Annotated in this window: 200 protein-coding genes, 2 tRNA genes and 1 other RNA gene (2 of these 203 running past the window's edge); 123 read left to right on the top strand and 80 right to left on the bottom strand. The window is 43.6% G+C overall.

The annotated features are described in order from the left end of the window. The 16 genes from FLA_RS12685 to FLA_RS12610 all read left to right on the top strand — a co-directional run. Positions 1 to 676 carry the 3' portion of an ATP-binding protein gene (locus FLA_RS12685; RefSeq protein WP_096510976.1) on the top strand. The gene continues 1,301 nt to the left of window position 1, outside the view, so the window shows 676 of its 1,977 coding nt (coding positions 1,302-1,977); its start codon lies off the left edge, out of view; it ends in the stop codon at positions 674 to 676. Between the two features lie 8 nt (positions 677 to 684). Further along, entirely contained in the window at positions 685 to 951 is a 267-nt protein-coding gene (locus FLA_RS12680; RefSeq protein ID WP_076380876.1) for a hypothetical protein, read from the top strand. Positions 952 to 966: 15 nt separating this feature from the next. Further along, positions 967 to 1,620 carry a hypothetical protein gene (locus tag FLA_RS12675; RefSeq protein ID WP_076380874.1) on the top strand — a complete coding sequence of 218 codons (654 nt, stop codon included), beginning with the start codon at positions 967 to 969 and terminating at the stop codon, positions 1,618 to 1,620. After that, positions 1,617 to 1,967, top strand: coding sequence for a LysM peptidoglycan-binding domain-containing protein (locus FLA_RS12670; protein WP_084206383.1), 351 nt, complete (start codon positions 1,617 to 1,619; stop codon positions 1,965 to 1,967). The genes FLA_RS12675 and FLA_RS12670 overlap by 4 nt, the downstream gene beginning before the upstream one ends. Further along, positions 1,954 to 3,096 carry a hypothetical protein gene (locus FLA_RS12665; protein WP_197705890.1) on the top strand — a complete coding sequence of 381 codons (1,143 nt, stop codon included), beginning with the start codon at positions 1,954 to 1,956 and terminating at the stop codon, positions 3,094 to 3,096. Before FLA_RS12670 ends, FLA_RS12665 begins: the two co-directional genes overlap by 14 nt. A 13-nt stretch (positions 3,097 to 3,109) precedes the next feature. Beyond that, a complete protein-coding gene (locus tag FLA_RS12660; RefSeq protein ID WP_076380871.1) occupies positions 3,110 to 3,634 on the top strand; it encodes a phage baseplate assembly protein V in 525 nt (174 codons plus the stop codon). Between the two features lie 31 nt (positions 3,635 to 3,665). Further along, on the top strand, positions 3,666 to 3,986 hold the full coding sequence (locus FLA_RS12655; protein WP_076380869.1) for a hypothetical protein: 321 nt from the start codon (positions 3,666 to 3,668) through the stop codon (positions 3,984 to 3,986). 7 nt (positions 3,987 to 3,993) lie between these two features. Then, the gene (locus FLA_RS12650; protein ID WP_076380868.1) at positions 3,994 to 4,344 is read left to right on the top strand and encodes a GPW/gp25 family protein; all 351 of its coding nucleotides are present in this window, start codon (positions 3,994 to 3,996) and stop codon (positions 4,342 to 4,344) included. A gap of 9 nt (positions 4,345 to 4,353) precedes the next feature. Then, on the top strand, positions 4,354 to 6,900 hold the full coding sequence (locus tag FLA_RS12645; protein WP_076380866.1) for a putative baseplate assembly protein: 2,547 nt from the start codon (positions 4,354 to 4,356) through the stop codon (positions 6,898 to 6,900). 13 nt (positions 6,901 to 6,913) lie between these two features. Continuing rightward, positions 6,914 to 9,685 (top strand): putative baseplate assembly protein, encoded by a 2,772-nt coding sequence (locus FLA_RS12640; RefSeq protein WP_076380865.1) that lies wholly within the window; start codon positions 6,914 to 6,916, stop codon positions 9,683 to 9,685. Beyond that, complete coding sequence (locus tag FLA_RS12635) at positions 9,682 to 11,799, top strand: hypothetical protein (protein WP_076380863.1); 2,118 nt, start codon at positions 9,682 to 9,684, stop codon at positions 11,797 to 11,799. Before FLA_RS12640 ends, FLA_RS12635 begins: the two co-directional genes overlap by 4 nt. Positions 11,800 to 11,892: 93 nt before the next feature. Then, positions 11,893 to 14,715, top strand: a complete 2,823-nt coding sequence (locus tag FLA_RS12630) for a DUF6519 domain-containing protein (RefSeq protein WP_144264104.1) — start codon at positions 11,893 to 11,895, stop codon at positions 14,713 to 14,715. A gap of 274 nt (positions 14,716 to 14,989) precedes the next feature. After that, a complete protein-coding gene (locus FLA_RS12625) occupies positions 14,990 to 17,224 on the top strand; it encodes a glycosyltransferase (protein ID WP_076380860.1) in 2,235 nt (744 codons plus the stop codon). Positions 17,225 to 17,235: 11 nt separating this feature from the next. Beyond that, positions 17,236 to 18,006 (top strand): glycosyltransferase family 2 protein, encoded by a 771-nt coding sequence (locus FLA_RS12620; RefSeq protein WP_096510974.1) that lies wholly within the window; start codon positions 17,236 to 17,238, stop codon positions 18,004 to 18,006. Between the two features lie 32 nt (positions 18,007 to 18,038). Then, a complete protein-coding gene (locus FLA_RS12615) occupies positions 18,039 to 19,628 on the top strand; it encodes an eCIS core domain-containing protein (RefSeq protein ID WP_076380856.1) in 1,590 nt (529 codons plus the stop codon). 11 nt (positions 19,629 to 19,639) lie between these two features. Next, positions 19,640 to 21,655, top strand: coding sequence for an eCIS core domain-containing protein (locus tag FLA_RS12610; RefSeq protein WP_076380854.1), 2,016 nt, complete (start codon positions 19,640 to 19,642; stop codon positions 21,653 to 21,655). A gap of 53 nt (positions 21,656 to 21,708) precedes the next feature. Here FLA_RS12610 and FLA_RS12605 read toward each other — a convergent pair whose 3' ends face one another. The 3 genes from FLA_RS12605 to FLA_RS12595 all read right to left on the bottom strand — a co-directional run bounded on the left by FLA_RS12605 (position 21,709) and on the right by FLA_RS12595 (position 25,757). Further along, on the bottom strand, positions 21,709 to 22,005 hold the full coding sequence (locus FLA_RS12605) for an RNA recognition motif domain-containing protein (protein WP_076380852.1): 297 nt from the start codon (positions 22,003 to 22,005) through the stop codon (positions 21,709 to 21,711). A 141-nt stretch (positions 22,006 to 22,146) separates the two neighbouring features. Next, positions 22,147 to 23,511: a sigma-54-dependent transcriptional regulator gene (locus FLA_RS12600; protein ID WP_076380851.1), complete on the bottom strand. Its 1,365-nt coding sequence runs from the start codon at positions 23,509 to 23,511 to the stop codon at positions 22,147 to 22,149. Positions 23,512 to 23,513: 2 nt separating this feature from the next. Then, on the bottom strand, positions 23,514 to 25,757 hold the full coding sequence (locus tag FLA_RS12595; RefSeq protein ID WP_096510972.1) for a tetratricopeptide repeat-containing sensor histidine kinase: 2,244 nt from the start codon (positions 25,755 to 25,757) through the stop codon (positions 23,514 to 23,516). A 344-nt stretch (positions 25,758 to 26,101) separates the two neighbouring features. Here FLA_RS12595 and FLA_RS12590 point away from each other — a divergent pair, with 344 nt between their 5' ends. Together FLA_RS12590 and FLA_RS12585 are read left to right on the top strand one after the other, a co-directional pair. After that, positions 26,102 to 26,281: a hypothetical protein gene (locus tag FLA_RS12590; protein ID WP_076380847.1), complete on the top strand. Its 180-nt coding sequence runs from the start codon at positions 26,102 to 26,104 to the stop codon at positions 26,279 to 26,281. A 115-nt stretch (positions 26,282 to 26,396) separates the two neighbouring features. Then, positions 26,397 to 27,200, top strand: a complete 804-nt coding sequence (locus tag FLA_RS12585) for an RpnC/YadD family protein (RefSeq protein WP_076380846.1) — start codon at positions 26,397 to 26,399, stop codon at positions 27,198 to 27,200. Between the two features lie 69 nt (positions 27,201 to 27,269). Here FLA_RS12585 and FLA_RS12580 read toward each other — a convergent pair whose 3' ends face one another. After that, positions 27,270 to 28,352 carry an NADH:flavin oxidoreductase/NADH oxidase gene (locus FLA_RS12580; protein ID WP_076380844.1) on the bottom strand — a complete coding sequence of 361 codons (1,083 nt, stop codon included), beginning with the start codon at positions 28,350 to 28,352 and terminating at the stop codon, positions 27,270 to 27,272. 107 nt (positions 28,353 to 28,459) lie between these two features. Beyond that, entirely contained in the window at positions 28,460 to 29,197 is a 738-nt protein-coding gene (locus FLA_RS12575; RefSeq protein ID WP_076380842.1) for a GH12 family glycosyl hydrolase domain-containing protein, read from the bottom strand. 194 nt (positions 29,198 to 29,391) lie between these two features. On the opposite strand from FLA_RS12575, the gene FLA_RS12570 reads away from it, so the two are divergent. Continuing rightward, complete coding sequence (locus FLA_RS12570; protein ID WP_084206382.1) at positions 29,392 to 29,865, top strand: CAP domain-containing protein; 474 nt, start codon at positions 29,392 to 29,394, stop codon at positions 29,863 to 29,865. Here FLA_RS12570 and FLA_RS12565 read toward each other — a convergent pair. Further along, positions 29,862 to 30,455 carry a TMEM175 family protein gene (locus FLA_RS12565; protein ID WP_076380839.1) on the bottom strand — a complete coding sequence of 198 codons (594 nt, stop codon included), beginning with the start codon at positions 30,453 to 30,455 and terminating at the stop codon, positions 29,862 to 29,864. The two genes, FLA_RS12570 and FLA_RS12565, sit on opposite strands and share 4 nt — an antisense overlap. Before the next feature lie 97 nt (positions 30,456 to 30,552). Between FLA_RS12565 and FLA_RS12560 the strand changes: the two genes are divergently transcribed. Beyond that, positions 30,553 to 31,284 carry an SH3 domain-containing protein gene (locus FLA_RS12560; RefSeq protein ID WP_144264103.1) on the top strand — a complete coding sequence of 244 codons (732 nt, stop codon included), beginning with the start codon at positions 30,553 to 30,555 and terminating at the stop codon, positions 31,282 to 31,284. 102 nt (positions 31,285 to 31,386) lie between these two features. On the opposite strand, the gene FLA_RS12555 is transcribed toward FLA_RS12560, so the two are convergent. Then, positions 31,387 to 32,037 (bottom strand): hypothetical protein, encoded by a 651-nt coding sequence (locus FLA_RS12555; protein WP_076380836.1) that lies wholly within the window; start codon positions 32,035 to 32,037, stop codon positions 31,387 to 31,389. A 430-nt stretch (positions 32,038 to 32,467) separates the two neighbouring features. On the opposite strand from FLA_RS12555, the gene FLA_RS12550 reads away from it, so the two are divergent. The 3 genes from FLA_RS12550 to FLA_RS12540 all read left to right on the top strand — a co-directional run bounded on the left by FLA_RS12550 (position 32,468) and on the right by FLA_RS12540 (position 35,187). Next, positions 32,468 to 32,671, top strand: coding sequence for a hypothetical protein (locus FLA_RS12550; protein WP_076381037.1), 204 nt, complete (start codon positions 32,468 to 32,470; stop codon positions 32,669 to 32,671). 156 nt (positions 32,672 to 32,827) lie between these two features. Next, positions 32,828 to 33,736 carry a UbiA prenyltransferase family protein gene (locus FLA_RS12545; RefSeq protein WP_076380834.1) on the top strand — a complete coding sequence of 303 codons (909 nt, stop codon included), beginning with the start codon at positions 32,828 to 32,830 and terminating at the stop codon, positions 33,734 to 33,736. Between the two features lie 161 nt (positions 33,737 to 33,897). Beyond that, positions 33,898 to 35,187 carry a hypothetical protein gene (locus tag FLA_RS12540; RefSeq protein WP_076380832.1) on the top strand — a complete coding sequence of 430 codons (1,290 nt, stop codon included), beginning with the start codon at positions 33,898 to 33,900 and terminating at the stop codon, positions 35,185 to 35,187. Positions 35,188 to 35,227: 40 nt separating this feature from the next. Here FLA_RS12540 and FLA_RS12535 read toward each other — a convergent pair whose 3' ends face one another. Then, positions 35,228 to 35,974, bottom strand: a complete 747-nt coding sequence (locus FLA_RS12535) for an NUDIX hydrolase (protein ID WP_076381036.1) — start codon at positions 35,972 to 35,974, stop codon at positions 35,228 to 35,230. 122 nt (positions 35,975 to 36,096) lie between these two features. Here FLA_RS12535 and FLA_RS12530 point away from each other — a divergent pair, with 122 nt between their 5' ends. The 4 genes from FLA_RS12530 (at position 36,097) to FLA_RS12515 (ending at position 41,309) form a co-directional block, all read left to right on the top strand. After that, positions 36,097 to 38,352, top strand: coding sequence for a TonB-dependent receptor (locus FLA_RS12530; RefSeq protein ID WP_144264102.1), 2,256 nt, complete (start codon positions 36,097 to 36,099; stop codon positions 38,350 to 38,352). 27 nt (positions 38,353 to 38,379) lie between these two features. After that, on the top strand, positions 38,380 to 40,689 hold the full coding sequence (locus FLA_RS12525) for a glycoside hydrolase family 3 protein (RefSeq protein WP_076380830.1): 2,310 nt from the start codon (positions 38,380 to 38,382) through the stop codon (positions 40,687 to 40,689). Between the two features lie 132 nt (positions 40,690 to 40,821). Further along, the gene (locus FLA_RS12520) at positions 40,822 to 41,202 is read left to right on the top strand and encodes a hypothetical protein (protein WP_076380828.1); all 381 of its coding nucleotides are present in this window, start codon (positions 40,822 to 40,824) and stop codon (positions 41,200 to 41,202) included. Beyond that, on the top strand, positions 41,199 to 41,309 hold the full coding sequence (locus tag FLA_RS12515; protein ID WP_231940433.1) for a hypothetical protein: 111 nt from the start codon (positions 41,199 to 41,201) through the stop codon (positions 41,307 to 41,309). The genes FLA_RS12520 and FLA_RS12515 overlap by 4 nt, the downstream gene beginning before the upstream one ends. A 26-nt stretch (positions 41,310 to 41,335) precedes the next feature. Here FLA_RS12515 and FLA_RS12510 read toward each other — a convergent pair whose 3' ends face one another. Genes FLA_RS12510 through FLA_RS12500 form a run of 3 tightly spaced genes read right to left on the bottom strand, consistent with a single transcriptional unit; the run spans position 41,336 to position 43,953 of the window. Next, positions 41,336 to 42,403 (bottom strand): serine hydrolase domain-containing protein, encoded by a 1,068-nt coding sequence (locus FLA_RS12510; protein ID WP_084206379.1) that lies wholly within the window; start codon positions 42,401 to 42,403, stop codon positions 41,336 to 41,338. Between the two features lie 40 nt (positions 42,404 to 42,443). Beyond that, positions 42,444 to 42,815 (bottom strand): hypothetical protein, encoded by a 372-nt coding sequence (locus FLA_RS12505; RefSeq protein WP_096510966.1) that lies wholly within the window; start codon positions 42,813 to 42,815, stop codon positions 42,444 to 42,446. A 34-nt stretch (positions 42,816 to 42,849) separates the two neighbouring features. Then, positions 42,850 to 43,953 (bottom strand): glycoside hydrolase family 43 protein, encoded by a 1,104-nt coding sequence (locus FLA_RS12500; protein WP_076380824.1) that lies wholly within the window; start codon positions 43,951 to 43,953, stop codon positions 42,850 to 42,852. A gap of 276 nt (positions 43,954 to 44,229) precedes the next feature. On the opposite strand from FLA_RS12500, the gene FLA_RS12495 reads away from it, so the two are divergent. Next, positions 44,230 to 44,829 carry an RNA polymerase sigma factor gene (locus FLA_RS12495; RefSeq protein WP_076380822.1) on the top strand — a complete coding sequence of 200 codons (600 nt, stop codon included), beginning with the start codon at positions 44,230 to 44,232 and terminating at the stop codon, positions 44,827 to 44,829. Between the two features lie 127 nt (positions 44,830 to 44,956). On the opposite strand, the gene FLA_RS12490 is transcribed toward FLA_RS12495, so the two are convergent. Continuing rightward, on the bottom strand, positions 44,957 to 47,173 hold the full coding sequence (locus FLA_RS12490; protein ID WP_076380820.1) for a glycoside hydrolase family 3 C-terminal domain-containing protein: 2,217 nt from the start codon (positions 47,171 to 47,173) through the stop codon (positions 44,957 to 44,959). A gap of 165 nt (positions 47,174 to 47,338) precedes the next feature. Continuing rightward, entirely contained in the window at positions 47,339 to 48,970 is a 1,632-nt protein-coding gene (locus FLA_RS12485) for a DUF6377 domain-containing protein (protein WP_076380819.1), read from the bottom strand. Between the two features lie 566 nt (positions 48,971 to 49,536). On the opposite strand from FLA_RS12485, the gene FLA_RS12480 reads away from it, so the two are divergent. From FLA_RS12480 to FLA_RS12455, 6 genes are all read left to right on the top strand, one after another. Beyond that, positions 49,537 to 49,908, top strand: coding sequence for a hypothetical protein (locus FLA_RS12480; protein ID WP_076380818.1), 372 nt, complete (start codon positions 49,537 to 49,539; stop codon positions 49,906 to 49,908). Positions 49,909 to 50,133: 225 nt separating this feature from the next. Next, a complete protein-coding gene (locus tag FLA_RS12475; protein ID WP_076380816.1) occupies positions 50,134 to 51,366 on the top strand; it encodes an ROK family protein in 1,233 nt (410 codons plus the stop codon). Positions 51,367 to 51,451: 85 nt separating this feature from the next. Beyond that, positions 51,452 to 54,778, top strand: a complete 3,327-nt coding sequence (locus FLA_RS12470) for a SusC/RagA family TonB-linked outer membrane protein (protein WP_197705889.1) — start codon at positions 51,452 to 51,454, stop codon at positions 54,776 to 54,778. A 34-nt stretch (positions 54,779 to 54,812) separates the two neighbouring features. After that, a complete protein-coding gene (locus FLA_RS12465; protein WP_076380812.1) occupies positions 54,813 to 56,498 on the top strand; it encodes a SusD/RagB family nutrient-binding outer membrane lipoprotein in 1,686 nt (561 codons plus the stop codon). A gap of 58 nt (positions 56,499 to 56,556) precedes the next feature. Next, complete coding sequence (locus FLA_RS12460) at positions 56,557 to 57,132, top strand: redoxin domain-containing protein (RefSeq protein WP_096510964.1); 576 nt, start codon at positions 56,557 to 56,559, stop codon at positions 57,130 to 57,132. 13 nt (positions 57,133 to 57,145) lie between these two features. After that, positions 57,146 to 58,453, top strand: coding sequence for a monooxygenase (locus tag FLA_RS12455; RefSeq protein ID WP_159445149.1), 1,308 nt, complete (start codon positions 57,146 to 57,148; stop codon positions 58,451 to 58,453). Between the two features lie 7 nt (positions 58,454 to 58,460). Here the strand turns inward: FLA_RS12455 and FLA_RS12450 are convergent, their stop codons facing one another. Continuing rightward, positions 58,461 to 58,865, bottom strand: a complete 405-nt coding sequence (locus FLA_RS12450) for an ABC transporter ATP-binding protein/permease (protein ID WP_076380807.1) — start codon at positions 58,863 to 58,865, stop codon at positions 58,461 to 58,463. A 99-nt stretch (positions 58,866 to 58,964) separates the two neighbouring features. Here FLA_RS12450 and FLA_RS12445 point away from each other — a divergent pair, with 99 nt between their 5' ends. Then, positions 58,965 to 59,957 carry a helix-turn-helix transcriptional regulator gene (locus tag FLA_RS12445; RefSeq protein ID WP_076380805.1) on the top strand — a complete coding sequence of 331 codons (993 nt, stop codon included), beginning with the start codon at positions 58,965 to 58,967 and terminating at the stop codon, positions 59,955 to 59,957. A gap of 10 nt (positions 59,958 to 59,967) precedes the next feature. Here the strand turns inward: FLA_RS12445 and moaCB are convergent, their stop codons facing one another. From moaCB to moaA, 3 genes are read right to left on the bottom strand one after another with little or no spacing between them, the layout of a single operon-like run. Next, positions 59,968 to 60,882 (bottom strand): bifunctional molybdenum cofactor biosynthesis protein MoaC/MoaB, encoded by a 915-nt coding sequence (moaCB, locus tag FLA_RS12440; RefSeq protein ID WP_076380804.1) that lies wholly within the window; start codon positions 60,880 to 60,882, stop codon positions 59,968 to 59,970. A gap of 9 nt (positions 60,883 to 60,891) precedes the next feature. Next, on the bottom strand, positions 60,892 to 62,082 hold the full coding sequence (locus FLA_RS12435; protein ID WP_076380803.1) for a molybdopterin molybdotransferase MoeA: 1,191 nt from the start codon (positions 62,080 to 62,082) through the stop codon (positions 60,892 to 60,894). 16 nt (positions 62,083 to 62,098) lie between these two features. Then, positions 62,099 to 63,079 (bottom strand): GTP 3',8-cyclase MoaA, encoded by a 981-nt coding sequence (gene moaA / locus FLA_RS12430; protein ID WP_076381034.1) that lies wholly within the window; start codon positions 63,077 to 63,079, stop codon positions 62,099 to 62,101. A gap of 410 nt (positions 63,080 to 63,489) precedes the next feature. Between moaA and FLA_RS12425 the strand changes: the two genes are divergently transcribed. The 4 genes from FLA_RS12425 (at position 63,490) to FLA_RS12410 (ending at position 71,700) form a co-directional block, all read left to right on the top strand. Then, positions 63,490 to 64,800, top strand: a complete 1,311-nt coding sequence (locus FLA_RS12425; RefSeq protein ID WP_076381033.1) for an MFS transporter — start codon at positions 63,490 to 63,492, stop codon at positions 64,798 to 64,800. A gap of 11 nt (positions 64,801 to 64,811) precedes the next feature. Next, positions 64,812 to 68,309, top strand: a complete 3,498-nt coding sequence (locus FLA_RS12420; protein WP_076380802.1) for a nitrate reductase — start codon at positions 64,812 to 64,814, stop codon at positions 68,307 to 68,309. Beyond that, on the top strand, positions 68,306 to 69,769 hold the full coding sequence (locus FLA_RS31835) for a rubredoxin (protein WP_076380800.1): 1,464 nt from the start codon (positions 68,306 to 68,308) through the stop codon (positions 69,767 to 69,769). Before FLA_RS12420 ends, FLA_RS31835 begins: the two co-directional genes overlap by 4 nt. 140 nt (positions 69,770 to 69,909) lie before the next feature. Next, positions 69,910 to 71,700 carry a DUF885 domain-containing protein gene (locus tag FLA_RS12410; protein WP_076381032.1) on the top strand — a complete coding sequence of 597 codons (1,791 nt, stop codon included), beginning with the start codon at positions 69,910 to 69,912 and terminating at the stop codon, positions 71,698 to 71,700. Positions 71,701 to 72,456: 756 nt separating this feature from the next. Here the strand turns inward: FLA_RS12410 and FLA_RS12405 are convergent. From FLA_RS12405 to FLA_RS12390, 4 genes are all read right to left on the bottom strand, one after another. Continuing rightward, positions 72,457 to 72,648 carry a DUF3606 domain-containing protein gene (locus FLA_RS12405; protein ID WP_076380798.1) on the bottom strand — a complete coding sequence of 64 codons (192 nt, stop codon included), beginning with the start codon at positions 72,646 to 72,648 and terminating at the stop codon, positions 72,457 to 72,459. Positions 72,649 to 72,728: 80 nt separating this feature from the next. Continuing rightward, positions 72,729 to 73,958 (bottom strand): metallophosphoesterase, encoded by a 1,230-nt coding sequence (locus FLA_RS12400; RefSeq protein ID WP_076380797.1) that lies wholly within the window; start codon positions 73,956 to 73,958, stop codon positions 72,729 to 72,731. 26 nt (positions 73,959 to 73,984) lie between these two features. Continuing rightward, positions 73,985 to 74,227 (bottom strand): hypothetical protein, encoded by a 243-nt coding sequence (locus tag FLA_RS12395; RefSeq protein WP_076380795.1) that lies wholly within the window; start codon positions 74,225 to 74,227, stop codon positions 73,985 to 73,987. Positions 74,228 to 74,296: 69 nt separating this feature from the next. Further along, the gene (locus tag FLA_RS12390; RefSeq protein WP_076380793.1) at positions 74,297 to 75,655 is read right to left on the bottom strand and encodes an MATE family efflux transporter; all 1,359 of its coding nucleotides are present in this window, start codon (positions 75,653 to 75,655) and stop codon (positions 74,297 to 74,299) included. A gap of 98 nt (positions 75,656 to 75,753) precedes the next feature. Between FLA_RS12390 and FLA_RS12385 the strand changes: the two genes are divergently transcribed. The 10 genes from FLA_RS12385 (at position 75,754) to rnpB (ending at position 86,313) form a co-directional block, all read left to right on the top strand. Continuing rightward, on the top strand, positions 75,754 to 76,575 hold the full coding sequence (locus FLA_RS12385) for a DUF3822 family protein (protein WP_076380791.1): 822 nt from the start codon (positions 75,754 to 75,756) through the stop codon (positions 76,573 to 76,575). Beyond that, positions 76,572 to 77,120: an RsmD family RNA methyltransferase gene (locus FLA_RS12380; protein ID WP_076380790.1), complete on the top strand. Its 549-nt coding sequence runs from the start codon at positions 76,572 to 76,574 to the stop codon at positions 77,118 to 77,120. Before FLA_RS12385 ends, FLA_RS12380 begins: the two co-directional genes overlap by 4 nt. 9 nt (positions 77,121 to 77,129) lie before the next feature. Continuing rightward, positions 77,130 to 77,780, top strand: a complete 651-nt coding sequence (bioD, locus tag FLA_RS12375; RefSeq protein ID WP_076380789.1) for a dethiobiotin synthase — start codon at positions 77,130 to 77,132, stop codon at positions 77,778 to 77,780. 64 nt (positions 77,781 to 77,844) lie between these two features. Further along, positions 77,845 to 78,414, top strand: coding sequence for a 5-formyltetrahydrofolate cyclo-ligase (locus FLA_RS12370; protein WP_076381031.1), 570 nt, complete (start codon positions 77,845 to 77,847; stop codon positions 78,412 to 78,414). Positions 78,415 to 78,424: 10 nt separating this feature from the next. Further along, the gene (gene lpxK / locus FLA_RS12365; RefSeq protein WP_231940432.1) at positions 78,425 to 79,483 is read left to right on the top strand and encodes a tetraacyldisaccharide 4'-kinase; all 1,059 of its coding nucleotides are present in this window, start codon (positions 78,425 to 78,427) and stop codon (positions 79,481 to 79,483) included. Next, positions 79,480 to 81,945: a ribonuclease R gene (gene rnr, locus FLA_RS12360; RefSeq protein WP_076380787.1), complete on the top strand. Its 2,466-nt coding sequence runs from the start codon at positions 79,480 to 79,482 to the stop codon at positions 81,943 to 81,945. Before lpxK ends, rnr begins: the two co-directional genes overlap by 4 nt. Positions 81,946 to 81,996: 51 nt before the next feature. Beyond that, positions 81,997 to 82,962 (top strand): polyprenyl synthetase family protein, encoded by a 966-nt coding sequence (locus tag FLA_RS12355; RefSeq protein ID WP_076380786.1) that lies wholly within the window; start codon positions 81,997 to 81,999, stop codon positions 82,960 to 82,962. A gap of 18 nt (positions 82,963 to 82,980) precedes the next feature. Beyond that, positions 82,981 to 84,735: an amino acid permease gene (locus FLA_RS12350; RefSeq protein WP_076380785.1), complete on the top strand. Its 1,755-nt coding sequence runs from the start codon at positions 82,981 to 82,983 to the stop codon at positions 84,733 to 84,735. A 99-nt stretch (positions 84,736 to 84,834) separates the two neighbouring features. Further along, positions 84,835 to 85,863 (top strand): Smr/MutS family protein, encoded by a 1,029-nt coding sequence (locus tag FLA_RS12345; protein WP_076380784.1) that lies wholly within the window; start codon positions 84,835 to 84,837, stop codon positions 85,861 to 85,863. A gap of 104 nt (positions 85,864 to 85,967) precedes the next feature. After that, an RNA gene (gene rnpB / locus FLA_RS12340) (RNase P RNA component class A) lies at positions 85,968 to 86,313 on the top strand. Here the strand turns inward: rnpB and FLA_RS12335 are convergent. Together FLA_RS12335 and FLA_RS12330 are read right to left on the bottom strand one after the other, a co-directional pair. After that, entirely contained in the window at positions 86,310 to 88,550 is a 2,241-nt protein-coding gene (locus tag FLA_RS12335) for a bifunctional alpha,alpha-trehalose-phosphate synthase (UDP-forming)/trehalose-phosphatase (RefSeq protein WP_076380783.1), read from the bottom strand. The two genes, rnpB and FLA_RS12335, sit on opposite strands and share 4 nt — an antisense overlap. 123 nt (positions 88,551 to 88,673) lie before the next feature. Further along, complete coding sequence (locus FLA_RS12330) at positions 88,674 to 89,087, bottom strand: NUDIX hydrolase (protein WP_076380782.1); 414 nt, start codon at positions 89,085 to 89,087, stop codon at positions 88,674 to 88,676. A 62-nt stretch (positions 89,088 to 89,149) separates the two neighbouring features. Between FLA_RS12330 and pyrE the strand changes: the two genes are divergently transcribed. Both pyrE and FLA_RS12320 read left to right on the top strand, forming a co-directional pair. Continuing rightward, entirely contained in the window at positions 89,150 to 89,782 is a 633-nt protein-coding gene (gene pyrE, locus FLA_RS12325) for an orotate phosphoribosyltransferase (RefSeq protein ID WP_076380781.1), read from the top strand. A 26-nt stretch (positions 89,783 to 89,808) separates the two neighbouring features. Beyond that, entirely contained in the window at positions 89,809 to 90,216 is a 408-nt protein-coding gene (locus FLA_RS12320; RefSeq protein WP_076380780.1) for a heavy-metal-associated domain-containing protein, read from the top strand. Positions 90,217 to 90,286: 70 nt separating this feature from the next. Here the strand turns inward: FLA_RS12320 and FLA_RS12315 are convergent, their stop codons facing one another. Continuing rightward, entirely contained in the window at positions 90,287 to 90,748 is a 462-nt protein-coding gene (locus FLA_RS12315) for an LEA type 2 family protein (protein WP_076380779.1), read from the bottom strand. 80 nt (positions 90,749 to 90,828) lie between these two features. Next, positions 90,829 to 91,083: a DUF6965 family protein gene (locus tag FLA_RS12310; protein ID WP_076380778.1), complete on the bottom strand. Its 255-nt coding sequence runs from the start codon at positions 91,081 to 91,083 to the stop codon at positions 90,829 to 90,831. Between the two features lie 354 nt (positions 91,084 to 91,437). On the opposite strand from FLA_RS12310, the gene FLA_RS12305 reads away from it, so the two are divergent. The 6 genes from FLA_RS12305 (at position 91,438) to FLA_RS12280 (ending at position 97,684) form a co-directional block, all read left to right on the top strand. Continuing rightward, a complete protein-coding gene (locus FLA_RS12305; RefSeq protein ID WP_076381030.1) occupies positions 91,438 to 91,656 on the top strand; it encodes a helix-turn-helix transcriptional regulator in 219 nt (72 codons plus the stop codon). A gap of 144 nt (positions 91,657 to 91,800) precedes the next feature. Continuing rightward, positions 91,801 to 92,970: a DNA polymerase IV gene (dinB, locus tag FLA_RS12300; RefSeq protein ID WP_231940431.1), complete on the top strand. Its 1,170-nt coding sequence runs from the start codon at positions 91,801 to 91,803 to the stop codon at positions 92,968 to 92,970. Further along, positions 92,927 to 95,965, top strand: coding sequence for a DNA polymerase III subunit alpha (locus FLA_RS12295; RefSeq protein ID WP_231940430.1), 3,039 nt, complete (start codon positions 92,927 to 92,929; stop codon positions 95,963 to 95,965). The genes dinB and FLA_RS12295 overlap by 44 nt, the downstream gene beginning before the upstream one ends. Before the next feature lie 13 nt (positions 95,966 to 95,978). Further along, a complete protein-coding gene (locus tag FLA_RS12290; protein WP_076380775.1) occupies positions 95,979 to 96,209 on the top strand; it encodes a DUF6965 family protein in 231 nt (76 codons plus the stop codon). A 122-nt stretch (positions 96,210 to 96,331) separates the two neighbouring features. Next, entirely contained in the window at positions 96,332 to 96,739 is a 408-nt protein-coding gene (locus FLA_RS12285; RefSeq protein WP_076380774.1) for a hypothetical protein, read from the top strand. A gap of 120 nt (positions 96,740 to 96,859) precedes the next feature. Further along, the gene (locus tag FLA_RS12280; RefSeq protein ID WP_076380773.1) at positions 96,860 to 97,684 is read left to right on the top strand and encodes a universal stress protein; all 825 of its coding nucleotides are present in this window, start codon (positions 96,860 to 96,862) and stop codon (positions 97,682 to 97,684) included. A gap of 84 nt (positions 97,685 to 97,768) precedes the next feature. On the opposite strand, the gene FLA_RS12275 is transcribed toward FLA_RS12280, so the two are convergent. Continuing rightward, entirely contained in the window at positions 97,769 to 98,497 is a 729-nt protein-coding gene (locus tag FLA_RS12275) for a hypothetical protein (RefSeq protein WP_197705888.1), read from the bottom strand. A gap of 258 nt (positions 98,498 to 98,755) precedes the next feature. On the opposite strand from FLA_RS12275, the gene FLA_RS12270 reads away from it, so the two are divergent. The 5 genes from FLA_RS12270 to FLA_RS12250 all read left to right on the top strand — a co-directional run bounded on the left by FLA_RS12270 (position 98,756) and on the right by FLA_RS12250 (position 106,666). Then, positions 98,756 to 100,384 (top strand): tetratricopeptide repeat protein, encoded by a 1,629-nt coding sequence (locus FLA_RS12270; RefSeq protein WP_076380771.1) that lies wholly within the window; start codon positions 98,756 to 98,758, stop codon positions 100,382 to 100,384. A gap of 238 nt (positions 100,385 to 100,622) precedes the next feature. Next, on the top strand, positions 100,623 to 103,397 hold the full coding sequence (locus FLA_RS12265; protein ID WP_076380770.1) for a TonB-dependent receptor domain-containing protein: 2,775 nt from the start codon (positions 100,623 to 100,625) through the stop codon (positions 103,395 to 103,397). Between the two features lie 22 nt (positions 103,398 to 103,419). Next, positions 103,420 to 104,775, top strand: a complete 1,356-nt coding sequence (locus FLA_RS12260) for a hypothetical protein (protein WP_096510958.1) — start codon at positions 103,420 to 103,422, stop codon at positions 104,773 to 104,775. Between the two features lie 53 nt (positions 104,776 to 104,828). Then, positions 104,829 to 106,181 (top strand): histidine-type phosphatase, encoded by a 1,353-nt coding sequence (locus FLA_RS12255; protein WP_076380768.1) that lies wholly within the window; start codon positions 104,829 to 104,831, stop codon positions 106,179 to 106,181. 161 nt (positions 106,182 to 106,342) lie between these two features. After that, on the top strand, positions 106,343 to 106,666 hold the full coding sequence (locus FLA_RS12250; RefSeq protein WP_076380767.1) for a hypothetical protein: 324 nt from the start codon (positions 106,343 to 106,345) through the stop codon (positions 106,664 to 106,666). Between the two features lie 25 nt (positions 106,667 to 106,691). Here the strand turns inward: FLA_RS12250 and FLA_RS12245 are convergent, their stop codons facing one another. From FLA_RS12245 to FLA_RS12235, 3 genes are all read right to left on the bottom strand, one after another. Further along, entirely contained in the window at positions 106,692 to 107,513 is an 822-nt protein-coding gene (locus FLA_RS12245; RefSeq protein WP_076380766.1) for a glutaminyl-peptide cyclotransferase, read from the bottom strand. Between the two features lie 64 nt (positions 107,514 to 107,577). After that, positions 107,578 to 108,234 (bottom strand): HmuY family protein, encoded by a 657-nt coding sequence (locus FLA_RS12240; RefSeq protein WP_076380765.1) that lies wholly within the window; start codon positions 108,232 to 108,234, stop codon positions 107,578 to 107,580. A gap of 5 nt (positions 108,235 to 108,239) precedes the next feature. Then, a complete protein-coding gene (locus FLA_RS12235; RefSeq protein WP_076380764.1) occupies positions 108,240 to 110,390 on the bottom strand; it encodes a TonB-dependent receptor plug domain-containing protein in 2,151 nt (716 codons plus the stop codon). 235 nt (positions 110,391 to 110,625) lie between these two features. On the opposite strand from FLA_RS12235, the gene FLA_RS12230 reads away from it, so the two are divergent. From FLA_RS12230 to FLA_RS12220, 3 genes are all read left to right on the top strand, one after another. Next, positions 110,626 to 111,579, top strand: a complete 954-nt coding sequence (locus tag FLA_RS12230; RefSeq protein WP_076380763.1) for a helix-turn-helix domain-containing protein — start codon at positions 110,626 to 110,628, stop codon at positions 111,577 to 111,579. A 93-nt stretch (positions 111,580 to 111,672) separates the two neighbouring features. Further along, positions 111,673 to 112,011 carry a DUF6686 family protein gene (locus tag FLA_RS12225; protein ID WP_076380762.1) on the top strand — a complete coding sequence of 113 codons (339 nt, stop codon included), beginning with the start codon at positions 111,673 to 111,675 and terminating at the stop codon, positions 112,009 to 112,011. 90 nt (positions 112,012 to 112,101) lie between these two features. After that, positions 112,102 to 113,133 carry an Atu2307/SP_0267 family LLM class monooxygenase gene (locus tag FLA_RS12220; protein ID WP_076380761.1) on the top strand — a complete coding sequence of 344 codons (1,032 nt, stop codon included), beginning with the start codon at positions 112,102 to 112,104 and terminating at the stop codon, positions 113,131 to 113,133. Between the two features lie 56 nt (positions 113,134 to 113,189). On the opposite strand, the gene FLA_RS12215 is transcribed toward FLA_RS12220, so the two are convergent. Continuing rightward, complete coding sequence (locus FLA_RS12215; RefSeq protein ID WP_076380760.1) at positions 113,190 to 114,098, bottom strand: alpha/beta fold hydrolase; 909 nt, start codon at positions 114,096 to 114,098, stop codon at positions 113,190 to 113,192. Between the two features lie 392 nt (positions 114,099 to 114,490). Between FLA_RS12215 and FLA_RS12210 the strand changes: the two genes are divergently transcribed. The 10 genes from FLA_RS12210 (at position 114,491) to FLA_RS12165 (ending at position 138,306) form a co-directional block, all read left to right on the top strand. Next, complete coding sequence (locus FLA_RS12210; protein ID WP_076380758.1) at positions 114,491 to 119,017, top strand: hypothetical protein; 4,527 nt, start codon at positions 114,491 to 114,493, stop codon at positions 119,015 to 119,017. 8 nt (positions 119,018 to 119,025) lie between these two features. Continuing rightward, on the top strand, positions 119,026 to 121,110 hold the full coding sequence (locus tag FLA_RS12205) for a fibronectin type III domain-containing protein (protein WP_076380757.1): 2,085 nt from the start codon (positions 119,026 to 119,028) through the stop codon (positions 121,108 to 121,110). A gap of 8 nt (positions 121,111 to 121,118) precedes the next feature. After that, positions 121,119 to 122,492 carry a COG1470 family protein gene (locus FLA_RS12200; protein WP_084206374.1) on the top strand — a complete coding sequence of 458 codons (1,374 nt, stop codon included), beginning with the start codon at positions 121,119 to 121,121 and terminating at the stop codon, positions 122,490 to 122,492. A gap of 7 nt (positions 122,493 to 122,499) precedes the next feature. Continuing rightward, positions 122,500 to 124,215 (top strand): TonB-dependent receptor, encoded by a 1,716-nt coding sequence (locus FLA_RS12195; RefSeq protein WP_076380756.1) that lies wholly within the window; start codon positions 122,500 to 122,502, stop codon positions 124,213 to 124,215. A 59-nt stretch (positions 124,216 to 124,274) separates the two neighbouring features. After that, positions 124,275 to 129,221 carry a T9SS type A sorting domain-containing protein gene (locus FLA_RS12190; protein WP_076380755.1) on the top strand — a complete coding sequence of 1,649 codons (4,947 nt, stop codon included), beginning with the start codon at positions 124,275 to 124,277 and terminating at the stop codon, positions 129,219 to 129,221. Continuing rightward, on the top strand, positions 129,218 to 135,154 hold the full coding sequence (locus tag FLA_RS12185) for an EndoU domain-containing protein (protein ID WP_076380754.1): 5,937 nt from the start codon (positions 129,218 to 129,220) through the stop codon (positions 135,152 to 135,154). Before FLA_RS12190 ends, FLA_RS12185 begins: the two co-directional genes overlap by 4 nt. A gap of 17 nt (positions 135,155 to 135,171) precedes the next feature. Beyond that, positions 135,172 to 135,714, top strand: a complete 543-nt coding sequence (locus tag FLA_RS12180) for an SMI1/KNR4 family protein (RefSeq protein ID WP_076380753.1) — start codon at positions 135,172 to 135,174, stop codon at positions 135,712 to 135,714. Between the two features lie 274 nt (positions 135,715 to 135,988). Beyond that, positions 135,989 to 137,005 carry an LLM class flavin-dependent oxidoreductase gene (locus FLA_RS12175; protein ID WP_076380752.1) on the top strand — a complete coding sequence of 339 codons (1,017 nt, stop codon included), beginning with the start codon at positions 135,989 to 135,991 and terminating at the stop codon, positions 137,003 to 137,005. A 351-nt stretch (positions 137,006 to 137,356) separates the two neighbouring features. Continuing rightward, complete coding sequence (locus FLA_RS12170) at positions 137,357 to 137,866, top strand: hypothetical protein (protein ID WP_076380751.1); 510 nt, start codon at positions 137,357 to 137,359, stop codon at positions 137,864 to 137,866. A 221-nt stretch (positions 137,867 to 138,087) separates the two neighbouring features. After that, the gene (locus FLA_RS12165; protein ID WP_076380750.1) at positions 138,088 to 138,306 is read left to right on the top strand and encodes a helix-turn-helix domain-containing protein; all 219 of its coding nucleotides are present in this window, start codon (positions 138,088 to 138,090) and stop codon (positions 138,304 to 138,306) included. Between the two features lie 11 nt (positions 138,307 to 138,317). Here the strand turns inward: FLA_RS12165 and FLA_RS12160 are convergent, their stop codons facing one another. After that, complete coding sequence (locus tag FLA_RS12160; protein ID WP_076380749.1) at positions 138,318 to 138,782, bottom strand: OB-fold protein; 465 nt, start codon at positions 138,780 to 138,782, stop codon at positions 138,318 to 138,320. An 88-nt stretch (positions 138,783 to 138,870) separates the two neighbouring features. Here FLA_RS12160 and FLA_RS12155 point away from each other — a divergent pair, with 88 nt between their 5' ends. Continuing rightward, the gene (locus FLA_RS12155; protein WP_076380748.1) at positions 138,871 to 139,665 is read left to right on the top strand and encodes a patatin-like phospholipase family protein; all 795 of its coding nucleotides are present in this window, start codon (positions 138,871 to 138,873) and stop codon (positions 139,663 to 139,665) included. Here the strand turns inward: FLA_RS12155 and FLA_RS12150 are convergent. Beyond that, the gene (locus FLA_RS12150; protein ID WP_076380747.1) at positions 139,662 to 140,276 is read right to left on the bottom strand and encodes a hypothetical protein; all 615 of its coding nucleotides are present in this window, start codon (positions 140,274 to 140,276) and stop codon (positions 139,662 to 139,664) included. The genes FLA_RS12155 and FLA_RS12150 overlap by 4 nt on opposite strands. A gap of 239 nt (positions 140,277 to 140,515) precedes the next feature. Between FLA_RS12150 and FLA_RS12145 the strand changes: the two genes are divergently transcribed. Next, positions 140,516 to 141,412 carry an alpha/beta hydrolase gene (locus FLA_RS12145; RefSeq protein WP_159445147.1) on the top strand — a complete coding sequence of 299 codons (897 nt, stop codon included), beginning with the start codon at positions 140,516 to 140,518 and terminating at the stop codon, positions 141,410 to 141,412. 46 nt (positions 141,413 to 141,458) lie between these two features. Here FLA_RS12145 and FLA_RS12140 read toward each other — a convergent pair whose 3' ends face one another. Next, positions 141,459 to 141,734, bottom strand: coding sequence for a hypothetical protein (locus FLA_RS12140; protein ID WP_076380745.1), 276 nt, complete (start codon positions 141,732 to 141,734; stop codon positions 141,459 to 141,461). Positions 141,735 to 141,770: 36 nt separating this feature from the next. Here FLA_RS12140 and FLA_RS12135 point away from each other — a divergent pair, with 36 nt between their 5' ends. Together FLA_RS12135 and FLA_RS12130 are read left to right on the top strand one after the other, a co-directional pair. Then, positions 141,771 to 142,370, top strand: a complete 600-nt coding sequence (locus FLA_RS12135; protein WP_076380744.1) for a 5'-methylthioadenosine/S-adenosylhomocysteine nucleosidase family protein — start codon at positions 141,771 to 141,773, stop codon at positions 142,368 to 142,370. 234 nt (positions 142,371 to 142,604) lie between these two features. Then, positions 142,605 to 144,266: a sigma-54-dependent Fis family transcriptional regulator gene (locus FLA_RS12130; RefSeq protein ID WP_076380743.1), complete on the top strand. Its 1,662-nt coding sequence runs from the start codon at positions 142,605 to 142,607 to the stop codon at positions 144,264 to 144,266. 46 nt (positions 144,267 to 144,312) lie between these two features. Here FLA_RS12130 and FLA_RS12125 read toward each other — a convergent pair whose 3' ends face one another. From FLA_RS12125 to FLA_RS12080, 10 genes are all read right to left on the bottom strand, one after another. Next, the gene (locus FLA_RS12125; protein ID WP_076380742.1) at positions 144,313 to 144,993 is read right to left on the bottom strand and encodes a YoaK family protein; all 681 of its coding nucleotides are present in this window, start codon (positions 144,991 to 144,993) and stop codon (positions 144,313 to 144,315) included. 22 nt (positions 144,994 to 145,015) lie between these two features. Further along, positions 145,016 to 145,489, bottom strand: coding sequence for a Dps family protein (locus FLA_RS12120; protein WP_076380741.1), 474 nt, complete (start codon positions 145,487 to 145,489; stop codon positions 145,016 to 145,018). Between the two features lie 12 nt (positions 145,490 to 145,501). Further along, complete coding sequence (locus tag FLA_RS12115) at positions 145,502 to 145,933, bottom strand: DoxX family protein (RefSeq protein WP_076380740.1); 432 nt, start codon at positions 145,931 to 145,933, stop codon at positions 145,502 to 145,504. A gap of 9 nt (positions 145,934 to 145,942) precedes the next feature. Continuing rightward, on the bottom strand, positions 145,943 to 147,847 hold the full coding sequence (locus FLA_RS12110; protein WP_076380739.1) for an amidohydrolase: 1,905 nt from the start codon (positions 147,845 to 147,847) through the stop codon (positions 145,943 to 145,945). Between the two features lie 12 nt (positions 147,848 to 147,859). Beyond that, positions 147,860 to 148,597, bottom strand: coding sequence for a M17 family peptidase N-terminal domain-containing protein (locus tag FLA_RS12105; RefSeq protein ID WP_076380738.1), 738 nt, complete (start codon positions 148,595 to 148,597; stop codon positions 147,860 to 147,862). 26 nt (positions 148,598 to 148,623) lie between these two features. Next, positions 148,624 to 150,018, bottom strand: a complete 1,395-nt coding sequence (locus tag FLA_RS12100) for an alginate export family protein (protein WP_231940429.1) — start codon at positions 150,016 to 150,018, stop codon at positions 148,624 to 148,626. A gap of 20 nt (positions 150,019 to 150,038) precedes the next feature. Next, positions 150,039 to 150,671: a hydrolase gene (locus tag FLA_RS12095; protein ID WP_076380736.1), complete on the bottom strand. Its 633-nt coding sequence runs from the start codon at positions 150,669 to 150,671 to the stop codon at positions 150,039 to 150,041. A 236-nt stretch (positions 150,672 to 150,907) separates the two neighbouring features. Continuing rightward, on the bottom strand, positions 150,908 to 151,891 hold the full coding sequence (locus FLA_RS12090) for a hypothetical protein (RefSeq protein WP_076380735.1): 984 nt from the start codon (positions 151,889 to 151,891) through the stop codon (positions 150,908 to 150,910). Then, positions 151,891 to 156,501: an RHS repeat domain-containing protein gene (locus FLA_RS12085; protein ID WP_076380734.1), complete on the bottom strand. Its 4,611-nt coding sequence runs from the start codon at positions 156,499 to 156,501 to the stop codon at positions 151,891 to 151,893. The genes FLA_RS12090 and FLA_RS12085 overlap by 1 nt, the downstream gene beginning before the upstream one ends. A gap of 342 nt (positions 156,502 to 156,843) precedes the next feature. After that, positions 156,844 to 157,695: an NAD(P)-dependent oxidoreductase gene (locus tag FLA_RS12080; RefSeq protein ID WP_076380733.1), complete on the bottom strand. Its 852-nt coding sequence runs from the start codon at positions 157,693 to 157,695 to the stop codon at positions 156,844 to 156,846. Between the two features lie 160 nt (positions 157,696 to 157,855). On the opposite strand from FLA_RS12080, the gene FLA_RS12075 reads away from it, so the two are divergent. Next, a complete protein-coding gene (locus tag FLA_RS12075; RefSeq protein WP_076380732.1) occupies positions 157,856 to 159,391 on the top strand; it encodes a glycoside hydrolase family 28 protein in 1,536 nt (511 codons plus the stop codon). A 53-nt stretch (positions 159,392 to 159,444) separates the two neighbouring features. Here the strand turns inward: FLA_RS12075 and FLA_RS12070 are convergent, their stop codons facing one another. Next, positions 159,445 to 159,801: a VOC family protein gene (locus FLA_RS12070; RefSeq protein WP_076380731.1), complete on the bottom strand. Its 357-nt coding sequence runs from the start codon at positions 159,799 to 159,801 to the stop codon at positions 159,445 to 159,447. 126 nt (positions 159,802 to 159,927) lie between these two features. Here FLA_RS12070 and FLA_RS12065 point away from each other — a divergent pair, with 126 nt between their 5' ends. Together FLA_RS12065 and FLA_RS12060 are read left to right on the top strand one after the other, a co-directional pair. Then, entirely contained in the window at positions 159,928 to 160,926 is a 999-nt protein-coding gene (locus FLA_RS12065) for a methylenetetrahydrofolate reductase (protein WP_144264101.1), read from the top strand. Positions 160,927 to 161,568: 642 nt separating this feature from the next. After that, positions 161,569 to 162,570, top strand: a complete 1,002-nt coding sequence (locus FLA_RS12060) for a phosphotransferase enzyme family protein (protein ID WP_076380729.1) — start codon at positions 161,569 to 161,571, stop codon at positions 162,568 to 162,570. 23 nt (positions 162,571 to 162,593) lie between these two features. Here FLA_RS12060 and FLA_RS12055 read toward each other — a convergent pair whose 3' ends face one another. Genes FLA_RS12055 through FLA_RS12045 form a run of 3 tightly spaced genes read right to left on the bottom strand, consistent with a single transcriptional unit; the run spans position 162,594 to position 164,475 of the window. Beyond that, positions 162,594 to 163,196 carry a CDP-alcohol phosphatidyltransferase family protein gene (locus tag FLA_RS12055; protein ID WP_084206372.1) on the bottom strand — a complete coding sequence of 201 codons (603 nt, stop codon included), beginning with the start codon at positions 163,194 to 163,196 and terminating at the stop codon, positions 162,594 to 162,596. Between the two features lie 14 nt (positions 163,197 to 163,210). Further along, the gene (locus FLA_RS12050; RefSeq protein ID WP_076380727.1) at positions 163,211 to 163,792 is read right to left on the bottom strand and encodes a YdeI/OmpD-associated family protein; all 582 of its coding nucleotides are present in this window, start codon (positions 163,790 to 163,792) and stop codon (positions 163,211 to 163,213) included. 59 nt (positions 163,793 to 163,851) lie between these two features. Then, positions 163,852 to 164,475, bottom strand: a complete 624-nt coding sequence (locus FLA_RS12045; RefSeq protein WP_076380726.1) for a hypothetical protein — start codon at positions 164,473 to 164,475, stop codon at positions 163,852 to 163,854. 44 nt (positions 164,476 to 164,519) lie between these two features. Between FLA_RS12045 and FLA_RS12040 the strand changes: the two genes are divergently transcribed. From FLA_RS12040 to FLA_RS12020, 5 genes are all read left to right on the top strand, one after another. Beyond that, complete coding sequence (locus FLA_RS12040; protein WP_076380725.1) at positions 164,520 to 165,110, top strand: hypothetical protein; 591 nt, start codon at positions 164,520 to 164,522, stop codon at positions 165,108 to 165,110. A 49-nt stretch (positions 165,111 to 165,159) separates the two neighbouring features. Further along, on the top strand, positions 165,160 to 165,729 hold the full coding sequence (locus FLA_RS12035) for a DinB family protein (protein ID WP_076380724.1): 570 nt from the start codon (positions 165,160 to 165,162) through the stop codon (positions 165,727 to 165,729). Positions 165,730 to 165,744: 15 nt separating this feature from the next. Then, the gene (locus FLA_RS12030) at positions 165,745 to 166,128 is read left to right on the top strand and encodes a hypothetical protein (RefSeq protein ID WP_076380723.1); all 384 of its coding nucleotides are present in this window, start codon (positions 165,745 to 165,747) and stop codon (positions 166,126 to 166,128) included. Between the two features lie 30 nt (positions 166,129 to 166,158). Then, a complete protein-coding gene (locus tag FLA_RS12025) occupies positions 166,159 to 166,854 on the top strand; it encodes a sterol desaturase family protein (protein ID WP_076380722.1) in 696 nt (231 codons plus the stop codon). Between the two features lie 97 nt (positions 166,855 to 166,951). Beyond that, positions 166,952 to 167,242 (top strand): putative quinol monooxygenase, encoded by a 291-nt coding sequence (locus FLA_RS12020; RefSeq protein ID WP_076380721.1) that lies wholly within the window; start codon positions 166,952 to 166,954, stop codon positions 167,240 to 167,242. Between the two features lie 44 nt (positions 167,243 to 167,286). On the opposite strand, the gene FLA_RS12015 is transcribed toward FLA_RS12020, so the two are convergent. From FLA_RS12015 to FLA_RS11995, 5 genes are all read right to left on the bottom strand, one after another. After that, the gene (locus FLA_RS12015) at positions 167,287 to 168,063 is read right to left on the bottom strand and encodes a tRNA(His) guanylyltransferase Thg1 family protein (RefSeq protein ID WP_076380720.1); all 777 of its coding nucleotides are present in this window, start codon (positions 168,061 to 168,063) and stop codon (positions 167,287 to 167,289) included. After that, complete coding sequence (locus tag FLA_RS12010; protein WP_394337478.1) at positions 168,053 to 168,421, bottom strand: AAA family ATPase; 369 nt, start codon at positions 168,419 to 168,421, stop codon at positions 168,053 to 168,055. Before FLA_RS12010 ends, FLA_RS12015 begins: the two co-directional genes overlap by 11 nt. Before the next feature lie 319 nt (positions 168,422 to 168,740). Beyond that, positions 168,741 to 169,949 (bottom strand): DUF2252 domain-containing protein, encoded by a 1,209-nt coding sequence (locus FLA_RS12005; RefSeq protein WP_076380718.1) that lies wholly within the window; start codon positions 169,947 to 169,949, stop codon positions 168,741 to 168,743. Positions 169,950 to 170,028: 79 nt separating this feature from the next. Beyond that, the gene (locus FLA_RS12000) at positions 170,029 to 171,000 is read right to left on the bottom strand and encodes an SAM-dependent methyltransferase (protein WP_096510952.1); all 972 of its coding nucleotides are present in this window, start codon (positions 170,998 to 171,000) and stop codon (positions 170,029 to 170,031) included. A gap of 59 nt (positions 171,001 to 171,059) precedes the next feature. After that, the gene (locus tag FLA_RS11995) at positions 171,060 to 171,401 is read right to left on the bottom strand and encodes a hypothetical protein (protein ID WP_076380716.1); all 342 of its coding nucleotides are present in this window, start codon (positions 171,399 to 171,401) and stop codon (positions 171,060 to 171,062) included. Between the two features lie 83 nt (positions 171,402 to 171,484). Here FLA_RS11995 and FLA_RS11990 point away from each other — a divergent pair, with 83 nt between their 5' ends. Continuing rightward, positions 171,485 to 171,727 carry a hypothetical protein gene (locus FLA_RS11990; protein WP_076380715.1) on the top strand — a complete coding sequence of 81 codons (243 nt, stop codon included), beginning with the start codon at positions 171,485 to 171,487 and terminating at the stop codon, positions 171,725 to 171,727. Here the strand turns inward: FLA_RS11990 and FLA_RS11985 are convergent. After that, positions 171,719 to 172,816, bottom strand: a complete 1,098-nt coding sequence (locus FLA_RS11985) for a glycoside hydrolase family 18 protein (RefSeq protein WP_076380714.1) — start codon at positions 172,814 to 172,816, stop codon at positions 171,719 to 171,721. The two genes, FLA_RS11990 and FLA_RS11985, sit on opposite strands and share 9 nt — an antisense overlap. 193 nt (positions 172,817 to 173,009) lie before the next feature. Between FLA_RS11985 and FLA_RS11980 the strand changes: the two genes are divergently transcribed. From FLA_RS11980 to FLA_RS11970, 3 genes are all read left to right on the top strand, one after another. Next, positions 173,010 to 173,870, top strand: coding sequence for a helix-turn-helix domain-containing protein (locus FLA_RS11980; RefSeq protein ID WP_076380713.1), 861 nt, complete (start codon positions 173,010 to 173,012; stop codon positions 173,868 to 173,870). 78 nt (positions 173,871 to 173,948) lie between these two features. Next, positions 173,949 to 175,073, top strand: a complete 1,125-nt coding sequence (locus FLA_RS11975) for an FAD-dependent monooxygenase (RefSeq protein WP_076380712.1) — start codon at positions 173,949 to 173,951, stop codon at positions 175,071 to 175,073. A 488-nt stretch (positions 175,074 to 175,561) separates the two neighbouring features. Next, complete coding sequence (locus FLA_RS11970) at positions 175,562 to 176,434, top strand: alpha/beta fold hydrolase (RefSeq protein WP_076380711.1); 873 nt, start codon at positions 175,562 to 175,564, stop codon at positions 176,432 to 176,434. 130 nt (positions 176,435 to 176,564) lie between these two features. Here the strand turns inward: FLA_RS11970 and FLA_RS11965 are convergent, their stop codons facing one another. Then, the gene (locus tag FLA_RS11965; protein WP_076380710.1) at positions 176,565 to 177,119 is read right to left on the bottom strand and encodes a DUF420 domain-containing protein; all 555 of its coding nucleotides are present in this window, start codon (positions 177,117 to 177,119) and stop codon (positions 176,565 to 176,567) included. An 85-nt stretch (positions 177,120 to 177,204) separates the two neighbouring features. Next, on the bottom strand, positions 177,205 to 177,807 hold the full coding sequence (locus FLA_RS11960; RefSeq protein WP_076380709.1) for a carbonic anhydrase: 603 nt from the start codon (positions 177,805 to 177,807) through the stop codon (positions 177,205 to 177,207). Between the two features lie 142 nt (positions 177,808 to 177,949). Between FLA_RS11960 and FLA_RS11955 the strand changes: the two genes are divergently transcribed. Further along, a complete protein-coding gene (locus FLA_RS11955; protein ID WP_076381028.1) occupies positions 177,950 to 178,561 on the top strand; it encodes a TetR/AcrR family transcriptional regulator in 612 nt (203 codons plus the stop codon). A 287-nt stretch (positions 178,562 to 178,848) separates the two neighbouring features. On the opposite strand, the gene FLA_RS11950 is transcribed toward FLA_RS11955, so the two are convergent. From FLA_RS11950 to FLA_RS11940, 3 genes are all read right to left on the bottom strand, one after another. Next, positions 178,849 to 179,088 carry a VF530 family protein gene (locus FLA_RS11950; protein WP_076380708.1) on the bottom strand — a complete coding sequence of 80 codons (240 nt, stop codon included), beginning with the start codon at positions 179,086 to 179,088 and terminating at the stop codon, positions 178,849 to 178,851. Between the two features lie 118 nt (positions 179,089 to 179,206). Further along, positions 179,207 to 179,860, bottom strand: coding sequence for a response regulator (locus FLA_RS11945; protein ID WP_076380707.1), 654 nt, complete (start codon positions 179,858 to 179,860; stop codon positions 179,207 to 179,209). Beyond that, on the bottom strand, positions 179,853 to 181,856 hold the full coding sequence (locus tag FLA_RS11940; protein WP_076380706.1) for a tetratricopeptide repeat-containing sensor histidine kinase: 2,004 nt from the start codon (positions 181,854 to 181,856) through the stop codon (positions 179,853 to 179,855). The genes FLA_RS11945 and FLA_RS11940 overlap by 8 nt, the downstream gene beginning before the upstream one ends. Positions 181,857 to 182,071: 215 nt before the next feature. On the opposite strand from FLA_RS11940, the gene FLA_RS11935 reads away from it, so the two are divergent. The 7 genes from FLA_RS11935 (at position 182,072) to FLA_RS11910 (ending at position 186,938) form a co-directional block, all read left to right on the top strand. After that, positions 182,072 to 182,608, top strand: coding sequence for a hypothetical protein (locus FLA_RS11935; protein ID WP_076380705.1), 537 nt, complete (start codon positions 182,072 to 182,074; stop codon positions 182,606 to 182,608). A gap of 3 nt (positions 182,609 to 182,611) precedes the next feature. Then, positions 182,612 to 182,737, top strand: coding sequence for a hypothetical protein (locus tag FLA_RS31950; RefSeq protein ID WP_262495981.1), 126 nt, complete (start codon positions 182,612 to 182,614; stop codon positions 182,735 to 182,737). Positions 182,738 to 182,740: 3 nt separating this feature from the next. Then, positions 182,741 to 183,505, top strand: a complete 765-nt coding sequence (locus tag FLA_RS11930) for a hypothetical protein (RefSeq protein WP_076380704.1) — start codon at positions 182,741 to 182,743, stop codon at positions 183,503 to 183,505. A 4-nt stretch (positions 183,506 to 183,509) separates the two neighbouring features. After that, positions 183,510 to 183,905: a hypothetical protein gene (locus FLA_RS11925; protein WP_076380703.1), complete on the top strand. Its 396-nt coding sequence runs from the start codon at positions 183,510 to 183,512 to the stop codon at positions 183,903 to 183,905. 83 nt (positions 183,906 to 183,988) lie between these two features. Next, complete coding sequence (locus FLA_RS11920; protein WP_076380702.1) at positions 183,989 to 185,080, top strand: serine hydrolase domain-containing protein; 1,092 nt, start codon at positions 183,989 to 183,991, stop codon at positions 185,078 to 185,080. Positions 185,081 to 185,136: 56 nt separating this feature from the next. Further along, entirely contained in the window at positions 185,137 to 185,667 is a 531-nt protein-coding gene (locus tag FLA_RS11915; RefSeq protein ID WP_197705887.1) for a RidA family protein, read from the top strand. A gap of 47 nt (positions 185,668 to 185,714) precedes the next feature. Beyond that, complete coding sequence (locus FLA_RS11910; RefSeq protein ID WP_096510943.1) at positions 185,715 to 186,938, top strand: serine hydrolase domain-containing protein; 1,224 nt, start codon at positions 185,715 to 185,717, stop codon at positions 186,936 to 186,938. A gap of 121 nt (positions 186,939 to 187,059) precedes the next feature. Here the strand turns inward: FLA_RS11910 and FLA_RS11905 are convergent, their stop codons facing one another. Further along, positions 187,060 to 187,794 carry a LytR/AlgR family response regulator transcription factor gene (locus FLA_RS11905; RefSeq protein ID WP_076380701.1) on the bottom strand — a complete coding sequence of 245 codons (735 nt, stop codon included), beginning with the start codon at positions 187,792 to 187,794 and terminating at the stop codon, positions 187,060 to 187,062. Next, positions 187,794 to 188,810, bottom strand: coding sequence for a sensor histidine kinase (locus FLA_RS11900; protein WP_076380700.1), 1,017 nt, complete (start codon positions 188,808 to 188,810; stop codon positions 187,794 to 187,796). The genes FLA_RS11905 and FLA_RS11900 overlap by 1 nt, the downstream gene beginning before the upstream one ends. Positions 188,811 to 188,982: 172 nt before the next feature. On the opposite strand from FLA_RS11900, the gene FLA_RS11895 reads away from it, so the two are divergent. Continuing rightward, positions 188,983 to 190,278: a hypothetical protein gene (locus FLA_RS11895; RefSeq protein WP_076380699.1), complete on the top strand. Its 1,296-nt coding sequence runs from the start codon at positions 188,983 to 188,985 to the stop codon at positions 190,276 to 190,278. 319 nt (positions 190,279 to 190,597) lie between these two features. Here the strand turns inward: FLA_RS11895 and FLA_RS11890 are convergent, their stop codons facing one another. From FLA_RS11890 to FLA_RS11875, 4 genes are all read right to left on the bottom strand, one after another. Next, positions 190,598 to 192,070, bottom strand: a complete 1,473-nt coding sequence (locus tag FLA_RS11890) for a hypothetical protein (protein WP_076380698.1) — start codon at positions 192,068 to 192,070, stop codon at positions 190,598 to 190,600. Between the two features lie 117 nt (positions 192,071 to 192,187). Then, positions 192,188 to 192,877, bottom strand: a complete 690-nt coding sequence (locus FLA_RS11885; RefSeq protein ID WP_076380697.1) for a LytR/AlgR family response regulator transcription factor — start codon at positions 192,875 to 192,877, stop codon at positions 192,188 to 192,190. Beyond that, a complete protein-coding gene (locus FLA_RS11880) occupies positions 192,871 to 193,893 on the bottom strand; it encodes a sensor histidine kinase (RefSeq protein WP_159445146.1) in 1,023 nt (340 codons plus the stop codon). Before FLA_RS11880 ends, FLA_RS11885 begins: the two co-directional genes overlap by 7 nt. Before the next feature lie 268 nt (positions 193,894 to 194,161). Then, positions 194,162 to 195,058, bottom strand: coding sequence for an SDR family oxidoreductase (locus FLA_RS11875; RefSeq protein ID WP_231940428.1), 897 nt, complete (start codon positions 195,056 to 195,058; stop codon positions 194,162 to 194,164). Positions 195,059 to 195,152: 94 nt separating this feature from the next. Here FLA_RS11875 and FLA_RS11870 point away from each other — a divergent pair, with 94 nt between their 5' ends. Beyond that, positions 195,153 to 195,503 (top strand): winged helix-turn-helix transcriptional regulator, encoded by a 351-nt coding sequence (locus tag FLA_RS11870; RefSeq protein WP_076380695.1) that lies wholly within the window; start codon positions 195,153 to 195,155, stop codon positions 195,501 to 195,503. 661 nt (positions 195,504 to 196,164) lie between these two features. Here FLA_RS11870 and FLA_RS11865 read toward each other — a convergent pair. Then, the gene (locus tag FLA_RS11865) at positions 196,165 to 196,506 is read right to left on the bottom strand and encodes a winged helix-turn-helix transcriptional regulator (protein ID WP_076380694.1); all 342 of its coding nucleotides are present in this window, start codon (positions 196,504 to 196,506) and stop codon (positions 196,165 to 196,167) included. Between the two features lie 96 nt (positions 196,507 to 196,602). Here FLA_RS11865 and FLA_RS11860 point away from each other — a divergent pair, with 96 nt between their 5' ends. The 3 genes from FLA_RS11860 to FLA_RS11850 are packed head-to-tail and all read left to right on the top strand — an operon-like array spanning position 196,603 to position 198,717. Next, complete coding sequence (locus FLA_RS11860; protein ID WP_076380693.1) at positions 196,603 to 197,346, top strand: SDR family oxidoreductase; 744 nt, start codon at positions 196,603 to 196,605, stop codon at positions 197,344 to 197,346. A 19-nt stretch (positions 197,347 to 197,365) separates the two neighbouring features. Further along, positions 197,366 to 197,758 (top strand): DoxX family protein, encoded by a 393-nt coding sequence (locus FLA_RS11855; protein WP_076381024.1) that lies wholly within the window; start codon positions 197,366 to 197,368, stop codon positions 197,756 to 197,758. Further along, complete coding sequence (locus tag FLA_RS11850; RefSeq protein ID WP_076380692.1) at positions 197,755 to 198,717, top strand: NAD-dependent epimerase/dehydratase family protein; 963 nt, start codon at positions 197,755 to 197,757, stop codon at positions 198,715 to 198,717. The genes FLA_RS11855 and FLA_RS11850 overlap by 4 nt, the downstream gene beginning before the upstream one ends. 147 nt (positions 198,718 to 198,864) lie before the next feature. On the opposite strand, the gene FLA_RS11845 is transcribed toward FLA_RS11850, so the two are convergent. The 3 genes from FLA_RS11845 to FLA_RS11835 form a co-directional block, all read right to left on the bottom strand. Then, positions 198,865 to 198,949: transfer RNA gene (locus FLA_RS11845), tRNA-Ser, on the bottom strand. Between the two features lie 183 nt (positions 198,950 to 199,132). After that, a complete protein-coding gene (locus FLA_RS11840; RefSeq protein WP_076380691.1) occupies positions 199,133 to 199,969 on the bottom strand; it encodes a DUF2911 domain-containing protein in 837 nt (278 codons plus the stop codon). Positions 199,970 to 200,095: 126 nt separating this feature from the next. Then, the gene (locus tag FLA_RS11835; protein WP_076380690.1) at positions 200,096 to 200,761 is read right to left on the bottom strand and encodes a hypothetical protein; all 666 of its coding nucleotides are present in this window, start codon (positions 200,759 to 200,761) and stop codon (positions 200,096 to 200,098) included. 201 nt (positions 200,762 to 200,962) lie between these two features. Here FLA_RS11835 and FLA_RS11830 point away from each other — a divergent pair. Then, positions 200,963 to 201,047 (top strand) — tRNA-Ser (locus FLA_RS11830). Between the two features lie 714 nt (positions 201,048 to 201,761). Here the strand turns inward: FLA_RS11830 and FLA_RS11820 are convergent. Then, positions 201,762 to 202,247 (bottom strand): RNA polymerase sigma factor, encoded by a 486-nt coding sequence (locus FLA_RS11820; RefSeq protein ID WP_076380688.1) that lies wholly within the window; start codon positions 202,245 to 202,247, stop codon positions 201,762 to 201,764. A 1-nt stretch (position 202,248) separates the two neighbouring features. After that, positions 202,249 to 203,085, bottom strand: coding sequence for an alpha/beta fold hydrolase (locus FLA_RS11815; protein ID WP_076380687.1), 837 nt, complete (start codon positions 203,083 to 203,085; stop codon positions 202,249 to 202,251). A gap of 755 nt (positions 203,086 to 203,840) precedes the next feature. Between FLA_RS11815 and FLA_RS32040 the strand changes: the two genes are divergently transcribed. The 5 genes from FLA_RS32040 to FLA_RS11790 all read left to right on the top strand — a co-directional run bounded on the left by FLA_RS32040 (position 203,841) and on the right by FLA_RS11790 (position 208,519). Further along, positions 203,841 to 204,086, top strand: a complete 246-nt coding sequence (locus tag FLA_RS32040; protein WP_159445145.1) for a DoxX family protein — start codon at positions 203,841 to 203,843, stop codon at positions 204,084 to 204,086. A 439-nt stretch (positions 204,087 to 204,525) separates the two neighbouring features. Continuing rightward, the gene (locus tag FLA_RS11805) at positions 204,526 to 205,278 is read left to right on the top strand and encodes an acetylxylan esterase (protein WP_076380686.1); all 753 of its coding nucleotides are present in this window, start codon (positions 204,526 to 204,528) and stop codon (positions 205,276 to 205,278) included. Positions 205,279 to 205,286: 8 nt separating this feature from the next. After that, positions 205,287 to 206,732, top strand: coding sequence for a family 43 glycosylhydrolase (locus FLA_RS11800; protein ID WP_076380685.1), 1,446 nt, complete (start codon positions 205,287 to 205,289; stop codon positions 206,730 to 206,732). 100 nt (positions 206,733 to 206,832) lie between these two features. Then, positions 206,833 to 207,714, top strand: a complete 882-nt coding sequence (locus FLA_RS11795; RefSeq protein ID WP_076380684.1) for an AraC family transcriptional regulator — start codon at positions 206,833 to 206,835, stop codon at positions 207,712 to 207,714. A gap of 67 nt (positions 207,715 to 207,781) precedes the next feature. Further along, positions 207,782 to 208,519: an SDR family oxidoreductase gene (locus FLA_RS11790; RefSeq protein ID WP_076380683.1), complete on the top strand. Its 738-nt coding sequence runs from the start codon at positions 207,782 to 207,784 to the stop codon at positions 208,517 to 208,519. Positions 208,520 to 208,676: 157 nt separating this feature from the next. Here the strand turns inward: FLA_RS11790 and FLA_RS11785 are convergent, their stop codons facing one another. Together FLA_RS11785 and FLA_RS11780 are read right to left on the bottom strand one after the other, a co-directional pair. Beyond that, a complete protein-coding gene (locus tag FLA_RS11785) occupies positions 208,677 to 209,462 on the bottom strand; it encodes a helix-turn-helix domain-containing protein (protein WP_076380682.1) in 786 nt (261 codons plus the stop codon). 36 nt (positions 209,463 to 209,498) lie between these two features. Further along, positions 209,499 to 210,410: an SDR family NAD(P)-dependent oxidoreductase gene (locus FLA_RS11780; RefSeq protein ID WP_076380681.1), complete on the bottom strand. Its 912-nt coding sequence runs from the start codon at positions 210,408 to 210,410 to the stop codon at positions 209,499 to 209,501. A gap of 231 nt (positions 210,411 to 210,641) precedes the next feature. On the opposite strand from FLA_RS11780, the gene FLA_RS11775 reads away from it, so the two are divergent. The 5 genes from FLA_RS11775 (at position 210,642) to FLA_RS11755 (ending at position 214,005) form a co-directional block, all read left to right on the top strand. Next, entirely contained in the window at positions 210,642 to 211,037 is a 396-nt protein-coding gene (locus FLA_RS11775; RefSeq protein ID WP_076380680.1) for a DoxX-like family protein, read from the top strand. A 1-nt stretch (position 211,038) separates the two neighbouring features. Next, positions 211,039 to 211,776, top strand: a complete 738-nt coding sequence (locus FLA_RS11770; protein ID WP_076380679.1) for a DUF2071 domain-containing protein — start codon at positions 211,039 to 211,041, stop codon at positions 211,774 to 211,776. Further along, positions 211,764 to 212,522: a class I SAM-dependent methyltransferase gene (locus FLA_RS11765; RefSeq protein WP_076380678.1), complete on the top strand. Its 759-nt coding sequence runs from the start codon at positions 211,764 to 211,766 to the stop codon at positions 212,520 to 212,522. Before FLA_RS11770 ends, FLA_RS11765 begins: the two co-directional genes overlap by 13 nt. Then, positions 212,506 to 212,901, top strand: coding sequence for a hypothetical protein (locus tag FLA_RS11760; protein ID WP_076380677.1), 396 nt, complete (start codon positions 212,506 to 212,508; stop codon positions 212,899 to 212,901). Before FLA_RS11765 ends, FLA_RS11760 begins: the two co-directional genes overlap by 17 nt. Before the next feature lie 81 nt (positions 212,902 to 212,982). Then, the gene (locus FLA_RS11755; protein WP_076381023.1) at positions 212,983 to 214,005 is read left to right on the top strand and encodes an LLM class flavin-dependent oxidoreductase; all 1,023 of its coding nucleotides are present in this window, start codon (positions 212,983 to 212,985) and stop codon (positions 214,003 to 214,005) included. Between the two features lie 72 nt (positions 214,006 to 214,077). Here FLA_RS11755 and FLA_RS11750 read toward each other — a convergent pair whose 3' ends face one another. Further along, entirely contained in the window at positions 214,078 to 214,710 is a 633-nt protein-coding gene (locus tag FLA_RS11750; protein ID WP_076381022.1) for a hypothetical protein, read from the bottom strand. Between the two features lie 128 nt (positions 214,711 to 214,838). On the opposite strand from FLA_RS11750, the gene FLA_RS11745 reads away from it, so the two are divergent. Next, positions 214,839 to 215,267, top strand: coding sequence for an HIT family protein (locus tag FLA_RS11745; protein ID WP_076380676.1), 429 nt, complete (start codon positions 214,839 to 214,841; stop codon positions 215,265 to 215,267). Positions 215,268 to 215,425: 158 nt separating this feature from the next. Here the strand turns inward: FLA_RS11745 and FLA_RS11740 are convergent, their stop codons facing one another. Then, positions 215,426 to 215,890 carry a nucleoside deaminase gene (locus FLA_RS11740; protein ID WP_076380675.1) on the bottom strand — a complete coding sequence of 155 codons (465 nt, stop codon included), beginning with the start codon at positions 215,888 to 215,890 and terminating at the stop codon, positions 215,426 to 215,428. 99 nt (positions 215,891 to 215,989) lie between these two features. Between FLA_RS11740 and FLA_RS11735 the strand changes: the two genes are divergently transcribed. From FLA_RS11735 to FLA_RS11720, 4 genes are all read left to right on the top strand, one after another. Next, positions 215,990 to 216,577, top strand: a complete 588-nt coding sequence (locus tag FLA_RS11735) for a Crp/Fnr family transcriptional regulator (RefSeq protein WP_076380674.1) — start codon at positions 215,990 to 215,992, stop codon at positions 216,575 to 216,577. A 61-nt stretch (positions 216,578 to 216,638) separates the two neighbouring features. Beyond that, positions 216,639 to 217,001: a TIR domain-containing protein gene (locus FLA_RS11730; protein ID WP_076380673.1), complete on the top strand. Its 363-nt coding sequence runs from the start codon at positions 216,639 to 216,641 to the stop codon at positions 216,999 to 217,001. Between the two features lie 177 nt (positions 217,002 to 217,178). After that, positions 217,179 to 218,027, top strand: coding sequence for a hypothetical protein (locus FLA_RS11725; protein WP_076380672.1), 849 nt, complete (start codon positions 217,179 to 217,181; stop codon positions 218,025 to 218,027). Positions 218,028 to 218,037: 10 nt separating this feature from the next. After that, positions 218,038 to 218,475 (top strand): nuclear transport factor 2 family protein, encoded by a 438-nt coding sequence (locus tag FLA_RS11720; protein ID WP_076381021.1) that lies wholly within the window; start codon positions 218,038 to 218,040, stop codon positions 218,473 to 218,475. A gap of 250 nt (positions 218,476 to 218,725) precedes the next feature. Here the strand turns inward: FLA_RS11720 and FLA_RS11715 are convergent, their stop codons facing one another. The 4 genes from FLA_RS11715 to FLA_RS11700 form a co-directional block, all read right to left on the bottom strand. Continuing rightward, positions 218,726 to 220,981 (bottom strand): CocE/NonD family hydrolase, encoded by a 2,256-nt coding sequence (locus FLA_RS11715; RefSeq protein WP_096510940.1) that lies wholly within the window; start codon positions 220,979 to 220,981, stop codon positions 218,726 to 218,728. A gap of 44 nt (positions 220,982 to 221,025) precedes the next feature. Continuing rightward, a complete protein-coding gene (locus tag FLA_RS11710) occupies positions 221,026 to 221,724 on the bottom strand; it encodes a LytR/AlgR family response regulator transcription factor (protein WP_076380671.1) in 699 nt (232 codons plus the stop codon). Continuing rightward, on the bottom strand, positions 221,721 to 222,779 hold the full coding sequence (locus tag FLA_RS11705; RefSeq protein WP_076380670.1) for a sensor histidine kinase: 1,059 nt from the start codon (positions 222,777 to 222,779) through the stop codon (positions 221,721 to 221,723). The genes FLA_RS11710 and FLA_RS11705 overlap by 4 nt, the downstream gene beginning before the upstream one ends. A 197-nt stretch (positions 222,780 to 222,976) precedes the next feature. After that, complete coding sequence (locus FLA_RS11700) at positions 222,977 to 225,373, bottom strand: TonB-dependent receptor (protein ID WP_096510938.1); 2,397 nt, start codon at positions 225,371 to 225,373, stop codon at positions 222,977 to 222,979. 142 nt (positions 225,374 to 225,515) lie between these two features. On the opposite strand from FLA_RS11700, the gene bla reads away from it, so the two are divergent. Further along, positions 225,516 to 226,391 carry a subclass B3 metallo-beta-lactamase gene (gene bla / locus FLA_RS11695; protein ID WP_076380669.1) on the top strand — a complete coding sequence of 292 codons (876 nt, stop codon included), beginning with the start codon at positions 225,516 to 225,518 and terminating at the stop codon, positions 226,389 to 226,391. Positions 226,392 to 226,506: 115 nt separating this feature from the next. Here bla and FLA_RS11690 read toward each other — a convergent pair whose 3' ends face one another. Further along, entirely contained in the window at positions 226,507 to 227,334 is an 828-nt protein-coding gene (locus FLA_RS11690) for a hypothetical protein (protein WP_076380668.1), read from the bottom strand. 270 nt (positions 227,335 to 227,604) lie between these two features. On the opposite strand from FLA_RS11690, the gene FLA_RS11685 reads away from it, so the two are divergent. Both FLA_RS11685 and FLA_RS11680 read left to right on the top strand, forming a co-directional pair. After that, on the top strand, positions 227,605 to 229,431 hold the full coding sequence (locus FLA_RS11685; RefSeq protein ID WP_076381018.1) for an ABC transporter ATP-binding protein: 1,827 nt from the start codon (positions 227,605 to 227,607) through the stop codon (positions 229,429 to 229,431). A gap of 122 nt (positions 229,432 to 229,553) precedes the next feature. Further along, entirely contained in the window at positions 229,554 to 229,994 is a 441-nt protein-coding gene (locus tag FLA_RS11680; protein WP_076381017.1) for a DUF3276 family protein, read from the top strand. A 92-nt stretch (positions 229,995 to 230,086) separates the two neighbouring features. Here the strand turns inward: FLA_RS11680 and pgi are convergent, their stop codons facing one another. After that, on the bottom strand, positions 230,087 to 230,686 hold the 3' end of the coding sequence (gene pgi / locus FLA_RS11675) for a glucose-6-phosphate isomerase (protein ID WP_076380667.1). The gene runs 1,056 nt beyond the window's last position; 600 of the gene's 1,656 nt are visible here — the last part of the coding sequence; its start codon lies off the right edge, out of view — the gene reads right to left on this strand; its stop codon occupies positions 230,087 to 230,089.

The following is a 230,686-nucleotide window of genomic DNA, read 5'->3' as shown; positions in this document are numbered from 1 at the left end:
AGTATATAACGAATGGGGCTTTGGCGCTAAAAGTTCGCGGGGGCTGGGCATATGTGGCCTGTTTGCAGGCGAAAGCGGCACCGGCAAAACCATGGCAGCAGAAGTGCTGGCCAATACCCTGAAACTGGATTTATACCGCATTGATTTAAGCCAGGTAGTGAACAAATACATTGGAGAAACCGAAAAGAATCTGAAACGCATTTTTGATGCAGCAGAAGAAGGCGGAGCGATATTGTTGTTTGACGAAGCCGATGCCTTATTTGGCAAAAGAAGTGATGTAAAAGACAGCCACGACAGGTATGCCAATATGGAAGTAAGCTACCTGCTGCAACGTATGGAAGCTTACCGTGGCCTGGCTATATTAACTACCAATTTAAAAACCAGCATGGATAAGGCCTGGATACGCCGCATCCGTTTTATTATACAATTCCCTTTTCCCGATTTTGTGCAACGCGCTGCTATCTGGCGCAGGGTGTTTCCGGAAGAAACACCGTTGCAGGACATAGATACCGAAAGGCTGGCTAAGCTCAATATTGCCGGGGGTAACATCCGGAATATTGCATTAAACGCCGCATTTGTTGCAGCAGGCGAGGGGTGTGCAGTAAACATGAAACATATTATGCAGGCCGCCCGCAGTGAATATGCGAAACTGGAAAAAGCATTTACCAATATATAATTTTTCCTATGGATAATCCTGTTAGTGTGCATATTGAAGAACTGGTGTTGCACGGCTTTCACCCTGCAGATAAAAAACGTATCGGTGTTGCCGTGCAAAAAGAGCTTACCCGTTTGTTTCGTGTGCAGGGCATACCACCCGCTTTTTATAATGGCGGCAGTGTGCCGGCATGGCAGGCAGCAGCAACAACGCTTACCCCAGGCATGCCGCCACGCAAAGCAGGGCGGCAGATTGCACAATCGGTATATGCCGGTTTTAATTCCTCTACTCCTTAAACATCCATCAATAGTATGTCATCATTTCCCGGATCGCCACACCTGGTAAAAGGAGGGCTTGTACAAATTAATGCCAGCACTGCAAAAGTGGAGCGCATCATTACGTTACAGTACAACCCCGATAGCCTTACCCGGTCGCTGCAGCCACAAACCATTACCGGAGAAGGGCAAGACCGTTCACAGGCATTGCGTTTATTAGGCCCTCCGGTAGAAACCATTAAACTGGAAGCGGAAATTGATGCAGCGGATTATATGGAATCGGCAGGCAACACCGTGGCCAGCGTAGGCATACAACCTCAGCTGGCTGCCCTGGAAATGATCATTTACCCATCCAGCGCTGCTATGCTTACCAATAACATGTTATCCAACCTGGGCACCCTGGAAATATTCCCCATGGAAAGCCCTTTAACCTTGTTTATCTGGAACAAGCATCGCATTATCCCTGTTCGTTTTACCGATTATAGTGTTACTGAAGAAGCCTTTGATGTAAACCTTAATCCCTTGCGCGCCAAAGTAAGCATAGGCATGCGCGTGTTAAGTGTAGACGACCTGGGTTTTGATCATAAAGGAGGTAGCCTGTTTATGTGCTACCAGCAGAATAAAGAAAAGCTGGCTGGCATGTTTGCTTCGGGCAGTTTACAACAACTTGGCATAAACGCAATACCATGATGGATCAGTTACAAGCTTTATTACAAGGCGCTAACCGGCCGGTGAACAGCCTGCCGGTAACCAGTCGCTATTACAATGTGGGCAACTCCACTATAGAAGATGAAAACGGCAGGAACATCATATACCTGCGCCGCCGCTTTATACAGGCACCGGAAAAATATACCGTACTGCAAGAATATACCGTGAAGGAGGGCGACCGCCTGGATAATATCGCCGCTTCGTTTATAGGGGATGCTACCCAGTTCTGGCAGCTGGCCGATGCCAACAATGTGATGAAACCCGAAGAGATGGCGGTAGCGGGTAACAAAATAAATATTACACAACCTGCCGGCAGTGCAGGATTCTGATATGCTGAAAGGAAACATACATCTTACGCTGCTAATGGGGCCAGTGGTACCTGTTCCGGTACCTAAACCGGTAGTGGATGCCTTGACCAAGGTAGAAGTAACGGCAGCAGCCGGCGAACCCGGGGGCTTTCAGCTTACGTTCACCTTTAGCGCCAAAGGCCCTTTAAGCACTTTGCTGATGCTGCTGGGCCAGGTAGGGCCGTTTATACGCACCGTGGTAGTAGCCACGGTAAACGGAGTACCACACGTGCTGGCCGATGGCATGGTAGTGAATCACCAGTTATCGCCCAATGTACAAACCGGCTTAAGCACGTTTGTGGTTACCGGATCGGATTTAACCAGCGTAATGAGCTACTTCGATTTTACGGGTATACCTTATCCCTGTATGCCCGCCGAAGCAAGGGTCGCATTGATACTGGCTAAATATGCCGTTCTGGGCATCGTGCCATTGGTAATACCCAGCCTGTTTATGGATGTGCCTATACCGGTATCGCGTATTCCGGTGCACCAGGGTAAAGACCTGGATTACATTAACGAACTGGCCCGCGAGGTAGGGTATGTGTTTTATATAGAACCGGGGCCTGCACCAGGCATGAACATTGCCTATTGGGGCCCTGAAATAAAAGTAGGCATTCCGCAACCGGCCCTGAACATTAACATGGATGCGCACACCAATGTAGAAACGCTCAACTTTAGTTTCGATGGCTCGCACAAGGCCATACCTATTGTGTTTATACAAAACGAAGAAACGCGTGCACCCATTCCCATTCCTATACCCGATATCAGCCCGTTAAATCCACCTTTAGGCATTATACCGCCAATACCGGTGAACTTTCCGGTAATGCACAATACTGCGCACCTGAACCCCATACAGGCCGTAGCGCTGGGACTGGCAGAAGCATCCCGTACATCAGATGCTGTAACAGGTACCGGCTCACTGGATGTAGTAAGGTATGGACGTATACTAAAGGCCCGGGGACTGGTAGGCGTAAGAGGAGCAGGGGAAGCATTTGATGGTTTATACTTTGTAAAGAAGGTGACACATAAAATAGAAAAAGGAAAATATAAGCAGGATTTTACTTTAACGCGCAATGGTTTACTATCTACAGTGCCGCTAGTGCCTTCCTGATAAATGGTATGCTATGAGTAATGAAACCAATAAGAAAAAGTATTACGGAAAACACCGTGGCATGGTATTGAATAATGTTGACCCCTTAATGAAAGGCCGGTTAATGGTGCAGGTGCCCGATGTGCTGGGTTTGGGCATGAGCAGTTGGGCCTTGCCCTGCTTTCCTATGGCCGGTATGCAAATGGGTGTATATACCGTGCCTATTATAGGAGCAGGCGTATGGGTGGAATTTGAAGGGGGCGACCCTGATTATCCTATCTGGTGCGGCGGCTTCTTTGGCACTGCTGCCGAAGTGCCTGCACTGGCATTGGCCGGTTTACCTGTTTCCCCCAATATAGTGATGCAAACACAAGCGCAAAACACTTTAATGATAAGTGATTTACCAGGGCCTACCGGTGGCATTATGCTTAAAAGCACTACCGGGGCTTCTATCATAGTAAACGATACCGGCATTTATATTCAAAATGGCAAGGGGGCCAGTATTGTAATGGTAGGCCCCAGCACCACCATTAACGCCGGGGCGCTTACCGTTATCTGATTCCCTTCTACTGATCCTAATCTATTCCTTTATGCCAGGTTTTATAGTTCATGTGGGTGCAACAGTGATGTGCGCACACGCTGGTACCGCACAACCTACCACACCTATTCCACGGGTGCTGGTAAGCGGCATGCCGGTAGTGGGTATGCCATCGCCTTATGTAATAGCAGGCTGTCCGTTTATGATAGGCACTGCGCCCAGTCCCTGCGTAACGGCCCAATGGGTTACCGGGGCCACACGGGTACTGGCCAATGGGGTTCCCGTGCTGCTGCTCGATAGCCAGTCCGTTTGTGTACCCAATGGCACTCCTTTACTCATTGCAGCTACCCAAACAAGGGTAACGGCTATATAATACCTGTATGAATATTGCTTATCCTTTTGGCTTTGACAACCACGGTAAAACAGCAGAAGCCAGTAACGACCGGCACATACGCGACCTGATAGAGCAGGTGTTGTTTACTGCACCCGGTGAAAGAGTGAACCGGCCGGATTTTGGCAGTGGCCTGATGCAGCTGGTATTTCAGGGCAATGGCAATGAACTGGCTGCCACCACCCAGTTTCTGGTGCAGGGCGCTTTACAGGAATGGCTGGGAGATATTATACAGGTGAATGAAGTAAAAGTGATCAGCGACGATGCCACGCTGCAGGTAACCGTAGTGTATACCATACGCCGCACACAGGAAAAACAGGTTGCTCAATTTCTACGCTAACAATATTGTATGCATTATTACTGCTGTACCACTAACCGCCGCACACAGGTAAAACAACACCCTGTTATTAACGGTATTGATTTTCTGGAAGTACTGGATAACAAGAACGACCCTGTTACCATTCGCCAGAGAACATTGTACGTGCATTTTATTAAAGACATTGCACCAGGCAGTATTCAAAAGGAACAGGTGATCATTGAAGGAGGGGAGCGTATTACCAATATCAAAGTAATAAGCATTACCGAAGGCCTTATTACCATTCCGGCAACACCCGATGCTCAGAAAATCCTGGTAGTGCAGGTAGATGTAGCAGGCGATTACAGCACCTACACCTTACGCCTGGTACAGGATGTGGCCAGCAGTAATACACTGGCAGGGTACGACCCGGTGTTAAGCGCGGTAGATTTTTCTTTTAAAGTATTATGTCCTTCCGATTTTGATTGCCGGCAAACAACAGATTGCGGGGAAGCATCGGAAGCGGCTCCCGAAATAAATTACCTGGCAAAAGACTATGACAGCTTTCGCCAGCTGATGCTGGATCGCATGGCATTGTTAAGTCCCGGATGGACAGAACGCAATGCCGCAGACCTGGGTGTTACACTGGTAGAGCTATTGGCCTATGCCGGCGATTACCTCAGCTACCGGCAGGATTTTATTGCCACAGAAGCTTACCTGGGTACTGCCCGCAAAAGAGTATCGGTAAGGCGGCATGCCCGGTTGGTGGATTATTTTATGCACGACGGCTGTAATGCCCGCACCTGGGTACATATTGAAACAGGAGCAGGCGTAAATGGAATACTGTTGCAAAAGACCAATGCCTTTGGCATCACCCGGCTGCTTACCAAAAACAGCATTACCAACACACTGTTACACAGCAATAGTCCCGGGCTTGAAACCGCTTTAAACGATGGCGCTATTGTATTTGAATTAATGCACGATCTTCCCTTGTATTACCAGCACAACCAGATGCAGTTTTATACCTGGGGCGAAAGCGTGTGCTGGCTGTGCAAAGGAGCCACCAGCGCCACTTTACTGGGGCATTACCCACAGTTACAAAAAGGTATGGTGCTGATATTAACCGAAATGCTGGGGCCTGAAACCGGCGATGCTGCCGATGCCAACCCACTGCACCGTTACCCGGTATGTATCACCAGTGTGCAGCTGAAAACAGATCCTATTGGCAAGCCGTTAACCTCACCTTATACAGATACTTCCTTAGAGGTAACAGAAATTACCTGGGACGAAGCAGATGCTTTACCAGAGCCGCTTTGCATCTCTGCCAAAAACAATAAAGGCTCTTTTAATGATGTAAGCATAGTGCTGGGCAATAACCTGCTGGCCGATCATGGTTATACCATTACCGAACAATTACCCCGTACACCCGAAGCAGCTGATGCAGCAGGCACACTGGTAAGCACAGTTGTATCGGCCTGCACCTGCACCACACCCGAGCCGGCTACCTATGCGGCCCGGTATCAGCCTGTTATCAGCTATGGCCCGCTTACGCAGGCAGCCCCATTACCGCGCGACATAGTAAGCGCTGCTGCCTGCAGCAAATGGAGTATGCGCGATCCTTTACCTGCCATTGCCTTACATATTGCCGGCGAAACAGGTAGCTGGACACCAGCACGTGACCTGTTGCAAAGCAAACCGGAAGATAAAATGTTTGTAGCCGAAGTAGAAGAGGAGGGTACTACCAGCCTGCGCTTTGGCGATGATGCCAGTGGCAAACGTCCCGCGCCCGGTATACTGTTTAACGCTGCTTACCGTGTGGGTAACGGTCCTAAAGGCAATATAGGCGCCAATGTGTTTACTACATTGGTAAGTGACGATCCCGCTATCAGCAGTGATGCTTCGGTTATTCATAACCTGTGGAACCCGCTGCCAGGCTTTGGCGGCACAGAACCGGAAAGTATACAACTGGTAAAACAAAATGCACCGGTGGCTTTTCGCACACAGGAAAGAGCGGTAACCCAAGCGGATTATGAAGAGATGACCCGCCGTAGCAGTAACCTGGTACAGCGTAGTGCCGCAACCACCCGGTGGACAGGCAGCTGGCGCACCGTATTTGTAACGGTAGACCGCTTAGGCGGCGAGCAACCGGGAGACGACCTGCAGGTAAAATTGCGGCAAGACCTGGAGAAATACCGCCTGGCCGGATACGACCTGGAAATGAACACGCCGCTGTTTGTATCACTTGAATTGAAAATGCGGATATGTGTAAATAAAAATTATTTTTCCTCTGCTGTAAAAGCAGCCCTGCTCGAAACCTTTAGCAATAACCTGTTACCTAACGGGCGCAAAGGATTATTCCATGCAGATAATTTTACGTTTGGCCAAACCGTGTATTTAAGCCGTTTGTACGCTGCTGCTCAAAAGATAGCGGGCGTAGACTCCGTAAGCATACTCACTTTCCAGCGCCAGGGCCAGCCTTTAACCAGTGCACTGGCTTCGGGCAAGCTGGCTTTATCCCGCCTGGAAATAGCCAGGCTGGACAACGATCCTAATTTTCCTGAACGTGGCGTATTAACCCTGGACATGCAGGGCGGTCGCTAACTATTGTATCATTATGAGTGCCAATTGTAATTGCTGTAATCATACGGATAGTGTAGTGCCTGTGGCGGTAACCAACCGTCCGGGGCTTAGTACTATTCAATATCGCGTAGGCACACAGCCTGAATTTAAAGCCAATATGCTTGCCCGGCTCAGTGGCCAGGGGCAGGATATATTGCGGCAGTTTACCAGCCGTAACAACGAAGACTTTACCATTAGCCTGCTGGATGCCTTTTCGGTAGTAGCCGATGTGCTTACCTTTTACCAGGAAAGAATTGCCAACGAATCGTATTTACGCACGGCCAAAGAACGCCTGTCGGTGTTGCAGATGGCCCGGTTAATAGGCTACGAACTGCGTCCCGGTGTAGCGGCAGCCACCTGTGTGGCCTTTACACTGGAAGACACGCCCGGTGCTTTAAACCCGGTGCAGATCAATAATAAAACCACCAGCCCGGTAGAAGGCGTTCCGCCATTAAGTTTGCCACAGGGCATTAAAATACAAAGTGTGCCCGGCCCCGACGAGCAGGCACAAACATTTGAAACCATCGGGTCTATTACCGCCCGTGCCGAATGGAATGCCATGCGCCCACGACTTACCCAGCAACAGGCAGTAACTACCACCGGCAAACTGGTAGTATTGAAAGGGGCCGATAATAATGTAAAACAGGGCGATGTGCTGATGATACGCACCGGCACCTCCTTTGCATTGAAAAAGGTGTTGAAAGCAGTGGTAGACACTACAGCTAATAATACTACTGTTTACTTCGACCTGAGTGGGGTAATGCCGCCATATACACCGCCTTCGGGTGTAAGTGTGGGCAATGTAAACGAGTTTGATGCGGTTACCGATATCACCAATACAGTGGTAAGCACCATCAGCGCTAAACAATGGAAGGAAGAAGATCTAAGCACGCTGGTTCAGTCTAAAAAATGGAATGCCTTTGCCTTGCAAAACAGTGTATCCAAGGCTATTGAGCAATCTACATCACCCACAGGCCAGGTATTCATCTTCCGTAAAAGAGCTTCGGTGTTTGGATATAATGCTGCGATGCAAATGGCAGATGTTACTACAGGCACGCCGGCTAAGGCCAAAGTGAAAGAAAACACAATAGAAGCAATAGACGCTACCGCTACAGTTAAAACCCCGCATTTTAGCTGGCTGGAATGGGATCTGGAAGAGGTTGCCGCCACACTTTACCTTGATAGCACTTACGACGAAACCATTCCCAACACCTACATAGCTGTTCAAAAAGCCACTACAGCCATTGCAGATATGGATATATATGCTGTGCGCGATATCAGCCAGCAAGCCCGTAGCGCCTATGGCATCAGTTGCAAATGCAGTAAAATATCATTAGGTTATAAAACATCTTTACCCGATCAGATACCACCCGCAGCCAACACCACCAACTGGTGGGGCACAGGTACCACACTCGCTGCTATACGCAATATATCGGTGTTTGTACAAAGCGAATTATTACCACTGGCATCCCTGCCCATCACAGGCAGCATCAGTGGCAAAACTATCACGCTCAACCGCTGGTATCCCGGCTTAAAAGCAGGGCAACTGGTGGCGCTCACGGGCGACAGGGCTGACCTCCCGGGTACCAGCGCCAGTGAAGTAATGACACTGGAAACGGTGATAGTGCAAAAAGGGTTCACCGTAGTTACCTTTACACAGGTGTTAAGCTACACCTATGTGCTAAGTTCCGTTACTATCAACGGCAATGTGGCTATCGCTACCCATGGCGAAACGGTTACCGAAATTCTGGGCAGTGGTGATGCATCCAAAGCCTTTCAAAGTTTTAACCTGCGGCAGCCACCACTTACTTATATCAGTGGCGCTTCTGCCAGTGGTGCACAATCTACCTTACAAATATGGGTGAACGATCTGTTATGGACAGAAGTACCTTACTTCCTGGGGCATACCGCAGAAGAGCGTATCTACATTACCCGGCAGGATGATAACGCGGTAACCACTGTAACCTTTGGTGATGGTATAACCGGTGCCAGGTTACCTGGTGGTCAGGAAAATATAAAGGCGATCTATCGCAAAGGCATAGGCACCGGCGCTTTGGTAAAAGCCAACCAGCTTACCCAATTGCTTACCCGCCCCCTGGGTGTGAAAAGCGCTGCAAACCCCATTGCGGCCACAGGCGCCGCCAATGCCGAACAACTGGAAAATGCACGGGCCAATGCACCACTTACGGTGCTAACGCTGGATAGAATTGTAAGCCTGCAGGATTATGAAGATTTTGCCAGGGCCTATGCGGGCATATCCAAGGCCTTAGCTACCTGGACATGGAAAGGCCAGCGACGCAATGTGTTTATTACCATAGCCGGTATTAATGGCGCTACAGTAGCTACCAGCAGTGTATTGTATACTAATTTACTGAAATCGATACGTGATGCAGGCGAAAACTATGTGCCCTTAACAATGGCATCTTATGTACCCCGGTATTTTCGCCTGAGTGCAAATGTAAAAATAGACGCTGCCTACAACAACGATAAAGTATTGGCGGCCATTAATACCCAATTGAGAGCTGCCTTTAGTTTTGATGCCCGCAATTTTGGCCAGCAGGTAACCGCCAGCGAAGTAATAGCCGTGATACAGAATGTGCCTGGTGTTGCGGGGGTAGACCTGGATACCTTGTACCGCTCGGAAAACGCTGCCGGCTTCCACTATATTTTACCTTCCAATGCACCTGTAACCGGCGATGATACCGTGTTTGCAGCAGAGCTGCTGATCATTGATCCCAAGCCAATCACCATCAACATTATTACATGAGTTTTGATATAGAACATTTATACAAGTTGTTGCCTGCGGTGTACCGCATTCGCGACCTGGAAGGGATTGCCCCATCCTTGCCCGCAGAAGACCAGCATGGCCCTTTAAAAGACCTGCTATCGGTATTGGCCGAGCAACTGGGCGTGCTGGAAGAAAACCTGGCGCAGCTGTATGATGATCAGTTTATAGAAACCTGTGCCGAATGGGTAGTGCCTTATATTGGCGAGCTGGTGGGCACCCGTGGCCTGGCAGCGTTTCCCGGCGCTACTTTTAGCCAGCGGGCAGAGGTGGCCAACACTATTATGTACCGCCGCCGCAAAGGCACGGCAGCTATTTTACAGCAACTGGCGCACGACATTACCGGCTGGGATGCCCTGGTGGTAGAATATTTTCAACTGCTGGCCACTACCCAATATATGAACCACCTGCGGCCGCAAAACCAGGCTGTAACCAGTGTGCGCAACTGGGAACCTTTGCAGTATATAGCAACTCCTTTTGATAAAACACCGCGTACCGCAGATGTGCGCAGCATAGCACGCAACAGAGGCAAATACAATATACCCAATATAGGCATCTACCTTTGGCGTTTGCAACGCTTTACCGCTTCACATGCACCTGCTTACCGGTTAGATGACCAAAGATTTTATTTTCATCCATTGGGTTTGGATATTCCCCTCTATAATACCACACTACAACCCGTTGCCGGTAAAACGCCTGGGATAGCCGTGACTGTAAACATGCCTATTAACCGCCGGGTAGCGGCCGCTTACCTGGATATGTATTACGGCGAAGACAAAAGTATACTGGTGTTTCAGGATGATGTGCCGGTGTTACCAGGCTACAATAGTTCACCTGCCACGCCCGTAAGTGACCTGGTAAGCATTTGCAACCTCAGTGATGTTACCGATCAGTTTGGCAATGTCATTGGCTGGGGCAACATGCCTGCTACCAAAATAGCCATCGATCCGCAATTGGGCCGTATTGCTTTTCCGGCACCGGTGCCGGCCAATGTAAATATCTATACCCATCACTACTACGGGTTTAGCCGGGAGATGGGCGGGGGAGAGTATGGCCGCACCCATACGTTTAATCTTGACCTGGAAAAAGTGGCTATACTAAAAGTGCCTGGCGATATGCCTGCCATCACCGATGCCTTGCAGGCATTGGCATTAACAGGCGGAGTAATTGAATTAACTGATAACGAATATTATACCGACACGACCGCTATTACTATAGCGGCGCAAAAGAATATAGAAATACGGGCAGCAGACAACAGGCGTCCGGTGTGGGCGCTGAGTGGTTATATAGATATAACGGGTGGGGCCGATACACAGCTGTCTGTGAACGGTATTGTAATAAGTGGCGGTGGCTTACGGGTGCCGGCTAATGGCACCAGTGGTGCCCCCAATTTACTGGGTGCTTTACAGCTACAACATTGCACGCTGGTGCCTGGTCATACACCTGCTATCAAAAATGTGCCGGCACAGGCCGCACTACCTCGGGTGGTGGTGGCTGCTGCCGCTACTGCAGTCACCATTGGCAATTGTATTTGTGGCCCTGTGTTGGTGACAGAAGATGCTGCAGTGCAAATAACCAATAGTATTATAGACGCCGGCAGCACCAGTGCCGTAGCCTATAGCGCTCCCGATGGCAACAAGCCAGGTGCGCCCCTTTCAGCCGAAAATGTAACCTTTGTGGGCAAGGTAAGCGCTATGATACTGGAAATGGCTTCCAACACCATATTCTACGCAAAGCTGGCTGATGCCGATAGCTGGACCGCTCCTTTATATGCCGAGCGTTTGCAGCAGGGCTGTGTGCGTTTTTCTTATGTGCCGCCTGGTTCGCGCATACCACGTCCCTTTAACTGTGTACCTGCTGCTACCGACGATCCGGTAGTGGTGCGGCCTGCCTTTACCTCGCTGATATATGGCGATGCCGGCTATGCACAACTAAGCAATAGTTGCACAGAACGCATACGCAAAGGAGCAGATGACGGCGCAGAAATGGGAGCGTTTCATCATTTATATCAACCGCAACGCGAAGCCAATTTGCGCCTGCGCCTCAACGAATACCTGCGTTTTGGATTGGAAGCAGGCATATACTACGCATCTTAAATTCTTTATCAAACCTTATAGGAGGGCCTAACAATGCCAGGGGATTTTTCCAGGAAAATATTCAATAAGCAAAAGCACTACAGCGGCGTGCTCATGCAGCAAGGTCGTGTGTTGTTGGATGCCGATTGGAACGAGCAGTTGGACATTCAGCAATACCGCACCTTTACAGAAACCACCGACGTAATAGGACAGTCGGGTGTGCCTAAGAACAACGAAGGTTTTAAAATAGGAATAGCCACCGGTGGTACAGATTTAAGCATTGCCGCAGGCCGCCTGTATGTAGAAGGCCTGCTGTGCGAACTGGAAAGCGGGGTTACCTATTTACACCAGCCATCCTATCCCGCACCTGCTACAGGATTCTTTATCGGGAGCCCGGTAGGAAGTCCGCCATCCAGTCCTCCTACCAGTCCGGTAGGTAGCCCGCCATCACAGTATATAAACCTGCAGGATGGCACGTATATCGTATACCTGGAAGCATGGCAGAAAGAAGTGAATTTCAGGGATGACATGCGCATACAGGAGGTGGCTTTAGGCGAAGCAGATACCACGGTGCGCCTGCAAACCACCTGGCAGGTAAAGCTATTGAAAGTAGTGCCTGGCAATGCATCGCCCAACTGCAATAATGTATACCAGGAATGGACAAACTTAGTGCTGGCCCCTTCCAATAAGTTAACGGCCAAAACAGTACACGATACCGGCAACACCAATGCCTGCCAGTTATCGGCCACTGCGGGTTACCAACGGTTAGAGAACCAGTTATACCGTGTTGAAATTCATAAACCGGCAGGTAATGGCCTGTCTATGGGCACCTTTAAATGGTCGCGTGACAACGCTTCGGTAGAAACGGTGATTGAAAAAGTAGCGGGCAATATTATAACAGTAACAGATACCGGTAAAGATGATGTGCTGAATTTTGCCATAGGACATTGGGTTGAGATCATTGATGATATAGCTGCCAATAATGGAACACCTAACGACCTGATACAAATTACCGATGTAAACAAAAGCACCCGGGAAATCACCTTATCTGCTTCTGTAGCTGCTTTTACCGGCAAACCTAATCTTAAATTACGCCGGTGGGATCAAAGTGGCGTAACCGCTTCGCCACAAGGCATAGTGATTACCAATGGCTGGGTAACACTGGAAGATGGGGTACAGGTAAAATTTGAAAACAACACCAACCGTTCAGGTGATTACTGGCTGATAGCTGGCCGCACCGCTACGGGCGAAATAGAATGGCCACCTTACCAGGTGCCTAACACGGCGCCACAGGCTTTATTGCCACAAAACCCACCGCACCGTTTTACGCGGCTGGCATTGTTGCAGGTGCAAAGCGGCCAGGTGGTAAGCCTGCTGGACTGCCGTAAAAAGTTTCCGCCGCTTACTGCCATCACCGCATCAGACGTATCTTACGACAATACAAAATGCACGCTCAATGGTGCCAAAACAGTGCAGGAAGCACTGGACTTACTTTGTGCCAGCAGGCAGGGCAGCTGTATATACCAGGCCATACCCGGCCCGGGCTGGGAGGGAGTGTTTGCCACTATACCCGATGGGCAGGATGCGCAGATCTGTTTTCAAACAGGCGATTATCCCATGAGCAGAACCATTACGGTACGCAATAAAGGCCATTTAAAACTGGAAGGCTGTGGCTTTGGCACGCGACTGCTGGGCAAAGGAGATGCAGGCATTGTGTTTGAAAGTTGCGAATCTGTACTCCTGCGTGATATCTATGCCGAAACACAAGCCATAGGATACGGCCAGCGATACGATCCGCTTGCTTTTATCGATTGCCGTCGCGTACATATCACCCATGTATATGCCAAAAGCGGTGCTTCGCCAGATACCAACACCTGTTGTATATACATACGCAACAAACCGGAATTACCAGGAGAAGTAATTGTGCAGGATTGCCTGTTAGAACCCGGTTACCAGCAGCAGGGGGTAGTAGTGATCAATGCCACCAGAAGCTATATTGCCAACAACACCATACGGGTATATGAAAAGCCCAAAGTGCTTACGTTGGAAAATATGATGCAGTCCAGTACTTACCGGGCAGCCTTACGTTACCTGATCCTTTCCAACACGCGGTTTAAATCGCAAGGCACCTGGCAGAACATAGCATTGACTTCGGCCAATTATATGCTCAGCTTTAAAACATACAAGCTGTTAACGCTGGAAGACTGGCTGAAACTATACAACGAAAACAGAACAGACCGTGTGCTAAGGCCCGGAGCGTTGCAATTGTTTTTATACAAGCTGGTAGATAAACTTTTTGCCGATGAAGCTTTACGCAATAAATATAAAAACTTCAGAACGCTGGTGCTTTCTACTATTAACCAGGATGTGGCTATGGCCGCTAAAGGTATTGTAGTGGCGGGCCAACTGGCAGGGGATGTGCAAATACTGAATAATAATATTTCGGGTGTAAGGCAGGGTATACATGTAGGGCTAAGCCATTACCCCGGCGGTAAAGGCGATTTTGACATTGCCGATGTAGTGCGTATAGCGGGCAATACCATTGACCTGTTACTCAATTCCACTGCAGCCAATGCCGACAGGCATGGCATATTTGTAGGAAATAATAACTCTGTGAACATTCACAATAACGTGGTAAAGCTTACCAGGATGGATAATGCAGCTGAGCTAACAGTGGATGGTATTGTAATATGGGGTAAACTGGGGCCTAAAATTACCATCGCAGAGAATCATGTGTACAGTACCGATGGCAATTCGCGCAATGGTTTTACTTATGGCATACGTATACAAAGTGCCACTACTATCACACCCACGTTTGTACCTGGTTTATGGATTATCAGCAGCAATATGGCGCCGAGCAAACTGGCTACTATTAAAGCGCCTGGATACTGCGTGTTAGTGCCTAATACGAATGCTCCGGCAGTCTTTATTAATTAAAATAAAATATATCTAATAAATTATTCAAAATAATTTGTTGGAGTAAAAATAACATCTACCTTTATACAGTACTACTTTCCTATGGTATAGGCCCGTTTGTTAGTTAGTCGGTGCATTTAGTATCGGTTGCGAAGCTTAGGGAGGGTTCGATTCCCCAGTAGTACTCTATAAGAGGTTAACACAGTTAGCCTCTTTTTTTATGCCATTTATTTTCCGGCAAACAAACACCATTCATTTACGCTTTCTTCCCCAAGGCTATTAAAACCTGGTTATTATGGCTAACACACTTCCATTGGTATCCTGCATTATGCCTACTTATAACAGGCGGGAATTTGTACCCGATGCCATACGGTATTTTCTGCGGCAGGATTACACACACAAGGAACTGATTATTATTGATGATGGCACCGATGCGGTGCAAGACCTGGTGCCACAGCATCCTGCCATTCGTTATTACAGGCTGGATAATAAAATTACGCTGGGTGCCAAGTTAAACATGGCCTGCCAATATGCAGCAGGGCCTATTATAGTAAACTGGGATGACGATGACTGGTATGCCGAACGCCGGTTACGCTACCAGGTAGACGCCTTGCAACAGGCAAATACAGATGTATGTGGCATCAACCAGCTACTGTATTACGATCTGCGCCATAAAACAGCCTATAAATATAGTTATCCTGTAGATCAACGCGTGTGGCTGCTGGGCAGCTCGCTATGCTACACCAAAGCATCGTGGCAACGCAATCCCTTTGCTGATATTAATGTGGGCATGGATGGATTGTTTGTATGGAATATGTCGGCCGACCGCGTTACGGTATTGCCCGATGTTACCTTTTCCGTGCATATGATACACAACAACAATGTAAGCCCTAAGCAAACAGAAGGCAACTGGTGGCACACCTATCCCGTGGAAGAAATTGTAAAGGTGATGGGAGAGGACTGGGCAGTATATAACAGTGAAGGGCTACAACCGGTAGAAGAAGTTCCATTGTTTACGCGTAAAGCAACTGTAGTAACAGCGCCTGCTATCACCGGCCCTGTAAGGCGTTTGCAGAATGTATATGCCTGCCTGGTACACGAAAATGAAGATTGTATTATTGACCTGGTGCGTAACCTGCATTACCAGGATGAGCAGGCGCATATTATATTATACAACGGCGGGCAAAACCCGGCCTTGTTCCGCAGTAAATTCCCCTATGCACAATACAATGCCGTCATACATCCTGACCCGGTTCCTGCACGCTATGGCTACTTACATTCCTTTGCTTTAAGCTGCATGGCCTTTGCCCTGAAAAAAACAACATTTGATGTATTTACTATTGTAGACTCTGACCAGCTGGCGCTGAAAAAAGGATACACAGAACATATCAGCGCCTACCTGCATCAGCGCCCTCATGTGGGTATGTTAAGCAGTAAAGCAGAACAGCTATATGGCCATACCGATATCTATCCCGCCACACTGGCCTTTAAAGAATATGAACTCTGGAAACCATTGTTACAGCAGTTTCCGGATGGAGAAAGTAAATTCCTGCATTGGACATTCTGGCCCTCTACCGTATTTACCGTACAGGCCATACGCGACCTGGTACAATTATTTAAAGAGAATGCCCTGTTACAGCATATCATGAGCAAATCGGGCATCTGGGCTACAGAAGAAATTGTATTGCCCACCTTAACCCGGCTGCTGGGCTACGAAATAGCCACCAACCCTTGCAGCTACGATTATGTAAAATATAAAAGGGACTTCAACCTGCACGATCTGCAACATGCATTACAGCTGGATACTGCTTACTGGATACACCCGGTGCCCCGCAGATACGATAATCCGTTGCGCACCCAGCTACGCACACATCTGAAAGAATATACCACCGGTAAACACATCCCCCCATCCAATAACCAACATATGGAAGCCATATATACTACCAGCATTTTACAACGTATACGCAATATAGAAGGCTGGCTTGATGATGCCGAAGCCGAATTGTTAATGAGCACCTCTTTAAAAGCCTGTATTGAAACAGAAGGCGATAAAACAGTGGTGGAAATAGGTAGTTACCAGGGCAAAAGCACGGTGCTGCTAGGCAGTGTTATGAAAACTTATTTTCCCAAAGGAATGGTCTATGCTATAGACCCGCATGGCGGCGTAGTAGGAGCAGCCGATCAAAGGTTGGAAAGTACAGCCCCTACATTGGCTATGTGTAAACGGAATATTGCCCAGGCAGGTGTGAGCGATGTGGTTACCCTGATACAGGCGTACAGTTTTGATGTAGCATGGGATAAACCTGTCAGCTATCTTTTTATAGATGGATTACACGATTATGTAAATGTGGCGCGCGACTTCTGGCATTATGCAGGCTGGTTACAGCCCGGCGCTTATATCGCGTTTCACGATTACGCCCATTATTACCCCGGTGTACAGGCCTTTGTAAACGAACTACTGGCCAGCAACCAGTACCGGAAAGTAGCCCTGGCCAGCAGCCTGATGGTGATACAGAAAACAGGATTTTAATTTTATCATACATGCCATCCAAACGTCCCCGCGCCGTAGTCACTATGGCGCACAATGAAAGTGTATTTCTGCCTATCTGGTGGAAATACTATTCCCGCTTTTTTGCAGCGGAAGACATTTATATACTTGATCATGAAAGTACCGACGGCTCTACTTCAGGCCCCGGCTTTGTAAGAGTGCCGGTAAGTCACCCTGTGGTAGACTGGGGCTGGCATCGGGATATGCTGCAACAACAGCAACACCAGCTATTGGAAAAATATGAAATGGTGCTATGTACCGATGCCGATGAAATTGTGGCCCCGCATCCCGATACAGGCACCCTTGGTGATTATATGGATCGCTTTGGGGGTGGCTTTGTTAACTGCACCGGATACGAGGTGTTGCATAATACCACCACGGAACAACCACTTGATTTTTCAAAGCCCATACTGGAGCAACGTGGAGAATGGTTTCCTAACCCTGCTTACTCCAAGCCTTTGCTGGCCACCGAGCCTATGTACTGGCATGGAGGGTTACACAGCCGGGTAGACGGGCAAACGCGGGAAGACCGGTCGCTATACCTTATACACCTCCACCGTATGGATTACGATATCTGCCACCAGCGGCATATGCAACGCATGTCTAAGCCCTGGAACAAAAGAGATGTGGACGAAAATTGGGGATATCAGAACCGTATTACAGAAGCGGAACAATTCAAACACTGGTTTTATAACGACAGCAGCTGCAACGGAGTGCATGTGCAACCAGAATCCATTCCGGAAGCATTCAGAGCGCTCCTGTAACCATCCGTTTATTTTTTGCTAAACCAATCGCCATGCGAAAAAAAATACCTGCACCAACCGTAGCGCCGGTAACGGAAGCCACGCCGGTGCCGCCTATTGCCAAACAGGCCCTGGAGGGCAACGGCAAGCCACTGGATACGGCTTTACGCACTGAAATGGAGCCACGTTTTGGACATGACTTTTCTAATATACGCATACACTCCGGCGACCAGGCTACCGAAGCAGCAGGCGCTGTGCAGGCCAAAGCCTATACGGTAGGGCAGGATATTGTATTTGGCCATCAGCAATACCAGCCGGGTAACATACAGGGCCGGCAGCTGATTGCACACGAACTGGCCCATACCATACAACAGGGCGAAGTAAGCAAAGCCGCCACATCCTCCCTTTCTTTTAACAACCAGCATAACGGCCTGGAACAACAGGCGCATAAAGCCGCCGGGCAGGTAAGCGGTGGCCCGCAAAAGACTACGGGTATAAGCGAGGGGGCATCTCCTTCCATTATGCGTACACCCGCAGCCCCTGACTATGATGGCGTAACGGCTAAGTACGACCGCAGTAAGGTTACAATTGATCCTATAGAAGATGTAGTGATAGCAGATGCGAAAGCCAAAAATGTGAACATAGCTATGAACGACCCCGAAATAGAGCATCTTACCTGGGAGATATATGGCCCCGGGGATGTGTATATAACAGGACGTTCTACTACACGCGGCGGTGCAAAATCTACCTCATCGCCCTTTGAGGTGCGCCCAGATATGCTCAGCAAAGGACAGGGCAGGTATACGCTGCGTTGTACCGCACGTAATAAAACCCATCACCCCATATATTATGCAGACAGCACTTTTTATGCGTACACCACCACGCCTGTTGCCATGATGAATAAGGCGGGATTAAAGAACATAACAGATAGTCCCGGCACACATACCTTTGGCGAAGTAGGAGGAGCCAAGGCGCGTTCTATGATGCTGGAACATAAAGAGTCGGTAGCAGCTACCGGCACCGGCACCATGCAGGGTAACCGTTGCGGTTCGGCTGCGCCATCGGGAGTTACTGCATCAGATTGTACCAACTATGTGCTGGATGTATTAAAATATACTTTCAATGCACAGGGCAGGGCAGCCGACTGGACTAAGGTGTTTCAGGAAGCACAGAAAACCAGTAATGGAAAATTCAAAGGCAATGAGCTGGTAAAAGCCTTGATCAGCCAGGCTGGCTGGAAAGCAGTGTTTTGGGCGCCCGACCCCAGAAATCCCGGGGATGGCAAACCCGAAGCTTCTGTGGCTAATAATGGTGTAAAAAAGAATAAAGAATATAAAAGTTCTAATGAGAAAACCGGTATACCGGTTGACCCGGATAAGTCCGTTATAGAATACCGCCGCACCGAGCCTATTAAGCAAAACAACATGACCGGTATTGATAAGCTGCATAAAATACCACTGGCGGTAATTACTGCGCGGGGTGGTACACATATGACTTTGCTGATCAATGGAGTAGTATACGAAGTGCATTGGGATAAAGGGCCGGATGACCCCAACGTGCTGGAAGCAACCCCATTGGAAAAATGGGTATGGGAGTCAGGCGCCATTGTAATGCCCGCCGAAGATTATAACAAAGCATTCTAAACAGATATCATATGCATCAGCCAATAGCAGCACCAGCTGCTAAACCCTCAGTTGCCCCGGTAATCGAAAGCAAGGTGATTCAGAAATGTGGCTGCGAACACAAATCGGCGGAAGGTGGAGAATGCGACAGCTGTAAGAAAAAGAAAGAAGGACAAATACAACGTGCGGCCACAGATGAACGCACACAGCCGGAGATTCCGGGTATTGTACAGGAGGTATTACAATCAAAGGGCGAACCGCTGGACACCTCTATCCGTCATTTTATGGAACCTCGCTTCGGGCACGATTTCAGCCGGGTGCGTGTGCATGCCGACACCAGGGCAGGCCAATCGGCCCAGGCCATTAACGCACTGGCCTATACTTCGGGAGAGCATATTGTATTTGCGCCGGGGCGCTACCAGGGAGGAGATTCTGCCGGGCGGCAGCTGATAGCGCATGAACTTACCCATACCATACAACAGCAACGTATGCAACATACTGGCCCGTTGCGTATTGATGATGCACACAGCGCTTACGAGCAACAGGCGCATCAAACCGCAGCACAGGTGGCTACGGGAGGTAACCGGCAGGTTACAGGCGCTATAGCCCCCGTGGCCACTGCTCAAATTTCCCGTGCCGATCCTGGTGCTGTAGGGTATACCATGCGGTTAGGCAATGCGGCAAGAAGTGGCATCCGTTTTTTTCCCAACAATGTTACGGATACAGTGGTAGGGCCTGTAACTATACAGGGCGGGTTGCTGAACGGAGCTGCCAGCCGCCTGAATGTAATTGTAGCAGAGGGAATGAGTATACGCAGAATTGCCAGGGAAATACTGCCCCTATGGTTAACGGCCACCCCTTTTACGCCGCCTGGCGCAGCATCTCCTTTACCATTGGACAGAATTACCGATGAAGAGTTGGCCCAGGCCTTACTGGTATATAATGAGTATTATCTGCCTGTGCCCGCTATGACCAACTGGCGGGCAGGCGTGCGCTTGCCTTTGCCGGTAGAAATAGACGATACTACGCATATAGGCACTTTACACCCTTTACAGATAAGGGCGCTTGCCGGTGGATTTACCGCAGCCATGCAACCCGCTTTGGATATGCCTGCCGCTGCCAATGCAGCACAACCCGCAGCAACCGTTCAGGCAAATGCTGCGGCATTTTTAGCATCCCATGCAGATGCCTTATCCAGGGGCATTCATTTAAATGCACTGGCGCTTACCAATGCAGTGGCTGCGCAACCGTTAATTACAGAAGTGTTTCGCCAACTGGGCGCTTCGGGATTTGATGTAGCGTTGGAATTTGCCAATAATATGGTACTGCCCGAAGCGCGTTTACTGGCAGCCCAAAGAGATGGTGCAGTCATTATAAGAGTAATACAGCAGGCACTGGCATTGATGCCTGCAACGCCCACTACTGCCCAGCAGGAAGGAGTAACCCGTGCCGGCAATTTATTTGGGGGTGCGGGAACAGCTACTGCACCACCTGATGCAGCGCGCACACTTCCGGAAAAAACAATTACGATAGATACTTTAAGAATGTTTGGAGCTACAGCCGATCCGGCTAATCATGTGGCTTTTGCCAACGCTATTTATTCACAATGTAACGTGCGGGTGGTACACGGGGTAAACGCTACAGCTACACAGGCACAAACCAATGCATTAATAGGCGATACCGACCTGGCCACCTCTATGGATGCCAGTTCTACAACTCCGGAAGCAACACGCTTATTTAGAACCGGAAGCGCTATGTTTGGCCTCAATGCCCGGTATCGTGCCTTTTTTGTACATACGTTTTCAGGTATTGATGGCGGTAGAGCGTATTCTACAACAGGAGGGCCGGGAACAAGCATACTATTACGCAATAAGGCTGTAGTGCAGGACATTGCAGACGCAGCCACACTGGCGCATGAACTGGGGCATATTATTATGCACCAGGAAAATCACGATGCAATAGGGTTAATGAGTCCAAGTCCAACAGGCTTTATCAGGCAACCATCCTTAACAAATGCACAGTGTACTACATTTTACAACAACGCATAACCCATCTGGAATACTTACAAAAAAGCGGCTGGTAGCCGCTTTTTTTATTCCGTTTATCGATAGTTGTTGTTATTATCGTAGTTGTTGTTGCTATTATCATCGTTAAAAGGTCTGGCCTTTTTCTCTTTAATATTGAGCGGGTGCTGGCCTACCATTTTACCTTGTAAACCTTCCATGGCAGCAATAGCCTGACGGTCTTCTCTAAATTCTACAACACCTTTACGGGTACTTTTTAAAGTAATTGGATCGTAAAAAATTTTAGAATAGGCTACCCAACCGAAGGGAGCAAACAATCTTTGCAAATCGTATTTGTCAAAATCGGGGGGTAAGGATGATACCGAAAGCCTCATAATGAATTCAATTGGTTATAAAAATAATGGTTGTTGGAAATAAGGGTTATGCGTTAAAACTGAAAGGTACGTATAAACCGCGTAATCATGCAGTTCTATTGCATTTTCCTTGTTTTCCGGTAGGCAAAAGAAGGTTTTTTATCAAAAAAAGTCTTGTTTGATCCCTAATTTCTTCATTTTGGAATACAAAGTGGCGGCAGGAATACGTAAAACTTCGGCGGCTCCTCCCGGGCCATACACTTTTCCCTTGCAAGCTTTAAGGGTGTTTAATATATGTTCGGTTTCAATTTCTTTCAGGGTTTTTACCGGGCCATTGTCAAGGGTGTATTCCGGTTCTGCCATTTGCGGCAGGTTCACCTCCTCTATACAATTGGTATAAGCCAGCAGCACATGACGCTCTATCAGGTGCTCCAGTTCGCGCACGTTACCCGGCCAGTGATAGCCTTGTAACTGTGCCAGCGCCGCAGCGCTGATGCTGTTCACCTTCATAGGCGAAGCAGGACCGTATTTACGGATAAAATGATAGGTGAGGGCTTCCAAATCATCCTTACGCTTACGTAACGCGGGCAATTCTATCGGAAACACGTTCAAGCGATAATACAGGTCGAGCCGAAACCGGCCTTCCGCCACTTCCTTCTCCAGCTGCCGGTTGGTAGCTGCCACCACGCGCACATCGGTTTTAATAACCGTATCGCTCCCCAGCCGTTCCACCTCTTTTTCCTGTAACACGCGCAGCAGTTTCACCTGTGCATCCAGGGGCAGTTCGCCTATTTCATCCAGGAATATAGTACCGCCATGCGCCTGCTCAAACTTTCCAGCACGTTGTTGCACCGCACCGGTGAAGGCGCCTTTTTCATGCCCAAACAATTCTGCTTCTACCAGGCTTACGGGCAAGGCTGCACAGTTAATGGTAACAAATGGGCCGGCTTTCCGGTTACTATACTGGTGAATACTTTGAGCTACTTTTTCTTTTCCGGTGCCGCTTTCGCCTAAAATGAGCACGGAAGTGGTAACCGGCGCTACAATCTTAATCTTTTCAATCACATCTATTAAGGCGGCATTCTCACCTATAATGCCCGGAATATCATTCACCCGGTTAACAGCAGGTCTTTGCTGCACCTGTGCCGTTTCGGTTTGATACCGGTAACGGGCTATATCCAGCATCACAAACAAATCTCTTTCGCGAAAAGGCTTTACCAGGAAACCGTAGGGGTGGGTGGCCTTGGCAGCTTCCAGTATCGATTGATTGGTGTTGGCAGAAATGAACAGGAAAGGTATTTTTTGCTGCATCAGCTCACGCGCCAGATCAATACCGGTTAACGACCCTTTCAGCATAATATCCAGCAACACCCAATCCGGACTTTGTGTAGCTACCAGCTGGCGGGCCTGCTCTACCGATGAGGCAATACCACAGGGCTGGTAACCAGCTTTGTGCAGCATCAGACGCAAATCGTTGGCAACAATAAATTCATCCTCTACAATTAAAATCTTCTCTTTCTGTATCATGGCTATAGCATCGTGTTTATGGTTGCCGGATTACCATTTATCTCCAGCTGTCGATTAAGCGGAAAGTGGATAGTAATAGTAACCCCATTGTGATTGTTAATATAAAATACCCCACCCAGTTGCTCACTTAACCCATTCATCAGGCTCATACCCAGCGACTGACATTGGTGGATGTCAAAACCCTCAGGCAAACCAACACCGTTATCCGAAATGGTAAGCAGGCAATAGTCATCCTCTTCTTTTTCGAAGGAAATATGTATGGCACCAGTGCGATTGTCCGGGAAAGCATACTTGATAGCATTGCTTACTGCTTCGTTTAAAATAAGTCCCAACGGAATAGCCTGCACCACATCCAGTTCAATGGTTTGGGAGTGAAGGGTAAAACGTATCCTTTTATCTGTATGAAAACTGTAACGCATGTAGGTGACCAACTCGCGTATATACCAGTCCATATCAATACAGGCCATATTATCGCTCTGGTACAGCTTCTGGTGTATTAACGACATGGCATGCATGCGGTGCTGGCTGTTGCGTATTGCAGCCAGCGCGTCTTCATTGTTCAGATAGGCCGACTGGGTGTTTAATAAACTGATAACAATTTGCAGGTTGTTTTTTACCCGGTGGTGAATCTCGCGCAGCAGCCACTCTTTTTCCCGCAACACATTTTTCAGCAGCTGATTTTGCGTATTAATTTCCTCCTGCTTGTTCTGCAATTGCAAATTCACCCTTCTCTTTAATCGGTAGCTGCTAAAGCTTAGCAACAGCAGCAATGTTAACAGTAACGCGCCGCCTATTAAAATTTGCGAGGTGAGCTTTTCCTTTTGTATGGTTTTATGCTGTAGTTCGTTCTTTTGGGTAAGCAGTTGAATGTTCTTATCCTTTCGTTCTGTTTCAAATTCTACTTCCAGGTTATAGATCTGTTTGCTTTTTTCAATATTAAATACCGAATCGGAATAGGCCTTATACAACTTATAATGCTCCAGGGCAGAAGCCAGGTTACCGGTGGCAGAGTCCATTCTAAACCATTCCAGCTGGTTTTGCGAACGGATATTGTTGTTGCCCGATCGCATGGTTATATTGTCCAGCTCCTGCACATACGGTAACATTTGCGAATACTGCCGGGTAGAAAATAAATAACGGATAATAGCCTTGTATATATTAGGCTGGTTGGGGTCGTCTCTGTCAATGGTTACATGAAACTGTAGCAGCTGCTTATAATAAAAATCCATTTTATCCCGCTGCTTCAGGCTTTCATATACATTGAAAAAGATATAAGGAACACGAATGCGGTTTTGTAAGTCAACAAAATTCCAGTTACGCAAACTGTTGAGCATACGAATGGCATCGTTATACCGGTGCATGCGGTGATATAAATGCGCAATGTTACAGGTGATGGTACCAATGTAACCCGTGTCTTTAAACTGCTGCGCTATTTGTAAAGACTTCTTCCAGGTGTTGATAGCAGAAGAATCCTGGTACAATTGATAATAGGTCAGTGCCAGATGGTTATAAATAGAGCTTACCTGCAGGCTGCTATCCTGCATATCTTCCGCTGTTTTTGCCGCCATTAAGCCATACTTCAGGGCCAGGGTATAATTACCCATCTGCGCATAAATATTGCTGAACAGATTGTATACCCCCTGCATATCGGCAAAATGAATGGAGTCGTAAATCAATTGTGCCTGGTGCAGGTAGGCCAGAGCTTCTACATGGTTGCCCTTTATCTGGCTAAAGTCGGCCAGCATTTTTAATGAGGTGGCTTCACTTTGCTTTTCATCGGCTTCTTTAAACAGCTGTATGGCCAGCTTATACAGCCGCATTTTTTCATCCAGGTTTTCCCGGGCATTGCTTGCCAAATGCGCCAATGACACATTGCATTCCGCTTCTGTGGCCAGCAGGTGATGCTCCCGGCAAAATACCAGGGTAGCATGTAACAACTGTCTTGATTGCTCAGGCTGTCCTTTTTCAAAACAAATATTCGCTTCCAGTAATTGTGCCTTTCCTTTACCTGCAGCATAATTCAGTGCAACACTCATACGGGCTGCTGCACGGCAAATTAATAAAGCGCTATCCAGATCTTTAGGAAGCTCGCCGGGATTTTCCAGGTAATACCTGCCTAAAACCAGCAACAGATCCACTCTTTCTTTACTGTTGGAAGCCGACTGCGCTAACTTTTCATGAATAACCTTTATATCTCTTCTGTAAGGCTGGGAATAAGCTGTAGCATATACACAAAGTAGAAGCACTACACTAAAACAGAGGTAGCGAAAGCGCGTGAAGCAATACGCCTTAGGTATTATTGGTATAGTATGCCCTTTTAGTATGATATATCACTGGTTCTGCTAAGCCCATTGGCAATTTAGATGCCAGCAGCCTAAATGGTTGAAATTGATGCTGTTGTATAATTCACCCGCAAACGACACCTAACGGCATATCGTAATTTCATGATATCATTTGCGAAAAATAACAAATCCGTCAGGATACACCAGCAAAATTAAGTGATTAAGAATGAATAAAATGAACAGGAGCTGTACAGGTAAGGATGAGTAAATTTAGCCATTAACTGTATAAAAGTAACTAAAAAAGTACAATGCCGGTTATACTTGATATTAGGAAAGACATAAGATACCTACAGGGAGCAGAAGATGCTAATCAGGAATGTGCTTTAAAAATGTTGAAAGAAGGGATTTCATTTTCTCTTATTCAAAAAATTACCGGACATACTTTAGAACAGCTTAAAAAAATGGAAGAACAGCTAAAAGCTTCCTAGTTAACATAGCAGGTGATTATTGAGATTATTATTTGCAGGTAGATAATGAATAAAATGAACAGCTGCTGTAAAGACTCTCGTGTTTACATTTAAAACTTAAATACGAGAGCTGCGAATGGCCAATGAATATGACAAGATTCTACGAGAAACATTTAAGAACCCCAAACATAACCTGCTTAAATCTTTACTTGCCATAGAAACAGATAAGATCTTGCCTTTGCCCACTAAAGTACAGCAAACAATAATAGAACGTGAAGCAGATACAGTGGTGGAGGTAGTGCCTGTTACTGGTACATCCTTCATATTGCATGTCGAATGGCAGTCGACAAATGATCATCAAATGGCCTTTCGTATGGCTAAATATGATTTATTATTGGCAGAATGCTATGGTAAAAAGGTGATGGGTATCGTAATATACGTAGGGGAGAAAACAATGACAATGGTAAACAGCTACGAGTCTTTCGGGCTCCAGTATACTTGTCCCATTATAGATATAAGAAATATATCATCAAAAGTGTTTCTTTCCTCTGACGATCCGGGAGAGGTATTGCTCGCCATTTTAACAGGAAATGGAGATAAACTAGAGCTGATACGGGAAATTTTGACTAAATTGCAAATATTAACGAAGGGTGATGATACTGTTTTCAGAGAAAAAGTAAAGCACCTTGAAATAATAGCACAGTTACGTGGAATTGATTTGCAAGAGCAAATTGTTAAAGCGGAGGTTTATATGCCAGTTACACTAGACATAAGAAATGATATAAGATACCTGCAAGGGCGGGAAGAAGGTGTAGAAGAAGGAAAAGTGAAGAGCAAAGTAGAAATTGGCTTAGAGATGATTAAAATTGGAATGAATGAGGAAACAATTAAGCGATTAACAGGTTTCACACTTGATCAGCTTAAAAAAATTAACAGGTAATAAAAGTCTAACAACAATAACTTATTCAAAAAGCCGGTAGCTACACACTACCGGCTTTTTATTTTGCACTTATACATGTATCGGCTTCGCTCTGTCATACTGCTCAGGCCAATGAATTTCATCCTGTAACACAGCCGCAGCCAACAACGGAAAGTTAGGATTGCGAAGACTTTCACGGGCTATGAGAATTAAATCAGCTTCTTCCTTCACCAATATCTCTTCTGCCTGTTGCGGAGAAGTAATTAAGCCCACCGCACCAGTAGTAACAGCCGCTTCTTTCCTGATGCGCGCAGCAAATTCCACCTGGTAGCCAGGTTTAAGTGGAATGTGAACTCCGCTAACATTGCCACCGGTAGAGGTATCAATCACGTCCGCACCTGCTTCTTTTAACAGTGTAGCCAGGCGCACGCTGTCTTCAATAGTCCAGCCGCCTTCTGTCCAGTCGGTAGCGGATATGCGAACAAACAACGGCTTTTCGTTGCCCCATTCTTTCTTTACAGCCCTGGTAATTTCCAATAAAAGCTTCACCCTGTTTTCAAAGCTGCCACCATATTCATCGGTACGTTGGTTGCTGATAGGGGAGTAAAACTGGTGCAGCAAATAACCATGCGCACCGTGTATCTCCACTACGTCATACCCTGCTTCACGGGCGCGTTTAGTAGCGCTTACAAAATCATTGATCACCTGCCGAATACCAGCTTCATCTAAAGCAGCAGGCGGCTCCTGGGTATCTTTAAAGGCAATAGGGCTGGGGCCTAATGTTTTCCAGCCTTCCGGGTCGCTGGAGGGTAATTGGGCACCGCCTTTAAAAGGAGGTACACAGCTGGCTTTACGGCCTGCATGCGCCAATTGTATGCCCGCAAGCGCTCCCTGAGAGTGCAAAAAGTTTACAATCTGTTGTAGCTTGGCAATATGCCCATCCTTCCATAAACCCAGGTCATTGGCGGTAATGCGGCCTTCGGGACTAACAGCAGTAGCTTCCTGTATAATCAATGCTGCGCCGCCGGTGGCACGACTGCCCAGGTGCACCAGGTGCCAGTCGTTGGCAAAACCATCTGTTGCCGAGTATTGGCACATGGGCGCAATTACAATCCTGTTCTTAAACACAGTGCCGCGTATCGCAAAAGGCGATAATAGTTTACTTACACTCATCTAACACTTCTTTTATATTGCTGATATGATAATCGGATAAGAGCTAAAGATACAAAAAAGCCGCTCAACGTATGTTGAAACGGCTTTGCCACTATTGCCAGTGTTTTTTAGTTAAAGCTTACAGAATAGCTGTTACATACGAAATCCAAACCTCCGCTGGAAGAAGTGATTTCATAACCATACTGCACATTACCTACCGTAACATTGCCAAACCAGCCCTGGTTTCTAATCCAGTTCATAATGGCTTTGATGTCAATAGTTGTGTTGTTGGTTTTAGTAGTGCGCAGGAAAGAATATACGTTGTTAACAGAGTTATTTCCGCGATAAATATTCCAGGTAGCGCCACCTACCGTAACATTGGTAGCTACCGGCGTAGGTGTGCCGGCCGAGTTGTAGGTATAAGAGATAGGCGCAACAGCCCCTGTCCAGTTTAACCATAGCATAATTTCATTGGCATTGTTGCTGTCCCACACATCGTAACAACTGGTCCAGGCCCCACCCGAAGGGGTAGTAGCGCTTACAGAGCTGCTTAAAGTGTTTAACGAGCCTAAAGCCACCCCTACATACCGGGTGCTATTAGGATAAGATTTTATTCCGCCGGTGTTGGGATGATTGGCCCATACGCCCCAATTACTATACGTATTGGCCCAAATAGTTTGCGCGCCCGCGCCACTGCCCCAGATATTATTGTAAAGAGTATAACCTCCATTGGTCCAGGTGCCCCATTGTGCACTGGACGACCAATTAGCTTCTACCTGCGGATTGGTGTTTTGCTGGCTGGCTGTGTTTTTTTTACAGGCTGGCAACAATAATATGGCTGACAAAAGAATTAATACATGTTTCATACTTTTATTCCGTTTGGCAATCGTGAATGAATGAGGTGTTTATATATGGCAATAATGACAACCGAGAATCGCTATAAAAATAGAAAGCTGGTTTGGCAGCCAGGGGTATCATTTGTTTCTAAATAGTGCTGAAATGTTAACCATATTGCTACAGATACAGGATTACTGTACTTTTATTGCCTATCCTATCTATTATGCGATTGCCTGTTGTAACACTGCTAATGCTATACCTGCTATTGTGCAGCTGTAAAAAGAACACAGATGCCATCAATAGCCTATTTTCCAAGACAGACATGCTGGATGCAGTAAACAGCATCCGGAACAAAGGCTGCCGTTGCGGACAGGATACCATGCCGCCTGCACCCGCTGTAACCTGGAACGACACTTTGCAAAAAGCTGCTGATGCTCATGCCCGGGACATGTATCAACGTAACTATTTCAGTCATATTACGCCCGAGGGAACATCGCCTGTACAAAGGGTACAGGCAGCAGGATATACAGGTCAGTATGTGGGGGAAAATATTGCCAGGGGGTATAATAACATCACCGCAGTAATAGCCGGCTGGTTAAGCAGCGAAGCACACTGCAAAGCTATGATGGATACCCTATATGTACAAATGGGAGCGGGCAGGGCCGATACTTACTGGGTACAGGAATTCGGCCGCTAAAGGCTGTCATGCTCTTCTTCCATCAGCTTGTTTTCAATTCTCCTATCCGGTATAAACCATATTGCAGCCACAAACACGTATAACACCGTGCTTACTATCGGCACTACAAATGCCAGGGTAATACCCGCTATATAACAAACAATAGATACCACGGTTTTGTAATCGCTTTTCACAGCCTGCTTTAACCGGGAGTTATTACCCTCGTATTGGATAATAGTATGCGCCATCATACGCCAGGCAGCTCCACACATTAGCAGAATAAACCCGTACAAAGCAACCGGTAAGCTGGCAAAATGATTTTCATCCATCCACCCGGTAGCAAAAGGCAGTAAAGATACCCAGAACAAAAAATGCAGGTTGGCCCACATTACTTTACCATTAATGGCACTTACAATATGAAACAGGTGGTGGTGATTGTTCCAGTAAATGCCCACATAAATAAAGCTGAAAAAGTAACTCAACAATATAGGAATCAGGGGCTTTAAGTCAACCCATTCCGTACCGTGCGGAATTTTAATTTCCAGCACCATAATGGTGATGATAATAGCCAATACGCCATCACTAAAGGCTTCTAATCTGTTTTTGGTCATAGTCTATACGGAAATGCGAATAGTAGTAGGAGCGAAAATTAGAGAAAGGCAGCGAATATGCAAAATTTGATATATTTATGCAAACAACCCTTTACTGATGTATCCAAAGCTACTGATAAAAACACTTTCCCTCTGCCTGCTTATGCTTTGTTCCAATAGCATATGGAGCCAATATTACCTGATTCAGGATAAAGACGGTTTTGTAAACGTGCGTGCCGACAGCACGCTGTCAGCAAAAATCATCGATACGCTTTCCAATGAACGAATAGTGGCGGAAGGCTATACAGGCAGTGGCCCCAACTGGACTTATATTGTATACAATAAAAAAGGACGGGAGAACGAGGGCTACATATATGCTTCCCGGTTGTTTTCTATAGATAAAATACCCGATATCCAGCAAATGAAACTGAAAAGCGAAACCGCACAAACCTGTATTTATCAATTAGACTCCATCAAAGTAACCGTTTCTATAAAACCCTTCGTTCCCAAAGAACACCGGATTACACGTTCTAAAGAATTTACCGGCTATGGCCCTGGCCCGATTACGAAAATAGATGGCGCTCATTATTGGGGCACCGATGGCGATATGCCCCGAACTGAGTATAAGAAAATTACAGTGCAATGGGGAAGCGTCATTAGCGAGTTTCCTGCAGAAGCTATAAAAGGATTATACCAACCCGAAAATGGTGGGGTTGATATAATGATAGATGTAAAACATAAACGCCTGTTTATGTCAACTGCTCACAGCGATGGCGCAGGACATTATTCCATTATATGGGTTTGGGAAAATGGCGAATTTATAGAAAGGCTCATGTGTCATGAATGTTAAAAGAGGAATATAGCAGTAAGTGAAATAACAATGTTAGGAACAAGGTTTACTTATTAAACAGAAAAGCCCCCGCACTGAGATAGAGCAGGGGGCCAATACGCTTTAATCAGGCTGTATAACTTTCAGACCTCCCATTAAGACGGTTGACACTATACCGCTTTTCTGGCTGATGCAGGATTGATAATCGGTATAATTAGCCTGGTATTCGCGTCTTTCCGGCTGACCTGGTATAGCAGGTGGTCTTTTATCAATATAAGGTGAAGTGGTGGCATAGCTTACAAATTCCCATTCAGCCACTCCTGATTTCCGGCTATAAATAGCAATAGGTAAGACGTGATGCTTATTAAAAGCAATTTCAATAAAATCGTAATTGGATTTAATAGTGAGTGTAGGCCTTAAATCTCTTAGTTCTAACCGAATAGCCTGGCACTTCAAGCCTGCAGCAGCAACTTCAGGACTATCCCTCGCTTCTCCATTTTTAGCATATGTAGCCATCCTCCGGATTTTGGCAACTGTTTCCGAAACAGCTTGGTTTTTCTCTGAAACAAGACCTGCGAGTTCTGCCTTTTTAATATCTATTTTATAAATAAGATCTATCATATGTTGCACTTCTGCTTCGTGCGTTTCTATATCATCATTAGTAAGATGTGGAATAGCCAACGTGGCCATTTTACGGAAGTTGGTTTTGTAACCAAATGCATAAACCGCTAATTCTGCATCTGATTTGGGTATAAAGTCTTTATATTTCTTCATAAGGCAATCATTAAAAGATTTATTAGAAGCTTCCGGATTCTTTTCGGAAACTTCCTTGTTCAGTTAAAAAGGTTCCGGATATTAACAGGAAATACCCTGAATTGTTTAGGAAGTTTCCGGATTTATACAGGAAAGTTTTTATTTTTCTCAGGAAGCTTCCTATTAAAGGCAGGAATATTCCTTGTTAAAACAGGAAGTGCCCTCATCTAAACAGGAAGCTTCCGGATTTAATCAGGAAATATCCTTTCTGAATCAGGAAACTTCCTGATTGAGCCAGGAAGTTTCCTGACAACTCCGGGAAGCATATATTTTCCTCGCTGCTAATAGGCTGTTCAGTAAACATTACCCCATGTTTTTAATATACAATTTCCCGGAAAAACCGTCTGGCATGATTTTGTTTCCAGTATTACCTAACCAACACAGTTACCCTATGACACAGAACAAAAAAGACGAGAAAGATCCTAAGAAAGACCAGCAGAAAGGAGCGATACAGCCCGATCCGGAAACTTTACACACCACTGATCCGCAGGATCACATGAAAGGCCCGGTTTCGTCGCTGGTGAACAAAACAAAAGAAACAATAGAAGACGAGGGCGGAAAGCATACCGACACGGGTAAAGAAGAAGATGATTAATAACAACAGGCAGCCATCCGGGCAGGAAATACCGGAACAGAGCTGCCTGTATTTTTTTGCGGGTTGAGTAATCAGAGCAACAGTTGACACCAGCATTCCCCAATTAATTACTTTTGTGGTAACTATATTGGTTACGGTATCATTAAGTATAACGCCTTGAGGAAGAACCTGATTGAATACATTTTGTTTGGCAACTTCTTTTACGGAGTATGTGCCACTGCGTTAAGTATAGAAGCAGCCTACCAGCTTCAAATTCCGCTCAATCATCCTTTCTTTTATGTCATCTTATTCAGCGCTTCGGTGGTGTATTATACGTATGCCTATATACACGAAAAGTATATTAACCCTTTTAACAAAAGAAGCGTATGGTATGGTACGCATAAAAAAACTGTAGGGTATTCCCAAACCATTTTTTGTGTATTGGCCGTGGTGGGCTGTGTGTACTTACTGGGCCGCTATTTCCGGGGTTTTGCGGTAATACCGGTTGGTCAATGGATGGTGGCATTGTTGTTTCCGCTGGTGGCAGCCTTTTACTATGATTTGCCGGTGTTACGGGTATTGAGTCTCAACCTTCGCAAAACCGGGTGGATGAAGCCTTTTGTTATTGGGTTTGTATGGGCAGGCGTAGTAACCATTTACCCTATATTATGGAAAGAAGTAGAAGAAGGTAAAGTATATCCTTTTGTGCTGATGACCGGGTGGCTGGCATTGAAAAACTGGATGTACATAACAGTATTATGTATCATGTTTGATATAAAGGATTACGCATCGGACAGCAACAACCAGCTAAAAACCTTTGTGGTGCGTGTAGGCTTACGCAAAACCATTTTCAATATTATCATCCCTATTACTATTGCAGGGTTATTTTCCCTGTTACTTTTTTCAGCTTATATGCACTTTAAGCCACTACGGGTAGTACTTAATATTTTGCCTTTTTTGCTAATGATTATAGTGGCTTACTCCCTCCACCAACGTAGAAACATTATGTATTACCTGGCCGTAATTGACGGAATGATGCTGATAAAAGCAGTTTGCGGTGTACTGGCGGCTATATTGGTACATTAACATCATAGCCTCCAACCGCATTTTCTTTTTGCACTAATGTGTAAACAATAAAATAACGATATAAATGAATATCAAATTTGTACTTGTAAGCAGGTATTATTAATTTCCTGTTTGTTATTCCATCTGTCATACACCCAATTCAAAAAACGATTCCTACAACTATGTATAATACTGTTATTAGCGTGGTAGTAAGCCTTTGCCTGATCTTTCTTTTATATAGTTTGCTAGCCACCATTATACAAGAGGGCATTTCCACCCTTTTTCATCGCCGGGCCAATACGTTATACAAAGGCATAAAAAGCATGCTTTCCAATACCCAGCCCGATAAAGGACTAGTAGTGAACCTGCTGAAATACCTGGTGATAGGTGTGTCAGAAGCTTTCTGGAACCTGCTTCAGCGTTTGTTCACTGGCAAGAAGGAAGATACGCTGTACAACCGCTTTTTCAACCATCCTGTTATTAAAAACTATGGACAGAATGTATTCTTTAAAAAGCCCTCTTACCTTACGGCAGATAATTTTTCCACTATATTAATAGATACCCTCAAAGGGTTGGATCCGCAAACGCCCGCTACTGCCATTACACTGGCACAGTTGAGCGAACTGATAAGCCAGAGTAAGATAATAGACGCAGATACCAAAACCATATTGCTGAATCATGTGCAGCAGGCAGCCGGTGATATGAATGTATTTAAACAACGGTTGGAAAAATGGTTCAACGATTCAATGGATAGGGTCAGTGGCTGGTATAAGCGAAATACACACTTTACGCTGTTACTGATAGGGATGGTATTAGCTATTAGCCTAAACGTAGATTCTATACAGATTACCAATTTACTCTCCGATAATAAAGCTGCCCGTGAACAAATGGCGCAAATGGGAGCAGCCGCGGCAGCAAACAGCCATTATTCCGGAGCAGATTCTGCACTGGCAAAGGAAGTAATGGACTCTATCAAAGGACAGCTAGGTGTGGTAAACAATCTTATTGGCCTTGGTTGGAGCGATTATGGCCGTAGCAGCACCAAATTCAGGGAAGCGCAGTTGAAAAACCAGGAAGGAACGGTATATAAAGCTTATGTAAAAGAAGCAACTAAAGCGGATAGCCTTTTTCATAACATAGTGCGGCAAGTACAGATGGACACCTCTTTAACAAAGGTTGCACAAAACATGGATAGCCTGACCTTGCACAAAAACGAAATTACCGCACGTTTACAATTTGGATTATTGTACCAGCAGCATTGCCTGGCTACCCGGTTAAAGCTTAGCTATATTACCTATAACACCGGTGGTAAAAAGTTGCTGGGCTTTTTGTTTACGGCACTGGCCATTAGTTTGGGAGCGCCATTCTGGTTTGATTTGCTGAATAAAATAGTAAGCATACGCACATCGGTAAAAACAGTCAACAGCAGCGGCAGCACTACTACTAATAACCAATCAGATACCAACTCCTAAGCATTTTATAGCAGGGCTTTCCAAAAGGAGAGCCCTCATTTTACCAGGCTTCGCTCATTCCACCTTCCAGCGCCGTATTGTATTTAGTTATATCAAAGCTGTACAGGATAGGAGAGCGGTGTGCCCCTATCGTACGGGTTTTATCGTGCTTGATCAATATATCATACGCCAGCATTTTCCGTAAAAAGTTCCCCCTGTTCAATGTACGGCCCAGCAGGGTTTCGTACAGGCTTTGTAATTCAGGCATGGTAAACTCTTCGGGCAGCAGATTATAACCAATAGGTTTGTAATTCAGCTCTATTCGCAGGTTGCGCAAAGCGGCATCAAATATGGTGCGGTGATCCATCATTAACTCCGGTACCTCATCAATATTCTTCCATTCGCAGGCATCCGAAATCTCATCCGGCTTGGGCTCAATGTCCTGGTAGTTGACCAATGCGTAGTAACCAATAGAAATAAAACGTTGCTTAAACCATATCCCATCGGGCATATGCTTTAAAGCACCTTCTGAACGGTTGGGTTGGGTAAAGGTTTTAAACTGTTCCAGAAACACTTTGGTAGCGCCGGTACGAGCAGTGAGAATACGCTGTGCTGCATCATCTGCATCTTCTTCTTTAAGCAAGAAACCGCCGGGCAGGCCCCATTTCTTTTGCCCCTTCATTTTTAGCAGTAATACCTTTAAAGTACCACCATAAAAACCAAAAACTACACAGTCGATAGATATATGTGGAACGCAGTTTTGATAGTTCTGTTCGCTGCGTTGAATAAACAAATCCATGTTTTCCATAACAGCAAAAGTAAAATCATTTTTTGGTGGAACAGAAATAATGTCTAACATTGCTTCATAATGAAACAATGTTTCTCCATAAGGGATTCATTGCTGTATTGTTTGCAAATTCCAATATCAACATGAAAATGCTTGTACCCAACCGTATGAATGGCTTGTTTGCCGGAATGCTGCTGCTATTATCCGCTTCGCCATTTGATGTAGATGCCCAGGAAGCCGTTTCGGCGGGCGATACCACTAAAAAAAAGAATGTAGCTACTGTTCAGAAAGAAGAAGAAAACAGGAATGTGATGCTGAATGCAGCCAATAACAATGGGCCGCGTGAAGTGAACATTGGCCTGCCCTCCAGCGTAGGTGGCACTACCATTTTAGAGAACGATTTACCGGTGGTATATTATTTCTGGCCCGAACTGCCCACACGCACCTGGCGCTCCAGTGTAAGCCTGGGCAAAACCGGGCTAATGAGCCTGAAAGAAGGGGCCGTAACCACTGCCGACTTTGGTTACGCCGTAAACTCTTACACCCGTTTAGGCACTGATAAGCAGGAATTCAACGCCAACCTCAGCACCAGCAATTTTGGCTGGATAAAGATGGATTTAAATGCTGCTGGTAAAATCAAAAACAACTGGTATTATACTGCCGGGGCATTTGTTAACTACGACCCCATCAGCTACGATCCGGGCTTTACCAAATACTCCGATAAAACGCAGATATTCCGTGTAGGCATTACCAAACGATCAAAGAATGGTAAAGGCGATATCAGCCTGTTATATAAATACGCCAACGCTGCCACGCTGCCCAATAACTATGCAGCTTTTATTTACAAGCAGGGAGGAGCTGTGCAAGCGTTGGATAACTTTAAAATTGGCCGTTCCAGCTATTATAAAAGCGATGGCATTATCCGGTATAAAGATGCATTATCCGGCGATTTTTACGATCTCAACCTGGGCGATGCCGGACAGATTGCCAATATATCGCACACGGTAGACCTTTTAGGCCACTACCAGTTACGCAATAACTGGAAGCTGAAATTCACAGCCCGTTTTCACTCCGCACAGGCCACTGCTTTACTGGCCATACCTACCGGTATTACACAGGTTACTGCGGCAGATGGTTTTACGTATAAAGATGACGGCACACCCTATAGTGGTTATGTGCAAACGGTATTGGGCAGCCACACGCCTAAAGTGCCGGTATATGCTTTACAGTCACGCGTAGAAATAGGCAAGAAGATACAGCAACACGACTGGCGCATAGGTTTAACTGAATCGTATTACCATGTAAATAAGTTTTACGCCAACCGCAGCTTTTATTTCCAGGAAGTGGGAGCTAACCCCAGGCAGCTGCTGGCGTCTACTACCGATCAATATGGATTTTACAACTACAATATAGGAGCGGAGTATCACAATGGTTTTGAAAATAAGTTAACCGCTTACTTTTCTGATGAATGGGTAGTATCCCCTCAGTTCACTGTTACCTATGGTGTTAACCTGAGGTACCATAAAATGAAAGGTGATTTTTACGAGCAACCACGTACCGCCGGCTTTGTGTTTACCGGTAAAGAGAAAAGCTATTTTGATAACGACTGGATGCACCTGGGCGGTACCATTAACATGGTATATAAGGTTACCAAAAACTTTGGTTTCCTGGGCGACTTCATTTACACCGAAAAGAATGGCGATATGGAAAACTATTCAGGCGCCTACCGTCCGGATTTTACCAAAACCAAAACGCCTTATGCCAGCTTAGGTATTTATTATAACCATCCTTTCATCAGCATAGTATCGGCCGTTACGTATTTAACCCGTAACAACTATCAAACGCGTTTAAACCTGGTAAATCCAGAAGACGCCACTCAAACATCGGTAGCCAGCGCACACTATGATATTAAAACCACCGGATGGACAACCGATATTGTGGCCAAGCCATTTAAAGGGTTTAACCTACACTACCTGGTTACCTTCCAGAATCCTATTTACAAAAACTACAACTTCACTGCGTTTAATAAGCAGTATGCTTATGATAATAACAACGTAGTAGAGATATCCAAGGTGCTGATGGAAATTGATCCCAGCTATACCTATAAAAAATGGCGCATCTGGGCCAGTGGTCGCTATTTCAGCAAGCAGTTTGCCAACCTCACCAACCAGTTATATTTCAAAGGCTGGTGGGAAACCTTTGCCGGCACCACTTACCAGTTAAACAGCAAAGTGGGTTTAGGACTTACGGTAGTAAACCTGTTGAGCCAGAATGGCGCTAAAGGCACTATCACCGGCGCAGAGCTGATCACCGACCCCAGCAGTTATTACAACAATGTAAGAACCAGTTCTTATATCCGTCCCTTCTCGGTAGAAGCATCTTTTAATTTCAAATTTTAAGACAGGCAATCATATAAACAGAAGCGTATGAAAAAGATAACAGTTACTTCGGCCATGGTGCTGCTGGTGATGGTGGGTATGGCACAAAACAAGCAGGCTTTTGTAAAAGTAAACAATGAAGGCGGCGCTGCGCTGGGCTATTCACCCGAATCAGGTGTTAAAATACTGACCATTAAGGGAAAGTATTTTAAAGATTTAAACCGCAATGGTAAGCTGGATAAATATGAAGACTGGCGTTTACCGGCAGAAGAGCGTGCAAAAGACCTGGCTTCTAAAATGACCGTAGAACAGATAGCAGGTTTAATGCTATACAGCAAACACCAGGCTATTCCGCAACTGGAAAGCGGCAGTATGGCGGGGCATTATCACGGACAGCCTTTTTCTAAAAGCGGGGCCAATGCCTGGGATTTAACCGATGAACAAAAAACGTTTTTAGACAAAGATAACCTGCGGCACGTGCTGCTTACCAAAGTACAAAGTCCGGAGGTAGCGGCTAAATGGAACAATACTATGCAGGCGTTTGTAGAAGGCGTGGGCCTGGGCATTCCTGCCAATAACAGTTCTGATCCGCGCCATAATGCAGTAGTTACCGCAGAGTACAATGCAGGGGCCGGTGGTAATATTTCTATGTGGCCCGACGGACTGGCCATGGCAGCCACTTTTGATCCTGCTATAGTAGAGCAGTTTGGCAATATTGCGGCTAAAGAATACCGCGCGCTGGGCATTGCTACTGCCTTATCACCCCAAATTGATTTGGGTACTGAACCGCGCTGGTATCGCATTACCATGACCTTTGGAGAAAGTCCTGCACTGGACAAGGATATGGCACAGGCTTACATTAACGGCTTCCAGACATCGTATGGTAAAGAGGAAATTAAAGACGGCTGGGGCTATAATAGTGTAAACGCGATGGTAAAGCACTGGCCTAGTGGTGGTGCAGAAGAAGGCGGACGCGACGCGCATTGGGCGTATGGTAAATTTGCCGTATACCCTGGCAATAACCTGCAGCAACATATGTTGCCCTTTCTGGATGGCGCATTTAAACTGAATGGCAAAACCAGTAAAGCCTCTGCTGTAATGCCTTATTACACGATTACCTACGGGCAGGATACTAAATATGGCGAGAACGTAGGCAACGGATTCAGTAAATATTTCATTACCGATCTGCTGCGTAACAAATATGGTTACAATGGGGTAGTATGTACCGATTGGTTAATTACTGCCGACGAAGGAAAAACACCCAACCAGTTCGCCGGCAAATCGTGGGGCGTAGAAAACCTTTCCATTGCCGACAGGCATTATAAAGTGCTGATGGCAGGTGTGGATCAGTTTGGTGGCAACAACGAAAAGCAACCTGTACTGGATGCTTATGCCAAAGGCGTAAAAGAGTTTGGTGAAAAATATATGCGTGCACGTTTTGAGCAAAGTGCTATTCGTTTACTGAATAATATTTTCCGCGTAGGTTTATTTGAAAACCCCTATCGCGATGTGGCGGAAACAAAGGCTACCGTAGGTAACGCGGAGTTTATGAAAGCGGGTTACGATGCGCAGGTAAAATCGGTAGTGTTGTTAAAAAACAAAGCTGCCGTGTTACCGGTAAAAGAACACAAAACCGTTTACATACCTAAAGTGTATTTTCCTGCCGCTAAAGACTGGTGGGGCAATTATACACAACCACACCTCGACTATCCGGTTAGTATAGACCTGGTAAAGAAATATTATAACGTAACAGATAAACCAGAAGAAGCTGATTTTGCTATTGTATTTGTCAATGGCCCGCAAAGCCTGGAAGGTGGGTACGATATAGAAGACAGAAAAGCAGGCGGTAACGGATATGTTCCTATCTCTTTACAATACGGCCCTTATACCGCAGACAGCGCAAGAGCACAAAGCATTGCAGCAGGAGACCAGGTTATTGATCCCACTATTACTAACCGCAGCTATAAAGGCAAAACCGTAGTAGCAGCTAACATCATGGACTTACGTACTATACTGGACACCAAAGCCATGATGAAAAACAAGCCGGTGGTGGTATCGGTAACGGCAGCGAAACCAATGGTGTTTCGCGAGTTTGAAAGCCATGTAAATGGCATTGTACTCAATTTTGGCGTATCTGCACAGGCTATACTGGACATCATTTCCGGTAAAGCTAATCCCAGCGGTTTATTACCAGTGCAAATGCCCGCAGACATGAATACTGTAGAAACACAGAAAGAAGATGTGCCCTTTGATATGCAACCACATATAGACACAGAAGGCAACAGTTATGATTTTGGATATGGATTAGACTGGAACGGAGTGATTAAAGACGCACGTACCCAGCATTACAGGAAGTAAAATACCATGGGTTATCAATAGCGAAGAAAACACATGCGGCATTTATTGCCGCATGCTGTTTTTAAGGCTGTTAACCGCTCAATAACTTTTATCCCAATGTGGTGATCTTCTAATTTCAGTCAAAATTGGCTTATGACTATGAAATTATTCACTACTTTATTACTCGTAGCAGGTATACTAACCACTAACAGCTGCGGAAAACCAGGCACTCCGCCACCTCCACCTCCGCCAACTACTTCCAATAAATGTTTTCTGGTATCTGAAAAGGTGACTGGCGGGCCGGGTTATGGCGCTTCATGGGTATATCAGTACGATGCAGATGGGCACCTTTTAAAAGGTAGTCAACCTACTGTTAACGGACAAACACCAGATGGCCAACTTGCTGTTAACGGCAACATTATAGGTATAGGATTCAGTAAAATGTTATTCGTATATGGTTATGCCGGCGATCTGAAAGGGGGCACTCCTTCCTCCGGCCTCATCACTCATACCTGGTTAATATGCATTACGTGAAGCGATACATAAGGGGAGATGGTGGACAGCTGGAAATGCAGAATGGTGCTTTTATAGACGTGTCCCGCCGGAAAAAAGAGGATTTATTGAAGTTGCTGAAACCCTGAAATGAGAGCTGGTTTTAATCGATCCATTATTTAAAAGCGGGAATAATAAACCTTGCCAGGAGATCAAAGGCTTTTTTGGCTTTCCAGGACTGGTAATTTCCTTGTGTGAAAACGATAACAATGCCCAGGCGCTCTATCAGCATAATATATTGTCCGCCGTTTCCCGATGCAAAGAGTACATTTTCCTGAAAGTTTTTTGTTCTGATCTCTTCTTTGTACCAATAATAGCCATAATAAGTAGGCTGGGGAATAGTAACAGCAGACTTGCTGAACTTTGCAAACGAGAAATCGGGAATAGGAACAGGAGTGCTGGTAGACTTCTTAAGCCAGGCCGCTGACACAATCCTTCGACCATTCCACCAACCTTTTTGAAGCACCATTTGCCCTATTTTTATCATATCGGAAGGCAGGATATAAAATGAGCCTGCAGTCATTCCCTGCCCACTGGGATCAATTGTCCATCTGTAATGCCTGATTCCCATGGGATCGAACAGGTACTTTTTAGCGAAGTCCATTACAGACATTTTTGCAACCCGGCTTATAATCCCGCTTATGATCATAGGATCACACGAAGTGTAAGCCCAATCTGTTCCCGGCTTGTTTTTCATAGGAAGATCCAGGGAAAATCTGACCCAGTCCTTTGTCGCCGTCATGTCGGTTTCGCAATCTTTTCCGTCGTTAAACTCCTCGCAGTCAAACCCGGATTGCATTCGCAACAGATGTGCAATCGTCATGTCTTTTTTCCAGGCGTTATTGCCTGAAAAATATTGGTACTCAGGAAAGAAAGAATACACTTTCTGGTTAACATCTTTTATAAGCCCTTTATCAATGGCAATACCAGCCAGCAGGCTGGTAATAGATTTAAAGGCCGAGCGGGAATCGTGCAGTGAATCTTTATTCCATCCATTGAAATACTGTTCATATATCAATTTCCCATCTTTAGAAATGAGAATACTATGAATATCAGAATAACTATTTCCGGTAACAGCTGTGGTCATGCTGTCCAGCAGTCTCGTGGTTCTTTTGTTGAGTAGTTGGCCATTTGCGTAATAAGGCGCAGACCAAAAGAATAGAAGAATAATAATTTTTCTCATCTTTCAAAAATGGCCTAAATACGCAAGAATGGCAAAACAATTATTTAGTCAACAGTATTCCGGGCAACCGTAATCCTTCTTCGCTTTCCAGCACTTTAAGCATGCCTTTTTGTAATCCATTAGGAATGAGACTTATTTCCGCCTGTTCAAGCGGCTGAAGCAGTTCGATAAAGTCATCCTTCTCATTATAGTATCCAAAAGACAACGCCCATCGCCCTTGTAACAGCAGGCGGAGCGCTGTCTCTGTATCTTCTTCATAATCATTGACTTTTACAACAGCACCGCTTTCGTCCTCCATTTCCTCAAAATGAACATCAAATGCCTTTGTATCTGCCAGTTCTTTCAGCAGCTTTTGCAGTAAGGTACCCGGAGATTGCCTTAACTGCTCTTCGTATGTCTTATTTTTTGCCATAAGTGGCGCAAATATATCTAACAAAGAAATAGCATTACTTAGTTACCGCTGTAATAGTTTGAATAGTGCCATCGGGGTTATAATGCAGTTCGGTTACTTTTACATTGCGTAAATAGGTTTTACCGGATAACTGCACATCGTGGTAAAACAGGTACCATTTACCATCTTTCTGCACAATAGAGTGGTGGCTTGTCCATCCTTCCACCGGGTTTAGTATAACACCTTTATAGGTAAACGGACCATACGGACTGTCGCCTGTTGCATAACAAAGATTATGTGTATCGCCGGTGGAATAACTGAAGTAATATTTACCATTGTATTTGTGCATCCAGCTGGCTTCAAAGAAACGTTTATTATTATCCTTCTCTTTAAACAAATTGCCTTTTTCGTCAGTGATGGTTAGTTCCTTTACAGGTGCAGCAAAACTCCCCATATCGCTGGCAAGTGGCGCTACACGCGGTAAAACAGCCAGTTCTTCCGGATTACGGTTACCTTTAGCACTGTCGTAAGTATTGCTGTTCCAGCGTTGCAGCTGGCCACCCCATATGCCACCAAAGTACATATAAAACTTACCGTCATCATCTTTAAACACACAGGGGTCTATGCTATAGCTGCCTTTAATAGGCGTTGCAGCAGGTGTAAAAGGGCCCTCGGGTTTGTTGCTGGTAGCTACGCCAATTCTAAAAACATCCTGCTGGTCTTTTACCGGAAAATACAGGTAATAAGTGCCATTGGCAAATGCCGCATCCGGCGCCCATAACTGCCTTTTAGCCCAGGGAATACTTTTGATATCCAGCGCCACACCATGATCGGTTACTTTGCCGCCTACAGAGTCCATAGATAGCACATGAAAGTCCTTCATATCAAAATGACTGCCCAGATCATCCTCTGGTATGCCCGTGGCAGTATCATGCGAAGGGTATACATATATGCGGCCATTGAACACATGTGCCGAAGGATCGGCAGTATAAATATGACTTACCAGTGGTTGCGACAAATATTTACTGGTGTTGGCAGTGTGGGCAGCACTATCGTTACCGGCATTGTTTTGTGTGCCGGATTCGGAAGAGCCGCAACTGCATAGTAAACCTGCTGCGGTTCCCATACCCAACAGAAGCGTAGTGGCAATAAATCTCATTTGTTGTGATTTTGTAGATGATAAGAAGATATACTCATGGCAATGATGCCCAATGCGGGAGTTTTGCCGGCAATCGTTTTACTTTTTGGCATATTTATGCAATCGGTTGAATATCGTAAAACAAATATACAGGAGTTTTTTATTCAGATTAAAAAAATACAACCGGTTGCAAAGATTGCAGCTCGCCATCCTGCCCGGTAGGCTTCACAGGAAACTATATAGAAATGAAGGCAATGCGATGGCCTTTTGTTAAATTGCAATCTTATACTTTACTTTTTGTCGGAATATACATCGGTAACTTTTGATAAGGATTTACTCGTGCAGATAGCCGGGGGTGATGAGACAGCATTTTCGATACTGTTTAAACAGGTGGTGCCATCTTTGCAACCTGCCGTGTTTAAGATAGTGCAGTCGGAAGAAGGCATGCAGGAAGTGATCCAGGAAGCCTTTATCCGTGTATGGCTACACCGCGATCAGCTGCCGGAGCTGGAAAAGCCTTTGCATTGGCTGTTTAGGGTAACCGCCAACGAAAGTTATACCTGGTTGCGCAAACAGGCCATACGCCGCAAACATACCGATGGCTATGCGCAACAATTACCCGATGATGGTTTACTGGCAGTAGCCCCCGAAATACTTTCGCTGAAAGAAACCAGCAAGCTGGTGCACCAGGCGGTAGAGCAATTGCCGCCCCAGCGCAAGCTCATTTACCAGATGAGCCGTAATGAAGGCTTAAAGCCCGCCGAAATAGCCGAAAAGCTTAATTTATCACCCAGCTATGTACGTAATACATTGGTGGTAGCCCTGCAAAGCATTCGCGAATACCTCGAAGCTGCCGGTAAGGTATTGCCATTAATGCTTTGGTTACTAAAAAAGTAGCTTCTCTCACAAAGTTTACAATCAGTAATCAACATTCTGTCACAAACTCAGCAGCATACTAAAAAAAAAGGGTGTATCAAACGAATGATACACCCTGCAACAACATACACTCATGTGCATTACAGCTCTACTGTAATGTAAAGGCAACCTTGCTTTTCAAATTAGTGCTGGATGCGCCTATAATGGCTTCAAATTCTCCGGGCTCCGCAATCCACTCATGTTTGGCGGCATCAAAAAAGCTTAATGCGGCTTTATCAATAGTGATGCTTACCGTTTTTTCTTCGCCGGGCTGCAACTGCACTTTCTCAAAGCCTTTCAGCTCTTTTACAGGACGGGGAAGGGAAGATTTCAGATCACTGATATATAGCTGTACAGTTTCGGCACCTGCACGCTTACCAGTATTTTTAACAGTAACATGAAAAGTGATTTTATCAGTAGCTGTCATTGTTTTTTTATCAGCACTCACTTTACCATATTCAAAAGTAGTGTAGCTAATACCGTGACCAAAAGCAAACAAAGGTTTAATCTGTTGCTTATCGCTATAGCGGTAGCCTACAAACAAGCCTTCTTTGTAATTTTCCTGGCCATTACCGGGAAACTCACCCAATGCATGAGCACCATTGTCCTGCAGTTTTACGGGGAAAGTAAAAGGCAGTTTACCGGATGGGTTAACATCGCCGGTTAATACAGCTGCCAGCGCATTACCCGCTTCTGAGCCTAAAAACCAGCCTTGCATAATAGTGGGTACTTCATTTACCCAGGGCATGGCTACTGCGTTGCCGGAAATATTCACTACTACCAGGTTCTTATTCACTTTTGCCAGTTCGCTGATAACGGTATCCTGTCCATAAGGCAGGCCCAGGCTGGTGCGGTCGTAACCTTCACAATCCTGGTAATCGCTTTTATTTAAACCACCAATAAAGATGACGATATCTGCATTTTTAGCCACGTTGCGCGCTTCTTCCAGTAACTCGGCTTTAGAACGTTTATCAGCCAGGCTTTGGCCGGTAACCACACCGTTATAATTGCCAGAGGAATCACCTACATAACCACGGGCATATACTACCTCTGCTTGTGTACCAACACGGTTTTTAATGCCTTGTAAAGGAGAAATTTCGTATTTGGCTTTGAGTGAAGAACTACCACCACCTACGGTCATCATTTTAATCGCATTCTCACCAATCACCGCTATCTTTTTGGTTTTAGTAAAATCGATAGGCAGCACATTGTTTTTATTCTGCAACAACACAATACCTTCTGTGGCAATATTGCGGGCTGCATCAGAATGCTCCTTTGTGCCAAAGCTGCCAAAAGGCCTGTTCTTGTTCATAGTGGTAAGGAAGCTCAGGCGCAGGATATGACGCACTTTCTCATCCAGCTCCTTCGTACCCACTTCACCTTTCCTGATCATTTCCAGGTAGGGCAGGGCCAGGTAGTAGTTATCATAAGCATTGCTGCGGCTCCAGCTTAAACCGTTTGTCCACGAACCAAACTCCATATCCAAACCGTTAAAGATGGCTTGTCTGGTATCATGTACACCACCCCAATCGCTCACCACCACCCCTTCAAAACCCCATTCTTTACGCAGGATGTCGATTAACAGGTATTGGTTATGACAGTTGTACTGTCCTTTGTATTTATTATACGAACCCATTATAGCCCAGGCGCCACCTTCCTGTACCGCTGCTTTAAAAGCAGGCAGGTATATTTCGTAAAGGGTACGATCGTCTACTTCCACGTCCACTTTATGGCGGTCGGTTTCCTGGTTATTTAAGGCAAAATGCTTTACACAGGCAGCCACACCATTCAGCTGTACACCTTTAATGTATGGCACTACCATTTTGCTACTCAAAAAGGGATCTTCACCCATGTACTCGAAATTGCGGCCATTCAGCGGGGTGCGATAAATATTCACACCAGGTCCTAACAATACGTTTTTGTTACGGTAACGGGCTTCTTCACCAATGCTTTTACCATACAAAAACGACATGTCTTTATTCCAGCTGGCAGCCAGGCAGGTAAGGGCAGGATACGCCATACAGGAGTCGTTTGTCCATCCGGCCTGATCCCATTCGTCCCATAACACCTCGCTACGAATACCGTGTGGGCCATCGGTCATCCAGTTTTCAGGAATACCCAGGCGGGTTACACCCGGTGAGCTGAATTTAGATTGTGCATGAATGAAAGCAATCTTTTCTTCCAGCGTCATGCGCGAAAGCGCATCCTCCATCCGTTCTTTCAGTGGTTTGCTATCATCCAGGTAAACAGGAGTATTGAACTGTGCCCGGGCGCCGGTTAAGGCAAGGGCCAGTATTGCGGCAAGCGTAATCCTTTTTCTAAACATAACTGTGGTTGATTCAATGAAGGATTAAAACTAGCGCGCTTGCAGGCGTATATCCGTTTGTAAAAGGAAAAAGTAGTAATTTCAAATTAATACACATCTGATTATCAACCTGTTGACACACTCCCCCAGGCATGAAAAAGTAGTAAAATATAAAAGTAATTACACCTATTTTGATTGTAGACTGCCTGCTCTCATCACCATAATTTCAAATTCTTCCCGCGAAACAGCCGCTTTGTTACGGGCACGGGTACGATAATTATAAATAGTGCTTAGCGAGTAACGGAGGAAGGCCGCAATTTTTACACTATCGGTAATGCCCAGCCGTATCAGTGCAAAAATGCGCAGTTCAGTATTCAGCAATTCACCGGGTTTTAACACAACCTGCTCGTCGGGCAGTAGCAATGCATTAAAATCTTTTATAAAGCCGGGATAGAGGTTAATAAAGATATTGTCAAAGTGGCGGTACAATTCTTCCACTTCGGTATCTACCACCGTAGTGCTGCGCAAAAGCTGAATCAGCTCTTCCGTTTTTTTACCGGTAGCTTTCTGGTAGAGGGTGTGGCGGTAGTTTTCCAGTTTATTAATATAAGCCGAACAGAGGTCGAAAAAGTGAGCGATATACTCTTCTTTAATACGGTTGGCATCCTGCAAGCTGGCATTGGTTTCCTGTAGTTCGGTATTCTGCCGCGTAATCTGACTGTTAAGTGCGGCCAGTTGCCTGCTGCTTACCGACAGCTCTTCTTTCATTGCCGACACTTTTTTCATCTGCTTATATACGTATATCACTGCTATTACCAGGAAAACAGATAATAAGCTGATAGCAAAAAGAAACCGCTGCAATTGTGCTTTACGCTGTGCTTCGCGCTGGTGATAAGCACCGTTGATAACCGTAAAAAACTGCGCCATTTGCACGGTTCTAAACTGCACCTTGCTAAAAAGGGCGTCTTCTACAGCCGACTGAGTATATAAATAAGCTCTGTCAATATCACCCGCGGCATAATCAATCAAAGCCAGATCCATAATTGAAGCCTGGTCTTTCACGGCATTACGGGTATCGGCCAGTGCGCTGAGGGTGAAATAATATTTCTCCTGCTGCGGATGGTGTTGTTTGCGGTGAATAATAGCCAGCAGGTAAGTGACCATGGCATACACCTCATTTTGCGGGTTGATAGTGATCAACGCCCCTTCCAGCCTTTGCTGTGCCTGGCTGATTAACCCACTGTCCATAGCCTGCTGTGCCTGGTAAATAATATAATCGGGAAGGGTAGCATCCAGCACCTGCAACAACGAATCGCGGTAATGACGAATATGTGTTACATAGCTACCGTTGTAGTTATTAGTAGTGTAATGTTCAAAAAAGCGCAGGTAGGTTTCGTAATAAAGCGGTAATAGGGGTGCGGGTAGCTGCTGCCGGTTAACAGAAGCAATCATCTGTTCCGATTCCCTGAACTTGCCCAGGCTGGAATACAGACCTGCCAGTTGCAAAACCGCTTCTGCTTTTTCGGTGACGTTGTGGGGGCTATTAACGAGGTTAAGGTTTTGCTGTACATAATAGATAGCGCTATCCAACCGGTATTTCCGGTACTCCTGGTAAAGCGCCTTGTTATACTGGTTGGGAGGAAAGATGCCTATGTTGTGATGGAGCATAGCTATGCGCTGCTCTTTCAGTGCCGCATATTGCTGTTTGTTATGAACAGCGTTGTCCAGCAGGGTAGTGAGTGAATCGGATGCGTAGGCTTTACCCCACAGAATCAATAATAATAACAGGAATACATGTAGCCACCATTTTTTCAACATCCGCTGAATTTAAATGCGGCAAAGATAATCAAGGGAATTGCGGAGAGAAGAAAGTTTTTGCAGTAAGGTATATTAAAAAAAATAGGCCTGAGCCTTAGACAAGGCAGGCCGTTGCTAACCTATGAAAAACACCTAGTTTATAATAAGGTGAAAATAATCTGATTTGAGTTAGAACGCGTTAACCGCTGTTTCTGAAGTAAAAGTACTACACTTTTCTATTACAATCCAAATAATAAATATTGTTATAAGGATTTTTTAATCAAAGCCCCTCCACATTAGTATGTTACCTCGATAGGGTACAGGAAAGGATTAAATTAATTCTCATTCATAAAACAATTATAATTAAAACTTATCCAGGCTACCAGGTTCGTCCAGGCAGGGCCGGTGTACAGCTTATTCTTTTCTAAAAAATGTTACCGATAACATCGCAACATTAGTTGCTATCAGGCATTATACAGCATGTAGGGCATAGTATATATACTGACGAATATTAAAATGAAGCCTGACGCTGGTCATTTTTGCGGCAGGCGAAAGGGTGTTTGTTTGCAGTATAAAAAGCAAGAAGTATGAATATTCGTCATTGGAACAGTGCCTGTAATGATTGGTCACGCTCGTTAAGATTTTATAAGGAAGAAGCAGTAATTCTCAGGCACCGCCTCAATGATATTGCTTCCCGTAATGTGGCCATGGAAGTACCGGCCCAGGTAGCACATTACGAAACAGAGTTCAACAGGCAGTCCGACACCATTGACAAACTTCTGAATCATATTAGTGAAGTAGTCGCCGCTGTTGCCAAAGAAGCAGAGAACTATGCCGCTTACATCAATACAAAATTACCTAAACAGTTAAACCTGTTAGAAGACCAATATTCTAAAGTAGAAAAACACTGGCTTGATTTGCGCAATGCGTTTTACCGATTTTGTTCGGACTGGATGTAATTGTTTTATAAGATAGCCATAAGGGCGCTTCTTGCAGGGTTGCGTCCTTTTTTAATGTTCCCCCAATTTCTCAAAGTGTTCCCTCGCGTCGTTATTGCTGATAATGAATACTTTATAGCATATTTTATAAACTGCAACAGCATCTTTCTCATTCCGGGCTTACACTTATTAAATAATTTAATAAGTATATTATATATTTAATAAGGCTTACCAAACAGCTGCTTTATGATGAGTAAAAAAGGCCTTTATAAACGAAAGGTATTAAAGCATTTGTATTTTGCTGATATGCTTTCCTGTGCCGAACTAAGCGTTGCTATTGAAAAAAGCCTGCCGGTCACTACCCGGTTATTGAACGATTTAATAAAAGAAGGATATGTGCTGGAGAGTGGGCAAGCCCCAAGTACAGGTGGGCGTCGTGCAGCCATGTACTGCATTAAAAAAGATGTTTTTTATATAGTATCTGTTGCGGCAGACCAGTTCACCACCCGTATTGCAGTGCTGAACATGCAAAACAAACAGGTGCAACCGGTAGTAAAAATGACATTACCGCTGGCAGACAATGCACAGGCTTTGTTTTTATTAACAGAGAAGATTGAAGCAGCGATTGCCGCATCGGGCATAAACCGCCAATATATTATAGGCGTGGGCGTGGGTATGCCCGGCTTTGTAGATGCCGTGCTGGGAGTGAATTATACCTTTTTAGCAACAGCACCCGAAACGGTAAAAGAATATATCAGCCGTCAGTTACAACTGCCGGTGTTTATTGATAATGACTCACGTTTGATAGCCCTGGCCGAATTACGTTTTGGAGTAGCCCGGGAGCAACAGCACGCTATGGTAATAAACATAGGCTGGGGCATAGGGCTGGGCATGATTGTAAACGGGAAATTGTTCAGAGGACACAATGGATTTGCCGGGGAGTTGAGCCATATCCCTTTATTTATGAATGGGCGTTTATGCAGCTGTGGCAAAACAGGCTGCCTGGAAACAGAAACATCTTTACAAATAGTAATAGCGAAAGCCTACAAGGGTATAGAAGCAGGTAAACAAACCGTTTTAACGCGCTGGCTGCAACAACAGCAACTGGAGCCGGATGCAGATGCCATTATGAATGCAGCTGCCGGTGGCGACCGGTTTGCAGTAGAACTGTTATCAGAAGCCGGTTACAATATAGGCAGGGGGGTAGCGGTATTGATTCATTTAATGAATCCCGAAACCATTATCCTGAGTGGACGCGGATCGGCAGCGGGTAAAATATGGCAGGCGCCTATTCAACAAGCTTTAAATGAACATTGTATTCCCAGGATGAGCGCACATACAAATATTGTGGTATCGAACCTGGGACATGAAGCAGCACTAACCGGAGCGGCAGCACTGGTAATGGAAAACTACGATTCTATTTTATTGGACGACACTTACATGAGAAGTAATAAATACATAGCGCTTACCGCCAATTAAAGGGTATATACATGAGTTAACTATTTGCGGCTTATCCAGCACCAGGCAGCTATGTATTTATTATTCACCTAAAATACAAACTGCTATGAAGAAGACAGTCCGCATGTTTTTTCTTCTGCTGCTCTGCTGTATGTGGAGTAGTTTGCTTACTGCCCAGGATAAACGGGTGGTTACCGGTGTGGTTCGCGACAGCACCGGACAGCCATTAGTGGCTGTGAATTACCAGGTAAAAGGAACCAAACTGAAAGGCATTACAGATGAGTCCGGCTTTTTTAAGGTAACACTGCCGGCAGGCATACCCCAACCCGTGCTGGTTTTTAGCGCGGTAGGTTATCGCGAACGCAGTGTGCAGGTACAGGGAAAAGATATACTGGAAGTTTCGCTGGCCATAGACGCCGGCAATTTAAATGAAGTAGTGGTTACCGGCTTTGGCGAAAAGCGTAGCAAAAGAGGATTGGGCTATGCTGTAACACAGGTAGCAGGTGAAGATATACGCCGCTACAATCCTATTAACCCAATTGCCGGGTTGCAGGGCATGGTGCCCGGCATGCAGGTGCAATCGGGGGTTGCCGGCCCGCAGGCTACTACTCGTTTCTTAATCCGGGGTAGCGCATCGCTCGATCCTTACCGCAACCAGCCCCTGGTGGTAATAGATGATATTGTAATGGATCAGGATGTGGTGATACCCAACCGGGGTGGCGATCAGGACTTTGGTAATATCTTAAAAGACCTGAACCCGGATGATATAGAATCGGTAAGCGTGTTAAAAGGCGGTGCTGTAACCGCCTTATATGGCAGCCGGGCTGCCAATGGCATTATCTATATCAAAACTAAAAAGGGATTTTCGCAAAAGGGTTTAGGCATCAGCTTTTCGGAAAGCGCCCTCTGGGACAAGGCCTATAAAACCATGGACTTACAAAATGAGTTTGGTGGTGGCTCTAACACCAAAGATTTTATAACAGGCGCCGATGGCACGTTGGAAATTAATCCCGCCAACTATTTTTATAATTACGGCCCGCCTATAGCAGGCCAAACCGTAAAAGACATTACCGGTTTAACCCGGAAGAATGTATCTAATGATGTACTAAGCCTGTTTAGACAGGGCTTTACCAATAACGCCAATGTGGCCATATCGGGTGGTAATGAAAAAGGCACATTCCGCTTATCTTATTCCAACCTGTATTCCAATGGCGTTACTCCCAACAATAATTTCAAACGCAATAGCGTTAGCTTCCGCGGCACACAACGCCTGGCCAATAAGGTAATGGTAGATGCGAATGTATCCTATGTAAAAAGTGATGCCTACAACCCCAATAATCAGGGAGAGAATGGCCTGTTGCGCAATACAGCCTGGGCCGCACGCAACTATGATATGGATTATTGGAACACCCACTATATCAATGAACAGGAAGGGGGTTCTTTTAAAGATGATATTATAGGACTTACCCCGGTATTATACATTCTATACGAAGACAAGCTGACACAAGCCGAAAACAACCTCCGGGGCAGCGTGGATATAAAGGCGGCGCTCACTAACTGGCTGGAGTTTCAGGGCAATGCCAGTGTCAACTATCTGGGTCAGAATTATGAAGGACACCTGCGGGGCCGCAATGCAGGGTTTATGAACCCTGAATATCAGTCCTCTATCCGCAATGTAACAGTAGGCCGTTACAGAGGTAATTTCAATGTTACCAAAAGAATCAATGAATTAAACTTTATGTTGCAGGCGGGTGCTGAGCTCAATACCTCCCGCAGCAAATATGCCTACTATAAAACAAATGGCGCTATCCTGCCCGATGTTTACCGGCTGTCTAACACCAAAGACGCAGCCACTATCACAGAAGATCCACCGAACAAAACACAATTAAGCTCTGCATTTTTTCAGGGTAGCATTGCTTTTAAAGATTACCTGACCCTGAACCTGTACGGTAGAAATGACTGGAACTCCACCCTGGTATACAATGATGGGCATGGGCATTTTTCTTATTTCTACCCGGGTGCAGATGTAGCCTGGGTTTTTACAGATGCGTTTAAAGCAGCTTTACCTAAGGCGATAGATTATGGTAAATTAAGGGTATCTTATGTATCGTCCGGCAATGGCACCATGGCCTACAAAGCCAACACAGGTGCTTATAAAGCCAATGCTCCTTATGTAGACAGGAATGGCACCTCTGTAACCAACTACCAGTATAAAGAAAATGAGCTACCTAACCAGAACCTGATTCCGGAAAGAAGCATCAAGTTTGAAACAGGGCTGGAGTTTAAACTATTGCATAACCGGCTGGGCGGTGATTTCACCTTTTATACACAGGATACCAAAAACCAGATCATTTCATTTGATGTGCCCGCTACCTCCGGGGTACCGAGGGCGTTGGTGAATGGCGGCCTGGTACGCAACCGGGGCATTGAACTGCATTTGTTTGGCACACCGGTAAAAACCAGGAACTTTTCGTGGGATGTGGCCTTTAACTATACCCGTAACCGTAACACCGTAGTAACCCTGCCATTAGGCGCACAAAGCGTAAGAATTGGCGGTGGAGACGGTTATGATGTAATAGCGAAGGCGGGAGGCGAATATGGCGCTTTAACGGCCCGGTATGCCTATGCACGTTACCAGGCTAAAGATGCAGGTGGCAACAACATCAGTGACAGCAAAAACGGCAAACGGGTATTGGCTGCTGCCAGTGCCTACACTTCTTACTATGTAAGGGCCTCTAACTATGCTGATGGGCTGGATAAGCAACCAGTGCTGGGTTCTGTGAATCCTGATTTCTTAGGCAACCTGCGTAACACATTTAATTATAAAAATTTCCAGTTCAGCGTAACGCTCGATGCCAAATATGGCGGCATGGTATATTCCTATGCTTCCGATTTTGGTCAGTGGGTAGGCAGCACCAAAAGCACGCTGCCTTACCGTACCAAGGAGAGGGGAGGTTTATCCTATGTCAACTCCGCCGGCGCTCAAATGGAGAACGGAGTAATTATAGATGGCGTGTATCAACGCGGCACCTCTGTAAAAGGGCTGGACGGTCAAACACATGATTTGTCGGGCATGACCATGAAAGAAGCGTATGATAAAGGCTGGGTAAACCCCACATCTTCCAACAGCTACTATAGCAACACACATAGCTGGGGTAACGGCATACGGGAAGAAGCCATCTTCACCTCTTCGTGGGTATCGGTGCAGCAGGCTTTTATCAGTTATGACCTGCCCGCTAAAATTGCCGGCAAGTTCAAATGCAATGGCTTACGGGTAAGTGTTATTGGCAACAACCTGTTTTATCTGTACAACAGCGCTAAAGACCATGTAAACCCGGTTAGCTTTAATGATAGTGGTTCCGGTGCTTCTACAGAAACATCCGGCATACCCTACATACGCAGTTATGGGTTTTCACTGAACGCCAGTTTTTAAACCTTTATTATTCAAAACGTACAAACATTGATATATGTTAACGAAGAAAGTATTTGTATACCTGCTGTCTTTGTTACTGCTGGCAGGATGCAATAAAGAAAAGTTTGCGGAGATGAATACCGATCCGGATGCACTGTTAAGCATTCCACCGGAATATGAATTCACTACGGGACTGTTAGCCATACACAACAGGGATCTGGAGTATTACTACGATTATAACAGGGCTATTTATTACTGGGCACAAAGCTTTGTAAACATGGCGGGCAATGCCTCCACCGTGTACAATGGATCGGGCAACCTGAATAAGCGTACCGGAAATTTTTATGAAAATGTAGGGCCCTACCTGACAGATGTGTTGCACCTGATAGATATTATGCCTGCTGAAAAGAAAGCCAAATATGTATACTTGCGGGCTATTACCAGCATACCCCTTGCTTACTATGCCTGGTATGTAAGCGATGTGCAGGGCAGCATTGCCTTTACCCAGGCTTTTAAAGCACGCTATGAAGGCTTGTTAACACCGCAATACGACACCCAGGAAGATTTATACGACACATTAGACAATTTATTGAAAAGCAGTGTAGCCATACTAAAAACACCCCAGCAGGTTACACAACTGGATTTGGGCGCCAATGACATTTACTTTGGCGGCGATGCTACCAAATGGATAAAAGCCGCCAACAGCCTGCGTTTAAGAATAGCCATGCGCTTACTAAAGCGTGACCCGCAAAAACTAAAAGCAGTGGCTACAGAAGTGTTAGCTGATGCCACCGGTGTAATTGATGCGATAGAAGAAGACTGGAAATTTATCAGCAACACCAGCTTTGCCGGTGGCAACTATAACCCGGCCAGCAATAGTAATGTTACCGGCCTGAAAAGTGTGGTAAATTTTATGTGGCAAAGTAAAGACCCGCGCATAAGGGTGTTTTATAAAGAATCAGGTATTAACACAAAAGACCTGTTTGATTCAGCCAAAGCTGCCGGGCAGTTAAAACCTTCCGAGGTATGGACAGGACAATTGTACCAGGGTCAGTATGGCGATCCGGATGCTAGTCTGGATACCACCAAGAATGTATACACACAACAATTGTCGTTTTCCTATAAAGGCGTTGTAACAAGAGCGTATTTCCCATCCTCGGTACAAAACAAGCTATTCTATGGCCAGTACGAAGGCGATTATGGCCAAACAACTTTTCCGGTGATCACCTATGCCGAAGTGTGCCTGATGCGGGCCGAACTGGCGGCCAGGGGCATTACCGGAGAAAACGCAGAAACCTGGTATTACAAGGGCATTGAAGCTTCTTTGAACACCTACGATGCCATGGCCCAGCTATCTAAACTGCCAAACTATATTCCGTTAACAGCTGCCGAGGTAACTGACTACAAGCAACAACCGGGAGTGGTATATAATGTCGCTAATGCACTGGAACAAATACTGGCACAGCAATACCTTAACTTTTACAAAAACCAGAATGAAGCCTGGGCCTTGATAAAAAGAACCGGGTTCCCGCACACTGCCAACAGTGTGTTTAACCTGGAAACTTTTCATTTTGGAGGTACTGCCAGCCCCATGCCTCGCAGATTTGAAGTAACTTATCCCTCTATTACCGATTTAAACTATACCAACATAGTGCAAGCCATTGAAGCACAGCAGAAAGATGCTTCGTTTGGCACTCCTTCGGATTTAACCGGCAGGGTATGGTGGGATAAAGCAGATTAACACACCAACCGTAGTGGTGTTGCCCGGCAATGCCACTACGGCTTTTATACATACACTTATGAAGTATATTATTGCCATAAGCATTACACTGCTGATAACCGGTAACCGGCCAATTGTTGCACAGGTACCATCTGGCGTGCACGGGATTTCGTTGCCGCTGTTGAGCGGCTCAACCATTAGCCTGGATACCCTGTCAACTCCTTTAAAAGCAGTGGTATTTCTTTCGCCGGAGTGTCCGCTTTGTTGCAACTATACAAAGGTGTTAAACACATTCGATTCATTATATGCACACCAGGTAACCATCATTGGTGTGTTTACCGGCAAAGGTGACAGCGTTGCAGACTACCAGCGCTTTGCCCGGAAATATGAAGTGCGTTTTAAACTGGCAACAGATACAGCAAAGGTGTTGTCTGCAGCCTTACATGCCAGCGTTACACCGGAAGTGTTTTTATGGAATAACCTGGAAACTGTGGTGTACAAAGGTGCCATAGACAACTGGGCGCTTTCGCTGGGTAAACAAAGGGTACGCACTACCCAACACTACCTGCAGAATGCCATTGAAAGCTATTTCGCAGGCAGGGAAATAACGCCTGCCAGTACAAAAGCAGTGGGATGTTATATTCATGAACAATAACGACTACTATAACATGAGAATATATTGGGTAATCATTGTTTGGCTAACAAGTATCAACAGGGTTGTGTCGCAGGAAATTACTTACAACACGGTTGCGCCCATTTTTGCAGCCAAATGTGCCAGCTGTCACAGGCCGGGCGAAGCAGCCCCGTTTTCCCTGCTTACTTATGAAGACATTGCCAAACGAACTTCATTCATCAAAACGGTGATTACAGATAACTATATGCCTCCCTGGAAAGCCGACATCCATTACCAGGATTATGGCAACAACCGCTCATTAACCCCCAAAGAAAAGCAACTGCTATTGCAATGGATAGCAGCTAAAGCCCCCAGGGGCAAACCTGTGCCAGAGAACACGCAACAACTCACCCTGTTACAAAAAACAGCCTACAACCGGCTTCCTGATACCATACTGCAAATTGAAAAGCCTTTGCGAATACCCGGCGACAACACAGAACGCTTTGTAACTTTTAAAATACCCTTTGAAAGAGGGCAGGAGGTAGCTATTGAAGCCATTGAGTTTTATTGCAACAACAAAAAAATCATTCATCATGTAAACTATGGCATTTATGAAGTAGCAGATACTGCCATAAATATTACGGGAGGATCGCCCTACGTAAATGTTATCGATGAAGGTGTGGCCGGTGAAGCAGGATACAAACCATTAAAATCTAACATGATTTATTATACAGGCTGGATACCCGGCGCTTCTGTTGAAAGCTATGCTCCCAACATAGGATGGACTTTGCCCAGACGGGGCGTGCTTTTGATAACAGCACATTATGCAGCTATTGCAGCAGAAGAAACCTCTACAGTAGGCGTAAACCTTTTTTTCCGGAAAACACCGGTACAGCGCACCATCAAAATTATCAGCCTGGGATCGGGTGGTATAGGCGAAAGGGATATTTTCCCTCCTTTCATCATCAGGCCCGACCGGGTAAGCGATTATCACCTGGCTGTAAAAACAACAGAAGAGCAATCACTTATCTATGTATGGCCCCACATGCATTTCATTGGGAAAGAGTTTTTAGCCTATGCCATTACTCCTTCCCGCGACACTATTCCATTGGTACATATTCCACAGTGGGATTTCAGGTGGCAGGAAATGTACCGTTTTAAAAAACCGGTGCATATTCCCAAAGGTGCTGTTATTCACTTACACTGCGTATACGATAACACGGCCGCGAACCCATTTAATCCCAACAGTCCGCCCCGCGCAGTGTACTCCTACGGTGATATGACGGCTACCAATGAAATGATGACATTACTGATGATGTATTTACCTTACCAGGCAGGGGATGAAAAGATGGTATGGAAATAAACTGGTTTCAATCCAGCACCAGTACCAGGTCTTCATTTTTTATCATAGCCAATTCGCTGGCCATGATCATTACCGCATTTTTGCCGGCTAACTGCTGCCCATAAGGGAAGGGAACCGGTTCATCATTGCCGGGGTATTTTACTGCTGTTTGGCGCAATAGAGTGCGGGCCAGCCCAATGCGCAGTTTTTGAGAAGCGGTTAGCAAAACATGCTTGCCACCTATCATGGTTTGCATTCCCTTAGACATGTTCCAGGCAAAATCAATCACTTTGGCCACGTCGGCCACCGCCCATATTTCTGCTTCCCTGGCATCCATCCTGCCAAAGCGAATGTTATTGTAAATAGTATCCTCAAATATAAAGGTGTCGTAAAATATCTCATTTAGTAAACTATTATTCCCGGCGAGGTTCATATACTACTATTTAGTAAAGTAAATTTGTACAAAGATGATACAGGCCGGTCGGATGGTATTTACACGAAAGGGAGCCTGTTTTACACGAAAAGGATTTTTATGGGAATGAAAATTGGCGATCAAAACGGCAACTGGTACGAAATAGGGGAAATAGTAAATGGAAGCGATGTGTATAAAGGCGAATTATTACAGGAGGGTGCGCACGATTATCAATTTTCCTTTGGCCAGATGCAACTGAAAGAGATGCTGTTACCCAATATGTATATTATACGGGCAGATATGCAGTTGGCGCAATCGGGTTTTCAGCTAAAGGCTACCAGCAGCCGGGATATTGTGGAACTGAACTTTACATTAGGAGGTAGTGGTTCTTTTACCAATAACATCAGTGGTTTTCACCATCGTTTCACTGACCGGCAGCATAATATATTATACGCACGCGAATTTGAAGGCACAGCAGAATATGGTACCAATGGCGTGCACGCGCATTTTGAAATTCATTTTAACCGCGACTATTTTGTAAAGCTGTTTGAAAACAGTAATCCGGCACTGGAAAAGTTTGCCGGAAAAGTGGCGGCAGGACAAGATTCCATGGCAGGGATCAAAAGCTTAACCATGACGCCGGAAATGCATGCCTGCATAGACAAGATCACCAACAACCCATATACCGGCATGTTAAGACAAATGTATGTGCAATCGAAATGCTACGACCTGCTTACTTTACAGGCAGAAAGCATCAACGCTGCATTTGGTAAAAGCATGCCTAAAACAGTGCTTAAAAATGCCTATGATAAAGAGTGCATCCAGTATGCACAGGAGTATCTTTTGCAACATGCAGATGCGCCACCCTCTTTAACACAACTGGCCACCATTGCCGGCACCAACACCTTTAAATTAAAGAACGGCTTTAAAGAATTATACAACAACACGGTATTTGGCTACCTGAACGAAGCAAAGCTAAAGCGGTCAAAAGATTTATTGCGCGCTGGCATAGCCATTAAAGAAGTGGCCAGCCAGCTTGGCTATTCTTCTGTACAGCATTTTAGTACCGCGTTTAAAAAACAGTATGGCTTTACACCGGCGCAAGCCCGGTAAATAACTGCTGCTATTCTTTATCGTGCCGTGCCCCCTTAGCCACTTTAAAAAGATGCAGTACATAGGGGAATAAAGCCAGCATTGTTTCTTCTGCACCACGGGTGCTGCCTGGCAGTGTGATAATCAATGTATCTTTTAAAAAGCCGGCAACCCCTCTGCTCAACATAGCATAAGGTGTTCTTTCCTGGCCATATTGACGCGCCGCTTCCATAATGCCGGGTATAGGCCGGCTAAGCAGGGGCGCAATAGCTTCGGGCGTTACATCGCGTGGCGATAACCCCGTGCCCCCGGTAAACAGCAATAACTGGTAACCCGATTCACTTAGCTGCAAAGCCGTTCGCTGTATGATATCAAACTCATCAGGAATAACTCCGTAAAAACCAGCTTGTAAACCATGCTGCTCCAATACAGACAAGATTGCCTTACCGGCAGTATCCTGTTTGGTTTGAGCAGCAATACTATCCGAACAAACGATCACTGCACAGGTTACAGTAGCCGGAGCAGCTGCAAAAGAAGACTTGCCACCTTCTTTTTTACTAGGGGTGATAGAGCTGATGATAATATAATCATCCACAGGCTTTAGCATATCGTACAGAGTTAATGCTGCAATAGCAGCGCCATGCATGGCTTCCACTTCCACACCGGTGCGGTAAACCGTATGTACCTCTACGGTAATATGTATTTGCAAGCCGGTAATGTGAAAGTTTACCGAAGCATACTCTACAGGCAGGGGATGGCAATCAGGTATAACTTCACTGGTTTTTTTGATAGCAAACAAAGCTGCCACCCGTGCAAACTCACAAACATCTCCTTTAGGAATTTGCTTTTCCCGCACCGCAGCAATGGTAGCTTCGCGCGATACTGTAACAATAGCCATAGCAGTAGCTTTGCGTAAACTGTATAGTTTATGGGTGATGTTAACCATGTTTTTTACTTAAATAGTAGTGGGTAATACATGAACATTTACTAATTCCCCCTTTTCGTAACAAGTGGCCTCATCTTCCATCACCAGCAGACAGTTGACTGTTGCAAAGGAAGATAAACGGTACGATTCCTGCGCCTGGCTAACCGTTACCTGCACATCGTCACAAACTGCTTTCATAAAATGGGTAAGCCCTGCTTTCTTATACACCGTATCGGATAATCTTCGTTGCACCTGTTGCACGCGCCTGTGCGGCTGCCCCGTCATAGCTTCAATAGCAGGCAGCACATATTCATAAAAGCAAGTAAGCACAGAAGCAGGATTACCCGGAAGGCCAAAAAGCAACTGGTGTGCTTTCTGACCAAAAAGCAAAGGTTTGCCAGGCTTTTGTTTTATTTTATGAAACACCTGTTGCACGCCGCAAGCCTGCATGGCTGCTGCTACATAATCATAATCACCTGCACTTACACCACCTGTAAGCAATACCATATCACTATATAACAAGGCAGCCTGTATGGCACTGATGGTAGCCGGTACATCGTCCTGCACATATTGCGTAGCCAGTTGTATTACCGGTAAGTTTTGCAGGGCAGCAGTAAGCATAAAGGAATTGCTTTCATATACCTGACCATGACTAATAGAGTTGCCAGGTTGCAAAAGCTCGTTACCAGTGACTATAATGGACACCTTTAACTTACGATGCACCGGAACACAGGCAATGCCCAGGTTAGCCAGAAAACCAATAGCAGCCGCATTCAGATAAGTGCCAGCGTGCAATGCCAGCGCCCCCTTGCCAATTTCACTACCGCGTGGCCTTACATTACTTCCCTGTTGCAATTGTTCATCTGTTATATGCAGCAACTGGCCCGCCAGCTGCGTTTTTTCCTGCATAACCACTGTATCAGCACCTATGGGTAGCGCAGCGCCGGTATAAATGCGTGCCGCCTGCTGAGCAGCCAGCTGTTGCGTATGCCAGCTACCTGCCGGAATATGTGCCGTAACTGATAAAGGTTGCTGTTGCCAATGCTGATAACAAAAAGCATAGCCATCCATAGCTGATTGATGAAAAAACGGGACATCCACAGGCGAGAAAATATCAGCTGCCAATGTCAGGCCGGCTGCTTCAACCAGGGGTAGCGTTACAACGGAACTTCTTCCGGTATAATTGCTGATGAACTGTCTGGCTTCCGATACACTAATCATATCTTATCCATTTTTATTATCCTCCAATAGCTATCATGCTGCGGTTTTGCAGTGTAGCAACGTTCAGTTGCGCAGGCATGGCGGTAAATTGCCCGCCCCGTTCCGCCGCCTTGCCCAGCAGATTTTGTTGTATCAGCGAAGCCACATCCCGGCCTTCCCGCAAAGCAGTGAGCAGGTCTGTTTCACCGGCAGAAAACAGGCAGTTTTTCATTTTGCCATCTGCCGTTAACCGTATGCGGTTGCACGTGCTGCAAAAGGGCTGGCTAATGGTGCTGATAACGCCCACGGTACCCTGATGCCCCGGAAGTGTATAGGTTTGGGCAGTATTTCCGGCACTGTCTACAGCTGGCATCAATATATATTGTTGCTGAATTTGCGCGAGTATCCCCTGGCAGGTATATACCTGTTCGTGACTCCACTGATTATAGGTAAAAGGCATAAACTCAATAAAACGGATGTGTATGGGGGCGCGCTTTGTCCAGGCTACAAAATCATTTATCTCGTGATCATTGATTCCTTTTATAATAACGGCATTGATTTTTACCGGAATATTATATTGCAACAACAGATCTATATTGTTGACTATCAACTGAAAAACATTTCGCCTGGTAATTTGCCGGAAAGTGGCTGCATCAAGACTGTCCAAGCTAATGTTTACTGAACTGATGCTTCCCTTTTGCAGCAGGGGTAATAATGTATGTATACGAGTGCCATTGGTGCTGATATGCAGGGAAACAGGCAGGGTACTCAGTTGTTGTATAATAGAAGTCGCATCCTTCCTGATCAGTGGCTCACCACCGGTTATGCGAATTTTGGTAATCCCCATCTTACAAAACACCTCTGCCAGCTGCATTACCTCTTTTGCCTGCATCAGCTGATGCGGGGGCATAAACGTTTCACTTTCATCAGGTAAACAATACTGGCAGCGAAAATTACACTGATCGGTAAGGGAAATACGCAAATAAGTGTGTAAACGGCCAAAGGAATCCTGCAACATAGGCATCAGATTTTAAAAACAGTGAAGTAAGGCGACCAATAACATATATGTAGATAATAAAAATATCATTACATAAATCACAATTTATATTGGAAAGTTAAATAATTAAATCTAAATTTATGACACAGGTCATTTAAAACTCTATATAATTTCCATTTCGTGCCTGAAATCATTATATAGATTTATTTCTAATAACCAACTGTCCTGTCCCTGTCAGTAGCTGTTGCCGATGGCTTTAGTTATGTGCCCGGCAGGGGACTAATGAGAAAGCAGATGTAGTTTTTGTGGAATCAAAGGACATAAACTTTTGCATATCAATGCATTAGCATAGATACACGTTATTATTATGTCCCGTGATGATTGCTTGCCATGTGTACCATTTATTTCAATCACCTGTAAAATCTGTTGTTATGCCTGGTACTGTTCATCAAAATCCGCTCACTACACTACCCGTGTTTAGTGCCAGAGGAGTACAAATGAGAACTTTTCACATTACGTGGTTAATGTTTTTTGTGTGCTTTTTCGGCTGGTTTGGATTGGCCCCCTTAATGCCTACTATAAGGGCCGATTTGGGATTAAACAAAAACCAGATAGGCAATATTATCATTGCATCTGTATCCAGCACTATTATAGCACGGCTGATCATAGGCCGGTTGTGCGACACCTGGGGGCCACGCAAAACAGCAGTACGGCTGTTACTGGTGGGCGCAGTGCCTGTGTTTCTGGTAGGACTGGCTAAGGACTACCATACCTTTTTACTATTCAGGCTGGCGATAGGCGTAATAGGGGCTTCTTTTGTCATTACCCAGTTTCATACATCTATGATGTTCGCCGCCAATATAAAAGGCACTGCCAATGCGGTAGCAGGCGGCTGGGGTAACCTGGGTGGTGGTGTTACTAATATGGTAATGCCTTTGATTTTTGCCGCTATTGTAGGTATGGGCTACGCACCTGAAAAAGCCTGGCGATACGCCATGATTGTGCCGGGTGTAATGATGCTGATAGTGGCTTTTTTATATGCACGGTACACTAAGGATACGCCTGCCGGCAATTTTGAAGAAACCGGATACAGCAAAGTGAAAAGTAAAACAGACTGGCGGGTGCTGGCCGACTGGCGCATATGGGCCCTGGTAATGGCCTATGCCATGTGTTTTGGTATGGAAATCACTTTTGACAACGTGGCGGCACTGCACTTTACCGACACCTTTCATTTACCACAACAACAAGCAGGTTTCTGGGCCGGTGTATTTGGTTTTATGAACCTGTTTGCACGTGCATTAGGCGGCATTGTTTCAGACAAAGTGGGCTTACGGTTTGGTATGCGTGGAAAAGGCGTGTTACTGGCTATTGTGTTGCTGCTGGAAGGGCTGGGGTTATTGCTGTTTGCGCAGGCCGGCACTTTTATACTGGCCATTACCTCCATGCTGTTTTTTGCCTTGTTTTTAAAAATGGCTAATGGGGCCACCTACGGTATTGTTCCCTTCCTGCACAATAACAACATAGGCTTAATCAGCGGTGTAGTGGGGGCAGGCGGCAATTTAGGCGGTATGCTGTTTGGCTTTCTGTTTAAATCCACCACTATCACTTACATACAGGCATTTAGCTATATAGGTTGTATGGTGATAGCTGTATCGGCAATAGTGCTGATTACACGTTTTAAAGTAAAAGAATCTACGGAAGTGTTTGTGCCTGGCGAAGCAGCGCTGGCCATTTCGGAATAAAATATAATGCCATGCCGGAAATGTATAAAACCACCTGTTGCTACTGTGGGGTGGGATGCGGGGTAATAGTTCATCAACAGCGCGACGGTAAAATTTGGGTAGAGGGTGATAAAGAGCATCCGGTAAACAAAGGCATGTTATGCAGCAAAGGCATGAACCTGCATTATACAGTAATGGATACTACCGATCGGCTGCTATACCCCGAAATAAGATATAGCAAATACGGCCCCCGGCAAAGGGCCGGCTGGGACGAGGCATTAAACAGGGTAGCCGCAGTGTTTACAGCTATCATTCAACGTTTTGGCCCCGATGCAGTAGCCTTTTACGCATCGGGGCAATGCTTAACCGAAGAATACTATGTGGTGAACAAGCTGATAAAAGGCTTTATTGGCAGTAATAATATAGACACTAATTCCAGGCTTTGTATGAGCAGTGCAGTAGCTGCTTATAAAATGTCGTTAGGGGAAGATATTGTGCCGGGTTGCTATGATGATATAGAACTGACTGATTGCATTTTTATAGCCGGCGCCAACCCTGCCTGGTGCCATCCGATATTATGGCGCAGGATAGAAGCTGCCAAAGCAGCTAACCCCAATTTGGTGATCATAGTCAGCGACCCGCGTGTTACTCAAACCTGCGCACTGGCCACACTGCACCTGCAGGTAACGCCCGGTACAGATATCGTATTGCACCATGCCATAGGCAGGTTGCTGATAGAGCAGGGCTGTATTGATCCCGTGTTTATACGTGATCATACCGAAGGCATTGAACCTTACCGGCAAGCAGTAATGCAACGCACATTGGCAGAAGCAGCCCTGATATGTGGTATAGAAGAAGCGGCTATTACACAGGCTGCCCACTACATAGGCAACACAGACAAGTTGATGACTATGTGGACGATGGGGCTTAATCAAAGCGCCATAGGTGTGCATAAAAACCTAAGTCTTATTAACCTGCACCTGATAACCGGTACCATAGGTAAACCAGGTTGCGGGCCTTTTTCGCTTACCGGTCAACCTAATGCAATGGGCGGGCGGGAGGTGGGGGGCTTATCCAACCTGTTACCTGCACACCGCGACTTGCTGAATGCACAACACCGGGAAGAAGTGCAGCAGTTTTGGGGTGGCACCACGCTTTCTGACAAACCAGGACTAACTGCTACACAAATGTTTGAAGCACTGAACAGTGGCCGGTTAAAAGCCATCTGGATTATGGGTACCAACCCGCTGGTAAGCCTTCCCGATGTACGCATGGCAGAAGCTGCCTTAAACAAAGCCACCTTTGTGGTAGTGCAGGAGGTAAGCAATAAACCGGAAACATTGGCTTACGCAGATGTGGTATTACCTGCTGCTGCCTGGACAGAGAAAGAGGGAACGATGACCAATGCAGAACGGCGCATTAGCTATCTGCCCCAATTAACACAACCACCAGGTGAAGCATTACCTGATGCAGAAATCATTTGCCGGTTTGCCCGCAAGATGGGGTATGCAGGTTTTGATTACCCCTGCATGGAAGATATTTATAAAGAACATGCCCGGTTAACGGCTGGCACACACATCAACATCAGTTCATTATCCTACGATGTTATCCGCCGGCATCGCACCATTCAATGGCCATATAACGGTGAAATGGAACAACCTGGTACCAGGCGGTTATTTGAAGATCATCGGTTTTATACTGCATCGGGCCGGGCCAGGATACATGCTTTTGGAGATGAAAACCAGTCGGAACCCGTATCGCCTGAATATCCTCTGATATTAACTACCGGGCGCATTCGTGATCACTGGCACACAATGAGCAAAACAGGGAAAGTAAACAAGCTGAAACAGCATATACCTTCCCCTTTTTTAGAGATGCACCCCGAAGATGCTGCGGAACGTGATATTGAGCAGGATGCTATAGTAGAAATTACCAACAGGCTGGGCAACGTGCGGGTGAAAGTAAAGCTTACAGAAAGTATAAAAAAGGGGCTGGTGTTTTTACCCATGCACTGGGGCAAGCTGTTTAACAACGACAGTAGCCGGGCCAACAACCTCACGCATGTGTTATTGGATCCGGTATCTAAACAGCCCGATTTTAAATTTTCGGCGGTGCAGGTAACACGCTATTATAAACCGGTACAACATATTATAGTAGTGGGTGCTGGGGCAGGGGCCCATGCATTTGCAAGAGCGCATCGCGCATGGAATAGCCGTGATGTTATTACTGTTTTTAGCAAAGAGGATCAACCTTTTTATAACAGGGTAATGTTGCCGGATTATGTAAGTGGCACCCAGCAATGGCGGCAGCTGGTAAAAATGACCGACACAGAAGAAAAGCAGCTGAATATTCAATTGCATCGAGGTGTTAGCATTGTGCATGTTGACAGGGCTGCACGTGCGGTTACTGACAGCAATGGAAAGGAACACTCCTATGATGTGCTGATACTGGCAACGGGCAGCAGTCCGGCGTTATTACGCGACACACCGGTAATGAAGGGCATATTTACTATGCGCACCCGTAACGATGCAGATGCTTTTAAAAAGTACGTGCAACCTGGTAAAGGAAAAATTGTAATTGTGGGGGGCGGCTTGCTGGGCATTGAAATGGCGGCTTCTTTAACAGAAATGGGCATGGAAGCGATATTACTGCAACGCTCTTCTAAACTGATGGACAGACAGCTGGATGTACTCGGCAGCCGCTTGCTACAGGAAGAACTGGCAGACAGGCATATTGAAGTATTGTATAATGATGAAATTGAAAGGTTTACCGGAACAACCCGATTAACAGGCATAAAGCTGAAAAGCGGGCGCAGCCTGGATAGCCAGGCGGTATTACTATCTATAGGCACAGTGCCCAATATAGAGCTGGCCAAAGCAGCCGGGTTGGTTTGCAAAAGAGGGGTAGAGGTAAATACCTACCTGCAAACAAATGACGAGCACATTTATGCCATTGGCGAAATAGCCGAATTTAAAGGCGTACTGTATGGCATTACAGCTGCGGCCGAGCAACAGGCCGCGGTGGTGGCCGCCTTTCTCAATGGTGATATCAGCCGTTATTATGAAGGCTCGTTATTTATGAACATATTAAAACTGCACGGTGCAGATATATGCTCGCTCGGAATGGTAGAGCCACCAGATGATCCGGCGTATGAGGAAGTCGTGTTTATTGATAAAGCCAGGCGATATTATAAAAAGTGCGTGGTGTATAACGACCGCCTGGTGGGGGCTATTTTAATAGGCGATCGTACCGAGTTTCTGGAGTTTAAAAATCTGATTGAACAAAAGATGGAATTATCTGAAAAGCGCTTACAGCTACTGCGTTCGGGTAAAAAAGCCGATCCTGTATTGGGCAAGCTTATATGCTCGTGTGGCAATGTGGGAGAAGGCAATCTCTGTCAGAAGATAAAGGAGGGGCACAACGATCTGAAAGCCTTATGTGAAGCAACCGGAGCCGGTATGGGTTGTGGTAGTTGCCGTAGCGAGGTGCAGGCTATTATAACACGTGAATGCGCATTGGTTACCACATGAAACGATATCAAACTATAGCAGTGAATTTTACCGGTGGTATTATATCGCCTGGCAACCTGTTGAATATACTGGAAGCTGCCACCCAATTTGCAATTACACATATAAGCTTTAGCTTACGGCAACAGTTGTTAATGGAAGTGCCTGTAACAGCGGCAAAAGGCTTTTTGCAGGCACTTACGGCATTAAAAACAGAAGCAGCCCCGTTAAAAAGTCAGCCACCGAATGTATTTAGTTCTTATGTGTGTACAGACATATTTGCCGAAAGCTCGTGGATGACGGAAGGGGCTTACAAAGATGTATTTGCCTTGTTGCAAACTTCGGTACGTAAGCTAAAAGTAAATATCTGCAGTGCCCAACAAACTTTTGTGCCTTTGTTTACCGGGCATATAAACTGGATTGCCGGTTTGCAAAAGCACTATTGGTATTTATATGTGCGGTTTCCCGGTACAAACACATTGTATTGCTGGCCCGAAATGATATACACCAACGACATTGAAACCGTTACCTCCGCCGTAGAGCAATGGATCACTACGCAGAAGAACACACCACCGGCCCGGCAGGAAGATGGGGTGGCACTATATACCGCAGTAAAAGGTATGGTTGCTTATATATCCCGCCCCATTGATCAGGACTTAACACCTCCGGTATTTCATCTGCCTTACTACGAAGGTTTTAATAAATATGGCGCCGGTTACTGGCTGGGTATTTACCGGAGGGATGAATGGTTTCCAATTCCCTTTTTGCAGAACATTGCCCGCCTGTGCCTGGAAAGCAAAATAGGCGAGCTGCATGCTACTCCCTGGAAATCTATTATTATTAAAAACATTTCGCCAACACAAAGGCGGCTGTGGGATAGCATACTTGGCCATTATCGCATTAATGTTCGGCATGCGGCCAATGAATTGAACTGGTGGGTAGAAGATGGTAACGAAGATGCCCTGGTAGTGAAGCGGCATGTGATCCGGTATTTTGACAAAGAAGATGTGCGCACTTATGGGCTTTGCTTTGGTGTGTTGTTAAAGCACACTGCTCCTTCATTTGGATCGGTGCTGATACAGCAAAAGGAGGGACAGACCCGAATAAGTTTGAAGTCACAGGTGCGATATGATATATACTACTCAGAAGACTTTAACCCCAATGCTGGCCATTATCTGCTGTATCGCGAAGGGGTAGAGAAAGATCACCTGGGGCCTTACCTGGTTTCGTTGAGTAAACTGTTTTATGAAAAAGCTGCTGTTTTACCCGAAAGGACTGCTATAGCACATTTGCAGGAAGAGCCAGCCACGCAAAGAGTGGTGTATCAATGCACAACCTGCACCACCATTTACGATCCGGAACAGGGAGATATAAGACAGGGAGTGCAGCCGGGCACTCCTTACGAGCAATTGCCCGAAGATTATACCTGTAGTGTGTGCATGGCGCCGGTGCAGGAATTATCCTCCATACATTATAAAAAGTAGTCTTTTGTACTAAGAACCCGATTAACAACCATTACTCTCTGTAAACATAAGAATATACACAAACAAGCCCCTATTTATAGCGCTGATACCCACAATGTAAAATGAACTACATTTATGGGCAAAACACAAACCCGTTTTTCATGAGTATTGTACAAAAGGCCACGTGGCGTGCGGTAATGGTGGCGCTGGCATTGATGCCCTTAATGGCCCTATCGCAAAAATCGAAGAAAAAAAGAAACAAAGAGAAGGGCTGGATTGCCGCTTCTAACAGGTATACCAGCCTGCTGCTGGATATCGATAAAAAATACTCCCCGGAGTTTGGTTCGGCCCAGGGCCTGGCCGAATACGACACACTGATATCTGTTCCTTCCCTCCTGAACGATTTAAAACAACGTAGCGAACGTTCTAAGATGATAGACTCGTTACAAAAGTTATTCCTCCAGGAACGCGATCCTATGGTAAAGCAGGATTTAGCCATATTGATCCGGCAAACAGAACTGAATATTAAATTGCTGGACTTTGATTTGAATAGAAAGGTTCCACTGTATAATCCCACAGAAGCGGTATTCGATGGCATAAAGGTATTGTTAGATGATCAAACGCCGATAGAACGTCGTGCAGCTGCAATAGTACGTTTAAAAAAATATGCCGCACAGGGCATAGTGTCACGCCCGCTTGCAAGCATTTATCAGAACCGGACAGAAATGCAGATGAAAAAGGCTGCAATGATCTATCCTGCTAAACAGGAAATTGAAATAGCGCTTTCCCGTAATCCCAGCATTATAGAAGGGATGGAAACGCTTTTCAAAAAATACAAGCTAACAGGCTGGGAAGAGAATTTTAAGATACTGAAAATACAATTACAACAATACGATGCCTTTATACGTAGCAAGGTTTTACCCAAGGCAAGAGCGGACTATAAAATGCCCGGGGAAGAATATAAAATGGCTATGGAAAGCTTTGGTGTTGACATTCCTGTTGTTGAGCTGGATAGTATGGCACATACTGCTTTTAATGATATACAAAAACAGATGCAGACTATTGCTGAACAAGTGGCTCAGAAATACCATTTACCCGGCAGTGATTACAGGGATGTGATCCGTTTCCTGAAAAAAGACCAGATCATAGGCGATTCTATTTTGCCACTATATGAGCGACGCTTAAAGGAAATAGAAGAAATTATCCGGAGAGAAAAGCTGGTAACCTTACCCGAAGGACCAGCATTTATTAAACTGGCAACAGCAGCCGAAACAGCACAAAGTCCTGCACCACATATGGTACCTCCTCCATTTTTAAATAATACGGGACAACGGGGTGTTTTTGTGTTACCATTGAATATGCCCCCGGCACCGGGAGAAAAAACTGATAAATACGATGACTTTACCTTTGATGCAGCTGCCTGGACTATTATTGCCCATGAAGCTCGCCCCGGACACGAAATGCAGTTTGATAAAATGGTAGAAGAAGGGGTGTCTCAGGCACGTTCATTATATGCCTTTAATTCCGCGAACGTGGAAGGATGGGGCTTGTATAGTGAATACATCACGTTACCCTATATGCCTATAGAAGGCCAGTTGATTTCATTGGATTACAGGTTACTACGCGCTGCACGTGCCTTTTTAGACCCGGAATTACAAAATGGCACTACCACCCCATCCCAGGCGTTAGAGTTGCTGATGAAGGAAGTGGTTCAATCTCATGCTTTTGCACAACAGGAGGTAGAACGTTATACCGTTAAAATGCCAGGGCAAGCCACCAGTTATTTCTATGGTTTTACCCAAATGCTGGCTTTACGTAAAGATGCAGAAGCAGCATTAGGCAGCAAATTTGATGCGCAACGATTTCATGATTTTGTATTATCTCAGGGCATATTACCTCCCGCTTTAATTCGGGAAGCGGTGTTCAATACTTTTATTCCTAAAGAAAAATAGCAGGGTGGAGGTTGAATAGATATTGTATTTTTATATCTATTCAACCTCTTAATTTATTTAACTTGCTTAACACATCATGCCTATATCGCATTCTGCGTTTGGCAGGCTTTCTTCTAACAGCCATTCCCCCTGTATCTGTTGCGCAAGCACAGTATTTTACTGCTTTATCGGCATTTGATTATCAGTTATCGGCAAAACAATTCCCTTTTAACAAGGTGTGTTGATAGGCTTGAGATTTATAGGCCACCAATTATTCCGGGTGCCATCACCAGCATTGAAAGAGCAAATTCTGAACAATGCGGTTACGCATAATACAGAACCGGATATATAGATGTGGAAAGTGGTGATTATTTATATGAACTAAAAAGAAACCCCATTGAATTCAAAAAACGTTAACATAACAGACAAATAAGTTGCATAAAATGTATAAATTTTTAATGGAAGTTTTTTGCAAACTTGTTTGGCTACATTTATATTCGTGACGCAAAGTCCAATCTCCTCTATTTAATTAATCCATACACTTACGTATCCTGTTTCAAGGCCAAAGCCTTAGGGCAGTGTTATGTGTAAAATATATTGATCTTTTTGGGGGCCTTTAATAACTGTTTTTTATTGTTTTTACATAGGTTTAGCGGCCGCCGTTTCTACGGGGGCCATTTTTATGTATTCATAAAAAAAGCCATCCCGGAAGGGACAGCTTTCCAAAACTAAAAATCCAATTATCCTTATATAACTATAAAAACCGACCTTAACAGGTTAAGAAATGTATTTGTGACTTTTTAACCACTGTTCTACATCTCCGGCTTTTCCGCTAGATTCACTTACCGCGATTTTTAAATTGATAACAGATACGCCAAATTTACTTGTCCAGTAGTTGAGGTCTTTGGACTGATGGATATTAATGCGTACGTCGTTTTGAGTCGTCTGGTGTTGCAGATTCTCTGGCATGGCAAATCGTTTTAAATATATTAGCAATTTAATGATATCTCCATTGATACCAAATTAAAATGTCCCCTTATAAAAGGGATTTAACGCTTTTTTTGTAACGTAATAACTGTAATCTCAGGATGAATACCCACACGGCCTGGAAACCCGAGAAATCCAAATCCACGGTTCACGTATAAGGTATGTTTATCTCTATGATAAGCGCCAGCCCATTGCTTATACATATATTTTATAGGACTCCATTTAAAACCGAACAGTTCAATGCCAAACTGCATACCATGCGTATGCCCCGAAAGGGTAAGGTTAATGAGTTTTGGATATTTCATCACTTCTATTTCCCAGTGGGAGGGATCGTGCGATAGCAGAATTGTAAAAGCATCTTCCGGCACCCCAGCCATGGCTCTTTTTAAATCGCCATGCTTGGCAAAACCACCCTTGCCCCAGTTTTCAACGCCTGCCACTGTGATCGATTGCCCGTTTTTTTGCAGTGTAATATGCTCGTTCAGCAATAGCCTGAAACCTATTTGTTCATGAATTTGTTTCAGTTGGGCCAGGTTAGCAGCTTTAGCAGCGGCATCCGGCCACTGGATATAATCGCCATAGTCGTGGTTACCCAATACCGAAAACTTGCCCATAGGTGCACTTAACCGGGAAAAAGTACTGATCCAGGGAACCATCTCGCTGGCTTTGTTATTCACAATATCCCCCGTAAACACGATGAGGTCGCTTTGTTGAGCATTCGTTAACTCAATACCTTTTAATACCTTAGCAGCGTTAATTAAACTTCCGGAATGAATATCGGAAAGATGGGTAAGCGAAAAGCCCTCAAAAGCTTCAGGAAGATTATCAAACTCCAGGATAATTTTATGCACCTGGTAGCGATACTTACCATGCCACATACCATAAATAATAGCAGTAAATGGTATTACAGCCACTATTACAGCCAGTTCGCTCACTTGTTTGTTACGTGGAATGGCAACAGGAGCATCATGTACCCAACTAATCATAATGCTTATAATGCGGGTAATGTCTTCCACTAACAATACCGGTAAAGCCAGCAGCTTAGGCACAATAGATAAAATAACCAGTCCTACCAGCCATTTTACCTTAGGTGATGCGCTAAAATCGATACGGGGAGAGAGGGCGCCATATAAAATAAGCGCCACTATGATAAAATCGGCCAGCCAGAAACCGCAAATCACACTTTCCCTGGCTGGAAGGCTCCAGTTGGCAGATATTGTGACAAGAGATTGCAGGAAATAAAAGTCAATGGCAAACCATATCACCGTTATTATCACCAGGCGATTTATCATATACGCTGCATTAAGCAGGTAATTTATTAAAAATTAGGATACAAACGCTTGATACGTTCTATCCAACCCTGTAAAGCCTCGGGAGTAATTTTAGAAGCGAAGTTGGGAAGATGAAAGCGTACAGTCATTTGCTTGGCGTTTTTAATAAAGATGAAGTTGCCGCCAATGTATACAGAATAACCCTCCATGCCCAGTGGAGTATCTACCTTATCAAACCTGCGGGTAGCTGTTATTTCTTCGAAATCAGTAATCACACATACGTTTTCCATTCCCCAAAAATAGGGATAAAATAATCAATATTATTGCATTATAGCTATGAAAAATTGTATAAAACATTACTAAATACGCTTATTCTTCCATTTTCCGCTCATCATAAACCAGAAAGAAGGGATGAAAATGACTAGCCAGTAAAGCCATTCGCTTACCCAACCCCAACGGATAGATAAGTGCATCTTTTCCAATACAATATATACGTAAATACAATAACAGATAATAGCCAGTGACTCTGAAAACAGGTTTATACGGGTGTAGCCAGTGCCCACTACTGCATTAAGCCAAACGGTAGCAATACTCTGGAGCAATAGGGCCCCCGACACAATACGCACTACTGGTATTGCCGTTTTAATAAAATCTTCACTTTGTCCATACACCTTTAATAAAGTGGTAGGGAAAATATTAAGAACAATAAAAATAATAAGCGCAAAACCCAGGCTCAGGCGGGCAATTTTCCAAACCAGTTCAATCACCCTGTTTTGCAATCCCTGCCCTATAATATTACTCACCATAGCGTTACTGGTAGCTGCCAGCGACCAGGTAACACAGCCAAAGAGCCCAAATATGTTTCGCATGGCATTGCTGATAGCCAGCTCACGCTCACCATGATGTTCAATCAGGATATAGAAAAACTCCCAGGCAACAATGCTTAACGCATATTGCAGGATAAGCGGGGCAGATTGTTGCAGGATTAGTTTATTGGTAGCGGTGGAATAGGGGATTTTCTTAAAAAGCTGCAGCTTACGAATAATACCATTATTGCGCATTACCGCAAAAATGACTACTAAACCGCCTGCTTCTGCAATAACACTGGCCACGGCCGCACCATCAAAACCCATTTTAGGAAGCCCCCAATGTCCATTAATGAGACTATAATCCAGGGTAATATTAATAATCGTTTCCGCCAGGGTGCCAATTACCAGGAAGCGGCTTTGATTAATTCCTACCAACAGGGCATTCCGCATCTGATAAATGTACAGGAAAGGCAATCCCCAGATACGGATGTACAAAAAGCGCAGAGCAATGCTTACATGTTTCTCGTTGGAAAGGCTAAATCGCAGTACAGTGGGGGCAATTAAATAGGTAATTAGTATGCCCATTAATGCCAATCCTAATGCTATACGCACTCCCTGCTGAAAAAGTCCGCCAATGGCTTCGGGACGATTTTCGCCAGCGCGACGGGCTATAAGTGATTGTAAACCATTGTTTAACCCACCGCCTATTACTGCAAAAATGAGATAGTACACGCCGGTAATGCCTGCAATAGCCAATGACTGCTCGCCCACACCCCCCAAAAAGATATTATTGGTAATAAAGTTAATTTGCGGCACCACCATAGAAGCGGCTATAGGTAGGGCAATAGTAAAAATTTGCCGGTTGTGAATACCTACCTGCAAGCCCGAAGTTGTGTTTGTGTTGCTCATACAAGAAGGCACAAAGGTAAATTAATTCGGCTACAACCACAGGTAAGGGAGTTGGCAGTCAATTGCTTTTTAGTATACTTGCAGATTATTTAAGGAAAATGGTACAGAAAACCTTTGGTATATACAACCCCGAAACCAACAGCGGAAACGAACAATTTTACCTGGAACTTGGCAATAGCCATGTGGCCATCTGGCTGAAAGACAGCCAGTCCAACGTAATTTCTTCGTTTGAGTTGTTTGAATACGATGCAGAAATGACGCCCATTCTGGCCAATGTAATTCGCGATGTAAAAACAATTTCCAAAATTGCCAAAGATTACCACCCACAGGTGCAGGTAATTTGGGAAAACAGCGAATGTTTGCTGGTGCCAACTCCTTATTATGAAGAAAAGGTTTCTCCCCACTATCTGAATATTGTGTTTGGCAATGCGTTACATGCCGAAGTTGCCGGACAAAATAATACCGCTTCCCAAACTGCCGCGGTGTTCAGGGTGCCTAAAAGCTGGAAAGAAGCCATTTTACAATATTATCCCAATGCCGGTTTTGAGCATAAATACCTGGGCTTGTTTAACAGTTTTACCACTGACAAACAGGGGTTATATGCTTTTTTCTACCGTAACCACTTCATATTGGTGGTAGTAAAAGACAGAAAGGTGCAGTTAATGCAAACTTTCAACTATCAAACACCGGAAGACGTTTTGTACTATATTTTAAACACCTGTAACCAATACGGACTGGATTATGAAAAAACGCCGGTTCGTGTAGCAGGATTAATTGATTTCAAATCTTCGTTATACGAAGAGATGGTGAAATACCTTCCGGATGTTGCTGTGGACACGTTGCCTGGCAATAAGGTAGGGAAGGCTTTCAGCGATCAGCCGGTACATTATTTTGTACCATTTTTTAAAACAACATCATGAGGATTATATCCGGAAAATGGGGGGGCAGAAGAATCAATCCTCCAGCCAACATGCCACATACCAGGCCTACTACAGATATAGCAAAGGAAGGCCTGTTTAACATATTACAACACCGTATTGATTTTGAAGGCGCCAGCACCCTGGATTTGTTTGGGGGTACTGGTAGCATTAGTTACGAACTGGGCTCACGCGGTGCCGAACACCAGATTATTGTAGAGAAGGACCCGCAGATGCATGCTTTTATTAAAAAGAATACAGAAATGCTGGGCATGACGGGATGCCAGGTAATTAAAATGGAAGTGTTCAGCTTTTTGCAAACCTGTACTGGTCAGTTCGATTTTATTTTTGCAGGTCCGCCCTACGCCCTGGGCACCATTGACGAACTCCCTAAAATAATTGTGCAGAAGAACCTGATAGCGCCTGGTGGCTTTTTTGTACTGGAACATACGCCACGTAACGCCTACGAAAAATTTGCAGGGTTTAGTTTTGTAAGAAACTATGGCACTACGCTGTTTTCATTTTTTGAACCGGTTTTACCTGCCTAAAAAAACACTATGCGCCCTATATTTATTACAGGTACAGGCACAGATGTTGGAAAAACCGTTGTTTCAGCCATTGTAACAGAAGCATTACAGGCCGATTACTGGAAGCCTATTCAATCAGGCTTTGCATCCGGAACCGATGCTTTAAGTGTGCAGCAGTTATTACCACCTTCCGACAGGATTGTACATCCTGAAACCTATAAACTCTTTTTACCGGCATCACCACACATAGCTGCCCGCCAGGATGGCGTAGCTATCAGTTTAGAGAATATAGTAACACAATATCGTTCTATTCAACAACAGCGCCCGACGGGTACACCTATTGTAATAGAAGGTGCGGGTGGCATTATGGTGCCGTTGAACGATACACAGTTTGTGGGCGATTTAATAGAACAGCTGCAAGCGCAGGTGATACTGGTGAGCCGTAATTACCTGGGCAGCATCAACCATTCGTTATTAACCGCATCTTACAGCAAACAGAAACAGCTGAATGTGATGGGGTGGGTGTTTAACGATCATTTTATGAACTACGAGCAGGAAATTGTGAACTGGACCGGCTACCCCTCGCTGGCTTCTATTCCTTATGCTACAGAAGTTACGCCGCAATTTATACAGCAACAGGCCGAAGCCATCAGGCCCGCTTTATTACAGCAGTTACAGTAAATTACGGGCGAACAACATAGGCATTCGCCTATCATTGCTTTAGGAAAAGCAGAACCATATGGGTATGACAAAAAGCGAATTACGCAAACTATACAAAGAAAGACGAACAGCCATCTCTTCACACGAAAAGCTGAAACTGGATGATCTGTTGCTTATTCAGTTTCAGCACCTGGCATTTGAAGAAGTGGACACCTTGCTTACTTACTGGCCTATGGCTAATCAGGCTGAGCCCAACACATTGCTGTTTAGCAGCTATATGCGCCATATGATTCCAGCGCTGCAGATTGCATATGCCGTATCGGATTTTACCAGTTATAGTATGGATGCTTATGCTATTAATGAAGATACTGTGTACAATACCAACACTTATGGTATTACTGAGCCAGCCAATGGAACCTTGCTGCCACCAGAAGCCATTGACCTGGTTTTTGTGCCCATGTTAATATGTGATGAAGAAGGCTATCGTGCAGGATATGGTAAAGGTTTTTACGATCGTTACCTGGCCCGTTGTCGTCCTGAGGTACTGAAAGTGGGGTTCAGCTATTTTGAGCCGGTTGAAAAAATCATTGACACTCAGGCTTTTGATGTATCTTTAGATTATTGCGTTACTCCTACGAATATTTATGAATTTTAATTCGTTTTTTTTGAAATCTTTTCGTGTTCTGTTATTGCCGTTTGCTTTGTTATACGGCCTGGCTGTTACCATCCGCAACTTTTTATACAACAAAAAATACCTGCGCTCTGCTGAATTTGGTTTACCGGTTATTTGTATAGGTAATGTGACAGTGGGTGGCACAGGAAAGTCGCCCATGGTAGAATACCTTGTGCAACTGTTACAGAGGCAGTTTAAAGTAGCTACCTTAAGCCGTGGCTATAAGCGCAAAACCAAAGGATATGCACTGGCAGGAGATAAAACTACCGCGCTGGATATAGGTGACGAACCCATGCAGTTTCACCTGAAATTTCCCGAACTAACGGTAGCAGTAGGCGAGGAGCGTATTGTGGCAATACCTCAGTTGCTGCACGACAAACCCGAAACACAGGTTATTTTGCTGGATGACGCTTTCCAGCACCGCTCAGTAAAAGCCGGGCTGAATATTTTACTGACGGATTATAACAACTTATTTACCCGTGACTGGTTTTTACCCACCGGTGACCTTCGCGACCAGCGCCTTAGCTATAAAAGAGCGCAGGTGATTATTGTAACCAAATGTCCGGCTACGCTTACAGAAGAAGAAAAGCAAAAGCTGATTAAGGAAATAAAGCCTTTACCCGAACAAACGGTGTACTTTACCACCATTGAATACGGAACCCCTTATCATATTACCAACCGCACGGCCCATTCATTGGTGCATGAAGAAGAAGTGTTGCTGGTATGCGGTATTGCTAACCCACGTCCGTTAAAACAATACCTGAACGAGCAGGTAGCCAGCTACAGCCAGCTGGACTATAGCGACCATCATATTTTTAGCATTGATGATCTGAAAGAAATCCGGAAAAAGTTTGAAATATTATCCGGATCAAAAAAATTGATACTCACCACAGAGAAAGACGCCGTTCGATTGCTTAAATTCAGGCAGGAATTGGACAGGCTTCCTTTATACGTTCTACCAGTACGGCATGGTTTTTTGTTTAATGGTGCGGAGCAGTTTAACGGGCAGATCATCCATTTTATTGAAAACTATCAATTACACACTGCATGAGCGGTAAAAAGAATAAATCGAAGAATAAGAAAAATAAATCAGCAGCTATTGAACCACATTATTCCCAGGGAACCCTGGACATTACCCGGTCGGGTATAGGTTATGTGGTTATTGCAGACGGAAGTGGCGATGTACTGGTAAGACCAGGCGACTTTAATAACGCCCTGCATGGAGATACTGTTAAAGTAAAAGTAGTTAAGGAAAACCTGAACAGCGGCCGAAAGGAAGGTCGTATTACAGAAGTATTACACCGCAAGCAACAGGAGTTTATAGGCACCTTGCAAATAGGAGCTACTTTTGCTTTTTTTGTAGCAGACAGCGAAAAGCAAATGCCCGACTTTTATGTGCCGCTGGATAAAGTGAACGGCGCTAAAGACCGTGATAAGGTGCTGGTGCGCATGATAAGATGGGAGAAGGATGATAAAAAACCAGTAGGCGCCGTCATCAGCGTGATTAACGCAGAAGATGAAAATGATATGGCGATGAAGGAGCTTCTGGCAGAAGCCGGTTTCCCTTTATCCTTCCCGGCCGATGTGCTTACCGAAACTTCCCACCTGGATGAAACCATCAGCCCGGCTGAAATAGCCAAAAGACGCGATTTTCGCGAAACACTCACCTTTACCATTGACCCTGTTGATGCCAAAGATTTTGACGATGCCATCAGCATTAAACTCCTGAAAAAGGGATTATACGAAATAGGGGTGCATATTGCTGACGTAAGCCATTTTGTAAAGCCTGGTACAGCATTAGACGATGAAGCGTATAAAAGGGCAACATCCGTATATCTGCCAGACAGGGTGAACCCGATGTTACCGGAGAAAATATCCAACGAGCTTTGTTCCTTACGTCCCAAAGAAGAGAAACTAAGTTTTGCAGCTGTGTTTGAAGTGACCGAAAAAGGGGAAGTAAAAAAACACTGGATTGGCAAAACCGTTATATACTCCGATCACCGTTTTACCTACGAAGATGTACAGGAGATGATTGAAGGTAAAGATGGTATTTACAAAGAGGAACTATTGCTGTTAAATAAGATTGCACAAAAATTTCGTAAAGAACGTTTTTCCAAAGGCGCCATCAATTTTTCATCCCAGGAAGTACGTTTTAAACTGGACGAAAAAGGTAAGCCTATTGGCATAGTAATAAAAGAAAGCAAGGAAGCCCACCAGTTGATTGAAGAGTTTATGCTGCTGGCTAACCGTACAGTGGCAGAAGCTGTATCAAAAATTAAGGTCAATAAAGAAAAACTGCCTTTCCCTTACCGTATACATGACCAGCCAGATGAACAAAAGTTAACACCTTTTATTGCCTTTGCACGCAAGTTTGGGCACAAGTTCGACATCAGCTCACCTGATAGAATTGCATCCAGTTTTAACCAGATGCTGGCCGAAGCCAAAGGCAAACCAGAGCAACATGTGCTGGAACAATTGGGTATACGTACTATGGCCAAAGCCGTTTATACCACAGATAATATAGGCCACTATGGTCTTGGTTTTGAATATTACTGTCACTTTACTTCTCCTATACGCCGTTATCCCGATGTGCTGGTGCACCGTGTGCTGGAACAGGTACTGGCCAACCATCCACAGGTGGATGCGAAAATGGAAGAGAAATGCAAACACAGCAGCGACCGGGAACGGGCAGCTATGGATTGCGAACGCGCCGGCAACAAATACAAACAGGTAGAATATATGAAAGGCTACCTGGGTGAAGAGTTTGAAGGTGTGGTAAGTGGTGTGGCCAGCTTTGGCTTTTGGGTAGAAACTGTAGCCCATAAGTGTGAAGGCCTGGTAAGCCTGGCCAGCCTGAGCGATTACGATGATTTCAGGTTAAGCGAAACCGATTATGCTTTATATGGACATAGAAGTGGCCGTAGCTTCCGTATGGGAGATAAGGTTACTATTCGTGTAATAGCCGCCAACATGGATAAACGCCAGCTGGATTACGAATGGGTAAAAGATACGGGCGCAACAGTAGATGCCACCTTTAGTGAAAGAGCGCAAAATGCACCCCGACCAGGTAAATCAAAAGATAACAAGAAGTTTAAACACAAAAATAAAGACAAAGGGAAAAAGAAAGAGTGGTTAGAAGCTGCTCCTGTAGCAGCAGTGAAGCCTGTTAGTAAGAATGAAACGGCAGCTGCTGAAACTAAAGAACCTATCCCCGCTATTAAACCTATAGTTGCTAAAGAAAAAACAACTCCCGTTACAGTAGCTAAGCCGGCCAAAGCGAAAGCGGCTGTTCCGGCAGAGACAAAGAAAAAAGAAACAAAGGACAAGGATAAAAAAGCTGTTGCTGATAAAACAGTTAAAGCTGTTGCACCAGCTTCCAGCCCAGCCAAAGAGGGTAAGAAGGCGGCAGTTCCTGCTAAAAAGAAAGCGGCCAAAAAAAGCCAGCCTAAAAACAAAAAGCAGAAACCGGGAACCCATCTTTCTGATATGGCAGATCCTACACTGGAACTTTAGTAGCGCTTTTTGTTTTTGAATTTTTACTTTTGAGTTTTGACTATAACTATTATGCATTCATTTAAAGAACTGGTGACTCAATTTACTGAAAAGTTTAAAGAGTCACATTTTCCAGCTCAGCCTGCTAACTTGTATGAACCCGGAACTTATTTTTTAGAAATAGGAGGTAAGCGTATCAGGCCGGTAATGTGCCTGATGGGTAATGAGCTGTTCGATACCATACAGCCGGATGCCTGGCATGTGGCAACCGCTATAGAACTGTTTCACAATTTCACATTGATGCACGATGATATTATGGATAAGGCCCCTTTACGCAGAGGGGTACCTACCGTGCATACAAAATATAATGAAAACACGGCGCTGTTAACCGGTGATGTAATGCTGATTGTTGCATACGATTACCTGGCTAAAATTAACCCGCAGATTCTGCCACGTATACTCACCCTGTTCAATCGCACCGGCCGGGAAGTATGTGAAGGACAGCAATGGGACATGGATTTTGAAACCTCACAAACCGTAAAGCTGGATAATTACCTGCACATGATTGAGCTGAAAACCTCTGTGTTGCTGGCTGCCAGTTTAAAAATGGGGGCAATTATAGGTGGGGCCAGTGAAGGTAATTGTCTGCACTTATATGAATTTGGCCGGAACCTCGGTATTGCCTTTCAGATACAGGACGACTACCTGGATGCTTTTGGCGACCCTGAAAAGTTTGGTAAAGAGCAAGGCGGTGATATCAGGCAAAATAAAAAAACATTTTTACTGTTGCATGCACTGGAAGTAGCAAATCCACAACAGAAAAGCAGGTTATTGCAGTTGATGGAAGAAAACCCTGCCGATAAAGTAGAACAGGTGCTGGCTATTTTCAGAGAATGTAATGTAGATACCTGGGCTCGTGAATTAAAACAGTCTTATCTTGATAAAGCTTACCAGCAACTGGAAGCAGTGGCGGTAACAGCTACCAGGAAAGCTCCTTTACTGGAATTAGCTGAATTTCTGGTTGCCCGGGAGCACTAAAACCAAATAACTGATTACATGAGAAACTCGCTGTTTCGTAAAAAAAGTATCGATGGTATATTAAAGGATGCTGCTGAAGGCCTGAATGATGGGCATGGAGGTGGTGGCCTGAAAAAAATACTGGGTGTGCGCGATCTTACCTACATGGGCATAGCTGCCGTAGTAGGGGCCGGCATTTTCAGTACAATAGGAGGTGCCGCTTATCATGGTGGTCCTGGTATTTCATTACTATTTGTTATTACGGCTATCACTTGCGGCTTTTCAGCTTTGTGTTATGCCGAATTTGCCAGTCGTGTACCCATTGCCGGCAGTGCCTATACTTATTCTTACGTAACATTTGGTGAATTGATAGCCTGGATTATTGGCTGGGCGCTGATATTGGAATATGCCATTGGTAATATTGTAGTAGCCATCTCCTGGAGTGGCTATTTTAATAACCTGCTGGTGCATATATTTCATATTCACCTTCCCGACTGGATGCTAATAGATGGCACCACTGCATTTAACGCCTTTACAGAAGCCAGCGCGGCTATTGCCAAAGGTGGCATCACAGATGCCGCAACTTTAAAAAGCTACCAGTTTGCCATTCAGGCCTGGAACAATGCGCCGGTTATGGGAAGCACACACATTTTCTTTAACCTGCCCGCTTTTATTATTGTGGCCCTGATTACCTGGCTGGCTTATATAGGTATTAAAGAAAGTAAGCAAACCACTAACTACATGGTTATTTTCAAGATAGCCGTAATCATATTTGTAATTATAGCAGGGGCTTTCTTTGTAGACGTTAATAACTGGTCGCCTTTTATGCCCAATAAGTTTGAGGGCGTATTACAAGGTGTTTCAGCGGTATTCTATGCCTACATTGGTTTTGACGCTATTTCTACCACAGCCGAAGAGTGCCGTAACCCACAACGGGATATGCCACGTGCCATGATATACTCCTTATTAATTTGCACAGGGTTATATATTTTAATAGCATTGGTGCTTACAGGTATTGAAAATTACAGTTCTTTTAAAGGGGTGAACGATCCGCTGGCTTTTGTATTTGCCAAGCGCGCCCCCTGGATAGAAAAAATTATATCCGTGAGCGCTGTTATAGCTACCACCTCGGTATTGCTGGTGTTTCAGTTAGGACAGCCCCGTATATGGATGAGCATGAGCCGTGACGGTTTATTACCCAAGCGTTTTCAGAAAGTGCATCCACGGTTTCAAACACCGTCATTTGCCACCATAGTTACCGGTATACTTGTAGCCGTGCCATCTCTGTTTTTACAAAGCGGCCTGGTAACCGATCTTACCAGCATAGGCACTTTGTTTGCTTTCGTGCTGGTTTCAGGCGGCGTGCTGTTGCTACCACCAAAAACCAAAGAGCCGGGTAAGTTTCACCTGCCTTATATCAACGGTCAGATTGTTATTCCGGTGCTGGTAGGTTTATTCATCTATGGTTTTAAAGAAAGAACCCAGTGGGCTTTTTCACACATTGGTGACGCTTTTGCAGGTGTAAAAGATGCCAGTGGTAACATCGCATTAGACCACCAGGAAGTATTATTCCTGCTGTTTTTGATCATTGCGGTTATTATGGCGGTACTTACCGCGGTGCGTAAATTTTCATTAATACCTATTCTGGGCGTATTATCATGCCTGTACCTGATGATTGAAATACCCAGCCAAAGCTGGTACATGTTTCTGATCTGGATGGTATTGGGTCTGTTAATTTACTTCCTGTATGGACACAGAAACAGTAAACTCCACAAAACAACAGTAAACATATAAAAAAGGCTTCGGCCTTTTTTTATTGCTGACAGGGAAGCTATTCCTACAGGAAAATGTAAATTTTCCTTTTAATTTTTGACTTTGAAGTATTTTTGCGTTATGAAATACCAGGTTGGCGACGATATTATAGTGCTGCACAGCAATGAAGAAGGAAAGGTGATTGAAATAATGAATGATAAAATGGTGCTGATTGAGGTTCGTGGAGTGAAGTTTCCCGCCTATATGGATCAGATTGACTTTCCGTATTTCCACCGCTTTACCAAAGGCAAACTGGCTCCCGAAAAACCTAAACCGGCAAAACAGTTTGTTGACCAGGTGCCAAAAGAAAAACCCACTCCTAACCAGATTAAAGTACAGGACGGGGTATGGATTTCTTTTGTACCTAAATTTTCTTACGATGAGTTTGACGACGAAGTAGTAGACTACTTAAAAGTATACCTCGTTAACAAAACAAACATTCCCTTTGCTTTTATATACAAGCAAATGATTTTGGGCAATCCCGGTTTTGAGCTGAAAAGTGAAATACTGAGCTTTCAGGACTTTTACCTGCATGATGTACCATTTGGCGATTTAAGTGATAATCCTGCTTTTCATTTTGAGTTTTCTCTACTTACGCCGGACAAGAAGAAAGCAGAATACTATGAAACAGATGTGAAGCTGAAAGGCAAACAAGTGTTTCAGCGTATTGAAGAAATGAAGACTAAAAACGAACCTACTTTTTCTTACCAGCTGTTTAAGAATTATCCGGACAGGGTAGAAGAAGAGAAGTTTGAATTAAGTCCCTTATTAGCTAAAGGCTATAAAGTATACGAGGCTAACAAAATCAGACAAAACCTTCCGCCTGCCCGCAGCGTGGTAGACTTGCACATTGAAAAGCTTACCAACGAATGGCAGAAGATGAGTAACCTCGAAATCATCTCCCTGCAGCTAAAGGAATTTGAGAAGTGGTTTGAACTGGCTCTGGCACATCATCAACCTACATTGGTTGTGATACATGGTGTAGGCAGTGGCCGTTTAAGGGATGAAATACATGACCTGCTGAAAGTGCGCAGTTCAGTAAAAACCTTCATTAACCAATATGATCCGCGGTTTGGATATGGGGGTACGGAGATATTTTTTCAGTATTAATTTCTTGCATCATTGATATTGAATGCCCCTGGCTCTATTGAACCAGGGGCATTTCTATAATTACTATACTAAAAAGTGTCAGGTAATGCGTACTTTCGCCGCTACTACAAACCCGAGCTATCGTGCTACACTTGTGTAGTAAGGAAAGTCCGGACAGCACAGGGCAATCTACCGGTGAATAGCCGGGTTCCGGGCAACCGGAAACAGCAAGTGCCACAGAAAATAACCGCCCCGCAAGGGGTAAGGGTGAAAATGTGAGGTAAGAGCTCACGTCCCCCTATGGTAACATAGGGGGAGGGTAAACCTTAGATGCTGTAATGCCATGTATAGGTTCGCTATAGGGCGGCTCGTCCAATGAACCAGGGTAGGCAGCACCAGGTGGGCAGTAATGACCATCGCAGATAAATGATAGTTTAGAAACAGAATCCGGCTTATGAGGTTTGTAGTTATTTTTTTCCTGGATAGGGTAACCACTGCAGGTTTAATACCTTATCCAGCATTTTGGTAATCAACAACTTGCCTGGTAAAACTTTCAAAAAGTCTCTTACTTCCTGCACACCTTCCAGGTAAAACCTTGCAGCACTGATATTACTGTTTACTTTAATACTGATAGCGTCTTCTTTCATTACCTTAAACATGTCTTCATCTGTATTGTCATCGCCAATAGCAGCAATAAAATCATAATTATCGTAGTGCAGATAATATTGAGCTGCTTTACCCTTGTTAATTTCGCTGTTTTTAATTTCCACTACTTTATTGCCCGGCATCAGATGCAAACCTAAATCGGCTACCATGTAACGAAGATTGTTCATCATTTCTGTAGCACGCATATCGCCCAGTTCTTTTTCTGCCTTACGATAATGCCATACCAGGGAATACGATTTTTCTTCGATAAAAGCGCCCGGAGTACGCTCCGTATAAGTATTTAAAATAGGAAGTATACTTTGTTTCCAAAGATTGGTTAAACCTTTGGTTTCCTGCCAGGGACTGCCATATAGCTTGTGCCATACACCATGTTCACCTACCAGATCTAACTTCATATGTCCAAACCATTCTTCCAATGTGGTGTAGTTTCTGCCGCTGATAATCACCACCCGGTTCCGATCGTCTTTACACAGTTCATCCAGCAGGCTGTATAATTCCTTATCCGGCTTGGCCAGGTTAATATTAGTGTTGAAATCGGTAAGTGTGCCATCGTAATCCAGTAACAACAGTCGTTTATGGGCGCGGGCATACTTACGTTTAATATAGTTCAATGTTTTATTTCCGATGTGGCGTGCCTGTAAACTTTGCTGCATCCGTTTCGTCTCCTCTAATCTTTCCATAAAAATCTTTACCCAGTGATGTACATTATATTTACTAATCAGCAACCGCATTTGTGTCATTCGTTTCACCTGCTCATCTGCGCTCATGTTTAATGCTTCTACAATAGCATCACTCATTTGGCGCACATTGTTAGGATTTACAATAAGTGCATCAATCAGCTCTTTGGAAGCACCGGCCATTTCACTCAAAATAAGTACTCCATCGTTATTCGTGCGGCTGGCTACATACTCTTTACATACCAGGTTCATACCATCCCGCATAGGTGTAACCAGACATATATCAGAAAAACAATACAAAGCTGACAGCATTTCCAACGGGAACGAGCGATAAAAATAATTAACAGGCGTCCATACATTGGTACGGAAACGGGCATTGATGTTGCCCACCAGTTTATCAATGTCATCCCGCAGTTCCTTATACTGCCCCACTGTATCGCGTGAAGGCACCACAATCATGTAGAGGGAAACTTTTTCTTTATACTCCTGGTGATTTTGCAGGAAGATGTCAAAAGCCTGCAGGCGCTGTAAAATACCTTTACTATAATCCAGCCTGTCAATAGATAATATCAGCCGGGTATTGCCAAACGATTCTTCCAGATGAGTGATATTATCACGTACTGCCTGTTCGTGAACTATCTCCTCAAATTTATCACTGTCAATACCCATAGGGAAGCTTTCCACTACCACGCTACGGCTATGTGTAGAAATAACATTGGAGGAGGATTTCAGTTGCAGGATACGGGTAGCAGAGGACAAAAAATGTCGTGCATCATCATAAGTATGAAAGCCTACCAGATCGGCTCCCAAAATGCCATTCAACAATTCGGAGCGCCAGGGTATTAACCGGAACAACTCGTATGATGGAAAGGGGATATGCTGGAAAAAACCTATTGTAATATCGGGTAATGCAGCCCTGATTAAACCAGGCAGTAATAACAGTTGATAATCGTGTATCCAGATTGTATCACCTGGTTCGGCCACCTGTAAAACTGCCTGTTTAAATTTCTCATTTACCTGCTGGTAACTGTTCCAATAGGCATCATCATACCGCGCATAGGTTGACATGTAATGAAAAATGGGCCAGAGTATTTCATTAGAAAAACCTTCGTAATAAAGATTAATATCATCCTTAGTTAAAAAAACCGGGCTCAATCGTAGCTCTTTCAGCTGGCTGGTAACCTGTTTTACCTGTTCGTCGGCCACTTCAGTGCCAGGCCATCCCACCCAAACATTATTACCATTTTTATATACTGAACTTAAGCCTGTTGCCAGGCCGCCTTCACTTGGTTTAAACTGTATGCCTTGTTCTGTAGCGTCAATTTTTACTGGTAACCGGTTTGATACGATGATGGTTTTACTCATAGTCCTCCTTCTTTTACAAAAACGATTCCGTTTTTATACAGATGATAAACAAAAAAAAGGGGTATGAAGATTGAAAACCAATTTCTTACAAAGAACATTGGTTAAAATACATAGGAAAGTGTCCTATTGGGCAGCGATCAGACCGCTGCGGGTTACGATATCTGCAATATTAGGATAAGTATTTTGTAAACGGCTGTTTAAATCGGTTTTATTTACCCATTCTATCTTTTCAATATCTTCTTCCGTTTGAGGAACAAGCACTTGTGAACCCGGTGCTTCCATTTTATACCAATGGGTTTCTTTGAGTATTTCTTCACCATATGCCGTATAAGTGTGGATGGTAATCCCCAGTCCTTCACCTAATATCACCTGTTTCAAACCTGTTTCTTCCTGAACTTCTCTTACAGCACAAGCAGCAATGGTTTCCCCTTCATCCAGTTTGCCTTTTGGTAAATCCCATGTTCCTCTTCTGTAAATCATCAGCAATTCCGCGTTCTCATTCAAAACCAATCCGCCAGCTGCAATTATTTTTTTCATTCTGGTTATTTTTTACAAATTAACGCGAATTTCGTGCTTCTTGTTCCGTGAATAATAATAATATGACATCCAACGAAAAAGCAGTTGCAGAAAAGCTATTACAGTCCGGCGCGGTAAAATTGAATCCCACAGAGCCCTACACCTGGGCCAGTGGATGGAAGAGTCCTATCTATTGCGATAACAGAAGGGTGTTATCTTTTCCGTTTATACGTGACTTTGTAAAAAGCGAGTTGTGTAACGTGGTATTTGAAAAATACCCTGATGCAGAGGTAGTAGCCGGGGTGGCAACCGCCGGTATCCCTTGGGGCGCTATGATTGCCGATCAACTGAAGTTACCTTATATATATGTACGCCCCAAGCCCAAAGAACATGGCTTAGGCAACCAGATAGAAGGATATTACGAAACTGGCCAGAAAGTGATAGTGATTGAAGACCTGATTTCTACCGGTAAAAGCAGTCTGCAGGTGGTAGATGTGTTAAAGGGGGCTGGTCTGGCTATTGAAGGGATGGTATCTATTTTCAACTATGGTTTCAGTGCAGCCGTAGAAAATTTTGAAAAAGCTGCTGTTTCTTTACATTCCCTCACCAATTACGGAGCTTTAATTGAACTGGCACTGGAAAAAGCAATAGTGCCTGCTGAGATGGAAAACCTGTTACTGGAATGGCGCAACAACCCGTCAGCCTGGGGTAAATAATAGAATTTAACCTTTAAATACGCGTTATGAAAAAAATTGTTACCCTTTTAGCAGCAGGCATACTGGTAATGGCCGCTGCAAGTGCCCAGGAAAAAAAAGCAGAGTGGATTACTTTGAAAGTGCCACAACTGAAATGCTGGGAATGTAAAGACAGGCTGGAAAAATACCTGGCCCGCGAAAAAGGCCCTAATGATGATGCCGGTATTTTAAGATGGCAGATTGTAATGAGTGCCGGAACTATCCGAATTCAATATGCACCTTCCCGCATTACACCTGACTATATCAAAACCGCTATTAACAATGCTGGCTTTGATGCTGATGAAACAAAAGCAACAGAAGATTCTTACAAAACCCTTCCTCCTGTGTGCAAACGTGCAGAAGAAGGCGGTGGCCCTCAAAAAGGCAAGCCCTGTTCTGTACCTCCGGTACAATAAGAGAGAAGTATAAAAGAAAAGCCGGTTCATCATTCAGTTGACGAACCGGCTTTTTTATATCTGTATGTTACTAAAACAAAGGAATGGCGTACTGACCACTGAAGTTAAAAGGCACATTCACAAAAATGCCACCTTTGCCTACTCTGCTGTTGCCCTTTACAGAGATATTTACCTTCTTGCCTAGTAAAGCAAACATGCCACCTTGCAATAAGCTGCGCACATTTATATTCATGGTAGTAGGAATAGTAAACTCTGCTTTACGGTCAATATGCATTAAGGTATCCAGGGTGTATTTTCCAATATAGCTGCTATCTACATACACATCACAATCTACGTGTTTCAGGTTTACGCCAAAGCTATTGGGATTATAGTATACCATGTTAAGCATTACCGTAGCTTTTTCCAGGCTGGCGTTTTCCAATTTTACGTTGTTAATGCCCCGGTATTCAAAGCCTACGGGCTTTTTACAACTGGCTATGGTAGTTAATAAAATGATTGCTATTGCGGCTCCAACTAATTTACGTTTTGTCACTCCTGTGTTTTTGTTGCTGCAAAATAGGAGAGATTATGTTAGCGTAGCCATAAATTTTAATGCTGCAAACGTCTTTATTGCTATGCTTCTCCCAATGCTTTCTCTTTCTCCATCGCCACCTGAATCCCCTTCAACAAATTCACCCGCATTCCTTTAATCCGCTCTGTTATACTGGGATCGGATAAAATGCCAAAGCATTCATCTATCAACTTACGTACATTATTAATCGTTTCTGCAGGGCTTATTTTAAGGCTGGCGGGAATTTCGCCGTTATGGGCATTAAAATAGTCATGCAATTCCTGGATTGCTTGCTCGGATAATGGATTTGTAGACATCAGGGAGCAAAGCTAGTAAAAAACAAAGAGTCTTTACCCCGAAAGGTAAAGACCCCCTTTATGCAGCAGCGTACACAGACATCACTGTCTGCCCGCCTTCTAATTATATAATGAACCGGAAATGGTTTCTTTCATAACAGAATTTCTCAAAAAAATGTTAATACTGTTCCAGATAATTCGACTATACAAAAATAAATTCGACTTATTGTGCTTTTTTATAATTCAAAAAATAATTCTACCATATGTATTTATGTAAATTATGAACAAATACTATATACATATGTTTATATAAATGTAACAATAGGTGCATTTGTGATTAAAAATCAATTCCTTAGACCTTTTTATCTTAGCCTTATGGCAAAAGATGTAGTAAAATATAATCGTATTAAAGCAACTCTTGCATTGAAAGATAGAACCAGTAAAGAGCTTGCTGAACATTTGAAAATTAATGCGCAAACTGTATCTTCCTGGTGCACCAACAGTCGCCAACCACGCTTAGATGAATTATATGCCATTGCTGATTTTTTAGATGTTGAACCCATTATTCTGCTGGAGCCGCGTACTAAATCATAGGATACTCCTCATTCTCACTCATTTTCTCCTTTAAAAAATCTCACTGTTTATTTTTAGCGAAATACTAAAAATAATTTCCTAAAATGCTAAATAATATAGTATTTTTGTTTTCGCAAAGCAACAAATCCAATATACATGTGCAGCTTGAGTATACAACGGTCAGTGGCGCATTTCGATCTGGATTCGTTTTTCGTTTCAGTGGAATGTAAAAACAATAGCAGTTTGATAGGAAAGCCAGTGGTGGTAGGAGGAGGAGAAAGGGGAGTTGTTGCCTCGGCCAGCTATGAAGCCAGGAAGTTTGGTGTGAGAAGTGCCATGCCAGTTAAATTAGCCAAAAGGCTTTGTCCGGATATTATTATTATCAAGGGGGATATGGATAAATATTCCCGGGAGTCACGAATGGTCACTGATATTATCAGCAACCATGTGCCTATGTTTGAAAAAAGCAGTATCGACGAGTTCTATATAGATCTTACCGGCATGGATAAGTATTTCGGATGTGAGCTATTCACTTCTGAATTGCGAAAAACCATTTGTAAGGAAACGGGGCTGTCTATCAGCCAGGGTTTGGCCACCAATAAAATGGTGAGTAAAGTGGCTACTAATGAAAGCAAACCTAATGGCCAGATATACATTCCTTTTGGAAACGAGAAAAGGTTTCTGGCTCCTTTGCCGGTAAACAAATTACCCATGGTAGGAGAAAAAACAGGAGAGTTGCTGAGACGAATGGGCGTAGAAACCATTCAAACACTAAGCGAAATTCCGGAACCTATGATGGTGAATTTATTGGGGAAAAACGGGATAGAATTATCACGCAGGGCCAATGGAATAGACAATAGCCCTGTAGTTCCTTACCAGGAGCAGAAGTCTGTTAGTACGGAAAACACATTTAACAATGACACTATCAACCTGGCTTTTTTAAATAACCAGCTCATTCGCATGTGCGAACAGGTAGCCTATGAATTAAGAGCGGGTAACAAACTGGCAGGTTGTGTAACTATAAAAATACGGTATAGCGATTTTCAAACCTTTACTAAGCAGGTAACGATTGCCTATACTGCATCAGACCATATTATCATAGAAGCAGCTAAGGAATTATTCAGCCGCCTGTACGACCGCCGCTTACTGGTACGTATGGTAGGAGTACGTGTAAGCAGCCTGATACCCGGTAACTACCAGATTAACCTGTTTGATGATACACAGGAGATGGTAAACCTGTACCAGTCTATAGATAGCATCAAGCGGCAGTTTGGAGAACAATTGCTGATGCGTGCATCCGGAATTAACCAGTCTGGCACGCATACAACCTGGTAACCAATCAAAAGAAGAGATTAAAAGTGAACGCATGTATATCAACTGTAAAAGCTGGTTCAGCTTACGCTATGGTACTTATTCAATAGAAGACCTTGTTGGCACAGCAAAAAAACAGGGTATACAGCAGCTGGCGCTAACGGATATTAACAGCACCAGCCACACCTGGGATTTTGTAGACGCCTGCCAGCAGCAGCAGATAAAACCTATTGCCGGGGCCGAGATACAAAACCAACGCCAACATCTATATATACTCCTGGCCCGGAACGGGAGTGGTTTTTTAGCCATCAACCAATTTATAACAAAGCATTTGCAGCGGCAGCAATCCTTCCCCGTAAGACCAGTATTTACGGATGATGTGTTTATCATTTATCCCTGGGATACTATAGGGGTTGCTGAGCTGCAAGCCAATGAATTTATAGGTGTACAGTATACCGAACTGCACCTGTTGTACAAAACGGACATTACAACCTATGGAAACCGTTTAGTAATGCGCCATCCGGTAACCTTCCAGGATAGCAATCATTACTATCTCCATTGCCTGTTACGCGCTATCAATGCCAATGTGGTTATCAGCAAACTGCAGCAGCAGGACGTAGCAGGCAAACATGAAACCTTCCTGGCTCCGGAAGAGCTGGGCATATTATATCAACAGCATCAGCAGCTGATTCACAATGCGAATGCGCTGCTGGATGCCTGTAGCATCGAGCTGGATTTTAAACAGGACAAAACCAGGCAGGTGTACAACAACAATCGATCAGCCGATAAACAGTTGTTGGAAAAACTGGCACTGGAAGGGCTTGCTAACCGTTATGGAAAAGACCATGAGGCGGCAACGGAAAGAGTGTATAAAGAACTGGAGATTATAGATAAGCAAGGCTTTAATGCTTATTTTCTTATCACCTGGGATATTATACAGTTTGCCCGTCGCCGCCATTTCTTTTTTGTAGGCCGTGGCAGCGGTGCTAACTCTATTGTTGCCTTTTGCCTGGGTATTACAGATGTAGATCCGCTGGAACTGGATTTGTATTTTGAGCGCTTCTTAAACCCCGCCCGTAAGGTTCCGCCCGATTTTGATATTGATTTTAGCTGGGCAGACAGAGATGAAATTTTCCAATATGTATTTGAACGCTATGGCAGTGATCATGTATCGTTGCTAGGCGCTTATACCACCTTTCAAAAAAAGGCCGCCATTCGTGAGCTGGGAAAGGTGTTTGGCCTGCCTAAATCGGAAATTGATGCTATTGAACGTTTGGGCTATGCCGCCAAAGAAGATGCTATACATCGTAAAATTAATTATTACGCCAGCCTTATGCAGGATTTCCCCAATCACCTGAGCATACATGCCGGCGGCATTTTAATCAGCGATGCCCCTATTCACACCTATACTGTTACAGAGCTTCCCCCTAAAGGATTTGCCACCTCTCAGGTGGATATGTTTGTGGCAGAAAAAATAGGTTTATTTAAGCTGGATTTACTAAGCCAGCGCGGTTTGGGCCATATAAAAGATGCAGTAGAGTTGATCAGGCAAAACAAAGGCGCACGCATTGATATACACGATATAGAAAAGTTTAAGCACGACAAACAGGTGGCTGAGCGAATGCGTACGGCTGATACGATTGGTTGTTTTTATGTAGAAAGTCCGGGTATGCGACAGCTACTGCAAAAACTGGAATGCAGGGATTATATTACCCTGGTGGCAGCCAGTAGTATTATACGTCCTGGTGTGGCACAATCCGGCATGATGCGGCAATATATTTACCGCTATCGCAGACCCGACCAGTTTGAATACCTGCACCCCATATTGAAAGAACTACTTCACGAAACCTTTGGCATTATGGTATATCAGGAAGATGTGATGAAGGTAGCCCATTATTTTGCCGGGCTGGATATGGCAGATGCAGATATCCTGCGCAGGGCCATGAACGGTAAATACCGTGGGCAAAAGCATTTTGAAGATATCCGTAATCGCTTTTTCCTAAATTGCCGCCAGTTAGGCCATAACGACCAGATAGCCCTGGAAGTATGGCGGCAAATGGAAAGCTTTGCCGGATTCTCCTTTTCTAAAGCGCACTCTGCCTCTTTTGCAGTAGAAAGCTATCAAAGCCTTTACCTCAAAACCTATTACCCTGCTGAATTTATGGTTGCCGTTATTAACAACTTTGGCGGCTTCTATTCGCGCGAACTTTATTTTCATGAGCTTAAAAGAACAGGAGTAAAAGTGCTACCTCCCTGTGTGAACGAAGGGCAGGAGCTTACTTCCATTTCCGGCAATATCGTTCATGTTGGTTTTATACATGTAGAAGGCCTGGAAGATGCTGTATTAAAAACAGTGCTGGAAGAAAGAAGCCGGCATGGGAGCTACCTGCACCTGCAGGATTTTATAGAACGCACCCATATTCCACTGGAACAACTAAACCTCCTTATCAGAACCGGCGCCCTGGGCTTTACAGGAAAGAATAAAAAAGAGCTATTATGGGAAGCCAACTTCCTGCAAAAGAAAAATGCCCGGCATGTACCTGCTTTTCATTCCTTGTTTGACGAGCCGCCTATGGAGTTTAAACTACCTCAGTTACATCAACACCCTCATGACGATGCGCTGGACGAGTTGGAACTACTGGGCTTTCCGCTGGGAAATGTGTGGCCATTAGCAGATGCAGATCTTAGTAAATATTGTACTGCCAAAGACCTGCCAGCGCTCAAAGGCAGCAATGTTAGCACTATCGGCTATTTCGTAACAGATAAACATGCACGCACTATAAAAAAAGAGTCTATGTATTTTGGCACCTTCCTGGATAAAAAAGGAGAGTGGCTGGACACAGTGCATTTTCCGCAATCCTTTACTCCACACTTATCACCCTTTCAGGGAAAAGGCTTTTATGAATTGCAGGGAAAGGTAACAGAAGAGTTTGGTGTATATAGTATAGAAGTTACCCGTTGCAGTAAAATAGGGTTGAAAACTTCTTCCGGCAGTCCGGTGGCATACTCTGCCCGGTGAGTATATTTGTAGTATGACGATAGCCATAGAGGAATTAAACGAACTGGAACAGTTTTTCCGTAGCACCGTGTTGCCGGAAAAACTCCCTTTGAACAAAGCAGTAACGTTGAACGATGTAACTGCCGCAGTGAATGATAGCTTTACTATGCTGCATTCAACAGCAGTAAGTAATAAAATAAAAGAGATGCGCCTGAACTTATTGCGCGAAATAAGACAGGCCATCATAGCACAGCTAACATCCTGATCCGCCATAACAACAGATGAAAAACACAATAATAAACAGGATATCTACCACAGTTGCTATTGAAAATTAAACGAAATTAGCAACACCTGGTCTTATCTTATATAACTGATTAAAATTGTATTATGCAAAAAGGTAACCCTTTCCGTGTCCTGTTATTAGCAGGCGCTCTATGTTTTGTATCTGCAGGTGTTAACACCGTAATGGCACAAAAAACTCCAAAGAAAGAACATGTGGATGTTACGGTAAAAAACATTACAGACAGCATGAAGCTGAAGCTGGCGTTAACAGATGCCCAGTATCCCAAAGTGTATAAAATAAACGGCGATTTTGCTGCTAAACTGAAAGCGGTAAAAGAAAGCAGTGATGATAAAGACACTAAAAAAGAAAAGGCCAAAGCGGTGAATAAAGAATGGGCAGCTTCTTTAAAAACAGTATTAACAGCCGAACAATACAAGAAGTTTGATGAAGATAAGAAAGACGAGAAAAAGCAGCTGAAAAAAGCAGCTAAAAGCAGCAAATCCGCATCCTGATTGATTTTTACTGTAAATCAATAAATTGTTTTCTTTTTACAACACAAAGGAAATAATGTCTTCGGAGACTTACATTTATGCAGGCAAAACAATATATTAGTGTCAGCAAAAGAAAACACCATGCTTAACGTACTTGTATTAACTGATTTTTCCAATGCCGCCTATCATGCGGCCCGGTACACTTGTCATTTATCGCGAAGTATACCTGTAAAAAGGATCATACTGTTCCATGCTTACCAGTCTGTTGCTCCTGTAGTTTTATCAACAGTAGCCAACAACGCCAGTAAGGAAGAGCTGGACAGGGAATATACAGATATGTTATTGGATATGGCGAATCAACTAGAGCCTGAAAGTCATGAAGATACTGCTATTGATCTGTTAACGGAAGATGTGCAGCTGGATGAAGTGTTGAATGAAATATGTCAAAGGGAACATATTGATTTAGTGGTGATGGGCATTGGTAGTGATACACAGGCATCAGAGAGAAGCAGTAACGCTATACTTGTTCCTGAAAAAGCCAGCTGCCCTGTATTGGTAGTACCTGAAAGCGCCGAGATACAGAATATTAAACATGTAGTATTCGCAACAGACTTGCGTGAACTGGAATCACCCGCTTATAACCAGATAACCAAATGGCTGGATCTGTTTCAGTCTAAGCTGGATGTGTTGAATGTGGATGAGGAAGAAAAAGAGTTTGGTGCAGAATCGTTTTTTGAAATTAAAGAGCTACATAACTGGCTGGATAAATACAAGCCTGAATACCATTACAGTAACAGTAAGGAAGAAGGCAATGCTATTGTCAATTTTGCCCGTAATCACAAAGCCTCTTTAATACTGAGTCTGCCCCGGGTACGTAGTTTCTTTAGTAACCTTTTCCATCATAGTATTACCAAGGAAATCACTTATCATTCAGATATTCCTTTGCTTTTTTTACATGAAGCATAATGTTTTCCTGCTTATCACAAGAAAGGCCTGCATTTTCAACAAAGCAGGCCTTTCTTATGAGTAAAATAGATGCCTTATCTATAGTTATTTAAAATAATCACTGGCTGTATATACTTTATCTACCCATATACCCGTATTAGCTTGTAGCACGTATTCGCTTAAACCAACCTTATTGGGCGCATCCGGCGACCAGTCATAAGTATATCCTAATCTTGTCCACGGATAATGAAAATCGGTATCAGACTGAAGGGTATGATAATAAGCATAAATAATATAATTATTAAACCAGGTAGCATAGTCAGCAGAAACAGTGCTGATAAGCCTGGCATCAGCAGAAGTGGAGGCGATATCCGGATTTCCGGCTGGACGTACCAGGCGGTTGGCAGGCACCCACAACGTTACAATATGTGTATTGCTTTTGCTGTTTTTGGGTGGCAGACCTAATAACTGGCATATACGCATAATGGTATCGGAAGAAGCGTTAAAGTTTACATGCAGTTTCATCTGGTCAGGGATAAACATCCACGATTCGCCCCAGGTATTGGTGATGCTGTCTCCTTCAGGATAGCTGCCCGGAAAGCGCATAAAGGTGCTCATCTTCACATATTCCTTACCATTAATCACTTTCCATTTTAAAACATTGTTTAAGCCCGATATGGGCCATAAGGTATCCACCTTTTCTGTACTGTCGGCCACCATCGCATCTAAAATTGCATTGGCATACAACTCGTTATTGGTGTACACAGGAGGGGTAACATCATCGTCTTTTTTACATCCCACAGCAGCTAACACAAAACAAATGGCGCTTAACATACATAATCGGTTGCAAAAGTGTGTTTTTTTCATTGCAGTATTCATTAGCGGTTTAAAATATGGCGTGAAATAACAGCAGAAAAGTTTTGTGTGGAGCGTTCATTATAAGCAGTTTATAAACACTGTTCATTTTGTTCATTGTAAAATAAAGGCTGAACAGTGATTTATTTCGCTTAACAATTACATAATATTGAGTGCTTTTCTTTGTAGCAGGCTGTCAGCATCATTCCTGACTATAGCGGCAGCCCCCCATCGATTATGAGCAGTAGGTTTTTATTCATGACTTTTTTCCTGTTCGGTATCCTGACTGTAAAAGGTCAGTATACCGAAGAACAAACAGAGCAGTCCGGCTCCTTCTCTTTCAATTATCAGTATTCCGATTCCACATTTGCCCAGCTAAAAGAAGCCTACAGCCTGGCTGTAGAAAAGAAAGACCAGGCCCGAACCGGTAAGGCCTTGATGGAGATGGGCAATGTATGTTACAACATGGGCAATATCCCCAAGGCACTGGATCTGTATGGCAAAGCAGATAAAATATTCCGGGAGGAAGGTATGAAAAATGAGGTAGCTCAAAACCTCAACGCTACGGGTGCAGCCTATTATCATAACCGTCAGAGCGCTATAGCCCGTGAGAAATACAATGAAGCCCTGACACTATACCAGGAAACTCATTATATAAAAGGCCAGGCAGATACTTATGGAAAAATCGGACACCTGTACGAAAAACAGAAAAAGTATGATAGCGCCTTTTATTTCCAGCGCCTGGCATTACAGGAATATACCAGCCTGGAAGAAAAGCAGGGAATGGCTGGTATTTATGAGAATATAGGCAGCATTTATGAAGACCTGGAACAATTCGACTCGTCCTTATATTATTACAATAGATCATACGAACTTTATATACAGGCGCATGAACCCGCAGCCATTATTGGTGTATTAAACAATCTGGGAGATGTATATCGCAAAACCGGTCGCTATGCAGAAGCCATGCGGTACAGCAAAGAAGCATTCACCCAGGCACAGCAAAGAGGAGATTTATACGAAACCGGGGCCGCTTGCCGCGATCTAGGGAAAACCTGGTACCTGATGCATCAGCCCGATAGCGCCTATCGTTACCTGGAATTATCCCGCAGGGCATCTATTGATATTTATTCCATTGAAAACAACCGCCAGGCTGCTTTTTTAAGTGCACTTTTTGAAGCGGATAAAAAGAATGAAAAAATTGTATCGCTGGAGCACGAACGTAATACCAATATTATTATAGCCATAGCTACGGTAATTGTACTGTGTTTGTTAATTATACTGGGTAGGGTTACTATCAGCAGGCAGCGATTAAAAATTAAGAACGCTGACATTGTGGCGCAACAGCACCAGCAAATGCATGAAACCCAACAGGAACTGATGCAAAGCGCGCTTACCAATAAAGAGCTACAGGAAGACAAATTACGGCAGGAACTGGAGCTGAAAGTAAAAGAATTGACCAGCCATACCCTGCATGTGATTCAGAAAAACCAGCTGCTGGACGACTTGCGCACCCGCCTGGAAGCAATGGCCAAAGATGACAAACGTGATCAGCGGAAGCAAATCCAGCAACTGATTCAACAAATCAATCTCAACTTCAACTACGACGAATATTGGAACGAATTCCGGGAAACTTTTGAACAGGTTCACCAGGATTTCTTTGCCAAACTAAAAAAGCAACAGGAAGATCTCACCCATGGCGATTTAAGATTAGCGGCGCTCATTAAATTGAATTTATCCTCTAAAGACATGGCTACTTTACTGGCCATTTCGCAGGATAGCCTTCGCGTTTCTCGTTACCGCCTGCGTAAAAAACTGAATCTGGAAGAAGGAGAAAGCCTTACCGCCTTCCTGCATTCTATATAAAACCGTAACGGGCATGTTACGATAACAATTTGTTAATGGAGGAACAATCAACTAACAAATCAATGTAAATCAATGTATTACAAACTAAATTTCTCACTTGTTGCTCTTTTGTATACGGCACCGTTAACGTTGTTGCCCTTTTGTATACGGCCATTATTGGGTTTCAGGTCTTGCTTTTTTCAACTTGCACTCGCTTTACAACGGGGGCATACCCAAGCCCTTCACAAAAAAAATTACAATGAAGCGACTATCTATTTTACTGCTGCTAATAACAGCAATCGTCTTTTCAGCCCACGCTCAAAAAAGCAGTGTAAGCGGCAAAATCCTGGATAAAAACACTGGCGAACCTTTAGCTGGTTCCCGGATTATTTTACAAGCCCCTGGTCAACGACATATAGAGGTAGCCGGTTTCAATGGCGCCTTTGTTATTAAAAATGTAACCAATACTACTTACAAAGTAGATGTGGTATTTATGGGATACAAACCCTACAATACCGAAATCACCGTGAATGGCTCTGTGAATACCCTGAAAATAGAAATGGAGTCTGTTCACAACGATCTGCAAACAATAGAAGTATCCAGCCGTCACGATAAAGGCTCTGCAAACAGCGCTATATTGGCTGACAGAAAAGCAGATGTGGTGCAAAATTCTGTAGCTGCCCGTACTATAGAATTATCTCCTGACTTATCTGTGGCCAACGTAACACAACGCGTTTCGGGTGTATCACTCGAAAGAAGTACGAATGGTGAAGGCCAGTATGCCATTATCAGAGGAATGGACAAGCGTTACATCAACACCTTTATTAATGGTGTAAAAATTCCCAGCCCTGATAACAAAAACCGTTATGTGCCATTGGATGTATTCCCGGCAGACCTGCTGGACAGACTGGAGGTGGTAAAAAGCTTAACGCCTAAACAGGAAGGTGATGCCATTGGTGGCGCCGTAAACATGGTAATGAAAGATGCACCAGAGCATTTATCAGTAAAAGCCAATGCTGCGGTTGGTATTGCAGACAAGTTTTTCACACAGGACTATACTGCTTTTAAAAGCAGCCCCAGCCTTACTACTTCGCCGCGCCTTACCAACGGAGATAGCTACCAGGCAACTATGAACGATTTTCCTAACAGCGCTTTTTCCCGTTACACGAAGCACAACCCTTTAAACTCTGTGTTGGGAGCTTCTGTAGGTGGCCGTGTATTTCATGACAAACTGGGTATCATTGTAGCTGGTAGTTATCAAAACAACTACCGCAATGTAAATGGTTATTTCTTTAAATCAGAAACCGATGGCAATAATGGTGATGCAAAGGTAACCGATATACAAGATCGCTTTTACTCTATACAGCAGGCCAGAAGCGGCTTACACACCAAGCTGGATTACAAAATAAACAACAACCATAAAATCAGGCTGTATGGTGCTTATATGAACCTGATAAAAAACGAATACCGTTTTTCATCTGACACTAATCTTATTCTCGGTCGCAAGGAGATAGGCACAGGCAGGATTTCCAATAACTATCGTACTTACCGCGATGACCAGAAGATTTTTAACTTCACCCTTAGCGGCTCACACAAACTTACACAACGTTTAGAGGCTGACTGGAGTGCTGTTTATTCTAAAGCAACTGATAACCGCCCTGATATTGCTAATTTGAATACGAATACCAGCAGTTTAAGAGACGAAACAACCGGTAATATTTATTCTACCCCTGTTAACTTCGATTTGAACTCTACCCGCACGTTTCAACACAACTCTGACCAAGACAAAAGCGGTTACCTGAATCTTACTTATGCATCTACCATTGGCAATGCGCATGTTGATTGGTCTACAGGCGGTATGTATCGCAGCAAAGACAGAAAAAGCGACTATGATAAATACAACCTCCAGTTTGACCCAAGTAACCAGATCTACGATGGCGATATTAACCATAACACCATGGTGGTGAATAATACAACCGGCTCATACAACGATGCGTTAAACTATAGCGCTAAGGAAAAAGTAGGCGCTGCTTATGGCATGGTAAAAATCAGCCTGAAACAATTAGAATTAGTAGGTGGCGCTCGTTACGAACATACTTCCTTAAGCTGGTCATCCAACGTACCTAAAAGTGTAGACGGTAAAACCGGCAATATCCAATATTACGATGTACTGCCAAGCGCTATGTTGAAGTATGGAATTACCAACAACCAGGTAGTAAGATTATCTTATTATTCAGCTATCAGCCGTCCTAACTTCTTCGAAGTGATACCCCATACGGATGGCAACCCGGATGGCGACTACCCGGAGAGAGGTAATTCTTCCCTGAAGAGAACCACCGCCAATAACTACGATCTCCGTTACGAGTATTATATAGGTAGTGGTAGCCAGATGTTAGCAGGCGTGTTTTATAAAGACATCAATAATCCCATCGAATTCTCACTGCAAACCCTAGGAAACATCCTGTATTATATACCGTCAAACTTTGGTCGTGCTAAAAACTATGGTTTCGAGTTTGACGTTACCCATTACCTGCGCCAATGGGGTGTAAGAGCCAACTATACCTATACCCATTCTGCAATTACTACTACGAAAATTCAGAACTACACTACCAGCACCGGTACCGGCACGTTACCAGTGAATCAAACCAGGCCTTTACAGGGACAAAGTGCCCATGTAGCCAACGTTTCCCTGTTGTTTAAAGATGACAATAAACTGGGGCTGAATGCACAACTGGCACTGGGTTATACCAGCAAAAGAATCAATACTGTTTCACAATTCCTGAATAACGACATCTGGCAAAAGGCTTTTACTCAACTGGACTTTTCATTGGAGAAAAGAGTTGCCAAACGTTGGTTTGTTTATACTAAAATCAACAACATCTTAAATACACCTTATCAGCTGGAATTACAACAGCCTTATACTGCCAGTGGTGTTACCAGCAGTGTTCCGCACCAGGAGTTAGGTAAGAAAACACAGATTCGTAAAGATACTTATGGAGCCAACTACCTGTTGGGAGTGAGATTTAAACTGTAATTCACTGTAAAAAACAAACACAATGAAATCAATATATATAGCAATAGCATTTGGCATGCTGCTGACAGCCTGCCACAAGGAAGAAACCGCGAATGTTTCTTTAGGTGAAATCACCGCAGGTCAGGGCATTACCAGCGATACACTGAAAGCATCTGTAAAAGGCACCCTGTTAAGCGGTAAAACCTATTATTTCAGCGCTGACATTACTATTAACCAGGGTGATACTTTATTGATGCAGCCGGGCAGCAAACTCATTGCATTGGGTGACGGTAAATTACCGGAAACTAGTCCGCAAATTACTTGTAATGGTACGTTTATCAGCCTGGGTACAGCAGATAACAACAACTTTATTACCGTTTTAGATAGCTTACGTACTACAGCTAATATAGCTAAAGGCTACTGGGGTGGTATTCAGTGTGGCGCGAATAGCGGAGATGTAATTATTAAGTGGACACACCTGGAATTTGCGGGTGGCCCGGCCGGTGCTAATGCAGATCCTGCAGTATTTACTTCAGGCGACCCACGCAACTTGCTTACCTACACCAACATTGATGGTAATTGTATTGTAGAAGATAGCTGGATGTATGGAAGCACAGATGATGGTATCCGTATTCTGCATGGCAAGGTTAGCTTTATGCGTAACACATTTGAGGCCTGTGGCAAAACCGGAGGCGAAGCGCTGAACCTGAAAAGCGGTACCATAGGTGATGTAGGCTATAACCTCGTAATTGGTGCAGCTACTAATGGCTTCAAAGTATCTAACAGTGGCGGCACTACCGTTCAAACCAATGCGTACTTATACAACAATACCATACTCAACTGTGGTATGCGCCAGTCAAAATCAGGCCGTGGTGGTTCTATCAACTACGAGAAAGGTGCACAGGGTAAAATATACAACAATGCGGTAATTAACTGTCGCTATGGACTGCGTATTACCTCTGATGCAGATACGGCGCATAGCACTTATAACAACCAGTTTTATTACTCTAATGCCAGCAGCCAGATTGCACAGTTTAACTGTACAGATGGGGTAGCGTATACTAAATCCGGTGATGTAAAAAGTACTGCAGTAAAAACCAACAATCCACAATTTGCTAATTATGATGTGGATCAGTTTGATTTTTCTACTGCCACTCCTCCAATGACCTTAGCTGCTATGCCTATCACCATCATTACTGCACAAGCATACAACTGGAGCATGCTGCCCGCTTCTCCTGGTTTGAGAAAAGGCAATGCGGATGCTTTCAAAGCGATGAAAGTAGTTCCCCAGGGCGGTTTATATGGTGCTGACATTAAAGAACCCGGCGTAGATATGGGAGCCTATCAAAGCGATGGCACCGGTAACCTGCACTATGTAAGCAGCTTAAGTAAAAAATAAAACAATTGCCCAAAGTAAACACAGGTTTACTTTGGGTTTTCCTTTAATTGACGATGATGAAAAGAAGCGTTTTTTTAGTAATACTTTTTTTATTCACCCAACAGGCTTTTAGCCAGCAAGCGCCTTATACCGGCACTAAAACGCCTTATCCTGTTCCCAAGACTGCAACAAGCGCCGCACCCGCAGGTTATCAACCAGTATGGATAAACTATGTGGGCAGGCATGGCGCGCGCTTTTTAACCAAAGCGGGCAGTGATGTAAAACTGCTAAAAGTACTTTCTGAAGCGGAACAAAAACAGGGACTCACCACTACCGGCAAGCTTATTAAACAAATGGTGCAGCGGTTTTTAACCATTGAAAAGAACAACTACGAATTCATAAGCCTGTTAGGTAAGCAAGAGCAGGCAGGCATAGGTGCCCGTTTGTTACAACAATACCCTACAGTATTTAAAGGCGGTGGCAAAGGTTTAAGTGTGGAGGTGACCCATAAAATAAGAACCCGCCAAAGCGCAGAAGCGTTTGTGAGCCAACTGGGAGGTTATACGGGTAACATCCATTTTGAACAGGTGCAGGACAGCAATGAAAACGTATTACGCTTTTACGATCTGTCGCCAGCTTATTTGAAATTTAAGAAAAGTGACGCAGTGAGCCGTCCCATAGATTCGCTGAACAAAGACGTACAAACACAAACCGTAGCTTTACATGTAGCCAAAAAGCTGTTTACCTCCTCCTGGTTAAAGGCCAGCACAGACAAAGGGGAGGCGTACAACTGGAATACAATCGCCGAATACCTGTACGATTTATACAGTGTTCAGTTTTCTATTCCCTTAGAGATGAAAGTGAAAGGGTATACCAAAGACAGCATTGATTTCGGTATTGCCTTTTCCACCGCCGACCTGGTTTGGCTGGAGTTTAAAAACTCCGCGGAAGATTTTCTGGAAAAAGGAGCAGGCACCGACACACTGGGCATACAAAGCCGTGTAGCCGCGCCTTTACTGGTTGATTTTATCAACACCACCAACGAAGCACTTCATGCGCCGGCTGGTACTGCTTCAGAAGCTATTCTTCGCTTTACACACGCCGAAGCTATTTCGCCTTTTGCCACCTTACTGGGCATTCCGCAAGCCAGTGTGCCTTCACCGGCCATACGAGCTTATAACCAGCATTGGCAGGCATCGGCCATCATTCCATTAAGTGCCAACATTCAATGGATCCTATATAGTAACGGTAATGATTTCCTGGTAAAGGTATTGCTCAATGAAAAAGAAGTGGCTTTACCCATTGCCACCACACAATATCCATATTATAAATGGACAGATGTGAAACAATATTACCTGAAGAAGTTAGAATCATTACATGTTTCACCGGGTGACGATATGCATCGTTACCTGCTGGAATTGCAGTAAACATCCCCTCAATACCAACAAAAAGGCCGCTATTTACCTCAATAGCGGCCTTTTTAATACCACTCAATGCCCAAAGCCAACATAATATCAGCCGGGAGCCTGATATTCGTCATATTACAGGGAGGGAATATCGGCTAACATTGCTCTTATAATCACCTGGAATGGACGAGCATAAGCTACAAGAACTGGCCATAGCATTTGAAATGCTGTTTTGTGCTATCAACGAAGAAGTACAATTTGTACACCAAAGCAGGGGCATTGAGTTTCTGGCATTTTTATATACACTGGATGAGAACGAAATACCCAGGGTGTATGTACCGGTTCCTTTTGACAAGGAAAGGGTATCACAAACGGTAAGGCAACTGCGTAACCTGTTTTTACTGTATAAATACTGGTATTTTGAAGGCCGGCTGGTAAAAGCAGAAGCCTGGAAATTATTATATAACGCACAAGCCAAAGAATGGGGCACCGCTTCTGTGTTATAAACAAGCATTCCTATAACAAGTAATACTAACGGGGAAAACTAAGCTCATATATACCCGCCCAGAGCTTTCCGGTAACGTATACTTTATCATTTGCTGCATCGTAGGCAATGCCATTCATTTCAGCAGCCTGGGCATTCCTGTTCTTTTCTATAGTAAACAGGGAATTCATGTCCAGCTTGCCCACCACTTTACCGGTTGCCGGATCTATTTTAACGATGAAGTTGGTAGTCCACACATTGGCGTATATATACCCCTTTATCCATTCCAGCTCATTGATATAGGTGAGAGGAACGCCGTTTTCTGTTACAGGCAGGGTTTTCACAGGCTTTAGGGAGGTAGTATCCAGCCAGGTAAGCTTATCACTGCCATCACTCATAATAATAGAAGCGCCATCAGTAGTTAAGCCCCAACCTTCTTTATTGGTGTAAGTAAAGCTTCCCAGTTGTTTAAACGTGGCAGCATTGTAAATAAAACCGGTTTGATTTTTATAGGTAAGCTGGTATATTTTATTATCCACCAACACAATGCCTTCGCCAAAAAATTGCTTTCTGTCCAGCTCAGCTTTTACAGCAGGCTTACTTTTTTTCAAGTCATAAGTAACAATCAGCGAGCGGGTATCGGGTAAATCGTCCGGCGAACCGGTGCCTTCATATATCAGGCCGTTATGCATAAAAAAGCCTTCTGTAAAGAAAGATTTATCATGAGGTAAACTGTTTACTACATGAGCATCTATCCATAAAGAAGGCGCGGCAGGTTCTGTATTATCCGTGTTGTTACTTTCTGAAGAGTTATTACAATTTTGGAAAGCCAGACAAATAAATAAGGCAACTGCCAGTTTTCTAATCATGTTTATTGCTATTTGGGGCCTACTGTATTACAGCTTAAAAAGCCAAAATAGTAAAAAACAGCTATTAGTTGGTTTTAATATTTTTACTGCCATCCTCCTGTAAAAAGAAACGGAAGGTTAAATAGGGGGCAGGCCAGTACAAATCGGTTACTACAGGCGGATTGCCTTTGTAAATGTTCAACAGTTCCAGTTTTGCATATTTACCGGAGGCAGTACGTAATACAAATGTCCTGTTTTTAATAGGCACCGCTATGTGATTGTCTAACGAGTAAAAGAACCAGCCACCTGAAGAGCCCACTTCCCAGCCAATTTTGGTAAGCGTGGCATTGTCAAACTCCGCATCACTAGGGGCCGTTGTTACTTCATTATAAGGTTTATCTACCTGTATTACTGCACCTTTTCCTGCACCACCATAACCAGGGTTATAAGCATAACCACCATAGTTAACATATACTTCGGAGTTATAAGGGCCGGTAAAAGCCAGATCCCAATTCAGGCTGGTTTTAGTAGCATCCGTAATGTCTGCTTTTTTACCGGTAGCCAGGTTAAAATACAAAGTTTTAAAAGTATTGCTGCCCCCTTCACTCATGTTAGCAGTGGTATCACCCGGCAAATCTGTAACGATGATACTTATGCCATCTTCTAAACCGGGGTTGTCATTGCTTTTGGTGCAGGAACATACAATCATTGCCATACCAATGGTAAGCGTAGCTATTCTCATTATTATTATTTTTTATCTTGTTCAAAACATTTCCATATCAGGCCTGCCATAATAATACGGCCGGGTTGTGCAGGCATTAAATAATCTGTATAGTTGGCTATATTATCTATCGAAAACTGTAAGGTCACCTTATCATGCAGTAGTCTTTTCTGCAACGATGCATTAAGCAATACATAACCATTTACAAAAACATCGTAAGGGTCAATAAAGCCATTGTTATCGGTATCTAAAAAGCCATATTTACCACGGTAATTAGCTCTTACCGAGCAATTCAAACCCCAGGGCTGTATCTCATAAAATACCTGCACATTAGCCATATGCCTGCTCCGGTTAGGCAAACCAAAATAGTCGGCAATGGTAGAAGCGCGTATGTTGGGCGAGCTTCTTACGGTAGCATACCGTGTATGTCCATTTTTAATGGAATCTATTACCCCCGGGTCTTTCGCATACAGCAACTGATAACCCGCTGTTATCGTTAGCCCTTTTGCCGGACGCAGTGTTACACCAGTTTCCAGACCTTTGGTATAGGCATTGGCCACGTTTACATAAGTATACAACTCAGCTCCGTTGGTTTTAATACCTACCTGCTGATAGTTAATTAAATTATTGATCCGGTTGTAAAACAGGTTCAGGTTTACATCTATACAAGAAGCGGGCTTAATAGTAAACCCTGTGTTATAGGATACCGATGTTTCTGCCTCCAGTGGTTTTACCGTAGCAGCAATAGGCCATAACTGTTGCACAATTCCTACGGCCTGTAACTCCTTTACACTTTCCGAAAACACATTGGCCCCTACAACGGTATATCCTCTTGTTATGTTGGTAAATACCTGGTATAGCTGCTTGTAGTCAGGGCTTTTATATCCCATCCCCAAAGCAGCCCGCAAAGTAAGCCACCGCAGCGGGCTATAATTAACGCCTACACTGGGGTTAGCCTTGCCGCCATACAGGTTGTTGCCATCGTAACGCCCTCCGGCAATCATTTCCAGGTTAGCCAAGGGTTTGTAGTTGGCCTGGGCGTATACATAGTAATTATACATATGTCCACTGGCTCCGGATGTTCTGGAGTTAAGGGCCATGTATTCACCACCAGCTCCGCCAATCAATCCCAGGCGGTTATCCCATACATCACGGGCTGCCTGCCATTCTACCCGATGCACATATTCCTGGAATTCATCCGTTTGCGTATTATGACTTCCATTCAATAATTTAATATGCTGTTTGCTGGTATAACGGGTAAGGTAATAGCGGCCTATAATACGGGTATTATTATTTAACCGGTTGCTGAGTGCCACCATGCCATTAAAATCAGTTTCATGCAATACGTCCAGGAAGGGCATTACACCGTAGTCGCGGGTCATTTCAGAAGAGCGGCCTGAGTAGCGTGCACTTATATGCAATGTTTTTTGCGGTGTAAGCTGATACCTGCCACGCAGCCATAGGGAAGGACTGCTATAAGGCGGCGCGGTTTGGCTACCTTTTTCCAGGTAAGGGTTTACATTAAATCCATCCGTACGATAAAAATTACCGGAAAAGAACACTGCACCTTTGTTTTTGAATAAAGGAGATTCACCTTCCAGTGTATTATTCCAGGTACGATAGGTTCCATACTGCGAGCCCACACGCACCTGCGCATGATCTGAAAACTGGCGGGTAATAATGTTTACTACACCACCCAGCGCATCACTTCCATACAAACTGGAAGATGCCCCTTTAATAATTTCGATGCGATCTATATTAGAAATACTAATACGTGATAGATCCAGGTTACCACTGTTACGCCCGGCAAGTGGTTGTCCATCAATTAAAACCATTATATATTCCGAGCTGAAACCCTGCATCTGTAAGCCTACCGATCGGTTACCTGCGCCTAAATCGCTTACCACCGCCAGTCCGGTTTGCTCACGCATTACCTCATCTAAGCGACGGCTGCCCATCATGGCAATAGTTTTGCCATCTATCACTGCCGTAGGCATAGCTATCTGCCTGAGCGCTATTACATTATCAGTTTTTATATATTTAGTATTTTCCGATCTAACCGTTACCTTATGCAAGGTAGTGTCCTCCATTGTTTGAGCGGCAACCGGTAACAGAAACAGTAATAAAAATCCTGTTGTAACAAGTGCTTTACCATTTCGGTTTTTATGCAGTGTCATCGTAAGCGTGTTATGGCTATTTGGCTGCAAAGTTCCCTAGCATCATCTACCATGCACGGAATTATTAATACCACAAACGGAATTAATCGTCGATTTTATACAGGCCAACTATGCTTTTCCCTATTTCGACAATAAAATTCTTCATAGCGTGTGTGCATTGCCTGCCAATAGATTTAATATTGTTTTACATTCTTATGACAAATACATCCGATAACCAAAGCAAAGCACACTAATCATGTATTGCTTGTTTAATATAGATAAGGGCAAAAATGGTTTTGCAGAAAGCAGGAGATCCATTGATAAACACGGACACCAGGGTACTATACACGAACTGGTAAGCCCGGGTATAAGCCTGGGGTATTATAATATACAATCGGTACAGGCAGGACAGGTGATTATTAATAATCAAAAACCTTTTATCCAGTGCAGTTATACTATCAGTGGTATAAAAAACTATACTATTAATAATGGCCAGCAACTGGCCGCTTTTTCGGGGCAGGATTATAATTACCTGTTCCTGAACAACCAGGAAGTAACGCTGAACTGGCAACCGAATGAAAAGCTGGAGATATACGAACTGGGTATAAGCCCTGAGTTGTTTTTGCAATATCTGCCGGAACAACATCCTTTTTATAATGTATTCCAGGAATCATTACAGCAGAATATAGCTACTCCCATGAGCCGCTTTAACCTGCCACTGTCCCGCAATTTCTGTGATATATTACGCCAGATGACACACTGCCCGCTGGAAGGTCGTTATAAGGAGCTGTATGTAAAAAGCAAAACGCTGGAATTACTGGCTTTTCAGCTGGAACATTACGAGCAGGTGACATCAGGCAACCAGCGTGCCAGCGACCATAAGAACACATTGAAAAAAGAAGATGTGGAACGCATGCACCATGCCCAGCATATTGTAATAAATAACCTGGATAGTCCTTGCTCTCTTATCGATTTAGCACACCAGGTTGGCACTAACGAGGCCTATCTGAAAAAACATTTCAAGCAGGTGTTTGGCAACACGGTGTTTGGCTATTTGCAAAACGTAAAAATGAACAAGGCCAAAGAAATGCTGACAGATGGAAAAACAGTAGCGGAAGTAGCAGACTATATGGGTTATAAATACTCCGTACACTTTACACGCGCCTTTAAAAAATACTTTGGCTATCCACCTAAAGAAGATAAGAGGTAGTTATGGCCTTTTCCTGATAAGGTATTTTTTCCTCCGTTAATGATGAACAGAGTAGTGGAACTTTATCTTAAAAGAAAAACACCATTTAAGATTATGTGCACTTATCAGTACCTCTATTATAAAGAAAACGTAGGATACATCAGTTTATGCAATGCCTGCAGCAACTTACATATTGCTTATGGTAACTTCCTGCTTACCTTGCCACAAACGGTTTTGTCCGACTTACAGCGGGTGCTGGATGCCTACATATTCGAGTTTCAGCATACCGGCCTGCCCAATCTGCGACAGATATTCATCCCTATGCCTTATATGAACATGGCGTTGTATTTAAGCCTTACCGAGGTAACAGAGCTGGCTTATATGATAGATGCGGCTGATAGTGAATTGCAGGCCGTGCATATGATGCAGCTGCTTACCACCCCACACGAATAACTCAAAAGAGGAGGGAGGTTACACAGACTATAGCGCCCCGGCTTTCCAATCAACTTCTTTGTAACTTTATGTTACAAAGGAAGATAAGTTATGGAGTTAGGTATAAGTACTTTTGGAGAAATTGTTCCCGATAACCTCCCCGGCAATGCCACCAACGCACACCAGCGCATGCAGGAACTGATAGCAGAAGCCAAACTGGCCGATGAATTGGGTTTACATGTGTTTGCACTAGGCGAGCATCACCGTCCCGATTATGTAATATCCGCCCCCGAAGTGGCACTGGCAGCCATTGCAGGCGCTACAAAAAACATTCGTTTATCCAGTTCGGTAACCGTATTAAGCTCTGCAGATCCGGTACGGGTGTTTCAAAATTTTGCCACCTTAGACCTGGTATCTAATGGCCGGGCTGAGATTATGGCAGGCCGCGGTTCCTTCATTGAATCTTTCCCACTGTTTGGCTTTAACCTGGACGATTATAACCAGCTATTCCAGGAAAAACTGGATCTGTTGCTACAGATCAATAAACAGGAGCACATTACCTGGAACGGAAAATTCAGGCCCAATATTGTACACGAAGGTGTATATCCCCGCCCTTTACAAAACCAGATACCTATCTGGATAGCAGTGGGTGGCACCCCAGACTCTGCGGTAAGAGCAGGCTTTTACAACCTGCCTATGACCATAGCTATGCTGGGTGGGAAACCCGCACAGTTTGTACCGTTTATACAATTGTATCGCGATTCAGCCCAAAAGGCGGGGCATGACGTAAGCAAACTGCAACTGGCAGCCAACGGGCATATGTATATAGCGGATGATGCAGAACAGGCAGCAGATGAATTCTGGCCTACTTACAGTAAAATGATGAACCGCATTGGACGTGAACGTGGCTGGAGCCCGATTACACGCGAGCAATACGAATACATGCGTCTACCGGATGGGCCGCTGTTTGTAGGCGATGCCCAACAAATTGCAGATAAAATTGAATACGTACACAGCTTGTTTAATAACACCCGTTTTCTGGCACAAACCATTGCCGGAGACATACCACACGAAAAATTACTGCATTCCATCCGTTTGTTTGGAACCAAAGTAGCCCCCGTGATTCAACAAAAGATTGGATAAAATGATAATCCCCCAACCGTACAACAGTTGGGGGATTTGCTTTAATGGCGATTTGCCTATACTCTTTCTCCCACAATATTATCAAAAGCGCCCACGGGCTGCAATTGTGGTTCTCCCTCGGCCACACCGGTATGAATAAAGCTCACCAGGTCTTTATTCAATGCATCTTTATGCGTATAAAACAAGCCATGCGGGCCCCCTTTATATACCACCATTTGTGCATCAGGCAGCAGGTTATGTGTTCTTCTGCCACTTACCTCAATAGGCACTGTTTTATCATCATCACCATGAATAATTAAAACAGGTACATTAATAGCCTGTACATCTTTTCTGAAATCAGTGCTGGCAAAGGATATTGCACATTGCTGTGTAGCAATAGGAGAGGCCAGTGACGCTAGGGTACGATAATATTCCAGTAAAGGGGTACTTACCGGATGGTTAAGCATGCCAATGCTAAAGAACTGTTTGCCAAAACTGTCCAGAAAGGCAATCCGGTCGTGTTTTATATCCACCAGCATTTTATCAAAGATTTCTTTATCGGCGCCTTCCGGATTATCAGAGGTTTTTAACATATAAGGTGTTACGCTACTTGCCAGCACTACCTTAGATACACGTTTACCTCCATACTTTCCAAAGTAACGGGCCACTTCACCGCCACCCATAGAAAAGCCTACCAGCACTACATCTTCCAATTGCAGTGTTTCCAGCAATATGTATAAATCTTCTGTAAGCGTATCATAATCATATCCTGTCCAGGGACGACTGGATTTACCAAAGCCCCTGCGGTCATAGGTGATACAGCGAAAGCCCTGCTGAATCAGTTCTGTTACCTGGTATTCCCACATATCACCCGATAAAGGCCAGCCATGAACAAATACAATAGGTTGTCCAAAACCTACATCTTCATAATGTAAGTGCACAGTTTCATTTTCTGCGATATTGTTGTTAATAGTAATAAAGCTCATACAATAGCGTTTTAATGTGTAATGGTGTTACTCCCTTCGCAGCAGTAAAAAAGCATACCATCCGACTATTCCATGGAAAAGCAAAGGAGATGCTATTCGAATGGTGTAAATTATCAACAAGCGTAAAGTTCTGGGGTTTGTACAGGACAATATATAAATTTTTCACAATAGCAACCACCCCGGCATTGATAGTATAAATACCTTAAATACAATCAGATAGATTATTTTTTACGCAATTACCGCCAGCGTTACCCAGCCCCTTAAACAAGGGAAAATGCAGTTTAGCTATTTGCCGGTTCAACTGCAAAGCACACATTTGCATAGTATTTATACGATTTATTGATAATAAGTAATACTTATTATATAACTAAGGAAAACCCTAACTCTAAACTATGTTAAAAACAAAGCAATTAATTGCTTTGGTAGCAGTGTTACTACTACACACCTTACCTGTGTTGGCACAAAAGTCGGCTACCATTGCTTTTACAGATACTGCTGCTGCCAAAGCAGAAGCAGAGAAATTTGTACAACAGGTAGAGCAGTCTGGAAAATGGCTGGATCAGCTTACTCCCTCCGATTTAAATGAACTTCCAGTAGGGCTTTCCGCCAAAGTGAGTAACGTTACTTATAAAGTAGCTATCAGCAATGCTACATTTTATCCTACCTATGCCGAACTCACTGTATTTGCCCGAATAGAGATACCCCAAAATCCCAAAAAGATTTACTTTGGAGTAAGTGGGCTGAAGCTGTCTTATGAAGGCGGAATAGTGGGAGATGCCCGGTTGGTATTGTTAGGCGACATTCCCATCCCCATCAATAATGGTAATGCAAAAGTTACCTTAAAAGGTAGCCTGGATATGAAAACAGGTAAGGCTGTTGAAAACCTTACTTATGCCACCATTGATTGTAGGGGCGTCAAAGAGCTGGGTATAACAGCTGATATATCTTTCCCCAGAAACATACTGATACCCTGTGATAAAAACGGGGCAAAAATAGCAGGCGACAGCTGTGTATCTGCACGTTTCACCACTATTGTAAGCGACTGGAATGATATGCTGGCCACTGTTAGCCTGCCCGACTTCCAGGTGAATAAACTGGAAGATGTAGTATTTAAAATCAAAAATGCCACGTTCGATTTTAGTGATGCACGTAATAGCAGTAATGTAGTATTTCCATCAGGCTACCAATCCAAATACCTGAATGGCTATCCCGACGTAGCTATGTGGCGCGGCATTTATGCTTCAGACATAGAAGTAATGCTACCCAAAGCATTTCAAAAAAGAGGGAATACCGATAGAGTCCTATTTGGCGCTAAAGATTTACTGATAGATAATAACGGGGTATCGGGAAATATATATGGCAAAAACATTATTCCTTTTGAAGAAGGTAATGCAGGTGGCTGGCGTTTTTCGGTCAACGAATTTCATCTGTCATTAGAAGCCAACAGCCTTGCAGGCGCAGGCTTTACGGGTAATATAGGGTTGCCTGTTGCAGATAAAGATTCACTCAGCTACGAAGCGGTGATTACACAGGATAACCAATACTGGCTTACGGTATCCCCTAAAGGAAAAATGGATTTCAGTATGTGGCAGGCCAAGGTTGTACTGGATTCCAATTCATATGTGAAGCTGCGCGTGGCCGATGGTAAATTTTTACCCGAAGCCAACCTCTATGGCAACGTTACTATAGAAGCTAAAACCAAAGCCACTTCCACTAAATCTGTAGCACAGTTTAAAGGAGTTACTTTTAAAGGCTTACACATTCAATCTGTTGCACCTTACTTAAAGGTAGATTACTTTGGATATAATGGCACTATTGGTATTGCCGGCTTTCCGGCATCTATCGACAGTATCGTGCTTACTGCTAATGGCAAGCAGGCCAACCTTAGCTTTGGTTTAAATGTAACCTTACAGGATAATGCTTTTAAAGCAAGCACCCGTTTAAATATCGCCACCAATTTTACAGATGGCAATTACCAGGGCTGGGAGCTGGGTAAGGTTTCTGTAAGCCGTATCAGCCTGGAAAATATTGATCTGGGTGGTATGACGCTTAGCGGCGGTATTGAACTGCTGGAAGATGATCCTACTTATGGCGATGGCTTTGGTGGTAATATTAAAGCCAAGTTTAAACCGCTGAATGCGGAGGTGTCTGTAAAGGCATTGTTTGGAAAAAAAACATTCCGCTACTGGTATGTAGAGGGTAGTGCTAAATGGGCACCCGCCCTGCCTATTATGGGAGGCCTTAACCTCAAAGGCTTTTGCGGAGGCGCCTACTACCGTATGCTGAAAACCGGCAGTGGCAGTGGTAGCGGTAATAATAGCGTAACAGCCGATTACAAACCCGACTCAGCCATGGGTCTGGGTATCAAAGCAGGCATCTTCTTTACCGTAGGCAGTGAAACAGTAGTAGATGGCATGGCCCAGTTTGAAGTAGCCTTTGGCAAATCAGGCGGCATGAAATACATAGGCGTTTTTGGTAACGCTAAAATTATGGGTAAGCTGCCGGGCATTGCAGGCGATATGGTAGAGGAGGCGCAAAACCTGTATAAAGATATTACCAGTGCTGTAGCCAGTCAACTCGAAAATTTGAGTGACGCCTTAAAGCTGGATAAGATAGCCGATCTGCAACAGCTGGCCATTGAAGATAAACAGGCGGCTGCGGCAGCAGTACCCACCACTTCCGAAAAGCCGGAGAACAGTACCGGTATATCAGCCTACATGGGCATGAGCTACGATTTCGATGCTAAAACATTCCACGCCAACTTTGATGTATATGTCAACGCTGCCAAAGGTTTGCTGCAGGGTATAGGCAATAACTATCGTGCCGGCTGGGCAGTACTACATTTTGCTCCCGGAGAATGGTACATACATATGGGTACGCCTACTGATCCTATGGGCATTAAGTTTGGTATCGGCGGGTTTAGTATCAGAACAGAATCGTACCTGATGATTGGCGATCATATACCCGGCTCTCCTGCACCACCGCAGGAAGTGGCAGATATATTGGGGGTAGAACTGAGTTCGCTGGATTATATGCGTGATGCCAATGCACTGGGAGAAGGCAGAGGATTTGCCTTTGGCGCTAAAGTAAAAATTGAAACAGGCGATATATCCTTCCTTATTCTCTATGCCAATTTAAAAGCAGGGGTAGGTTTTGATGTGATGTTGAAAGAATACCCCGGCGTAACCTGTGAAGGCAGCAATGAACCTATTGGTATCAATGGCTGGTACGCGAATGCCCAGGCATATGCCTACCTGCAGGGCGAAATAGGGGTTAAGGTAAACCTGTGGTTTATGAAACTGCGTGTTCCGGTGGTGCAAGGTGCGGTAGCCGCGTTGTTACAGGCCAAACTCCCCAATCCCAGCTGGTTTACCGGTTATATAGGTTTACAGGTAAATGTGCTGGGTATTATTTCGGGTAAAGTGCGGTTTAAGTTAACCCTGGGTAATGAATGTAAACTGGTAAGCAACGAGGCAACTACCAGTGTACTGGGCACCAATGTCATTTCTAATATTACCCCCCGCGATAGCGTGAATGTAGATGTGTTTGCTGCACCACAGGTAGCATTCAATTTCCCGATAGACAAAGAGATACGTCTGCCACAGGAAGGTGGGGGCGAACAGGTATATAAGGTGAAGCTGGAACAATTTACAATGACCAGTAATAACACCGCCGTACCTGGTAAAACAGAATGGAACAACGGAATGGATCTGGTAAGCTATTACTCAAACGAAATACTGCCTTCCAAAACTGCCATGAAGGTGTATGTGAAAGTGAGCTTCCTGGAATATAAAAACAATAGCTGGCAGTCGGTATATGTAGAGGGTAAGAAGGCCGAAGAAGAACGCACACTCAACTTTATAACAGGCGACCGGCCCACTACCATACCTATGACCAATATTGTGTACAGCTATCCGGTAGTAGACCAACGCTATTTTTATAAAGAAGAATTTAACCAGGGATATATACAGTTGAAACGTGGGCAGAACTATCTGTTTAATGTAGAAGGATATAACCAGAAGCTGATAGCCGTTTCGGATGATGGCACGCAAATCAACTTTCCCTTCCGTTACGATTCAGCCAGCGCCAGGTTGCTATTCAACATCTATTCCCTGGCCAACACCAAAAGCTACTCCTTACAATTAAACAGCTATAAGCTGGGTACAGGAGTAGCTGCAACACCTACTACCACCCAAACCTCCACAGATTTAGGAGACGCCGGTACTGTAACCGTGAAAAATAACACCGCGCAGGATGTAATCAGAGACGATGTTGGACTGGAACTGTTAAGCTACAATTTTGCCACCAGCGCCTTTAACACCTTTGCGCAGAAAATGGGCCGCCAGCCGGTAGTCAATACCTACTGGGGTAAAGTAAGCAGTGATGTCATATTCCTGCAGGCGGTGGTAGAAGCGCAGGAACCATTTGAAGAAGCAGAGCTGAATGGCACTACTTATACCAACAATGCACCACTGGTGCAGCCATTGGCCATCACTTCAGATGACTACTTTACGCAGGACATCTGGCCATTGAACTATAAAGAGTACCCCGCGGGTGGCGTGGTTTATTTAACCCGCGATACAGCCATACTGGGACTTGCACCTGTAAAAGCGTTACCGGTAACCGAAAGCTACCGTAAAACCATTGTGGCGGGTAACTATACGGATGCAGCCGTGTTAAAACGTTTGCCTTACCTGTACAACCTGGTAAGCGTGTATAAAGATGATTACCTCGATTTACAAAATCAGGTTGCCAACCAATACTTAGGCACACCTGTGTCGACTAAGTTTACCCGTTTTATCACCGGATATTTCCCCTTCCTGCGCCAGGGCTTTTACAAGGTCAATTACCGGTATATACTACCCGGTAACCAGGCAGGTAGTTCCTCTATTGTTCAATATCAGAATCCTATTCAATAACCGGCACCATGAAAGAAATAATGAAGTATACACTGGTTACTGTGGCTGTGCTGTTGAGTATTATAACGGTCAACTATGCACAAAAGAAAGCGCCGCAGCTGGTAATGGCTGCCCGCGCTATCAAAGACAGCAACAGCATATTGGTGCGTTGGGCACCGGGTAATGCCGCGATGTGGAGACAGGGCATTACTTCCGGTTTTATCCTGGAACGTTATGCAGTAAGCCGCAACCGGCAGCCGCTGGAACAACCGGAATACACCCTGCTAACCCCACAACCCATAAAACCGGCCCCGGTAGAACAATGGGAGCCTGTAGCCCAGCGCAACAGCCAGGCAGCCATTATTGCACAGGCTATCTATGGAAAAGACTTCCAGGTATCGGCCGACGACAGTAAAGGGCTTGCTAAAATATACAACCAGTCACTGGAGATAGAACAACGCTATACCTTTTCATTATATGCAGCAGACATCAGTTTTGAAGCCGCATTAATGGCAGGGTGGGCATTTGTAGATAAGCACATACAACCCGGCGTACGTTACTTTTACCGGATAAAAACAGTGCCAGGAGCTGCACATGCCGATTCCAGCGGAGTGCTGGTAAATGCCGGTGAAACAGAGGCATTGCCGGTGATTACTCAATTATCAGGTGCCTATGGCGATAAAACCGTTATGCTCACCTGGGATTATTCACTGTATAAAAGTTATTACACTTCTTATTTTGTAGAAAAGTCTGTTGATAACGGCAAAAGCTTTCAGCGCCTTTCCAATGTGCCGGTTACCAATCTGAACGGGAATGGCGACAAGCCTTCTTCCCGTATGTATTTCATGGATTCCCTCGCTGATAATGAACAGCAGTATCAATACCGTATACGTGGCATTTCTGTTTTTGGCGAAACCGGGCCACCCTCTGAAATGGTGAGTGGCAAAGGCAACGCCCAGCTGGCCTACGTACCTAATATGAAAAGATATTACATAGATAAAGCCGGTAAACTGCAACTACAATGGGAGTTTGATGAGAAGGGTAATAAAGAAATCACCGGCTTTAGTATAAACTATGCAGAAAGAGAAAACGGTAAGTATGTTACCCTGGTAAAGAACATTGCGCCTACCGATAGAAAACTGTCTTACGAAAAACCACCAGCATCTGGCTATTATACCATTACGGCACTTACCGGTAATAAGGGCAGCCGTACTTCTTTTCCTGTGCTGGTGCAGGCTATAGACAGCACACCGCCTGCCGTACCGTCCGGCTTAATGGCCGTTGCCGATTCCAACGGGGTGGTTACGCTAAAATGGACAGCCAACCGCGACAAAGATTTGCTGGGGTATAAAGTATTCAGAGGCATGCGGCTGGAAGAAGAGCTCACGCCGCTGGTAGACTCCATATGGTATGTAAACAAATATTCCGATACACTAAGCATGCGCATGAGCAACCCCAAGGCTTATTATGCGGTAGCGGCACTGGATAAGCGTTATAATCAGTCAGCCCTGTCGCAGGTGGTAGAAGTGAAGAAACCAGCGGTAATCCCTCCGTCACCACCTGTTATCAGCAATTATACCGTTAAAGGCGATTCTATTGTTATCCACTGGATCAACAGTTCGGATAAAGACATTCAATCGCACACGCTGTACAAACGGGAAGCCGGAGCAGCTAACTGGCTAACCGTTCAGGCTTTTCCCGGAAGAGTAACGGCGCGCTATGCGGATGCCGATGTGGCTGCCGGCAAGGAGTATACCTATATGCTGGAGGTAAAGAATGAAGCAGGTCTTACCGCCCGTAGCGAGCAGCTGACAGTTACTGCCAGCACGGCTCCCTCTAAAGGAAACAGCCTTACCCGTTTATATGCAGTAGCCCATACAGATAAGCGACTGGTAGAAGTAACCTGGGATGACAAGCTGAACGGCGTAACAGGATACCAGATATATAAAGCTTCCGGCGAAGGCAGATACGCTTTATGGAAAACCATTCCCGCCGGTGAGAAGGGGCTGTACGATACAGAAGTGAAACCAAATACGCTGTATAAGTATGCGGTACAGGCTTTATTGCAGGGCGGCACTTTCAGCGATATGAAAACTGTATCGGTATTGTATTAACGGATTAAATGCAGATGAACACCATGATGCAAACCTTTTTATATAAAATACCACGCTTTTGCTGCATGACACTGCTGATACTGGCAGCATGCAAAAAAGAACAGCGGATACTGGTTACCGCCAGTTTTGATTACGCAATAGCTAATGAAAACATTACTGTTCCGGTGAAAGTGAACTTTACCAATAACAGCACAGGGGCCGATTCCTACTCGTGGACGTTTGAAGGCGGCACACCCGCCACTTCCTCCCAAAAGAATCCCGGCACCATTGTTTTTGCTACTGCCGGTTCGCATAAAGTAGTACTGGAGGCCTGGAACAGGGACGACCGCCAGCGCAAAGAAATGCTTATTCAACTGGACAGTGCTGTAACCGTTCAATTCGATGCAGCCGTAATTACAGATTCTATATCACCGGTAAAAGTTGCCATTACCAATAACACTACAGGAGGCGGTAGTTTTCAATGGACATTTGAAGGGGGAGAGCCCGCCAGTTCTTCTGCGCAACAACCTGGAGAAGTATTGTTTACCACTGCCGGTGCGCACACCATTACTTTAACCGTAAGCAATGGCAGCAGTACATTCAGTGCTTCCAAAACCATACAGGTAGCACCTGCACTGGAAACCGCCTTTACCATTGTACCCTCTTTTGAAGATGCCGATTATGAAGCGCCTTTAACAGCCACCTTACAAAATACGACCGTAAGCGGACTTACCTGGAAATGGGAAGCCCCCGGCGGAACCATCAGCAACGATACCGCCCGCCAACCGCAGGTGAGCTATACACAGGCCGGCACTTATACCGTTACGTTAACTGCTTCCAATAACAAAACCAGTCAGCGCATCAGCCATAGCATAACCGTAAAAGCCAATACCAACCTGTTAACTTTTACAGATATTTCCTTAGGCATTAACACAGCACACAGCAGTATTGGTAGCTTTTTCAGCACCAGCCTGCGCCGGAGTTTTACCTCTGCCGATGATATGAGTGTTAACGGCAAAGACATTGACATCGTCTATTTTGGGCTGAATCAGCAATTCAGTTACAATAAGTTCCTGAGTCCCGACTCTGCCGATGCCTATACATTTGAAAAAATACCGGGCGCACAACCCGTCACCTTTATCAACTCACAGGAAGGATGTAACTGTGGTCTGCAGGTAACTGCCACCGATTTCGACAACATGACCAGCGATGCCTTGCTGCAGCCCCTGACAATAGCAGCCAATGCCAACAGTAATGCGCCTTTCTCCAATGCAGTAACGCCGCGTATCATTCTGTTTAAAACAAAGGACGGGCGTAAGGGAGTTATTAAAATAAAATCGTTTGTGCAAAGCGGTCAGGGGTCTTACATCGTCACGGATATTAAAGTACAGAAAACCCCATAAGCACACCATGAAAAACAAACTGCTGGTACTAATAACCTGTATAATAGCTGCGCCTGTAACAGCGCAGCAAATAGACGTGGCTGGCCTGGGAAGTACATTAAGAGCTAAGCCGGTAAAGGTGAATGGAGGAATCAACGCCACTATGATGGCCTATGGAGGTAATGAAGCTGCCGGAACCGGCAGAGATCCGTTCAGCTGGTTTTTACAGGGCAACCTGAATATGAGCTTATTCGGCAAAATCAATCTTCCCTTCTCCTTTAATTTAACCAACAGCGGCAAAGGCTATACCTACCCGGTAGCGCCTAACAGGCTTAGCCTGCACCCCATGTATAAGTCGGTTACCGGTCATATAGGTGATGTAAGTATGAGTTTTTCTCCTTACACTTTAAATGGTCTGCAGTTCAGAGGGGTAGGAGTAGACGTAGCTCCTACAGGGCCCTGGAAGGTAAGCGCCATGTATGGCCGCCTACAAAAAGCAGTGCTATACGACAGCGCTACCAATAACACTCCTTATTTTGAACGCTGGGGCTATGGTGGTAAAATTAATTACCAGCAAAAGCTATACAGATTGGGGGTTTCAGCTTTTTATGCCAAAGACAAAACAGGAGTGCCACAACCAATACTGGACAGCCTGCTGATATATCCGCAACAAAACCTGTCAGTGAACTACGAGTTGTATTTCAAGCCGGCGAAAGGTATGGATGTAAGCGTTGAATATGCTACCAGCGCCTTAACCAACGATATACGTGATTCAATAGCACAAAAAAACAGGCACTACCTGAGTTCGCTGATACAAGGCAATTCCTCCACAGCTATATACCATGCTTATAAAGCCCAGCTGAACTATACTTTTAACACCAGCACTATCGGTGTGGGATATGAGCGGGTTGACCCCGGTTATAAAACCCTGGGCGCTTATTACTTTAATAACGACCTGGAAAATATTACCATCAACCTGGCACAGGCCATCTTCCATAAAAAAGCCACTATTGCCGCCAACGTAGGAGTTCAAAAAGACAATCTGAATGGGTTTAAAGCGGCCACTACCCGCAGATGGGTAAGTGCTTTTACGCTCAGCTATAACCCTACTGCCAATGTGCAAACCAGCGCCAGTTATTCTTCTTTTCAAACGCATATGAATATGCAATCTCAGTTTGAATATATCAACAACCCGGCTTCTCCTTACCAAAACCTGGATACCCTTAACTATGTGCAGTTGTCGCAAAATGCCAACGTAAATGTCAACATCATTACCCGGCGCACACAGCAGCAACAGCAGATGTTAAATGTGAACCTGAGTTTCCAGGACGCCAGCGATGAGCAGGGTGGTATTGTAAGAACCGGCAATAGTTCGCAATTTTACAACCTGGCTACTTCGTATGGTTTCACCTTTATCAAAACCGGCACCAATCTTACACTGGCATATAACCTTAGCTATAATACCATTGCCTTTAATGATATGCTTACGCAAGGACCAACCCTTGGCGTAAATAACCGTTGGCTGCAAAAAAAGCTTACCACTACATTAAGCGCATCATATAACAGCAGTAGCACCAACGGACAACAGCAAAGCAGCGTATTCAATACTAGGGTAAATGCAGCCTATAAGCTGTTTAAAAAGCATGCTTTACAGGCGGGGGTTATTAACCAATACAGAACGATACTTAACCGCGGCAGCTTTAGCAATGTAACGGGCACGCTTGGATATAATTATAGCTTTTAACCAGCATTCATGAACAACACAAGGACTGACAACAGTCCGGCATATATAATACTCTTTGTATGAAAAAGAACCACACCGCTTTACCCACACACGCATGGCTGCTGGCCGTGATGTTGCTTGGCTTTTTGCAGGTACACGCACAATCCGAAGGCCGGTACAGGGTTGACTTAAAAGTGGCCAACGTTACTCCTACAGGTGATTATAATGATGGTTGTATTAACAACTTCAGTATTTTCTTCCGTTTTACCGATAAAGGCACAGCCGACTCCCTGGTGTTTAAAGTAGAAAACCTGAATAACTGGGGCTCTACCCATACTAAAACGCTCTACTTTGCAGCACATCGAAACCTGTACCTCTTAAACCCTAAAGGCAGTCGTAACGATAAGGGCTGGGTAGGTGGATGTCATGGTTCGGATGATGCACAGGGCCCCGTACAAACAGTAACCCTGCCTTGTGTAAACAAAAGTTATGGTAGTATTATACCTGACTGGAACACCAATGTAAGTATGGTAGTAGCGCCGGAAAGAATAGATATTTACCGAACTACCGATATGCTGCCTACCGATACCAAAATTGCCATTACTGCCACCTGGGGCTTTCCTGCAGCAGTATACAACTGGCAGTATGGAAAAATAACACCCGTTCCTCACCCAGGTGGCACCATTACTTATGATACCACCTGGTATAATGTGCCCGATTCTTTACAAGGCAAGTCCACATTGAACGTTTGTGGCGAAGATATTTTCGGGCAGGATGCCGTAGCAGGAGCCGGGCAGCCGGTGACCTTCAGGGTAGCTTCCGGCTGCGCCACTTCCAATACATTGCTATTTACACAGCGCCTGGCCAGTCCGCATATTGTGAGTGTAACACCTATACCCAATGTCTGCTGGGGGCAATCGTACGGTTCCTTTAAAATTAAATTCGACAGGCAGCTGATTGCGAATGAAAAATTATACCTGGGTGTAAATGGCAATGGCAACCAGGAAAACTCACCTATGATAACCGCCCTGGATGCAGACAGCAGTTATACCTTTCCGGCCAAACTGGCGGAAGGCACTTACAATATTGATGTACTGGGCTTTTATCCTGATGTAACGATGGCCACCTATACTGGCAGCGAGAGATATAAAGCCACATTAGAACTGATTGACCCAACCCGCATACGCGGATCTATATGGACACATACCGATGTAAATTGTTTTGCAGGGCAGGATGGCACCGTTATGCTAGCCCCATATCCGCCCCTCACCAATAACGGCTATTACCAGGCAGGTTACTGGCATCCAGGTTCTACTGATACTACCTGGGTGGGCATTCGTTCTGGTATTATACTCGGGCCGGGTGGTGTAACTTACCGGTCAGTTGTGTCCGATTTACCTATGGGCAGTTATGCATTCGCCCTCAAAACAATAGATGGTTGTTATGGCGTAGATGAATCTAAAAACATAATTGTATTACCGGTTACTATTACGCAACCAGCAGCGCCTTTGGTTATTAACGATATCAGCCAGGCCAATCCGTTGTCGTTTGGCAGTACAGATGGCAATGTACAATCGGCAGTAGCAGGCGGCACAGCAGCCACAGGTAATTACAGCATTGCCTGGTTAAACAGCAACTCAGACATATTAACCAACCATACCGAAACCACCAATCCTTTTATTACCACCTTGCAATCAGCAGGAGATGGCGTTTATACCCTGATAGCAACAGATGATAACTACAGCAAGGCAACGGGCGACAACGCCAAAGGATGTTATGCTTCTCATACCTATACACTGGTACAGCCTCCTTTGCTGCAGGTGAACATTCTGCAACAAACTCCACTGTTATGTTACGGATTCACCAATGCCTCTTTATATGCTGCTGTTACAGGCGGCTTGCCAATACCAGGCAGGTTATATAATTATGTCTGGCAAAAGCAGGTAAACAGTACCTGGACTGCTATTAACCAAACGGACAGCATCGCCACCAACCTGGCTGCAGGCATGTATAAAGTGATCATTACAGATCAAAACAATATTAGTAAAGAAGCCACTTTTGAAGTATTACAACCCGATGCCTTACAATACACCAGTGTACACACCAATGTATTCTGTAACAACGGCAGCGACGGCAGCATTACGCTCACGGCAACCGGAGGCACCCAGCCTTACAATGCAGGCATCCGGGAAGCAGGAGGTACTACAGCCTGGACAACCTTCAGCAATGAAACACTGCATGCCGTAACCGGTTTGCCCGCCAACAGCTATGTGATACAAGTGAAGGATGCCAATAACTGTATCATGAAAGATGCCGGGGAAGCAGAAGTAGTCAGCTACCAGGAAGTTACCCAACCCACTCAAAAACTCACTATCACCAATCGCCTGGCCAGTCCGCCTTTATCCTTCCAGGCAACCGATGGATATATTACCCTGCAACTGGATGGCGGCACACCTGTTTCTGGTGGCACCTATCATATAGCCTGGACAGATGCACAAAATGCACAGCTGTCCAGCTATGCCAACACCACCAATCCCTTCACGAGCCGTTTAAACAACCTTGGTGAGGGCCGCTATGCCATTACTGCTGTTGACGCCAACTACAGTGCTGCCAGCGGAGACGCCAATAAAGCAGGTTGTTTTGTAACAGATACGTTTAACCTGGTACAACCTCCGCTGTTAACCCTGTCACTGGAACAACAAAACGGAGTATTATGTAATAATTATAATACCGGTATACTATATGCCCGTGTGAACGGTGGGATGGAAGTTCCTTCTGTACGTTATCGTTACCAATGGCTATTGGACGCAGGTAGCGGTTATGCAGCTATTGGCCAGACTGACAGCGTTGCCACCAGCTTAAAGGCAGGTAACTATAAAGTGATCATCACTGATCAAAACGGCATTACCCGTGAAGCTACCCATACTATTACCCAGCCAACCGCCTTAACCTATACAACAATCCATAGTGCCGTATTGTGCAACAATGGAGCTGACGGCATTATTACCGTTAATGCGGCCGGAGGTTCGGGCAAGTATCAGCTGTATTGGAACACAGGCGGCAGCGACACCTGGAAAGCTTTTGAGAAAGACGCACTTACCTATAGCGATTCTGCATTAACAGCAGACACTTATACATTGTATGTAAAAGACAGTAATGATTGTGTGATGCGCGATGCCAGCTTTAACCCGGTAAGTACCACTATTACAATTACACAACCTGCCGAAGCGTTACAGCTTACTGATAGTACCCTGATTAACCCGCTGGCTTTTGGCAGCACAGATGGGAGTGTTACTATACGTGCGAAAGGAGGCACTCCTGATGCAAATGGCTTATATACTACCCAATGGACAAAAGATGGCAGCAGTTGGACAACTTTCACCAATACACAGCCTCCTTTCCAAACCAGAGTACACGATGCAGGCAATGGGGTGTATGCACTCACCCTTTCTGATATTAATTATAGTAAAGCAAAAGGCAGCAATGCCGCAGGATGTATTACCACCGGAACCTATCGGCTGGTACATCCCACCTTGCTTACCGTACAGATAATAGAACAACAGGTTATATCCTGTAACGGGGTAGCGGATGGTGTATTGTATGCCAAAGCAGAAGGCGGGATAGAATTCACCCCAGACAGATACCAGTATCAATGGCAACAACAGATTAATAATGTATGGAGCAATATTACACGTACCGACAGCATTGCCGGTGCGCTCGCAGCCGGTAATTATAAAATCATCATCACCGATAAAAACGGAATTCAAAAAGAAGCTACCTATACGCTGCAGCAGCCCGATGTGTTAACAGTTCAGTTATCCGCCACCCAGGTAACAGCCTGCCATAATAATGATGGAAGTGCCCTTGCCGTTATCGCGGGAGGTACAAAGCCTTATCATATTGAATGGAGTAATGGTGATACCACTACACAAATAACACAGCAGCCCAAAGGCAAATACCTGGCTTTTGTAAATGATGCGCGCGGCTGTTATACACAAAAACAAGTAGCGTTACAATCGCCCAATCCCATTATTATTACCGATTCGGTAGTAACCCAACCGCTTTGCTACAACTACCATACCGGTGCTATCAGCTACCAGGTATCTGGCGGACAAGCTCCTTATCAATATACCTGGAGCAATGGCAGTACCGGGCAAAACATCACAAACCTGGCAAAAGGCAACTATACAGTAACCATTACCGATGCACAAAACTGTACGGAAGCTTTTGATTTTACTATTACAGAACCTAACCAGCTGGTGATTGAGCTGGGGCCTGACCGCACTTTATGCCGCGACCAGGTATATCAGGCCAATGCCCTGCTGGAGGAGCCGGGCATCAGCTATCAGTGGACTGCCTCTAATGGGTTTACCGCTACTATACCCGTAGTTACTTTAACCAAAGCAGGCAAGTATTATGTAACAGCCACCAACACTAACGGATGTACAGCTTCGGACAATATCACCATCAGCGTGAGCGACCAGGTGATAGCCGCCAGTTTTGCAGGCAGCACGCAAAGCTTTACCAATGAAGATGTAGTGTTTGTCAACATCAGCAACCCGGCGCCCGACTGGATTAAATGGGAGTATCCGGCAGTAGCGGGTGTTACGGTAAAGCAGCAGGATAGTATGTCGGCAACCGTATCCTTCCGCGATACAGGCATCTATATCATTCAAATGCATGCCGGCACTGGTGTGTGCGAGCAAACCGCGTCGCAGCCCATCACTATCATTAAAGGAGAATCGCTGGACGATCCGGGTACCACTACCGAGCCATTTATCAAAACATTCTACCTCGCACCCAACCCTAATAACGGACAGTTTAAAGTGGTAGTGAGCTTGCAGGATGCTTCACAGATACAGTTACGATTGATAGATATAAGCAGTGGCCGCGTAGTAAATACACGTAAAGAAAGCGGACAGGCGAATTATGAATTACAATATGTATTGTCTATACCGGCAGGCACATACGCATTGGTGTTAGAAACCCCTAAAGGCAGCCGTGTACTTAAAGTACTGATTTTATGAGAAAGCGCAGCACCCTTTTGACCCTTATATTGTTATTGCTTACCACAATAGCAAAAGCCGATTTTCCGGTTCAGGCCAGTGTACAGCTCATCCCACCGTATACCTTACGCGTGAGTGATCTGTACAGCAGCTCTACCGATAAAATGGTAATCACCCTTATTAATACCGATTTAACCAAAGCCTCGCTGGGGGTACGGTTAAGGTTATACATAGAAAGTCAGGGGATAGTACTACGCAGCAAAGACGGCGTCTATTACCCCACCATTACTTTAGACGCCGGAATTCCTGCCCGGTTAACCCAGGGCGATCTGGCGCCTTATTTCAATGTAGATAACCTGGATTTAACGGGCCTTACCCGCGCGCAATATACACAACAGGGTACACTGCCCGAAGGTTTTTACACGATCAGCTGCGAGGTCATTGAAGTATTAACCGGCAGGGTGCTAAGCCGTAAAAGCAGCGCTATGGCCTGGATCAGTCTGAGCGATCCTCCATTGCTGAATTTACCTGCCAAACAGGAATCCATTGCCTTCCGCAACCCGCAAAACATCCTATTTAACTGGACTCCCCGGCATTTAAGCAGCCCCAACAGCGCCTTCAATACCTCTTACGATTTCACGCTGGTGGAAATATGGGACAATGTGATTGCTCCGGAAGTTGCTTTTACTACAGCCCAGCCTTTATATCAAACCAACACCACCGCTACTACATTATTATACGGCCCTGCTGAAACACCATTGATTGCCGGTAAAAGATATGCCTGGCGGGTACAGGCCAAGGCTTCTAATGGCATAGACAATCTGGATCTGTTTCGCAACAATGGCTACAGCGAAATATTCTGGTTCACTTACCAGGATAACTGTCAGCCACCCACCAACCCACAGGCGGAACCAGGCACAGGCCGGGCCACTATCAGCTGGACACCGGGTGTGCAATTACTGGATTCTACCTACACTGTCGATTACCGTGTACAGGGGCAAACCAACTGGTACAGCAGCACCACCACCGCCAGCAAACAAATGCTGTACGATTTAACGGTCAATCAAACCTACGAATACCGCGTGGGCGTAGCCTGCGCGTCCGGCACCGGCTACACCTACACCGATATTAAAACATTTGTAATGACGGGCAGTAAGGATACCGCAGGTATTAACTGTGGTAAAATAACACCAGCCTTAAACATTACCAATCAAAACCTGGCCACTACCATGCTCAACGGCGACCGTATCACCGCCGGCGATTTCCCTGTAGTGCTTACACAGGTAAGTGGTACAAAAAGTTTCTCCGGCAAAGGATATGTAACCATACCCATGCTGTCGAACGCCAAAGTGAAGGTAACATTCAGCAATATTGGCATTAACACCGACAAACAACTGATCAGCGGTTATATAGAAACAACCTACGACTCTACCGAATCACAGATTGCCAATGTAAACAAGATCATAGAAAACATAGAAGGTGCTATAGAAGGCGGTAATAATACAGGGCATGTAGTAACCGGCGAAAGCGCTGCCGACTACACCGTAAACTTCACTATACCGGAAAACTGCACTACCTGCACCTTTACTTCTGATGGAAAGGGCGGCGGCACTATGAATTTTGGTAATAACAACACCCTTACCGTAGACCATTTACCTGCTACTGTAAAAGATGCTTCCGGCACCACCTATAGCATAGGCCAGGATGGCAAACTTACTAAAATAGGTACCGCCACCGAAGCTTCTAAAAACCTGGTAGCAGGCGCTGATAAAACAGCTATAGACACCAGCAAAGGCATCGTCAACTTTACCGCACATCCCGATCAGCATTACGCCTTTGACAAGTACATAGCCGCTTACGACAATAATGAAACCTGGGGCAAACGCTACGAAGCGCTGGGCAGCTATCGCGTATCCGCCAAAGCCATTGCACAGGGCGTTACAGATGTGGTATTGGCCGAAATAGCGTTGAAAAACGATCTGAAACCAGATAGCGTTCAGTTTGTAAGTGGCACCGGAACAGTATATACCAAGGCGAAGTATAATAACAAAGACAATGCATGGGTGATTAACCTGGTAGGTGGCCCGGCTAATGATGCACAGGAGATATATGCCTTATATCCGCAGCCTGACGGAAAGGCTGCTAATTTAGGTAAATTACTGGTGGCTGCTTACCCGGCGCGTGAAAAGAAACTGGTACTGGTGCCTGTTAACGGCATCACTGGCTTTGACGAAAAAGCGATAGCAGATTCCTTAAACGCCATTTACAACAGCATTAATATCCGCTTTACAGTATCTACTGATCAGTCGTTTAGTTCCAGCAGCATATCTGCCTGGGATGAAGATAATAATGGCGCACTAAACGTATCTGGTAGCGGCCTCTTAAGTGTATACACGCCGGAAATGAAAGCGTTGAACAGCGCCTATAAAGGAGTGAATAAGACACTGGATAAAGACGCTGTTTACATGTTTGTTCTGGATAAGGCTGCCGACAGTATGGTACTGGGCGATATGCCACGCAACAAGCAATTCGGCTACCTGTTCGTACAGGACAATAAGGCCATTCCTTATACCGTAGCACACGAAATGGCTCATGGCTTCTTCAGTCTGCAGCACCTGTTCGATTACAGTGGAATGCATAGAACAGAAAGCTTGCCTGCCAACCTGATGGATTATCCTGCTGGCAATCGCTTATCGAAATTACAATGGGATTGTATACATGATCCGGCACTGGTAATAGGCGCTTTTGAAAGCGATGGTGATGCTATGAGCTATAAGCTGTATCAGATCGATTCAGCTTTCAGAAACAAGGATAATAAAACCGTTTCGTTCCTGGCACCCACAGGAGAAATCATTACCGTACCACAGAAAACCGTATACAACATATGGTTTAACTATGGCTCAGCATATCACGATGAGGATAAAAGCTACCTGGAATACTATGATAGCTTACTGGCAGGAACCTTATACCGGTTCTCTATCAAAACCAGTGAAACTACTTACGAAACCTACGAATTCAATGCAGAGCAGTCCAATTATGTAGGAGTAAACTCTGGTACAGCTTACGTACAGAATGTGGATTTTGACAATGTAGATGGTTTTGCATATCCTGTACCATGCGATGGAAAGTACACTTTATATAAGTTCCCTGTTGGATCAGATGGATATTTCAGCAAGCTGGCAGGCAAGGCTGCCTCATTGAATTTCTTTAGTATAGCCAGTCTGTTTACACCTTTCAAAGGCAGCTTCCAGCCTATGAAGCGGGATAATAATACCATATCCCAGGTAGTAGACAGTATTGTAAGGCAAAACTGCAGCTATTGTATTTCCAGCATCACACTTACCATGCTGAAAGGACGCTGCAATACACAGGAGCTGATATGGGTAGATAAAATTGCCCAGATGCGTACTATTTATCCTCTCTATTTCGACAGGTTTACACAGCTGGAAATAGTAAATCCGCATCCGTTTAAAATAACAATTGTAGATAACCCCAACCAGGAGGGAAGCTGGGAGCAGCCACGGACACTTTACTTCAAAGGCAAAACGCCTGAAATGGGTAAGGACTATGATACAGTATATGCCAGTGAATTCCCATGGGCTAATTACCTGGCTACACATCCGGAAGTAGTTAGCAATTTCACGAGCAATAAAACAGAGTTCTACAGAACATTTATTGAACAGTTTGATCTGTTTATTAAACAAGGTAACCAAAGCAGTGATGATTTCTGGAACAGTGTAACCAAATCCACTTCCGTTGGAGCTATAACTGCACAGGTGTATAAGGATGAATTATTCCAGTTACAGGCTGTAAATCCGCTTAAAAAGCTCATTGCACTGGATCTGATGATCAACAGTTCCACCAATTACTTTACCACACTGGAAACGCCATGTGTAAAACTGTTCTCCACCTTTAACGAAAGTGACTATATACAGGTATTAACCTATATCACTGATAGCATTGGTATCAAGAAGGTATACGATGCCTTCTATAACCACAGTGATTATGCAGGAGGCCGCCAAAACCTTACAGAGATATTATGCCTGATTAGCTCAATGGTGTCGCAAACCGGTTATGGTATAGAGAGTGAAGACCGGTATGCACATTATATGAAGGAAATAGATAAAATTCCAGGAGTTGAAGGCAACCTCTGGCAGTTCTCCAACTTCAAATGGAACTTCCTTGACAATGGCCTTATCAGGATGTATGAGCGAGACGACAAAACCTCCTTTGATGTAAAATATAATGATATAGTCCCTATCCAGATGATAGGTGGCTTTGAATTCCGCGGCGTTAAATATCAGGATGGAACCATTATCCGCGTACCAGCAATTATGGCTGTTTTAATGAACCACCTGGGTAGAATGGAAGTAACTGAAAAAGTTACCTGGACAGGTGTAAACACCATCATGCTGGCAGTAGGTATAGCAGAGATAAAAGTAGCATTTGAAGCCGCTAAGCTGGTACGTATGGGGCTTGCTGTAGCAGATGCCATAGGCACCACCACTTCAATAATAGCCCAACAGGTGAACGACACCTATATGCCGGCCAAACTGCGTGGCGAAGTACAGTTAGCCGCAGCCTTATTATCACTACCTAACGCGCTCAGCAAAATAGCCGAGATAGAAAAAGTAGTTGACGATCTGGATGCTGCTATAGCCGGTGCAGAGAAATCAATGGCTAAAGGCGAAGTGCTGGCTGCCATGTATGCTGCTAAAAGGCAGATTTCCCTGGCAATGACGGATTCTAAAGATGCTGTTGAAATATTTAACCGTATTAGTAAAGTTGGTATTGCAGAGGAAGATCTCAAACCATTCAAGGAAATTCTTTCTTCTCTAAGTAAAAATGATAATAACGTTTACCTGGTTGTATTTAGAAATAAACAGAATAACATTAAACTTCTGGCGAATGGCAGGGAAACTGTTTTAGAAGATTATTCTCTGGGTGCTTATCTTAAAAAATGGTATCCGAATGCAGCCCAGAATGGCAAGAAGATCATCCTGCTTTCCGGCCAGGATGCAGCAACAGCACAAAAGCTTGCTAAAAATTATGAGGGAACTATTATAGCAAATGATGGATGGGTAAGACTACATGATAATGGAGTAATTGAAAGTAGTAAACCATTTAAAGAATATACAGCTGCCGGTAGTGTAGAATCTGCCAAAGAAGTAACCGGCCTTGGTTCAGCCTCCAACACTGCTGCTAAGTTTTCTATTAAAGTGGGCGCATGGACAGAATTAGATGCTCAGGCAGCCAATTATGTGCAAAAACTTAAAAACGAAAAACTCACTTATATCGCAGGCAAGTTCAGACAATTCTCAGATGAAGAGCGTATAAGGTTTATGAAAAACTTTGACGACAACACACCTATAAACTATAAAAGACTGCTGGATGATGAAACAAAAAGCATGATAAACAACTGGCGGGCGGATGAATACTTTGCTAATCCTGCAGGAATGGATAAGTATCATTATTCTTCAGCAGATAAGCTTGAGCATGCTGTTTTAGGTGACTATGCTCCTCCCGAAGATCCTGTATTATCTATGCGTCCCAAAAAGATGACTGGAGGAGGTCATGGAGAGGATGGCTACCAATATCAAATAAAATGTGGTTATAATCCTGAAGTTAAATATACTTTTGATAACAAAGTTCGTACAGGCAATGTTCCGGGACATGAAGATCCCTTGAAAGCAACTGGGGGAGAACAGTCCTGGTATCCTCCTGATTGGACCAAGCAGGATATTTCAGATGCTGAACAATATGTAAAAAATCATAACCCGGCCGCGTGGACTGCACTACCAGAAGGTGGAGTTATTTATGATAATTACAAGAATGTAAGAGTAGGAATTGTGAAAACACAAGGGGCTATCGGTACCTCATTCCCGGATAAAATGATGCAACCTTCTATGACAGGTGCTCATTGGGAATTAAATCCTACCATTATAAAAAATTAACAGGATTGACGCAGAATATGAATACAATGGTAAAAAGAGGATTTGCATTATTGCAAACCAGAGAGCCTGGCGACGTTCCGGACATTCACGATATAGAAAAAAATGCGGGGGTAAAATTACCCCCGCTTTATAAAACATTTATTACCTGCTTTAAAACAGGAGAGTACGCTATACAGAAAGAACAGCGTATTACTGCTGACAAAAAGACGTTACTGGAATTTACCTGGTATAACAGTGAACATCCTGTATTTACCGACAATGATATTCGTTTTGATTTCTTTAATAATATTGAATATGAAATAGAATACAACCAGAATTGTTTGGTAATAGGCACCTGCCATAAATACTACCAGTTACTCCTGAGCATAGAAGGAGAAGCGGCAGATCAGCTGTTTTTACACATCGATGAAGCTACACCTCTTGTTCCCTTGCATATGAATATATTTCAGTTTGTGCAAACATTGGTACTAATACCTATAGAAGAAAAATATATAGCAGGCATGAAATACAGCCAGCTATATAAAAAGTGGGGCAACGAGTATTGGCAAACGGAAGAATAATGATTATGGCCCAACGCTTACATATAATAGCAAATAGGGTAGACGTAGGAATGAAAAACAAGAAAGACAGAATAGAAAAAAAGGCTTCAGGCAGCAAAACAAGCTATTCCTCAGCCCATTTAAATAGTGAGAAACCCCACATAAGCAATAGCCAGTAAAACACCAACTCCGGCTGTATACCATTTGGTTCTCGAGAAACACCGATTCCGTAACTTTACACCCGTATCTAAAAGCAAGCGTCGGATTTATTCAAAGAAGAAACAAATGGTAGCTAATGGAAACAAATGAAAAAAGAAAAATTGCCTGGTCGGTATTAGACCTCGCAACCGTGTTGGAAGGGAAAACAGCCGCTGATTCATTCGCCAACAGTCTGGCGCTGGCCAAACATGCAGAAAGCCTGGATTATACCCGCTTCTGGCTGGCCGAACATCACAATATGATAGGAGTTGCCAGTTCGGCCACCTCCATATTAATCGGCCACATAGCCGGTGGCACCCAAACCATACGGGTAGGGTCGGGGGGCATTATGTTACCCAACCATGCACCGCTGGTAGTGGCAGAACAATTTGGCACCCTGGCCTCTTTGTATCCCGGCCGTATTGATCTGGGCCTGGGCCGTGCCCCTGGTACCGATCAGTTAACCGCCAGGGCTTTGCGGGGCGAGAACTTTCATGCACAGCACAATTTCCCGGCCGACATTCAAAAGCTGCAACGCTTTTTCTCCGCCGAAAACAGCACCGCCAGTGTACGCGCCATACCAGGAGAAGGTTTAGATATTCCTATCTGGATATTAGGCTCCAGCACCGACAGCGCCCTGCTGGCCGCAGCTATGGGATTACCTTATGCTTTTGCCAGCCATTTTGCTCCCACTTACTTTATGCAGGCCATTGAGCTGTACCGCAAAAACTTCCAGCCATCTCAATGGTTACAACAGCCTTACGTAATATCCTGCGTGAATGTAGTAGCTGCCGATACGGATGCCGAAGCAGAACGTTTGACCACTTCAATAAAGCAGTTTTTTATGGGAGTGGTAACCGGCAAACGCAGCCGTTTATTACCACCGGTTGACAGCATGGAAGGCATATGGGATATGCAGGAAGAAGCGGCTGTGATGCAAATGCTGGCTTACTCGTTTGTGGGAGGACCGCAAAAGCTACAAGCCAAAATAGAAAGTTTTCTCCAGCAAACGGGCGTAAACGAGATAATGGCTACAGCGCATATCTACGATCAAACAGCACGTTTACATTCTTATACACTGTTTGCACAACTGATGCAACAGATCAACGCTTAACAGGTAGTTGAAAATTCGTTTTTTGTATAATTATATATAACTGAGCATGAAACGAATAGAAGAATGTTCCTTTTTTTTTAAAAAAATTGACAGAAAAAATTTGGAATTTAAAATTCCTGTAGTAACATCGCAGTATCAAAGACGATTATATCACCTCATTATAAACTAGGTGTTTTTCATAGGTTAGCAACGGCCTGCCTTGTCTAAGGTTCGGGCCTATTTTTTAAAGCCAATATCCACTGTAATAACCACTCAGGCTCGGGTGTAAGAGTCATCCAATTATTCTATTGAGTACCGCAATTAAATAAGTATTCCATCATTTTTAGTTATACCTAAGTAAACTGTACTCTTATGGATGAACTGGCAAGGTTTCCAGAGTGCGACCTCACAGAAGAAGCATTAGTTGAGCTCGTAAACAAAAGAGAATCGCGTGGCCTGGATGAAGTTTTTAACATCTACATGGGCCGCATGTACTTCTTCTCGTTACAATTTGTACCTACAGAAGAAGTAAGTGAAGAAATAGCCGTTAGCAGTATGGAAGCATTCTGGAAAAACGGGCATAAAAACTACACATCCCTGTGTGAAGTAAGAGAGTCATTATTTGACAATTTAACCACCAGGTGCACCAACGCTGTAAAACAGGAGGAAGGTGTGTTTTTAATTGCAGACAAACAATTAAACACACAACAGCTGGAAAAACACATCAAAATTTCTAATCTAAAAGCAGAGGTTGCATTTATTTATCACCTGCAAAAAGAAAAGAAAAACGGAAAGGACGACGGGGAAGAGAATAAACCCGAAGAACCAAAGAAAGAAAACCCGGAAGAAAACAACGAAAACAAGAATGATCCTGAAAGCTAGTATCATTTTGCCATAGATTATTGAAAGATGTTGTAAAGGCGCTTATATCTATAAGTGCCTTTTTTAATGCCCTGCATTCACTCAAACAAGGCAACAAAGGGGACAAACATCCTATAACCATCTGATATTCAGCATACACATTGTCCACTATTTGTCTTACCTCTGACTATGCCCGAACCATTACTAACGATTAGATTGCGTATATAATTACTTACTTGACTATGGAAATAACAGCAGCCAGCCCTTACATTACCAAAAGAGAGAAAGAGATACTTGCACTGGTAGCAGAGGGGTACACCAGCAGCTCAATAGCCAACAAGCTATACCTGAGCATTCGCACAGTAGAAAATCACCGGATGAATATTCTAAAGAAGTTAAGCGCCAAAAACACCGCCACTATGATAAAGCGGGCGCAAGAAGAAAATCTGTTAGTTCATTAGTACTGCTTTTATTATAAAGCAGTACTTTTTACCACACAATCCTTTACAATTACATTTATTTTACGACCTCTAACGCGACCTTCCACGGTTACAGTTTGCAGTTTGCTTAAACGCGAAACGGTATTTTCATCGTCAAACATGCACTGTATACCCATGGAACCATAAGGCTCTTTGCCTGCCAGCACTATATAGCCGCCACCATTATCAATGGTTACAATTTTACCGGTTATTAAAATGGTTTCACCTTTAAAGGTATCATCAGCTTTCGACTCATTATTGGTATACTGGCTGTATAAATCAGTAGCTTGTATGGTTTTGGCATTGGGATCTAAAGCTTTGTTAGCAGCAATAACATCAGGTTCAGCAGGCTTACGGTTGGTTATCCATCTTACACAAAATGCAGCTACAAATAATAAGGCTACATAAAGAATCCAACGGATGTGATCGGGCTTTTTAGGTTGTTGTGCTCTGCTCATTGACAGTCTTTTTAGGGGGATGACACTAAGGGTCTGGTTAATTTCGGGCTAAAGATATGGAATTAAACTATTGTAATATATTAGCAATATGATTCAACCTGAGACTACATCCAACACCTATAGACCATTTGTACTCTCTGGCGGCGGCGCCCGTGGTTACGCCCACCTGGGTGTATTAAAAGCTTTTTCTGAAAAGCATATTTACCCGGAAGCTATTGCCGCCACCAGTTCCGGATCGATGATAGCCGCTTTTATTTGCGACGGTTACACGCCAGACGAGGTAAACACCCTTTTCCATAGCACCAAACTGAGTTTGTCTATGCAATGGAACAACCTCAAATCGGGATTATTATCTCTCAAAACCGTAGAGCAGGTATTGAAAACTTACTTGCGCAGCACTACTTTCGAGCAGCTGAAAATACCGTTGTATATCACCGCTACCAACTATACCAATGGCACCCGTGCCGTTTTTAGCAAGGGGCCTATCATTCCGGCTATTATGGCCGCATCGTCTATTCCTATCCTGTTTTCTCCGGTAACCATAGAGGGCATTCCTTATGTGGACGGGGGCTTATCCGGTAACCTGCCTGCCGAGGTACTGGTTCCTCAATACCGGGATATTATAGGGGTACACGTTAATCCTATCCGCCCCTACAATCCGGCCGACAGTATTATGGCTAATGTTGAGCGCACTTTAAACATGGCTATTCATGAACCTGTTACCATTAGCCGGCTGCTATGCAGTCAGTTTATAGAACCGGAAGCATTACGGGAATTTGGCACTTTCGATTTTAAAAAGTTTCCCGCCATGTACACGGTGGGCCTGGAATATACCCGCCAGTTACTGGCGCAGCCTGCTCCGGTGTCGGCGCAAACGCATTAATGGATAAAAAAGGAGAGGATGCCGGTAATGATAAGAGTTACTCCCGTAATCATACCCGCATTGTGTTCCAGGGTATGCCAGTTTAACTTTAGTAATCCTTTATAAGCAAAACCTACCAATAGTATCATACCCGAAGTGGTAATGGTAAGATAGATCAGCGACATGCACCAGGTTACCCAAACCGGTTGCGTTCCGGCTAAAAGAAAATAGGCTTCTATTTCCATGCAGGGCGAAAAAAACATAGCCACCGCCAAAGCAGTAACAATACGCTTTTTGGTATGCTTCCGTTTTACTTCATCTGTAATATGAAAGTGTTTGTGCTTATGATGGCGATAACTGAAAATAAGCCCCATGATAATCAGGATCACCGGGGCAATGATGTGCGTAAACTGATGTATGCTGCCCGACAAACTTTTTCCCAAAACCGACAACGCCACTCCTAAGGCTATAGTGCTAAGCGCATGCGCCAATGCAGCCACCAGGGTTACGGTGGTAACCTCCTTTAATGTCCAGCGCTCCCTTCTTCCTACAGCAATTACAGGCAACCAGTGATTAGGTATAACGGCATGTAAAAGACTGATAATGATACTACCTGTAAGAATACTGAACATAAATCAATTCAAAATAAAAGGCAAAAGTAAGATAAGTATGATTGTATTATCCTGTTAATGAAGCCAGTAGCTATTATTTTTCCCGATTTGTTATAAATGCTCCCCAGTCACCCTTCATTTAAGGGATATTTAATTAAACAATTATACTATATTAACGTTAATTTATAGTGTAACAACTTTAACCCTGTTATATGTATCTTATGCCAGTTTCACTATCTGCACCCTCTATAAGGCTGCTTTTGCTTGCAACTATGCTGTTTTTCTCTCTCTATACTGTCCGCGCGCAGGAGGGAGCTATTGACAAATCCATTCACAAAACAACCGTCACGTACAGTACCAAAGACACGGTAACACTAAAAATGGACATTTACAGTAATGACCCCATTACCGTGAAAAAGCCCTGTATCGTGTTTGTATTTGGTGGCGGCTTTGCCACCGGGCAAAGAGATGCTGCCGGTTATTTTGCCTATTTTAATGCATTGGCCAAGCATAACTTTAAAGTAGTATCTATTGACTACCGCTTAGGGCTTCAGGGTGGTAAAAAAGTATCGCCACTGAACACAAAACCGTTAAAAGAAGCAATTGATATGGCAGTAACCGACCTGTACGATGCCACAGCCTACCTGATTAAACATGCCGAAACATTGGGCATTGATTCCTCAGCTATTATTTTAAGTGGCTCCAGCGCAGGCGCTATCACTGCCTTACAGGCCGATTGGGAAAAAAGGAATGAACATGCCATTGCGCAAATACTACCCGAAAGCTTCCAGTACAAAGGAGTAGTAGCCTTTGCCGGAGCTATACTAAGCTACAGGGGAGCGCCCACTTATAAAATACCACCGGCGCCCACTATGCTTTATCATGGTACTAAAGACAAAATAGTTCCTTTTAACCGCGTCCGCTTTTTCAATAAAATATTCTGCGGCTCTAATTACCTGGCTTACCGTTTTGAAGCAGAAAAGTATCCTTACTATTTCCGGGTAATGCATCGCATGGGGCACGAAGTGGCCAGTACACCCATGCACCAGCATATAGATGAAGTGCTGTGGTTTTTAGATGAATACGTTATAAAAGGGAAACAGTACCTGGTACAGGTTGACTTTAACGATTTGGCCGGCAGAAGGGTTTCCCGCTAAAGCCTTTATATTTTTTAGCCAGCCTTTGTACAAAAGGCTGGCTTATTTATTCTTCCTCATCTTCCATGTCCAGGTAAATTTCATGCACCACAAATTTGGCGTGGGGCACTATCTCTACCAGCTCTGTGATGTCTTCCGCACCTATCGGGTAAATAGGATCATCACCACCCATAAAGTCCGGATCAGGAATAAGTTCGTAATATTTTTCCTGTGTACCGGTTTCTAATTCCGCCACTTTTACATACTGCACACCTTCCTGCACCCAGCTATCCAGTATTTCCTGGGTAAAGATGTAGTAGGGGTTCGACTGTTTATTTTCCATCCGGTAAATCTACTGTATAATCTATATTTTTGGCGCATGAATGCATTAGTAAATGAAAGCACAGATATAGCGGCGCTGTTACAGCAAAACCCTTTGTTTGTGTTTGCCCTGGATTATGAAGCAGCAGAAGAGTTTAGCGAATACAACCCTTATATAGTAGGCATAGGCAAGGTAAACGCTGCCTATCATTTAACCAAACGTATCATTCAAAACAAACCAGGTATTATCATTAACCTGGGCTCGGCGGGTAGTAACCGTTTTTCGCGTGGTGAGGTGGTATGCTGCACCCGGTTTATACAGCGTGATATGGATGTTACGCCACTCGGCTTTCAGCAATACGAAACTCCTTACTCCAACCTGGAGCCGGTGCTGCAATATGGCTTATCCTTTAAAGGCTTGCAGGAAGGCACCTGTGGCACAGGCGATAACTTTGAAACAGCTCATCTGTCTACCGCCTATGATGTCATTGACATGGAAGCCTATCCATTAGCCTGGATAGCCATGAAAGAACAAATTCCCTTTCTGTGCCTGAAATATATATCTGACGGTGCAGACGGAGGAGCAGCCGAAGAATGGACAGAGCAGGTGCACAAAGCCGCAGCCGCATTAAAACAGGTCATTACCCAATTGGTATAAATCAGTAGAGGAATCTGCTATTGCTGGAAGACTCCTCTTTTACTTTTCCTTCTGTTTGCATTCCGGCCTTCCTTGTTTCCTGGCACACATTCATCAACCGCGTCCGGTTGCAGCCAGGAGAAGACAAAGGAATGGATATATGCCACATACTGCACCATTCCTACTACTTAAAATTTACCGATATATCGTAAATCAATCTATCTTCGTTACGGAATATCGAAAAATCACAATTTTATGGAAAAAGGGCTTACCGCCAGGAATCCTGATGCAGCTTTGCGTCATTCCAGGCTATTGTTGTTAGAGCAGTTGCAGCAGAGAGAGAAGGAACAATCTATATTATTGCATGTTGGCAGTAAAATAGCCAATGCCCGGGAAAGAAGTGATTTATGGGATATTATCACCGTGCAATTATTGAATTTGCTTGGTGCCCAATATTATACCTTATGCCTTATTAACGAAGATGGCGTAACCCATACCCCTTATTTACACAGCCAGGAAAAAAGCATACGCACCCGCGCTAAAGACAGTCCGATAGTACATGCCGGACATCCTATAGAAGATGGCATCTTCAACGTGGCACTAGCCAGTAACGAACCGGTGATCTTTGATCTGGAAATGCTGATGAAAGTCAAAAACATACCGCCTTACATCATCAACTGGTACAACTCCGATATCCGGGAAATGATGGTGGTAAAAATATGCAACGGCAAAGAAGCCAGGGGCGTGCTGTATTTATATGCGCAGGAACACGGATCTTTTACTGTAGATAAATTTAACCTGCTTCTGGGCATTGCCGATCAGCTGGGCACCGGCATTTGTAATATCCGCGCCCTGGAAACCATACAGCAGCAACTGGAAGCTATCAATAAATACAAACAACAACTGGAACAGGAAAACCTGTACCTGCAGGAGGAGCAAAAGTTGAGCAGCCGGTTTTCGGAAATGATAGGCTCTTCTGCCGAAATGCAGAAAGTATGCCGCCTGCTGTCGCAGGTGGCTATGGCCGATTCTACTATATTGATTTTAGGCGAAACCGGCACTGGTAAAGAGTTGATTGCACGCGCCATACACCATGCTTCGGCACGACGCAATAAGCTGATGATAAAAGTAAACTGTGCCGCCCTGCCAGCCAACCTGATAGAGAGTGAATTGTTCGGGCACGAAAAGGGCAGCTTTACCGGCGCACTGGAAAAGCGTGTTGGCAAGTTTGAGCTGGCCAATAACAGCTCCTTATTCCTGGATGAAATAGGAGAGTTACCGCTGGAACTACAGGCTAAACTATTGCGGGTATTGCAGGAGAAAGAAATAGAACGTATTGGCGGCAAGGGCACTATTAAAGTAAATGTGCGCATTATTGTGGCCACCAACCGCAACCTGGAAAAAGAGGTACAGGCCGGCAGGTTTAGAAGCGATTTGTATTACCGGTTGAATGTGGTGCCTATTACTCTGCCACCCTTACGCAAACGCAAGGAAGACATTCCTGCGCTGGTATCCCATTTCATTGAAAGATATGCGCAAAACGCCGGTAAAAAAATCAATAACATTTCGCACAAGGCCATGGAAATGCTGATGGGCTACGACTGGCCTGGTAATATACGGGAGCTGGAACACCTGATTGAGCGCACAGTATTGCTTACCAATACCAGCTCTATTAAAGAAGTGCTTTTACCGGCAGGCGCCAAAAAAGCCGGCACTTATCACGAAGAGGAATTTGTGGTAAAACCACTGGACGAAATGGAGCGGGAATATATTTTAAAAGTAATTAAGCATTGCAAGGGGCGCATATCCGGCCCGAATGGCGCCGCCGTGAAATTAAATATGCCCTCTACTACACTCACCTCCAAAATGCAACGCCTGGGTATTAAGAAAGAGCATTTTGTACAGGAAGAAGAATAAAAAACATCCCCGCACTATACCTGTTGTATAGGCGGGGATGGATATTTTAACCAGCAGGACTTGCATCTGTGGTTAAATAACATATCAGCATGGCCACACCCGGCAACAGCAATGCGCCCAGTCCAAAATACCCTGCTAGCAAGGCACCGAACAAACAACCGCATAAAAAGCCACCGATAGTATAGCTTTGCTTTTGCAAGCTTTGCAGCGACAGCACATCCGCTCTAAAACCATTGCGTAACAAGTGTCCTAAATCCAACGAAGCCTGGGTAACATTTCCCGTCATCATGGTAGTAGGGCCATGTGTTTCTTTCGCAAACAGCTTTCCAAAAGCATTCTGTAACCCCATAGCAAATACAACTGTCATTACTATCGTGTAAATGCACCATTTATCATCCGGTCCGGTAATAGCAGGTAAAAAAATGGCAGCCGCACCAGACAGCATCAGCAAAACACTTTGCAGTAACAACAGGTGATACTTTTTTTGCGTTTTATCAATCAGCCAGCCGCCCACAATCACCGCCGCCACAAACACCGGAAAGGTGATCAGTTTTATCCACGACGCCGGACTACCGCCTTTAATGGCCTGCGCAGCAAACGTGATAAAGTTACCTGTAACATGCGCCGAAAAGATAGAGTCGCCCTTTACAAAGGTGACGGTATCACAATAACCGGCTATGCACGACAATAAAAACGTAACTGCATTAATCCCTCGTTTTTGTAACATGTTCGCTTTGTTTTAGTATAAATTACTCCAGGTGCGCTCTTAACATCCAGGCAGTTTTTTCATGAAACTCCATCAGCCCGGTAATGTAATCGCTGGTACCTGCATCTTTCAGTTTATTGGCGTAGCCATTGATATTTTCACGCAGGTGAATCAGAATACTTTCATGATCGGCCAGCAATTCCTTAATAAAGCCCAGGCCATCATTCTTTTCGCGTGTTTGCTCGGTCAAATGGGTTAAAGCCAGGTATTCCTTTAATGTAGCAGGAGGGAAGTGCCCCAGTGTGCGAATACGCTCCGCCACGGTATCAATCACCTCTTCCAGCTGGTTATACAAGCCCTCAAAAAACACATGCTTGCTGTGAAAATCAGGCCCGGTTACACACCAGTGCGCTTTACGGGTTTTCGTATATAATATAAACTCATCGGCCAGTACCTTGCTTAAAGAATGCGCTACCGCTGCCAGGTTCTCTTTGCTAATACCTATTGCTGCTTCCATGTTAATTACGTTTTAAAATAAATGATTGAACAAATAGTTATCTATTGAATATATACCCGGCCCCAGTGCCAGCACCAGTAATAACGACAAGGTGTACATATAAGGCACGTCCCTTACTTCAATATTATCTTTGCGGTGCACCACAAAATAACCGATGGCCGTAACGCCTATAGTAGGCAATATCACCAATCGGGTAGCCACGCCCAGCATTATCAGGAATGGCACTACCGTATCAGAAAAAGTAGCCACCAAACCATTCAGCTTATCCGGTAAATGCAGGGGATTGGGCACATGCTCGCGCTGCCCGTTTTCTACCCTGAACTTTTTCATACCATGCACGCGGAATAGTTCCAGCGCCAGCAATACACGAAAAACCAGCATGGCATAGTTATTCATGCTGCTACCCAAATCGCTCCACAATACACTTTTAATAATCTCTATCATACGAATGGTTTAGAATGCAAAACAAGAACAACCTAATGCGCCCCAGAAAGCGGTGTAATTGCTTACCGGAACATTACTTTTACGCGCTACGTCATGGTCATGTCCATGTACATCGCAACTACCCGCACAGCAATGCACATGCGCACTTACATCAGCAGCACCGCTGGCGACAGGAGCATCTGCTTTTTGTGAGGTAAGACGGCCGTTTACAATAGCAGGATAATACCCATTGTAAATATGTGTAGGACTCCAGTCCGGCAAAATAGGAATAACAGGAGGCGCATAAGAACCAAAGTCGTCTTTAGCATATACAATCTTACCGCCTACAATGGTCAGAACCGATTCAATTCCCTTGATCAGTTCTTCTTCCATAGCAAAGAAGTCGCTGCTCAGCACCGCCACATCTGCCAGCATACCTACCTTAATGCTGCCTTTTTTAGGCTGCTCGTTCGAGAACCAGGCACTGCCTTTGGTATACAGCTCCAGTGCAGTATCGCGGGAAATACGGTTATGATCGCCATACAACTGCAGGCCACCCACCGTTTTACCAGTACTTAACCAATACAAAGCTATCCAGGGGTTGTAACTGCTTACGCGCGTGGCATCGGTGCCTACGCCTACAGGAACGCCTGTTTGCAGCATACGCTTCACTGGCGGGGTATGAGCAGCGGCAGTGCTTCCATAACGGTCAGCAAAATATTCCCCTTGAAACGCCATACGACTTTGTATAGCTATGCCGCCACCCAACGCTTTCACCCGCTCTATATTCTTCTCATCAATGGTTTCTGCGTGGTCAAATATCCAGGGCAGGCCATTAAAAGGCATATCCCTGTTCACTTTCTCAAACACGTTTAAGAAGCGTGTAATGCTTTCGTTATAAGTAGCATGTAAACGGAAAGGCCAGCGGTTTTCTACCAGCAACCTTACCACCCGTTCCAGCTCTTCTTCCATCACTTCCGGAAGATCCGGACGGGGTTGCAGGAAGTCTTCAAAATCAGCAGCAGAAAACACAAGCATTTCGCCCGCACCGTTATGGCGGTACATATCATCTCCCTGGTACACCTTTACGGTTTTAGTCCAGTTATCAAAATCTTCCAGTTCGTGCTTCGGCCTTTGTGTAAACAGGTTGTAGGCAATACGAACGGTCAGCTGCTCCTTTTGATGCAGTTCGTTGATCACTTCATAATCGTCCGGAAAATTCTGAAAACCGCCACCCGCATCAATCACACTGGTAATACCAAAACGGTTTAACTCGGTCATAAAATGACGGGTAGAATTCACCTGGTGTTCGTAGCTCAGCTTAGGGCCTTTTGCCAATGTACTATACAGTATCATGGCATTAGGCGTAGCCAGTATTAAACCGGTAGGCTCGCCATTAGGGCCTTTCTGAATTTGTCCGCCGGGAGGGGCAGGGGTGTCTTTGGTAAAACCTACTGCGCGCAAAGCCGCCGCATTTAAAAAGGCCCTGTCATACAGGTGCATAATAAACACCGGAGTGTCAGGCGCTATTTTATTGATCTCTTCCAGCGTAGGCATACGCTTTTCAGCAAACTGAAATTCATTCCAGCCACCTACCACACGCACCCATTGTGGCGAGGGAGTGCGGGCCACCTGTTCCTGCAACATACGCAGGGCATCGGCTAACGACGGCACGCCATCCCAACGCAATTCCAGGTTGTAATTTAACCCGCCGCGTATCAGGTGTATATGCGAATCGTTTAACCCGGGTATTACCCGTTTCTTCTTCAGGTCAATCAACTTGCTGCCATCCGCCTGCCAGGCGCTTAAAACGGCAGCATCATTGCCTACGGCTACAAACTTACCGTCTTTCACCGCCACTGCTGTAGCAGCAGGCGCTTCGCTGTTAACCGTATGTATAAGCCCGTTGTATAATATTAAATCTGCTGTTTGCATAAGAATAGCTGTTTAGTTATTGAAAGAAGCAATAGCTTCTTTAATGCCTTCACCGGCAGTAGTAAAGAAAGCAGGGCCTGCCAGCAGTATTACTTTGGTAACAGGCTTGTAAGTAGCCAGATTTTTACTTTTCAGGTACTGCTGTGTGCGATATGCCTGGATAATGCCTTTGGTTACATTACCGGCTACCAGTGCAGTAGGAGAGTCAATACCGGCATCTTTAATATCGCTGGCAAAAGAAAAACTGGTTACACCCAGGTTCAAGGCTTCCCGTAAAGCTACAGCGCCTACAGAGGTCATTAAATCGGCGTTGAAAGCATTGCGGTTACCTAAACCAATCAGCAACAGGCGCTGGGCTTTTAAAGCACCGGCAGGCGGTGTAATCAGCAGGGTTTCAAAAGCATGACCCGCAAATTTGCCGCTTTTACGAATTTCCGTAATCTGCCCTTGCAGTGCATGATCCAGGTGCACCATACCATTTAGTGGAGCAGGCAATGCAGGCGGTGCGTTGAATATATCTCCCTCGGTATATTCAAACACACATGCTACCTGCAAAGGCGCTTCGGCGGCTGAAGGGCCTTGTACCAAACCGGCTATAGCCATACCATCTACAGTACCCCAAACCTTAGTGGTGCCAATAGCAGTGGTTTTAACGGCAGAATCAGCCTTTACTGCCTGCGCCTGTACGTTACTTGCTGCTATGGCTAAAAAGCCCGCTAACAGCAAATGATTCATTATATTTTTCTTCATTGTAAATAGATTAAATGTTGTACGAATTAAAATTTAAAAGATAAGCGGGAGTTGATGAATACCCCGCTTTTAGGCGTAGCCACCAGGTCTTGTATAAAGCTGCCGGCACGGAAATATTGCATACCCGTGTTCCACGATACAAACCTGTTAAACGTATACACCACACTACCCAGCCAGGCTGTGCCTATATACCGGTGTGGCGCACCTGCGCCGGCTTTGTTAAAGCCGCCACTGGGCCTGTACACGCCATCCTGTAAGCTGTAACGCCAGTTAAATACAGCATCTGCCTGCAACATCGCTTTAGCGCCAATGGCAATGGTAGCATATGGGTGAATATCTATCAGGTTTACCGGGCCTATTTGCGGACTAAATCCAAAATAACCGCCCTTGGGATAAAGGGGGTTAAAGGTTTGCAGCTTGCCATCGCCTTGTTTGCTGTCGCCCGAAATGTAATCGTGGCGCAGGTTAATGGTAGGCTTGCCTTTTACATCTTCAAACATATACCCGATATCTGCCGAAGCAGTCCAGGCGCTGATGTTACCCGCACCAAACTTACCAAACTGGTAAGCCCCTTCGAAATTGTAGATAAAGCCACCGCCATATTTCCAAAGCCGGCCACCTATGGTATGCCGTACTTCTTTGCCAGCACCTTCTTCAAACACAGCTGCATCGCGGCGAATGCCCAGGTAATACAAGTCTACATTACCGGCATGAGGTAGGATTAATTTAGAATAAACACCCCACAAGTTAGCCTGCTTCGATTGTTTGTTGTCAAATGCACCTGTATTCACCGTATCAGCTGCCATTACAAAGGCATCTGCAAAAAAGCGTTCCGAAGCATACATCACTTTAGCGCCCGTAAAGTATAAACGTAAATTAGGCCCTTCGCGCACCGAAATCAACCGGCCACTGCCATAGTCCAGCTCTTGCCTGCCAATGCGTGCGGTAAGTGTCTGTTTCTTATGCTGCACCGCTACCACATCCACAAACAGGTTCTGAACATTCCCGTGATCTTCATCAATAGGGCGGGGGCCGTTTTTACGGCCACCCTCCCAGGCACTGCGCAGCTGGGCAAACAGCCTTAGCCGTTGCCCAACATGCACATCAGCATGTACATCGTACCGCTGCAGCAAAAAGCCGTTGTGCCCTATACCACTTGCTCCCCAATCTTCGTTATTAAAATCCACATATTCTACCCGGGCCGAACCTCCGGCACTCAGGTACACACGGCCATCTTTACTCAGCGGCGTGTATTTAAACCTGTTATAAAAATTGCGCGACGAGTCTTTCAGCCCGTAATAGTTTTCTTCAAACCGCATCAGTTTAAAGCCCTGCGCCTGCGTTGTTACTAAGCCACCTAAGCAACATAGCAATAACATCCAGCGCCTGACCCCAATGCTGTTAAGGGAGGTATTTTGCAAAACAGAGCGTTTGTGGTGAATTAATGCTTCAGCATGTTATGTGCGTAGTGAATACCTATACCATAAGCACCACCATATTTCTTCATCAGGTTGGTAACCGGTACATAGGTTTCCTGTCTTGCCCAATCTCTTTGCAGTTCCAGCAGGTATTGAATAGAAGTAACCGGTTGTGCACCTGCCTGTATCATACGCTGTACAGAACGCTCATGCGCTTCTACGCTAACATCGCCACAGGCATCGGTAATTACATATACTTCATATCCTTCTGCAATAGCCGATAAAGCCGGGCCTACAATACAAACGCCAGTCCATAAGCCAGCCAGCACAATTTTCTTTTTACCAATACCGGTAATGGCCTTGTACGCATTTTCATCTTCCCAGGTATTCATGGTAGTACGGTCGATATAACCGGAAGTAGCCTGCGGATAAAACTCTTCCACCTCAGGAAACACAGGGCCGGAAAAAGACTCTTCTGCCACAGTGGTAACAACAGTAGGTACATTAAAGATTTTAGAAGCCCCGCAAACAATAGCTGTGTTGGTACGCAGTTCGCTTAACGCAATGCTTTTGGTAGCAAAGCCCATCTGGCCTTCAAAGTCAATTAACACAAGCGCATGGTTGGTAGGGGATAGTAAACTGGAAGATGGTTTCATAATTAAATAGATTTTGGCCCCAGTAAGCCAATTACAATGCCATCCACATAAAGCATTGATAATGTGCACAATAGAAATACTCCACCTTATACCTCCATTACGATATTTCGTAATTCTATGACAAGCTGCAATATTCCTGTTGATATTTTAATAGAAGTAGTGGTATAATTAGCCCAAAATCCGGGATAAAAAAACTGGCAGATGTTGATTACATCTGCCAGTTGATAAGCCTGCTGCTATAGCAATTCCTTCCATTTTTCATCAGGCAATAGGGCTAAAAAGCTTTTTTGTGAAGCTAAAAGCGCTTTGTCCTTTCTTACAAAAGTGGGGTGAGTTACTAACGTACTCAAAAAATAATCAAGCGTTTGCCATTCTTTTTGCTGTATCAAAGGCATTAAAAAGGATTCCATTTTTTCAAAAGAGAATGCTGCAATAGCCACCAGGGTATCTATAAGTTGTTCCTTTACCAGCTTTGTTTTCCTTTGAGCGGAATCAAGCGGGGCGGCCCGCCTGTTTTTAAATATAGTATCCGCTGTCTTAGGAGAACAATATACAGAAGCACTTTTTAAAATACGCGCAGAAACTTCGTCCCACGAACAGTAAGTATAGTAGGGGATAGAATGATAAAGTTGTTCACTGATCACGCCTGGTTCCTTTTCCAGCGTATTCAGTACAAAAGGCAAAACACCTTTGATATCGTGCAGGCTTTCGCAAAAGCTTACCACATTTTGCTGATGTGGCATCACTGTATTTTTTACAAACTGAACAATATCCAGTTTTTTCTCCTCTGCTTCCAGATAAATATGGCCATTCTCTTTTATAAACCGGTGATCAATACAAGGAAAATCTCCACCAGCATAACTAAATAGCCAGTTTCCTAAAAACCGGTCGCATAACGCTTGCTCATAACCACTTATATTCAAATATTGTAATCCATTTACCAGGTTTACAAAAGCCAGCCTGTTGCGGGAAGCCTGCATACTGTCGAATTCAAAAGATCCTAACAGCTGAATAACTTTATCAAAAACCGGCGACGTAATATCATAGTCTGCTAATTGCTGAACCAGGATACCCTTATTATGACCAGTTAACTGATAAGTAATCCTGTCATCTGCTTCTATAGGCTCCTGGTATACATCTGCCGATACAGGAATAGCTTTTTTAGAGTACAAATGACAGTACCTGTATGTCCAGGCTTCCATTAAATTGTTAACCAGCATTATAATTTGGATATTTTTATTTTTACAATCTTTTCATTAAAATCATCCAGTAAACCAATTCCCACACCCGCAGCACCCGGCTCATTGCTTGATTTAAAAATCACTTTATCAGGATGTTGTGCTTCCCCTTTATAATCTGCATCGTCCCAATCTATGCCTTTCTCTTTCATCCACTTCCCTGTACCTTCTTTCATCTCAAATTCTACTTTATGCGTGTAAGTTTTCTGTTTAGAAGGTATATACTTCTCTTTCATTGCATAAATCCATTTTGCCTTTCTCCCTTTCAGGTCAGGCACTAATCCTTTTGCATTACCTATAGCTTCTGCTTCCTTTTCGCTCAGGTGCCGTACATACACCTCGCAGGAGTCCCCATTCTTTTTTGCAAGACCAAGCACATCCAGCCATCCAGTCGTATCATGCACATAGCCATATAAAGCCATGCCACCATTCAAACGAATCGGGTCCTGGCTAATATACATTCCTTCTTCTGATGCATAGTATCGGAAACGATTATAATAAAGCCCGGTTTCTTTGTCTTCATACTGACCCTGAAATCTAAACGGACAAGCGCCTGCATCACCTTTTTCCAATCTTATTCTTCCATAGCTATCCAGCTCACCTTCCCAAAACAATACCCCTTCATCATTATACATCTGAAAAGGAGTACCTAAATGATCAACAATGATACTGTATTTTTTTTGCCCCTTCAATTTGGCAATAGGCGTAAAGCTATCCTCATTAAATACCCAGGTGATAACACCATCTGCACTTACATGAGTATCGCTGAGTACATTCCCGGTTACAGCATGTTCTTTCCACTCATGTAAAGGATTAGCACCATCCCATATCCAGCGGGTAATAGTATTCCTGTACTTTTTCCATATCCTCCTGCCTAAGGCATCATATCCAAAGGTTACCACACTGCCATCGGGCTTCACCACCTTACTTAGCATACCACTGGCATGCCACTCATACTTCCACAGATCCAGCCCCTTTTGTTTTTCTGTCAGATAACCTTCCTCATCATAACGGTATTCCCAACCTTTGGCATTTTTCAACTGGCCCGCTTTTCCATAAACACGATCAGTTCTGTTTTCTGTTTCAAATAAATTACCCACTTTATCGGGGTTTCTATGCTGCACTATTCCGTTTCCATAAGTGGCTTTGATAAGGTTACCACGCAAATCATAATCAAACTCAGCAATGCCACTCAATGAATCAGTAATGCTTCTTAGCTGCTCATTATCATCCCAGCGATATTCCCTGTTCTTCCTGGTTTGAGGCAGCTTATTCAAACCGGTTACACCTACCCAATGGTTTAATGCAAGCCCGTTTTTATCGCGCTGCCATTTGCTTTGTATACCACCAGGAAGCTCAGCTTCACTTTCCAGACCAAATACATCATAAGCAAGAGTAGCCTGCCATCCGTTCGCATTCATGCGGGTAACATTATCCAGCATGTCCAGCTCAAAATGCATATCTGCCCCCAACGAGCTTTGCAGCGCAGTTCTGCGGCCTTCCATATCATAGACATTATTGATGGAAACACCGTTACAAACAGCAGACAATACATTGCCTGATATATCATGTTCAAATATTACATCCGACTGGTGATTAGATGCTTTGTACAAAAGCCCATTGTCATACTCATAAGTTTCTGATGTGCCATCATGAAAAGTTACTGTAGTAATGCGGCCCATACTATCATGCCCATATTCCGAAAACCTTTTTGCAGGCCTGTTTACGCGGGTAACCCATCCTGCCAGGTTGCGATCGTAGGTACGTCGCATGCCATCAAAAGACACTTCCTCCATTACCTCACCCACACTGTTCCACACATAAGTATAGGCAATACCATGCTCATTCACCACTCTTCTCAGCTGGTTCTCTGTATCATATTGATATTGCACCACAGTTCCTGCTTCTTTCCGGCTACTTAACCTGCCTAAGCCAGTATAGTTGTATGTAATCTCTCCTTTATTATCCCTATACACCACTATATTATCTGAGCCATCATACTGTAATGTGATGAGATTGCCTGTAAATTCAAGTATGCTGGTGGCCCTTCCCAATAAATCATAACCAGTTACTTTACGTCCCCCTTTAGGATTAATTACCTGCAAGCAACGGGCCAGTAAATCATACTCATACCGGATAACTGCACCATTAGCATCTTGTATACTTTGCATTGCCAGCTGCCTGTTATAGCTAAACCTTGTAACACCTCCATTACCATTGGTAACACTTTCCAGCATACCATCCGTATAGGTAAACACAGTAGTTCCCTGTAAAGGATTTACCTGTTTTACCAGGTGACCCCGATTGTCGTATAACCATTTCCATTTGGCACCACGTGCATCCACCGCTTCACTTGGCAAATGAGGAAAACCAGGTGTAAAATATTCTATCTGTGTAAACTGCCCGTCTGGCCGTGTTACCGAAACTACATTCCCCCATTGGTCGTGCCTGTAACCAGTCTGATTTCCAAGCGGATCTGTTATCCATTCCGTTTCATCAAATTCATTATACCGGTTATGCCATTCACCGCCCCGCGCATCAACGGTTTTATGTACCAGACCATTCTGATGATAGTAATGAGTAGCATGTCCCAGGCTATTAGTAGCCAGGGTATAATTACTGTTCACATACTTTACCTTATAATGCAGCAGATCATCGGTACCCCAGGTTTCAATACAACGGGCACCCGTTGTAGTGCCATCGTATCTGAAAAACCATTGTTGTCCGTTACGCCAGGTTTCCTGTACCAGTAAATGATGCTGGTATACATATAACATCTTTTCCTGTAAAGCATTGCTATAACAGATCATATCACCCGCATCATCATAATAATACCGGGCTATCTCAAACGTTTTTCCTGCATCGTTGGGGTCAGGTGCATGTATAGCAACAATTCGTCCCTGTGTATCGTTATCTATGGTAAATAAACGTCCGGCAGTGTCCGTAATCGATTGTAGCCAACCTTTAGAAGAATAATGAAGCCTTACAGCAAATCCATCCGCATTCGCAACAGAAGTAAGCAAATGACTTTGATTCCTGGTTTCAAAACTCCTGGCACTGAAATTATATAGCCTGCCCTTTGCTGTACGCAGGTAATAAAAGCCATCTTCATGCAACCCCAGGAACATTTTTTCACCACGGTGATACCTGGGTTTGTCAGCAGCAGTAAGAGGAATCTGGTCAAATGTAATAGTACGACCATCTTCCAGTCGCACTATGGCCATACCTTCTTCCTCATTAAACACGAGGGCCATATCGTAACTATGATGCCAGCCATATCCAAGCGGGCCGCAGTAATCGCTATTACTATACCATTTACGCTCCCATATCAATGGTATAGGGCCTGGAAAGCTGATATCTTTATAACTGGTAAACAAAAAGCCGCCAGCCACATCAATCGGATGCCCCACATGTGTGCCAATCACATCTTTTATTTTGTTCATAATACCCGGAAACTTCCCAAACAACTTTTCATTGGCACGATGCAAAGCTTTGGAAGCACGACTACAGGGTTTGTTTTTATTTCCGTTTTTGGTTCCCTTCCTGGCCTTTAACTTAGCCAATCCAAACTTAAACAGCCTTTCGCCAATTGTTAAAGGGTTAATAGGAGTGGGTACAGGGTTTACCAGGATGGGCCGCGTCCACGGAATGGGCATAATAAACCCGCTGGGCACATAGTTATACATAGGAGGCAAACGGCCCAGATCTGTCATACGAAAAAGGGCGGGGGCTCCAATATCCCAGCAATCATTATTGATAAAAGGTCCCGAAGCCAGCGGCTCGCCATCACCTGTTACAAAAAGGCTTCCGAGGAACACGTAACCATGGTTCTTTTGCGCTATCATAAAAGCAGGATGAAAGCCTGCACCCATAGGAATATGCGGAAAGTTTTTTGTAATTGTTCCTGCTACTGCACGGGGAATAACAGGTCCGATTTTTACAGTGCTGTTACCAATTTTACTAATAACCATTTTGGCCACCTGGAAGGCCAGTGATTTAGCGCCCTGTACAGCAGCCCCATGCGGATCTTCCTCCGCATCAGGCGCTTCATCTGGCACAGGAAGCACAGATAATAACACCATGGCAACCCAATCTTTAGGATTAAAGATCATCCCTATGTAAGGATGCGGCATAGGAATAGGAGCCGGAGCAGGTGGAATGGTTACAAAGTGTACGTCAATACCCATTACCGGGTCCATTTGTTTTGCTATGGGTAAGCAGGCAATACCTTTTAACGGGCCGGCCATCGCTTGCATCACAGGCATCAGGGTTGCTTCTGTAATTTTATTTACCAGGTTGTTTACAAACTGCTTGGCGGCCATGGCCTGCATGGCCAGGTTGCCAGCTACATTTACCACAGCCAGCACTTTATCGCCTGTCGAAGCCTTATCATTGGTAAGTATATCCTGTCCGGTAGAAAGTGTACTATGTACACCGCTAAAAGTATCGGCCACTCCGGCAAACTTAGTCACAGCGTTTTGCTGAAGCCCCTGATCTGCTTTTTGAGCAAGGGTTTGTTCCTCTCCGGCAGTGCCCGATCCTTCTTTTGCATTTTTTATCTTGTCGTATTCCGATTGTTTAGGAAAGCTCATGCTAACGTTGGTTTAAGGTGTTGACACGAATATGTAACAGGTATTGGCGGTACGCCATATAACCTGCATTATTTACTCATACATTACATGTATAAATAAACAGAGATAACAATGCCTGTATAATACTTATGAGAAAAAAGAAAGAAGAAGGATATTGTATATAACAATCCGAAGCTGGACAACTGTGTCCGGAAGATTTGTTGCGTTAAACGCCATAAGTATAAAATTTAATATCGAATAATGAACAATATTAAATCATATCAGCAACACTTCCATGGCCGCCGCAAAAGTGTAGTATTTATACGACTGCCATGAAACCTGCATTCTATATTTAGCCTTGTGCTAAATATGTTTTTTAAGATAGTTGATAATACCTATCACATCTTCTTTTCCGAAGCCATCATTAGCCGCCTGCTGGTAAGTTGCTGTCACCGCTTTGGTCAGTGGAAAATCAGCCCCCTCGTCTTTAGCCAGTAACACATCTTTCAGCATCAGGTCTAATGCAAAGGCTGGTTTATATTCATCTGCCAGTAGTAAAGGGGTTTTTACTTTAGTAGCACCGCTACCAACCGCACTGGCATTGATCACCGTTAAAAGATCATTGCGCTCTACACCCATTTTTTCTGCCAGCAGCACGGTTTCAGCCAATCCCTGGTACAGAATACTTAAAAAGTAGTTGACACTCAGTTTGGCTGCAATACCTTTACCATTACGCCCCAGATGTACAATTTGCTTACCCAGTTTTTCCAGGTAAGGCGTTGCACGTTGAATATCATCTGCACTGCCACCTGCCATAATAATCAATGTACCTTCTTTGGCAGGCTGCGTGCTTCCAGCTACCGGTGCATCTATAAAAGAAGCGCCTGCAGCCTGTAAAGTATTACCTACCGCCACGCTTAACGATTGCGAAATGGTGCTCATATCAATAAATAGCTTGCCTTTTACCGGCAGAGTAGCTATTTCGTCATACACCGCTTTTACAGCAGCATCATTGGTTAGCATAGTAAACACAATATCGCTGGCCGCTACCAGGGCCGGAATGTTTTCGGCCACAGTGGCAGCAAAACCAGCTGCTTTTTCTTTAGAACGGTTATACACTGATAACACAAAGCCTGCCTTCTCTAAATTCATAGCCATAGGATAGCCCATATTTCCCAGGCCAATCCATCCTAATTGCTGTTGTTGATTACTCATTGTTCTGCTATTTAATTGTAAACGACCATTGTGATCCTCAAAAATAACACGCATTCTCCATCGGGTGCTCAATACCTGGGTAGCACATTTTAAGCTATTCGCCTTTTTCCGGGCGCAAATGCACAAACCCTTATTTTTGCGCTTTACCAAACCATAAACGATGAAGCCTGCATTTAGTTTTTTAGTCCTGTCCCTGATGTCCTTCCATCTTTCGGCCCAGCAGAAAACCTATAATATAGTTACGTTTGGCGCTAAGGCAGATGGCAAAACCAATAATACTGCTGCTATTCAGCAAGCCATAGACAAAGCTTCGCAAGAGGGTGGCGGGCAGGTGCTGGTGCCTGCCGGTAAGTTTGTTACCGGCGTTATTGCCCTAAAGTCGGGCGTAAACCTGCACCTCGCAGCCAACGCCGTGTTATTAGGCTCTTCCAACAGGTCAGACTACGGCCCTTCGCACAAAGCTTCGGCATTAATAGTAGCCGATGACCAGCAAAACATTGCCATTACCGGCAAAGGCACCATTGACGGACAAGCCGCCCTGCTACTGGAAAATATTTTTACCCAGCTGAAAAAAGGTACCCTGCAGGATAAAGAATGGCAGAAGTATAACGACTGGGGCCAGATGCGTCCGGAAGAGAACAACCGCCCCAAGCTGATTGGCTTTAACAATTGCAGTAAGGTTACCGTTAAAAACATTACCATTAAAGATGGCCTGTGCTGGATACAGGATTACCGCGGCTGTACCGATATGGTGTTCGACAGCATTCAGGTAAAAAGCAATGCCTTTTTAAACAACGACGGCATTGACCTGGTAGATTGTAAAAATGTAAAGCTCACCAATAGCTTTTTCGATGTGGCAGACGATGGCATTTGCCTGAAATCTCACGATGTAAATAGCTATTGCGACAATATATACATCGCTCATTGCAAGGTACGTTCCAGTGCCAGCGGTTTAAAATTGGGTACCGCTTCTTTCGGCGGATTTAAAAACATCACTGTAAGAGATATTTACGTGTATAATACTTTCCGCTCGGCCATTGCCATTGAAACAGTAGATGGTGGCGTAATAGACAATATCAATATACAGGGGGTAACTGCTAAAAACACCGGCAACGCCATCTTTATCCGCTTAGGCAAGCGCCGTGCAGAAAGAGAACCAGGCACTTTAAGCAAAGTGTATATAGGTAATGTGAAAGTAGAAGTACCTGCCGGCAAGCCAGATGCCGGCTACCATTTTGAAGGCCCGCGTGAGCTGTTTGAACACAACACCTTCCCGTCATCCATCACCGGCATACCTGGCCATGCAGTAAATGATATTACCCTGGAAAATGTAGAGATTGTGTACAGCGGTGTTAACCGGAAAGAAGTGGCTACCATCAACACCGATTCCCTGCATATCGTTCCCGAAAACATTGCTGCCTATCCGGAGTATTCCATGTTTAGAGAGCTGCCCGCCTGGGGCTTTTATGTACGCCATGCCAACGGCATTACCATGAAGAATGTAAAACTGAGCTATACAGGAGAGGAGTTTCGTACCGCCTGCATTTTTGATGATGTAAACGGCTTAACACTCAACCAGCTGAAAGTAAACAAAGCGGCTTCTTCACCGGTGTTGTTACTCAACAATGTAAAAGCACAGCAACTACAACAATTACAGTTGCCGGGTAAAGAAAAAGAACACATAGAAATCAGATAATACTATCACCCATATATTATTGCATCATGGCCCTGATACAGGGCCATGATTGTTTATGCCTCCTGCTGAAATATAACGCACACCGTGGTAGGGTCCAGCACAGCAAACTCCAGTAACCCCCAGGGCTTATGCACTACCGTATTACCGTTTGGATGCAGTATATGTGGGCTACGTGTTTTTATCTCTTCATAGATGGCATGAATATCATCGGTTGCTATTCTTATTTCCGGGCGATCTTTTTGTGCATATTCCGCATTCGCCACCAATAACAGAGTAATCTCATCACGGGTTACTATATACAAGGTATCATCGCTATAAGACAGCCGAAAGCCCATCGCATCTACAAAAAAAGCAAGGCCTGTTTCTATTTCCTCGTAAAAAATCTTGGGTAATACTTGCTGCAAACTCATACAGGTGTGTTTAAGCTGTAATGTACAGCAAAATCAAAATACTGCTTTCTGAAAGTACTAATGACTATTTTTCTGTATTTTCACGCTTTCATAGAACAAAAAACTAGTTTCAAGCAACAATACAGCATGAAAAGCATACTAAGGAGTAAAATTGCAGAAGGAAAATCCGGACTTGTGTTTTATAGTTTAACTCCGCCCAAAATTACTACTGAAGCAGAAAGAATAGAGGCCATATCAGGTAACCAGATTCAGCGACTGAAAAACCTGGATGTGGATGGTTTAATATTATACGATATACAGGACGAAAGCCTGAGAACAGAAAAGGAGCGTACCTTTTCATTTATTCCCACCCTGGCTCCGGAACATTACAGCAAACAATATCTTGCCCAACTGGATATACCCAAAATCATTTACAAAAGCATAGCCAACCAAAGCCGCGAGCAATTTGCCGGCTGGTTACAGCAAAACCAGGATATAGAATGTGCTGTTTTTGTGGGGGCATCTTCTCACCAGCAGGTAGCCGCTACCAATTTCTCTTTAACCGATGCTTACCAGCTGAAAAAAGAAAGCGGTTATCCTTTTATGCTGGGTGGCGTAACCATCCCCGAAAGACACAGTAAAAAAGGGGATGAGCACCTGAGAATGTTCAGTAAAATGAATAACGGGTGTAGCTTTTTTGTATCGCAGTGCGTCTATAATTTAAACGACACTAAAAACCTGTTATCCGACTATTATTATAGTGCAGCAGAAGCGGGTAATAGCCTGGCACCCATCATTTTTACGCTGGCTCCCTGTGGCTCGTTAAAAACATTGCAGTTTATGGAGTGGCTGGGCATTGAAGTGCCCAAATGGTTGTATAATGATTTAAAGCATTCCAAAGACATCCTGGAATCTTCTATCAGCACCGCTACTAAAATAGCTGCGGAAATTTTGAATTATGCCCAGGCTAAAAACATACCGGTAGGCTTTAACATTGAAAGCATTTCTATTAAGAAAGAAGAGATCAATGCTGCCCAGGAACTATTAAACAATGTGCTATCCTTGCTCCGTCCTAAAAAGCAACCCGCTTCAACAGATGCAGCCGTGATAGCAGCACAATCGCCGCTTACCGCTTCATTTCAATAGCAAATAACCTTTATAACAATAAGCCTGGCAGGTAACAGTGCCAGGCTTATTGTTATAACTATACTGTAATAATATAATTATAACCAGAAACCTATTCGATAAGGTCGAAGACACTTCGGTTCTATCGAATAGGTTTCTGGTTAAGCTGGAAAGCTTTATGGTAAAGTCAGAAAGTTTTCCTATTTAGACAGAAACGCTTACAGTTATTACAGAAACATTTCTATCTAAGACAGAAACGTTTAGTATTTAATCAGAAATATTTATGGTATTATTAGAAAGGTTTCTGACTTTTCAATAAAGTTTTACAATTAGACCAGAAATATTTCTGATTAACTTAGAAATGTTTCTAACCTAATCAGAAAGTATTGTATAAAGCTAGAAACATTTCTGGTTTTGCTATAAAACTTTCCAATTGAGTCAGAAAGTTTTCTGACAAAACCAGAAATAATATAAACTCTTAGATAATCACGTATTTACGACAGATCACATACCCCGAATCGGCAAACGCCATACCCTTACGCCAGAACAACAACTGCTGCGAAGTAGCTATAACTACTTTTTCCATCTACCACACACTCTATTTATCTATAATATGTTGCCTGTTATTTTTCATTATCCTACATTGCAGGTAACGTTTATTTTATGTCATCCACCTTTCCCGCTACTTATTCAACGCTCTCGACAGAAGCATTGGCAGCATTTATTGCCCAACAGTATTCTATTTCCGGGGCACAGTGTGAATTTATTACCAGGGGAGTAGGAGATACCTACCTGATAAAAGCAGGCGATCAGCGTTTTATACTACGCGTTTGCCGCCATACACACCGCACGGCGGCACAAGTAACAGAAGAAATAGCACTGCTGCTTGATTTGCATAAGGCAGGAGTGCCTGTATCTTATCCCATACCTGACATCCATAATAATTATCAACAAAGCCTTCCTGCTATGGAGGGAGAACGGCAAGCGGTTTTATTTAGTTATGCGCCAGGCAACGTGGTACGTGTGCTATCTCCTGCACAATTGCAAACACTGGGTGCACAAATAGCCCGGTTTCATAAAGCTGCTGCCAGGATGGTTTATGGAAATAGCCGGTGGACGTTTAACACCAGCACTACATTATTTAACCCTTTACAAAAACTGCAACCGCGGTTTGCCGATAACCCCGAAGATTATCGCTGGCTTACCCAGGCTGCCACGCAGATAGCAGACCTATTGGATAAAACTGATACATCCGGCTTTGCTACCGGCTATTGTCACTTTGATTTTTTGCCTAAAAACTTTCATTTTGAGGGAGATGCCGTTACCTTTTTTGATTTTGATTTTATGGGATATGGATGGCAGGTGAACGACCTGATGAGCTACTGGCAGCATCTGCAACTGGACGTGTACGCTGGCAGAATGAAACAGGAAGATGCAGACAATATGTTTTCCCAACTGGTAGCTGCTTACCGGGAACATAATAGTGTAAGCGAAGCAGAACTGGCCCTCATACCTTATCTATCACTAGGTTTCTGGTTGTTTTACATGGGCTTTCATACCACGCACGACCAGTTCTATACCTTTCTTCAACCCACTACTTTAAAAATATACACCGGCTTTTTAAGAAACCTTGCCAGTAAGCACTGGAGCCTTATTCAGCTTTAGCAGGTAATAATATCGTTATCGAATTATCCATTAAACAGTTGATGCCTTTTTATCTCTTTTCCCTTTCTTAACTGTACAGCATGATAGATGCTGGGTATATCATTATGCCAGCTTTTGATAATACACAATATCAGCAATATCTCCACCCGGGTAACCACTCCCAGGTAAAAACAACACTGAAACAACCAGCCCGAATCGCAGCTCAATATTACCTGGATAAGCGTTGCCAGGATAGTAAGCGTCCACACCTTGGAAGCAATTGCATGGGTAGCTACTTCCTTTTTAAAACGGATAAAACTTACTACATAAGTAAGCACTTCTGCACCAAGAACAATCAGCAGGTACACATAATTGCGGATGAAAAAAGCAGGACAGGTAATGCAGCATGCAGCCAGTACCGCTATCCAAAACACCTGGTCGATGGAAGAGTCCAGTCTGCGTAAACGTTGGGTTGATACATTGAGTTTACGGGCAATGATGCCGTCAAACACATCCGTTAACAAACCAGTTACCAGCAATGCTACCATACAACCTCTATAAAAGGGCGGCCGCCATATGGCAAACAACACAATAACCACACTTAGCACTAAACGGGAGTAAATAAGGTATAAGGGTATCTTTTTCAAATGCAATGGTATTTTTATCTGAACTGCTTAGGCTTTTGCCGTACACCTGCCAGTTCGGCTATTTCCAGTATTCTTTTTTGCCGGGTTTCTGGTCGTTTCGCCAACACCAGCCATTGCAAAATACTCTTTTTGACAGAATTGCTTAAACACAGGAAATAATCTTTAGCACCGGGTATCTTTTTCAATGCCGTCAATAAATCTTTAGGCACCACCAATTCTTCCACCTCATCTAATATTACCCACGAGCCGTTTTGCTTAGCCTTTTCAATACAAGCTAATCCGGCCGGCTCCATATAGCCCGTTTCTATCAGGCGCTGCACTTTTTCCTTGTTTATCTTCGACCACACGCTGGTGGGCTTTCTTCTGCAAAAGAATTGCATAAACCTGTCGTCGCCCAGCGACTTTTTAGTGCTGTCTATCCAGCCAAAACAAAGCGCTTCTTCCAACGCCTCCTGGTACTGTACAGTAGGTTGCCCTGATTGCTTTTTATAATACACCAGCCATATAGATTCCCGTGTATGGTGATTCTCCTGCAACCATTGTCGCCACTGCAACCTGCTGGCAGGACAAAAAGTATCTATTTCGTTATGGGGCATGGTATTTCTTTTAGTGGATTCAGCAAACCTACAATAGGGGAGTGACAACCCTATGGCAGTTATTCTAAAGGAGGACCAACATATTTTGTTTGAATAAATGTAGTACACAAATCTTTGAATTCATCACAGAGATCCAATAAGATACAGGCTCCGCCAGCAGCAATAGCTGATTTTACAACATTAAATATCAATACCCCTCCAACTGGATCAACACCTGCCAGGTCAAAAACAATATTACTTGTCCGGGACAAAATAGCATACACGCCAAGTTGCTGCCTGAGGTAACCTGATAGCATGTTTATTTTAACATTCCCCCTTACTTCGTCTATCCCATAAATTTTGTTATAGAAGGGATGATTCTTATTCGCATACTTATTTAAATATCCACTCACTGTAGAGGGATACTGCCTATTAAAGATAGATGATCGCACTTTTAAGTGTCCCGGGTAGTGTAATGCGGTAGTTACCTCTGTATTATCATTACTGGTTCTAGCCGTAAGCAGCTCTATCAAAGGAAATCTTGCACTAAATAAAGGCCCACCCGGATATTGAATAATCACCAGTTCCCCTTTATATAACGTAAAAGCAGGTATTAGAAAGTTGTCTATTATTTGTTCCTGAAAACGGATCAGGCAAGAATTATCATTCTTCATACCAATAACCTCTGTTGCAATTTTTTCCATGATTTTGCTGTTGGCGTCTTAATTTTGAAATTAACCCTAAATATATGTGTAAGATAAACGCACTATGCTTTCTTTGTTTTCTATTGATACAATGTAATCCGGCACCAATTTCACAAACCAGCACATTCGATTCTATCAATTCAACACTCCAGAAAAAAGAGGAAAAGATAAACACAGACGACTATTATACTTTCATAAAATTAAACAGAGAGAAGAATCCGTCACTTGCTTTAAAGGCCGACACATTGGAGCAACAAGCCACACGCCTTTCACTATTGATAGACAGCCTACAACAAGTAATGCAGACAGCAGACTCGGCAGGAGAGAGGGACGACATAGCTTCCCGTATTTTAATTCATACAAAAACAGGCAATCGCTTAGCAGAACAAGTTTTACAACTATATAACACTATCCTCTCCAATGGTAAAATCCGCAATAACACGGTACCTTCTTCAATAATGGAGCAATTGAATCAAAGTCGACATTGGCAGGAAGAGCTCTTTAATAAAACACCCACTGTAGCAGCTATTACTATTTTAAAAGCGTTAAATAATGAATGTACTAATGCCACAAACGGTGCTTTACAGGAAATATATCAACAACTGACAGAACATCACACTAACACAAACAAATAATTTCGAGCAACAATCCTATACCACAACAAATGCCTAAAACACTCAAACAATGAACATACAAACGATCATAACTGATATAAAAAGCTTTCTTACCAGCACCTTCACCACCATAGACACCTGGTTTGATAAAGATGAAACGCTGCGCAATTACCGTCCCAGCAACAACGGCTGGAAGATCAACGAAATTTTAGAACATATAGGGTTAACCAACCATTTTCTACTGATCCTCATTGACAAAGGCACCAGTAAAGCCCTGCAAAACATTCACAAACTTGATCTGGATGAGGAGTTAAGCAACTATATTTTTCACCGCGATCAATTAACAGAAGTGGGAATACGCAACTCATTTACCTGGATAAGACCTGAACATATGGAACCAACAGGAACCAAACCACTTAAAGAAGTCCGCGTGCAGCTGAAAGAGCAGGTAAATCAGTGCCTGCATAGTCTTGACCGGATGAAGAATGGGGAAGGAGTGCTTTACAAAACCACCATGACTGTAAACAACCTGGGTAAAATAGATGTTTATGAATACATTTACTTCCTGGCCCAGCACGGGCAAAGACATGTGCAGCAAATGGAGAAAAACGAAGCGGAATTTAATGCAACACAAAATTGATCAAAAAAAAAAACTATGAGCTGGGACATTGTATTGTTTAACTCACGACAAACTATTCTGTCAGTAGAAGAAATAGATGAAGAACAATTAGAGCCTACAGACTTTTACGCTGTTTTAGAAAGTTCGTTTGAACAGATTGAAAAAGATAATAGCCATAGAAGAATAAATGGAGATGACTTTATCATTGAATACTTTACACATAATGAGCCTGTGAGTAATACAATATTATTCATGTATAATGAAAAGGGCCTTTATGAATTGATTACCATAGCTCGAAAACATCATTGGCAAATTTTTGACACATCATTAGGCCAAATGATTGACTTAAATAATCCTGCCATTAACGGGTACGAAGATTTCAAAAGTTACCTTCAACACGTTTTATGGTCAAACAAATAACACGCCGGTGTAATTAAACTTATAACAACATTGGATAACATACTTACCTATTTACTACAATTACCCTCAGGCTATATATGGCTTATCTTCCTGACAGAAAACATACTCATTACCTTCGGCGTATTGTTCATTGGCAGCTTCTTTTATAAAGGGCGTTATTCTACCAAAGACTGGTATCTATGTGCTGTTACCAATGTATTAAATACGGTAGTAACCTTTGCCGGGTATAGGCTGTGGGAACACCAGTATATAGTGATAGACACGCACTTTTCGTGGTGGATGTTACCGCATTTTATCATACTGTTTCTGGCAATGGACTTATTGATGTTTGTGTTTCATATAATTATACACAAAACATTTCTGTATAAGGCAGTGCACATGTTACATCACGAAGCTGTTGATCCGTCGCCCATTGACCTGTTTGTACTGCACCCGGTGGAAGCGTTGGGGTTTGGCAGTTTGTGGCTGTTGCTGCTTTTAATATATCCTTTCAATATCTATGGCATTATCATATACCTGGTGGTGAATGTGATCTTTGGCCTGATAGGTCATCTGGGTATGGAGCCACTACCTTCTGCCATGTTGCAATGGCCTGGCATCCGATACCTGGGCACTTCTACCTTCCATCATAATCACCACCAGGATATACGGTATAATTTTGGCTTTTACACCAGCATCTGGGACAGGATCTTTCGCACCTATAAACAACAGCCACCCAGCTACTAATTGAATCGCAGATATAGCAGCGAACATACTGTTACTAACTAAACAAAACTTATCCGAACTTTACCGTTCACAGGCTTACAAACTAAAAGAGTACCAGATGAGCAGTTTAAAAATTGTCGCAAAATTTAAAGTAAAACCGGCCAATAGGGAAGAGGTGATCGCCAGCTTGTTAAAATGTGTGGTAGCATCGCGTGCCGAAGACGGAAATGTATTCTACGATCTTACGGAAAGCGTATCCGATTCCAGCATATTAGTAATGATAGAAGAATGGAAGTCGCAGGAAGCTATTGATTTTCACAACACTACTCCACACTTTAAAGAGCTGATCAACAGCCTGCAAGGGAAAGCGGAAGTGGTTATAGATGTGCTAAAAGATATTCATCCGTAAGTGGTGGCAAAAAAGCCTTCTGATGAAAGTCAGAAGGCTTTTTGCTAAACGATCACAGTATCGTACTTATCTACCAGTTCGTTTATAAACGTATTGTACTCTTCCCGCATAGGCAAGTCAAAGTCGGTATACAAAATCCGTTTATCTGCCCATACATGTTCATTTGTCTTCGGATTAAACCCTTCCTTTTTCACGTCCTTCCAATAAAACCCGATCCCTCTCTTTTGCCAGTTAGGAATGTTATTGAAGTTAACACCATATTGAAACAACAGTTCGTTCTTTGCCCCGGTGCTCATGCCTTCAATTTTGGAAGTTGCTTCATTTGCCGAAAAGCGATCACCCCTTAAACGCCAATAACAGTGGGCATTCAGTGCATTTCTGTGTGCATCTTCGTTACGCCATCTGAAATAATCCTCTACCAGTTTTTTGTTAGGTAGTTCAGATAAGCGGCAATCAAAAGCACCTACACTTCCTAAAAGAGAGGAGAACTTAGCACTGGCTTCACCCGCCAGGATAGAGATATACTTCCTTGTTTTACGTCCAAACGTATTTTCCATTGGGTGGAATAACAGGGATATTTCATCACTCTCTGTATAACCGTAAATAATATTGAAACCACAGTTCATCAGGTGCTTTACGGTTTCCACCATCAGGTCGCGGAATTTTTCGTCAAAGGGCGCTTCAAATTGATGCACTTCTTTCGTCAGCTTGGTAAAGCTTCGCCCATCAATTCGCGCTACCAGGTACATATCAGGTAAGACACAGCGGTCTTGCGAGGTTTCATAAACCCTCATCTTATAATCCAGATCATCAAATTTCATCTGACCATTCTTTTACGATAAATGTATTGTTATCAGTAGTTACATAATAAAGCGCATCAAATCCTTCTTCCATTGTTGGCAGCACCAGTCGTTTAAACGTGCCCTTGATGCCAATTTCAGGAATATTCTCCTTGCCCGTTCGTTGACTGTTGCGCTCCAACGCATCGGACAGTTTAGACTGGAAATAATACCCGATCACTTTATACTTATTGGCTTTTGCCTGGGTAATGTACCTGGCTCTCTCTTCCTTTGAAGGATTGGTATTGTCTACAACAAATGGATGGAAGGTGTGAAAGCAGGTTTCTATAAACTTAGATTCCTTATTCCTGGTGTTTAATTGGTCTAAGGAAATACGCATGTGCGTTCTGAAAAATTTTTCTTTGAAAAAGGTTGATTTTCCCGTTGCCTGAATACCACAAAATATCACTGCTTCCATGTGAGCCGCTATAAGAGTAAAGGGTTTTAAAATGCTATAATAGCCAATTATGGTGAATTTTCAAATTAAACAGCATGCCGCTGCTTACAAAAGATAGCAAGTTTCGGATTTTCTACCATTACTGCTAAAGCTAATTTTATGCCCTGTAAATTGGCCAATGGATACAGACCTTGCAGTCACTGTTTGAAAAAAGAATATGCAAAATAGAAGCAGGAGAAAAACTGCCAGTAATGCATCAGCTTCAACTTTTATCGAAAAATCCGGCTTTATATTGCTTTAGATACTCCTTATAATCATTTTTTACCTGGCGGGCATATGTGGCGGCATAGTCAATAATACCCTGCTGCCAATGATTATCTCTTCCAAAAGCAATAAGTTCATCCGGTCCTGCCGCTCCCTGCCGGGCAGCGCTACGCAGTTGGGCCGATGCTGTAAGCAGCGCCATATCCGCGATAACACACGCAATGTCTTTATACTTGTCTTTCAATTGCAAAAAGCGGATCTTATCGGCCGTAGGCTGCATCTCTTTCAGCACATACGAATCCTGCCCGAATTTCGTAGTGCTTAACAAGGCAGGAACAATGTTCTGCATTCTTTCCTGTATAGCAACCACTCTGGCAGCTTCTGACTCCCAAACCGGCTGTGGTGTGGAAGAACAAGCAGATAAGCAAGAGGGCAGCGCCTGTTTCATATCAATGAACAACGCCTTTTTAGAATTAATGTCACTTCTTAGCAGAAAGAGGTATCTGTTCACCCCCAGGCTACCGGTTCCGGCTACCCGGAAAGCTACATCCACCACCTGATAGTTTTTATACAAATAGGGGTGCAGGGCAAACCATTCCTGTATGTGTTGAATCAGTGCGGCTTTGAGGGATTTGTCAAGCGGAAACAGACGCACCTTGTCTGTTTTCAGCAACAGCTTATGGTTGCGTAGGATGGTACGCTCTCGTACAAGCTCTTTCTGACGCCGGGTAGCCACCTGCTCCAGGAACGATTGCACCATACCATCTGCAGTACGTGGTTCTATATACCGGGATCGTCCTTTTGCCAATGTAGATGAATACACCGCCAGAAATTGTTCTGCACTCTTGCGTGCTTCTTTTGTGGGAATACCCAACGATGTAAGTCCTACAAAGATGCTGGTTACCATACGGGCCAGCTCCCACGTAGCAGGAGCCAGGGCACCTTCGTCAAAATCGTTGATATCGAAATATACCAGGCGATTATCACCTTTGTAAGTTCCGTAATTTTCCAGGTGCATATCTCCGCAAACCCAGGTAACAGGGTATAGCGGCAACGCATTACTGCGCTGTAAGTCTTCATAAAAAAGATGACAGCTGCCACGAAAAAAAGAGAAAGCATTCTCTGCCATCACCTGAAATTTCAGCTGGGTAAAAGCTGGAAGTCGCGTTTCGTTGAATTGCCGTATTCGTTGTGCAATATTGCTCACCTGCTACCAATTTCAAGAAAGATACTTAAAACAGTGCATTGAAAAACAGCTATTGTCATGTTCTGGCAGAAAGCAAAAGCTACAGCCGTATACGAAAGCCTGGTACATCCTGCAAGTAATACTGACAATTCATGTTTCTGATACCAGATTTGTCTGCAACAATCGCTTTCTCCGGTAAATTCAACGAGCTTTCATTCCAGTTTAATTCATTCCCTTCACTCACCCGTATATCGGTAGTATAATACAATTGTTCTTTTTCTGACAGATTTACCTGTACTGGCCGATCTTCAAACACCCAATTCCTGCCGGAGGAATTGCTTATAATGGAATACATCAACGATTTATTAAAACGCATCAGCTCTGCCAGCATCTCCGGCTCCTCCTTGAAACTAGGCCACTTACTGAGCGATACCGTTATTTCCTCAGGCAAGAAGATCGTTTCTTTGGGCAGCTGGCTAGCCAGGTTCAGCATAATGGCTACCTGTGGTTCCACCTTCAGCGCTTTATACATCGTTTCGCTGATAACAATATCTATTTCAGAGGAAGGCACATTCCATAAAGTAGCATCGCATTGATGAATATCTTTTATATAGGCGTGCAGCTCTAATGCATCAATCACTTGCTTTAGTATCTCAATACTTTCCGGGTTAATCTCCAAAAAAGTAAACTGTACCTCATCTGGTTTAAACATCATCATCGCCGGTAAGGCCAGCGTGGCAAAAGGACCGGTTCCCGCATATAAAACATGTACTGTTTTTTTGTGAAGGCTCAACACCTCCGACACCGCCCCGTACAGCGCTCTTGCAAACCGTTGTGTACGCAATACTTCCCGGGAACATTTTGCAGCCCAAAAGGTGCCAATAGCATTTCCATAGGCCGTTTTAATATGTGCTCGCTTGCTATCGTCATCCACTAAACCAAAATTGGCTTCTAACAGATCGGATAATCCCATTACGGCAGGAGCTAACTCTTCATGAAAATCTCCGGGTTTGAGCATTGCCTTACTAAATTGCCGTACTAATGCCTGTAATTCTTCTTTTGTGGTAAGCAAAGGGTTTTGGTTTTCTTTGTAAGATAAAGATTTGTGTTAATATCTGCAATGCTTAACAATTAATGCCAGTCATGATAACAAAAGCGACATTGCCGGGCCTGGGGCGTTCTGGCTATTTTGCCACATACCGGGCAGAGATTTAGTGAAAGCTCCACTCTATATTGCGCCCAAACTCTATTAACTGTCCGCTTTTTGAAAGCCTGATAGCCATCTGCAATCATCTCCAGTATTACCGGATCTTCGCTAATCCAGCCTTTTTCCCGCATCATTGATTGCATTTTCTCAGATGCACTCGTCCCCATATACATAAGAGTTCTGCCAGCAATCAGTTCTTCCGGGGTTTGATATTGGGAACAGTAGCCATAAATATAATCTACAAGTTCAGGGTATAAATCATTCATATCTGTTGAAGAAAGATGTAAATGTAGTAAATTGTCCCTCCGAAATCAACTACCCAAACACTCAACCAAAAGCAACTACCTACATGAAGCCATTAGCAGAACTAACAAATGAAGAATTATTACAGGAAGCCAAAAAAATGAAATCCACTAATATTTATGATGCAGCCATCTTTGGTTTTTTGATTGGCATTTCCGTGTATAGCGCCGTTAAAAAGGGGTTTGGCTTATTAAGCTTTCTTCCGTTAATCTATATACCTATAGCAGCTAAGAACAGAGTTAAACATAAAGAGCTGGAACAATTATTAAAAGAAAGGAATTTAAAATAGCTTTTTCAGTGTTTCATCAATCACATCCAGCAGGCCGCCGCTTTCTTTATCATCTGCTAATTCCCAGAACATGATGCCATTTAAATGATGTTGCCATACATATTTTGTTTTCAAGGCAATAGAAGCGCTGTCGTCATAACTGGCAAATTCTCTTGTATGCGGATTGAAACTATAAGGCGCCTGTGCTTTTGCATCCCAGTAACGTGTAAAACCAGCACTGTCCGTTAACCCTCGAAAGTCTTTGTAAGAAAGGCCACGCTTAAAGCTGGCAGGGCGGTTTAGCCCATGATCCAGGGTATCTTTGGTTTCAAAAATACGGGCGTAAAAAGCAGCGCCTAGCACTAGCTTATTCACTGGTACCCCAATAGAATCCAGCCAGGTTACAGCACGATCTACCGACTGCGGAAAGGCAGCAGTAGAATATAAAGGAGTATGATGACCACTGATGGTGCTGTAACCGGATACCAGGTCGTAAGTCATTAAGTTTACACGATCAACCATAGGCATCACCTGTTTCCAATCGATCGATTTTTCCAGGTATTCGGTAAAACCGCCTGCCGCAAAGCTGATTTCATATCTCTTACCCAGCTCTTTGCGCAAGGCTTTTATCAGTGCAGTAAAATTAGCCCTGTCATCAGGGGAATAGGCATGACCCGGGAAGCCTTGAATGGCGGGATATTCCCAGTCCAGATCAATACCATCTGCCCCAAAATCAACCAACGCTTTTTTAACAGAACGAGCAAAAACCTTACGGTTATCAGCGTTAGCAAATATGGGCGAACAGGTAGCACAACCACTCCAACCACCCAGAGACACCATCACTTTCATAGATGGATTGCGCTTTTTCAATGCTACCATGTTTTGCAGCAATAGGGTGTCTTTTCTTTTGTTCAGGAAAAACTCATTTTCCCGCAAATGCCCGAAGCTGAAAATAAGATGCGTGAGTTTCTCTACCGGGTAGCGGGATACTTTCACCGAATCTCCGGAGTAATAACCAATAACAGTAGGGCGGGGGGCAGACTGCGCTTTTACTGTTAAAGAAACAAGGCTCATCAATGCTACCAAAAGGAATAAGGATACTGTTTTCATTATAACGAATTAACTGGGATTGGAAATTGCGGCAGTGGCAAAGAAGACTATTCTCCTCCAAATATATCGTTCCTTTACGGCATAAAAAGTAGTTATGATGTTAAAAAAACGTCACCTCAACGGCCCTGCAATTTCCCGATAAACCAGGCAGCTAATACTGAATCCTTACCTTCGTTAGGAAAGTCGTTGAGCAATGCGCAAAAATGCCGGGGCCATCCCAGTAAATAACTTTGGTAGCGAGTCCGATGGCGGTATCGCTATTGAACGGATCTCTTTTGAATCTTTGCCCGACCTGGGAGAATGGGAGCAACCCGAACGTCACGACCGGCATTCTTTTTTCCTGCTGGAAAAAGGAAGCGTAACCATGGAAATCGATTTTCAACAATACCTTGTAAACGCTCCTTCTATCATTTATATGCACCCCGACCAGGTTCATCGCATACTCACATTTGAAAATGTCATTGTCAATGCCTGGGCAGCCAATAATGAAAATCTAAATCCTGAGTACCTGGTATTACTGGAAGACATAGCACCTGCTATCCCCATGCCTTTAAACCATCAAATGTTTGTGTTGTTTACCGAAGCAATATCACTTTGTATCAAATTGGCAGAACGCGAAAAAGACCCACTATATCATTCCATATTAAAAGACCAGACCAATGTACTTACGGGATTAATCATCTCTTTGTATAGGGCATTGCGAACGCCCTCTGAAGATACATTATCCAGACCCGAAGTGGTGACAAAAGCCTTTAAAGAAGCATTAGGACTTCATTTTGTTTCTTGCAAGCGACCAGCCGAATATGCTCAAAAACTCAACCTATCTACCGCTTACCTGAACGAATGTGTTAAAAACAGCACCGGCCATTCCGTTTCTTATCACATTCAGCAGCGTGTTGTTCTGGAAGCAAAACGCTTACTCCATCACTCCAAACAGTCCCTGAAGGAAATAGCCGCCACACTAGGCTATGATGATTACGCTTATTTTTCAAGGCTGTTCACCAAAGTTTCAGGAGTGGCCCCTGTAACCTTCCGTAACAAAAACCCCGATTAGTCCAAGTCTTCCACTGTTTAGCCCTAATGTGAGTAATCGATAGCCTGTTCCTTTGCATCCATAACAAAGCACATACAAATGACAACAGCAGAGCATAAAAAAGTGCTCATCTCAGGTGCAGGTTTTGCCGGTTTATCGGCCGCATACTGGATGAACCAATTCGGCTATCAGGTAACTATTGTGGAGATGGCACCAGCTATTAAAAAGGGTGGCACGCCAGTAAACATTCTGGGCAATACCATTGACATTGTACAACGTATGGGTTTATTGGATCAGATTCAATCGAACAGATTGGTGATGAAATCTATGGAATTCAAAAATGCGAACGACATAACCGAGAGGCTTGACCTCACACCCCAAAAACAAGAGGAGCGTGGCGAATTGGAATACGAGATAGAGCGGGATATTTTGTTAGATATGCTGTATGAAACGGTAAAAGAGGGAGTGGAATTCATTTTCGATGAAAGCATCACAGGCTTGCAAGAAAAAGAAGACCATATAGCAGTTACCTTTAAAAAAGGATCGTCACAGACTTATGACCTGGTATTAGGTTGTGACGGCATTCATTCGGTAGTCCGGAAATATTGGTTCGGCGCAGAAGCAGCATACTCCCAATTTCTGCAAACTTATTTTTCTATTACCATTGTGAATAAGCTACTCATTCCGGAGTTTACCACCCAAATGTTCAGCGAGCCGGGCAAAACAGTAATGCTAAATGCCTACAACGGCAAAACAGATATATGTCTTGCCTTTTTTGCGGAGCAGGAAATACCTTACGACTACAGGAACGAACAGCAACAGCGGAATATCATGCTGGATCACTTTACAGGAACCGGTTGGCGAACAGCAGAATTACTGGAAGCCGTACAACAGTCAAAAACATTTTACTTCGACAAGCTTTGTCAAATAAAAATGCCTTCGTGGACAAAGGGCCGGGTAGCGCTGGTAGGAGATGCCGGCTACTGTGCCTCACCAGCTGCCGGCAGGGGTGGATCATTGGCCATAGATGGCGCGGCCGCACTGGCAGATGCCTTTCAAAAATGTAACGGTAATTACGAGCTGGCATTCCAGGAGTACAACCATTCTTTCCGCCCCTTTATTGAAACCATACAGGCAGAGGTGGTCAACTTTGGTGTTGATGCGTTGGTTCCAAGATCGGAAGAAGCTATTATCAGAAGGAATAAAGAGGGCTTTGGTTTTTAATTTCTCCCGTTATCTAAGCGGACAGTTGTCACATTGCTTACCACGCAGATATTTCTCGCAGCATTTCTTTTTCTTCTTTTTGTCCTTATCCTTGTGTTTCTTTTTGTCTTTTTTCTTTGACATGGTGGCTTATCTGAAATGCAACAGATGTGTTGAAAATACCGCTAATAGTAAGACCATATTAGTTGCTCTGTACTATGTAAAGATAGCTCAACATATTGGAGGCGGGGAATATTCTATTGTTGCAAGCGGCTGCAAACAAAAAATGCCTTCCCATTCAATAATGAGAAGGCATTTTCATTTAGTAACGCTGTCCTAAAAACAACAGCCCCCCGTGTAACAAAGTAACATTTTGACTTCTTTTGAATTGAGGAGTCTACATAAAAGTGATTGTCGGAGTTTGCCCTTAAATTGTCGTTTTTACCCGGCGTAGAATTATAAAATGCTCTCACCTTTGCTTATCAATAACAATCAAACCAGACAGCTTTATGAAAAATATATTTAATCCAGGAATTCTTATTAAATTACTCCTAATCACAATTGTTATGAGTGTAGCATCTATATCCAATGCACAACAAATCAAACCTAATGACAGTGGCTACGCACCAGCAAATGGAACCACAGTCTATTACGAAGTATACGGCAGCGGAAAGCCTATCGTGCTGCTACACGGTGCTTACTATACTATCGGGATGAATTGGGGGCAATTAATACCTGAATTGGCCAAAACCAGAAAAGTAATTGCTATAGAATTGCAAGGGCATGGGCATACACCTTTTTCAGATAGAAAACTATCACGGGCAACTTTAGCCAGCGATGTGGAGAAAGTAATGGATTATCTGAAAATTGACAGCGCAGATATAGCAGGATATAGTTTTGGAGGTCAGATAGCCTATCAGTTTGCGATACAAAGCCCTAAACGATTAAAACAATTGGTTATCATTTCTTCTGTTTATAAAAGCGAAGGCTGGATACCCGAAATAGCCGGTGTTTTTAAAAAAATGAAGCCTGAGTTTTTTGCCAATTCACCGCTGCAAACCGCCTATGATGCTGTAGCACCAGATAAAACAAAATGGAATCAGTTTCTGGAACAGATGATTGCTATGGCAGGAGAGCCTTTTAATTTGGGAGACGACAATATAGCAAAAATCACTGCACCTGTATTAATCATATCAGGTGATAATGATGGCATGGATAAAATAGAATTGGCAAAAACATATCAATTATTAGGAGGGGGCGTTGCTGCTGATATGCAACCTATGCCCAAATCACAGCTGGCCATTATTCCTCATCAAAGCCATGTTAGCCTGATGAAGCAAACAAAAATAATATTCGATTATCTGGAAAGCTTTTTACAATAGCCTATCCAATGGTATATTGCTCATTCGAGCAATATACCACTATCAAACAAAAAGCGCTGACAATATCAGCGCTTTTTGTTTTCAGAGGAGAAGGAGAGGCCTTTTCAACTTATTATTTTTTGTTCCACTTTTACCGGGAAACATAGTAAGGCGAAATCATTAAATATACTATTACGCCCGTTAAGCTCACATACAGCCATAAAGGCATTGCCCAGCGCGCAATTTGTTTATGTAGTACTACCTCCTTATTTAATCCCCTGCCCATTGAAATTAATGCCAAAGGAACAATAATGATGGCAAGCATTACATGAGTGATCAAGATGAAAAAATACATGTATTTCAGCATGCCACCACCTCCATATTGCGTGGACGGAGTGGTGAAGTGATAAAGTAAATAGGATAATAAAAATAGGGACGTGCAGCTAAATGCCAGAAAAATGAAATTGCGATGCCTTTTAATATTCTTTTGCCTTATAGCCAGCAGCGCAAACGAGAGCAAAACAAACGCAGCCCCGTTAAGCACTGCATTTAGTAAAGGCAAATACGAAAAATCATATTGTTTGAATTGCCCTTTATTGGGAAAGAAAATGGTACATATAATAAGCCCGTTGATACCTAAAGTTAAACCCCATATTAATGGCTTGTAATTCCTTCCTGCTATTTTATTTTTATTGATATAGTCCATCTTTTAGTGCTTTAAAACCATTAGCAATGAGCACAGCATTCCTGCATTGCGAGTTGATTATATTTTATTTATCAAATGGAACGGCCTATTTTTTTGTTGCGATATCACGTACTATTTCAGTCAACTGGCCTGAATTTATTTCGTAGAAGAAACCATAAATATTAAGGTGTTTCGGAACAAGAGGACTGTTACGAAGCAAGTCAACATCATGCCTGATCGTTTTCTCGTAATCGACAATAGCCATATCCTCATGATCCCACATGCCAGAAATATCAACGTGATGGTGATGATGAAATTTTTCAATCAGCAGTTCGGGAGTATAAGACGTCATTCCACAAAACGAGTGATGAACCACAACAACGTTCTCGTAGTGGAATAAATAATCCATGGTAGCTATTGTTTGCAGTGCCTGAAGCGCGCGACCTCCACCATTTGACATGGCAAACAAAGTTCTGGTGTGACCAACACGAATGCCCGCTTCGTCTACAATATTTTCTCCCGGATATACTTCATTTCCAAGGTAATCCGCTACAGTTTTCGGAATTTCAGATGCGCGAGGATCGAAACAATAAATAACAATGGTTTTCATTGGGATGGCCTGATCAAACCCCTGAAAATTGTTTTGATCAAACCCAGGTATATTCCTGAATTCATATTGGCTCAAATCGAGCGTTTTATTTGCTTTCATTTGAAAAAGTTTTTTATTCTGGAAAATTCCAGCACAACAAAAGTAGACAAGTCTGTATACTTTACAAATAAAAAGTAAACAGACTTGTCTACTTTTTATTATTTTTGTTTTACGAACAAAAATGTTTCAAATTATTAGTCATATGTCCAATTCCTCTTCTCCCTTTCGGGATCTGCGTTTTGAAAAGTTAGAATCACTAAAGCCCCAGGAACGGATTTTAAAAACGGGTATTACGCTTTTTAATAAATACGGTGTTAACACTATTGGAATAGATCAGGTGATTGCAGAAAGCAATGTCTCGAAAAGAACCTTTTATAATTACTATCCCTCGAAAAATGATCTTATCTCGGCCTATCTGGACTTTTGGGAAGAATATCGATTTACAAATCTTGAAAAGTACTTGTCTACGCTTAAAGGCAACGATCCTAAATCTGAAATTTTGATCCTATTTGATGCGCTTAAAGATTGGACTTCTCAAAGCGATTTTAACGGTTGTATGTTCACTCGTGGGCTCAATGATTTTGCCACTGACGATTCAGGTTTGCTTGTTGAAAAAGTGAATCAGCATTTTAAAAAAAGCGCAGATTTTATCAATGAACGCTTAGCTAAAATTGTAAAGCCGGGCAAAGCAAAAGCAATCTTATCCCAGCTTCTTAGTCTTATAGTCGGCACCATGGTTGTTGCACATATTACAGGCGACAATAGCATTGCCACATTAAATAAAGGAATAGCAAAAACCTTATTGGAAGGCTGAATCGCATAACCCCATCGGTCATTTAGCCAGCTAAAAATAGACAGTAAAAAAGTAGTTGAAAATTCAGTTTTTAATTTCTGCACAACGGGAGGGAAGTATGAATATACAAGCACAATAGGTGCTATTGTGAACATCTTTTTTTGTGTAAGTTTAAGTTCCTTTATTGGAAAACAAAAAAAGCCATATAATAATTAAAAAGGAAGCTAATGACCGCCCGTGGACTATTTATATGCAGGTTATAGAAGTAATTGCCGTAACACCAGGTATTACAATTGAGATGTGCGTGATCACTTCAATTTGTTATGTCGCAAAGAGTACTTATAAAAATTCTCTACTTTGGTACGTGCCCAAGGCGTTTTGCGCAAGAACTTCAGACTGGATTGTACAGAAGGATTACTGGTAAAACAGTTGATGGCAATATGTTTTCCCAGCTCTTCCCATCCGTAGCTTGCCTCTAAATGTTTTACAATCATTTCCAGCGTTATGCCATGTAGCGGATCTTTAGATTTTTGCACTTCTCCTTCCATAAGGGTGTATTATGATGTAAAGATAATACATTGAAAATGATTAGTGTCGGGCAAGGGAATGTAATAGTCAAAATGAAAAAAGAGATAAAATACATCCTCGTTGGAATTTCCATTATCGTCATCGATCCTTTTTTTGATTCATCAAAATGAACCGTTGCTGGTTGGCTGCCATGATGAGCTCCGCCACATTTTTTACCTCAAATTTTTGCATGAGGTTTCTTCGGTGAGTTTCAATCGTAAGCGGACTTAAAAAAAGCTCCTGGGCAATAACCTGGCTTGTCTTCCCCTCCGCAATCAACGCTAAAATTTGTTTTTCGCGACGTGTTAATTGCGGTCGGCCACGTAACTGGTTTTGGGACGGGCGACTGATGATCTCTATCACTTCTTTACTATAACATATATTTCCCCGTGTAGCCTCGGAAATACAATTTCTCAGCTCTTCAACAGAGCTGTTCTTTAACAGATAACCACTGGCTCCATTTTGAATCGTTTCCATAATAATGCTCCTTTCGGTATGGTTACTAACAACGAGTATAATGGTTTGTACCGATTCCTTTTTTATCATCTTACAAAGATCCATTCCATTAATATCAGGAAGGGTAATGTCAAGCAGTATCAGATCAAGCCTGTTGAGCTTAATAAAGGATAGCAAATCGCTGCCGGTGCCAAATCCTCCTACTATTTGTAAGTTAGCTTCATGTTGTAGTGAGGTCTTTAGACCTTCTATCACAATCGGATGATCATCCACGATAGCGGTGAGTAGTTTATTCATTACGGTTGGTGTTAAGTTCAATATTAACCGTTGTACCTACATTAGGTGCAGATATAATCTCTAAATGACCTTGTAGAAAAGTGATCCGGTTTTTCAGGTTGTCGAGTCCCATGCCTTTTTTGTTTGCCAGCAGAGCAGTGTCAAAGCCTATGCCGTCGTCTTCAAGCGTAATAAAAAATGTATTTGCATTTTGGCTACACTGTAATATGATATTATGGGCTTGCGCATGTTTAATGGCGTTTGAAATCAATTCCTGGATGATGCGGTAGATGTTTAACTGTACATTCAATGCCATCCGTTGCTCAAGATGAAACGGCTCAAATGAAATATGCAAGCCATCACGCATATGAAATTCGCAGAGATCTTTCAGAGCAACCTCTAGTCCAAATTTTAAAAGCGTGTCGGGTACCATATTCCTTGCAATACGACGCAATTCACTGATAGAGCTGTCCAGTTGTTTCATGATACGGTGCAGATCACTGTCTTGCGATAGGCCTGGCCGGGTATTACTCCAGCCGGACAGGCCTATTTTAACACCAGCAAGCATGCCGCCCAGCCCATCATGCAAATCCCGTGCTACCCGCTCGCGTTCATGTTCTTCTCCTTCAAGCATTGCCTTGGTAACTTTAATCTGCTGCTTTTGCCCCATTTCAATGAGCTGTTGCTGGAAGTTGATTTCTTTTTGCCTGGATAGATTCCGGTTGTTGCGGGCGGTTACAATTACAAAACCCAATATCGCCAGAAGGGAAAAGCAGCCTAATCCCAGAATCCAACGATATAATCGATCATTGCTGGCAGCTAAGGCAGCCTGTTTATTTTGTGCTTCCAATGCTGCAATTTTTTGCTGGTTCTGTGCACTTCTGTATTTGGTTTCCAGCTCACTGACTTTTACCTCAGTTTGACTGTTGTGGATACTGTCAGATATATCTCTGTAGCACGTAAGCCAGGTATAGGCCTCCTTATAATCATGCAGCTTTTCGCTTGTTTTGGCCAGTTCGCCGAATATGGCTGCCTTGTCATTGCTATTGGCGGTTAGTGTACCTTCTTTAACAATATCCAGTAAAATTTGCTTGGCTTTCGCATAGGCTTTCAGGTGCCCATACACTTCATATTTACGGAATAAGAACTGCTGGTATAACTGCGTCTGGTGATATTTTCCCGCTAGCACCATGCCTTTGTCGATACTGCCCAGGGCTTTGTCAAAAGCTTCGGTAGTAACGTAATAGAGAGCTTCATTAGCATAGTACAATGGAAAGTTGATAGACTCCGGAAAGGGGGCCAGGAGGGTATACGCCTTTTGCAACAACTGTTTGGCTGTATCTGTTTGGTGATCATAACAATAAATGCTGACACCGCTTAAATAGGCAAATAGCAGGTTGGGCGAACCGGGACTTTCTTTTTCCAGTAGGTCGATAGCCATCCGGCAGTACAGACCAGCCTTTGTAAACTGGTAATTGTTCATTAGAATGGTAGATAGCTGCGTATAATAATGCGCAACCATTACGGGATTGTCTGCTTTTTCGGCGTTTGGAATGGCATTTTCGAGGGTGATCTTTGTTACAAAATCATAGCCTTTTGTATTCTTATTCATCAGCGCATAATTAAACCATGCGGCAGCACGGTTACTATATGCTCTTTTTTCAGGAAATGCAGCCAGCGCTTCTGCTGCATTTCGGAATGCCGCTGATGCCTTGTCTTTGTCACGGTTAAAATAATACTGCCCCTCGTAAAAAAGGGCCAGGGCATTATAATACGGTTGCTTTCCTGCAAATTCTTTCCCGCTTTGGAGATATGACCAGCTTTTTACGGTGTCTTTCACCTTCCAGTATTCTACCATTGAAAAACAAGCGGTGGCTTTTTCACTGTCAACGCCGCTTTTATTGATGACGTCCTGCAGGCTGTCCAGGTATTTTTTTTCATTCAGAGGAACCTGCTGCTGGGAAAACAGGCCCCATACAACGAACTGCAGGAGAAAGAACAGGATTATGAATTTCATTAATATATCAGTATTATACAGCTGCCAGGGACACCATGTCGGGAGGCGCTAGTCCCCAATGAAGATCGGCTAAATTTAAGATTGCTATTACATTCGCAGCCGTTAATCAAAAAATACTGGAAAACCAGTAGAAAAAAAACGATAAATGTTGGTATTTCCTCAGGACGCTACTTCTGATACCTTCGCTGTCTGATCCATTCCTAAATAATAACGCTATGAAAACGTTTCTGATTCCATTTTGTCTCATCATTACTGTGCTCTGCCAGAATGCTTGCTCGAAAGATAACAGCGGAGGCGATTCGTCCTCTACCGGTGATTATTTCTTCAGGGCGGCTGTCGGCGGCAGAAAAGTAGATTTCCACAGTGTTAACTTTCAGGGAGGGGGTGATGATAACCGCTGGGAGCACATTGTCGTTGGCGGGTATGAAGAATCTTATCCAGCCTCCGGGGGACCTGTGCCGCCATCGCTGGACTTTGAAATATGGCGACTTGGTGGCAATATTGTCGCGGGTAGCTATGCTACACCTGCGGAACCCAATATGATAGCACGCTATGCCGTGCAGCAGCCAGATGGTACTTTGCTTTATAACACAGCCAACTCAAACGACGTTTTTACCGTCAAAATAGAAGCCATCAGCCAGGAAGGTATTAAAGGTACATTCTCAGGAACGGTACGCAATCTGGCGGGGCAGGCTATCAGCATAACAGACGGTTCTTTTAATCTTCCTTACCAGACTTTGATAAACCCATAGACAATGAAAACAAAAAATCGTAAGTATTCACTTTTGACAGCAGCAGTGATCTTTTGGGCAGCAGTGCCGTCTGTGTTTGATCATTTTTGCGATGTTAAGATAAAACAGCGTGATCCTGATACAATGTAAATTATGCGAAATAAAAAATTATTAGGCGGCATGCTTGCTATGCTTGCTGCGCTATCCCTGTCACAGGCCAGTGCACAACTAAATGGTATTTTACAAAAAGCAAAGGATAAGGTTGGTAACCGTGTAAAATCTGAGGGTGCGGCTAAAGTCAGTAAGGTTGCGAATGATTTTGTGGGTGGAGATTCTCTGATCTTTTCCGAGGATTTTGCCGGCTATAAAGCGGGCGCTGCAGCCACTAGTTTCAAAACCAACGGAGCAGCATCTGTTACAACGGTAGATGGGCAGAGCGGCAAATGGATGACGTTACAGGACAAGGCCACCTATAAACTTTCCAGGCACCGTGTATACCCCAGGCACTTTACAGTAGAATTCGACATCCTGGCATTAGCAGATAAAACAGGCGACATCTCACCCATGTCGTTCGGTTTTGCATCCGATAATAGCGCTAACGAATATACAAGTAATACAGGTGCATATGTTGAGCTGCATTACTATGATGGTAACCAGGTAAATGTCGGGAACAACAAGTTGAAGAAATTCATGAATGCCACCTTTGATCTTGCTCCCGGCTTGAATCGTCCTTTACATGTGTCTTTAACGGTACAAGGAGAAAGAATGACGGTGTACCTGGATAAAGTAAAGCTGGCAGATACAGATTTGTTTGGTGAATCGGATGCCAGGAACTTTTACATAACTGCACCCTGGCAATACGAAAACAATGCACGGGTAATGATTAGTAATCTTAGAATAGCCGGGTTCAAAAGATAACGTTATGAAAAGAACTATTGTTGTAATACTGCTGATGCTGAATACGTTCCTGGCGAAAGCCGATCAGTTGGCTGCGCTAACGCGGGAGCAGGCAGAAAAAGCGGTCACATATTTGAAAAAAGAGAGTGTTGTAGTACTTTGGTGCAGCTGTTGCAACGACGATCCGTTGCGCAGGGTTACAGTTAAGGAAGTATTTAGTAAGGTATCAAAGGACGGGAAATTCTATTCCGTAGTGTTAAAAGGGCGTGACGAAAATGGAAAAGAAATGGAAGAATACCTGGACCTGGCTTATGTATTCGTAAAAAAGAAGTCGGAAGGGTACTCTCTAGGTAAATTGCTTAAATTTAAATGTGATCCTTGTGTGCCGCCCTTTTACTGGGATGCACCCGCTGCCGGATGACATGGGAAATTGTGTAATCGGCAGAAATTGCTACATCCATGCTCTTACGATCTTATAGCGGAACAACATTATAAATTGGTTAAATGAAGAAACTTTTTGTAGTATTTATTTTATGGATATTTACCGGTCCATTCACTATTGAAGCCCAAAACCTCGAAAATGCAGTTGACACAATCATCCTAAGAGATTTTAAGGACAAAGATGGCCCAGGGGGTGTGTTTATGATTGCACATCATGGAAAACCAGTATATCAAAAAGCTTTTGGGAAAGCGAACCTGGAACTTGGCGATGACTTGACCACGGACAATGTATTCCAGCTCGGTTCCATGACGAAGCAGTTTACGGCTGTAGCAATACTGATGTTGGAGCAGCAAGGTAAGCTTAGCGTTGGGGATCCTGTTTCCAAATACATTTCGGATTATCCCAATGGGAACAAAATAACCATTCACCACCTATTGACGCACACTTCCGGAATAAAAGATTTTACGAAAATGAAATCCTTAGCGGATATCGCACAAAAAGAAATGACACCTAAAATGATGGTCGATTTCTTTAAGGACGAGCCTGTTGATTTTGCCCCTGGGGAAAAATTTGACTATAATAATGCAGGCTACGTTTTGCTGGGTTACCTGATTGAACTTGTTTCCGGGGAAAAATATGAAGAATATATCAGGGGACACATTTTCGATAAAGTTGGCATGACGCGGTCATATTATGCGAGTGATCGGAAAGTTATTAAAGGAAGAGCCTATGGATACCAAAAAAAGGAGTCCGGATATGTAAATAAAACAGTAATCAATTTCAGTGTTCCGTTTTCTTCCGGTTCTTTAATGTCAACTATATCGGATATGTTGAAATGGCAAAATGCGCTGAATAAAAATATTCTGCTTGATACCGCTGAAACGAGAAAAGCATTTAGCAGGTATAAACTAAATAATGGTGAGGAGTTTTCCTATGGTTATGGATGGCATATCAGGGATATAAACAAAGTGCCAACCCGGGAGCATGGGGGAAGCATATTTGGATTTAAGACAATGGCTGTATATATACCTGGTGAAGACATTTATGTAATAGGACTCAGCAATTGCGACTGCCATTCACCCACAAAGCTAACGGGGGACATTGCGACAATGGCCCTTACATTCCTGCGTGGTGTCAGGAAGGATAATCCTTAGTCTGCAATGACAGAAAGACCTTTTTGACAGTATAGATCAACAGTCATAAATAAAAAATGGAAAAGTTTTATTCGATGTATTTATCTCAGCATAATTTGACCAAGATTGGAATACAATTTTGTTTTGTATTGTTTCTGTTCGCCACTTTTGCCTGTAATAACAATAATGGCCAGGAAGTAAAAACAGATACACATGCAGATAAAAAAGGTGTTGGCGTTAAACAGAAGTGGCACTGGGGCAATCACCAAATGCAGAATGAAGATGTGGGGTATGCACAGGTAGTTAAAGTTGGCAATATGCTATATATTTCGGGTATACCCACAGAGGAACTTAATCCAAAAGGTATAGATCAGGTCTACCGGGCACTGGGTAAATGCCTGAGTGCAAATGGTGCATCCTTCGCAGATGTGGTGAAAGAAACCCTATATACGACTGATATAGAGACAATGAAGAAATACAATGATGTTCGAAAGGAGTTTTATAAGGGTGACTTTCCCGCTGCTACATGGGTACAAATCAGCAGACTATATGAACCCAATTGCAAGTTGGAAGTGGAACTGATTGCACAGATCGGAAATGATAAGTGACACTCAGAAGACATAGTAATAGGGAAAAATAAAATATTATCTTACTTATGCCTATATTAAAATTGATCAAAAAATTAAGACCTACAGGAATAGCTTTGGTGTTGCTGGGCTGGTCAATCAGCCTTATTGCTCAAAGAGATTTGAGCACTTCTCTAGCCATGGATAGCGTTATCCGGCAGAAGATGGCCGAGAGTGGCATCGTTGGCCTGAGTGCATCCATCATTGTTGACAAGCAGGTCGTCTGGAAAAAAGGATTTGGTTTTGCAGATAAGGAAAACAAGATACCGTTTACCACCTCGACCATAATGAATATTGCCTCTGTAACCAAAACAGTTACCGGAGCTTGCCTGATGAAAGCTGTTGAACAGGGCAAGGTTTCACTTGATGAAGATATCAACAGCTATCTACCATTTAAGATAGTGAATCCTTACTTTCCGCAAGACCGTGTAACATTGCGGAACCTGGCAACCCATACTTCCGGATTAACGGACAGGTATCCATTTTATACGGACAGTCTTTACTTTAACGGAAAGGATTCTCCGGAGGCTTTGGGCGATTTTCTTAGGAATTATTTCGTGGCGGGAGGCAAGTATTATTCAAAAGAGAATTTTCTGGATCATAAGGCAGGTACCTTCCGCGAATATTCCAATATTGGTACGGCACTCGCCGGCTTTATCGTGGAACAGCGTACCGGACAGAAATTGAACCAATACAGCAAACATTATATATTTAAGCCCCTGCATATGGATGATACGGGCTGGTTTTTATCAGAAATCAATCTCAAAAAACATGCGAAGCTGTATGTTAAGGACGAGAATGGTATCAAGAACATTGAGCTATATGGCTTAACAACCTATCCTGATGGTGGCGTACATACCTCTACAGATGACCTGTCCAGATTTTTCATCGCGCTGCTTAATAACGGAACGTATAAGAATACCAGAATTCTTAAAGAAGAAACCGCAGGGCAGATGCTGACCTTTCAATTTAACGAAAAGAACAAACCAGAGAATACTGACCCGAAAGACCTTAACTCAGGTATATTTTGGGCTACCAAGATGGGTGGAAAACGAATCGGGCACAACGGAAGCGACCCGGGAGTGAGAACATTTATGCTTTCGGATTTAAATAAAGAGGTGGCTGTAATTATGTTCTCCAATACATCGCTCACCGAAAAAGAGGAAGCTAAGTTTTTTAATATCTATAGTGAGCTTTATAAATACGGACAGAAAATCAGGCATGATCAACTTTCTTCCTCTCCAGGGAGGTAACAGTTGTTATTGTTACTCTGTTTAGTATGCTTTTTTTAAGCCGGTTGGCTGGCCTATCAATAAGAAAACGGAATAGCAGCGCGACTATAATACTACATTCTACTATAACTATTATATACTTTTACTTAGTTTGAGGCGAAATATAAAGCGGGTTCTGTTGTATGGTTGTCAAATACTGTTTTATGGTTTGAAGGTTCCTGCGACTTATTGGTAATTTGTGTCCTGCGACTTGAACCTGAGATTGTCCGAAGGTGCTGATGTGATGTAAAGCCACAATGTAGGATTTATGTATCTTTAAAAAAAGACTTTGTGGTAAATGCCCTTTAATTGCTTTCAGGCTGGAGTATACTGTATATTTTCGTTCTGTAGTAACAATTTGTACATAGTTCAACATGGATTCGATAAATAGTATATCCACAAACGCTATTTTCTCTAAGCAATTATCGCATTTGACATATAAATAATCAGGATGCTCCCGATTATTTTTTACAGTTAATGAACCATAAATTTTAACTTTTGCCTTTTCACAGGCTTTTGTAAAACGCTCAAATGTTACAGGTTTCATTAAGTAATCGGTGACATTCAACTCAAATCCCTTTAAAGCATATTCAGGATAAGCGGTTATGAATATAACTTGCTGAAACACATCATGCCGTTGTAAAAATTCAATACCACTCATTTGAGGCATTTTAATATCCAGAAAAATAAGATCAACCACTTCAGTTTGTAAGATAGCTTTGGCAATAATTGGATTACGTGCTGTTCCAACCAGGTGTAAAAAAGGTATTCTCTCAATGTATCCTTCTATTTGTTTACGTACCAATGGTTCATCTTCTACAATTATACAGTTCATCATTATCTTAAGATTAGATTTAGATAGATGTAATACTTACTATCAAGTTCTTTGGTGGTAAGTTCATATTTATTGGAATATAAGAGTTCCAGTCGCTGTCTAACATTCTGCAAACCAATTCCCATACTTTCAAATGTAGCAGATAGATGTTCCTTAACAGAGGCTGTATTCATACAAAAAAAATGCAGTTTTCCTTCTGTAAGCTGAATGTCGATTTGTATGATATTCTCTCTGCTATCGTCATCAGACACGTGCTTAAAAGCATTTTCAACAAATGTCATAAGCACCAAAGGTGAAATCATTAAGTCGTTGTCATCTACTTTTACATTTAAAATAGTAGTTGCTTCTGTACGTATTCGCTGAAGATTGAAGTAATTTTCCAGATGCAATAATTCTTTGGATAAAGGAACAAAGTCAGCACTGCATTCATACAATTGGTAGCGTAATAAGTCAGCTATAGTCACCAATATAACCTTTGCCTGTGGTAGATCAAAATCTAATTGTGTATAAAGGCTATTGAGAGAATTGAATAAAAAATGAGGGTTAAGCTGTGCTTTGAGGTAGTTCAGTTCCGCCAGTGAATTAGCTTTTTCCATCGCATTAAGTCTACGTTGGGCATTCACACGATCAAGCGCCAGCTTCAAAGCGCCTCCCCCCAACAAACCCAGCAATGCAATGAAGAAGCGATTATACTGTAAATCAGTGTAGTTCCATGAAAAATTAAAGTGGATGGGAACCAGCATGTGGTTCAAAAATAGCTTCATAACAAAAGCATATCCGCCTGCCAGTAGTATAAGATATATTAACGATAGTGCCAGTAGCTTTGCTATGTTCTTGTGCTTAAAATAACGGGGCATCAGGTAAGCATAAATGCCATAAAAGGCACAAGCTATCAAACTAACATCCAGCGCAGAAAAGTAAAGGCGGTTTCCCTTATCACTAATATAAAAATACGTTATCTGATTCCATATAAAGAAGAAACCCAGCCAAAAGCTCACATGTAATAAAAAACGCTGCATGAAACAAATTAATTAAAATGCCAAAGAAGTACATTCGTTTTATATCAAATGTCTTATTTACAGGATTAACGGTCGTTATGTAATGACATTACCTATAGAAAAAGAGATACGGCCATTGGTATAATTGGAGAGCATCACGTCAGATCAGCCTTTAATTTACACAAAAAAAGACATGAAGGCTATTATTGGATTGTTAATGCTAATCACTATTACTTTTTGTGGGATAGCCCAGGGAGTAGATAGTGCCACGTTGTTTGCAGCCACTTATTTCAGGCAAGCGGATTCCGCAAGCAGCCGCAATGCAATATGGAAATACCCCCTTTATGGCCCTATGTTACTAGTTGATTCTCATTCCAGAACCACTTATGCAAACATTCAGGATAGTGCAGGGACTTTTACCTCCATTAAAGAAGGCATTTACAAAGGAAAATTACCTCAGGAAGTGATGATTGCCAATACATCTATAAACTGGCAAGGAAGGTTGTGGTCAATGATGTTATGGCCATTACCAGTTGACAGGGAGGAGCGACTAAGCCTTATGTTACATGAATCCTTTCACCGCATACAACATAAACTTGGGATTCCAGCTCAGAGCCCGACAATAGACCATCTGGCAACGACTAACGGACGTATCTTTTTTCTGTTAGAACTACAGGCTTTAAAAGCAGCCTTAGCCAGGCCCGTTGATCAGCGTAAGAATGATTTGGTTAATGCACTGCTTTTTCGAAAAAAACGACAGGAATTGTTTCCTTTAACCTTTGACAACGAACGCTTGCTGGAAATGAATGAAGGACTCGCTGAATATACAGGAGTGCTATTGGGTAGACTATCCAGCAGTATAAGGCAACATTTGTATAATGAGATTGATAAGGCTGACACCCGATTGTCATTGATTCGATCTATGGCTTATATAACCGGCCCCGTTTATGGATATTTGCTATATGAGAAATCGCCGGGATGGACAAAGTCAGTCGCCTCAAATTCTTCATTTCCAGCTTTGATTAAAAAATATTATAAGTTGACTGTGCCTGAACAAACAGTTACATCTGCATTGGCTAAACTGGAAAGGCAGTATAAGGGAGAGAATATCAAACATGCTGAAACAATGAAAGAGAAAATCAGACGACAGCAGGAGGATACTTATAAACGTCTTTTTACTCATCAACCGGTGTTGATCATCAACCTAGAGAAAATGAACATAGTGTTTAATCCCAACAATTTATTTGACCTGGGAGAGTTGGGCACTGTATATCCGACCGCAGAAATAAATGATGTTTGGGGAAATTTGAAGTTAGTGGAGGGAGGGATGCTCATGAAGAACTGGAAAGTAATCATATTACCGACAGTGGATAGTGTACATGCAAAAGATAATATTATACGAAGTAATGGATGGGAACTGCAACTAAATAAGGGGTGGCGAATTGAAAAAATGGACAGCTTACAATCAGCATTGATCAGGAAAGAGTAATTGTCGGTTTGCCCATCTGTCTGGCAATCTGCTGTTAACGAAAAAGGGAGCGATCATATAATTGTTTGCCAGTTATATTATATGGTTTAAAGATGGTGGCAGGACCTATTTGGCTAAGTAATGAAACCTACGCCGACAAAGGTTTGGCTCCCCGCCCATAATAATTAAAATCAGTAACAAAATGACCACATCAGAAAAAAAGTAGCGGGTAAACAGTATGTGACAAATCTGAAAGTAGCCGCGTAAAAATGGTTGCCATCATAGGCGGGGAAACTTATCGACGTAGAAGAAAAAAGAATTTGTAAAAGTGCTGTAAGTATTAGTTTAGTTGTTTCTCTATATTAGTTTTCATTCTTGCGAATCCAGAGTTGGTAATCCAACCGACATTAAACTGTAGCTTCCAGCTATTGTAACTGGTAATGCCGCCTAGTGGTGGAGTATAGCCGGATGTCCAGGTGTATTTTAATCCCATATCCACGAAAAGACGCTTACCCAAACGACTGGAAACGCCACCACCACCTTCTATAGCAAATTTTGTCTGGCTGTATTCTTTTGATGAAATACTTGTTCCCTGTTGTCCCACTCTCACCCGGAACAGATTAGCATTTACCGCTCCTAATCCAAACAGCATATATGCTTTTGGCTCTGACACCAGTTTCTTCAACAGTGAATAGATATTATCCTGCACTTCCGGGTTAGTCGAATGTGGATTAAGCTGTTTGAGGCGCCTCTCAATGGTATTGCGAAAACGTTTTCCCCATAATCCACCAAGACCGTATTTATAGAACGAATAGGTAGAAATAATACTGCCTGCACCTAATTTCATGGCCGATCCGTCCACTGCAATATCCATAGAGGCTTTTACCGGCTGCATCAGTATTTCAATACCTATGCGATCAGATTGAGAAATAAAGCGTTCTGAAATGAAGCCATACTCTCTTTGCCGGTCCGTGATATCCACACCGGTCTTTGTATCTTTAGTACCTAACGCATAACCAGGGAACATCCTGGCACCGTAGGTAAGTGAAAGAATTACCCTGTCCTGATTTTCCAGTAACAGCGAATCGCGTTGGAATCCGTATAACCGGGTGAATAGTTTTTCCCATCGGGCATGCTTATCAATATCCCACTCCAATTGGGGATCGATACCTACGCCATTCAATTCTATAAATAAGGTACTGTCTAAAGGAATTGTTTCAACGGCAAGCTTGTACTTATTTTTCTTTAACGAATGCATGGGATACATTATATCACTAAAGCCTGTGAACACAATACCTAGTGCAGAAGGGAAGAACACTGCCATGGGAAAGCCATTGATGGAAGTAGGGACAAAAGACATAGTGGGCATCATGGAAGCATTACGGTAAGCGTTCATAGCACCACTCGAAAAGGATCTGACCGATGTTATGCTAGATAAAGGAATAGTATCAAATTTAAGTGGCCCTTTTTTGGGGCCCATTTTCATAAATAACCCCAAGGGGAACGGCGGGGGCTTTCTCATGAATAATAACTGGGAGTCGGTTGCTCCACTCAGGCGTGCTTCCAGAAAATAGGTATGCTTATTAAAATCAGTTCTTGCCAATGGCTGAGAAAACCACTTTACTTTTTGAGATCTGTACCACACTTTTATGACAGAACCAATGGGTATCGGAACCTTATTACCGGCTGTATCTTCCTCATAAACGATGCGGGCGTTTTCCGGGTTATGCAAAAGCAGCTGCCCTGGAAGCTGCGGCAATACTTTAATACCTGACAAAATTAATAACAGGAAAAGGAATAATGTATACTTCATGCTATCTGCTTTTCAACTCTTACCGGTTGATACGGAAAGCATGAAATTAAAAGGGTTATAGTGTGTAAGGGAGAAAAATGGATAAACCGATAAAGTTTGCCTGAGAATAGTCGCCTATCATTTTTGCAACGTTTGTCGGATGCTCTCCCGGTAGGTCTCGCCAATAGGAAGAGAGATGTTGTTTAAGTGAATATATCTGCTGTTATAGGAAGTAATTCTATTTACCGGAATTATGTAAGATCTGTGGATACGTATAAAACGGAACTCCGGCAATTTTGCCATCACCTCTTTCATTGACAATAATGTAAGAACTGGCTTTTGTTCTTTTTCCAGAAAGAACTTTACATAATCATTCAGACATTCTATATAAAGGATGTCGGTGAAATAGATTGTTTTCATCTGGTAATTACAACGTACACGCATGTAGGTGTCAGGAATGTTATTTATAGTGTGTTGTATCCTGCTTAGTGCCCGAAAAACAGCTTCTTGCAGTCTATCCGGGTCAATTGGTTTCAGCAGGTAGTCAATAGCATCTACTGCAAACCCCTCTACTGCGTAGTTACTATAAGCTGTTATAAAGATAACCCCTGGAGGATGCTTTAGTGATCTGTAAAAGGAAAGTCCATCCGTATCCGGCATTTCTATGTCCAGAAAAATCAGATCTACCGGGTGTTCATTTAAATACTCCTTTGCTTTTCGTGCGCTGGTAAAAGATTTTGCCAGCGACACCTCAGTCATATTTTGCATATAGCTACGCAACACATCCAATGATAGCGGCTCATCATCGATAGCAATACAGTTTAACATGATAAATCGATATTTAGCGTTACTAAGAATTTGTTTACCAGCTGTAACGTGTGCAATTCGTGTTTACGCGGATAGGTCATTTCCAGGCGTTTTCGCGTATTTTTTATTCCTATCCCCGAATGAGTCGTCTGGTTTTTATGAGCCACAACATCATTCTTGCAGGTGAATATAAGCGACTCGGGACAACGTTCTATAGTAATGAGAATAGAGGTTTCGTCATCAGCAGATATACCGTATTTGAATGCATTCTCTACAAACGGAATAAAAATAAGCGGAAGAATGGATGTGTCTGTAAGTTCGCCGCTGACGGAAAAATGAACATGATTATTGTCTGAAATCCGCATCTTTTGCATTTCTATATAATCGACTATATACTTTACTTCGCGTGAAAGTTCAATACTATTGCAATCGCTATCATATAACACATAGCGCATCATATTGGATAAATGTAATACCGCTTTGGAGGCCAAAGGCGAGTTTTTAATAATCATGGCATAAATTCCATTCAGTGTATTGAAAAAGAAATGTGGGTTGAGTTGCTTCTTAAGAGACATTAATTCTGCCGTTCTCATTTCATTCTGCATTTCTGCTTTTTCTTGCCGCATTCTCTGCCATTCACCTGAAAACCTCAGCGCAAATGCCAAAGCAAAGCTCATTCCGAACATAATGATAAGAGGACCCGCTATTAAGTGGAAAGAGTAGGATTGAGAAATGGGATAAGAGAATATTGAGAATATCAGGTTTATCAGTGAAGGTAAAAATAAACCTGAGGCTACCATTGAAAGTGCATAGATAATATAACTAAAATATCTTCTGTGAAAAACGAAGCGTGGTATTAATAGGTAGTAATTGACATAGAATACCATAACCGCTAACATATTGTTCACAATCATGATCATTTGCCAGTTTTGCGGCATTATGTTTTCAGCGAAATCCGGCCGAAGTACTATTGGTGCATAAAAAAAGACAGCCAGAAACAGAAAATGGATCAAAATTGTGTTCACTCTTGTTTTCATCGAAGGAAAGCTAGGACATCCTTTCTTGTCACTTCCGAAAAATCTGTAAATCGTCAAACTAATCGACAAACCGGCTTTTTTAGCTGTTATACAGGGCATCGGGTTAAATGTTTTTTGACATTTGTGCTAGTCTTTTTAACATCTGTCATTGTAGTTGGTGTAAATAGCTGAACAGTATTACAATTTGGAAAGGGATTCAACATTATTTTGAAGCACAAACGAGAATAAATAATCCTATTTATACAAAAAGAGGAAGAATTAGAAATAATTACTTACTATATATGTTTCTTAAAAAATCAGACAAACTGGTTGTTGCCCTACCCAGTAGTTGTTTTACATCACTTTTATTTGTATCGAATTCTCCTTTAGCTATCGCTCCAGCGAACCTTGCCAGATACGCTGCATCATCTTCAGGAAGCCCTAGCTGTACAAGCTGCGCAACATATGACATTACCTCAGTTTGGTTATAAGCTATCGTTGTTCCCGTGATCTCTGATATTATGTCAGCAATCTCAGCGAAGGAGAAAGCGGTATCTGCTGCAATCACATATTCTTTATTTTCGTGGCCCGGAGTAGTTAGTACAACGGCTAAAGCTTCAGCCATTTCTGTTATTGGCAAAAAAGGCACTTTGCCAACTCCTGCCGGGATGGAGATACCGTTCTTCAAAATATTTTTTCCACAAATTATCGGAATCATATCAGCGTAGAGTGTATTATTCATCAATGTATAAGGAGCAGCCATTTGTTTTAAATAATCAGTTGTGTATGCATGGTATTGAACATCTTCCACCATTGTGCTTTGCTGTAAATCTTTCATATCAAAGCCCGTGTAGACGATATGACTGACACCAGCTTCCTTGGCCGCATCAATCACATTTTTGTGCTGGTCAAACCTGTGTACTATATCCGATGAAGAAGATACCAACAATAGCTTGTCCACACCCTGAAATGCACTTCTCAAAGACTCAAAATCCTGATAGTCGCCAAGCTTCACCAGAATTCCATTCGATTTCAATTCTATCCCCTTAGTTTCATTTCTTATCAATGCAGCAATGTCTTTTGCATCTGTACCATTGTTTAAGAGCGAATTAATGGTGGCTTTACCTAAATTACCTGTTGCACCAGTTACTAAAATCATAATTTCTTTTTTAAGATCAATAAACATTTACTTTTGTTACGCAAAGAAAATAATATTGATTTTGAAAAGTAACACTTGCTATCTGATAACAGAACAAAAACCGGTAACCTTAAAGTAACTTATGAAAAGTAACTTAGATCATGCTGACTGTCCAGCTATGGAAACGATAGCCCTGATTGGAGGACGGTGGAAAGTGATTATTTTGCATATGCTTTCCAAGCATGCTAGGCGTTTTGGGGAAATCAATGTTCGGATACCCTCTATATCAAGAAAAGTATTAACTGAACAACTGAGAGAACTTGAAGCTGATGGTTTAATTAGCAGGAAACAGTATACGGAGCTTCCACAGAAGGTAGAGTATGCACTCACAGATTTGGGAAAAAGCCTTTGCCCTCTATTGGCCTATATATCAGCCTGGAAAAAAAACGTGGAGGGTAATTCATCTCAAGACATCATACAACTCCCCGATTGAAACTATTTTAAATTCCAAATCACTTTATCCTATCCCTGATCCGGATAATTTGTCTGATTTACTCCAAAATTGTGACTTGCTCAATTAAGTCCTTATTTAGGGGCTTTGTTTCTTGCGGAGAGATATACTTTTCCTGTTGCGCTATGACTAATAAGGCCATAGTCTACAGAGAGAGGTACTCCTATTGGATAGGGAGGTAAATAGGAACTACAGGCCCTGTTTGAGTAAAGTGCACCTGGCGGCAAGCTGCGGGTGCTGAACGAAGGTTAAATTTCCCGCTTGCTGTTAATCTTTTACCTCTGTGCCTGCATTCACATAAAAATCTTGCTGGTTAACCTTTTAGCTGCCTTTAGAAGTGGGTCTTTCCTTATTTCAAATTTTCATAAAAAAGGAGCTTTCCATAGCCTCATCCTATAGGACGAGCAACTCGTACGTACAAACGAAGCGCCCGTCCGTTAGCATATGGAAGCGGAAAGTACTACTCTTCCTCATACAGGTTTTCTGGAAACCTGCTGCCGTTGCCCTTTACTTTTTTTAGGATCAACCCACATTCGTCTAATAAAGGCTTCGGCTTACTGATAGCCCCCTTTAAATTTTACGGATTTAAAAAGCATCGCTATATCAAACAAACGTATATGATATTGGATGTTTCTATTCAATATCAGCTGTTTAAAATCTTCCTTTTATGGTTCTGACCCCATCGAATCATAGCGTCGATCACCTCCTTTAGCGTACCTGCATATTCAGTTGCTGTATATTCCACCGTCACCGGCTTCGTATCGCAAACACGTCGACTAACCAATTGATTCATCTCCAGTTCATGCAACTCCTTTGATAATATTCGAGGTGAGATGCCTGATTCCCTGGATAGTTCGCCGAAGCGTTTGGTTCCACCATTGACTAATACAGAAAGGATGACCAGTTTCCATTTGCCATTAACAACATATAGCGTGTCCTGAATGGCGGAATGAACATTATTACAGCGAACTTCCTCGTTCATCATATACTATCCTCCTTGTAACTACTTACCTTTTGGTAATTCATTACAAACATACCGTACCTGTACTGAACTTTGTGTGATCAAACAAAAGAAATCTCAATGGATAATTTAACAAACAAAGTAGTTGTCATTACTGGTGGGAATAGTGGCATCGGCTACGCCGCAGCTCGGGAGTTTAAATCGCGTGGCGCAAAGGTGGTTGTTACCGGAAAACGTCAGCATGCCGTGGATGAAGCAGCTAACAAACTAGGGGTAACGGGTTTACTGGCGGATCAGGCAGATCTGAATCAACTTGATAAATTGGTAACAGATATTAAAAGCTCGCTCGGAAACGTAGATGTACTGTTTATAAATGCCGGGGTAGCCTTTTTTGAGTCTATCGTTCATACTTCTGAAGCGCAGTTCGACACTATGGTCAATGTCAATTTTAAGGGGAGTTTCTTTACCCTTCAGAAATTCCTTCCTATTCTCAATGATGGCGCTTCCGTTATCTTTCTGACTTCCGGGAACACCGCGCTAACTATGGAGAACAGCTCGGTTTACTCAGCGAGTAAATCGGCCGTTAGTCATTTAGCTAAAATCGCGGCCAAAGAACTAGCGCGAAGGAACATCCGGGTAAACACCGTTAACCCGGGGCCGACGGAGACTGAAATGCAGGGTAAGTTTGGTATGGACGAACCTACGCTAAAGGGAATGAAAGAAATGGTCATCAGCCAGGTGCCACTGGGAAAAATGGGCGTACCGGAGGATGTAGCTAAACTGGTCGCTTACCTGGCTGATAACGCGGTATCCTCTTTCATTACCGGCGCGGAGTTTTTCATTGACGGTGGAATGGCATTATGATCTCAAAATGAATATACGAATGACATCAAAAACGAGGAAAATCACAGGATGGGTATTGAGCGGTCTGATCGGCCTGATGCTCTTTGCATCAGCTATTGATAAAATTAAAGGTAGCGAACATGCACTTCAGATGGGCACATCGTTCGGAATTTCCGCAGAAACTTACACATTTCTTGGTTGTATAGAATTTCTATCGGTACTGTTGTTCCTGTTCCAGCGAAGCGGGGTTCTTGGTACGCTGTTATTATCATCTTACCTGGGCGGTGCGATAGCGACCCATTTACAGCATCAACAGAACATTTTATTTCCGATGGCTATTGAGGCGGCGGTTTGGATAACAGCGATCATTCGCTTTCCTGAACTCACCAGGCGCTTTGGCAACCCAAAATCTTTAAACGAACGTACAGCATGAAAGTATTTTTAACGGGAGCTACCGGGTATATCGGCAGCGTTATTGCGGAAAAACTTTTACAAAAGGGACACCAGGTTACCGGCCTGGCCAGGTCCGAAGCGTCGGCGGCGGCCTTGCACGCCAGAAACATTACGGTAGTAAGGGGGGAACTGGATGATATGGAGGTTCTTATTAATGCCGTTAGCGAATCCGATGCCGTCATCCATGCAGGTTTTAAGCAAAATGAAAATGGCTTTGCTGCTGCAATGGCTGCTGAAAGAGAAACCGTTTCGGCTTTAGTGGACGCGATGGGCAATTACGGAAAAACGTTCATCTATACAGGCGGTACCGGAATGCTAGGCGATACTGAGGGAATTATTTTTGATGAAAAAACGCCGGACCGTTTCAGGAAAGGCAAAGCTGCACTTGATGATAACAGGGAAATGGTGAAGGCCGGTCGCGAAAGAATGCAAACAGAAAAATACGTAATGAGCAAAAAAGGCATTCGTGGGATCGTACTTCGTCCGCCAAATGTTTACGGTAGATCGAATGGTCATGCTTTGCTGTCTTCCCTAATCGCCGCATCCATACGTATCGGCGCAGTACCGTATGTGGATTTTAGCCGGGATTATCAGTGGTCCTTCGTGCATGTAGACGATCTGGCAGACCTTTATGTATTGGCGCTGGACAAGTCCCTTGCGGGCGAGCTTTATTATGCCGGAGCCCAGAGCGGTATAAAGACCGGCGATCTTGCAGCAGCGTTAAGCCTGGGAGCCGGATGTGGCGGCAGAACAATAGAAACCAGTATGAGTGAATCGGTGAATTTGTTAGGCAATTCCTTCATATCAGAATTCTGGACCTGGAATAATCAGTCCTCTTCGGAGAAGGCTAAGAAATTGTTGGGGTGGAGGCCTCAGCATACGGACATGCTAAACTTAATCAGCGGCTTGAGCCCTGCTGCAAATATCAGCCTTGACTGATGAAAGATCAACAATTGTTTTAATCGATTATATGACAAATGAGATATTTCAAACTCCTGAAGTAAATATCGTTTTTCAGCAAATTGCCCACCAGTTGGGCTTACAAAAAAAGGGACTTTCATATTTTCTATGAAAAGTCCCTTTGAGCGGAGAGAGAGGGATTCGAACCCCCGGACCTGTAACAGTCAACGGTTTTCAAGACCGCCGCATTCGACCGCTCTGCCATCTCTCCGGGTGCAAAATAAAGGGGTTGCAATCGATTTTGAAAATAAGAGCGCATTTTTTTTATTTAAATTTTTAGCTTATGAGCGTCGTATAATCACCAGAAAATCAATCATCAGAGGATTGAAATAAAGCAAAAAGGAGAAGTATGCGCCTGCACACTTCTCCTTTTTTTAAAATATGGGCAAAAGACTTACAGAGATTTGATAACGTCCTGAGCCATTTTCACATACTCTTCGTTCTTAGCTTCCGTAGCACCAGCAATACATTTTTCTGCGCTGGCTTTTGCACCGGCTTTATCGCCTAGTTTCTGATAAATACGTGCTTTTAACAGGAACATGTAAAAAGCTTTGGCATTAGCAGGGTCCTGAGTGGCTTTATCAACCCACTCTTTTGCTTTGGCCATGTCTTTGCCATTATCGTAATAGTAAGAAGCTGCTGCAAAATAAGGTTTGCTGTCTTTGCTAAAGATGTCATCAATCTGCTTCATTACTTTTTCGTCTGTGTTAGCAACGATAGGTAATGCAACCGCGCTGTTCTCCCACATTAACTGTAAATCGCAACTGCTGCTGGTGAAATTGGCAAAGTTCATAGTAAAGGTTTCTACTTTTTCGGCCAGTTTAGTTACAGGTGCTTTCACTCTTACCACATCGTTTTCCTGTTTGTATAGGCTTGGCTGGTTTACGTTCAGGTCTTTGGTAATGATCAAAGTCCATTCAGTAGCACCAGGAATGCTTAATACACCATATTTACCCGCTTTTAAGGCCACGCCACCAATAGTTACATCATCAGAAAACTGGATAATGGTAGCCCCGTTAGCACCTGTACGCCATACTTTTCCGTAAGGAGCCAGGTCTGTACCCAGTTTGCGACCTTTTAAACCCGGGCGGCTATAACTTAATTCTAGGCTACCTACACTAAAATTTTGTTTGATAGTTTGTGACGGAGAGGGTTGAGGAGTGGCTAAAGGCTGAGCCGATGCACACAATACACCAGACATTAAAATTGTACTCAATAAGAAAGCTTTCATATTGCTAATGGTTTTGCCGCAAAAATAGGGAATGCAAACTTCGCAGTTGCAACCTCTTTGCAAAAGTTCGGTAAGTTACCATGGGTCAGGCGGCAGCTTTATACACCTATATGTCAAACAAAGATTTTACCTGTTGGCTATATAATACAAGGTAGCCGCTACATGCACCAGAGTACACACAACGCCCAACTGTAAAATACGCTGACCATTTTTACGATCATCTTCTGTATGCAGGTAAAACCTTTCACCAGTAGGCAACAACTTACGGTTGTAATAAATAGTAAAACCAATAAACAAGCCTGCTAAAGGCAATAACACTGCAAACAGATAACCGGCTACAATTTTGCCCTGGCTTACTTTTTCTATCTTCGACATTTCCTGTAGCCGCTCTGCTTTAATCTGCTGCACCTCTTCATCCGTAACCTCTATACCCTTTTGTTTCAGCAGATGCCTTGCCAGGTAATAGTCCAGCCGGCCCCATTCAAAAGGCTTCGCTATAATATCTTTCAGCTCTTCCGTGCTAAATTCAAACAGGTAATAGGAGGGATCTATTTTTTTAATGCTCTCTTCATAATACCGGTCTAAAACCTGCTGAGCCCTGGGGAAATCGTGCTCGGCTATATTCAACTCAATAGCTATCTGTATAGTGTTATACCCTTCTACTTTTACATTGGTAGCATTGTTATGATCTATTAGATGATAAGAGATGTCATTAGCACGTAATTCCGTTGCAAAATCTTCTGCAGTTTCCAGGTCGGTAAATTTCTGAAACAGGAGGTAATCGCTCTGCATATGTTTAAAAAAGGTTTAAGAAACTGCCAAAATAACGAAAAAGCAATTATCCATTGCTCCATTCGGCTAACCAGATAGGGAGAGCCACTTTTCCCCAAAAAAGTCTCTCCAACACATTCAGCATTCCTAATTGCTTGAAAATTATACAAATAAACAATGAAAAATTTGGCAGTCCAATTTGGTTGCCCTTATTTTGCACCCGGAGAGATGGCAGAGCGGTCGAATGCGGCGGTCTTGAAAACCGTTGACTGTTACAGGTCCGGGGGTTCGAATCCCTCTCTCTCCGCAGAAAAGCTAAAAAAGCCTTCAAGTCGTTCGATTTGAAGGCTTTTTTAGTTCGAAATATTTCCTCGGGTGTCTTTATTACAAATTTCATTGCCTGTTGAATTGCAGCCATTGGTAAGCGGGACATATAACTGATACATCCTTTAGATATCAATATCGCGCAGGAATGACAGCATCTTTATTTCTTTTTTTATCTCCCATATCATAAAAAATGTAAAAACAATTAGAAAGCAGCCTCCTGAAATAACGATGTACACAAAAAACGCTGTTGAAAAAGATTTTTTAAAAACCGGTAGTAGTAAACAGAATCCGGTAACGTAAGTTGAAAGGATTAAAGGTGTTGCCACGTAATGTACCATTTTTCGGCTTTTATAAAACCGGGTAATGTGCTTGCTGTAATTCCTAAAGTCAGTACGAATATCTATTCGATTCAGGGTAACAAGGCTCCTGGTTTCTATTACAAGCCGCAACACCAGCGATAGCAACATGAGGAGTATGCCCGTATGAAACCAGCTTGCCCTTAGGCCTGTAAAAACAGCTATATACCATACAAAGAGCAGGATGCTTATACCCAGTATACCTGTATTCCAATATTGCCTGGTCTTAATTTTACGCGTTTTTTTCTCTGCCAGCTTAATCAGTTCTTCCAACTGGGAAGATACTGTAACTCTGTTGCTCTGCTGGTTCCAGAGATACTGAATAGTGTCGAACGATGTCATAATTGTACACAATTAGTTAGTTTCTTTTTAATACGATGTATTCTGACCCTCAATGTATCACCGGTAATGCCTATTATATCAGTAATTTCCCCGTAATCCATTCCTTCTAAAATCATGGTAATAATTAATCTGTCTGTGGCCTCCAACTGTCCGATACAGGTATACATTTTTTTCAACTGCTCTTCCTCAATAGGGTTATAGTCTAACTGTATTTCATCTGGCAGTTCCTGCATTGGAATTTCCTTTTTTACGGCTGATTTTCGTTTATGTAGCAAACAGCAATTAACAGTAATCCGGTATATCCAGGTACTTATCCGGGATTCATTGCGGAAGCTTTCCAGGTGTTGCCATATTTTAATAAACACCTCCTGTACAGTGTCGTTGGCGGTATTTACTTCCCCCTTGAAATAGCTCTTACACATCCTGAATACCTTTTCCTGGTGTTGTTCGTAAATGATAGCAAACTGTTCTTTTTTAGTCACGTTATCGTAGGCTTTCAGTTATTTTAGATAAGAACCATTCCGGTTGGTCATACATAATAAAATGGGCAGCATTGTCTGCGTAATAGATCGTTTTCTCATTAAGATTCGCATATTGTTCGTTATAGTTTTTTTCAATTGCGGCTTTATTGGGATAAGTAGCTGCTAGGATAACAACCGGTATTTTTATTTTTGTTAGGTCAGCCCTGAGATCCAGTTTCAGCAAATCAACATAACCGTCTACGTAAGTGGACCTGTCTGCCTTCATTATCCATTCAACAACCTGACTTTTCTTCTCTTTGTTAAGCATGATATAAGCTGTCTGTTGTTTAGCCATTTCCAGGAAAGCCGCACTATCCATTTCGCGTATCTTTTTACTGTAAGGATTATCATACACTATATTTTCCGACTTATAGCCAGGCATCATCAATGCTCCTGTACAGGGTAAGGCATCAACAACTATGATCTTTTTAAACATTGCCGGCTCCGTAGCTGCCAGCCACAACCCCAGCGTACCACCCAGGCTATGTCCAATAATAGTCGCGCCATAAATTTTATGATTATTCACATATTTAATCACTGAGTCCTTAATATTCGGCAACCATGGCTTTCCGATAGGAGGAACATCTCCAAAACCTGCAAACGTAAAAATGTGGCACTCATAATGTTTGGATAATTCACTGGTAACGCCTTGCCATAGGTCGCCCGTACAGGCAAACCCAGGGAATAGCAGGATGGGACTTCCCTTTCCTACAACCTTTACATTGAACGCTGACTGCGCCTGCCCTTGGGAGCAGCACAAAATAAACAAGAAACTTAAAAGAATTGATCTGCATTTCATACTGATGGTTTTTACTGTTTCTATTTTGATGCAGCCTCACTCAAATTGTTACCGGATTTTGAAAAAAAATTATTGGCACCGCCAACAAATTTAAGGAGAGGTATAACCCGAAGCGGAGGGAGATGGCAAAACAGTGGTCATACACACATATATGTATACTTCTGGGAGTGTCTGGCTATGCCCTCCTTTATAGTTCAATCAGTAGTATGAATAGAAATACTTAAAAGATCATTCTATTTCAAACGAAGGCATTGTTGGGTAATAATTTAATAATTACCGGGAATTTATGGGTTCAGTTGTAAAAGAGGAGGTCAGTTTCTGCGAAAAATACAACAAATTTAGCTAAGCTATTGACCTTGTCACAAATAGGATTTTGCTACGCAATATAAGAGTTTCGATTTGTGTTTCTTCAATTCAGCTTATCCTGTGCATTTATGGTAGGTAGTAAAATAGCTTTTTTTAAAACACAATCCTCTTTACTTAAAGATCAAACCATATTGCTGAAGTTGCTAAAAAATAGAAAATATATATTTAATAATATATAACATATTAAGACCTTCTAAGTATCCGAACCTTTATAAGATTAAAGTACAGAAAAATACTATCTGATAGTCATATTAATAAGCTTTTACTGATAGCTCATAGACTAATTTTCTTGTTCTGACAAATTGGAGCTTATAAACCAGAGGACCTTCCGTTTCCATGGGTAAAAGACAACCCCCAACCTTGTTATAATAACAGGCATTGTTGATTTATTGGGTGGATTCTGCATTGTATTGCCAACAGTGCTGCGTATCCTGCCCACGCTGACAATTTTTGCCGCTTATGGAATCATTGCTTTAATGACAATTGCCATTATATTTCATATTACACGAGGTGAAGCAAAAAACATTGGTTTTAATATTTTCATACTATTTCTTTCTATTTTCGTTGCATGCGGTAGACGCAATTTGAATAAGGTTGATTTAAATTCTTCTCGTACTCATTCGGAGTTAGTTTAGTCTTCCGTTTAAATAATTTACAAAAAAATTGTGGGTGGGTGGTATTGTCTTCAAGGTTCGGGAAAACAGCAAGGTAATAATTAAGAAAGCATATATCGCTGGAGCAAAAACAAAAGCCGAACCAGCAGTCATAAAGAAGATGCCCATGCTCTTAATGTCTACATTGACCTGATACTGGCCAAAGCCCAGGAATGTGGTAATAAGTTGATCGAAAAGGAACTACCTATTTCAACCTTATATATTGATCGACTATTCTCTAGCCTTTATTTTCCGATATGGTTCAGTCGCAAATAAGACAGCCCAATCGCTGGAATCAACCGATCTGCCGGCATTTTGTTTTCTTGGATAGATAATGCTCTGTTTCTGAATAATCCAGGCTTAAAAAAATGATATGTAATAATAATTGTATTTTAGACAGCAATTATAACCTGTTTGTCATATGATAAGATTTGCACCTAAAATATGGTTGCCGGTGATCGGGATGGTCATCCTGCTGGTATCCGGCGCACACGCGCAAACTGCCCCTCCTGCCGGGCCTCCACGTGGTCTGAGAAGAGACTCTATCACAGAGCTCGATAGCATACGCAGTATAGCACCTTTCTTTAAACCGGCAACGACGGCAAAAAAAACACCCGATACCGACGGCTTTATCCAGCGTTGGTTATTACTGGAGCCGATCAGTAAGTCAATACGAAGCAATATTGTATTTACGGTTGACTACCTGAAGAAAGCGTTTGATACTGGTTATTTCCCGGACCAGTTCTCGGTTATCCCTAAAGATGGCGAAAAGGTAAAGGTGGGCGAGCAGGAACTTGCATGGCACGCACTGGAAAGCCCGACTTTCAATATAAAATTATTCCGTTTCGCCTACGGCCTTCACAAGCAAAACTACTCGGTACTTTTTTGGGCGGTAACCATAGTGAACAGTCCGCGCGAAATGAAAAATATACGGTTAGCAGTGGGATCCAACGGAGGGTCAATGTGGTGGCTGAACGGAAAACAGGCAGTAATACTTGACGGCGACAGGCGAATGGTAATGGATGATGGCACTTCGGCACGCCTGACACTTCATAAGGGAAAAAATATACTACGCGGGGCGGTGATCAACGGCCCGGGATTAAGCGACTTTTGCGTTCGCTTCCTGGACGAGAACGGAACGCCGGTAAAGGACCTTACCATCACTACAAATTAATATTAAGTATGAAGATCAATATAGTAAGCGTTATAGCTGCGCTCTCGATATATGCCGGCGGGTCAGCCGTTGCACAAATTGGCAAACCATTTATACATGACCCTTCTACCATCGCACAATCGGATGGAAAATATTACACCTTTGGAACGGGCGGTGGCGGGCTGATATCCGATGATGGCTGGACATGGAACAGTGGCGCCGTGCGCCCGGGCGGCGGGGCCGCACCCGATATATTAAAAATTGGCGACCGCTATCTTGTTGTTTATGGTGCGACCGGCGGCGGACTGTTCGGGGGGCATAATGGAAAGATATTGACCATGTGGAATAAAACGCTTGACCCAAAGTCGCCCGATTTCAAATATTCGGACCCTATAGTAGTTGCTTCATCCGATGGCATCGAAGATAATGATGCGATCGACCCCAGCCTTCTTCTCGACCCGGCCACCGGAAAGCTATGGTTAACTTACGGTACTTATTTTGGATACATCCGCCTGGTGCAACTTGATCCCAAAACAGGTAAGCGGGTAGAGGGCAATAAAGCCTTGAATATCGCCATTGATTGTGAAGCTACAGACCTGATCTACCGCGATGGGTGGTACTACCTGTTAGGCACACATGGTACTTGCTGTGACGGGCCGAACTCCACATATAATATTGTTGTCGGGCGCTCTAAAAAAGTGACCGGTCCTTATGTTGATAACATCGGCAGGGAAATGTTAAAGGGCGGTGGTAAACTGGTTGTGGCGGCCGGCGACAGGCTTATCGGCCCCGGTCATTTCGGTCGTACGGTTTTGGGATACGGAATTGAAAAAATGTCCTGCCATTATGAAGCCGACCTGGATCAGAGTGGTCGAAGTGTGCTTGGCATCCGCCCCTTGCTGTGGAAAAACGGATGGCCGGTTGCAGGCGATAACCTCAAAGAAGGAACATACGAAATAGCATCTGAAAGACGAGGATATGCCCTGCAAATAGACGTTGATTTTACCCGGATGGCAGGCGTAGCGCGCGGCTTTAACCGCAACAACGATGAGCCGGTAAAACCTATTCCCTCACAGGAGTTGGCGGACGTAATAAACAATTGGCCAACCGGGAACATTGGTGTAACAATAGGCGACTATATGTTCCGCCCGCATCAGAAATGGGCCATTACAGCCGTTCCCGGCGTGGGCGGCTACCTCGGGGGACCTTATTATAAAATAACAATAGCAGGAACAGGCAGAGCATTAGCCGCTACTGCAGACGGTGAAGTGATAACAGTACCTGATTTTACCGGCGGGCCTGAGCAATTATGGATGATAGATCAATTGACCGATGGAACATACCGTATCATGCCTAAAGTAGTTCCCAACTCGAAGGAACAGTTGGCACTGGTATCGTTGGGGGACAGTACGCCGACATTAGCTAAGTTTGATATGAAGAGCGATAACTGTAAATGGGATCTCAGGACACATTAATAGTTATCGCTTACGATTTTGTGCTAAACTTTCAGGCTGAATGCCCTATGTTCATTAATTGCAAGTTGTTAACTTTATTAGCTGCAATACAAAATGAAAAATGGAAGAAACGACAGGGTTACTGGAAAAAATCAGGCATCATGATAAAATAGCTATTGCTTTGAATAAGAATTGCGCAATTCCATTGCCAGAAGATGTAATGCGTATACTACTTAAACCCCACCGGCTTTCTTTTTATTATTTCCAATACATTGAAAAAGGCACAGCAACATTTAAAACTGATTTGAAGGAATTTACTATTACTGATGGCGAATTGGCATTCGGCCTGCCTAATCAGATTTTTACCAAACTACCTTATGATAAAAACACACCACAGTATGCACTTTCTTTCGATGAAAACACACTAAAACTTCTTCCTGGGTCTTACCCCTTTCTTATAAATCCCTTTAATGTAAACTCAATTTCGTTTGATCTGGCTTCCCGCCAACGGATCAAAAACCTTCTTTCCGGGCTGTTCCAATTATTACACGCTCCAGGTAAACAGAAAAAAGCAGAAGTAATTCTGGCGCACTTACATACACTTTTGATCGAATACAATACCGCCTATTTTGAACAATATCAAGACCAGGAGACGATGCCAGGTTCTAAGTTGTCAAAATACATCGCTTTCAAATTAGCAGTGGAGACTACACTCACTGAACAACACGATGTGCAGCATATTGCGGAAAAGCTGGCCTTAACGTCAAATACGCTGTACGGCATTGTAAAAGAATTTGCAGGCATATCTCCAAAGGAGTGGATCACAAACCGGCTTATACTGGAAGCCCAACGAAAGTTACAATACTCTACAATTTCCGTTAAGGAATTAGCATACGAACTGGGATTTACTGACCCCGGTTATTTCTCACGCCTGTTTAAAAAAAGTACCGGTAAAAGTGTCAGCCGTTACCTGGCTGAATTACAGGATTTGTCCCGTGAATAAAGTGATCTGTCCATATCGCCTGCGGTACTGTTAGCGACCTTTACTCTATCTATTAAAGTAAAATAATATGAAGCTAGCATTAGTAACCGGAGCCAACAAAGGCATCGGCTTTGAAACAGTTAAACAACTTGCTCAAAAAGATTTTTTCGTTTATTTAGGTTGCCGTGATACAGAAAAAGGTTTGTCTGCTATTAAAAAATTGAAAGCGGAAGGACTTAATAATGTAGCATTTATTCAACTGGATGTAACCAATCAATCATCTGTTGAAGAAGCCCGAAATACAATTGCAGAAAAGACAGGAAAACTAGATGTACTGGTAAACAATGCCGGTATTTCCGGAGATTTTGAACAATCAGCTCTGAAAACAAATACCGATGTTTTTTATACTGTTTATGATACCAATGTATTTGGTATTGTGAGAGTCACACAAGCCTTTCTTGAGCTGTTAAGAAAAGCACCGGAACCCCGTATTGTAAACGTGAGCACAGCCATGGCGTCACTTAATCTGGCTGCTGACATTTATGGCAACAGCTATCCTAAAAGATTTGTCGTTTACCAGTCTTCTAAAGCAGCATTAAATATGTATACACTCCATCTTGCTTTTGAACTGCGTGATACGCCATTTAAAGTGAATGCAGTTTGCCCAGGATATACACAAACAGACTTCACCAGACACCAGGGCACCAGTACTCCGGAACAGGCAGGACAGCGTATTGTTAAATATGCACTGATTGGACAGGATGGGCCAACCGGTCGCTTTTTTAGTGAAGAGTATTTTCCTGCGCCGGCAAATTGTCCATGGTAAAACCGATTATTAAAACCCGTATCAACTGCTCGATTTTTACCAAATCACATGCAAAAAGGGTCGAAAGCTGTAACTGATTCTGCGCTTAAGGGGACAAATCTTTTTGATGATTTGCCCCTTTTTACTTTTGGCCATAGTCTATGCCTGACGTGTGAAGTCATACTCTTTTTTCAGCAAGTTCAGTAGGTGTAAGGCCAAATTGTTTTTTAAATGCAAAAGAGAAATGAGATAACGCTTCAAAGCCTAAATCATAATATATATCTGAAGGTTTCTGAAACTTTTTTTCAATGAGGAAATAGGCTTCTTTCAAGCGCCTTTGTACCAGCCAACGATTGGGAGTTTCCTGGAACACTTCCTTGAAATCTCTTTTAAACGCAGATAAACTTCTTCCTGTGAGAAATGCCAAACGCTCGTTGCTAACATTGAATTTATAGTTTTGATTCATAAAGGCCTCAATGTTGATTTTTTGTGGCGTACCATAGTCGAAAAATAAACCAGCAAGCTCTGGCTGTTGCTGTAATAGTATAATGAGCAATTCTTCCCGTTTTACATGAGCAAATGCATCTGTTATTTTTCCATGATGGTAATAAGGCAGCAGCGACTGAATATAAGAGGGAAGCAGCTCATTTGGCTTTATTCGTGTACAGGTTTGCACAGCTGTAAATTTTAGTACTGGGGGGGCATATTTTTCCTGAAACTTCCTTAGAAAGGTTTCATCCAAAGCAAGAATCACCTTCTCTAGTTCGCCATCTACTTTCCTTTTGTAATACCGCCCTAGGCGATTTTTGCGGGCAATGCAGCATTCGCCCGCATGTAATTCTATGTACTCAATGCCGTCATAGAGTGTTACAATACCCTTGCACACATACATGAAATAGTGTTCACCTATAAAATGTTCCTTTGAAATTTCATCTATAATGTATCGCGACGTATTTTCTTCCATCAATTACTGTTTACTATATAGTAAGTCAAATGTAACTCATATGGTCTTCAACAAAGCTCTGGTTTCGGCAACAACGCTATCCTGAAAATTAACATCCTGCGATAATACCGATCCCAACATTGGGGTGCCTTTTTCATCAAAGTAAACACCCGTTTTACCCGAAGTTTCTGTCAATATTTTTGTAATTGTTTTGGCAGACTTTTCCGGCGTGCTGCTGTACCTGGAAAATGGAGGAATGACAGACATAAGATACCCGAAAACTTTATGAACGATTGGATTCAACTCTTCGCCGCCCAGCTTTGTTCCACGGGTTATTCCTGGTTCTACTGCATGGTAATGTAACCTCGGGTTTTCGCGCGCTAAAGCCATTGCAGCCGCCAAAACGCACAATTTTGAGGTGGCATAAGCGTCTATACCGGGCATTTTAGCGCCTCCGGGCTTCCAGTTTCCATCTGCACTGGCAGCAACAGATAGGTACCGGCCGCCTTTCATGCCCATTATTTTTGCCGGTTTACGTTCAGGATCTTCTATGGCAGAAGCAATAAATACAACATTTGCACCATCGGGAAGATGGGGGGCGAGCACTTCTGTTAACGTGAATGCGCCAAGGTAGTTGGTGGCAAAAGTCTTATCCCATCCCTGTGCACTTTTAGTGGCTTTTGCTGGCATAATTCCGGCATTATTGAGCAAGCCAGCAATAGGTAGCCGAAGTGCGATTATTTGTTGCCCGGCTTTTTTCACGCTATTCATATCAGAAACGTCACAGATAACAGGTATCGCATTTTTCCCCATATCCTCTATTACTTTTTTCACCTTGTTGAGTTTCTCTGCGTTCCTGCCAACAAGAATAACAATCCCGTGCTTTGACAGTTCAAGCGCAGTGGCATATCCAATGCCTGAAGTTGGTCCTGTGATCACGTATGCCTTGTCTTTGTTACTACCTACCATTGTTTATATTTTAGAACTACAAAATTCAATGATAAGTGCGGGATAGGGATTTCCTTAAAAGTCCAATTTTGTGTACTGAGAAGTCCAAAGCAATACTTATCTCAAACTTATGCGTCAACAAGGAGGAACCAGGTGGAAGTATTTAGCACATTAAGATGTAGCCAAAAGAGCGGAAAGCATAATTTGCACTTTAGTATAAGATTCTTCCCATACACTAAACCCGTTCCTATTATGCGATTGATAAAAAAGCACATTCATAAAGCATTAACCTGCTCCATTGCCATTGTTTGGGTGGCCAACGGCTTGTTTTGTAAAGTACTGGGCCTTGTTCCCCGGCACCGGCAAATTGTATCGGCCATACTGGGGCCAACTTATGCCAGCCCCTTTACCCTATTGATTGGATTTTTGGAAATAGGAATGGCTATCTGGATTGTGAGTGGCTATCGCTCCCGTTTAAACGCCCTAACGCAAATGCTGGTGATTGCCACAATGAATACATTAGAATTCACCCTGGTGCCACACTTACTTTTATGGGGCAGATGGAATGCATTTTTCGCTTTTTTATTCATTATTATGATTTACTTGAACGAATTTTGTATAAAACCTGGCACACCTAAACACACCTGATATGAATGCCTTAAAAAACCATCCCTTTGCCGTAGAAGCTTTTTTTGAAAGCTCCCTGGTATTGACTTTTGCCGTTCCCAAAGAACAATTACAGCATTTAATACCAGCGTGCCTGGAACTGGATACCTTTCAGGACAAATGGGCTTTTGTGGCAATAGCGATGGTGCAAACCAAAGGATTAAGGCCCAAAGGATTTCCTAAAGTGATGGGTAACGACTTTTTTCTGATAGGCTACCGGGTATTTGTTAGATATACCAACACTGCCGGTAAGCGACTAAGAGGGCTGTACATTCTTAAATCAGAAACAGATAAGTGGAAAATGAAAATGATGGGTAATATTTTTACGCATTATAATTATACCACTACAGATATACAGCAGGAACACACAGGTAATAACACACTTATTCGATCTGCACATTCCAACTTTTCCATTCATGTGCAGGAGAAAGAGGGTGAGGTGGTTTTACCTGAGCACTCTCCATTTACAGACTGGAAAGAAGCCAGAAGATTTGCCGGCCCTTTACCTTTCACATTTACCTATAACGCAGACACTAAAGAAGTGCTGATTATTGAAGGTGTAAGGGAAAACTGGACACCTGCACCCGTAAAAGTCATTGATTACTCCATAGCATTTCTCAACACTTTACAAATAAAGAATTACGTTTTGGCAAACGCCTTTATCATCAAAGACATTCCATATTACTGGAAAAAGGGAAAAAAGGAGCTATGGAAGCAGTAAGAAAACCGTTTCAGGGAGTAAGCAATATCGTTCGCTTTAACTGGCATTTTTATCTGCTGTCATTGCTTTTTATAGTACTGTTGCTATTGCTGTCCGGCGTAGCTGTCACATTACTTCAGCATATCATTACTGTTCTTTGTTTGTTAGCTGGTTTCACCATCATTGTGTCCCTGTTGGTTTCCTGCTATATATACGACCTGTCAAAGCTGTACCAGTTTAGATGGATACAGCCAACAGGCGCCGAAAAGGTAGTCGTAAACATAAACGCCGGCTTTGATGAAACCAGTGCCTTACTGGAAAACCGTTTTACCCATTCACAATTGATAGTTTTAGATTTTTATGATCCGGTAAAACATACAGAGGTATCTATAAAAAGAGCCCGAAAAGCATACCCTGCCTATCCTGGTACTCAAACGATCACCACCGCCCGGTTACCTCTTGCCAACAATACTGCTGATAAAATATTTTTGATTTTAGCTGCGCACGAAATCAGGAACGAACAGGAGCGGATTGCCTTTTTTAAAGAACTAAGGAGAATTGTAAAACACGGGGGCGAAATATGTATAGTAGAACACCTGAGAGATACCGCCAACTTATTGGCATATAACATCGGCGCTTTTCACTTCCACTCCAAACCTACCTGGCACAAAACCTTTCAGGCAGCGAATTTAGATATCAGGCAGGAGATAAAACTAACCCCATTCATTTCAACCTTTATACTGCAAAAACATGGAGATACATTATAAAGTGATAGGGACACTATTAGTACTGCTCTCTTTATTACACGCCATTTTTCCTAAATACTTTAACTGGTCGGAAGAGCTAAGCGCACTAAGCCTGATAAACCGGCAATTGATGTATGTGCATACTTTTTTTGTAGCGCTGGTGGTATTTTTAATAGGCATATTATGCATCAGCTCTTCGGCAGAATTAACCTCTACCAGTTTGGGTAAAAAAATAGCATTGGGTATTGGCATTTTTTGGTTTATCCGCTTACTGTTCCAGTTCTTCGGCTACTCTTCCAGACTTTGGAAGGGGAAATCTTTTGAAACAGCGATACATATAGCAGCCACGTTGTTCTGGACCTACCTGAGTATTGTGTTTCTGGCTACCTGGTTTGTTTAAGGAACTCTTAAAGTAAGCTACCACATGCATTAACACGCTATCTTTACAACGGCTATTTACTACATGAAAAGAGGTGTTGTTATGAAGAAAATAGGATTTTTATCATTTGGGCATTGGTCTGGTCATCCGGCTTATAAAACCCGCACAGCAAGTGATACGCTGCTGCAGTCCATAGATCTGGCTGTTGCCGCAGAAGAGATCGGGTTAGACGGCGCCTACTTTCGGGTACATCATTTTGCTGCCCAGCTGGCATCTCCCTTTCCTTTGCTATCTGCCATCGGTGCTAAAACAAGTAATATTGAAATTGGTACCGGGGTCATTGACATGCGTTACGAGAATCCGCTGTATATGGTAGAAGATGCCGGTGCAGCTGACCTTATTTCGCGGGGACGGTTACAGTTAGGAATCAGCAGAGGTTCGCCGGAACAGGTAATTGATGGCTGGCGCTATTTTGGTTATGAACCGGCTACCGGAGAAACTGATGGGGATATGGGGCGCCGTAAGGCACTGGAGTTTTTGGATAAGCTAAAAGGGGAGGGGTTTGCCGAACCCAATCCTTTTCCCATGTTTCCTAACCCGCCGGGCTTATTACGATTAGAGCCTTATTCCGAAAGCCTGCGGCAACGAATCTGGTGGGGTGCAGCTTCCAATGCAACAGCTGTTTGGGCGGCAGAAAACGGAATGCATCTGCAAAGCTCCACCCTGAAATATGACGAAGGAGGTAAACCTTTCCATGTGCAACAGGCTGAACAAATAAGACTATACAAAGAGGCATGGCGTAAGGCCGGGCACCAGCGCGAACCACGGGTATCGGTAAGTCGCTCCATCTTTGCATTGGTAAACGATCAGGACAGATACTACTTTGGTCAGGATGCCGGTCGTTCAGATAAGATAGGTTATATTGAAAGTGACAAACGCGCCATTTTTGGAAGAAGTTATGCTGCCGAACCTGATCAACTCATTAAAGAGCTGGCCGAGGACGAAGCTATCCAGGAAGCAGATACCCTTCTTTTAACCATACCCAATACATTGGGAGTTGATTACAACATACATGTATTGTCCTCTATCCTGGAGCATGTAGCCCCCGGATTAGGTTGGCGTTAAAAATTAGCCTGACACATTAATAGCAGTTCCAACATTGCACAGCATTAATGCAGTGCAGCGTTGGAACTTTTTTTATTGGATAGCTTTAGGCACAGCTTGTTTAAAATCTTCCGGACTGGTAAAATACTCTAAACCCAGTACTAATAACATGAAACAAATGAAGGACACCTTTTGCATAATAGCCAGCAAGCCCCAATTACCCGAACCATACAAGTACAGTGTATAGTAAAAAATCAACAGGCAAACAACACAACAAAACTTCCAAAAATGAAGACTTGTTTTCAGGATAAATACCGTAACATAAAATAAGCCCAATAAAGACAGGGTGCTGGATATAGTGACCATAATATCATGCAGCACTGTTACAATTAAAAAAGTAAATAACATGTTGGCTGCCCCTACATATTTTAACACAACAGCTGCATGTTTAGAAGGCATTTTCTGGGACATATGGATAAAAAAAAGGCCATTCCCCACTACATGAAAAGCCATTCCAATGATAGCCCAGGCTCTGGATGGATTTTTCATACCATTCAGAGCATTGGGTGCAAATAAATTACTGATGAAATTTTTTGACCAGTCAAAACCAATAGCATTTTTATCAGCCAACGAACCTCCCGGATATAGTAGGGTTGCTATCACCAGTAAGCTTGCGCCAATAAACATGCATATCAAAACAGAATACTTTTTTACTATTTGCTTCATTGTTAACTGTTTAGAACCATTTTTAGGAGTTACCGGCACCAATCTGTTCTTTTTTTGCCAGAAAAACACATTGGTTTAGCGGTCTTTATTAAATTCGCTCACCCTTTAATTTAACAACAATATTCAATATGTCCCTTACCAATGCCTGCATGTATTGCGGGAAAGACCAAAGACTGACAGATGTAATGATGGAAATCTGCGAATTGGATTCCTCTATACTTTATCTTTTTAAAGAACAAACCTACCCCGGAAGATGCGTAGTAGCGTATAAAAAAGAACATAAAGAAGAGATTTTTGAACTCAGTGAAGCAGACCGTAACAGCTTTATGAACGATGTTGCCAAAGTAGCCAAAGCTGTTAAAACAGCCTTTAATGCAGGCAAAATCAATTACGGCGCATATGGCGACAAAATGCCGCACATTCATTTCCACCTTGTACCTAAACAGGAAGACAAACCCAAATGGGGTAGCACATTTGATATGCAGCCCGACGAAAAAGTATTTCTTACAGAAGAAGGTTACGCTGAGGTAATGGCAAAGATCAAAGCTCATTTATAGCAGGTAGTTACTACTCTGCGCTTAACGGAAAGAATTCATCATTCTTTCCGTTTTTTTTGTTTGTAAAACAGGCGGCTATCAAAAGCATTTTACAAAAGGCATTAGACCTTTACAAAGATGGCACCATAAAAAATTAAAGAGGGATAGAAACTGTGCTGTTAATGCTGCTTTCGCAACATGGCTATACATTCCTGTTCCAGCACAGCACCTCTTATCGTAAGCTGCACCGGCCATCGGGCTATTTTGTCGGTAGTAAGTAAAGGAAAATCAGGATTAGTTCCTCCAATCTGCCCGGCTGAAGCACCGAAAACCACTTCTCCAATTTTGGTTTCCCTAAGCAGATAACTACACATAAAACAGGGTTCAGCAGTAGTGTACATAATACAGCCACTAAGATCTCTTGTACCCAGCACTTCTGCTGCTTTTAATAAGGCCACAATTTCGGCGTGCGCAACAAGTGCCGGATATTCTTCGGAAGACTCTATACCTTCCGCTATAATTTCATTATCCCTCACTACCAGTGCCCCTACAGCTGTTTTGCCACGAGACTTCGCTATGGAAGCAAGTGCTAAACAACGCCTCATAAATATTTCATCGTTCACCTGCAAACTTCTGGTATTCATTAACCGCAATATTACAGAATCCCTCCTAAAACCGCCGGATTCAACCGGGTAGGGTATCTTTACAAAAATTCATTAGCAGGTAACCTTCCTCATCACTCAATGGAATTGCACGATCCGATTTTAAAAAACATTCATAAACACATTGCCCTTACCCGGGAAGAGCAGGATTATTTTATTTCTATACTCACCTATAAAGAAATACCTAAAAAAACAACAATACTGGCAGAAGGCCAGTATTGTAACCAGCTCAGTTATATTCACTCCGGCGCTTTACGGTCGTACTGCCTAGATGAAAGCGGGAGAGAGTCTACTATTATGTTTGCGGTGGCAGATTGGTGGTTAACGGATATGTACTGCTTTTTGAATGAAAAGTCCAGCATGACCTTTATTGAAACCATAGAAGACAGCATTGTTTTCAATATTAGTAAAGACCATTTTGACGAATTATTCACTGTTATCCCTGCTTTTGAACGCTTTTTCCGTATACTGATGCAAAATGCCTATACGCGGGAACAACTGCGCACCATAGAAAATCTCACGTTAAAGGCAGAGGAGCGCTATTTCCGTTTTTTACACAAATACCCTCAAATAGCCACCAAGCTTACACAAAAACAAATAGCCTCTTACTTGGGCATTACACCAGAGTTTTTAAGCGGCATCCGTAAAAAACAGCTACGCAAAGAATAACTTAAACTACCTTAAGAGTATTGTGCCCGATTCTGCTTTGTTTCGTAAAAAATAATCACACATGCTTATTCTTATTGCCGGTCCTTATCGCAGTGGCACAAACGACAATCCTGAGTTAATGAAGAAAAACCTGGAAAAGCTGGAATCGGTGGCTTTGCCTTTATTTAGAAAAGGACATGTGCCTTTTATTGGAGAATGGATAGCGCTGCCTTTAATTCACCTGGCGGGCTCTCAGCAACCCGGCGATAAAGCCTGGGAAGAAATTCAATACCCCGTTGCACACCGCATGCTGGAAAAATGTGATGCCATACTTCGATTAGAAGGCGCTTCTAAAGGAGCCGATGAAGATGTAAAAGTAGCTAAAGAACGGGGCCTACCTATATATTATAGTCTGGACGAAGTGCCAGATGCCGAAAAGAAATAAGGTGTGGCTCAGGCCTCACCTTCAAAACTGCCAGAGGTAGATGGGAGAGTGAATGATAGTTTGATAAACAAAAAACGCTCCGGTGTTTTTTGTTTATCAGATATTTATATTTATTCATAATAAGTAAGTATTTTTATAAATACATTATTCCTTCTTCCTTTTATTCAACAACTACTTATGATCCGCTTTTTGGGGGCTATGCTATACCTGCTTCTGGTCAATAGCAACCCGTATAAGGAACTTTCTTCCATTATTACCAGACAACAAAGTATAGCGCCGGCAGATACGGCTTCTGCCACACCAGCTACAGGAAGCTACACACCAGAACCCGTTTACGACTATCAGTCTGTTCCTTTTACAGCAATAAAACAATATCCTTTGATAAAAGACAGTGCCGCTTTTATCAAAGCCTTACAGGAAAACTGTCATATTTATACGCTACATCATCACCGGGTTACTATTAATTATTTCAAAAAAGTGAAGTTCTACGGTTCTGATCTTTTTTACTACCTGTTGGAATATGATTTTCATGACGGATCTAATGCTTCTTTCCCCTGGAAAGATCAATACCTGTTTACTATTTCCGGCAAATTAGTAACAAGGTTACGGACGATGCGACTTTCTCTCTTACGCATTTTCCCTGATGCGAAACCGTTTTTATTCGGAGTTTCTGCTACAGCCAAAGGAAATGGCTGGCATGAAATATATCGTATCAACAAAGATACCGTTGAGCAATTGATGGAACAATTCAGAGGAAACAGACCACTAACTTATGATGGCTATGACGACAATGACATTAATTCCCCCTTCGAGTTTGCACATACCTGTACAGACCAAAACCTGGATGGCTATAACGATATCGTTTTTACAGGAACCATACGCTACTCCTCCGTTGATATGAGTAGCATATATGACAAAAGCAGAAAAGTGAAGCTGACATTTCTATATCATCCTGAAACCGGGCATTTTGTTCCCATGGAAGATTATTCTAAAAAATACGCTTACATATATGGAGAAACATGGTAAATTAGTTAATATGAAACATCTGCTTTTATCCTTAACCATCATTACACTACTGAGCATTACAGCTTGTAACATACCCGCTCATCCAAACTCCGGCACATCAGAACAGGTAGCCAGAAATATGTTTGCTGCTTTTAACCGGCACGATTGGAAACAGATGGCAGATTACTATAGCGACTCTGCTTTGTTTCTTGACCCATCGCTGGGTAAGGAGCCTGTTTACCAAACACGGCAACAAATTATAAAAAAGTATACAGAACTGGCAGCCTTGTTTCCAGATATCAAAGACGATGTAAGACAGGTATATGCAAGCGGTGATCATGTTACCGTTGAATTTGTTTCCAGTGCTTCATCAGACAGTACAGGTGCCTGGCAACTACCCATATGTACTGTGTTGACTATACAAAATGGAAAGATTATAAGGGACGCTACTTATTACGACCAGGAATAATTGTTAGCACTTTGCAGACTGTTAATAGTCGTTTCCCATCCAGGGTGAGCAAGGCCTGGTGTTGCCTTACTTTTTTACACCTGGTACCTGGGATTTAACCAGGGTGAATTTATTCTACGATAAGAACAGAAAATGGTAACAGATGCCCCCCATCTGTAGAAAACACACAGGGTATTCACCTATAAAGTGAATGCCCTGTGTTGTTTGCCCCATACTTACTTTGCACAAAAGGTTCAGGGGTGATAAACATCTATAACTTAACCGGCACATCAATGTAACTGGAATTCGTCCATTGAATGAATAAAGGTGTTTTTCCATCGTTACTGGTTTCATCGGCAACATCCCCGCCAGTGCCATAATTAATCTCTGCAAACGGGTTTTTATCGCCGTTTACCACTACCAGCAGGCGGCTGCCTTTGCGCAGTTGACGGCTTACCAGCCGTGTACGCTCAAAGGGTATGCGTTCTTCCTGGCCAGGATGCAGCAATTGCCGGCTCGTCATATCCTTTGCATAGCTTGCCCTTCCCAGGAAATAAGAGAGCTGAAAATATTTCCCTTCAGGTGTTACCTCATAAAACACTACCGTTATATCCATGTCTTTTTTATTGATAATAGCCCTTAACTCGCCACTGAACCTTCCATTGATTTGTACAGGCTCATCAAAAGGCTTTGTAAGAAAGAACAACCCATTACTGCGGTCAGGCTGTTGTTTCATGATAGGCGAGGGGTAATAATCGCCGTATAGACTTTGTCTGTTTGCCAGGTCAATAGTATCATTCACTGTTGAGAAGGCACCAGGTGTATGCTCAGCAAGCAGATAGTCATTTCCGTTCTGTTGATCTGTCAGGTACAATCTTAACCGCTTGCTGGCCATATCAGCTAAAGACGCTGCATGTTCCCACTTGTTAGCACCCATCACTTCATAGTTCACCTTGTTGGAAAGAATGCCGGGGCGAGGGCCACCTTTCAATACATAATCCAGCCATTGCCAGGTTACTTCCCGTGTACTGATCAATGCCACCGGGTCAACCTCATAGCCACGCAATACAGGCACGCCGCCGGTTTGTGTGCCAAAATGGTCATAGGGTCCAATAAGCAGATAATGATCGGCGTTTGTATTATATTTCAGGTGCTCCAGGTAATAATGTAAACCAGAGATCTGCCCATCATCATAGTAACCTTCCACCGTAAGCACTGGTATCTGAATGCCGGCGAAGTCCTGCTGATAAGGCACCTGCTGTTGCCAGTAACGGTCATAATCCGGATGTTGCAGCCAACGCTGTAGCCAGGGATGAGGCGCGCCATCTATGCTATCTATCTTCCTGTAAGAAACGCCGCTGTTAAACCAATTCCAGTTAAGTGAACGCCAGCGGGCAGGATTATTGTAAACAAGATTGTCCAGGTAACGGTGATTAGTGGTGTAGAAAGCCCAGCCATAATTCGCATTCAGGAACACGTTATTTTCCATAGGCAGACCAAGACCCGGTATAGCAGCCACATACGGCACAATCGTTTTTAATGCAGGGTTATGGTACTTTGCTGCTGCCCATTGGGTAAAGCCGTTATAACTACCCCCATACATGCCCACTTTGCCATTACACCAGGGCTGCCTGGCAATCCAGGTAATGATTTGATCAGCATCTTCGCCATCATGCTCAAAGGGTACAATGTTATCCGGACTCAACCCTTTGCCACGGCTGTAAGCCATTACGCCTGCATACCCATATGCAGGCGGTGCAAACAAACGGATACCAGGTACGCTATCCGCATAAATGGTATACTGTAAGGCAGCGGGCACAGGCCTAATCATTCCTTTTTTCCCAATCACCACCACATGAATTTGTATGCCACCGGCTATGGACACCAGTTGATCACTTACGGTATATCGCCTTTTGCAATCGTTCAGGATAAGCGACTGCGCCAACGCTTCTGTTTGTTCAAACAATTTCCAATCTGCATAGCTGGTACATAACGCAACAGCTTCTTTATGATCTAATAGACCGTCTTCGTGCACGGCAGCTAGTTGGTGTTGAAACTGCTCTTTCAATGCTTCATACCCTCCTGCACTAAAGAAACCACCATATTCCCGGTAAGCCGTTTTATCATCCAGCTTCGCCATGGCATTATGAAAAAATGCAGTATAAATTTCTGTCAGGTTTCCCGGATGCTTCGACTGTTCCATTACTGCCTGTGCATACAATTGATAGGACAAGCTTACAGCAGGCTTATAAGGGCTTGCCGCTTCCCATAGCGGCAGCCAGACTTTTGCAGTGGCTACGGCCTGTTTATACTGACCTGTGAGTAGCTGCAACCTGTATACATTTTCAAGATAGTTTTTACGGCTGCTATCCGTGTACACGTTCATCACTTCTGCCGCCAGAAGCTTTATCTGGCGGTCAACAGAAACACTATCGTTAGCTGTAGCAGCGGACCACACAAAGGATTGTGCCGGAGCAAAGCGGCTGATGCAAAGGCATAGCAATGCCATGCAGATAAATCTGTTCATTTTTTTATCGTCTTTTGTCAGGAAGGAATGCAGTAGCAGAAAGCCTATATGTTTCTGTTACTCTTTTTAAATTTCACCCATTGCCGTTCGGATATTTCCACACTGCTGCCGGTAGTAAGTGTAAGCTGTGTGCGGCCATCAGACAAGGTTTCTATTTGCCGGATAAAGTTGGTATTGATAAGCTGAGCCCTGTTTACGCGAAAAAACGACATTACTTCCAGCCGCTTTTCCAGTTGGTTCAACGAACTTTTCACCAACACATTCTTATCGTCAAAAGATAGCCTGGCATAGTTATCCATAGATTCAATCAAAAACACCTCTTTCCACGGCAGGAAGTAATACCGGTTCCTGTCTTTAATAAATACACTGGCTTCGCCTGGTGGGGCAAACTTTTGTTGCACCTGTTCAATCGCTTTGGCAAAGCGCTCTTCCCGTACTGGTTTCATCAGGTAATCCAATGCACTGACCTCAAAAGCTTTCACTGCATACTGGTCAAAAGCAGTAATAAAAATTACCTGTTGGCCCCAGGCCAATGATTCCAGTAATTCAAACCCCGATCGGCCGGGCATCTGTATATCCAGGAACAACAGATCGGGTTGCATTTCTTCTATCAGCCGTTCGGCTTCTTCCGCATCTCTGGCTTCCGCAATAATGTCGAGGTAAGGATAGCCGGCAGCCAAACGCCTGATCTCATTTCTGGCGCTGCGTTCATCATCAATAATTATGGCGGTGATCTTTTTCATACCACTGGAATTAAAATATATGCAGAAACTGTTCCTTTAGCCTCACTAATAGTAAATACAGCTTTATCCTGATAGTGCAGTTGTAAACGTTCCTTCAGATTCTTTAGCCCCAAACCGTGTAAAGACGCAGCCGTATCCAGCTTTCCGGGATTTTGTACACATGTACTGATAACACCATCTTCCTGCATAATCACTATCCGTAACAGGCCACCCGACCGTTGCCGGCTGATACCATGCTTAATAGCATTCTCCACCAACACCTGCACACTGTAACGTAAAATGTGGGCTTCTGCCAACTCAGGTGGGAATTCGATAGAAAACTGTAGCCGCTCTTCCAGGCGTAGCTTTTCCATTTCCAGATAATCGCCCACCAGGCTGAGTTCGTCTTTTAACGGATGCAATATCAACTCCTGGTAGTAAAGCGACAAACGCAGCATGTCTGACATCAGATCAACAGCCCTTCTCGCCGAAGACGGATCATCAATAACCAACGCTTTTATCGTATTGAGTGAATTAAACAGAAAGTGAGGATTCAGCTGTGCATGCAGGTTGTTAAGCTGTGCATCTTTAGCCACCAGCGCCAGCCGGGCATTTTCCCGGGCCAGCGTAACTTCCCGCTTACCATAGTAATACAAGTGATAGGCCAGTAGCCAGATACACATTAACCGGATGCCTGCCATGAGTATAGGCAACCAATTAACCTTTAAAAAAACAGCTAGCGGCTCCACAAGCCCTAAGGGTAACCACAAACGGAACAGGTATATTTTGCCTGCTGTTACCAATAGGTATACCAGCCCCAACACTAACACTGCTGGAATAAGCCTTTTGATTAAACGGCCCAGGCTTAGCTGCTGCCAGCGATGCCTGAGTGCAAACAAATGATACAGATGCGTGATCAATACATACAACGCAACATCAGACAAAAACTGCAACAGGCCAATCCAAAGAATATAACGCCCATCCAGAAAGCTAGCATATCCCCAATATAAAGAAGCCGCCGACCAACCAGCAAGCTGGCATTTCCAGTAAAGTGATATAGGCGCCTTTTTCGTCATGAAGCATATTAACCTGTAAGCAAAGCAACACAATAAACTTTTGATGGGGAAGATAAAATACAGCAACGCGGCTCCGGGGGGATAAACGCTCCTTCTGACGACTAAGTTTCACTTAAAGAAGAATCATGGCAGTTAATCAATAAAAAATGGACAAACCATTTAACACGATTTGTCCATTTTTTATTATCAGTGTCGGGCTAAAACTTATAAGCAACACCCAAACGCCAGTTTCTTCCGGCTTCTGCCTGGTAGGTATAATAATAATCTGAAGGCGAACCTATATACAGGTATTTATCTGCTATATTGTATACATTCAGGGTTACGCGCATAGCATTATGTTCCCAAAACAAACCGCCATCGATTTTAGTATAATCAGGCAGTGATAGTTTGGGTGCAGTGGAAGAAACATCCCATTGTTCACGCCCCTGCTGGTAAGTGATACCGCCTGAGATACCAAATCCTTTCAATATACCCGTTTTTACCTGGTAAGTCAGCCACGCGTTCGCTACATTTTTAGCGTAGTTTCCGGTGGGTTGGTTCAAGGTTGCTTTAGAAACTTCAGTGGTATCTGTTTTAGTGATTTTAGAATCAGTGAAGGCATAGTTGACTATTACGTTTAAACCAGGCAACATTTCACCTCGCAGGTCAAATTCTACACCTTTTGAAACGGTTTGACCCAGCTGAAATATAAAAACGCCATTAGGATCGTTGGGATCTTTAGCGTTCACGTCATTCCTTACAATCCTGTAGGCCGATAGGGATGTATTCCATTTGCCATTCATCCAGTCTCTTTTAACGCCTGCCTCTATATTGCTACCGGTAAGCGGTTTTACCTTCTGTCCATCTTCCCGAATACCCGGTTGTGGCTGAAACGCCTGGTCGTATAAGGCGTATACCGTGGTATTGGCATCCATGTTAGCACTTAAGCCTATGCGTGGTGTAAATTTTTTGTCGGTGCTTACATCCGCAAAATAATTGGCTTTCAGATAAGAATACCTGCCGGCAAGAGTAAGCCTGAGTTTATTATGGAAGAAGCCCAGTTCATCCTGCAAATAAAAACCGTAATAGGTGGTTGCCTGTGTTCCTGCCGGGCCTGCACGCTCTGCCAGTGGCGTGGTTCTGTCCCATACAGGATAGCCGTTAGTGAAGGTGCCGTATTGCGGGTTGCGCAGGCTGAACTTGGCCGAGTCGGCATCAAGGTCAGCACTTTGCCAGAAATCGGCCAGGTATTTTTTATCATTGAAATCAACGCCCCCTATAATACGGTGCTGTATGCTTCCGGTTTGAATTTGCCCATTCAGGTAAGCCTGAAAAAACTTAGCATTGCTGGAAGCGTCCCATATACACAGGTTACGTACTATGCTATCAGCCGCCACATTATAGGCCCATAGCTGGGTACCTTGCTGCTTATAATTAAAGTAAGCTGCCTGTGCCGTAAATTTCCAGTTAGTACTCAGTTGCTTTTGCAGGTTAACAGTAAAGCTCTGATCCGTCATATGTGTAGGTTCAATACCAGGATCGAGAATGGTAAAGTCGCGTGGTAAGGTTCCATAACCATCTGTAGTAAACACATAAGCGCCACCAATATCTGATGATTTCATTTTCTGTAACAGGTATTCTGCTGTTATAACAGTAGTAGCATTCATGCGGTAACTGATTACCGGCGCCACTGTAAGCCTGTTGTTATATTCATAATCACGGAAAGAGTTTTGCTTTTTTCCGGCAATATTAAAACGGTATAACAATTTTCCTTCTTTATCCAGTTTGCCATCCAGGTCAAGTGCACCACGGTAAAGTCCATAGCTGCCGGTCATTAAAGAAACTTCTCCGCGGTTAACACCGGTAGGCTTTTTAGTAACCACATTGTACACGCCACCAGGGTCGCCCACCGGCATGACAAAACCGGCCGGTCCCTTCACAAATTCGATATGATCTACCACGCTCATATCCTCTGTTAATGGCGACCAGTAGGAGGTAGCTATGCTCATTCCGTTGCGCAAAGCAGTAACCTGTGAACCGCGCATGAGCACATTGGTATACATGTCGCCCCAGATAGCTTGCTGAGTAGCACCGCTCACGTTTTTTAGCACACCATCGCTCATGCTTATTACCTGCTGGTCGGCCAGGGTTTTAGCGGTAACAGTCTGGATATTCTGTGCAGCTTCCAAAACAGGTTCATTCAAACGCAGGGAAGAAGACAGCTGACGTTGTACATAAGGATTCCTGGCTGCTTTCACCGTCACTTGCTGCAATTCACTCTGCGATATTTCCAGTTGAACCGATGTAATGGTTGTTTTATTGGCTTCCACCACCACCTCGCGCTCTACTGTAGTATAACCGGTAAGCGAAATTTGCAGGGTATAGGTACCAGGAGCAATGTTGCTGATACGGAAATTGCCATTTTCATTGGTTATAGCACCTTTGTTGGTGGTAAGTAAGGTTACAGAAACATCGGAAGCTGGTTTATGGTCACTTGTGGTAACAGAACCGCTGATACTGCCATTTTTTTCCAGGTTGCCTTCACGGGCAAAACCAGCCTGGCAAAGCGCGCTCAAAAATACCAGTAAGAGCACTGTGAAACGTTTCAATTGCATTGTCTATAGTTTAGTAGTTGGCCGCAAGTTCCTGTTGACAACTACTAATAACGTATCGCGTTTAGGAAAAATGGTTTCGAGATAAGAAAAACTCGGTAGTTTAAACAATACAACCTTATATTTCAGGAACAATTCATTTGATATGACCACACGTTTATTCACCAGCACCGCCTTACTTGTATGTGCACTAACCGCACACTATTCTGCAACCGCTCAGCAGGTAAAAGAGCCTACTGATACACCACCTGAATGGTCAAAGCCTTACCAGCCCTTTCAAATTGTCGGCAACCTGTATTATGTAGGCACCTTTGACCTGGCCAGCTACCTGATCACTACTTCTAAAGGCAATATTATTATCAACACTGGATTGGCTTCTTCCGCAGAAGTTATCACCAGCAACATTAAACAACTCGGCTTTCGTCCCGAAGACACGAAAGTATTATTGACCACACAGGCACATTACGATCATATGGGAGCTATGGCTGTCCTGCAAAAGCAAACCGGCGCACGGGTAATGATTGATGAAAAAGATGTACCCGTAGCCACAGATGGCGGCAACAGCGATTATGCCTTAGGTGGTAATGGCAGCACCTACCAGCCTGTAAAAGTGAACAGAACATTACACAATAACGATACCATTCAACTGGATAACATGGTGCTTACCCTGCTACATCACCCGGGACATACCAAAGGCTCGTGCAGCTATATTTTCACCGTAACAGATAGCAGCAGAAGTTATAAGGTGCTGATTGCTAATATGCCTACCATTGTAACAGAAAAGAAATTCAGCGAAGTAACCAGTTATCCCGACATAGCCAAAGACTACGCTTATACACTGGACGCTATGAAAAAACTACGATTCGATATCTGGCTATCTTCCCATGCCAGCCAGTTTAACCTGCACAAAAAGCGCAAACAAGGGCAGGGATACCATCCGGATGTTTTTATGGAAAAAGCAGATTACTATAAAACACTGAACGACCTGCAAACCCAGTACAATAAAAAGATAGCCGGATAAAGAACAGTTTTTACTAAGCATAGTTAACAGCCCTTTACTATAGGGTGGTGGTACAAATAAAAACAGGTTTGGGAGTATTTCCCAAACCTGTTTTTATTAATAAGCTGATCAAACCTTATCTGTATTCATATAAGAAGCGGAAGCTGTTATCCAGTTCCAGCGTGCTCTCATCATCACCTTCTTTTGCTACACGGGTGTCAATAACACCGTCTTTATAAGTATAAGCATAGGTGTTTACAGAAGCCAGCACATATGTGTCATCAAAATTAGGGCTGTCATACTCCGCAATTTTGACAATATTATGATCGCTAATATATTCACGGCCTAAAGTGGTAAACCAGAAAACAGGGTTCCCCATCTTTAACACCGGATTGGCGATAGAATCGTAGGTATACTCTTCCTTAGCATAATAAGTAGTAACGCCATTATTATAGTTGTATTCTCCTCTTTTTACCTGGGTCATGTTACCATTGGCATCCCAGGTATAATTTACAACATCGGTAATGTTAGTTACACCAGCTTGTACTGTTTTGGTATAAGTAGCAATCAGTTTGCCGGCAGCGTTATATACGATAGAATCGTATACCTTCATATAATCATCAGAAGAAAACCAATTGTTTCGTCTGATGGCTTTGCCATTACCATCATATTCAAAAGAGAATATTGTAACGGTATCATTACTGCCATACTTGTATACAATACTGGTTAACTTATCACCGGTATATACAGCAGTATACACTTCCAAACCTCCTTTGGAAGAATCAGAATACGAAGTGATCTTATCACCAGCGTATACAAAGCTACGATAGCCAGGCACTTGGGCATTGTTACTTTCCCATTTTACAACATAGGGAGTGGGGCCGTTTTCCGTTGAGCTGTCGTTTTTAGAGCAAGAGGTCAGCACTGCACCCAATAATAGTGCAGGTAAAAGCATTTTTTTCATGGTAGTTCTACAATTTGTTTTTTAAGAGATACTAAACGGGTGATTTATAACCGGCGGCAAAGAAAAGAATTTTATCGGCATCATTACCAACCCCAACCCTGTTTTGGTACAAAATACTTTCGGTGTATGGCATCACTTTTACCCTTGTAATTTCCCCTTTCAATTCTATGAAGCTCAATAAGAAGAAGCCGTTATGAAGCTAGCCGAAAAACGCAAATGAAGGTTGAAACACCAACCAGATAGTTGTAATTTTGCCCAAAATTGTAGTTGTTGAAGCATCTGAAGGCAGTTAATAAATATTTCTGGAAATACCGCTACCGGTTTACAGCAGGCATTTTTCTGGTTATTGCCAGTAACTATTTTGCGGTGCTGGCGCCCGAAATAACTGGTTATGTGGTAAACAAATTACAGGAAATGCTGCCCGGCGCAAAAGCCGTTCATCACGATGTGCGTGAGCATGATAAACTGGTGAACTGGTTTATCACCTGGGTAAATTCCATGAGCTTTGGTGCATTGGTAACCGTGTGTAGCGTTACCATATTACTGCTGGCAGTAGCAAGAGGGTTGTTTATGTTTTTTATGCGGCAAACCATTATTGTAATGAGCCGCCACATTGAATTTGACCAGAAAAACGAAGTATACCAGCACTACCAGAAACTGGACGCAGGGTTTTATAAAACTCATAGTACCGGCGATTTAATGAACCGCATGACAGAAGACGTAAGCCGTGTGCGCATGTACACCGGGCCATCTATGATGTACCTCATAAACCTGCTGTCGCTGATTAGCCTTTGCGTGGTAAACATGTTTAGAAAAGATGTGAACCTGAGCCTGATAGTACTGGCTCCATTGCCCATTCTTGCCGTTACTATATATATAGTCAACACCGTTATTCATAAAAAAAGTGAAAAAGTGCAGGGCCTGCTATCCGATTTAACCACCAACGCTCAGGAATCGTATTCCGGCATCCGGGTAATTAAGTCATTTGTTCAGGAAAAAGCTATGTTGGGGTTCTTTAAAAGAAACAGCGAGGAATACCGCAAAAACTCCGTAAGCCTGGCTAAGGTAGAAGCGGTGTACTTTCCCAGCATGACATTGCTGGTAGGCTTAAGCACCTTAATCACCATTTTAGTAGGTGGCCAAATGGCCTTAAATGACCCTCAAAGGAATATAGGGTTAATTGTGGAGTTTGTCATTTACATTAACATGCTCACCTTCCCTGTAAGTGCCATCGGTTCGGTGGCCAGCATGGTACAACGCGCATCAGCCTCACAAAAACGCCTGAACGAGTTTTTACAAACGGAACCTACCATACAAAATGCATCTGATGCACAACAAGTGCCTTTACAGGGAGATATTGTATTTAAAGATGTGTCGTTTACCTATGCCAACACCGGAATAAAAGCCCTGCGCCATTTTTCATTAGAGGTAAAAGAGGGGCAAAAAGTGCTGATATTAGGCAAAACCGGTAGCGGTAAAACCACGATAGCCCAGTTACTACTCCGTTTTTACGATGCTGATGAAGGCACCATTACCATTAACGGGGTACCCCTGCAAAAAATGCTGCTAAACCACCTGCGGGAACAAATAAGTTATGTGCCACAGGATGTGTTTTTGTTCAGCGACAATGTAGGCAATAACATTAGTTTTGGCCTGCCACAAACCGCTTCAGACGATCAGTTATTCCAGGCAGCGCAATATGCCAGCGTGGATAATGAAATAAAACGACTGGAAAACGGCTATCAAACCATGGTAGGAGAGCGGGGGGTTACTTTGAGTGGAGGACAAAAACAACGGGTGTCTATTGCCAGGGCATTGGTGAAAAATTCTCCGGTTTTGCTGTTCGATGATTGCCTAAGCGCCGTTGACGCCAAAACGGAAAACGAAATAGTCAATAATTTATACCGTTTCCTCAACCAAAAAACGGCTATTATCATTACCCATCGCATTTTCACCTCCTTACATTTTCACCAGATAGTAGTGTTGGAAGACGGTGCTATTGTGGAGAGGGGAACACATGATGAATTATTATCATCAAACGGATACTACGCAGAATTGTACCGTTTGCAAGTGAGCAATGAACAACCCACTGCCTAAATGCTGCACGCCACTTAAAATAAAGAACTTTACAAGTTTATGTAGCAAAATTTTGGCAATTTGAAAACAATCCTATATTTGTATAACTTAAAAATGGATTGTTAACCAAAACCTTTTTCACTGTGGCGTACGAAAATAATGACAAGAAACTTGAGAGCGTTTATAGCAAACGTATCAGGGCTGGTAAGCGCAGGACTTATTTTTTTGATGTAAGAGCAACCCGTGGTAACGATTACTACCTGACTATCACAGAAAGCAGGAAACGTTTTAACGACGATGGTTACGACAGACACAAGATCTTTTTGTACAAAGAAGATTTCAATAAGTTCATTAAGGCTTTAGCGGAAGCGGTAGACTATGTGAAAACTGAATTAATGCCTGATTTTGATTTTGACGCTTACAATCATGAGTACGCAGAAGATGGCAGTGAGTCAGGTGACATGGGTGAAACTGAAAGGGTAGCTGAAGAAGTAGCCCCGGTAGTAGCCGTAATTAATGTAGCCAGTGTTGTTTCTACTGAAGTTGTTGCAGCAACAGCAACTGATGAAGTTGACAAGTGGTAATTTAATTAGCAATCCAAGTCCCGATTGAAATAGCTTATTTTTGTCTTATTATAAAGCTCCAGGATGATTCCTCTTCCGGGAGCTTTTTTGTTTTATTTACGCATTTGTTTAAAAGCGTTGATTAAACCGTTGGTGCTGCTGTCGTGCGTGCTTACAGATTCTTCTGTAACCAGTTCGGGCAGAATGTTGTTGGCCAGTTGTTTACCCAGCTCAACACCCCATTGGTCAAAACTGAAAATATTCCAGATAACACCTTGTACAAAAATCTTATGCTCGTACAAAGCAATTAATGAGCCCAGTGTAAATGGAGTGATCTGTTTTACCAGGAAGGAGTTGGTAGGTTTATTACCATCAAAGGTCTTAAACGGTACCAGCTTTTTAATATCCTCGTCTGACTTGCCGGTTTTCAGCAATTCTTCTTTGGCTTCTTTCTCTGTTTTACCATTCATCAGCGCTTCTGTTTGAGCAAAGAAGTTGCTCAGCAGTTTCACATGATGATCGCTCAGCGGGTTATGGCTGATGGCGGGTGCAATAAAGTCGCAAGGAATTAATGGAGTGCCCTGATGTATCAACTGATAAAAAGCATGCTGACCATTGGTGCCAGGCTCGCCCCAGATAACCGGACCGGTAGAATAGTTTACCTCATTACCGCTACGGTCTACACTTTTACCGTTGCTTTCCATGTTGCCCTG

It is taken from the genome of Filimonas lacunae (assembly GCF_002355595.1).
GTDB classification, from domain to species: domain Bacteria; phylum Bacteroidota; class Bacteroidia; order Chitinophagales; family Chitinophagaceae; genus Filimonas; species Filimonas lacunae.
This window is presented reverse-complemented; position numbering and strand designations above follow the sequence as displayed.

Excerpts from the sequence above, each read along its gene's own strand:
- FLA_RS12455 (WP_159445149.1), top strand. The coding sequence starts at position 57,146 with ATGAGAATATATTGGGTAATCATTGTTTGGCTAACAAGTATCAACAGG.
- FLA_RS12605 (WP_076380852.1), bottom strand. The coding sequence starts at position 22,005 with ATGAGGCTTTCGGTATCATCCTTACCCCCCGATTTTGACAAATACGAT.
- FLA_RS12205 (WP_076380757.1), top strand. The coding sequence starts at position 119,026 with ATGAAAGAAATAATGAAGTATACACTGGTTACTGTGGCTGTGCTGTTG.
- FLA_RS11800 (WP_076380685.1), top strand. The coding sequence starts at position 205,287 with ATGAAGATCAATATAGTAAGCGTTATAGCTGCGCTCTCGATATATGCC.
- FLA_RS11875 (WP_231940428.1), bottom strand. The coding sequence starts at position 195,058 with ATGTTTATTGATCTTAAAAAAGAAATTATGATTTTAGTAACTGGTGCA.
- FLA_RS12170 (WP_076380751.1), top strand. The coding sequence starts at position 137,357 with ATGGATGAACTGGCAAGGTTTCCAGAGTGCGACCTCACAGAAGAAGCA.
- FLA_RS11950 (WP_076380708.1), bottom strand. The coding sequence starts at position 179,088 with ATGGAAGGAGAAGTGCAAAAATCTAAAGATCCGCTACATGGCATAACG.
- FLA_RS12195 (WP_076380756.1), top strand. The coding sequence starts at position 122,500 with ATGAAAAACAAACTGCTGGTACTAATAACCTGTATAATAGCTGCGCCT.
- FLA_RS12510 (WP_084206379.1), bottom strand. The coding sequence starts at position 42,403 with ATGAGAAAAATTATTATTCTTCTATTCTTTTGGTCTGCGCCTTATTAC.
- FLA_RS11885 (WP_076380697.1), bottom strand. The coding sequence starts at position 192,877 with ATGTTAAACTGTATTGCTATCGATGATGAGCCGCTATCATTGGATGTG.
- FLA_RS12185 (WP_076380754.1), top strand. The coding sequence starts at position 129,218 with ATGAGAAAGCGCAGCACCCTTTTGACCCTTATATTGTTATTGCTTACC.
- FLA_RS12070 (WP_076380731.1), bottom strand. The coding sequence starts at position 159,801 with ATGAGTTTGCAGCAAGTATTACCCAAGATTTTTTACGAGGAAATAGAA.
- FLA_RS12385 (WP_076380791.1), top strand. The coding sequence starts at position 75,754 with ATGGTACAGAAAACCTTTGGTATATACAACCCCGAAACCAACAGCGGA.
- FLA_RS11785 (WP_076380682.1), bottom strand. The coding sequence starts at position 209,462 with ATGGAAGAAAATACGTCGCGATACATTATAGATGAAATTTCAAAGGAA.
- FLA_RS12290 (WP_076380775.1), top strand. The coding sequence starts at position 95,979 with ATGACGATAGCCATAGAGGAATTAAACGAACTGGAACAGTTTTTCCGT.
- FLA_RS11860 (WP_076380693.1), top strand. The coding sequence starts at position 196,603 with ATGGATAATTTAACAAACAAAGTAGTTGTCATTACTGGTGGGAATAGT.
- FLA_RS11770 (WP_076380679.1), top strand. The coding sequence starts at position 211,039 with ATGAATGCCTTAAAAAACCATCCCTTTGCCGTAGAAGCTTTTTTTGAA.
- FLA_RS11740 (WP_076380675.1), bottom strand. The coding sequence starts at position 215,890 with ATGAATACCAGAAGTTTGCAGGTGAACGATGAAATATTTATGAGGCGT.
- FLA_RS12175 (WP_076380752.1), top strand. The coding sequence starts at position 135,989 with ATGGAAACAAATGAAAAAAGAAAAATTGCCTGGTCGGTATTAGACCTC.
- FLA_RS12265 (WP_076380770.1), top strand. The coding sequence starts at position 100,623 with ATGAAGCGACTATCTATTTTACTGCTGCTAATAACAGCAATCGTCTTT.
- FLA_RS12425 (WP_076381033.1), top strand. The coding sequence starts at position 63,490 with ATGCCTGGTACTGTTCATCAAAATCCGCTCACTACACTACCCGTGTTT.
- FLA_RS11840 (WP_076380691.1), bottom strand. The coding sequence starts at position 199,969 with ATGAAAGCTTTCTTATTGAGTACAATTTTAATGTCTGGTGTATTGTGT.
- FLA_RS12630 (WP_144264104.1), top strand. The coding sequence starts at position 11,893 with ATGCAGCAAGGTCGTGTGTTGTTGGATGCCGATTGGAACGAGCAGTTG.
- FLA_RS12080 (WP_076380733.1), bottom strand. The coding sequence starts at position 157,695 with ATGAGTAATCAACAACAGCAATTAGGATGGATTGGCCTGGGAAATATG.
- FLA_RS11715 (WP_096510940.1), bottom strand. The coding sequence starts at position 220,981 with ATGAACAGATTTATCTGCATGGCATTGCTATGCCTTTGCATCAGCCGC.
- FLA_RS11805 (WP_076380686.1), top strand. The coding sequence starts at position 204,526 with ATGATAAGATTTGCACCTAAAATATGGTTGCCGGTGATCGGGATGGTC.
- FLA_RS12335 (WP_076380783.1), bottom strand. The coding sequence starts at position 88,550 with ATGAGTAAAACCATCATCGTATCAAACCGGTTACCAGTAAAAATTGAC.
- FLA_RS11790 (WP_076380683.1), top strand. The coding sequence starts at position 207,782 with ATGAAGCTAGCATTAGTAACCGGAGCCAACAAAGGCATCGGCTTTGAA.
- FLA_RS12565 (WP_076380839.1), bottom strand. The coding sequence starts at position 30,455 with ATGACCAAAAACAGATTAGAAGCCTTTAGTGATGGCGTATTGGCTATT.
- FLA_RS11920 (WP_076380702.1), top strand. The coding sequence starts at position 183,989 with ATGAAGAAACTTTTTGTAGTATTTATTTTATGGATATTTACCGGTCCA.
- FLA_RS12470 (WP_197705889.1), top strand. The coding sequence starts at position 51,452 with ATGAAGAAGACAGTCCGCATGTTTTTTCTTCTGCTGCTCTGCTGTATG.
- FLA_RS12485 (WP_076380819.1), bottom strand. The coding sequence starts at position 48,970 with ATGTTGAAAAAATGGTGGCTACATGTATTCCTGTTATTATTATTGATT.
- FLA_RS12210 (WP_076380758.1), top strand. The coding sequence starts at position 114,491 with ATGTTAAAAACAAAGCAATTAATTGCTTTGGTAGCAGTGTTACTACTA.
- FLA_RS11855 (WP_076381024.1), top strand. The coding sequence starts at position 197,366 with ATGACATCAAAAACGAGGAAAATCACAGGATGGGTATTGAGCGGTCTG.
- FLA_RS11850 (WP_076380692.1), top strand. The coding sequence starts at position 197,755 with ATGAAAGTATTTTTAACGGGAGCTACCGGGTATATCGGCAGCGTTATT.
- FLA_RS12680 (WP_076380876.1), top strand. The coding sequence starts at position 685 with ATGGATAATCCTGTTAGTGTGCATATTGAAGAACTGGTGTTGCACGGC.
- FLA_RS12120 (WP_076380741.1), bottom strand. The coding sequence starts at position 145,489 with ATGGAAGCAGCAATAGGTATTAGCAAAGAGAACCTGGCAGCGGTAGCG.
- FLA_RS12280 (WP_076380773.1), top strand. The coding sequence starts at position 96,860 with ATGCTTAACGTACTTGTATTAACTGATTTTTCCAATGCCGCCTATCAT.
- FLA_RS11990 (WP_076380715.1), top strand. The coding sequence starts at position 171,485 with ATGAAGCCATTAGCAGAACTAACAAATGAAGAATTATTACAGGAAGCC.
- FLA_RS12250 (WP_076380767.1), top strand. The coding sequence starts at position 106,343 with ATGGACGAGCATAAGCTACAAGAACTGGCCATAGCATTTGAAATGCTG.
- FLA_RS12230 (WP_076380763.1), top strand. The coding sequence starts at position 110,626 with ATGTATTGCTTGTTTAATATAGATAAGGGCAAAAATGGTTTTGCAGAA.
- FLA_RS11955 (WP_076381028.1), top strand. The coding sequence starts at position 177,950 with ATGTCCAATTCCTCTTCTCCCTTTCGGGATCTGCGTTTTGAAAAGTTA.
- FLA_RS11700 (WP_096510938.1), bottom strand. The coding sequence starts at position 225,373 with ATGCAATTGAAACGTTTCACAGTGCTCTTACTGGTATTTTTGAGCGCG.
- FLA_RS11880 (WP_159445146.1), bottom strand. The coding sequence starts at position 193,893 with ATGAAAACAAGAGTGAACACAATTTTGATCCATTTTCTGTTTCTGGCT.
- FLA_RS12380 (WP_076380790.1), top strand. The coding sequence starts at position 76,572 with ATGAGGATTATATCCGGAAAATGGGGGGGCAGAAGAATCAATCCTCCA.
- FLA_RS12125 (WP_076380742.1), bottom strand. The coding sequence starts at position 144,993 with ATGTTACAAAAACGAGGGATTAATGCAGTTACGTTTTTATTGTCGTGC.
- FLA_RS12410 (WP_076381032.1), top strand. The coding sequence starts at position 69,910 with ATGAGTATTGTACAAAAGGCCACGTGGCGTGCGGTAATGGTGGCGCTG.
- FLA_RS12405 (WP_076380798.1), bottom strand. The coding sequence starts at position 72,648 with ATGCCAGAGAATCTGCAACACCAGACGACTCAAAACGACGTACGCATT.
- FLA_RS12155 (WP_076380748.1), top strand. The coding sequence starts at position 138,871 with ATGATTCAACCTGAGACTACATCCAACACCTATAGACCATTTGTACTC.
- FLA_RS12580 (WP_076380844.1), bottom strand. The coding sequence starts at position 28,352 with ATGAGTGTAAGTAAACTATTATCGCCTTTTGCGATACGCGGCACTGTG.
- FLA_RS11755 (WP_076381023.1), top strand. The coding sequence starts at position 212,983 with ATGAAGAAAATAGGATTTTTATCATTTGGGCATTGGTCTGGTCATCCG.
- FLA_RS11750 (WP_076381022.1), bottom strand. The coding sequence starts at position 214,710 with ATGAAGCAAATAGTAAAAAAGTATTCTGTTTTGATATGCATGTTTATT.
- FLA_RS12090 (WP_076380735.1), bottom strand. The coding sequence starts at position 151,891 with ATGCTGGTTAACAATTTAATGGAAGCCTGGACATACAGGTACTGTCAT.
- FLA_RS12640 (WP_076380865.1), top strand. The coding sequence starts at position 6,914 with ATGAGTGCCAATTGTAATTGCTGTAATCATACGGATAGTGTAGTGCCT.
- FLA_RS12225 (WP_076380762.1), top strand. The coding sequence starts at position 111,673 with ATGTGCACTTATCAGTACCTCTATTATAAAGAAAACGTAGGATACATC.
- FLA_RS11945 (WP_076380707.1), bottom strand. The coding sequence starts at position 179,860 with ATGAATAAACTACTCACCGCTATCGTGGATGATCATCCGATTGTGATA.
- FLA_RS11870 (WP_076380695.1), top strand. The coding sequence starts at position 195,153 with ATGAAAAGTAACTTAGATCATGCTGACTGTCCAGCTATGGAAACGATA.
- FLA_RS11935 (WP_076380705.1), top strand. The coding sequence starts at position 182,072 with ATGAAAACGTTTCTGATTCCATTTTGTCTCATCATTACTGTGCTCTGC.
- FLA_RS12645 (WP_076380866.1), top strand. The coding sequence starts at position 4,354 with ATGCATTATTACTGCTGTACCACTAACCGCCGCACACAGGTAAAACAA.
- FLA_RS11965 (WP_076380710.1), bottom strand. The coding sequence starts at position 177,119 with ATGGACTATATCAATAAAAATAAAATAGCAGGAAGGAATTACAAGCCA.
- FLA_RS12660 (WP_076380871.1), top strand. The coding sequence starts at position 3,110 with ATGAGTAATGAAACCAATAAGAAAAAGTATTACGGAAAACACCGTGGC.
- FLA_RS12010 (WP_394337478.1), bottom strand. The coding sequence starts at position 168,421 with ATGCGTATTTCCTTAGACCAATTAAACACCAGGAATAAGGAATCTAAG.
- FLA_RS11975 (WP_076380712.1), top strand. The coding sequence starts at position 173,949 with ATGACAACAGCAGAGCATAAAAAAGTGCTCATCTCAGGTGCAGGTTTT.
- FLA_RS12675 (WP_076380874.1), top strand. The coding sequence starts at position 967 with ATGTCATCATTTCCCGGATCGCCACACCTGGTAAAAGGAGGGCTTGTA.
- FLA_RS12130 (WP_076380743.1), top strand. The coding sequence starts at position 142,605 with ATGGAAAAAGGGCTTACCGCCAGGAATCCTGATGCAGCTTTGCGTCAT.
- FLA_RS11780 (WP_076380681.1), bottom strand. The coding sequence starts at position 210,410 with ATGGTAGGTAGTAACAAAGACAAGGCATACGTGATCACAGGACCAACT.
- FLA_RS12500 (WP_076380824.1), bottom strand. The coding sequence starts at position 43,953 with ATGAGATTTATTGCCACTACGCTTCTGTTGGGTATGGGAACCGCAGCA.
- FLA_RS11725 (WP_076380672.1), top strand. The coding sequence starts at position 217,179 with ATGATCCGCTTTTTGGGGGCTATGCTATACCTGCTTCTGGTCAATAGC.
- FLA_RS12390 (WP_076380793.1), bottom strand. The coding sequence starts at position 75,655 with ATGAGCAACACAAACACAACTTCGGGCTTGCAGGTAGGTATTCACAAC.
- FLA_RS11775 (WP_076380680.1), top strand. The coding sequence starts at position 210,642 with ATGCGATTGATAAAAAAGCACATTCATAAAGCATTAACCTGCTCCATT.
- FLA_RS12585 (WP_076380846.1), top strand. The coding sequence starts at position 26,397 with ATGGCCAATGAATATGACAAGATTCTACGAGAAACATTTAAGAACCCC.
- FLA_RS12525 (WP_076380830.1), top strand. The coding sequence starts at position 38,380 with ATGAAAAAGATAACAGTTACTTCGGCCATGGTGCTGCTGGTGATGGTG.
- FLA_RS11705 (WP_076380670.1), bottom strand. The coding sequence starts at position 222,779 with ATGACGAAAAAGGCGCCTATATCACTTTACTGGAAATGCCAGCTTGCT.
- FLA_RS12015 (WP_076380720.1), bottom strand. The coding sequence starts at position 168,063 with ATGAAATTTGATGATCTGGATTATAAGATGAGGGTTTATGAAACCTCG.
- FLA_RS12350 (WP_076380785.1), top strand. The coding sequence starts at position 82,981 with ATGAGAAACTCGCTGTTTCGTAAAAAAAGTATCGATGGTATATTAAAG.
- FLA_RS12165 (WP_076380750.1), top strand. The coding sequence starts at position 138,088 with ATGGAAATAACAGCAGCCAGCCCTTACATTACCAAAAGAGAGAAAGAG.
- FLA_RS12045 (WP_076380726.1), bottom strand. The coding sequence starts at position 164,475 with ATGGAAAAAATTGCAACAGAGGTTATTGGTATGAAGAATGATAATTCT.
- FLA_RS11765 (WP_076380678.1), top strand. The coding sequence starts at position 211,764 with ATGGAAGCAGTAAGAAAACCGTTTCAGGGAGTAAGCAATATCGTTCGC.
- FLA_RS12305 (WP_076381030.1), top strand. The coding sequence starts at position 91,438 with ATGGCAAAAGATGTAGTAAAATATAATCGTATTAAAGCAACTCTTGCA.
- FLA_RS12050 (WP_076380727.1), bottom strand. The coding sequence starts at position 163,792 with ATGCCCCATAACGAAATAGATACTTTTTGTCCTGCCAGCAGGTTGCAG.
- FLA_RS12135 (WP_076380744.1), top strand. The coding sequence starts at position 141,771 with ATGAATGCATTAGTAAATGAAAGCACAGATATAGCGGCGCTGTTACAG.
- rnr (WP_076380787.1), top strand. The coding sequence starts at position 79,480 with ATGAGCGGTAAAAAGAATAAATCGAAGAATAAGAAAAATAAATCAGCA.
- FLA_RS12160 (WP_076380749.1), bottom strand. The coding sequence starts at position 138,782 with ATGAGCAGAGCACAACAACCTAAAAAGCCCGATCACATCCGTTGGATT.
- FLA_RS11895 (WP_076380699.1), top strand. The coding sequence starts at position 188,983 with ATGAAGGCTATTATTGGATTGTTAATGCTAATCACTATTACTTTTTGT.
- FLA_RS11970 (WP_076380711.1), top strand. The coding sequence starts at position 175,562 with ATGAAAAATATATTTAATCCAGGAATTCTTATTAAATTACTCCTAATC.
- FLA_RS12540 (WP_076380832.1), top strand. The coding sequence starts at position 33,898 with ATGTATAATACTGTTATTAGCGTGGTAGTAAGCCTTTGCCTGATCTTT.
- FLA_RS12610 (WP_076380854.1), top strand. The coding sequence starts at position 19,640 with ATGCATCAGCCAATAGCAGCACCAGCTGCTAAACCCTCAGTTGCCCCG.
- FLA_RS12105 (WP_076380738.1), bottom strand. The coding sequence starts at position 148,597 with ATGAAGAAAAATATAATGAATCATTTGCTGTTAGCGGGCTTTTTAGCC.
- FLA_RS11980 (WP_076380713.1), top strand. The coding sequence starts at position 173,010 with ATGCGCAAAAATGCCGGGGCCATCCCAGTAAATAACTTTGGTAGCGAG.
- FLA_RS12035 (WP_076380724.1), top strand. The coding sequence starts at position 165,160 with ATGAACATACAAACGATCATAACTGATATAAAAAGCTTTCTTACCAGC.
- FLA_RS12065 (WP_144264101.1), top strand. The coding sequence starts at position 159,928 with ATGAAAAGCATACTAAGGAGTAAAATTGCAGAAGGAAAATCCGGACTT.
- FLA_RS11930 (WP_076380704.1), top strand. The coding sequence starts at position 182,741 with ATGCGAAATAAAAAATTATTAGGCGGCATGCTTGCTATGCTTGCTGCG.
- FLA_RS12085 (WP_076380734.1), bottom strand. The coding sequence starts at position 156,501 with ATGAGCTTTCCTAAACAATCGGAATACGACAAGATAAAAAATGCAAAA.
- FLA_RS12490 (WP_076380820.1), bottom strand. The coding sequence starts at position 47,173 with ATGTTTAGAAAAAGGATTACGCTTGCCGCAATACTGGCCCTTGCCTTA.
- FLA_RS11900 (WP_076380700.1), bottom strand. The coding sequence starts at position 188,810 with ATGCAGCGTTTTTTATTACATGTGAGCTTTTGGCTGGGTTTCTTCTTT.
- moaA (WP_076381034.1), bottom strand. The coding sequence starts at position 63,079 with ATGTTGCAGGATTCCTTTGGCCGTTTACACACTTATTTGCGTATTTCC.
- FLA_RS31835 (WP_076380800.1), top strand. The coding sequence starts at position 68,306 with ATGAAACGATATCAAACTATAGCAGTGAATTTTACCGGTGGTATTATA.
- FLA_RS12260 (WP_096510958.1), top strand. The coding sequence starts at position 103,420 with ATGAAATCAATATATATAGCAATAGCATTTGGCATGCTGCTGACAGCC.
- bla (WP_076380669.1), top strand. The coding sequence starts at position 225,516 with ATGACCACACGTTTATTCACCAGCACCGCCTTACTTGTATGTGCACTA.
- FLA_RS12600 (WP_076380851.1), bottom strand. The coding sequence starts at position 23,511 with ATGATACAGAAAGAGAAGATTTTAATTGTAGAGGATGAATTTATTGTT.
- FLA_RS12480 (WP_076380818.1), top strand. The coding sequence starts at position 49,537 with ATGAATATTCGTCATTGGAACAGTGCCTGTAATGATTGGTCACGCTCG.
- FLA_RS12235 (WP_076380764.1), bottom strand. The coding sequence starts at position 110,390 with ATGACACTGCATAAAAACCGAAATGGTAAAGCACTTGTTACAACAGGA.
- FLA_RS12450 (WP_076380807.1), bottom strand. The coding sequence starts at position 58,865 with ATGAACCTCGCCGGGAATAATAGTTTACTAAATGAGATATTTTACGAC.
- FLA_RS11960 (WP_076380709.1), bottom strand. The coding sequence starts at position 177,807 with ATGAAAGCAAATAAAACGCTCGATTTGAGCCAATATGAATTCAGGAAT.
- FLA_RS12400 (WP_076380797.1), bottom strand. The coding sequence starts at position 73,958 with ATGATAAATCGCCTGGTGATAATAACGGTGATATGGTTTGCCATTGAC.
- FLA_RS11995 (WP_076380716.1), bottom strand. The coding sequence starts at position 171,401 with ATGAATGATTTATACCCTGAACTTGTAGATTATATTTATGGCTACTGT.
- FLA_RS12570 (WP_084206382.1), top strand. The coding sequence starts at position 29,392 with ATGCGATTGCCTGTTGTAACACTGCTAATGCTATACCTGCTATTGTGC.
- FLA_RS12530 (WP_144264102.1), top strand. The coding sequence starts at position 36,097 with ATGAAAATGCTTGTACCCAACCGTATGAATGGCTTGTTTGCCGGAATG.
- FLA_RS12040 (WP_076380725.1), top strand. The coding sequence starts at position 164,520 with ATGTGTAAGATAAACGCACTATGCTTTCTTTGTTTTCTATTGATACAA.
- FLA_RS12215 (WP_076380760.1), bottom strand. The coding sequence starts at position 114,098 with ATGAGCTTTATTACTATTAACAACAATATCGCAGAAAATGAAACTGTG.
- FLA_RS12095 (WP_076380736.1), bottom strand. The coding sequence starts at position 150,671 with ATGAAACCATCTTCCAGTTTACTATCCCCTACCAACCATGCGCTTGTG.
- FLA_RS12370 (WP_076381031.1), top strand. The coding sequence starts at position 77,845 with ATGACAAAAAGCGAATTACGCAAACTATACAAAGAAAGACGAACAGCC.
- FLA_RS12465 (WP_076380812.1), top strand. The coding sequence starts at position 54,813 with ATGTTAACGAAGAAAGTATTTGTATACCTGCTGTCTTTGTTACTGCTG.
- FLA_RS11890 (WP_076380698.1), bottom strand. The coding sequence starts at position 192,070 with ATGAAGTATACATTATTCCTTTTCCTGTTATTAATTTTGTCAGGTATT.
- FLA_RS11760 (WP_076380677.1), top strand. The coding sequence starts at position 212,506 with ATGGAGATACATTATAAAGTGATAGGGACACTATTAGTACTGCTCTCT.
- FLA_RS12620 (WP_096510974.1), top strand. The coding sequence starts at position 17,236 with ATGCCATCCAAACGTCCCCGCGCCGTAGTCACTATGGCGCACAATGAA.
- FLA_RS12435 (WP_076380803.1), bottom strand. The coding sequence starts at position 62,082 with ATGATTAGTGTATCGGAAGCCAGACAGTTCATCAGCAATTATACCGGA.
- FLA_RS11815 (WP_076380687.1), bottom strand. The coding sequence starts at position 203,085 with ATGAAATGCAGATCAATTCTTTTAAGTTTCTTGTTTATTTTGTGCTGC.
- FLA_RS12635 (WP_076380863.1), top strand. The coding sequence starts at position 9,682 with ATGAGTTTTGATATAGAACATTTATACAAGTTGTTGCCTGCGGTGTAC.
- FLA_RS11795 (WP_076380684.1), top strand. The coding sequence starts at position 206,833 with ATGGAAGAAACGACAGGGTTACTGGAAAAAATCAGGCATCATGATAAA.
- FLA_RS12535 (WP_076381036.1), bottom strand. The coding sequence starts at position 35,974 with ATGGAAAACATGGATTTGTTTATTCAACGCAGCGAACAGAACTATCAA.
- FLA_RS12575 (WP_076380842.1), bottom strand. The coding sequence starts at position 29,197 with ATGAAACATGTATTAATTCTTTTGTCAGCCATATTATTGTTGCCAGCC.
- FLA_RS12345 (WP_076380784.1), top strand. The coding sequence starts at position 84,835 with ATGAAATACCAGGTTGGCGACGATATTATAGTGCTGCACAGCAATGAA.
- FLA_RS11865 (WP_076380694.1), bottom strand. The coding sequence starts at position 196,506 with ATGATGAACGAGGAAGTTCGCTGTAATAATGTTCATTCCGCCATTCAG.
- FLA_RS12150 (WP_076380747.1), bottom strand. The coding sequence starts at position 140,276 with ATGTTCAGTATTCTTACAGGTAGTATCATTATCAGTCTTTTACATGCC.
- FLA_RS12140 (WP_076380745.1), bottom strand. The coding sequence starts at position 141,734 with ATGGAAAATAAACAGTCGAACCCCTACTACATCTTTACCCAGGAAATA.
- FLA_RS12475 (WP_076380816.1), top strand. The coding sequence starts at position 50,134 with ATGATGAGTAAAAAAGGCCTTTATAAACGAAAGGTATTAAAGCATTTG.
- FLA_RS12200 (WP_084206374.1), top strand. The coding sequence starts at position 121,119 with ATGCAGATGAACACCATGATGCAAACCTTTTTATATAAAATACCACGC.
- FLA_RS12060 (WP_076380729.1), top strand. The coding sequence starts at position 161,569 with ATGTCATCCACCTTTCCCGCTACTTATTCAACGCTCTCGACAGAAGCA.
- FLA_RS11985 (WP_076380714.1), bottom strand. The coding sequence starts at position 172,816 with ATGAAAACAGTATCCTTATTCCTTTTGGTAGCATTGATGAGCCTTGTT.
- FLA_RS11835 (WP_076380690.1), bottom strand. The coding sequence starts at position 200,761 with ATGCAGAGCGATTACCTCCTGTTTCAGAAATTTACCGACCTGGAAACT.
- FLA_RS12240 (WP_076380765.1), bottom strand. The coding sequence starts at position 108,234 with ATGAGAATAGCTACGCTTACCATTGGTATGGCAATGATTGTATGTTCC.
- FLA_RS12590 (WP_076380847.1), top strand. The coding sequence starts at position 26,102 with ATGCCGGTTATACTTGATATTAGGAAAGACATAAGATACCTACAGGGA.
- FLA_RS12625 (WP_076380860.1), top strand. The coding sequence starts at position 14,990 with ATGGCTAACACACTTCCATTGGTATCCTGCATTATGCCTACTTATAAC.
- FLA_RS12655 (WP_076380869.1), top strand. The coding sequence starts at position 3,666 with ATGCCAGGTTTTATAGTTCATGTGGGTGCAACAGTGATGTGCGCACAC.
- FLA_RS12615 (WP_076380856.1), top strand. The coding sequence starts at position 18,039 with ATGCGAAAAAAAATACCTGCACCAACCGTAGCGCCGGTAACGGAAGCC.
- FLA_RS11690 (WP_076380668.1), bottom strand. The coding sequence starts at position 227,334 with ATGAAAAAAATGCTTTTACCTGCACTATTATTGGGTGCAGTGCTGACC.
- FLA_RS11940 (WP_076380706.1), bottom strand. The coding sequence starts at position 181,856 with ATGAAATTCATAATCCTGTTCTTTCTCCTGCAGTTCGTTGTATGGGGC.
- FLA_RS12020 (WP_076380721.1), top strand. The coding sequence starts at position 166,952 with ATGAGCAGTTTAAAAATTGTCGCAAAATTTAAAGTAAAACCGGCCAAT.
- FLA_RS12030 (WP_076380723.1), top strand. The coding sequence starts at position 165,745 with ATGAGCTGGGACATTGTATTGTTTAACTCACGACAAACTATTCTGTCA.
- pyrE (WP_076380781.1), top strand. The coding sequence starts at position 89,150 with ATGACATCCAACGAAAAAGCAGTTGCAGAAAAGCTATTACAGTCCGGC.
- FLA_RS12330 (WP_076380782.1), bottom strand. The coding sequence starts at position 89,087 with ATGAAAAAAATAATTGCAGCTGGCGGATTGGTTTTGAATGAGAACGCG.
- FLA_RS12180 (WP_076380753.1), top strand. The coding sequence starts at position 135,172 with ATGAATACAATGGTAAAAAGAGGATTTGCATTATTGCAAACCAGAGAG.
- FLA_RS12270 (WP_076380771.1), top strand. The coding sequence starts at position 98,756 with ATGAGCAGTAGGTTTTTATTCATGACTTTTTTCCTGTTCGGTATCCTG.
- FLA_RS12355 (WP_076380786.1), top strand. The coding sequence starts at position 81,997 with ATGCATTCATTTAAAGAACTGGTGACTCAATTTACTGAAAAGTTTAAA.
- FLA_RS12650 (WP_076380868.1), top strand. The coding sequence starts at position 3,994 with ATGAATATTGCTTATCCTTTTGGCTTTGACAACCACGGTAAAACAGCA.
- FLA_RS12320 (WP_076380780.1), top strand. The coding sequence starts at position 89,809 with ATGAAAAAAATTGTTACCCTTTTAGCAGCAGGCATACTGGTAATGGCC.
- FLA_RS12075 (WP_076380732.1), top strand. The coding sequence starts at position 157,856 with ATGAAGCCTGCATTTAGTTTTTTAGTCCTGTCCCTGATGTCCTTCCAT.
- FLA_RS11745 (WP_076380676.1), top strand. The coding sequence starts at position 214,839 with ATGTCCCTTACCAATGCCTGCATGTATTGCGGGAAAGACCAAAGACTG.
- FLA_RS11730 (WP_076380673.1), top strand. The coding sequence starts at position 216,639 with ATGCTTATTCTTATTGCCGGTCCTTATCGCAGTGGCACAAACGACAAT.
- FLA_RS11915 (WP_197705887.1), top strand. The coding sequence starts at position 185,137 with ATGGAAAAGTTTTATTCGATGTATTTATCTCAGCATAATTTGACCAAG.
- FLA_RS11905 (WP_076380701.1), bottom strand. The coding sequence starts at position 187,794 with ATGATGAACTGTATAATTGTAGAAGATGAACCATTGGTACGTAAACAA.
- FLA_RS12395 (WP_076380795.1), bottom strand. The coding sequence starts at position 74,227 with ATGGAAAACGTATGTGTGATTACTGATTTCGAAGAAATAACAGCTACC.
- FLA_RS12220 (WP_076380761.1), top strand. The coding sequence starts at position 112,102 with ATGGAGTTAGGTATAAGTACTTTTGGAGAAATTGTTCCCGATAACCTC.
- FLA_RS12505 (WP_096510966.1), bottom strand. The coding sequence starts at position 42,815 with ATGGCAAAAAATAAGACATACGAAGAGCAGTTAAGGCAATCTCCGGGT.
- FLA_RS12550 (WP_076381037.1), top strand. The coding sequence starts at position 32,468 with ATGACACAGAACAAAAAAGACGAGAAAGATCCTAAGAAAGACCAGCAG.
- FLA_RS12275 (WP_197705888.1), bottom strand. The coding sequence starts at position 98,497 with ATGTTAAGCGCCATTTGTTTTGTGTTAGCTGCTGTGGGATGTAAAAAA.
- FLA_RS12670 (WP_084206383.1), top strand. The coding sequence starts at position 1,617 with ATGATGGATCAGTTACAAGCTTTATTACAAGGCGCTAACCGGCCGGTG.
- FLA_RS11910 (WP_096510943.1), top strand. The coding sequence starts at position 185,715 with ATGCCTATATTAAAATTGATCAAAAAATTAAGACCTACAGGAATAGCT.
- FLA_RS12520 (WP_076380828.1), top strand. The coding sequence starts at position 40,822 with ATGACTATGAAATTATTCACTACTTTATTACTCGTAGCAGGTATACTA.
- FLA_RS11720 (WP_076381021.1), top strand. The coding sequence starts at position 218,038 with ATGAAACATCTGCTTTTATCCTTAACCATCATTACACTACTGAGCATT.
- FLA_RS12245 (WP_076380766.1), bottom strand. The coding sequence starts at position 107,513 with ATGATTAGAAAACTGGCAGTTGCCTTATTTATTTGTCTGGCTTTCCAA.
- FLA_RS12285 (WP_076380774.1), top strand. The coding sequence starts at position 96,332 with ATGCAAAAAGGTAACCCTTTCCGTGTCCTGTTATTAGCAGGCGCTCTA.
- FLA_RS31950 (WP_262495981.1), top strand. The coding sequence starts at position 182,612 with ATGAAAACAAAAAATCGTAAGTATTCACTTTTGACAGCAGCAGTGATC.
- FLA_RS11735 (WP_076380674.1), top strand. The coding sequence starts at position 215,990 with ATGGAATTGCACGATCCGATTTTAAAAAACATTCATAAACACATTGCC.
- FLA_RS11710 (WP_076380671.1), bottom strand. The coding sequence starts at position 221,724 with ATGAAAAAGATCACCGCCATAATTATTGATGATGAACGCAGCGCCAGA.
- FLA_RS12560 (WP_144264103.1), top strand. The coding sequence starts at position 30,553 with ATGTATCCAAAGCTACTGATAAAAACACTTTCCCTCTGCCTGCTTATG.
- FLA_RS12115 (WP_076380740.1), bottom strand. The coding sequence starts at position 145,933 with ATGATAGAGATTATTAAAAGTGTATTGTGGAGCGATTTGGGTAGCAGC.
- FLA_RS12310 (WP_076380778.1), bottom strand. The coding sequence starts at position 91,083 with ATGTCTACAAATCCATTATCCGAGCAAGCAATCCAGGAATTGCATGAC.
- FLA_RS12445 (WP_076380805.1), top strand. The coding sequence starts at position 58,965 with ATGGGAATGAAAATTGGCGATCAAAACGGCAACTGGTACGAAATAGGG.
- FLA_RS12190 (WP_076380755.1), top strand. The coding sequence starts at position 124,275 with ATGAAAAAGAACCACACCGCTTTACCCACACACGCATGGCTGCTGGCC.
- moaCB (WP_076380804.1), bottom strand. The coding sequence starts at position 60,882 with ATGGTTAACATCACCCATAAACTATACAGTTTACGCAAAGCTACTGCT.
- FLA_RS12420 (WP_076380802.1), top strand. The coding sequence starts at position 64,812 with ATGCCGGAAATGTATAAAACCACCTGTTGCTACTGTGGGGTGGGATGC.
- FLA_RS12460 (WP_096510964.1), top strand. The coding sequence starts at position 56,557 with ATGAAGTATATTATTGCCATAAGCATTACACTGCTGATAACCGGTAAC.
- FLA_RS12555 (WP_076380836.1), bottom strand. The coding sequence starts at position 32,037 with ATGAAGAAATATAAAGACTTTATACCCAAATCAGATGCAGAATTAGCG.
- FLA_RS12110 (WP_076380739.1), bottom strand. The coding sequence starts at position 147,847 with ATGCAAACAGCAGATTTAATATTATACAACGGGCTTATACATACGGTT.
- FLA_RS11925 (WP_076380703.1), top strand. The coding sequence starts at position 183,510 with ATGAAAAGAACTATTGTTGTAATACTGCTGATGCTGAATACGTTCCTG.
- bioD (WP_076380789.1), top strand. The coding sequence starts at position 77,130 with ATGCGCCCTATATTTATTACAGGTACAGGCACAGATGTTGGAAAAACC.
- FLA_RS12255 (WP_076380768.1), top strand. The coding sequence starts at position 104,829 with ATGATGAAAAGAAGCGTTTTTTTAGTAATACTTTTTTTATTCACCCAA.